General features: G+C 66.9%; 204 protein-coding genes, 5 tRNA genes, 1 other RNA gene and 2 riboswitches (2 of these 212 only partly in view). Of the genes, 66 read left to right on the top strand and 144 right to left on the bottom strand.

The genetic code is table 11. The annotated features are described in order from the left end of the window. Positions 1-1161 carry the 3' portion of a beta-ketoacyl-ACP synthase II gene (gene fabF, locus MRBLMD1_RS05405; RefSeq protein WP_224026390.1) on the top strand. It extends 75 nt beyond the left edge of the window, so only the last 1161 of its 1236 coding nucleotides appear in the window; the start codon falls outside the window, past its left edge; the stop codon is at positions 1159-1161. A 119-nt stretch (positions 1162-1280) separates the two neighbouring features. Here the strand turns inward: fabF and MRBLMD1_RS05400 are convergent, their stop codons facing one another. From MRBLMD1_RS05400 to MRBLMD1_RS05320, 17 genes are all read right to left on the bottom strand, one after another. After that, positions 1281-1784 carry a DUF3145 domain-containing protein gene (locus tag MRBLMD1_RS05400; protein ID WP_159631751.1) on the bottom strand — a complete coding sequence of 168 codons (504 nt, stop codon included), beginning with the start codon at positions 1782-1784 and terminating at the stop codon, positions 1281-1283. Between the two features lie 242 nt (positions 1785-2026). Then, entirely contained in the window at positions 2027-2953 is a 927-nt protein-coding gene (locus MRBLMD1_RS05395; protein ID WP_364397958.1) for a tyrosine recombinase XerC, read from the bottom strand. A gap of 46 nt (positions 2954-2999) precedes the next feature. Further along, a complete protein-coding gene (gene dprA, locus MRBLMD1_RS05390) occupies positions 3000-4136 on the bottom strand; it encodes a DNA-processing protein DprA (protein ID WP_364398036.1) in 1137 nt (378 codons plus the stop codon). A 116-nt stretch (positions 4137-4252) separates the two neighbouring features. Next, a complete protein-coding gene (locus MRBLMD1_RS05385; protein ID WP_364397956.1) occupies positions 4253-5797 on the bottom strand; it encodes a YifB family Mg chelatase-like AAA ATPase in 1545 nt (514 codons plus the stop codon). Continuing rightward, positions 5797-6153 (bottom strand): YraN family protein, encoded by a 357-nt coding sequence (locus tag MRBLMD1_RS05380; RefSeq protein WP_159631748.1) that lies wholly within the window; start codon positions 6151-6153, stop codon positions 5797-5799. The genes MRBLMD1_RS05385 and MRBLMD1_RS05380 overlap by 1 nt, the downstream gene beginning before the upstream one ends. Before the next feature lie 108 nt (positions 6154-6261). Further along, on the bottom strand, positions 6262-6588 hold the full coding sequence (locus tag MRBLMD1_RS05375) for a DUF2469 domain-containing protein (protein WP_159631747.1): 327 nt from the start codon (positions 6586-6588) through the stop codon (positions 6262-6264). 49 nt (positions 6589-6637) lie between these two features. Further along, positions 6638-7423 carry a ribonuclease HII gene (locus MRBLMD1_RS05370; protein WP_224026393.1) on the bottom strand — a complete coding sequence of 262 codons (786 nt, stop codon included), beginning with the start codon at positions 7421-7423 and terminating at the stop codon, positions 6638-6640. 2 nt (positions 7424-7425) lie between these two features. Next, positions 7426-8253, bottom strand: coding sequence for a signal peptidase I (lepB, locus tag MRBLMD1_RS05365; protein WP_159631745.1), 828 nt, complete (start codon positions 8251-8253; stop codon positions 7426-7428). Continuing rightward, positions 8254-8931 carry a signal peptidase I gene (gene lepB / locus MRBLMD1_RS05360; protein WP_364397953.1) on the bottom strand — a complete coding sequence of 226 codons (678 nt, stop codon included), beginning with the start codon at positions 8929-8931 and terminating at the stop codon, positions 8254-8256. Positions 8932-9016: 85 nt separating this feature from the next. Continuing rightward, complete coding sequence (gene rplS / locus MRBLMD1_RS05355) at positions 9017-9376, bottom strand: 50S ribosomal protein L19 (protein ID WP_018768283.1); 360 nt, start codon at positions 9374-9376, stop codon at positions 9017-9019. A 234-nt stretch (positions 9377-9610) separates the two neighbouring features. Beyond that, on the bottom strand, positions 9611-10423 hold the full coding sequence (gene trmD, locus MRBLMD1_RS05350) for a tRNA (guanosine(37)-N1)-methyltransferase TrmD (protein ID WP_364397950.1): 813 nt from the start codon (positions 10421-10423) through the stop codon (positions 9611-9613). Beyond that, complete coding sequence (gene rimM, locus MRBLMD1_RS05345) at positions 10424-10969, bottom strand: ribosome maturation factor RimM (RefSeq protein WP_364397948.1); 546 nt, start codon at positions 10967-10969, stop codon at positions 10424-10426. It abuts the gene before it with no gap. 116 nt (positions 10970-11085) lie between these two features. Beyond that, on the bottom strand, positions 11086-11328 hold the full coding sequence (locus MRBLMD1_RS05340; protein WP_013601399.1) for an RNA-binding protein: 243 nt from the start codon (positions 11326-11328) through the stop codon (positions 11086-11088). A 1-nt stretch (position 11329) separates the two neighbouring features. Beyond that, positions 11330-11752 carry a 30S ribosomal protein S16 gene (gene rpsP, locus MRBLMD1_RS05335; RefSeq protein WP_043453174.1) on the bottom strand — a complete coding sequence of 141 codons (423 nt, stop codon included), beginning with the start codon at positions 11750-11752 and terminating at the stop codon, positions 11330-11332. 246 nt (positions 11753-11998) lie between these two features. Further along, complete coding sequence (locus MRBLMD1_RS05330) at positions 11999-12451, bottom strand: hypothetical protein (protein ID WP_224026396.1); 453 nt, start codon at positions 12449-12451, stop codon at positions 11999-12001. Between the two features lie 141 nt (positions 12452-12592). After that, a complete protein-coding gene (locus MRBLMD1_RS05325) occupies positions 12593-13468 on the bottom strand; it encodes a VOC family protein (RefSeq protein WP_141160153.1) in 876 nt (291 codons plus the stop codon). Between the two features lie 98 nt (positions 13469-13566). Beyond that, positions 13567-14649 (bottom strand): amidohydrolase family protein, encoded by a 1083-nt coding sequence (locus MRBLMD1_RS05320; protein WP_364397945.1) that lies wholly within the window; start codon positions 14647-14649, stop codon positions 13567-13569. 77 nt (positions 14650-14726) lie between these two features. After that, a riboswitch (TPP riboswitch) is annotated at positions 14727-14834 on the top strand. On the opposite strand from MRBLMD1_RS05320, the gene thiC reads away from it, so the two are divergent. After that, positions 14830-16656, top strand: a complete 1827-nt coding sequence (gene thiC / locus MRBLMD1_RS05315; RefSeq protein WP_414703665.1) for a phosphomethylpyrimidine synthase ThiC — start codon at positions 14830-14832, stop codon at positions 16654-16656. Its footprint overlaps the riboswitch before it by 5 nt. On the opposite strand, the gene MRBLMD1_RS05310 is transcribed toward thiC, so the two are convergent. After that, complete coding sequence (locus MRBLMD1_RS05310; protein WP_364397943.1) at positions 16653-17387, bottom strand: alpha/beta hydrolase; 735 nt, start codon at positions 17385-17387, stop codon at positions 16653-16655. The genes thiC and MRBLMD1_RS05310 overlap by 4 nt on opposite strands. Positions 17388-17484: 97 nt before the next feature. After that, positions 17485-19068: a signal recognition particle protein gene (gene ffh, locus MRBLMD1_RS05305; RefSeq protein WP_159631738.1), complete on the bottom strand. Its 1584-nt coding sequence runs from the start codon at positions 19066-19068 to the stop codon at positions 17485-17487. Between the two features lie 84 nt (positions 19069-19152). Between ffh and MRBLMD1_RS05300 the strand changes: the two genes are divergently transcribed. Then, complete coding sequence (locus tag MRBLMD1_RS05300) at positions 19153-20556, top strand: glucose-6-phosphate dehydrogenase (RefSeq protein ID WP_364397941.1); 1404 nt, start codon at positions 19153-19155, stop codon at positions 20554-20556. 97 nt (positions 20557-20653) lie between these two features. On the opposite strand, the gene MRBLMD1_RS05295 is transcribed toward MRBLMD1_RS05300, so the two are convergent. Both MRBLMD1_RS05295 and MRBLMD1_RS05290 read right to left on the bottom strand, forming a co-directional pair. Next, the gene (locus MRBLMD1_RS05295; RefSeq protein WP_159631736.1) at positions 20654-20992 is read right to left on the bottom strand and encodes a P-II family nitrogen regulator; all 339 of its coding nucleotides are present in this window, start codon (positions 20990-20992) and stop codon (positions 20654-20656) included. After that, a complete protein-coding gene (locus tag MRBLMD1_RS05290; protein WP_364397939.1) occupies positions 20989-22341 on the bottom strand; it encodes an ammonium transporter in 1353 nt (450 codons plus the stop codon). Before MRBLMD1_RS05290 ends, MRBLMD1_RS05295 begins: the two co-directional genes overlap by 4 nt. 226 nt (positions 22342-22567) lie before the next feature. Between MRBLMD1_RS05290 and MRBLMD1_RS05285 the strand changes: the two genes are divergently transcribed. After that, positions 22568-23809 (top strand): MFS transporter, encoded by a 1242-nt coding sequence (locus MRBLMD1_RS05285; protein ID WP_364397937.1) that lies wholly within the window; start codon positions 22568-22570, stop codon positions 23807-23809. A gap of 9 nt (positions 23810-23818) precedes the next feature. Here the strand turns inward: MRBLMD1_RS05285 and ftsY are convergent, their stop codons facing one another. Beyond that, positions 23819-25024 carry a signal recognition particle-docking protein FtsY gene (ftsY, locus tag MRBLMD1_RS05280; protein WP_364397935.1) on the bottom strand — a complete coding sequence of 402 codons (1206 nt, stop codon included), beginning with the start codon at positions 25022-25024 and terminating at the stop codon, positions 23819-23821. A gap of 62 nt (positions 25025-25086) precedes the next feature. After that, complete coding sequence (gene smc, locus MRBLMD1_RS05275) at positions 25087-28674, bottom strand: chromosome segregation protein SMC (RefSeq protein ID WP_364397933.1); 3588 nt, start codon at positions 28672-28674, stop codon at positions 25087-25089. A 199-nt stretch (positions 28675-28873) separates the two neighbouring features. Between smc and MRBLMD1_RS05270 the strand changes: the two genes are divergently transcribed. The 4 genes from MRBLMD1_RS05270 to MRBLMD1_RS05255 all read left to right on the top strand — a co-directional run bounded on the left by MRBLMD1_RS05270 (position 28874) and on the right by MRBLMD1_RS05255 (position 38742). Then, positions 28874-29926, top strand: coding sequence for a 3-oxoacyl-ACP synthase III (locus MRBLMD1_RS05270; protein ID WP_364398032.1), 1053 nt, complete (start codon positions 28874-28876; stop codon positions 29924-29926). After that, on the top strand, positions 29920-32622 hold the full coding sequence (locus MRBLMD1_RS05265) for an alpha/beta fold hydrolase (RefSeq protein WP_364397931.1): 2703 nt from the start codon (positions 29920-29922) through the stop codon (positions 32620-32622). Before MRBLMD1_RS05270 ends, MRBLMD1_RS05265 begins: the two co-directional genes overlap by 7 nt. After that, the gene (locus tag MRBLMD1_RS05260) at positions 32619-33590 is read left to right on the top strand and encodes an NAD-dependent epimerase/dehydratase family protein (protein ID WP_224026404.1); all 972 of its coding nucleotides are present in this window, start codon (positions 32619-32621) and stop codon (positions 33588-33590) included. Before MRBLMD1_RS05265 ends, MRBLMD1_RS05260 begins: the two co-directional genes overlap by 4 nt. Positions 33591-33984: 394 nt before the next feature. Then, a complete protein-coding gene (locus MRBLMD1_RS05255) occupies positions 33985-38742 on the top strand; it encodes a DUF4082 domain-containing protein (protein WP_364397929.1) in 4758 nt (1585 codons plus the stop codon). 14 nt (positions 38743-38756) lie between these two features. Here the strand turns inward: MRBLMD1_RS05255 and MRBLMD1_RS05250 are convergent, their stop codons facing one another. From MRBLMD1_RS05250 to coaD, 8 genes are all read right to left on the bottom strand, one after another. Then, the gene (locus tag MRBLMD1_RS05250; RefSeq protein ID WP_364397927.1) at positions 38757-39800 is read right to left on the bottom strand and encodes a TolB family protein; all 1044 of its coding nucleotides are present in this window, start codon (positions 39798-39800) and stop codon (positions 38757-38759) included. Continuing rightward, positions 39797-41071 carry an MFS transporter gene (locus tag MRBLMD1_RS05245; protein WP_364397926.1) on the bottom strand — a complete coding sequence of 425 codons (1275 nt, stop codon included), beginning with the start codon at positions 41069-41071 and terminating at the stop codon, positions 39797-39799. Before MRBLMD1_RS05245 ends, MRBLMD1_RS05250 begins: the two co-directional genes overlap by 4 nt. Positions 41072-41073: 2 nt before the next feature. Further along, a complete protein-coding gene (locus MRBLMD1_RS05240) occupies positions 41074-41718 on the bottom strand; it encodes a hypothetical protein (protein ID WP_364397924.1) in 645 nt (214 codons plus the stop codon). Between the two features lie 116 nt (positions 41719-41834). Beyond that, positions 41835-42800, bottom strand: coding sequence for a bifunctional DNA-formamidopyrimidine glycosylase/DNA-(apurinic or apyrimidinic site) lyase (gene mutM, locus MRBLMD1_RS05235; RefSeq protein ID WP_364397922.1), 966 nt, complete (start codon positions 42798-42800; stop codon positions 41835-41837). A 6-nt stretch (positions 42801-42806) separates the two neighbouring features. Continuing rightward, positions 42807-43535 carry a ribonuclease III gene (gene rnc, locus MRBLMD1_RS05230; RefSeq protein ID WP_224026410.1) on the bottom strand — a complete coding sequence of 243 codons (729 nt, stop codon included), beginning with the start codon at positions 43533-43535 and terminating at the stop codon, positions 42807-42809. 21 nt (positions 43536-43556) lie between these two features. Continuing rightward, positions 43557-43760 (bottom strand): 50S ribosomal protein L32, encoded by a 204-nt coding sequence (gene rpmF, locus MRBLMD1_RS05225; RefSeq protein ID WP_009356569.1) that lies wholly within the window; start codon positions 43758-43760, stop codon positions 43557-43559. 36 nt (positions 43761-43796) lie between these two features. After that, positions 43797-44321 carry a YceD family protein gene (locus MRBLMD1_RS05220; protein WP_275181314.1) on the bottom strand — a complete coding sequence of 175 codons (525 nt, stop codon included), beginning with the start codon at positions 44319-44321 and terminating at the stop codon, positions 43797-43799. 122 nt (positions 44322-44443) lie between these two features. Next, complete coding sequence (gene coaD / locus MRBLMD1_RS05215) at positions 44444-44944, bottom strand: pantetheine-phosphate adenylyltransferase (protein ID WP_159631722.1); 501 nt, start codon at positions 44942-44944, stop codon at positions 44444-44446. Between the two features lie 43 nt (positions 44945-44987). Between coaD and MRBLMD1_RS05210 the strand changes: the two genes are divergently transcribed. Both MRBLMD1_RS05210 and MRBLMD1_RS05205 read left to right on the top strand, forming a co-directional pair. After that, complete coding sequence (locus tag MRBLMD1_RS05210; RefSeq protein ID WP_364397918.1) at positions 44988-46217, top strand: aminotransferase class I/II-fold pyridoxal phosphate-dependent enzyme; 1230 nt, start codon at positions 44988-44990, stop codon at positions 46215-46217. Further along, positions 46217-47005, top strand: coding sequence for a spermidine synthase (locus MRBLMD1_RS05205; protein ID WP_364397916.1), 789 nt, complete (start codon positions 46217-46219; stop codon positions 47003-47005). The genes MRBLMD1_RS05210 and MRBLMD1_RS05205 overlap by 1 nt, the downstream gene beginning before the upstream one ends. Here the strand turns inward: MRBLMD1_RS05205 and rsmD are convergent. From rsmD to thiL, 4 genes are read right to left on the bottom strand one after another with little or no spacing between them, the layout of a single operon-like run. After that, positions 47002-47646, bottom strand: coding sequence for a 16S rRNA (guanine(966)-N(2))-methyltransferase RsmD (rsmD, locus tag MRBLMD1_RS05200; protein WP_275181311.1), 645 nt, complete (start codon positions 47644-47646; stop codon positions 47002-47004). The genes MRBLMD1_RS05205 and rsmD overlap by 4 nt on opposite strands. A 42-nt stretch (positions 47647-47688) precedes the next feature. Beyond that, a complete protein-coding gene (locus MRBLMD1_RS05195) occupies positions 47689-49959 on the bottom strand; it encodes an ATP-dependent DNA helicase RecG (RefSeq protein WP_364397914.1) in 2271 nt (756 codons plus the stop codon). Continuing rightward, positions 49949-50935: a DAK2 domain-containing protein gene (locus MRBLMD1_RS05190; RefSeq protein WP_159635397.1), complete on the bottom strand. Its 987-nt coding sequence runs from the start codon at positions 50933-50935 to the stop codon at positions 49949-49951. Before MRBLMD1_RS05190 ends, MRBLMD1_RS05195 begins: the two co-directional genes overlap by 11 nt. 22 nt (positions 50936-50957) lie before the next feature. Next, positions 50958-52004, bottom strand: a complete 1047-nt coding sequence (gene thiL, locus MRBLMD1_RS05185) for a thiamine-phosphate kinase (protein WP_364397912.1) — start codon at positions 52002-52004, stop codon at positions 50958-50960. A 69-nt stretch (positions 52005-52073) separates the two neighbouring features. Here thiL and MRBLMD1_RS05180 point away from each other — a divergent pair, with 69 nt between their 5' ends. After that, positions 52074-52577 (top strand): DUF3515 domain-containing protein, encoded by a 504-nt coding sequence (locus MRBLMD1_RS05180; protein ID WP_159631717.1) that lies wholly within the window; start codon positions 52074-52076, stop codon positions 52575-52577. A gap of 128 nt (positions 52578-52705) precedes the next feature. On the opposite strand, the gene MRBLMD1_RS05175 is transcribed toward MRBLMD1_RS05180, so the two are convergent. From MRBLMD1_RS05175 to leuC, 6 genes are all read right to left on the bottom strand, one after another. Beyond that, a complete protein-coding gene (locus MRBLMD1_RS05175; protein WP_364397910.1) occupies positions 52706-53854 on the bottom strand; it encodes a D-alanine--D-alanine ligase family protein in 1149 nt (382 codons plus the stop codon). A 2-nt stretch (positions 53855-53856) separates the two neighbouring features. Then, positions 53857-54906, bottom strand: a complete 1050-nt coding sequence (locus tag MRBLMD1_RS05170; RefSeq protein ID WP_364397908.1) for an NAD(P)H-dependent glycerol-3-phosphate dehydrogenase — start codon at positions 54904-54906, stop codon at positions 53857-53859. Then, a complete protein-coding gene (locus MRBLMD1_RS05165; RefSeq protein WP_275181307.1) occupies positions 54903-55673 on the bottom strand; it encodes a lysophospholipid acyltransferase family protein in 771 nt (256 codons plus the stop codon). The genes MRBLMD1_RS05170 and MRBLMD1_RS05165 overlap by 4 nt, the downstream gene beginning before the upstream one ends. A 9-nt stretch (positions 55674-55682) precedes the next feature. After that, positions 55683-57008: a UDP-N-acetylglucosamine 1-carboxyvinyltransferase gene (gene murA, locus MRBLMD1_RS05160; RefSeq protein WP_026265620.1), complete on the bottom strand. Its 1326-nt coding sequence runs from the start codon at positions 57006-57008 to the stop codon at positions 55683-55685. A 148-nt stretch (positions 57009-57156) separates the two neighbouring features. After that, on the bottom strand, positions 57157-57759 hold the full coding sequence (leuD, locus tag MRBLMD1_RS05155; RefSeq protein WP_364397905.1) for a 3-isopropylmalate dehydratase small subunit: 603 nt from the start codon (positions 57757-57759) through the stop codon (positions 57157-57159). 9 nt (positions 57760-57768) lie between these two features. Continuing rightward, positions 57769-59223, bottom strand: a complete 1455-nt coding sequence (gene leuC / locus MRBLMD1_RS05150; protein ID WP_364397903.1) for a 3-isopropylmalate dehydratase large subunit — start codon at positions 59221-59223, stop codon at positions 57769-57771. Positions 59224-59336: 113 nt separating this feature from the next. On the opposite strand from leuC, the gene MRBLMD1_RS05145 reads away from it, so the two are divergent. Both MRBLMD1_RS05145 and MRBLMD1_RS05140 read left to right on the top strand, forming a co-directional pair. Beyond that, on the top strand, positions 59337-60056 hold the full coding sequence (locus tag MRBLMD1_RS05145; RefSeq protein WP_009356552.1) for an IclR family transcriptional regulator: 720 nt from the start codon (positions 59337-59339) through the stop codon (positions 60054-60056). 43 nt (positions 60057-60099) lie between these two features. Next, the gene (locus MRBLMD1_RS05140) at positions 60100-60645 is read left to right on the top strand and encodes a DUF1697 domain-containing protein (RefSeq protein WP_364397900.1); all 546 of its coding nucleotides are present in this window, start codon (positions 60100-60102) and stop codon (positions 60643-60645) included. A gap of 9 nt (positions 60646-60654) precedes the next feature. On the opposite strand, the gene MRBLMD1_RS05135 is transcribed toward MRBLMD1_RS05140, so the two are convergent. The 5 genes from MRBLMD1_RS05135 to MRBLMD1_RS05115 form a co-directional block, all read right to left on the bottom strand. Next, positions 60655-62271: a GTPase gene (locus MRBLMD1_RS05135; protein WP_364397898.1), complete on the bottom strand. Its 1617-nt coding sequence runs from the start codon at positions 62269-62271 to the stop codon at positions 60655-60657. After that, complete coding sequence (locus MRBLMD1_RS05130; protein WP_364397896.1) at positions 62268-64037, bottom strand: dynamin family protein; 1770 nt, start codon at positions 64035-64037, stop codon at positions 62268-62270. The genes MRBLMD1_RS05135 and MRBLMD1_RS05130 overlap by 4 nt, the downstream gene beginning before the upstream one ends. Before the next feature lie 7 nt (positions 64038-64044). Then, the gene (locus MRBLMD1_RS05125) at positions 64045-65097 is read right to left on the bottom strand and encodes an acyltransferase family protein (protein WP_364397894.1); all 1053 of its coding nucleotides are present in this window, start codon (positions 65095-65097) and stop codon (positions 64045-64047) included. 118 nt (positions 65098-65215) lie between these two features. Then, positions 65216-65291: transfer RNA gene (locus MRBLMD1_RS05120), tRNA-Glu, on the bottom strand. Positions 65292-65419: 128 nt separating this feature from the next. Beyond that, positions 65420-65491: transfer RNA gene (locus MRBLMD1_RS05115), tRNA-Gln, on the bottom strand. Positions 65492-65875: 384 nt separating this feature from the next. Between MRBLMD1_RS05115 and MRBLMD1_RS05110 the strand changes: the two genes are divergently transcribed. Further along, a complete protein-coding gene (locus tag MRBLMD1_RS05110; RefSeq protein ID WP_364397892.1) occupies positions 65876-67360 on the top strand; it encodes a hypothetical protein in 1485 nt (494 codons plus the stop codon). Positions 67361-67433: 73 nt separating this feature from the next. Here MRBLMD1_RS05110 and MRBLMD1_RS05105 read toward each other — a convergent pair whose 3' ends face one another. Genes MRBLMD1_RS05105 through MRBLMD1_RS05090 form a run of 4 tightly spaced genes read right to left on the bottom strand, consistent with a single transcriptional unit; the run spans position 67434 to position 71348 of the window. After that, positions 67434-68171, bottom strand: a complete 738-nt coding sequence (locus MRBLMD1_RS05105) for an HAD family hydrolase (protein WP_275181301.1) — start codon at positions 68169-68171, stop codon at positions 67434-67436. Beyond that, positions 68171-69685 (bottom strand): glutamate--tRNA ligase, encoded by a 1515-nt coding sequence (gene gltX / locus MRBLMD1_RS05100; RefSeq protein ID WP_364397889.1) that lies wholly within the window; start codon positions 69683-69685, stop codon positions 68171-68173. The genes MRBLMD1_RS05105 and gltX overlap by 1 nt, the downstream gene beginning before the upstream one ends. Before the next feature lie 57 nt (positions 69686-69742). Continuing rightward, positions 69743-70519 (bottom strand): fumarylacetoacetate hydrolase family protein, encoded by a 777-nt coding sequence (locus tag MRBLMD1_RS05095; RefSeq protein WP_364397887.1) that lies wholly within the window; start codon positions 70517-70519, stop codon positions 69743-69745. A gap of 10 nt (positions 70520-70529) precedes the next feature. Next, positions 70530-71348: an MBL fold metallo-hydrolase gene (locus MRBLMD1_RS05090; protein ID WP_364397885.1), complete on the bottom strand. Its 819-nt coding sequence runs from the start codon at positions 71346-71348 to the stop codon at positions 70530-70532. Between the two features lie 133 nt (positions 71349-71481). Between MRBLMD1_RS05090 and MRBLMD1_RS05085 the strand changes: the two genes are divergently transcribed. Continuing rightward, on the top strand, positions 71482-72075 hold the full coding sequence (locus tag MRBLMD1_RS05085) for a hypothetical protein (protein ID WP_364397883.1): 594 nt from the start codon (positions 71482-71484) through the stop codon (positions 72073-72075). Between the two features lie 82 nt (positions 72076-72157). On the opposite strand, the gene MRBLMD1_RS05080 is transcribed toward MRBLMD1_RS05085, so the two are convergent. From MRBLMD1_RS05080 to ilvD, 10 genes are all read right to left on the bottom strand, one after another. Further along, a complete protein-coding gene (locus MRBLMD1_RS05080; RefSeq protein ID WP_364397881.1) occupies positions 72158-73270 on the bottom strand; it encodes a branched-chain amino acid aminotransferase in 1113 nt (370 codons plus the stop codon). Positions 73271-73373: 103 nt separating this feature from the next. After that, positions 73374-74426 (bottom strand): 3-isopropylmalate dehydrogenase, encoded by a 1053-nt coding sequence (locus MRBLMD1_RS05075; RefSeq protein ID WP_159631702.1) that lies wholly within the window; start codon positions 74424-74426, stop codon positions 73374-73376. A gap of 93 nt (positions 74427-74519) precedes the next feature. Further along, positions 74520-76076, bottom strand: coding sequence for a methionine--tRNA ligase (gene metG, locus MRBLMD1_RS05070; RefSeq protein ID WP_364397878.1), 1557 nt, complete (start codon positions 76074-76076; stop codon positions 74520-74522). A 37-nt stretch (positions 76077-76113) separates the two neighbouring features. Next, entirely contained in the window at positions 76114-76869 is a 756-nt protein-coding gene (locus tag MRBLMD1_RS05065; RefSeq protein WP_159631700.1) for an ABC transporter ATP-binding protein, read from the bottom strand. Then, on the bottom strand, positions 76866-79664 hold the full coding sequence (locus MRBLMD1_RS05060) for an ABC transporter permease (protein ID WP_364397876.1): 2799 nt from the start codon (positions 79662-79664) through the stop codon (positions 76866-76868). The genes MRBLMD1_RS05065 and MRBLMD1_RS05060 overlap by 4 nt, the downstream gene beginning before the upstream one ends. 216 nt (positions 79665-79880) lie before the next feature. Then, the gene (gene serA, locus MRBLMD1_RS05055) at positions 79881-81470 is read right to left on the bottom strand and encodes a phosphoglycerate dehydrogenase (RefSeq protein WP_018768338.1); all 1590 of its coding nucleotides are present in this window, start codon (positions 81468-81470) and stop codon (positions 79881-79883) included. Positions 81471-81595: 125 nt separating this feature from the next. Further along, positions 81596-82621, bottom strand: a complete 1026-nt coding sequence (gene ilvC / locus MRBLMD1_RS05050; protein WP_159631698.1) for a ketol-acid reductoisomerase — start codon at positions 82619-82621, stop codon at positions 81596-81598. An 85-nt stretch (positions 82622-82706) separates the two neighbouring features. Further along, positions 82707-83219, bottom strand: coding sequence for an acetolactate synthase small subunit (ilvN, locus tag MRBLMD1_RS05045; RefSeq protein WP_141160110.1), 513 nt, complete (start codon positions 83217-83219; stop codon positions 82707-82709). Positions 83220-83221: 2 nt separating this feature from the next. Next, positions 83222-85129: an acetolactate synthase large subunit gene (locus MRBLMD1_RS05040; protein ID WP_159631697.1), complete on the bottom strand. Its 1908-nt coding sequence runs from the start codon at positions 85127-85129 to the stop codon at positions 83222-83224. A gap of 380 nt (positions 85130-85509) precedes the next feature. Further along, a complete protein-coding gene (gene ilvD, locus MRBLMD1_RS05035; protein ID WP_364397872.1) occupies positions 85510-87231 on the bottom strand; it encodes a dihydroxy-acid dehydratase in 1722 nt (573 codons plus the stop codon). A gap of 258 nt (positions 87232-87489) precedes the next feature. Between ilvD and MRBLMD1_RS05030 the strand changes: the two genes are divergently transcribed. The 3 genes from MRBLMD1_RS05030 to MRBLMD1_RS05020 all read left to right on the top strand — a co-directional run bounded on the left by MRBLMD1_RS05030 (position 87490) and on the right by MRBLMD1_RS05020 (position 89984). Then, entirely contained in the window at positions 87490-88641 is a 1152-nt protein-coding gene (locus MRBLMD1_RS05030; RefSeq protein ID WP_364397870.1) for a hypothetical protein, read from the top strand. Continuing rightward, positions 88595-89794, top strand: coding sequence for a PQQ-dependent sugar dehydrogenase (locus MRBLMD1_RS05025; RefSeq protein WP_364397868.1), 1200 nt, complete (start codon positions 88595-88597; stop codon positions 89792-89794). The genes MRBLMD1_RS05030 and MRBLMD1_RS05025 overlap by 47 nt, the downstream gene beginning before the upstream one ends. Positions 89795-89908: 114 nt before the next feature. Continuing rightward, positions 89909-89984: transfer RNA gene (locus tag MRBLMD1_RS05020), tRNA-Lys, on the top strand. A 207-nt stretch (positions 89985-90191) separates the two neighbouring features. Here the strand turns inward: MRBLMD1_RS05020 and MRBLMD1_RS05015 are convergent. Continuing rightward, positions 90192-90650, bottom strand: a complete 459-nt coding sequence (locus MRBLMD1_RS05015; protein WP_364398030.1) for a MarR family winged helix-turn-helix transcriptional regulator — start codon at positions 90648-90650, stop codon at positions 90192-90194. Between the two features lie 96 nt (positions 90651-90746). Here MRBLMD1_RS05015 and bcp point away from each other — a divergent pair, with 96 nt between their 5' ends. The 8 genes from bcp (at position 90747) to MRBLMD1_RS04975 (ending at position 100798) form a co-directional block, all read left to right on the top strand. Continuing rightward, the gene (bcp, locus tag MRBLMD1_RS05010) at positions 90747-91220 is read left to right on the top strand and encodes a thioredoxin-dependent thiol peroxidase (RefSeq protein ID WP_224026435.1); all 474 of its coding nucleotides are present in this window, start codon (positions 90747-90749) and stop codon (positions 91218-91220) included. A 96-nt stretch (positions 91221-91316) separates the two neighbouring features. Then, positions 91317-91398 (top strand) — tRNA-Leu (locus tag MRBLMD1_RS05005). 234 nt (positions 91399-91632) lie between these two features. Beyond that, the gene (locus MRBLMD1_RS05000; protein WP_159631693.1) at positions 91633-92325 is read left to right on the top strand and encodes a fasciclin domain-containing protein; all 693 of its coding nucleotides are present in this window, start codon (positions 91633-91635) and stop codon (positions 92323-92325) included. A gap of 213 nt (positions 92326-92538) precedes the next feature. Beyond that, the gene (locus tag MRBLMD1_RS04995; protein ID WP_414703669.1) at positions 92539-94155 is read left to right on the top strand and encodes an ABC transporter substrate-binding protein; all 1617 of its coding nucleotides are present in this window, start codon (positions 92539-92541) and stop codon (positions 94153-94155) included. A gap of 79 nt (positions 94156-94234) precedes the next feature. Next, positions 94235-95737, top strand: coding sequence for a malate:quinone oxidoreductase (locus tag MRBLMD1_RS04990; RefSeq protein WP_364397864.1), 1503 nt, complete (start codon positions 94235-94237; stop codon positions 95735-95737). A 69-nt stretch (positions 95738-95806) separates the two neighbouring features. Then, positions 95807-99037 (top strand): efflux RND transporter permease subunit, encoded by a 3231-nt coding sequence (locus MRBLMD1_RS04985; RefSeq protein ID WP_364397862.1) that lies wholly within the window; start codon positions 95807-95809, stop codon positions 99035-99037. Positions 99038-99227: 190 nt separating this feature from the next. Further along, a complete protein-coding gene (locus MRBLMD1_RS04980; RefSeq protein WP_275181287.1) occupies positions 99228-100337 on the top strand; it encodes an LLM class flavin-dependent oxidoreductase in 1110 nt (369 codons plus the stop codon). After that, positions 100337-100798 carry a MarR family winged helix-turn-helix transcriptional regulator gene (locus MRBLMD1_RS04975; protein WP_224026440.1) on the top strand — a complete coding sequence of 154 codons (462 nt, stop codon included), beginning with the start codon at positions 100337-100339 and terminating at the stop codon, positions 100796-100798. The genes MRBLMD1_RS04980 and MRBLMD1_RS04975 overlap by 1 nt, the downstream gene beginning before the upstream one ends. Here the strand turns inward: MRBLMD1_RS04975 and MRBLMD1_RS04970 are convergent. After that, positions 100795-101601, bottom strand: a complete 807-nt coding sequence (locus tag MRBLMD1_RS04970) for a transglutaminase-like domain-containing protein (protein ID WP_224026441.1) — start codon at positions 101599-101601, stop codon at positions 100795-100797. The two genes, MRBLMD1_RS04975 and MRBLMD1_RS04970, sit on opposite strands and share 4 nt — an antisense overlap. Positions 101602-101672: 71 nt before the next feature. Continuing rightward, positions 101673-102500, bottom strand: a complete 828-nt coding sequence (locus MRBLMD1_RS04965) for a hypothetical protein (RefSeq protein WP_224026442.1) — start codon at positions 102498-102500, stop codon at positions 101673-101675. A 180-nt stretch (positions 102501-102680) separates the two neighbouring features. Between MRBLMD1_RS04965 and MRBLMD1_RS04960 the strand changes: the two genes are divergently transcribed. Continuing rightward, positions 102681-103343 (top strand): DUF1684 domain-containing protein, encoded by a 663-nt coding sequence (locus tag MRBLMD1_RS04960; protein ID WP_224026443.1) that lies wholly within the window; start codon positions 102681-102683, stop codon positions 103341-103343. 25 nt (positions 103344-103368) lie between these two features. Further along, positions 103369-103857, top strand: coding sequence for a GtrA family protein (locus MRBLMD1_RS04955; RefSeq protein ID WP_159631687.1), 489 nt, complete (start codon positions 103369-103371; stop codon positions 103855-103857). Positions 103858-103870: 13 nt separating this feature from the next. On the opposite strand, the gene MRBLMD1_RS04950 is transcribed toward MRBLMD1_RS04955, so the two are convergent. From MRBLMD1_RS04950 to MRBLMD1_RS04930, 5 genes are read right to left on the bottom strand one after another with little or no spacing between them, the layout of a single operon-like run. Next, positions 103871-105037: a cysteine desulfurase family protein gene (locus tag MRBLMD1_RS04950; RefSeq protein WP_364398028.1), complete on the bottom strand. Its 1167-nt coding sequence runs from the start codon at positions 105035-105037 to the stop codon at positions 103871-103873. Positions 105038-105044: 7 nt separating this feature from the next. Next, entirely contained in the window at positions 105045-105962 is a 918-nt protein-coding gene (gene nadC / locus MRBLMD1_RS04945; RefSeq protein ID WP_364397855.1) for a carboxylating nicotinate-nucleotide diphosphorylase, read from the bottom strand. Then, positions 105955-107727, bottom strand: coding sequence for an L-aspartate oxidase (locus MRBLMD1_RS04940; protein WP_364397853.1), 1773 nt, complete (start codon positions 107725-107727; stop codon positions 105955-105957). The genes nadC and MRBLMD1_RS04940 overlap by 8 nt, the downstream gene beginning before the upstream one ends. Further along, positions 107727-109031, bottom strand: a complete 1305-nt coding sequence (gene nadA / locus MRBLMD1_RS04935; RefSeq protein WP_364397851.1) for a quinolinate synthase NadA — start codon at positions 109029-109031, stop codon at positions 107727-107729. The genes MRBLMD1_RS04940 and nadA overlap by 1 nt, the downstream gene beginning before the upstream one ends. Continuing rightward, positions 109028-109738 (bottom strand): NUDIX hydrolase, encoded by a 711-nt coding sequence (locus tag MRBLMD1_RS04930; protein ID WP_159631683.1) that lies wholly within the window; start codon positions 109736-109738, stop codon positions 109028-109030. Before MRBLMD1_RS04930 ends, nadA begins: the two co-directional genes overlap by 4 nt. A 293-nt stretch (positions 109739-110031) precedes the next feature. Between MRBLMD1_RS04930 and MRBLMD1_RS04925 the strand changes: the two genes are divergently transcribed. Together MRBLMD1_RS04925 and MRBLMD1_RS04920 are read left to right on the top strand one after the other, a co-directional pair. Then, on the top strand, positions 110032-111429 hold the full coding sequence (locus MRBLMD1_RS04925) for an amino acid permease (RefSeq protein WP_364397849.1): 1398 nt from the start codon (positions 110032-110034) through the stop codon (positions 111427-111429). 81 nt (positions 111430-111510) lie between these two features. Further along, on the top strand, positions 111511-112338 hold the full coding sequence (locus tag MRBLMD1_RS04920) for an alpha/beta fold hydrolase (RefSeq protein WP_364397847.1): 828 nt from the start codon (positions 111511-111513) through the stop codon (positions 112336-112338). A 124-nt stretch (positions 112339-112462) separates the two neighbouring features. On the opposite strand, the gene MRBLMD1_RS04915 is transcribed toward MRBLMD1_RS04920, so the two are convergent. After that, entirely contained in the window at positions 112463-113797 is a 1335-nt protein-coding gene (locus MRBLMD1_RS04915) for an MFS transporter (protein ID WP_159631680.1), read from the bottom strand. Between the two features lie 253 nt (positions 113798-114050). Between MRBLMD1_RS04915 and MRBLMD1_RS04910 the strand changes: the two genes are divergently transcribed. Further along, positions 114051-114785: an IclR family transcriptional regulator gene (locus MRBLMD1_RS04910; RefSeq protein ID WP_159631679.1), complete on the top strand. Its 735-nt coding sequence runs from the start codon at positions 114051-114053 to the stop codon at positions 114783-114785. A 57-nt stretch (positions 114786-114842) separates the two neighbouring features. Here the strand turns inward: MRBLMD1_RS04910 and MRBLMD1_RS04905 are convergent, their stop codons facing one another. From MRBLMD1_RS04905 to MRBLMD1_RS04890, 4 genes are all read right to left on the bottom strand, one after another. Beyond that, the gene (locus MRBLMD1_RS04905) at positions 114843-116183 is read right to left on the bottom strand and encodes an MFS transporter (protein ID WP_414703664.1); all 1341 of its coding nucleotides are present in this window, start codon (positions 116181-116183) and stop codon (positions 114843-114845) included. Between the two features lie 116 nt (positions 116184-116299). Further along, positions 116300-119386, bottom strand: a complete 3087-nt coding sequence (locus MRBLMD1_RS04900) for an SMC family ATPase (RefSeq protein WP_364397844.1) — start codon at positions 119384-119386, stop codon at positions 116300-116302. Then, entirely contained in the window at positions 119383-120561 is a 1179-nt protein-coding gene (locus tag MRBLMD1_RS04895) for an exonuclease SbcCD subunit D (protein ID WP_364397842.1), read from the bottom strand. The genes MRBLMD1_RS04900 and MRBLMD1_RS04895 overlap by 4 nt, the downstream gene beginning before the upstream one ends. A 57-nt stretch (positions 120562-120618) precedes the next feature. Further along, entirely contained in the window at positions 120619-121548 is a 930-nt protein-coding gene (locus MRBLMD1_RS04890) for an MIP/aquaporin family protein (RefSeq protein WP_364397840.1), read from the bottom strand. A gap of 221 nt (positions 121549-121769) precedes the next feature. Here MRBLMD1_RS04890 and MRBLMD1_RS04885 point away from each other — a divergent pair, with 221 nt between their 5' ends. Further along, positions 121770-122855 (top strand): ADP-ribosylglycohydrolase family protein, encoded by a 1086-nt coding sequence (locus tag MRBLMD1_RS04885; RefSeq protein WP_159631675.1) that lies wholly within the window; start codon positions 121770-121772, stop codon positions 122853-122855. Here the strand turns inward: MRBLMD1_RS04885 and MRBLMD1_RS04880 are convergent. Further along, positions 122836-123315 carry a DUF4395 domain-containing protein gene (locus MRBLMD1_RS04880; protein WP_364397838.1) on the bottom strand — a complete coding sequence of 160 codons (480 nt, stop codon included), beginning with the start codon at positions 123313-123315 and terminating at the stop codon, positions 122836-122838. The genes MRBLMD1_RS04885 and MRBLMD1_RS04880 overlap by 20 nt on opposite strands. A gap of 79 nt (positions 123316-123394) precedes the next feature. Beyond that, positions 123395-124456, bottom strand: coding sequence for an exonuclease domain-containing protein (locus MRBLMD1_RS04875; protein WP_364397836.1), 1062 nt, complete (start codon positions 124454-124456; stop codon positions 123395-123397). Positions 124457-124538: 82 nt separating this feature from the next. On the opposite strand from MRBLMD1_RS04875, the gene MRBLMD1_RS04870 reads away from it, so the two are divergent. Continuing rightward, the gene (locus tag MRBLMD1_RS04870; RefSeq protein ID WP_159635376.1) at positions 124539-125333 is read left to right on the top strand and encodes a VTT domain-containing protein; all 795 of its coding nucleotides are present in this window, start codon (positions 124539-124541) and stop codon (positions 125331-125333) included. Positions 125334-125439: 106 nt separating this feature from the next. Here the strand turns inward: MRBLMD1_RS04870 and rdgB are convergent, their stop codons facing one another. The 6 genes from rdgB to clpS form a co-directional block, all read right to left on the bottom strand. Beyond that, entirely contained in the window at positions 125440-126087 is a 648-nt protein-coding gene (gene rdgB, locus MRBLMD1_RS04865; protein ID WP_275181277.1) for an RdgB/HAM1 family non-canonical purine NTP pyrophosphatase, read from the bottom strand. Continuing rightward, on the bottom strand, positions 126084-126842 hold the full coding sequence (rph, locus tag MRBLMD1_RS04860) for a ribonuclease PH (RefSeq protein WP_159631671.1): 759 nt from the start codon (positions 126840-126842) through the stop codon (positions 126084-126086). Before rph ends, rdgB begins: the two co-directional genes overlap by 4 nt. A 53-nt stretch (positions 126843-126895) precedes the next feature. Further along, positions 126896-127693, bottom strand: coding sequence for an MBL fold metallo-hydrolase (locus MRBLMD1_RS04855; RefSeq protein ID WP_159631670.1), 798 nt, complete (start codon positions 127691-127693; stop codon positions 126896-126898). Next, entirely contained in the window at positions 127690-128721 is a 1032-nt protein-coding gene (gene murI / locus MRBLMD1_RS04850; protein ID WP_370871833.1) for a glutamate racemase, read from the bottom strand. The genes MRBLMD1_RS04855 and murI overlap by 4 nt, the downstream gene beginning before the upstream one ends. A gap of 105 nt (positions 128722-128826) precedes the next feature. Next, on the bottom strand, positions 128827-129393 hold the full coding sequence (locus MRBLMD1_RS04845) for a DUF2017 domain-containing protein (protein ID WP_224026455.1): 567 nt from the start codon (positions 129391-129393) through the stop codon (positions 128827-128829). Continuing rightward, a complete protein-coding gene (clpS, locus tag MRBLMD1_RS04840; protein WP_364397832.1) occupies positions 129386-129769 on the bottom strand; it encodes an ATP-dependent Clp protease adapter ClpS in 384 nt (127 codons plus the stop codon). Before clpS ends, MRBLMD1_RS04845 begins: the two co-directional genes overlap by 8 nt. Before the next feature lie 38 nt (positions 129770-129807). Here clpS and MRBLMD1_RS04835 point away from each other — a divergent pair, with 38 nt between their 5' ends. Further along, positions 129808-131136 (top strand): nicotinate phosphoribosyltransferase, encoded by a 1329-nt coding sequence (locus MRBLMD1_RS04835; protein ID WP_364397830.1) that lies wholly within the window; start codon positions 129808-129810, stop codon positions 131134-131136. After that, positions 131136-131768, top strand: a complete 633-nt coding sequence (locus tag MRBLMD1_RS04830; RefSeq protein ID WP_307492656.1) for an isochorismatase family protein — start codon at positions 131136-131138, stop codon at positions 131766-131768. Before MRBLMD1_RS04835 ends, MRBLMD1_RS04830 begins: the two co-directional genes overlap by 1 nt. A 4-nt stretch (positions 131769-131772) precedes the next feature. Here the strand turns inward: MRBLMD1_RS04830 and MRBLMD1_RS04825 are convergent, their stop codons facing one another. The 5 genes from MRBLMD1_RS04825 to MRBLMD1_RS04805 all read right to left on the bottom strand — a co-directional run bounded on the left by MRBLMD1_RS04825 (position 131773) and on the right by MRBLMD1_RS04805 (position 137150). Beyond that, entirely contained in the window at positions 131773-133554 is a 1782-nt protein-coding gene (locus MRBLMD1_RS04825; RefSeq protein WP_159631665.1) for a DEAD/DEAH box helicase, read from the bottom strand. Beyond that, positions 133554-133892, bottom strand: a complete 339-nt coding sequence (locus tag MRBLMD1_RS04820) for a DUF3039 domain-containing protein (protein ID WP_159631664.1) — start codon at positions 133890-133892, stop codon at positions 133554-133556. Before MRBLMD1_RS04820 ends, MRBLMD1_RS04825 begins: the two co-directional genes overlap by 1 nt. 109 nt (positions 133893-134001) lie before the next feature. Further along, complete coding sequence (gene nagB / locus MRBLMD1_RS04815; protein WP_159631663.1) at positions 134002-134781, bottom strand: glucosamine-6-phosphate deaminase; 780 nt, start codon at positions 134779-134781, stop codon at positions 134002-134004. 21 nt (positions 134782-134802) lie between these two features. Beyond that, on the bottom strand, positions 134803-136374 hold the full coding sequence (locus tag MRBLMD1_RS04810) for a transporter (protein WP_364397827.1): 1572 nt from the start codon (positions 136372-136374) through the stop codon (positions 134803-134805). Further along, positions 136356-137150, bottom strand: coding sequence for an ABC transporter ATP-binding protein (locus MRBLMD1_RS04805; protein ID WP_159631661.1), 795 nt, complete (start codon positions 137148-137150; stop codon positions 136356-136358). The genes MRBLMD1_RS04810 and MRBLMD1_RS04805 overlap by 19 nt, the downstream gene beginning before the upstream one ends. A 51-nt stretch (positions 137151-137201) precedes the next feature. Between MRBLMD1_RS04805 and MRBLMD1_RS04800 the strand changes: the two genes are divergently transcribed. Next, complete coding sequence (locus MRBLMD1_RS04800) at positions 137202-139079, top strand: Na+/H+ antiporter (RefSeq protein ID WP_159631660.1); 1878 nt, start codon at positions 137202-137204, stop codon at positions 139077-139079. Positions 139080-139089: 10 nt separating this feature from the next. Here MRBLMD1_RS04800 and MRBLMD1_RS04795 read toward each other — a convergent pair whose 3' ends face one another. Genes MRBLMD1_RS04795 through MRBLMD1_RS04780 form a run of 4 tightly spaced genes read right to left on the bottom strand, consistent with a single transcriptional unit; the run spans position 139090 to position 143223 of the window. Further along, on the bottom strand, positions 139090-139368 hold the full coding sequence (locus MRBLMD1_RS04795; protein ID WP_224026460.1) for a DUF3253 domain-containing protein: 279 nt from the start codon (positions 139366-139368) through the stop codon (positions 139090-139092). Positions 139369-139396: 28 nt separating this feature from the next. Continuing rightward, positions 139397-140494 (bottom strand): NADH:flavin oxidoreductase/NADH oxidase, encoded by a 1098-nt coding sequence (locus MRBLMD1_RS04790; RefSeq protein WP_224026461.1) that lies wholly within the window; start codon positions 140492-140494, stop codon positions 139397-139399. Next, on the bottom strand, positions 140494-141501 hold the full coding sequence (locus tag MRBLMD1_RS04785; protein ID WP_364397823.1) for a tetratricopeptide repeat protein: 1008 nt from the start codon (positions 141499-141501) through the stop codon (positions 140494-140496). The genes MRBLMD1_RS04790 and MRBLMD1_RS04785 overlap by 1 nt, the downstream gene beginning before the upstream one ends. Before the next feature lie 51 nt (positions 141502-141552). Next, positions 141553-143223 (bottom strand): hypothetical protein, encoded by a 1671-nt coding sequence (locus tag MRBLMD1_RS04780; protein ID WP_224027172.1) that lies wholly within the window; start codon positions 143221-143223, stop codon positions 141553-141555. Positions 143224-143456: 233 nt separating this feature from the next. Between MRBLMD1_RS04780 and MRBLMD1_RS04775 the strand changes: the two genes are divergently transcribed. Next, positions 143457-144770 (top strand): AI-2E family transporter, encoded by a 1314-nt coding sequence (locus MRBLMD1_RS04775; RefSeq protein ID WP_159631656.1) that lies wholly within the window; start codon positions 143457-143459, stop codon positions 144768-144770. Positions 144771-144783: 13 nt separating this feature from the next. Here MRBLMD1_RS04775 and MRBLMD1_RS04770 read toward each other — a convergent pair whose 3' ends face one another. Then, positions 144784-145581 carry an alpha/beta hydrolase gene (locus tag MRBLMD1_RS04770; RefSeq protein WP_364397821.1) on the bottom strand — a complete coding sequence of 266 codons (798 nt, stop codon included), beginning with the start codon at positions 145579-145581 and terminating at the stop codon, positions 144784-144786. 45 nt (positions 145582-145626) lie between these two features. Further along, positions 145627-145980, bottom strand: coding sequence for an ATP/GTP-binding protein (locus tag MRBLMD1_RS04765; protein ID WP_159631654.1), 354 nt, complete (start codon positions 145978-145980; stop codon positions 145627-145629). A gap of 128 nt (positions 145981-146108) precedes the next feature. Here MRBLMD1_RS04765 and nucS point away from each other — a divergent pair, with 128 nt between their 5' ends. Beyond that, positions 146109-146804: an endonuclease NucS gene (gene nucS, locus MRBLMD1_RS04760; protein WP_159631653.1), complete on the top strand. Its 696-nt coding sequence runs from the start codon at positions 146109-146111 to the stop codon at positions 146802-146804. A 304-nt stretch (positions 146805-147108) separates the two neighbouring features. After that, entirely contained in the window at positions 147109-147312 is a 204-nt protein-coding gene (locus MRBLMD1_RS04755) for a cold-shock protein (RefSeq protein ID WP_011692441.1), read from the top strand. A 130-nt stretch (positions 147313-147442) separates the two neighbouring features. On the opposite strand, the gene MRBLMD1_RS04750 is transcribed toward MRBLMD1_RS04755, so the two are convergent. The 14 genes from MRBLMD1_RS04750 to MRBLMD1_RS04685 form a co-directional block, all read right to left on the bottom strand. Then, complete coding sequence (locus MRBLMD1_RS04750) at positions 147443-150040, bottom strand: bifunctional lysylphosphatidylglycerol flippase/synthetase MprF (protein ID WP_201302406.1); 2598 nt, start codon at positions 150038-150040, stop codon at positions 147443-147445. After that, on the bottom strand, positions 150022-151350 hold the full coding sequence (locus MRBLMD1_RS04745) for an alpha/beta hydrolase-fold protein (protein WP_159631652.1): 1329 nt from the start codon (positions 151348-151350) through the stop codon (positions 150022-150024). The genes MRBLMD1_RS04750 and MRBLMD1_RS04745 overlap by 19 nt, the downstream gene beginning before the upstream one ends. A gap of 5 nt (positions 151351-151355) precedes the next feature. Then, positions 151356-151787 (bottom strand): DUF2550 domain-containing protein, encoded by a 432-nt coding sequence (locus MRBLMD1_RS04740; RefSeq protein ID WP_159631651.1) that lies wholly within the window; start codon positions 151785-151787, stop codon positions 151356-151358. 10 nt (positions 151788-151797) lie between these two features. Continuing rightward, positions 151798-152082: a F0F1 ATP synthase subunit epsilon gene (locus MRBLMD1_RS04735; protein WP_018760117.1), complete on the bottom strand. Its 285-nt coding sequence runs from the start codon at positions 152080-152082 to the stop codon at positions 151798-151800. A 1-nt stretch (position 152083) separates the two neighbouring features. Then, positions 152084-153538, bottom strand: coding sequence for a F0F1 ATP synthase subunit beta (gene atpD, locus MRBLMD1_RS04730; protein ID WP_159631650.1), 1455 nt, complete (start codon positions 153536-153538; stop codon positions 152084-152086). A gap of 82 nt (positions 153539-153620) precedes the next feature. Then, complete coding sequence (locus tag MRBLMD1_RS04725) at positions 153621-154511, bottom strand: F0F1 ATP synthase subunit gamma (RefSeq protein ID WP_159631649.1); 891 nt, start codon at positions 154509-154511, stop codon at positions 153621-153623. 72 nt (positions 154512-154583) lie between these two features. Beyond that, entirely contained in the window at positions 154584-156221 is a 1638-nt protein-coding gene (gene atpA, locus MRBLMD1_RS04720) for a F0F1 ATP synthase subunit alpha (RefSeq protein WP_141160059.1), read from the bottom strand. Positions 156222-156299: 78 nt separating this feature from the next. After that, the gene (locus MRBLMD1_RS04715) at positions 156300-157127 is read right to left on the bottom strand and encodes a F0F1 ATP synthase subunit delta (protein WP_364397816.1); all 828 of its coding nucleotides are present in this window, start codon (positions 157125-157127) and stop codon (positions 156300-156302) included. After that, a complete protein-coding gene (locus MRBLMD1_RS04710) occupies positions 157127-157678 on the bottom strand; it encodes a F0F1 ATP synthase subunit B (protein ID WP_159631647.1) in 552 nt (183 codons plus the stop codon). The genes MRBLMD1_RS04715 and MRBLMD1_RS04710 overlap by 1 nt, the downstream gene beginning before the upstream one ends. A gap of 54 nt (positions 157679-157732) precedes the next feature. Then, positions 157733-157951: an ATP synthase F0 subunit C gene (atpE, locus tag MRBLMD1_RS04705; RefSeq protein ID WP_003804776.1), complete on the bottom strand. Its 219-nt coding sequence runs from the start codon at positions 157949-157951 to the stop codon at positions 157733-157735. A gap of 111 nt (positions 157952-158062) precedes the next feature. Then, complete coding sequence (atpB, locus tag MRBLMD1_RS04700) at positions 158063-158863, bottom strand: F0F1 ATP synthase subunit A (protein ID WP_159631646.1); 801 nt, start codon at positions 158861-158863, stop codon at positions 158063-158065. 81 nt (positions 158864-158944) lie between these two features. Further along, complete coding sequence (locus tag MRBLMD1_RS04695) at positions 158945-159283, bottom strand: AtpZ/AtpI family protein (protein ID WP_224026464.1); 339 nt, start codon at positions 159281-159283, stop codon at positions 158945-158947. Then, a complete protein-coding gene (locus tag MRBLMD1_RS04690; protein ID WP_159631644.1) occupies positions 159276-159758 on the bottom strand; it encodes a hypothetical protein in 483 nt (160 codons plus the stop codon). The genes MRBLMD1_RS04695 and MRBLMD1_RS04690 overlap by 8 nt, the downstream gene beginning before the upstream one ends. A gap of 111 nt (positions 159759-159869) precedes the next feature. Further along, a complete protein-coding gene (locus MRBLMD1_RS04685) occupies positions 159870-160982 on the bottom strand; it encodes an MraY family glycosyltransferase (protein WP_364397812.1) in 1113 nt (370 codons plus the stop codon). Between the two features lie 289 nt (positions 160983-161271). Here MRBLMD1_RS04685 and MRBLMD1_RS04680 point away from each other — a divergent pair, with 289 nt between their 5' ends. Then, on the top strand, positions 161272-162168 hold the full coding sequence (locus tag MRBLMD1_RS04680; RefSeq protein ID WP_159631642.1) for a glycosyltransferase: 897 nt from the start codon (positions 161272-161274) through the stop codon (positions 162166-162168). Between the two features lie 47 nt (positions 162169-162215). Here the strand turns inward: MRBLMD1_RS04680 and MRBLMD1_RS04675 are convergent, their stop codons facing one another. The 10 genes from MRBLMD1_RS04675 to argS form a co-directional block, all read right to left on the bottom strand. Further along, a complete protein-coding gene (locus MRBLMD1_RS04675) occupies positions 162216-162983 on the bottom strand; it encodes a WecB/TagA/CpsF family glycosyltransferase (protein ID WP_364397809.1) in 768 nt (255 codons plus the stop codon). Beyond that, a complete protein-coding gene (locus tag MRBLMD1_RS04670) occupies positions 162983-163789 on the bottom strand; it encodes an L-threonylcarbamoyladenylate synthase (protein ID WP_364397807.1) in 807 nt (268 codons plus the stop codon). Before MRBLMD1_RS04670 ends, MRBLMD1_RS04675 begins: the two co-directional genes overlap by 1 nt. Beyond that, positions 163786-164691 carry a peptide chain release factor N(5)-glutamine methyltransferase gene (gene prmC, locus MRBLMD1_RS04665; RefSeq protein ID WP_364397805.1) on the bottom strand — a complete coding sequence of 302 codons (906 nt, stop codon included), beginning with the start codon at positions 164689-164691 and terminating at the stop codon, positions 163786-163788. Before prmC ends, MRBLMD1_RS04670 begins: the two co-directional genes overlap by 4 nt. A gap of 16 nt (positions 164692-164707) precedes the next feature. Next, positions 164708-165781, bottom strand: a complete 1074-nt coding sequence (prfA, locus tag MRBLMD1_RS04660; protein WP_159631638.1) for a peptide chain release factor 1 — start codon at positions 165779-165781, stop codon at positions 164708-164710. Between the two features lie 245 nt (positions 165782-166026). Beyond that, positions 166027-168165: a transcription termination factor Rho gene (gene rho / locus MRBLMD1_RS04655; RefSeq protein WP_364397802.1), complete on the bottom strand. Its 2139-nt coding sequence runs from the start codon at positions 168163-168165 to the stop codon at positions 166027-166029. 292 nt (positions 168166-168457) lie between these two features. Continuing rightward, entirely contained in the window at positions 168458-169432 is a 975-nt protein-coding gene (gene thrB, locus MRBLMD1_RS04650) for a homoserine kinase (protein ID WP_159631636.1), read from the bottom strand. 2 nt (positions 169433-169434) lie between these two features. Next, complete coding sequence (gene thrC, locus MRBLMD1_RS04645) at positions 169435-170541, bottom strand: threonine synthase (RefSeq protein ID WP_224026471.1); 1107 nt, start codon at positions 170539-170541, stop codon at positions 169435-169437. Beyond that, positions 170542-171858 carry a homoserine dehydrogenase gene (locus MRBLMD1_RS04640; RefSeq protein ID WP_159631634.1) on the bottom strand — a complete coding sequence of 439 codons (1317 nt, stop codon included), beginning with the start codon at positions 171856-171858 and terminating at the stop codon, positions 170542-170544. After that, positions 171859-173331: a diaminopimelate decarboxylase gene (gene lysA / locus MRBLMD1_RS04635; protein ID WP_364397799.1), complete on the bottom strand. Its 1473-nt coding sequence runs from the start codon at positions 173329-173331 to the stop codon at positions 171859-171861. A 5-nt stretch (positions 173332-173336) separates the two neighbouring features. After that, positions 173337-175001 (bottom strand): arginine--tRNA ligase, encoded by a 1665-nt coding sequence (gene argS / locus MRBLMD1_RS04630; protein ID WP_159631632.1) that lies wholly within the window; start codon positions 174999-175001, stop codon positions 173337-173339. A gap of 322 nt (positions 175002-175323) precedes the next feature. Between argS and MRBLMD1_RS04625 the strand changes: the two genes are divergently transcribed. From MRBLMD1_RS04625 to MRBLMD1_RS04610, 4 genes are all read left to right on the top strand, one after another. Further along, complete coding sequence (locus MRBLMD1_RS04625) at positions 175324-175737, top strand: FMN-binding protein (RefSeq protein WP_364398022.1); 414 nt, start codon at positions 175324-175326, stop codon at positions 175735-175737. Positions 175738-175740: 3 nt separating this feature from the next. Further along, entirely contained in the window at positions 175741-176613 is an 873-nt protein-coding gene (locus MRBLMD1_RS04620) for an FAD:protein FMN transferase (protein ID WP_364397796.1), read from the top strand. Then, on the top strand, positions 176610-178157 hold the full coding sequence (locus tag MRBLMD1_RS04615; protein ID WP_364397794.1) for a ferredoxin--NADP reductase: 1548 nt from the start codon (positions 176610-176612) through the stop codon (positions 178155-178157). The genes MRBLMD1_RS04620 and MRBLMD1_RS04615 overlap by 4 nt, the downstream gene beginning before the upstream one ends. 112 nt (positions 178158-178269) lie before the next feature. Then, positions 178270-178342, top strand: a tRNA-Arg gene (locus MRBLMD1_RS04610). Positions 178343-178435: 93 nt separating this feature from the next. On the opposite strand, the gene MRBLMD1_RS04605 is transcribed toward MRBLMD1_RS04610, so the two are convergent. Next, complete coding sequence (locus tag MRBLMD1_RS04605) at positions 178436-179386, bottom strand: cation diffusion facilitator family transporter (RefSeq protein WP_364397792.1); 951 nt, start codon at positions 179384-179386, stop codon at positions 178436-178438. Between the two features lie 124 nt (positions 179387-179510). Between MRBLMD1_RS04605 and MRBLMD1_RS04600 the strand changes: the two genes are divergently transcribed. The 3 genes from MRBLMD1_RS04600 (at position 179511) to hrpA (ending at position 185012) form a co-directional block, all read left to right on the top strand. Beyond that, positions 179511-180563, top strand: a complete 1053-nt coding sequence (locus MRBLMD1_RS04600; protein WP_364397790.1) for a M4 family metallopeptidase — start codon at positions 179511-179513, stop codon at positions 180561-180563. Positions 180564-180622: 59 nt separating this feature from the next. Next, positions 180623-180958 (top strand): protealysin inhibitor emfourin, encoded by a 336-nt coding sequence (locus MRBLMD1_RS04595; RefSeq protein ID WP_159631627.1) that lies wholly within the window; start codon positions 180623-180625, stop codon positions 180956-180958. A gap of 64 nt (positions 180959-181022) precedes the next feature. Beyond that, positions 181023-185012, top strand: a complete 3990-nt coding sequence (hrpA, locus tag MRBLMD1_RS04590) for an ATP-dependent RNA helicase HrpA (RefSeq protein WP_364397788.1) — start codon at positions 181023-181025, stop codon at positions 185010-185012. 73 nt (positions 185013-185085) lie between these two features. Here hrpA and MRBLMD1_RS04585 read toward each other — a convergent pair whose 3' ends face one another. Genes MRBLMD1_RS04585 through MRBLMD1_RS04575 form a run of 3 tightly spaced genes read right to left on the bottom strand, consistent with a single transcriptional unit; the run spans position 185086 to position 187585 of the window. After that, a complete protein-coding gene (locus MRBLMD1_RS04585) occupies positions 185086-185514 on the bottom strand; it encodes an HIT family protein (RefSeq protein WP_159631625.1) in 429 nt (142 codons plus the stop codon). Further along, on the bottom strand, positions 185511-186695 hold the full coding sequence (locus tag MRBLMD1_RS04580; RefSeq protein WP_159631624.1) for an NAD(P)-dependent alcohol dehydrogenase: 1185 nt from the start codon (positions 186693-186695) through the stop codon (positions 185511-185513). The genes MRBLMD1_RS04585 and MRBLMD1_RS04580 overlap by 4 nt, the downstream gene beginning before the upstream one ends. Then, positions 186692-187585 (bottom strand): sulfurtransferase, encoded by an 894-nt coding sequence (locus tag MRBLMD1_RS04575; RefSeq protein ID WP_364397785.1) that lies wholly within the window; start codon positions 187583-187585, stop codon positions 186692-186694. The genes MRBLMD1_RS04580 and MRBLMD1_RS04575 overlap by 4 nt, the downstream gene beginning before the upstream one ends. 93 nt (positions 187586-187678) lie before the next feature. Between MRBLMD1_RS04575 and MRBLMD1_RS04570 the strand changes: the two genes are divergently transcribed. Continuing rightward, entirely contained in the window at positions 187679-188782 is a 1104-nt protein-coding gene (locus MRBLMD1_RS04570; RefSeq protein WP_364397783.1) for a PLP-dependent cysteine synthase family protein, read from the top strand. Here MRBLMD1_RS04570 and MRBLMD1_RS04565 read toward each other — a convergent pair. Then, positions 188779-189435 carry an MBL fold metallo-hydrolase gene (locus MRBLMD1_RS04565; RefSeq protein WP_159631621.1) on the bottom strand — a complete coding sequence of 219 codons (657 nt, stop codon included), beginning with the start codon at positions 189433-189435 and terminating at the stop codon, positions 188779-188781. The genes MRBLMD1_RS04570 and MRBLMD1_RS04565 overlap by 4 nt on opposite strands. A 104-nt stretch (positions 189436-189539) precedes the next feature. On the opposite strand from MRBLMD1_RS04565, the gene MRBLMD1_RS04560 reads away from it, so the two are divergent. After that, positions 189540-190001 carry a Fur family transcriptional regulator gene (locus MRBLMD1_RS04560; protein WP_364397781.1) on the top strand — a complete coding sequence of 154 codons (462 nt, stop codon included), beginning with the start codon at positions 189540-189542 and terminating at the stop codon, positions 189999-190001. Here MRBLMD1_RS04560 and MRBLMD1_RS04555 read toward each other — a convergent pair. The 5 genes from MRBLMD1_RS04555 to MRBLMD1_RS04535 form a co-directional block, all read right to left on the bottom strand. Beyond that, entirely contained in the window at positions 189979-190863 is an 885-nt protein-coding gene (locus MRBLMD1_RS04555) for a metal ABC transporter permease (protein ID WP_364397779.1), read from the bottom strand. The genes MRBLMD1_RS04560 and MRBLMD1_RS04555 overlap by 23 nt on opposite strands. Next, positions 190863-191678 carry a metal ABC transporter ATP-binding protein gene (locus tag MRBLMD1_RS04550; protein ID WP_364397777.1) on the bottom strand — a complete coding sequence of 272 codons (816 nt, stop codon included), beginning with the start codon at positions 191676-191678 and terminating at the stop codon, positions 190863-190865. Before MRBLMD1_RS04550 ends, MRBLMD1_RS04555 begins: the two co-directional genes overlap by 1 nt. Further along, on the bottom strand, positions 191675-192661 hold the full coding sequence (locus tag MRBLMD1_RS04545; RefSeq protein WP_364397775.1) for a metal ABC transporter solute-binding protein, Zn/Mn family: 987 nt from the start codon (positions 192659-192661) through the stop codon (positions 191675-191677). Before MRBLMD1_RS04545 ends, MRBLMD1_RS04550 begins: the two co-directional genes overlap by 4 nt. 147 nt (positions 192662-192808) lie before the next feature. Next, positions 192809-193879 (bottom strand): hemolysin family protein, encoded by a 1071-nt coding sequence (locus tag MRBLMD1_RS04540; RefSeq protein ID WP_159631616.1) that lies wholly within the window; start codon positions 193877-193879, stop codon positions 192809-192811. Next, positions 193876-195210, bottom strand: a complete 1335-nt coding sequence (locus MRBLMD1_RS04535) for a hemolysin family protein (protein ID WP_159631615.1) — start codon at positions 195208-195210, stop codon at positions 193876-193878. Before MRBLMD1_RS04535 ends, MRBLMD1_RS04540 begins: the two co-directional genes overlap by 4 nt. A 559-nt stretch (positions 195211-195769) precedes the next feature. Here MRBLMD1_RS04535 and MRBLMD1_RS04530 point away from each other — a divergent pair. The 5 genes from MRBLMD1_RS04530 (at position 195770) to MRBLMD1_RS21980 (ending at position 202069) form a co-directional block, all read left to right on the top strand. Then, positions 195770-199582: a multifunctional oxoglutarate decarboxylase/oxoglutarate dehydrogenase thiamine pyrophosphate-binding subunit/dihydrolipoyllysine-residue succinyltransferase subunit gene (locus tag MRBLMD1_RS04530; protein WP_275181244.1), complete on the top strand. Its 3813-nt coding sequence runs from the start codon at positions 195770-195772 to the stop codon at positions 199580-199582. Positions 199583-199738: 156 nt separating this feature from the next. Continuing rightward, the gene (locus MRBLMD1_RS04525; protein ID WP_364397772.1) at positions 199739-200338 is read left to right on the top strand and encodes a GDSL-type esterase/lipase family protein; all 600 of its coding nucleotides are present in this window, start codon (positions 199739-199741) and stop codon (positions 200336-200338) included. A gap of 85 nt (positions 200339-200423) precedes the next feature. Continuing rightward, complete coding sequence (locus MRBLMD1_RS04520; RefSeq protein ID WP_364397770.1) at positions 200424-201263, top strand: DUF4097 family beta strand repeat-containing protein; 840 nt, start codon at positions 200424-200426, stop codon at positions 201261-201263. After that, positions 201263-201877 carry a PadR family transcriptional regulator gene (locus tag MRBLMD1_RS04515; protein WP_364397768.1) on the top strand — a complete coding sequence of 205 codons (615 nt, stop codon included), beginning with the start codon at positions 201263-201265 and terminating at the stop codon, positions 201875-201877. Before MRBLMD1_RS04520 ends, MRBLMD1_RS04515 begins: the two co-directional genes overlap by 1 nt. 117 nt (positions 201878-201994) lie before the next feature. Continuing rightward, on the top strand, positions 201995-202069 hold the full coding sequence (locus MRBLMD1_RS21980) for a 50S ribosomal protein bL37 (RefSeq protein WP_369299106.1): 75 nt from the start codon (positions 201995-201997) through the stop codon (positions 202067-202069). A 104-nt stretch (positions 202070-202173) separates the two neighbouring features. Here the strand turns inward: MRBLMD1_RS21980 and rsrA are convergent, their stop codons facing one another. Then, the gene (rsrA, locus tag MRBLMD1_RS04510) at positions 202174-202434 is read right to left on the bottom strand and encodes a mycothiol system anti-sigma-R factor (RefSeq protein ID WP_056334975.1); all 261 of its coding nucleotides are present in this window, start codon (positions 202432-202434) and stop codon (positions 202174-202176) included. Further along, positions 202431-203243, bottom strand: a complete 813-nt coding sequence (locus MRBLMD1_RS04505; protein ID WP_159635361.1) for a sigma-70 family RNA polymerase sigma factor — start codon at positions 203241-203243, stop codon at positions 202431-202433. The genes rsrA and MRBLMD1_RS04505 overlap by 4 nt, the downstream gene beginning before the upstream one ends. 236 nt (positions 203244-203479) lie before the next feature. On the opposite strand from MRBLMD1_RS04505, the gene MRBLMD1_RS04500 reads away from it, so the two are divergent. The 8 genes from MRBLMD1_RS04500 (at position 203480) to MRBLMD1_RS04465 (ending at position 211155) form a co-directional block, all read left to right on the top strand. Continuing rightward, the gene (locus MRBLMD1_RS04500) at positions 203480-204028 is read left to right on the top strand and encodes a DoxX family protein (RefSeq protein WP_159631612.1); all 549 of its coding nucleotides are present in this window, start codon (positions 203480-203482) and stop codon (positions 204026-204028) included. A gap of 6 nt (positions 204029-204034) precedes the next feature. Next, positions 204035-205423 carry a 3-phosphoshikimate 1-carboxyvinyltransferase gene (gene aroA / locus MRBLMD1_RS04495; protein ID WP_364397765.1) on the top strand — a complete coding sequence of 463 codons (1389 nt, stop codon included), beginning with the start codon at positions 204035-204037 and terminating at the stop codon, positions 205421-205423. Next, on the top strand, positions 205407-206522 hold the full coding sequence (gene rsgA, locus MRBLMD1_RS04490; RefSeq protein WP_364397763.1) for a ribosome small subunit-dependent GTPase A: 1116 nt from the start codon (positions 205407-205409) through the stop codon (positions 206520-206522). Before aroA ends, rsgA begins: the two co-directional genes overlap by 17 nt. Positions 206523-206566: 44 nt before the next feature. Next, positions 206567-207379, top strand: coding sequence for a histidinol-phosphatase (gene hisN, locus MRBLMD1_RS04485; RefSeq protein ID WP_159631609.1), 813 nt, complete (start codon positions 206567-206569; stop codon positions 207377-207379). Between the two features lie 153 nt (positions 207380-207532). Then, a riboswitch (SAM riboswitch) is annotated at positions 207533-207646 on the top strand. Positions 207647-207682: 36 nt separating this feature from the next. Continuing rightward, entirely contained in the window at positions 207683-209101 is a 1419-nt protein-coding gene (locus MRBLMD1_RS04480; protein ID WP_159631608.1) for an aminotransferase class V-fold PLP-dependent enzyme, read from the top strand. Positions 209102-209186: 85 nt separating this feature from the next. Beyond that, positions 209187-209945 (top strand): class I SAM-dependent methyltransferase, encoded by a 759-nt coding sequence (locus MRBLMD1_RS04475; protein ID WP_159631607.1) that lies wholly within the window; start codon positions 209187-209189, stop codon positions 209943-209945. A 73-nt stretch (positions 209946-210018) separates the two neighbouring features. Continuing rightward, positions 210019-210729, top strand: a complete 711-nt coding sequence (locus MRBLMD1_RS04470; RefSeq protein ID WP_159631606.1) for a metal-dependent transcriptional regulator — start codon at positions 210019-210021, stop codon at positions 210727-210729. A 48-nt stretch (positions 210730-210777) separates the two neighbouring features. After that, positions 210778-211155 (top strand): hypothetical protein, encoded by a 378-nt coding sequence (locus MRBLMD1_RS04465; RefSeq protein ID WP_159631605.1) that lies wholly within the window; start codon positions 210778-210780, stop codon positions 211153-211155. 58 nt (positions 211156-211213) lie between these two features. Here MRBLMD1_RS04465 and MRBLMD1_RS04460 read toward each other — a convergent pair whose 3' ends face one another. Then, positions 211214-212197 carry a S1C family serine protease gene (locus MRBLMD1_RS04460; RefSeq protein WP_159631604.1) on the bottom strand — a complete coding sequence of 328 codons (984 nt, stop codon included), beginning with the start codon at positions 212195-212197 and terminating at the stop codon, positions 211214-211216. Between the two features lie 216 nt (positions 212198-212413). Here MRBLMD1_RS04460 and MRBLMD1_RS04455 point away from each other — a divergent pair, with 216 nt between their 5' ends. Beyond that, the gene (locus MRBLMD1_RS04455; RefSeq protein ID WP_364397759.1) at positions 212414-213523 is read left to right on the top strand and encodes an acyltransferase; all 1110 of its coding nucleotides are present in this window, start codon (positions 212414-212416) and stop codon (positions 213521-213523) included. Positions 213524-213533: 10 nt separating this feature from the next. Continuing rightward, the gene (locus MRBLMD1_RS04450) at positions 213534-213998 is read left to right on the top strand and encodes a pyridoxamine 5'-phosphate oxidase family protein (RefSeq protein WP_364397757.1); all 465 of its coding nucleotides are present in this window, start codon (positions 213534-213536) and stop codon (positions 213996-213998) included. Between the two features lie 55 nt (positions 213999-214053). Here the strand turns inward: MRBLMD1_RS04450 and MRBLMD1_RS04445 are convergent, their stop codons facing one another. Next, entirely contained in the window at positions 214054-215109 is a 1056-nt protein-coding gene (locus MRBLMD1_RS04445) for a zinc-dependent alcohol dehydrogenase family protein (RefSeq protein ID WP_364397755.1), read from the bottom strand. Between the two features lie 187 nt (positions 215110-215296). Here MRBLMD1_RS04445 and MRBLMD1_RS04440 point away from each other — a divergent pair, with 187 nt between their 5' ends. Continuing rightward, complete coding sequence (locus MRBLMD1_RS04440; protein ID WP_224026497.1) at positions 215297-215767, top strand: pyridoxamine 5'-phosphate oxidase family protein; 471 nt, start codon at positions 215297-215299, stop codon at positions 215765-215767. 48 nt (positions 215768-215815) lie between these two features. Continuing rightward, on the top strand, positions 215816-216856 hold the full coding sequence (locus tag MRBLMD1_RS04435; RefSeq protein WP_364397752.1) for a zinc-dependent alcohol dehydrogenase family protein: 1041 nt from the start codon (positions 215816-215818) through the stop codon (positions 216854-216856). Here MRBLMD1_RS04435 and MRBLMD1_RS04430 read toward each other — a convergent pair. From MRBLMD1_RS04430 to MRBLMD1_RS04365, 14 genes are all read right to left on the bottom strand, one after another. Further along, the gene (locus MRBLMD1_RS04430) at positions 216826-217851 is read right to left on the bottom strand and encodes an ATP-dependent 6-phosphofructokinase (protein ID WP_364397750.1); all 1026 of its coding nucleotides are present in this window, start codon (positions 217849-217851) and stop codon (positions 216826-216828) included. The genes MRBLMD1_RS04435 and MRBLMD1_RS04430 overlap by 31 nt on opposite strands. After that, entirely contained in the window at positions 217848-221033 is a 3186-nt protein-coding gene (locus tag MRBLMD1_RS04425) for an HAD-IA family hydrolase (RefSeq protein ID WP_364397748.1), read from the bottom strand. Before MRBLMD1_RS04425 ends, MRBLMD1_RS04430 begins: the two co-directional genes overlap by 4 nt. Before the next feature lie 57 nt (positions 221034-221090). Next, the gene (locus MRBLMD1_RS04420; RefSeq protein ID WP_364397746.1) at positions 221091-221555 is read right to left on the bottom strand and encodes a pyridoxamine 5'-phosphate oxidase family protein; all 465 of its coding nucleotides are present in this window, start codon (positions 221553-221555) and stop codon (positions 221091-221093) included. 145 nt (positions 221556-221700) lie between these two features. Next, positions 221701-222069: a transfer-messenger RNA gene (gene ssrA, locus MRBLMD1_RS04415) on the bottom strand. 73 nt (positions 222070-222142) lie between these two features. Continuing rightward, the gene (gene smpB / locus MRBLMD1_RS04410) at positions 222143-222616 is read right to left on the bottom strand and encodes an SsrA-binding protein SmpB (RefSeq protein ID WP_364397744.1); all 474 of its coding nucleotides are present in this window, start codon (positions 222614-222616) and stop codon (positions 222143-222145) included. 83 nt (positions 222617-222699) lie between these two features. After that, positions 222700-224130 carry a peptidoglycan DD-metalloendopeptidase family protein gene (locus MRBLMD1_RS04405; protein WP_364397742.1) on the bottom strand — a complete coding sequence of 477 codons (1431 nt, stop codon included), beginning with the start codon at positions 224128-224130 and terminating at the stop codon, positions 222700-222702. A 27-nt stretch (positions 224131-224157) separates the two neighbouring features. After that, on the bottom strand, positions 224158-225072 hold the full coding sequence (gene ftsX, locus MRBLMD1_RS04400; protein ID WP_224026502.1) for a permease-like cell division protein FtsX: 915 nt from the start codon (positions 225070-225072) through the stop codon (positions 224158-224160). Next, a complete protein-coding gene (ftsE, locus tag MRBLMD1_RS04395) occupies positions 225069-225857 on the bottom strand; it encodes a cell division ATP-binding protein FtsE (RefSeq protein WP_159631593.1) in 789 nt (262 codons plus the stop codon). Before ftsE ends, ftsX begins: the two co-directional genes overlap by 4 nt. A gap of 196 nt (positions 225858-226053) precedes the next feature. Then, entirely contained in the window at positions 226054-227169 is a 1116-nt protein-coding gene (gene prfB / locus MRBLMD1_RS04390; RefSeq protein WP_159631592.1) for a peptide chain release factor 2, read from the bottom strand. A 54-nt stretch (positions 227170-227223) separates the two neighbouring features. Next, entirely contained in the window at positions 227224-227670 is a 447-nt protein-coding gene (locus MRBLMD1_RS04385) for a pilus assembly protein TadG-related protein (protein WP_159631591.1), read from the bottom strand. Next, positions 227667-228236: a hypothetical protein gene (locus MRBLMD1_RS04380; protein ID WP_414703663.1), complete on the bottom strand. Its 570-nt coding sequence runs from the start codon at positions 228234-228236 to the stop codon at positions 227667-227669. The genes MRBLMD1_RS04385 and MRBLMD1_RS04380 overlap by 4 nt, the downstream gene beginning before the upstream one ends. A 55-nt stretch (positions 228237-228291) precedes the next feature. After that, a complete protein-coding gene (locus MRBLMD1_RS04375; RefSeq protein ID WP_364397738.1) occupies positions 228292-228708 on the bottom strand; it encodes a TadE family protein in 417 nt (138 codons plus the stop codon). A gap of 3 nt (positions 228709-228711) precedes the next feature. Then, positions 228712-229008, bottom strand: coding sequence for a hypothetical protein (locus tag MRBLMD1_RS04370; protein ID WP_364397736.1), 297 nt, complete (start codon positions 229006-229008; stop codon positions 228712-228714). A gap of 77 nt (positions 229009-229085) precedes the next feature. After that, positions 229086-229464, bottom strand: the 3' portion of a protein-coding gene (locus MRBLMD1_RS04365; protein WP_364397734.1) for a type II secretion system F family protein. It continues 563 nt past the right edge of the window; 379 of the gene's 942 nt are visible here — the last part of the coding sequence; its start codon lies off the right edge, out of view; its stop codon occupies positions 229086-229088.

Below are 229464 nucleotides of genomic sequence, written 5' to 3'. Positions count from 1 at the left end.
AACGCCCTTAAAGGGGTCTCCGGTGCCCGCACCCTCGAGGACGACTGGGTAGCCAAGTACGAGCTCCCCGTCCACTTCGCCGCCCGCTGCAGCACCCCGGCACTGGACGTGCTCAGCCGTGTTGAAGCAAAGCGGATGGACCCCTCCACCCAGTTCGGCGTCATCGCTGCCCGGGAAGCCTGGGCCGATTCCGGCATCACGGAAATCGACCAGGACCGGCTGGCAGTCGCCTTTGCCACCGGCATTGGTGGCGTCTGGACCCTCCTGGACGCCTGGGACACCCTGAAGGAAAAGGGTCCCCGCCGGGTCCTGCCCATGACCGTCCCCATGCTGATGCCCAACGGCGTTGCCGCAGCCGTCAGCCTGGACCTCGGCGCCCGCGCCGGCGCCCACACCCCCGTCTCCGCTTGCGCTTCCGGCACGGAGGCCATGCACCTGGGCCTGGAACTCATCCGCTCGGGCAAAGCAGACGTGGTGATGTGCGGTGGAGCAGAAGCCGCCATCCACCCCATGCCGCTGGCGGCCTTCGCCTCCATGCAGGCACTGTCCCGCCGGAACGACGATCCGCAGCGCGCCTCCCGCCCGTACGACACCGCACGTGACGGCTTTGTCATGGGCGAAGGTGCCGGTGCCCTTGTCCTCGAAGCCGAGGAGCACGCCCTGGCGCGCGGCGCCCGCATTTACGCCGAACTTGCCGGCACGTCCGTCACCGCCGACGCCTACCACATCACCGCACCGGACCCCGAAGGTCTGGGTGCCACCCGTGCACTCAAGGCTGCCATGTTTGATGGCCGCATCCAGGCTGAAGACGTGGTTCACGTCAACGCCCACGCAACCTCCACTCCTGTTGGCGACAAGCCGGAGTACACGGCCCTGCGTGCCGCCTTGGGCAACCACGTGGACAACGTGGCCGTTTCCGCCACCAAGTCGCAGATGGGCCACCTCCTGGGCGCGTCCGGCGCGGTGGAGGCTGTCCTCACCGTGCTGGCCGTCCATGAGCGCAAGGCACCGGTCACCATCAACCTTGAGAACCAGGATCCGGAAATCCCGCTCGACGTTGTCACCTCCGCCCGCGACCTGCCTGCCGGCAACATCGTGGCGCTGAGCAACTCGTTTGGGTTCGGCGGCCACAACGCCGTCGTGGCAATCCGCAGCGTCTAGGCATTGCCGGGGAAGCGCCCCGGAAACGCAAGGGAGGCCCCGCCAACTGGCGGGGCCTCCCTTTTTTGGCTATGGAAGTGTTGCAGTACCCAAGGTCACCGGGGGACGGACGACGGCGGTCAGCCCACCTGGTGGAGCCAGCGAACCGGGGCGCCTTCGGCAGCGTGGCGGAACGGTTCGAGTTCCTCGTCCCAGGCTTCCCCGAGGGCCAGCGAGAGTTCGTGGTACACGGCGGCCGGGTCACCGGCGCCGGACTCATAGGCGTAACGGATCCGGTCCTCGGACACCATGATGTTGCCGTGGACGTCCGTCACGGCATGGAAAATCCCCAGTTCGGGAGTGTGCGACCAGCGGCCGCCGTCCACGCCCTGGCTGGGCTCCTCCGTCACTTCATACCGAAGATGCGCCCAGCCGCGGAGGCAGGACGCCAGTTTGGCTCCCGTGCCGGGGGTACCGGTCCAGGACAACTCGGCCCGGAACATGCCGGGCGCGGCAGGCTGCGGGGTCCACTCAAGGTCCGTCCGCTTGTCCACCACAGCGCCAACCGCCCACTCAACGTGGGGGCACAGCGCCGTAGGGGCCGAGTGAACGAACAGCACACCGCGGGTCATTGCAACAGACATTCCATCCTCCATAGCTATAGGTACGTCTTCCCCAACGACCTCTGCCTGGATGGAACTGCCGTGCCCTGCTCTGCGGCGGTGGTTTCCCTGCGCGTATTCAGATGTATCACATAAAGCTGAGTCCGGACTTGCCGCGCCGCACAAAGCTCAGGGAGCTTCAAGCGACACTTGAAAGTTGCCGGACGTGACTCTTATTGTGCCGCACCCCGCAGAATTACGCCAGTGCGATTAGCCACACCGGGTCAGGCCCTTGGATGCGCCTGCTGATAGCTCTTCCGAAGGCGGTCAACCGAGACGTGGGTGTAGATCTGGGTGGTCGCCAGGCTGCTGTGGCCCAGGATCTCCTGCACCGCGCGCAGGTCCGCGCCCCCATCAAGCAGATGCGTGGCGGCCGAGTGCCGCAGCGCGTGGGGCCCGGACGCCGAGGTGTCGCCCAGTGCCGCGAACACCGTGTTGACCAGGGCACGGACCTGCCGTTGATCGATGCGGCCGCCGCGGGCTCCAAGAAAAAGGGCAGGCCCGCTGTTGCCCTTCGCCAGTGCCGGACGCCCCCGCCGAAGCCAGTCGTCGACCGCCACGGCAGCGGGAACGCCGAAGGGAACTGTGCGTTCCTTGTTGCCCTTGCCGATCACGCGGAGCGTGCGCCGGTCAGGGTCAAGATCGTCGACATCGAGCCCGGCCAGTTCGCCCACCCGGATGCCCGTGGCGTACAGGAGTTCCACCATGGCGCGGTTTCTGACAGCGAGTGGCTCACCGTCCGCGGCGGAGGCCTCCAGACCCTCCAGCAGGCGCGTGAGCTGCGGCGCCTGAAGCACCCCCGGCAGGGATCCTTCCCGTTTGGGTGCCTTCAGGCGAAGGGCGGGATCTGTGTCGATGAGCTCTTCCCGGAGTGCCCAGGCTGTAAAGACCCGCGCCGTGGCGGACCGGCGGGCAACGGTCGCCCGCGAGGCGCCCGCAGAGCTTTGGCTTCCGAGCCACCGGCGGAACGTTCCCAGTTCAAGGTCCTTCAGTTCTGCCACGCCTTCCGATGCCGCATGGACCAGGAGGCTGTGCAGGTCGCCCAGGTAGGCGCGCCTGGTGTGGTCTGACACCGCACGCTCCCCCGACAGGTAGCCGGCGAACGCGTCCAGTGCCTTGCCGAGTGCCCCGGGCAGTTCTTCATGTTCCACTCCTCTACTTTCCCAGTTGCGGGCCCTGCACCGTGCGCGGACACGGCTATCCTTTGCCGCGTTTCCAACCTCCCCGCTCCGACACGGCCAGGCCCAGCAGCCCCAGCCTGCCAAGTCCGGCCCGCACCGAGTCCTGTCCCAGGCCGGCCACGGTAGAGAGCTTTTCCACGGATGTGGTGGAGCGAAGCGGCAGTGCGTCCAGCAGGATCAAGTCCTCCAGGGTCAGGCCGTCCTGGACTGCCGCTTCCGTAGTCCGTTGCCCGGGCAGTGCAGTTCCGCTGGGCGAAGCAAGTTCAGCCACCTCCGCCGCATCGGTGACGCAGACCGCCCCTCCGTCCCGCAGAAGACGGTGGCAGCCGGCGGAGTTGGCGCTGTGGACTGATCCGGGAACGGCACCAACCGCACGGCCCAGGGTCTCGGCGTGGTGGGCCGTATTAAGAGCTCCCGAACGCCAGCGGGCCTCGACCACCACCGTCACCGCGGAGAGGGCGGCTATCAGCCTGTTCCGCTGCAGGAAGCGGTAGCGGGTGGGGGCCGATCCCGGTGGCACCTCGGCCAGGACGGCTCCCTGGTTGGCCACGGCGCGCAGCAGGTCCTCATTGCCGGACGGATAGAACCTGTCCACTCCCCCGGCCATGACGGCGACCGTCGGTACAGCGGTGGAGCTGCCGGCGAGGGCTGCCCGGTGCGCATGGGCGTCGATGCCGTAGGCTCCTCCCGAAACGACCGTGAAGCCCCGCTGCGCCAGCGAGTAGGCCAGGTCGCCTGTGACCGCCGCTCCGTAGCTCGTACTGTCCCGGGACCCCACCAGGGCGATGGACTTATCCAGTGCGGGCAACGGCTGTTCCTCTCCCCGCCACCAGAGGCAGATGGGCTCCTGGATGCCCAGGTCTGCGACCTGGGCCGGCCATAGTTCGTCGCCCGGGATGATGATGCGGCCGCCCAGCCGGGCCATGGTGGCAAGGTCACGTTCGGGTGCGAGGTCAGGGATCCGTGGCTGCCACCGCTTCAACGCTGCGGCAAGGCCGGCCCAACTGCCGGCCGCCGCGGTGTCCGTCAGCAATGCGGTGATTTCCCGCTCAAGGCCAGGGCCGGCCGACACCTGTCCGGTAGCGATGAGCAGGGCGTCTGTTGCCCCCGCAGTCCGAACGAGGGCAAGGCCCGCCGCGTCCTGGGGTTCCATCAGCCGTGAGAGGGCGGCCCGGGCCAGCCGTTCCTTATCAATGCTTCGCGTCTTTTCCACGACCCGTTCCTTGTCCACCCGCAGTTCCTTTGGTTCGTTCCGTTCCTGGAGGCTTGTCATGCCGCGGCCGCCGTAGCCTGCCGCAGGCCCAGTGCCTGTCCGATGTCGTTGGTGTCCGGCGTATCCCGGCGACCCAGGTCCGCCAGGGTCCAGGCGAGCCGAAGGACGCGGTCGTACCCGCGGGCGGTCAGGATGCCGCGCTCAAGGGACTGGTCCAGGATCCGGGTTGCTGCCGGCGCGAGCCGCAGGTCACCGCGGAGGATTCGCCCCGGTACCTGGGAGTTCGTCTCAAGCCCGAAGCATCGCAGGCGATCCGCCTGCCGCGCACGGGCACCCCGCACCCGGTCCGCCACGGAAGCGGTGTCCTCCTCGGCCCCTGCCTGGCCGAAGTCAGCCAGGGAAACCCGCTCCACCTGGAGCTGGATGTCCACCCGGTCCAGCAGGGGCCCGGACATTCTGGCAAGGTAGCGGCGGCGCATCACGGGAGTGCAGGTGCAGTCCAGCCCTTTGCCGGAGGCCTTGCCGCACGGGCAGGGATTAGCTGCAAGCACCAGCTGGAACCGGGCCGGGTACGCCGCAGTCCCGGCGGATCGGTGAATCACCAGTTCCCCGCTCTCCAGGGGCTGCCGCAGCGCGTCCAGGACGCGCCGCTCGTATTCCGGCGCCTCGTCCAGGAAGAGCACGCCCCGGTGCGCACGGGATGCCGCTCCAGGCCTGGGCAGGCCCGACCCGCCGCCGATGATGGCTGCAGCGGTGGCGGAGTGGTGCGGGTTCTCGAAGGGCGGCCGGCGCAGGAGCTGCACGGTGGACGACGGGAGGCCGCACAGCGAATGGATGGCCGTGACCTCCATGGATTCATGGTCGCCAAGGTCGGGTAAAAGACCGGGCAGCCGCTCCGCCAGCATCGTCTTGCCGGCGCCCGGCGGCCCGGTGAGCAGCAGATGGTGGGCACCCGCGGCGGCCACCTCCAGGGCTTTGCGGGCGTCGCCCTGGCCGGAGACATCTGCCATGTCGGGAGACGGGCCGGGAAGGGCGGGCCCGTCGCCGCCCCCATCCGCGTCATCGGGTTCGAAGTCCAGGGCAAGTTCCTGCGGATCTGCCCCGAAGTCGAGGGCGAGCCGGGCAAGCGTGCGGTATCCGCGCACCACGGCACCCGGGACAAGGGAGGCCTCGGCGAGATTGGCCTGCGCCACCACGACTTCGGGATAGCCGGCCTGCACCGACGCCATGACGGCCGGCAGGATTCCGCGCACGGGGCGGAGCCTGCCATCGAGCCCCAGTTCCGCGATGAAGACCGTGCGCCCCGTGGGCTTGATATCGTTCGCGGCCCGGAGTACGGCCATGGTGACGGCAAGGTCGAAGCCGGAACCGCGCTTGGGAAGTGAGGCGGGAATGAGGTTGGCGGTGATCTTCCGGCGGCTGAGCGGGATCCCGGAGTTCTTGGCGGCTGAGCGGATGCGCTCCTTGGCCTCGTTGAGGGAGGCATCCGGCAATCCCAGGAGGACGAAAGCGGGCAGCGTCTGGCCGATGTCCGCTTCCACCTCAACCATGTAGCCATTGAGCCCTACAAGGGCGACGGAATAGGTCCGGCCCAGCGCCATCACCCCACCCCCTTGAGGTGTTCCACCAGGGGTTCCCCGCCGCCGTCGTCCAGCACCGCCACAACGTCCACACGCCGCAGCGGCATCCGCAGCTCGCGGTCGCGGCACCACGCGGCGCCAAGCCGGTGCAGCCGCGCCAGTTTTTCCGGACCCACCGCCTCAAACGGGTGGCCGTAATCCAGGGAGCGGCGGGTTTTGACTTCAGCGATGACCAGCGCGTCACCGTCCAGGGCAACGATGTCGATCTCGCCCCCGGCGCACCTCCAGTTGCGCTCCACCACCAGCATGCCCAGCGATTCAAGGTACCCCACGGCGAGGTCTTCGCCGTGCCTGCCCAACAGGTCTTTCGATTTCATTTCTACCTCCGCAACCAGCCTGGCGGCGGAGGCAAGCGGAGAACAGAAGGCCCCTGTCCTATGTGGACAGGGGCCGGTGTGGAGGGAAAGTCGGGAATTCCGGGGTGTCTAGTTCCCCAGGTCCACGTCCTTGGGCAACGCCAGGTCCTCGTTGCGGGGCAGTTCCTCGACGTTGACGTCCTTGAACGTCAGGACCCTGACGCTCTTGACGAAGCGGGCTGAACGGTAGACGTCCCAGACCCAGGCGTCCTGCAGGGTCAGGTCGAAGTAGACCTCGCCGTCAGCGCTGCGGGCCTGGAGGTCAACGTGGTTGGCCAGGTAGAAGCGCCGCTCGGTCTCGACAACGTAGCTGAACAGACCGACCACGTCGCGGTATTCACGATAGAGCTGAAGCTCCATGTCGGTTTCATAGTTCTCAAGATCCTCAGCACTCATGCTTCCATCTTGCACCATGTCCGGCACGGCTGGCGCCGGGCGGCGGGAGTCAGTCTCCGTAGGGCCCGTCCCCGTCGGGGACCTCCGCGGCCTGCAGTTCCCCGCCGAGGAGCCGCCAGCTGACCCGGTGGTAGGGGGTGGGTCCCGCTGCGCGAAGCACGTTCCGATGGGCTGCCGTGGCATAACCCTTGTTGATGTCCCAGCCATAGTCCGGGTACTCGGTGTGCAGTTCGCGCATCATCCGGTCCCGCTCCACCTTGGCGATGACGCTTGCGGCGGCCACGCTGAGGCACTGCATGTCGGCCTTGACCTTGGTGTGGACCGGGGCCTCGCACGCGGCCTCCAGGACGGGCTGGTCGAACAGGGACAGCTGCTCCGCCGGGGAAAGCCAGTTGTGGCTTCCATCCAGCAGGACCGCTTCCGGGACAATGCCTGAACCGAGGATGCTCCCCCAGGCCCGGGTTCCGGCCAGCCGCAGGGCCGCGATGATGCCGAGCGAATCGATCTCGCCGGCGGTGGCGTGCCCCACCGCGGATGCGACGCTCCAGCGCCGCACCAGCGGATCCAGCCGTTCCCGTTCAGCCGGGCTCAGGAGTTTGCTGTCCCGCACGCCGGCAAGCGGTTTTTGGCGCTCCAGGTCCACGACGGCGATTCCCACGCTGACGGGGCCCGCGAGGGCACCGCGGCCAACCTCGTCAACGCCTGCCAGGAACCGTATCCCCTGTGCCTTGAAGGTTCGCTCGTGCCGCAGCGTCGGCGCCTTGGCTCCGCGGGGCGCGGGCTTGGTGGCGGGACGGGACGTGGCGGCCGGGGAGGCCTGTACTGCGGAAGACATGGTCAGCGGGCCGCCGGCACGTTCTTGAAAACGTCCGGGTAGTTGTCCAGCGTCTTGATCCTGTTCAGCGGCCACGCGATGATTGCGGCCTTGCCCTCGAGGTCCTTGAGGTCGACGAATCCGCCGTCGGTCTCCATGTGCGCGCGGGAGTCCGCAGAGTGGTTCCGGTTATCACCCATCACCCACACCTTGCCCTCCGGGACGGTGACGTCAAAGTTGCGGACCTGCGGGACTTCGGCGGGATTGATGTAGGTCTCGTCGACGGAGGTCCCGTTAATGGTCAGTTTACCGCCCGCGTCACAGCAGACCACGTGGTCGCCCGGCAGTCCGATGACCCGCTTGACCAGGTGCTGCTCTGAATTGTCCGGCAGGAGGCCTACGAAGGTCAGGCCGTCCTGAACCCAGGTGAACGGGCCCTGTGCCTTGGCCGGGGCGGGACCGAGCCAGCCCTTGGTGTCACGGAACACCACAACGTCCCCGCGGCTGAGGGCAAAGGGCTCGGGGACCAGGAGGTTGACGAAGATCCGGTCATCCACGTCCAGGGTGTTCACCATGGACTCGGAGGGGATGAAGAAGGCCCGGAACAGGAAGGTCTTGATGAGGAAGGACAACACCACCGCGATGACCACCACGGTGGCAATTTCCTTCAGCCATCCCAGCAAGGGATTGCCGGCGGACTTCCCGGCAGCTTTGGACCCCTGCCGGTCCCGCCGGTGGACGGGTTCTGACGCCTCCGGACCCTCGGCGGGCGTGGAGGAAACTGGAACGGCCGGTACTTCTGAAGCGCCGTCGTGGCGGGGCTCAGGTTTCCGCGCGTGGTTCTCGGGCATTTACCGTCCGTTCTGTGTTGTCGGCCCCGGTGCGGGCGGCCGTGCTACTGGGGCAAATCTATCAAGCGGCCAGAGGATCTGGACCGGCCTGCCGATGACCCGGTCCAGCGGGACGAGTCCGCCGCCGGGGGCGCCGAGCAGGCTCCGTGAATCGGCGGACACCGAACGGTGGTCCCCCATCAGCCACAGCCTGCCTTCGGGAACCACGGTGTTGAACTTCTGCGTACTTGGCGCATCCCCCGGGAAAATGTAGGGCTCATCCAGGGCAGCCCCGTTCACGGTGACCTTTCCGCCGGCGTCGCAGCAGACCACCGTGTCACCGGGGAGGCCGATCACCCGCTTGACGTAGGTGGTGTCGCTGCCGGTCAGCCCGAGCCATTGCATGGCGGAGGCTGCGGCGTCCACCAGTGAGCCCTTGCCGCTGTTCAGGGGCGCAAAGCTGCCGCGACCGTCGAAGACCACAACGTCCCCGTGCCGAATGGGCTCGGCCTGGAAGTCGGTGCGCGAGACCAGGATCCGGTCCCCGCCTTCCAGGAGCGGCTCCATGGACTCGGATGGAATGAAGTAGACATCGAGCCACAGGGACCTCACCAACCCGCTGATGGCGACGGCAAGGAGCAGGGCAAGAAAAACAAAACGCCAGCCCATTTTGCGGGGCTGGCGTTTTGTCTGGTGCATGGTCCGTATCCTGGCGCTGGTGCATTGCTCCGGCGCTTGCCGGCTACGGCCGCGCTCCTGCCTGGTGGTAAATCCGGGTAAGGACTTACTTGGCGGAGCTGAAGTCGCGCTTTTCCTTGATCTTGGCGGCCTTGCCACGCAGTGCACGCATGTAGTACAGCTTGGCGCGGCGGACGTCACCCTTGGTGACAACCTCGATCTTTTCGATGATCGGGGAGTGCACCGGGAAGGTACGCTCCACGCCGACACCGAAGGAAACCTTGCGGACGGTGAAGGTTTCGCGCACGCCGTCACCCTGGCGGCCCAGGACGAAACCCTGGAAAACCTGGACACGGGTGTTCTTGCCTTCGATGATGTTCACGTGCACCTTGAGGGTGTCACCCGCGCGGAATTCGGGAACATCGTTGCGCAGCGAGGCTGCATCGACGGAATCGAGAATATGCATAATTGCACTCCTGGTGAACGCCACAGGTCATTCACTTTGGGTCACGGCAGGCAAGTCGGGCTGCTGGAATGCAGGCCGGGTCTCGCCGCCGAAGTAAAGTCTCCGGCCGCTTCAAGGGTTGATGGGGCCGGTTGTCCGGCTGTTGGCCGCGCAACCCCCTGTGGCAGGTGCGGACCCAGCAGACACAAGGGTTAATTTTGCCATAACGGCAGGGTTACGCCAATTCCGGCGGCGCTAGTCCTGGCGTTCAGCTGCCATCCCGGGCCGGCGGGCAAGCCTGCCGTCCACGACGTCGTAACCAAGGTTGTGCAGTTCGATGCGGTCGGCGCGCGGGAGGCTGCCGGCATCGAACCCTTCCAGCAGGTCCGGACGGCGCTCCGCGGTGCGGCGGTACTGTTCGTGGCGGCGCCACTGGGCGATCCGGCCGTGGTTGCCGCTGAGGAGCACCGGGGGCACTTCGCGGTCCCGCCAGACGGAGGGCTTGGTGTAGACCGGGTACTCCAGGAGCCCGTCCGAGTGGGATTCCTCCACCAGCGACTCGGGATTTCCCACCACCCCGGGCAGCAGGCGGCCAATGGCCTCCACCATGGCCAGGACGGCCACTTCCCCGCCGTTGAGGACGTAGTCGCCCAGGCTCACCGGACGGACAGTGAAGTGCTCCTGCGCCCATTCGATGACCCGCTCATCGATGCCCTCGTACCGTCCGCACGCAAACGCGAGGTGCTGTTCCTCAGCCAGTTCGTAAGCAAGGGCCTGGGTGAACCGCTCGCCGGCGGGCGAGGGGACGATCAGCACGGGCTTGCGGTCCGGGTCCGGGCGCCCGTCGGCCACTGCCGCGAGTGCCTGAGCCCAGGGCTCGGGCTTCATGACCATGCCGGCGCCGCCGCCGTACGGGGTGTCGTCGACGGAACGGTGCTTGTCCGCGGTGAAGCTGCGCAGGTCGTGGACGTGCAGGTCCAGGATGCCGTCCTGGCGGGCCTTGCCGATCAATGAGAGTTCGAGCGGGGCAAGGTATTCGGGGAAGATACTGACGACGTCGATCCGCATCTAGGCGTTGCCTTCGGCTTCCGGGGCGGCGGCTTCGTCCGAGTTGACGTCGAAAAGGCCGTCCGGCGGGGTGAGGAGGATGAAGCCTTCCTCGATGTTCACCTCAGGGACGATCTGCTCCACGAACGGGATGAGGATTTCGTCGCCGCCCGGGGTGGTGACCACCAGCAGGTCCTGGACCGGCATGGTGTTCAGGGCTGTCACTTTGCCCACCACCTGGGACCCGACCCGTGCTTCCAGGCCGACCAGTTCGTGCTCGTACCAGCCCTCGTCGTCGTCCTCGTCCAGCTCTTCGGTTTCGATGAAGAGCTTGGCTCCGCGGAGGGTTTCGGCACGGTTCCGGTCCGCCACTTCCTCAAAACCGAGCAGCAGGATGTCCTTGTTCCAGCGCGCACTGCTCACGGTCAGGGGACCGGCCGAGGCAGGCTGGACCACGAACTCCGTTCCGGGGACAAACCTGTCCTCCGGGGCGTCGGTCAACACCTGGACGGTGACTTCCCCGCGAATGCCGTGCGGCTTGCCAATCCGTGCCACCTGTAGCTGCATCTGTTCCTCTGTTCCGCGTTGTGGTGTTTCTACTGAAAGCACTTTGTTGTGAAAGAACTCCGGCCCCTCCACCTGGTGGTGGAGGGGCCGGAGCAAAAAGTGGTATTGCCGAGCGCTCAGCGGCGACGGTCGGTGTCGACGACGTCGACCCGTACCGGTTCGCCGCCGGCCAGTGCAGCCACCACGGTGCGCAAAGCGCGCGCGGTGCGGCCCTGGCGGCCAATCACCCGTCCGAGGTCGTCCTGGTGAACGCGCACCTCGAGGGTGTCCCCGCGGCGGTTGCTCTTGGAACTGACCTTGACGTCGTCCGGGGAATCAACGATTCCGCGGACCAGGTGCTCCAGCGCTTCTGCCAGCAATCTACTCAGCCTCGGTGGTCTCAGCTTCGGCGTCGGCCGGGGCCTCGGCAGCGTCAGACTTGGAAGCCTTCTTGGTGATGGCTTCCGGGATGATGACCGAGCCCTTTTCCGGGGCAACGAAAGCTTCCTTCTCGACCTTGGTCTTGAGGGTGCCTTCCTGGCCCGGCAGGCCCTTGAACTTCTGCCAGTCACCGGTGATCTTCAGGATCGCGGCAACCTGCTCGGACGGCTGGGCGCCGACGGACAGCCAGTACTGTGCACGCTCGGAGTTGACCTCGATGAACGAGGGCTCTTCGGTGGGGTGGTACTTGCCGATTTCCTCGATGGCGCGGCCGTCACGCTTGGTGCGTGAGTCCGCGACGACGATGCGGTAGTACGGGGCGCGCATCTTGCCGAAGCGCTTAAGGCGAATCTTTACGGCCACTTTTGTGGTCACTCCTGTTTCAGAAAAGGGGTGAACCCGGCGTTCTGCACCCGTGGGGCGGGCCATACTTGCGGGCTCGAAGGACAGGATCCGGACGCGGAGAGAGGGGCCACGCAGATCGAGTACCTGTTTATTGTGCCAGATGAGCGCTGTTATTTCGACTTGGCACTGCCGTCCGTGGCGCCGCAGGCCGCCCGAAGACTGCCTGCGGCCCGCAGGGCAGTTCCGAAAACGGACCGGGAAGGGTCAGGCGGACCAGACGTACAGCCCGGTCCGTTCGGAATCGTCGATTCCGGCAGCAAGTTCCGCCAGCTGCTGCACGTACGTCCGCGCCTGGGCGGCATCAAACGGCATGTCCTCCTGGGCGGCCCATTGCTCCGCCACGTCGTCAAGGACGTTGCCTTCGCCCTCGGTTTCATAGGTGAGCAGGTCGGCCAGGGCCCGGACCATTGCCGGCGGAACGGCAAGGAGGGAGTCGCTGGCGACATCGACCATGGTCAGCTCATAATCGGCCCCGCCGGCGTGGACGGCCGTCCCGGCAAGATCGCCGAGCTGCTCCACCTCGAAGTCGCTGATGCCCTGGATCCGCACGGCCTGGCCGGCAGCAGCGCCGTCCGCGGAGCCGCGTCCTTCATCAAGGAGGCCGGCGCGTTTCAGCGCGGCGTCATGGGTGGCGACAAAGATCTCGGTGAAGCCCATGGCTGGTGCCCTTCTTCCGTTGGCGGAGCTGCGCGCCGGGCGCTGCCTGCCGCCCGGCCGTACGGGATCAGCCTAGTAGCTGCGGGGCGGCCGGCGCACACCCGCGGTCCGCCCGCGCAGCGTGGCCCGGAGCGGGATTAATCAGCGGACGGCCACGCGGATCCGGTTCCGCCACGGGTCCTCGAACCTGAGTTCCGAACCGGTATGGTGGGCGGGCACCCCGGCAACCTTCAGGCGGTCGGTCAGCGCCCCGACGTCGTCCCCTGACGGAACCTCGATGAGCACCTCACCCAGCCCAAGGGTGTCCTTGCGCGGACCTGCGCCGCGGCTGTTCCAGACGTTCATGGCCATGTGGTGGTGGTAGCGGCCTGCGGAGACGAACAGTGCCTGCCCGTGCCAACCCGCGGTCTTTTCGAAACCGAGCGTTCCCACATAGAAGTCGCGGGCGGTCTGCACATCGCCAACCTGGAGGTGGACGTGGCCTACGCCGGCCGCCGTCTGCCGCTGGCCTTCCAGGGACTCCTCGGTGAGGTACTGCTCAAGGTAGCGCTGCGGCGGAAGCGCCAGGCTGTCCATGACCACGTCGGTCCCGTTCCAGGACCAGTTGCTGCGGGGGCGGTCCCAGTACAGCTCGATGCCGTTGCCCTCGGGGTCGGTGAAGTAGAAGGCTTCGCTGACCAGGTGGTCGGCACTGCCCGTGAAGGCCCGCGGCTCGTACTGGGCAGCAGTGGCGACGGTCGCGGCCAGGGAGGCCTGGTCCTCGAAGAGCAGCGCGGTGTGGAACAGGCCCGCCTCTCCCCTGCCGGGAAGGTGCAGTCCGGGAGCCGGCGCAAGGTGGACCAACGGCCGGCCCAGGCGGCCAAGGTAGAGCCCGCCGTCCTGCTCCGCCACCACCTCAAGGCCCAGCGCACGCTGGTAGTAGTCGGTCATGACCTTCATGTCGCCCACTTTGAGCATCACGGTGCCCATGGCGAGGTCGGCAGGAAGAAGATCCTGGCTGCTGGCTGATGCGGTCATTGAAGGCTCCTTGCATTGGCGGCCGTCCCATTGGCGGCCTGTCACCTATTAAAATTACTTGAAGCTTCAATTTATTCCAAGTCCCCGTGAACCGTTTGTCAGCGAATGATCCGCCCGCCCAGCACCACGTGCTCCAGCGCCGTAATGGCCTCCGGTACAGCCCGCGGATCTTCCCGGCATACGACGACGTCGGCGCGGGCCCCCTCTTCCACTCCATCCGCTCCCAGCCAGCTGCGTGCTGCCCAGCAGGCGGAGTCGAGGGCCGCGTCCATGGGGAGGCCGGCGGCGTGCAGGGCGAGGATTTCGTCGGTGATCCCGCCGTGCCGGATCACGCTGCCGGCATCGGTGCCGGCAAAGATGCGCACACCCGCTGCGTGGGCTTCCGCCACCCGCTCGAGCCTGCGTTCCCATAAGGCGCGCATGTGGGCTGCATAGCGCGGGAATTTCGCGTCCGCCTGGGCGGCAATGTCGGGGAAGGTGGCGATATTGATGAGCGTGGGCACGATCGGTACGCCCTGCTCCACGAACCGGGGCAGGTGGCGGGACAGGAGCCCGGTGGCGTGCTCGACGCAGTCGATGCCGGCGTCCAGCACCTGGTCCAGGGTGTCTTCGGCGAAGCAGTGCGCCGTCACCCTGGCGCCTTCGTCGTGCGCCGCCTGGACGGCATCGCGGACGACGGCGGCGGGAAACGACGGCGCCAGGTCACCGGCGCTGCGGTCAATCCAGTCACCCACCAGCTTGACCCAGCCGTCGCCGTCGCGCGCCTGCTTGCGGACGGCCTCCACGAGGCCGTCCGGTTCAACTTCCTCAGCGAAGCCCCGCAGGTAACGGCGCGTCCGGGCGATATGGCGCCCGGCACGGATCAACACCGGGAAGTCCCTGCCACCCTGCATCCAGCGGGTATCCGCCGGCGAGCCGGCATCCCGGACCAAGAGGGTTCCGGCGTTGAGGTCCGCCTGCGCCTGGTCCCTGGCGGCTGCGGGCTCCACGGGGCCTGCGGGGCCCAGGCCGATGTGGCAGTGGGCGTCCACGAAGCCCGGCAGGACCCATCCGTCGAGTACCCGGCCGGGAGGAGTGTCCGGCTTGTTGAACGTGAGCCTTCCGTCCACCGACCACAGTCCATGCCGCACCCGGTCCGGCGCGGTCAGGACGGGTCCACGGAAGTGGATGATGTCTGCCATGGGGCTCCTTTCGATGCCCGGTCAGGCTAGCACCGCAATTATGACAAGCCTGGGTCAGGGGCCTGTGGTAGCTTCGTTCCTGACCACACGGGTGCCCTTGCAGGGGCTGAGATCGGGCTGACGCAGCCTGCGACCGTTGAACCTGTCCGGGTAATGCCGGCGAAGGAAGTGAGTATTCCCTTGAGTACGCAAAACACCCAGTTGAACCCTGCCCTGCTGCCGTCCGCCGGGGAGCCCGGCGACACATCAGTTCCGCAGGTAACCCAGTCACTGAAGTCCCATTCCCTCGCCTACCTTGCGGACGAGGCGTCCGGGATCCGGGTACCGGTGACGGAAATTTCCCTTGAGCCGTCACCCAACGGCCAGCCGAACGCACCCTTCCGGACCTACCGGACTGCCGGACCCGGCAGCGACCCCGTCCGCGGGCTGCAGCCCTTCCGCGCAGAGTGGATCGCCGCGCGCGGGGACACCGAGCCCTACGGCGGCCGGGAGCGCAACCTGCTCGACGACGGCCGCTCGGCCGTGCGCCGCGGCGCTGCCTCCGCGGAGTGGAAGGGCGCACAGCCGGTGCCACGCCGCGCCGTCGACGGCCGGACGGTGACGCAGATGCACTATGCCCGGCAGGGAATCGTCACGCAGGAAATGCGCTTCGTGGCGCTGCGCGAAAACTGCGACGTTGAACTGGTCCGCAGCGAGGTTGCCGCCGGCAGGGCCATCATCCCGAACAACATCAACCATCCGGAATCCGAGCCGATGATCATTGGCAAGGCTTTCCTGGTGAAAATCAACGCGAACATTGGCAACTCCGCGGTGACGAGCTCCATCGCGGAGGAGGTGGACAAGCTGCAGTGGGCCACTCAGTGGGGTGCCGACACCGTCATGGACCTCTCCACCGGCGACGACATCCACACCACGCGGGAGTGGATCATCCGCAACTCCCCCGTGCCGATCGGGACGGTGCCGATCTACCAGGCGCTGGAAAAGGTCAACGGCGAGGCCAACGCACTCACATGGGAGATCTTCCGCGACACCGTGATCGAACAGTGCGAGCAGGGTGTGGACTACATGACCATCCACGCCGGCGTGCTGCTCCGCTATGTCCCGCTCACGGCCAACCGGGTGACCGGCATCGTGTCGCGCGGCGGCTCCATCATGGCCGGCTGGTGCCTGGCCCACCACCAGGAGAACTTCCTGTACACGCACTTCGACGAGCTGTGTGAAATCTTCGCCAAATACGACGTCGCCTTCTCCCTGGGTGACGGCCTCCGCCCTGGTTCCACGGCGGACGCCAACGACGCCGCGCAGTTCGCGGAGCTGGACACGCTCGCCGAGCTGACGCAGCGGGCCTGGGAATACGACGTCCAGGTGATGGTGGAGGGGCCCGGCCACGTTCCCTTCCACCTGGTCCGTGAGAACGTGGAACGGCAGCAGGAGCTGTGCAAGGGTGCGCCCTTCTATACCTTGGGCCCGCTGGTCACCGACATCGCTCCCGGCTACGACCACATCACGTCGGCAATCGGCGCCACCGAGATTGCCCGGTACGGGACCGCCATGCTCTGCTACGTCACGCCGAAGGAACACCTGGGCCTGCCCAACAAGGACGACGTCAAGACGGGTGTCATCACCTACAAGATCGCGGCGCACGCGGCGGACCTGGCCAAGGGCCACCCGGGGGCGCACGAACGGGACGACGCCCTGTCCAAGGCACGGTTCGAATTCCGCTGGCGCGACCAGTTCGCCCTGTCCCTGGATCCTGTGACCGCGGAGGCGTTCCACGACGAGACGCTTCCCGCTGAACCGGCCAAGACGGCGCACTTCTGTTCCATGTGCGGCCCCAAGTTCTGCTCCATGCGGATCAGCCAGGACATCCGTGACGAATACGGGTCGGCAGACTCGCAGGCGGCACTGGCGGACATGGCATCCGGCATGCGGGAGAAGAGCCAGGAGTTCCTGGCCAAGGGCGGCAAGGTGTACCTGCCGGAACCGACGGTCGCTGCCGGCAGCTAGGACGCCCGGGCGGGCTGGCTTCGGCTGACCCCGCTGATGAACTGGCGGATGGCCCGGTCCCCGTCCAGGGAGTCCTGGGGCCGGTGCCCTCCCGCGGCAACGCGGTGCAGGGCACCGGTCTCCTTGAGGTACCCGGCAATTTCCTCATAAAGCGGCTCCCAGCCACCGGACAGGACCAGCGTGGGGACACCGGGAACAATATGCAGCGGCGCATCCCAGGACGGCGCCTGAAGGCGCAGCCTGCGGGCGGAGCGTTTTTCCTCGATGGTGGCCGGCTGCTGGAGGTCGGTGGCGTAGACGCGGCGGACGAATTCGCGCTGGAAGTCGTCGTCACTGAGCTGGTGGCGGACGTCGAAAAGCGGCTGCATCAGGCTGATATGCGCGGCCGTGGCCGGCAGTTCCGCCGTCAGCGACAAGCAGGCCGGTTCCACCAGGGTCAGGGAAAAGACCAGGTCGGGACGTTCCACCGCGGCCATCATGGCGGGGATCGCCCCCTGGGAGTGCGCCACCACATGTCCGCCGGCGGCCCCGCGGCCATCGTCGGCAAGCGACCTTAGGATGATCGCGGTGTCTTCCGCGAAGGAGGATTCCAGCGGCTCCGCGGCGGAATCGTAGCCGTGCCTGCGGAGGAACAGGGCATCATAGGCAAGTCCCATGCCGTGCTGGCGGGGCCATGCGGCGGCGCCAAAGGTACCGGCGCCGTGCACGAACACTACCCTCTGCTTGAACATATCCCAACCCTATTCCACGGTGCCGGCATCCCAAGTAAGTAGCGCGAGGTGTCGTTTTGACCGGTCAAAACGACACCTGGCGCTACTCAGTTGGTTGCTACTTGCCCATGAACTTGTCGAAGCCCTTGGGAAGGTTCAGCTGGGACGGGTCGAAATCGCCGCCCTGCTGGCCGAAGGCCGCGCCGGTGGGCAGTGCCTTGGCAGCGTTGGCCCGGCGGGCCTCGGCCTCCTTGCGCTCCTGCGCAGCCTTGGCCGGGTTTCCCGACTTCGGCTTCTTTTTCGGCGCGTTCTTGGCATTCTTGCGCGCACCGCCGCCGGCTCCGGGCAGGCCGGGCATCCCGGGCATTCCCGGCATGCCGCCCTGTGCCATCTTCTTCATCATCTTCTGGGCCTGGGCGAAGCGCTCCAGCAGGCCATTGACCTCGGAGACGTGGACACCGGAACCACGGGCGATGCGGGCGCGCCGTGAGCCGTTGATGATCTTGGGGGCCAGCCGCTCGTGGGGGGTCATGGACCGGACGATCGCCTCGACGCGGTCAATCTCCCGCTCGTCGAACTGTTCGAGCTGCTGCCGGATGTTCTGCGCGCCCGGCATCATCATGAGCATCTTCTTCATAGAGCCCATGTTGCGGATCTGCTGCATCTGGGCCAGGAAGTCTTCGAGGGTGAAGTCTTCCTGGTCGGCGAACTTCTTCGCCATGCGGGCAGCTTCGTCTTTGTCCCAGGCCTTTTCGGCCTGCTCGATGAGCGTGAGGATGTCGCCCATGTCCAGGATGCGCGAGGCCATCCGGTCCGGGTGGAACAGCTCGAAGTCGTCCAGGCCTTCACCGGTGGAAGCGAACATGACCGGCTTGCCGGTGACCGACGCAACGGACAGTGCGGCACCACCGCGGGCATCGCCGTCGAGCTTGGACAGCACGATGCCGGTGAAGTTCACGCCTTCGTCGAACGCCAGGGCCGTGTTGACGGCGTCCTGGCCGATCATGGAGTCGATCACGAACAGGACTTCGTTGGGGACGATGGCCCGGCGGATCTGGCGGGCCTGCTCCATCATGCCGGCGTCCACGCCAAGGCGGCCGGCGGTGTCCACGATGACGACGTCGTGCAGCTTCTGGCGTGCTTCCTCCACACCGGCGCGCGCGACGGCGACCGGGTCACCGGCGGGCTGGTCCAGCTCCGTGGAGGTGGCTCCCGGGTGCGGGGCGAAGACCGGCACGTTGGCGCGCTGGCCCACCACCTGGAGCTGGGTGACGGCGTTGGGGCGCTGGAGGTCGCACGCCACCAGCAGGGGGCTGTGGCCCTGGGCCTTCAGCCACTTGGACAGCTTGCCGGCCAGGGTGGTCTTGCCCGCACCCTGGAGGCCGGCCAGCATGATGACGGTGGGGCCGTTCTTTGCCAGCCGGATCCGCCGGGTCTCGCCGCCGAGGATCTCCACGAGTTCCTCGTTGACGATCTTGACGATCTGCTGGCTGGGGTTCAGGGCAGCCGAAACCTCGGCGCCGAGTGCGCGTTCGCGGACGCGGCCCGTGAATTCACGGACCACCGGAACGGCGACGTCGGCGTCCAAAAGGGCACGGCGGATCTCGCGGACAGTGGCATCAACATCGGCCTCCGTCAGGCGGCCCTTGCCGCGGAGATTCTTGAAGGTTGCTGTCAACCGGTCAGAGAGTGAATTGAACACGCGCCGTGAACTTCTTTCAGGAGATGATCGGGACTCGACTATCTAGGGTATCAAGTCAGGCACGGTAGATGGCATGCTGGCAAAATGACGAGCCAAACAACTGTCAAGACCCTGCTCATCCTCGGCGCCTCGGGCGACCTCACGGGCCGGCTCCTCCTGCCGGGCCTCGCCCGCCTTGTTGCGGCAGGCCGGGCGGAGGGCCTCAGCCTGGTGGGCGCAGGTTCGGATCCGTGGACACCGGAACAATGGCGGGAGCGGGTGGAGTCGTCCTTTGCCGCGGCGGCCGGCACAGCTGACCAGCCGGGGAAGGACGCCCTGGAGGCCATGCAGAAGGAGACGGCCTACCATCAGGTGGACGTCACGGCCAAGGGTGCCCTTGCCGCCCTGCTCGCCGGGCTGCACGGCCCGGTGGCCGTCTACTTCGCCCTTCCGCCCCGGATCAGCCAGCTGGCCTGCGAGACGCTCCAGCCGGCGGAGGTTCCGGAAGGCACCCGCCTGGTGATGGAGAAGCCGTTCGGCTCCAGTGAGGAGTCGGCCCGTTCCCTGAACCGGACCCTAAGCCGCCTTGTCCCGGAGGACCACATCCACCGGGTGGACCACTTTTTGGGCAAGGCCACGGTCCTGAACATCCTGGGCCTGCGGTTCGCCAACAACTTCCTTGAACCCGTGTGGAACCGGCAGCACGTGGAAAAGGTAGAGATCTTCTTCGACGAGGACCTGGCGCTGGAAGGGCGTGCCCGCTACTACGACGGCGCCGGCGCGCTCCGCGACATGATCCAGAGCCACCTCCTGCAGGTCATGGCCATCATGGCGATTGAACCGCCCGCCACCATCGGCGAGCGCGACCTCCGGGACGCGGTCTCCGCCGTCCTCCGCGCCAGCAGCGTCAGGACCCCCTTCACCGACTCAACGCGGCGGGCCCGCTACACGGCGGGTTCCGTGGCAGGCAAGGAGGTGCCGGACTATGCCAAGGAGGACGGGGTGGACCCGGCCCGGGGCACGGAAACCCTCGCCGAGATCCAGGTGGACATCGACAACTGGCGCTGGCGGGGCGTCCCCTTCATCCTCCGCTCGGGCAAGGCCCTGGGCGACAAGCGGAAGGAAGCGGTGGTCACCTTCCTTCCGGTGCCCCACCTCCCGCAGGGCTTTACCGGGGTGGACTCCCCCAACCAGCTGCGGATCGGTTTCGGTCCCGACACGCTGGAGTTCGACGTCGACGTCAACGGTCCCGGGAACATTTTCAGCCTGGGCCGGGTCACCCTGGAAGCGGAACTGAGCGCCTCCGACCTCCTGCCCTACGGTGAAGTGCTCGAAGGTGTCCTGACCGGCGACCCGCTGCTGTCCGTCCGGAGCGACACTGCCGAGGACTGCTGGCGGATTGTCGAGCCCGTGCTCAAGGCCTGGGAACAGGGCAAAGTTCCCCTGGAGGAGTACGACGCCGGATCGGCCGGGCCGGCGTCATGGCCCACCAACCGGCACAAGGACTGAGCCTTCACGGCAGACAGGACGGGCGGGAACCTTTCGGTTCCCGCCCGTCCTGTATCACTCTTCAGTTGTTGCCCTGCAGGGGACCGTGCCGCCCCGCCTAGATGGCGGCCACTCCGCGTTCCCCGGTCCGGACGCGCACTGCCTCATGGACGTCCATGGTCCAGACCTTGCCGTCCCCGGCCCGGCCGGTGTTGGAACTGGCAATGATCACGTCCAGGATGTCGTCGGCCTGTTCGTCAGTGGCCAGGACTTCCACCCGGATCTTGGGCAGGAGGTCCACGTTGTATTCCGCTCCGCGGTAGACCTCGGTGTACCCGCGCTGCCGGCCGTACCCGCTTGCCGCGCTGACGGTCAGGCCCTGCACGCCGTAGGCTTCCAGGCCCTCCCTGATGGCTTCGAGCTTTTCCGGCCTGACGATTGCAGTGATCAGTTTCATGCCCCCACGCTTTCCTTACCTGTTGCCGGCTGTGCCTTTTGCGCACCCGGTGCTGCCTGGACCGTCTCGCCCTGGCCCTTGCCGGTGATCATGTCGTGCAGCGGCTGGAAGCTTCCACCGTGGCCGCTGAGACCGAACTCGTAGGCAGTCTCGGCGTGCAGGCTGAGGTCCACACCCACCGTTTCCTGTTCCTGCGAGACCCGGAAGCCCATGGTCTTGTGGATGGCCAGCGCAATGATGGACGTCAGGACCGCTGAGTAGGCAATCGCGATGCCGGCTGCCGCGAGCTGCGCCCACAGCTGGGTGAGTCCGCCGCCGTAGAAGAGGCCGCCGCCAACACCGTCGGTGGGCAGTGCGATGAAGCCCAGGGCCACGGTGCCGATGATGCCTGAGACGAGGTGGACGCCGACGACGTCCAGGGAGTCATCGAAGCCCCAGCGGAACTTGAGTCCCACGGCGAGGGCTGAGGCGACACCGGCGACCACGCCGAGGCCAAGGGCACCGACCGGGCTGACGTTGGCGCAGGCGGGGGTGATGGCCACGAGGCCGGCCACGACGCCGGACGCGGCACCGAGCGAGGTGGGGTGTCCGTCGCGGATGCGCTCGGTGACGAGCCAGCCGAGCATGGCCGCGGCCGGGGCTGCGAGGGTGTTGATCCAGATGAGGCCGCCCTGTTCGGCAGTGGTGGCCGCGCCGCCGTTGAAGCCGAACCAGCCGAACCACAGGATGGCTGCGCCGAGCATGACGAACGGGATGTTGTGCGGGCGGTGGTTGGGGTCCTTGCCGAAGCCCCTGCGGTTGCCGATGATCAGGACCAGGATCAGTGCTGCCACACCTGCGTTGATGTGGACCACGGTGCCGCCGGCGAAGTCGATGGCCGGGCCGAGGGCCTTGCCGATGGCGCCTTCGGGGCCGAAGAGGCCGCCGCCCCACACCATGTAGGCCAACGGGCAGTACACCAGCGTGACCCAGATGGGAACGAACACGGACCAGGCGCCGAACTTGGCGCGGTCGGCGATGGCGCCGCTGATCAGGGCCACGGTGATAATGGCGAAGGTGGCTGCGTAGCCCACCTTGATCAGCCCGTCAGGGGTGGTGATCCCTTCAAGGCCGAATGTGGCGAACGGGTTGCCCACAATTTCCATGAACCCTTCCCCGGAGCTCATGGAGGCGCCCCACAGGACCCAGACAACGCCCACCATGCCGATGGAGATGAAGCTCATCATCATCATGTTCAGGGCTGCCTTGGCGCGGGTCATGCCGCCGTAGAAAAATGCCAGACCGGGTGTCATGAACAGCACGAGAGCTGCCGCTACCATGACCCAAACGTGACCTGCGGTAAGTTCCATGGTGCACGTCCTCTCTCATCGAATCTTGCGGAATACTCCGCCTGCCAACGCCTTTTTGCGTCCTGTAATGAGTGTGTGGGCGGCGTGTTTCGCCCGCGGAGGATTTAGATTGCGGGCCTGTTACAACAACCTCTAGGAAGTAAATGGTGCATATCCGCCTTGTTACGGTTATGTTTCCGCACCCGCGCAGCCACCCGGCTCCCTTTCCAGCAAGGACTCCTGCACCATGACGGCACCACCCCGCTCAAGAGGCGCCACTTCGAGGTTTTTGGCCCGGCTGAGGCCCCAGCGGGAGAAACTCCCCCGGGACATTAAGGTGATGCTGGCCGCGGCGTTCCTGATCGCGCTTGGCTTCGGGCTTGTTGCGCCGGTATTGCCGCAATTCGCAACAACCTTCGGTGTGGGGAACACTGAGGCCGCTGTCATCGTGGCCATCTTCGCTTTCATGCGCCTTGCATTCGCCCCTGCCGGCGGCGCCCTGATCGGCAGGCGCGGGGAACGCCCCATCTACGTTGCCGGGCTGCTGATCGTGGCGCTGTCCACTGCGGCGTGCGCCTTTGCCCAGGACTACTGGCAGCTGCTGCTCTTCCGCGGGCTGGGCGGGGCCGGGTCTGTGATGTTCACGGTGGCATCGATGGCCCTGGTGGTCCGGCTGGCGCCGCCCCAAAGCAGGGGCAGGGTCTCGGGGGCCTACGCGTCGGCCTTCCTGATCGGAAATGTGTGCGGGCCGATCGTGGGCGGCCTGCTGGCGGGACTGGGCCTGCGGGTCCCGTTCCTTGCCTACGCCGCCGCACTGCTTGTGGCCGCATTCGTCGTCCAGACCCAGCTGAGCCACCAGCGCCGGGGAGGTGCCGAGGTACAGGACCGCGCCCCGGACATGCGCTTTGGCGAAGCGCTGGCTGCCGGAACGTACAGGTCCGCCCTGGTCTCCAGCTTTGCCAATGGGTGGGCGACCTTTGGCGTCCGGATGGCAACGGTGCCGCTGTTCGCTGCGGCGGCCTTCGGGGCAGGTCCGCAGGCCGCCGGCCTGGCACTGGCAGTATTTGCTGCCGGCAACGCCGCTGCCCTGACCTTCTCGGGACGGCTGGCGGACTCCGTGGGGCGCAAGCCCATGATGATCTCCGGCCTCCTGGTGGCGGCCCTGTCCACCGCAGCCATCGGCATCACCTCAGACCTGCCCTGGTTCCTGGCAGCGTCGACGCTCGCCGGCGTGGGGTCCGGACTTTTCGGTCCCGCCCAGCAGGCCGCCGTCGCCGATGTCATTGGCAACGGGCGGTCCGGGGGCAAGGTGCTGGCGGTGTACCAGATGACGTCCGACGTCGGAGCGATCGTTGGGCCGCTCGTGGCGGGCATGCTCGCGGACATGTTGGGGTTCGGCTGGGCTTTCGGCGTGACCGGCGGGGTCATGCTCCTTGCTGCCGCCGGCTGGCTGCCCACCCGCGAGACACTGCGCGCGGCCGGTTCCTAGGCGCCCCTGTCAGTTCAGCAGGGCGTCAACAAAGCCTTCGGTGTCAAAGGGGGCAAGGTCGTCGGCGCCTTCGCCCAGCCCGATGAGCTTGACGGGCACGCCGAGGGTCTTCTGGATGGCGACGACGATGCCGCCCTTCGCGGTTCCGTCCAGCTTGGTCAGGACGATGCCGGTGATGTTGACCACCTCCGAGAAGACCCGCGCCTGGTTGAGTCCGTTCTGGCCGGTGGTGGCATCGAGCACCAGCAAGACCTCGTCCACCTCGGCCAGCTTCTCCACGACGCGCTTGACCTTGCCCAGTTCGTCCATCAGGCCCACCTTGTTCTGCAGGCGGCCGGCGGTGTCGATCATGACCACGTCGACTTCCTGCTCGATGCCGGCCTTCACTGCTTCGTAGGCAACCGAGGCGGGGTCGGCGCCGTCGATGTCCGACTTCACGGTGGGAACGCCCACGCGCTGGCCCCACGTGGCCAACTGCTCAGCGGCAGCGGCGCGGAACGTGTCCGCGGCGCCCAGCAGGACGTCCTTGTCCTCGGCCACCAGCACACGGGCCAGTTTGCCCACGGTGGTGGTCTTGCCCACGCCGTTCACGCCCACCACCATCATCACGGCGGGCTTGTCGGCATGCCGCTGTACGTTGAGGCTGCGGTCCATAGTGGGGTCCACAAGCTTGATGAGTTCTTCCCGGAGCATGGTCTTGACGTGTTCGGGGGTGCGGGTGCCCAGTACCTTGACGCGCTCCCGGAGGGCGTCAACCAGCTGCATGGTGGGTTCGGTGCCCAGGTCCGCGAGCAGGAGGGTTTCCTCCACTTCATCCCAGACGCTCTCGTCGATCCGGTCGCTGGACAGCAGCGCCAGCAGGCCCTTGCCCATGACGTTGTTGGAGCGGGCCAGCCGTTCCCGGAGCCGGGCCAGGCGGCCGGCGACGGGCAGCGGGGTTTCGACGGGAATGGTTTCCAGCCCGGCCGCATTGTCCGGGACGGTGGTGGTGTCCAGCCCGTCGAGGTCCACACCCTCCGGAGCCCTGCCTTCGATGGTTCCTTCGCGGTCCGCCACCGCCGTGCTTCCGCCGGAGCGGATTTCGGGGTCGTTGGCATCCCTGGTGCCCGGGTAGCGGGTGATGTTCCTCCGCGTCTTCAGCAGGACCGGAATCAGCCCGCCGATGACCACAAGCGCAGCAAGAATGGACAGAACAATGGGAAGGATGTCATTCACTCCCCTAGCTTCTCACAAACGGCCCGCCCGCTTCTGGCAGCTATCAGGCAGCTGACCAGCCGCTATACCTCGGCCCCCAACCGCTGGCTGATGACAGTGGAGACGCCGTCGCCCCTCATGGTGACCCCGTACAGCGCGTCCGCCACTTCCATGGTCCGCTTCTGGTGCGTGATGACGATCAGCTGGCTGGATTCCCGGAGTTCTTCGAAAATGGTGATGAGCCGGCCGAGGTTGGTGTCATCCAGGGCCGCCTCCACCTCGTCCATGACGTAGAAGGGCGAGGGCCGCGCCTTGAAGATGGCCACCAGGAGCGCCACTGCGGTCAGGGAGCGTTCGCCGCCGGAGAGCAGGGACAGCCGCTTGATCTTCTTGCCGGCAGGACGGGCCTCCACTTCGATGCCGGTGGTGAGCATGTCCGCCGGGTCGGTCAGGACCAGGCGTCCCTCGCCGCCGGGAAAGAGCCGCCCGAAAACCCGGACGAACTGGGCCTGCGTGTCCTCGAACGCTTCGGCAAAGACCCGCTGGACCCTGTCATCCACTTCCTTGATGATGTCCAGCAGATCCCGCCGGCTCGCCTTCAGGTCCTCAAGCTGGGTGCTGAGGAACTGGTGCCGCTCCTCCAGCGCCGCGAATTCCTCCAGCGCCAGGGGGTTGACCTTGCCCAGGCTTGCGAGGTCCCGCTCAGCCTTCCGCAGCCGTTTCTCCTGCTCCTGCCGGACATAGGGCTTGCCATCCCTGATCTCTTCCCCGTCCGCGTCAACCGGGGCCCGCAGGGCCGCCCATTTGTCACCGGATTCCTCCGCCGGAACGGGCACCGGCACGTGCGGCCCGAATTCGTTGACCAGCGCTTCGGGGGTGATGCCCAGCTCATCCACGGAGCGGGTTTCCACCGCCTCGATCCTGGCGCGCTGCTGGGCGCGGGCGAGTTCGTCGCGGTGCACGTTGTCGGTGAGTTGGGCCAGCTCCCTGGCCAGGGCATCGTTCGCCTCCCGGATCTCCCGCAGCCCGCGGTCGCGGAGTTCGCGGTTCTCCTCGGCCAGGTCCCGTTCGTGCCGCGCACGGTCCACGGAGACGTCCACAAAGCCAAGAGCCAGTTCCACCCCCGAGGAAACGGCGGCCGCCCGCCGGGCCTGGATGCGGCGGCGGCGGGCGCGCTCTGCCGCCTCCTCACGGGCGCGGCGTTCGGTGGCGGCGGCGCGTTCCAGGGACGCCACCCTGTTGCGGGTGGCCACCAATTGCTCTTCGGCACTGCGCAGCGACAACCGTGCCTCGACCTCGGCCGCGCGGGCGGCGGAGGCTGCACGCGCCAGGGCGTCGCGCTGCTCCGTGGACGGCTCCTCTTCCACCGGCGCTTCCTGCGCCGCGGCCAACCGGGCAGCGACGGCGGCGAGCGCTTCCTCCTCCGCCGCGACGTTGCCTTCGGCCCGTGCCAGGGACGCTGCCAGCCGTTCGCTCTCGCCAACGGCGCTGCGCAGGACAGAGTTCAGGTGGCCCAAACGTTCGGCTACGGCGGCGAGGCGGGCGTCGGATTCGTGCAGTTTGTCGAGCGCAGCGTCCGCCTCCTCCTGCGCCCCCGTGCGCCGTGCCTCCGCGGCGGCCAGGGCGAACCTGTTCCGCTCCAGGTCTGCCGTGACCGCGGAAAGTCCGCGCCCGGCGTCGTCCACGGCCGCCTGCACCTCGAGGAGGGACGGCGCCTTGGCAGAGCCGCCCGTGGCGGAGACGGCAGTGAAGACGTCCCCTTCGCGGGTGACGGCGGTCATGTCCGGCAGTGCGGCAACCAGGGCAGCCGCGGCGTCGATGCCGGGTACGACGGCGGTCCGGGACAGCAGGTGCCGGACCAGGGCGACGTGCCCCGAAGGCCCATCGACCAGGCCGGCGGCCCACTGCGCTCCCTCAGGCAGCGTCACCTGCCCGCCATCCCCCTGGCGGGGTTCCGGTGCCGATGCGAGGAGCAGCGACGCCCGCCCGGCGTCGTCGTCCTTGAGCCGCCTCAGCACAGCGGCCGCCGCCTCCCCGTCCTGGACGAGCACTGCCTCTGACGCTTCCCCCAGGGCGGCGGCGATGGCCGGCTCGTACCCTCCCTGCACGCTGATCCCGGCAGCGAGGCTTTCCTGCACGCCGGGGAGCCCGGACTCCAGCACGTGCCTGGCACCGTCCTTGCGGTCAAGGCCGAGCTTCAGTGCATCGAGGCGCGCGGCGAGGGCGTCCCGCTTGCGGACCCCCTCGTTGACGGCGGCTTTGAGGTCCGCGATCTCCCCCAGCACGGCGTCCAGGACATCGCTGGCAGCCTCGTAGTCGGCGTCAAGGGATTCCTCTCCCTCCTCCACACCGGCAACCTGGTTTTCCAGCGCCGTGAACTCGGCCTGGGCACGGGCCCGGCGTTCGGTTCCGGCGGCAAGGGATTCGCGCAGCCTTCCAAGTTCCGCCTGGGCGGACTCCACCCGGGACCTGGCCGCCGCGACCTGGCCGGCCAGCCGCGCCAGGCCCTCGCGCCGGTCCGCTGCGGCACGGAGCTGGGCGGTGAGCCGCTGGTCCTCGGCCTGTGCGGCCCGCTCCGCTTCCACCTTCGCTGCGCTGGCCGCGTCCAGGGTGCTCCGCCTGGACTGGATGTCCTGTTCGAGTTTGGCCAGTTCCTGCCGCACCCGGGCCGCCTGGCGCTCCAGCTGTTCGGGGTCCCGACCGGAAGACGGCGCGGCATCGTCGGAACCCAGCAGCCGGCTCCGTTCCGTGGCGAGCGAGCCGAGCGACCGAAGCCGTTCACGGGCCGTGGACAACCGGTACCAGGTATCCCTGGCGGCATTGAGCCGCGGTGTGGCCTCGGCTGCGAGCTGTTCCAACGCTGCCTGCTGCCTGCGCCCGGCCTCGAGTTCCTGCTCGACGGCGGTCCGGCGCGCCTTGAGCGCCGCTTCGTCCGCCACATCCTGCTCCAGGGCCTGCTGCAGCTGCACCAGGTCGTCGGCGAGCAGGCGCGCCCGGGCGTCCCGGACGTCGAACTGGACCCGCTGCGCGCGGCGGGCCACCTCGGCCTGCTTCCCAAGGGGCGTGAGCTGCCGCCGGATCTCCCCGGTAAGGTCGGTCAGGCGCTGGAGGTTGGCCTGCATGGCCTCGAGCTTCCGTACCGTCCGTTCCTTGCGGCGCCGGTGCTTGAGGATCCCGGCAGCCTCCTCAATGAAGCCGCGGCGGTCCTCGGGAGTGGCGTGCAGGACGCGGTCCAGCTGGCCTTGGCCCACGATGACGTGCATTTCCCGGCCCAGGCCGGAATCGGAGAGCAGTTCCTGGATGTCCAGCAGGCGGCAGCCTGCACCGTTGATGGCATATTCGGATCCGCCCGTCCGGAACAGCGTCCGGGAGATCGTGACTTCGCTGTACTCGATGGGGAGTGCGCCATCGTTATTGTCGATGGTGAGCGAAACGTGGGCGCGGCCCAGCGGCGGACGCCCGGACGTGCCGGCAAAAATGACGTCCTCCATCTTGCCGCCGCGCAGGGTTTTGGCCCCTTGCTCGCCCATGACCCACGCCAGGGCGTCCACCACGTTGGACTTGCCGGATCCGTTGGGACCCACAACGGCGGTGACGCCGGGTTCGAAGTCGAAGGTGGTGGCGGACGCAAAGGACTTGAACCCCCGGACGGTGAGGCTTTTGAGGTGCAAGGCTTTTCTGGTCTCCTGGAGCGGGTGGGGCATTTTGCTGGAACCGGGTCACTACAATCTACTGCGCAGGACCGACATTTCCCGGCAGCAGCACCCGGGAACCGGCACGGGCACCGGGGGCGGATATGCGTGTTCCGGCACTGCAAAGGCATAGTTAAGCTCTTGAGCCTGCGCAGATGTGGGTACGGTCACCGCAGGAATGCGGGACGAAAACGAAGAGGGGCTTGAATTGGCAGGTAATGCAACCTTCCGCCACAGCAACACCGCGCTGCTCTCGGTGAGCAGCGTCGAGGCTCCAAGGATTGTGAGCTCCACGGACTTTGACCGGCGGCTGGCATCGACCCTGCAGCGGCTCAAGTTTCCGCCGCGGCTGCTCGAGCGCGTGGCGGGCATCACGCACCGCCGGTGGTGGGCTGCCGGAACGTCGTTCGACGACGCCGCGGTGGAAGCCGGCGCCAAGGCCCTCGCCGAGGCCGGCATCGAAACCTCCGACGTTGGGCTGCTGATCAACACCTCGGTGACCCGGCGCAACCTTGAACCCTCAGTGGCGGTGAAGATCCACCACAGCCTGGGCCTGCCGTCGTCGGCCATGAACTTCGACCTTGCCAACGCCTGCCTGGGCTTCGTGAATGCCCTGACCCTGGCAGCCAACATGATCGACTCGGGCCAGATACGGTACGCCGTCATTGTCAACGGCGAGGACGCCCAGCTGACGCAGGAGGCCACCCTGGCCCGGCTGCAGCGGCCCGAGACAACGCGCGATGACTTCAACCGGGAGTTCGCCACCCTGACCCTGGGATCCGGGGCGGCAGCGGCCGTCCTGGGGCCCGCCGACGAGCACCCGGGAGCACACCGGGTGGTGGGCGGCGTGATGCGCGCCGGCACCGAGCACCACGAGTTGTGCGTGGGCGGCATCGACGGCATGAACACCGACACGAAGGGGCTGCTCGACGGCGGCCTCCAGCTCGTGGTCGATGCATGGCAGGAAGCCCAGCCCGAATGGGACTGGGCCGCGATGGACCGCTACGTCACGCACCAGGTCAGCAACGCCTACACCCAGGCCATCATCGATGCGATCGACCTGGACCCGGACAAGGTGCCCATCACGTTCCCGCACTGGGGCAATGTGGGTCCGGCATCGCTCCCCATGACGCTCGCAGCCGAGGCGCAGTCGTTGGGCAGCGGTGACAGGGTGTTGTGCATGGGCGTCGGATCCGGCCTGAACACCGCAATGCTGGAAATCGTTTGGTGATCGCGGACTGGCCGGGCGTCAACCCCGAGTGGTCGCGCCACATCGATGTCCCCTCCACATCGGGGGCTGATTCCCCCGGCACGGTGCGCCGCTGGCACCTGCTGGACAATGGCGGGGAACTGGCACGCCGCGGCCTGGCTCCCCAGGGAACCCTGTTGTGCGTTCACGGCAATCCCACGTGGTCCTACCTGTGGCGGAGCCTGCTGGCCGCCGGATCGGATCCCGCGCACCCGTGGCGCGTGGTGGCCGTGGACCAGCTGGACATGGGTTTCTCCGAGCGGACCGGGACCTTCCGGCGGCTGGCGGACAGGATCAACGACCTTGGCGACGTGACCGCCGCCCTGGACTTGGCAGGGCCCGTGGTCTCGGTGGGCCACGACTGGGGCGGGGTCATCAGCCTCGGCTGGGCGCTGGCCCACACCGACCAACTGGCCGGCGTGGTCCTGACCAACACCGCCGTCCACCAGCCCGCCGGCTCCCCCATCCCGCCGGCGCTGCGCCTTGCCCTCCACCCTGCCGTGCACCCGTGGGGCACCACCACTACCGATGCTTTCCTGCGGGTGACGCATTCGCTGGCACACCCGCCGCTGCCCGCGGACGTGCGGAACGCCTTCATGGCCCCGTACCGCAGCGCCCCACGCCGTGCGGGGGTGGGCAACTTCGTGGCGGACATTCCCGTTGACGCCTCACACCCCAGCTTTGCTGCCCTCAACGGCGTCGCGGAGGGCGTGCGCGGCCTTGAGGTGCCGGTCCTGATGCTGTGGGGCCCACGGGACCCCATCTTCTCCGACCGCTACCTGAAGGATCTGCTCACCCGCCTCCCCCACGCGGACGTGCACCGCTACGAGGGTGCGGGGCACCTGGTGGCAGAGGACCGGAACATCGCGCCGGCGGTCTTCGACTGGCTTGCCGGCCGCGTCACGCACGGCGGCGACAGTGTAGCGGACCCTGGCCCAGCTGCTGAAGGCGACGCGGTCACTGGACCCGCAGCCCCGGCTGACGGCCGTGGCTTCACGCCCTTGTGGACGCTTCTTGGGGAGTTGGCCGCCGGCCCGTCCGCGGGCGGAAGGGCCGTCGTCGAAATGGCACCGGATGGCACGGTGGCCCGCTCCCTCACCTGGCGGCAGCTGGAAGAAAGCGTCGGGCACCTCTCCGCAGGCCTGCAGGGGGCCGGAGTAGGACCGGGCAGCCGGGTGAGCCTGATGGTCCCGCCCGGGGTGGACCTGACCGTGGCCCTGTATGCCTGCCTACGGCTGGGAGCCGTGGTGGTGGTTGCCGACGCCGGCCTGGGCACCAAGGGACTGAGCCGGGCGGTCAAGGGAGCGACGCCCGATGTCCTGATCGGGATTGACAAAGCCCTTGCCGCTGCCCGGGCACTGGGCTGGGCGTCCAGGCGCATCAGTGTGCAGGACCTGCCGGCAGGTCGGCGCCGGCTCCTCGGGGCGGAGACCTCACTCGCCGCCCTGGCCAGGGCAGGCGCGGGGCGTGCCGCTGCCGGCACCGCTCCCGCCTCCAGCCCGGACGCAGACTCCCCGGCCGCCGTCCTTTTCACGTCCGGCTCCACCGGTCCCGCCAAGGGCGTGTTGTACACCCACCGGCAGCTTGCGGCCATGCGGGACACCGTGGCGGGAACCTTCGGCATCAAGCCGGGCCAGAAGCTGGTGGCAGGCTTTGCGCCGTTCGCCTTGCTGGGGCCGGCGCTGGGAACCGTGTCCGTAACGCCGGCCATGGATGTCACAGCGCCCCGGACCTTGACCGCGCGCGCCCTGGCCGATGCTGCAGCGGCCATCGACGCCACGGTGGTCTTCGCGTCCCCTGCCGCCCTGCGCAACGTCGTCGCCACCCGGGACGGCCTCAGCCCGGAGGGCACCGCTGCACTCGGCCGCGTCCAGCTGCTGCTCTCTGCCGGCGCACCGGTTCCGGAACCTCTCCTTGCGGAGGTGCAGCAGCTGCTGCCCGCCGCCTCGTTGCATACCCCCTACGGCATGACCGAGGCCCTGCCTGTCACCGATATCAGCCTCGAACAGATCCAGGCCGCGGCGGCCGACGCCGAAGCCGGAAGAACGCCAGGGGCCGGCAACGGCGTCTGCGTAGGGCATCCCGTCCAGGGCGCCCGCATAGCCGTGATCCCGTTGGCGGCCGACGGTACCGCCCCGGGGGCTGAGCCGGTGACGGAACCGGGGGTAACGGGGGAAATCCTGGTCAGCGCGCCGCACGTCAAGGACGGCTACGACAGGCTTTGGCTGACCGGGCAGGCGAGCGCCGGGCCGGCCGGCTGGCACCGCACCGGAGATGTGGGCCATTTCGACGCCGATGGCCGCCTGTGGGTGGAAGGGCGCCTGGCGCACATCATCACGGCGCCCCCTGGAGTGGTCACTCCGGTCGGCGCCGAACAGGCCATCGAACGGCTGGACGGTGTCCGGATGGCAGCCGTCGTGGGCGTGGGCCCCCCGGGCACCCAGGCCGTCGCCGCCGTCGTCGAAACCGTACCGCCGGCCCGTAAGGCCGGCCCTGCGGGCACGGAAATGGCTGGGAAGGTACGGAGCGCCGCCCAGGATGCAGGCGTGTCCGTGGCGGCAGTCCTGGTTGTCCCCGCGCAACCCACCGACATCCGCCACAACGCAAAGATCGACAGGTCGCGGCTGGCCCAATGGGCCTCGTCAGTGCTGGCCGGCGGCAGGCGGGTGGCGCCGTGAAAATCCTGGTCACCGGGGCAAGCGGCCTGCTGGGGCGGGAAGTGGCAGGGCTGCTGGTGCGCAGGGGCCACGCCGTCACCACCTTCCAGCGGCGTCCCTCAGAGATCGACGGCGCGGCGGACCATTGCGGTTCGCTCACCGACGACGCCGCCGTCAGGACTGCCGTGAGGGACACCGAGGCAGTCATCCACCTCGCGGCCAAAGTATCCTTCACCGGCCGGGCCGACGAGTTTGACCGGGTGAACGTGGAGGGAACGCGGCGCCTGGTCCTGGCGGCGCGCGAAGCCGGAGTCAGCGACTTTGTATTTGTCTCCTCACCGTCGGTGGCCAATTCAGGCGCCGCCATCGCCGGACTCGGCGCAGAACCGGCCGATCCGGCACGCGCCCACGGCGACTACGCCCGCACCAAAGCGCAGGCGGAGCTTTTGGCCCTCGACGCGGACGCCCCGGGCTTCCGCGTCGCCGCCGTGCGGCCGCACGTGGTCTGGGGACCCGGTGACACCCAGCTGGTGGAACGCGTGCTGGCGCGGGCGGCCCGGAACCGCCTGCCGCTGCTGGATGCGGGCGCTGCGCTTATCGACACCACGTATGTGGACAATGCGGCGGCGGCGATCGTTGCGGCCCTGGACCGTATCAGTGAAATCCACGGGAGGGCGCTGGTTGTCACCAATGGCGAACCGCGGCCGGTAGGCGAACTGATTGCCGGCATCTGCGCCGCCGGGGGCGTTCCCGCGCCGTCGTGGTCCGTACCGGGAAAGCTTGCCCGGATTGCGGGATCAGTGGTGGAAAAAGCGTGGCCCAGGCTCGGCAAAGAGGACGAACCGCCCATGACCAGGTTTCTTGCTGAACAGCTGTCCACGGCACACTGGTTCGATCAGCGTGAGACCCAAAAACTCCTTGCCTGGACTCCCGCCGTCTCCATCGATGAAGGCCTTGAGCGGCTGGCGGACTACTACCGCTCCCGCTGAGCCCCTTCACCGGCGCTGGGGCGCCAGGCTCCCGTGACGTTGCCGGGACAGCTCATGGGCGCAGGGCTCATATCCCGGTGACGACGGGGCCCCAGGGGCCTGTGTGGATTTCCACACACCTGCCCGAAATGGTTTTCCATTTCCTGCAGGCGCGTCCCGGCCGCCCCTAGACTCTCGCTTACAGGGCAGCCTGCTGGCTGGCGTTGGTGGTCTCAAAAGGTCTTTCGGACCGGTTCCCGCCAACGCCTTCCAACTGCCAGTGCAGACAGCTCCGGTTATTGGGTCCTGACGCAGGGACAACTGAATATCTTGGTTTGGCTGCCCCGGGGGGAGCGGCTTTCGGAAGGGACGCCAATGTCCCACCGATACCTTCGCTTCAACCCAGGAGTTCACAATGCCCGCATCGAAGGCGCATCACCGGCTGGTCCTGAAAAGGACAGCTGCCACGTTGGTACTCGCTCTTCTTGCAGCATTGCTTCCCGCATTTGCACCCCTGGGAGTCCTCCAGTCCGCCTACGCCGCGGACCCTTGCGCGCCGCTGCTCAATCCCATTGCGTGCGAGAATTCGAAGCCGGGCAGCCCGTCCTCGGAATGGGACATCGACGGAGCCGGTGACAGCACCCTGCAGGGCTTTTCGACGGACATCAGCGTCAACGCGGGCCAACCGCTGCAGTTCAAAATCGATACAACCGCCAGCAACTACACCATCGCGATCTACCGGACGGGGTGGTACCAGGGACTTGGTGCCCGGAAGGTCGCCGATGTGGTTCCCTCCGCGCTCCGGCAGGCCCAGCCGCAATGTACTTCGGACGTGGCCACCGGACTTTACGACTGCGGCACGTGGGCCGTCTCCGCCACGTGGCAGGTCCCGTCCACAGCCGTCTCCGGCATCTACCTTGCAGTCCTCAACCGTCCCGACACCGGCGGCCGGAGCCACATCACCTTCATCGTCCGCAACGACAGCAGCCAGGCCCCTGTAGTCTTCCAGACCTCCGACCCGACCTGGCAGGCCTACAACACCTACGGCGGTTCCGATTTCTATGAAGGCGGCAGCAACGGGCGCGCCTACAAGATCAGCTACAACCGGCCCGTCGCCACCCGCAGCGGTCCCGATGGACGTGACTTCTACTTCAGCAATGAGTACCCCCTGGTCAGGTTCCTCGAAAAGAACGGCTATGACGTCTCCTACATCAGCGGCGTGGACACTGACCGGAACGGTTCGCTGCTGCTCAACCACAAAGTGTTCCTGTCCGTGGGCCACGACGAGTACTGGTCCGGCGCCCAGCGCGCCAATGTCGAGAAAGCGCGCGATGCCGGAGTGAATATGCAGTTCCTGTCCGGCAATGAAGCCTACTGGCGCACCAGATATGAACCATCGAAAACGGACGGGGCGGCGTACCGCACCCTGGTCTCCTACAAGGAAACCTGGTCGAACGCCAAAATCGACCCGAGCACTGAATGGACGGGAACGTGGCGCGATCCCCGCTATGCCGCACCCGCCAATGGCGGCGGACGGCCGGAGAACGGCCTGACAGGCACGATGTACATGTCCAACTTCACGGACCTGCCGGTCACGGTGAGCGCAGCGGAGGGGAAGTCCCGTCTGTGGCGCAACACGTCCCTTGCGTCGCTCCCCGTGGGAGGCTCCGCCCAACTTGCGCCCCACACAGTGGGCTACGAATCGGACGAAGATCTGGACAACGGTTTCAGGCCGGCAGGACTGGTCAGGCTCTCCACCACTACCGGGGCCGTGGACCAGTACCTGCAGGACTTCGGCAATACCGTGAAGCCCGGCACAACAACCCATAACGTCACGCTGTACAAGGCCGCCAGCGGGGCCTTGGTGTTCTCTGCAGGCAGCGTGCAGTGGACCTGGGGGCTCGACCAGCAACATGACGGCCCCGGCGCGGCTCCTGATCCCCGGATGCAGCAGGCGCAGGTCAACCTTCTGGCGGACATGGGAGCCCAACCCGCCACTCTTGACGCGGCATTGACGGCTGCGAGCGCCAGCACCGACACAGCAGGACCGACGGTGTCCATCACCTCCCCCGCAGACGGCACCACCATCGCGCACGGATCGTCCGTGACGGTATCCGGAACCGCCACCGACACCGGGGGCATCGTGGCCGGCGTCGAGGTGTCAACGGACGGCGGCAACACCTGGCACCCTGCCCAGGGAAAGCAGAACTGGACGTACACCTACATCCAGAAGGGCCTGTCCACCGCCAGCGTCCGGGTCCGGGCAATCGACGACAGCGCGAACGCCGGAACCGCGGCTACCCGGAGTATTTCGCTTAGCGGCCCGTACACCGTCTTCGGGCAGCAAGTCCCCGCGGTGGACGACGGCCAGGACGGCGGAGCCTACGAACTCGGCATGAAGTTCACCCCCACCACCGACGGTTTCATTACCGGCGTGCGCTTCTACAAGAGCACATCCAACACCGGAACCCATGTCGGTTCGCTGTGGAGCCCTGACGGACAGCGGCTTGCCAGCGCTACTTTCGCTTCCGAGACCGCAACCGGCTGGCAAAAGGTTCTCTTCACCCAGCCTGTGGCTGTCACCGCAGGGACGACCTACACCGTCTCCTACACCGATCCGAAAGGACATTACGCGGTCAAGGACTACCAGTGGGCGTACTTCGGCTTCAGCGATCCGCCCATGACGGTGGCGGGAGGATTCGGAAGCCCGGCGGCAGGCGTCTACGGCAGCCCTGATACGTATCCGTCCGCCTCGTACGGCAACGGAAACTACTTCGTGGACGCAGTCTTCGACACCACGGACAACACCCCCCTGACGGCTTCGGGACAGTGGCCGTTGCCGGGATCCTCAAGCGTTCCCCAGTCGACCACCGTGGGCGCTGTATTCTCCAAGCCCGTGACGGCCTCCAGCGTGCAGCTCAACCTCACGGCCGCGAACGGTACCCAGGTGGCCGGAACAACGGTGTACGACTCCGTGAGCCGCAAGGCGACCTTTACGCCGTCCTCCCCGTTGGCGCTGGCGACGACGTACACCGCCGTACTCTCGGCGACTGCTTCCACGGGCGGCACCCTGACGGCGGGAGGGACGTGGTCGTTTACCACAGTCGTCTCTCCACCGACCCCCGGCACCTGCCCATGCAGCTTCTACGACGACTCGGTCCAGCCCGGCATCCCGGAGGTCAAGGACGGGACGCCGCTGACCCTGGGCATACGCTTCTCCAGCACCGCTGACGGCACTGTGACCGGCGTGCGCTTCTACAAGTCGGCAGGCAACACCGGAACCCACACCGGAACGCTCTTCTCGGGGTCGGGCACCGCCCTGGCGACGGTCACGTTTGCGAATGAGTCAACCTCGGGATGGCAGACGGCCTACTTCAACCAGCCTGTGGCAATGACCGCAAACACCGAATACATCATGGCGTACAAGAGCACCACCGGCACGTATTCGGCCACTGTCAACGGCTTTGGTTCCGGCCTCTCGTCGGGCAACCTCCGGGCGGTGTCCGACGCCGGAGCCTACTCCTACACCAGCGATTTCCCGGCCAACCGCTCGACAACGAGTTACCTGGTGGACGTCGTGGTCCAATATCCGGATCCGCCGTTCACCGCGACCGGCCAAACGCCGCTTCCCGGCTCGTCAAGTGTTCCCCTCAACACCCTGGTATCGGCGACGTTCTCCAAGCCGGCCACAGCCTCAACGGTTGCCCTGGTCCTTACCGGGCCTGATGGTGCGGGAGTGCCAGGGGCCACGGCTTTCGACTCCACGGCCGGAAAGGTGACCTTCACACCGTCCGTTCCCCTGAACCCGTCCTCAACCTACACGGCAACCGTCACTGCCACGTCCAGCACAGGGCAGCAGCTCAGCGCCGGCGGCAGCTGGACCTTCACCACGGTTCCTCCGCCACGGGTCGAAGGCACGTGCCCCTGCACGCTCTACCAGGACACGGTGACGCCCACTACCCTCGAGGTCAAAGACGGTGTCCCGCTGTCACTGGGAGTGCGGTTCGCCAGCTCCGCCAGTGGCAACATCACCGGAATCAGGTTCTACAAAGCCGCTGGAAACACCGGAACGCACACGGGAACGCTGTTCACCGCGGCAGGGCAGCAACTGGCCAGCGTCACGTTCTCCGGGGAATCCACCGCCGGGTGGCAAACGGCAACCTTCAGCCAACCAGTGGCCATAGCCGCAGACACTGAATACATAGCCGCCTACAAGTCCCTCACCGGCACCTACTCCTACACCCAGGGCGGGTTCTCCACCGGCTTCACCAGTGGCCCGTTGCGCACCACGCAGGGCTCGGGCGGATACTCGTACAGCAGTGATTTCCCCGGCAACTCGTCCAGCAACAGCTACCTTGTGGACGTGGTCTTCACAAGCACAGCCACAGCGTCGCTGACGGTCAGCTCCCTCTCACCCGCAGCTAACGCAACGGGGGTGGCGGTGGACACCAAACCCGCACTGACGTTGTCAGCGGCGGTACAGCCGGGCTCGGCCTTGCTGCTTTCCACCGGAGGAACCAGCATTACGGGCAGTTCCGCCCTGTCGGCCGACGGGCGGACCATCACTTTCAGCCCCGCGCAACTCCTGCCGGCGGGCGCTGCCATCACGGCAAGCGCCAGTAACGTGGTTTCCACGAGCGGCGCCGTCCTCGCGCCCACCTCCTGGCAGTTCACCACCGCGAGCCCCCCGCCACCCAGCCAGACGCTCTTCTCCAGCATGCAGCCGCAGGTTGCGACGTCTACGGAGACCCGGGCCATCGATCTGGGTACTGCGTTCCGGACCACGGCGCCCGGGACTGTTACTGCCTTGCGCTTTTACAAGGGGCCAAACAATACCGGAGTCCATACGGGCGCCCTGTGGGACCCGTCCGGCGTCAAGGTGGCGGGGGTGACCTACGCGAACGAGACAGCGAGCGGATGGCAGACAGCCGTCCTCTCAACGGCCGTCAGGCTCACGGTGGGGTCCACGTATGTGGTGTCCTACAACGCCCCAGCGGGCAAGTACTCGTACACCAGCAACTTCTTTACCAAAGACTGGACCAGCGGGGTGCTCGTGGCTCCAGCCGCAAAAAACGGTCTCTTCAGGTATGGGACGGGAACGGCTGTGCCCAACCGGACATCGTCCGGCACCAACTACTTTGTCGACGTTGTCTTCGCGCCGGATCCGGCCTGAACGTCCGCCGCGAATCAGCGGACAACGGAGGGTGACCACGCATGTTCGATGAACAGCACAGGATTGGCGGCCGGGTCCACGCCGATCTGCCAGATATCGCTGTCGCCCGCCTCATCGGACCGCGGAAGTCCATAAAGCAGGGTGGCGTTGTCGAGCCACTCCACCTGGTCATCAACACTCGCTGTCTCCCGAAGAACGGTCTCCCTGCCGCTGGCCAGGTCAAGGACAGCGATATTCCAGTGGGGATCGAGCGGGCCGGCGGCATTCTTCTTGTAGGCCACGCGTGTTCCGTCCGGAGAGATGGAGGGGCACTCCGCTCCGTCGTAGACAGCAGTGAGGGTGCGTTCCGAAACGCTGCCCTTGACCAACCAGATCCGGCCGCTGGATGCAGCCGTGGCATAAAAGGCATCCGGTTGGCCGGGGACGAACGTCACCCCCCAGATGTTGCGGTCGTTGGCCATGACCTTTTCTCCGTTCACCACCAGGGCAAACTCCTCCAGGCTGCCCGATTCACTGCCGGCCCCGAGCGGGGTGATCGAAGTTTCGGTTGAAAAACCTGCGCCGGCGTAGGAATGGCCTGTGACGAAGACTGTGGTGGCGACCGAGTTTCCCGTGCTGTCAATCCTGGCCCGGCTGGGTATGCCGCGCAGCGCCCAACTGCGTTGTTGCTGCCAATTCCTGTCGTACAGGGAAGCCTCAAAACGGGTAACGAGGCCCCGCTGGGTGCGCAGGCAGATGACTGCGTTCCTGGTTCCATAGGTCCGGTCGCAGTCCACGCCGCTGACCGCACGGGCGCCGGCCGGATCGGACAAGGAAACCGTGGCGGCCTGACCGTAGGCCTGGCCCGAGGCCGTGTTGCGGAAGAGGACGAACGGTTCCGCGGGCAACGGAGACCCTCCCGCGGAGACGTCGGATTCGGAGGCCGCCGCCTGGCTTTCCTGGAAACGCTGGACGGCTTGGAAGGCGAAGAAACCGGCTCCCGCAAGGGCCATGGCAGCGACAAGCAGCATTACGGCCCACCGGCCTTTGTCACCGGTGGGCCTGGCACGAAGGATCATGCATGCACCTTAGCTGCTTTGGCGCGGCCAAGGAGCAGCGGCGAGGCCAGCATTGCGAGGGCCAGCAGGCAACCCACGAGGATCAGCGCTGCGGTGGGCCCCACCGCGAACCACAGGACACCGAATCCGGCCGAAGCAACCAACCGGCTCACCGCCACAACCGTCTGGGCTGCACCTATTCCTGTGGCCAGACGCTCCGGAGAAACCAGTTGGCTTGCCAATGCAGTCAGGACCCCGTCAGTCGCCGCGTAAAAGATGCCGAGGAGGACCAGGCACCCTGCAACTGCTCCTGCGCCCGTGAAAGGGAGGGCAGCCAGCAGGTAGCAGGCCAACAGGGCAAGGTGGCCGGCGACGAACACCTTGGTCCGTCCCCAGCGGTCGGCGAGCCTCCCGAGCGGGATGGCCAGCGCCAGGAAGACGGCGTTCGTGCCCACGTACAGCATGGGAAACCATTGCAGTTCGAAGGCATTGCGGTCCTGGAGTGCCAGGTAGATGAATCCGTCACCGACCGTTAGCAGGCCAAAAAGTCCCGCGGTGATCAGGAGGCGGCCGAGTCCGCTGCGGTGCAGCGTCCTCCACCGGATGATGGGTGCAGGACCCGCCTTTTTGCTTCCGAACGCGGTGCGCACTTTTAGGGTCGGCAGGTCCGGGACAAATAGCGCCAGTGCCGCCACACCAATCACGGCAAAGGCCAGGGAAACCACAAAGACGGTGGAATATCCGGACGGTATGAGAAGCAGGATGCCGGCGGCAAGCAGGGGACCGAGCGCCGCGCCGACTGTGTCGAGCATGCGGTGGACGCCGAAATGCCGTGCAAGGTGCTCAGGCTGCGCGTTGACTGTGATCAGGGCGTCCCGCGGCGCGGTCCTGATTCCCTTGCCGATCCTGTCCGCGGTGATAGTGCCGGTGAGGCTCCAGAATCCCCCGGCAAAAAGCAATGCCAACCTCGCCATGGCGGACAGGCCGTAACCGGCCAGTGCAACATATTTGGGCCGGCCGGCGCGGTCCGAATACCATCCGGCCGCCATCCGGACCAGGGAACCCGCGCCCTGGTTGATACCGTCCAGGACACCGAACGCGATCACCGAGAGGCCCAGGTAACCTGTGAGGTACAGGGGAAGAACCGCCGCCACTGACTCCGAGGAGACGTCGGTAAACAGGCTGACGATACCGAGCCACACGATGGTCGGGGCGAACCTGAAGGGAACAGCAGTGCGTGCCTGTTCTGTCCCGCCTTGGCCGCCGTTACGGTCAGAGACGGAAATATACATGCTTACTTACCCGCACTGGTGTGGAATCTTCCGAGCAGGCTGAAGCGGGTGGCGCCGGTTCCCGTGCTTGTGGCGGAAACAGTTATCTGGTCCTTGCCCCGGACAAGATTTATGGCAGCCCCGCCCTGGCCGGCCTGGGCAGCTTCGCTTCGGAATCCAGTCTTGAACAGGCTCTGTTGGAAGTGGGCAAGGGCCTGGTCGATAGTCAACGGAGTGATGCCTTCCGCTGTGAACTCCACGGCACCCTCCCCCGGACTTACGGCGGTGAAGACCGGCACGGTCCTGTCCGGAAAGGAAACAATGTTGGACGGAAAGCCCCGGACTAACGAATTCCTCGCCGACGCCGCCGCCGGAAGCGGGGCCCGCACCAGCGGGGCCGGAGCGGCGGGCAGCGGAAGGGCGCGCGGCGGGGCCTGGACGGGTGGCAGAACTTCCAGCGGCCGTTTCCCTTGCCCGGAACCGGATGCAGCAGGCAGGGACGCCTGCGGCTGGCTGAGCGCGGTAACACCTCCGGTTTCCGTGGACGCCAGCATTACTGCCGACGTCTTCAGGGGTTCAGCCGTGGCCTGGTTCAGCACCAGGGCAACGCCGGCCAGCGCGACGGCTGCACCCGCCCCTGTAAGACACAAACGTTTCAGGACCGTCATGAGGGCCACCTTGTGCTGGTGAATGGAACCGCGGGCTTCATCACCCCAGTGTTCCAGCGGATTCCACATTCAGGAACCGCAGAATCCGCAGAGTCCCGCCGTTTCGGCAGGCCAAGTTACCAGCGGCCGTTGCGTGGCCGTGGCTGGCAGACCGGGCAGGTGTGGGACGACCGGTTCATGAACTGGTCCCGCCGAATGATCGCGTTGATCCCCGCTGCGGCACACCGCTTGCACGGCTCGCCCTGGCGGCCATAGGCGTTGAGGGACCGGTTAAAGTAGCCTGAGGCGCCGTTGACGTTGACGTACAGCGAGTCGAAGCTGGTTCCTCCTGCGGCGAGGGCATCGAGCATCACCTCCCGGGCGCTGTCCAGGACGCGCCGCGCCTCGCTGCGGCGAAGGGTGTCGGTGGGCCGGGCGAAATGCAGGCGGGCCCGCCACAGGGCTTCGTCGGCGTAGATGTTGCCAATGCCGGACACCAGCCCCTGGTCCAACAGTGCCCGCTTCAAGCCCGTTTTGCGCTTGCGGAGGCGTTGGTAGAAGAGGTCGAAGGAAAAGGACGGGTCCAGGGGGTCGCGCGCGATGTGGGCAGCTTCCGCGGCGATCAGCGGAAGGGGGGACTCTGCCAGGCCGCCGGGGCCGTCGTCGTCCGTGGGTACTAAAGCGGTAACGAACAGGCCGCCGAAGATCCGCTGGTCCACGAACCGCAGCTGGTCCGGCATGCCCTCCCGTGGACTCAGGCGGAGGCGGACCTTGAGGTGCTTTTCATCGGGGACGTCCGGATCCTGCATCAGGAGTTGCCCGCTCATCCCCAGATGTGCCATGAGCGCGACTTCCGGTACCGGTGCGGTCCCAGGATTTTCCGGTGCAGCGAGGCCGTCCGTCAGCGGCATCCAGAGGAACTTGCCGCGGCGCACGACGTCGGACACCGTTGCACCCTCGAGGTTGCCGGCAAAGTCCCCGGGCCCAAGGGCATGGCGCCGGACGGAGCGCGGATCCAGGACGTCGACAGCATTGATGGTCCGGCCGCGGACCCAGCTCACCAGGCCGCGGCGCACCACTTCGACCTCGGGCAGTTCAGGCATGGAACACTACGTGGCGGTCACGGAGCCCGCGGACGTGCCGGCTGCACTCCGTGTCTCGGCGCCCGAAAGTACACGCCAGGCGTCGGCCGCGGCTTCCTGCTCCGCTTCCTTCTTGGAATGCCCGGAGCCCTTGCCGTAGGCCGTTCCACCGATGTTCAGCACAGCGGTGAAGGTGCGGGCATGGTCCGGGCCGGAGCCATCCACTGCGTAATGGATGCTGCCCAGCTGCCGGCTGGCCGCGAGTTCCTGGATGCTGGTCTTCCAGTCGGTGCCGGCGCCCAGGACGGCGGCATCCTTCAGCAGCGGTCCGATCAGCCGCATGACCAGCTGCCGCGCGGTCTCGATGTCGTTGGAGACGTAGGTTGCCCCGATCAGGGCCTCCATGGTGTCCGCGAGGATGGATGCCTTGTTTTTGCCGTGGGTAAGTTTCTCGCCCTGGCCCAGGTAAATGTACTCACCAATGCCCAGGCTGCGTCCGATGCCCGCAAGGGCACGGGTGCTGACGACGGCGGACCGGCGCTTGGCGAGTTCGCCTTCGGGCAGGTCCGGGTTGTCCCGGTACAGGGCATCAGTGACGGAAAAGCCCAGGATGGAGTCGCCCAGGAACTCGAGGCGCTCGTTGGTGGGGATACCGCCGTTCTCGTACGCGTACGAGCGGTGGGTAAGCGCAAGACGAAGCGTCCCGGCGTCAATAGAGACACCGAGACGCTTCAGAAGCTCTTCAGTTGAAGACATCAGTCAGCCTGTTGGGGCCGATTAGACGTCAGCGACCTTGCGGCCCTTGTACTCAAGGAACAGCGCGGTGCCAGCAGAGTCGGTAACGACCTTTGCCTGGTGCGGCAGGCTGTAGGTGACCTGGCCGTTCTCAACGGTCTTCACCAGGTGGGGGGCGGTCGCCTTCCACTGCGAGCGGCGGGCGCGGGTATTCGAGCGAGACATTTTCCGCTTGGGAACAGCCACGGCTAACTCATTTCTCTCTAGACAAACACGTACAAATCAATTTTGCCGGTCAGGCTTAGCCATATCAGCTAGGGCAGCCCAGCGAGGATCCAGGACCTCGTGGTGGTGCCCCGGCTCGTCTTCCAGGCGAACTCCACATTCGGAGCAAAGGCCCTGGCAGTCTTCCCGGCACACCGGCTGGAACGGCAGATTGGTGACAACCGCGTCCCGCAACACCGGTTCAAGATCGATTACATCGTGCTCGACTCGACGTTGCTCTTCATCTTCTTCTCCATCCGAGAGCTCAGTGCCCTCGTAGAAGAAAAGTTCTTGCACATTGACCTCAAGGTCATACGCAAGGGGATCCAGGCATCGGCCGCACTCGCCGGTTACTTCGGCGATAACGGTTCCTGATACCAGAATTCCTTCGTGTACGGCCTCCAGCCTCAGGTCGAGCTCGACATCCGAGCCTTCCTGAACACCAATGAGCGCCACACCAAGATCACCCGGTGCGGGTACATGTTCCTTCAGTGTCCGCATGCTTCCCGGGCTGCGCCCGAGGTCCTTGACGTCGAACGCCAAGGGCGAACCAGCATCTCTGTTAATGAGAACTCCTGTTGAACATATGACCGACGTACCATCTTAGCCTGAAGAGCCATGGTGACTCAAACCGGCAGCGGGCAGCGCCGAAGTACCGATCCAGCCTACCGCTTTGGCTGCTGATCCGGCGAAGGCTCGCCGGAAACCATGCGCCGGTGCACCGACCGGGGCACATAGTCCGAGACGCTGCCGCCCAGGACAGCCACCTCCTTGATCAGGGTGGAGGACAGATGGACGTAGCTGGCCTCTGCCGGGAGGAAGACCGTCTCCACCCCGCTCAACTGCCGGTTCATGGTGGCCATGGGAAGCTCGTAGTCAAAGTCCGACGACGACCGCAGTCCTTTGACAATGGCGGAGACACCACGCTGGCGGCAGTACTCCGCCAGGAGCCCCTCACCCACCGGTTCCACCACGATTCCTTTAAGCGACGCCAGGGTCTCGCGCGCCATCTCCAGCCGCTCTTCCAGGCTGAACATGTACTTTTTCGCATAGTTGGTGGAGATGGCCACAATGACCTCGTCGAAAAGACCGGCAGCCCGTGCAATGACTTCGAGATGGCCGTTGTGGATGGGGTCGAAGGATCCGGGGCACACAGCGCGTCTCATGCTCCGAACCTACCTCATGGAAAGGCCGGGATACCATGACTGGATGCATCGAGCACGGGAACTTTCCACACCCCTGGCACCTGCTCCGTGGCAGCGCACCGCGCTCGGAGCAAACCTCCTGGCGCCGGACGGCGGACTCGGAGTCACCATCTTCGAAGAGATGACCACCTTGGCCGTCCAGACGGGGGCCATCAACCTGGGACAGGGCTTCCCCGATGAGGACGGGCCGGCGGAAATCAGGGAGGCGGCGCGGGCCGCCATTGCGGCCGGTGCCAACCAGTACGCACCGGGCAAGGGCCTTCCGGAACTCCGGGAGGCGGTGGCCGCGCACCAGGAGCGCTTTTACGGGCTGGCGCCGGACCCGGCAACGGAAGTCATCATCACTACCGGGGCTACCGAGGGCATCGCCGCCTCCTTGCTGGCGTTCGCCGGGCCGGGCGATGAAGTCCTCACGTTTGAACCGTTCTACGACTCCTACGGCGCGGTGATTGGACTCTCCGGAGCCACCCACACCACTGTCCCCCTGGCGGCCCCGGACTTCATGCCGGACCTGGCGGCGCTGGAGGCAGCCTTCAACGAACGGACGCGGGTGGTGCTGCTGAACAACCCGCACAATCCCACGGGAGCCGTTTTTCCGCCGGCAATCCTGCAGCGGGTGGTGGATCTTGCGGCCAGGCACGGCAGCATGATCATCACCGACGAGGTGTACGAGCACCTCACCTTCGACGTGAGCCATACCCCCGTGGCCACTCTTCCGGGCGCCGCTGACCGGACCATCACCATTTCCTCCGCCGGCAAGACGTTTTCCCTCACCGGCTGGAAGATCGGCTGGCTGAGCGGCCCCGGGGAACTGGTCGCGGCGGTCCGGACGGTAAAGCAGTTCCTCACCTACAGTTCCGGCACCCCCTTCCAGGCAGCGATCGCCCGGGGACTGGCCCTGCCGGATGGCTTCTACACCGGCATCGCCTCTGCTTTGGAGCAGAAGCGGGACATTCTCAGCGCGGGGCTCCGGGCTGCCGGCTTTGACGTCTTTTCTCCGCAGGGAACCTACTTCGTCAATGTGGATACAGCCCCGCTGGGCATCACGGACGCGCTGGACCTGGCCCGGCGCCTGCCGGCACTGGTGGGGGTCGCCGCCATCCCTGTTCCGGTCTTCTGCCACCCGGAAGGCGCGGAACGGACACGAAGCCTGCTCCGCTTTGCCTTCTGCAAGAGGACCGAAGTCCTGGAGGAGGCCGCCGAGCGGCTGGCAACCCTGCGCGGCAGGCTCTGATGTCCGGCCGCGGCGGCAGTGGCGCCAGCCGCTTCCTGCGGACCACCGGCCAGCACGCCACGATCGAACCCGACGCCTTTACCGATGGCGGTTACGTCCTGCGCATCGGCGGCGCCGAACAGTCACACGTCAACCTTGACCGGCCGGAAGACATCTTCTACGAGTACCTGCGCCGGATCGGGCACCTGGTGGATCTGGCGGCACCGGCCGGGGAACCGATCAGGGCGCTCCACCTGGGGGCAGGGGCTCTGACGCTGGCGCGGTACATCCAGGCGACCCGTCCGGGCTCGACCCAGTACGCGGTGGAGCTGGAACGTGAACTGCTGGACTTTGTCCTGCGGCACCTTCCGATGCCCGAGGGGACAAACCTGACCACCGTCATCGGCGATGCCCGCGAAGCACTCGGTGCGCTTGACCCGCGCCTCACGTTCGACGTCGTGATCCTGGACATCTTCTCCGGCCCGGAGGCACCGGCGCACATCGCCAACAGCGGTTTTTACCGCGAGGCCGGGGAGCGCCTGGGCCCGGAAGGGCTCCTGATCGTGAATGTGGGTGACGAGCCGGCGCTCACGCTCGTCAGGAGCCAGGTGGCGGCGATGCGCGGGGCCATGGCCGATGTGGGCGCCGTTGCCGAGGCCGGCATGTTCCAGGGCAGGTATCCGGGAAACATCATCCTTGCGGGGACCCAGGGCCCCTGGCCGGAATCGTGGACAGCTGAGCTGACATCGCGGGGCCCCCACCCCGCAAGTGTCCTGGCCGGAGTGGACCTGGACCCTTTCTCGGCCTAGGCGCCCGGGGACTCAGCCCCGTCAGCGTCAGCCAGGTCACCGTCAGCCAAGTCACCGGGGGCGATGGCGTCGGGAACAAACGGCTCCGCGAACCACAGCCTGGTCTCCCCGTATTTCTTTTCGGCGAACCTGGTCATCCCCTCGGGCCAGCCCGGTTCCGGTGACCGCGAGGAGCGTTCCACCACCACCACGGCTCCGGGGCCCAGGTGGACCGCGAGCTTCTGCAGCACCGCCGACAGCGTGCCGTCCTCCAGCGGATACGGCGGGTCCAGGAACACCAGGTCCCAGGCAGCCGTTGCCGCCGCGCGGTCAAGGAACGGCTCCACCTTGGAGCGGTGGACGGTTACGGTTTTCTGGCCCAGCACTCCATTGATGAGGTCAGCGTTGCGCTGGCACACGGCGCTGGCCTTGGCGTCCGACTCGACCAGGTCCACCGCCCGCGCTCCCCTGCTGCCGCTTTCCACGCCCAGGGCACCGGAACCGGCATAAAGATCCAGCACCCGGGCGCCGGCGATCACGTCGAAGGCATCGAGGCGGGAGAAGAGCGCTTCCTTGACCCGGTCCGTCGTAGGCCGGGTCAACGATCCTGGAACAGCTGCCAGCGGTGTGCCGCCGGCGGCCCCGGAGATGATCCGCGTCACGGCGCCCACCGCGATCCGGCGGCGCCCGGTGCGCCCTCGTTGCTAACCGCGTTCAAGGAACGCCTCCTTCTCGGGGTTGAGGTACTGCTCAATGGCATCGGCGAGGCCGGGGTGGCCGGCCAGCAGCGGGTCACCGCCGACGATTGCCTGGGCGTCGTCCCTGGCCCGGGCTATTACGTCTTCGTGTTCGAGGACCCGCAGCAGCTTCAGGGTGGACCGGCCGCCGGACTGGGAAGCACCAAGGATATCGCCCTCGCGCCGCAGCTTGAGGTCTTCCTGCGACAGGACGAACCCGTCAGTGGTTGCAGCCACGGCCTCCAGCCGCCTCCGACTGGGGTGGCCGGGTTCAAGGGCGGTGACCAACAGGCAGGTTCCGGGCAGCCCGCCGCGGCCCACCCGCCCGCGAAGCTGGTGCAGCTGGGAGATCCCGAACCTGTCGGCGTCCAGGATCACCATCAGGGTGGCGTTGTGCACATCCACCCCCACCTCGATCACGGTGGTGGAGACGAGCAGTTTGATGCGGTTGGCGGTGAACCCGGCCATGGTGTCCGTTTTCACCTCGGGGTCCTGGCGCCCGTGAAGGGGCGCCAGCGGAACCCCCGCCAGTGAGGGCTCAGCCAGCAGGTGGTCCACGACGGCGGTGACGGACGCCAGTTCCCTGGCCTCCTCCGCCTCCACCCCCGGTGGTGCGGCCTCCCCGGGGCTGAAGTCGCCGTCGTCGTCCGTTCCGATCTTGGGACAGACCACGTACACCTGGTGGCCGGCGTCGATCTCCTCCCGGGCGCGCGCCCAGATCCGTCCCGCCCAGGCGGGGTTCTCGGCGAGGCCCACGAGATGGGTGGTGATGGGGGCCCTGCCCTTGGGCAGTTCATCGAGGGTGGAGGTTTCGAGGTCACCGAACACGGTCATTGCCACGGTGCGCGGAATAGGGGTGGCGGTCATGACCAGCAGATGCGGCGGCTTCCGGGCCTTGGCCCGCAGGGCATCGCGCTGTTCCACTCCGAAGCGGTGCTGCTCGTCCACCACGATCAGGCCCAGGTCGTAGAACGAGACGTTGTCGCTGAGGAGCGCGTGGGTGCCGATGATGATCCCGGCCGTCCCTGAGGCCGCATCCAGCATGGCTTGCTTCCGTGCCGCCGTGGGCATGGACCCGGTCAACAGGGTGACCTGGACGGACGGCCCGTTGCCTCCGGCCAGGCCGCCCAGGAGTCCGTCGCTGGACAGCGGACCCAGCGTGCGGCGGATGGAGTCGTAATGCTGGGCTGCGAGCACTTCGGTGGGGGCCAGGAGCGCGGCCTGGCCGCCGGCGTCCACCACCTGGAGCATGGCCCGCAACGCCACGACGGTCTTTCCGGAGCCCACTTCGCCCTGGAGCAGCCGGTTCATCGGCGTGTCCTGCGCCAGCTCCCCGGCGAGGGTCCTGCCGACGGCGGCCTGGCCGGCCGTGAGGGTAAAGGGCAGCGCCTGGTCGAAGGCAGCCAGGATGCCTTCGCCGACAGGGCGCCGGGCGGTGGCTTCCTCCGCGGCGAGCTGGGCCCGGCGCCGGGCAAGCGCTGACTGCAGCACCAGGGCTTCCTGGTAACGGAACCGGTCGCGGGCACGCTTCCAGTCGGCGGCGGTTTCAGGCACGTGGATGAGTCGGTAGGCGTCGGCCACGGGCAGGAAGTTTTCCCTGGCCGCGACCAGCGGGGGCACCGGGTCCGGCACCGCGCCCAGGTCCGAGGTCTCAAGCAGCGTGGCGATCACCTTCTGGATCTTCCAGCTGGGCAGCTTGGCCGTGGCCGGATAGACCGGAATGGGCATGGCCGCAAGCTTTTCAGGGTCCTGGCCCCCATCGCTGAACGGATCCTCGTCCAGGAGCTGGAAGTCCGGGTTGGTGAGCCCAAGCTTCCCTTTGAAGCTGGTAACCCTGCCCGAAAACAGGGCGCGGCGTCCCTGCAGGAGTTCGTTTTTCGCCTTGAACCCGTTGAAGAAGCTGATTTTGAGGGTCCCCGGAACTTTTCCGGTGTAATCGCGGCCACCCACCAGACGAAGCCCCTGCTGCCCGTCGTCATCGGAAACGATGACGTCGGTGATGGTCCCGCGGCGTGCCTGCATATGCCGGGTGCTGCTGGACAGAACCCTGGCAATGAGGGTGACGTCCTCATCCAGCGGCAGCTCCGTGATGGGGGTCAGCTCACCGCGGCTCATGTAGCGGCGCGGGAAGTAGTTGAGGAGGCCCTGCACGGTGGTTATGCCGAGATGTTTCTCAATGACTGCCGCCGAACGCTTCCCGATCCGCCGCTCCAGGGCCAGTTCCAGCTCAGCGTTCATGCCCGCCGGTGTTCACCGCATCCGCATCAGGATCCCTGGGCAGCGCCAGTTCGCTGATGGTGATCTGGGAGGGCTCGCCCAGGGACCGGATGATTGCTGCAGCCGGAGCAGCGTCCGGCACGTGCACGTGGACCCGCCACCTGTAGTTCCCTTCCGCGTCCGGCCCGTTGCCAACCTGGCTCATGATCACGGACTCGCCAATCTCGTCCAGCCGCTGCCGGAGGGTTGCTGCGTTCAAGGGCGAAAGGCTGATGGTGCACATGACTTCCACGCCGTCGTCGTCCGGCATGGAGGTGTGGATGTGGGGATCGGAGACATCGTAGCCGTGCAGGCCGTCCAGGAGCTCGCCCTGCAGTTCCTGCCCCATGACGGCTGAGCGGAGGCAGTCGAGGATCAACAGCATCCCCACGCCGCCGGCATCCACCACCCGGGCAGACTGGAGTGCATCAAGCTGCTCCTCGGTGTGGATCACGGCAGCCAGGGCTCCCTCCACGGCTGCGTCCAGCGCCAGGCCCAGGGCGTGGTTGCTGTCATCGCCGTCCTGGCCGGCGTCGACGGCCCCAGCCGCACGGGCTGCCGCCTCCATCACCGAAAGCATGGTTCCCGGAACGGGATCACTCAGCGCAGACCAGGCGCGGATCTGGGCACGGTTCAGGGCTGCCGACAGGAGGGTGGACGTCAGCCGGGTGTGCCCGGCCAGTGGCTCGGCGGCTGCGCACAGGAAGACGGAAAAGAGGGTTCCGGAATTTCCCCTGGCCTCCTCCATGGCTGCCTGCCCGGCCTTGGAAAGAACTTCCCCGACGTCCACGGGGGCCGGCTGGTCCGCGTCCAGCACCAGCGACCGGGCGGCAGCGCGGACCGTGAGGTAGAGGTTGGTGCCGGTATCGCCGTCAGCGACCGGGAAGATGTTGATGGCGTTGAGCCGGTCGCTGTGGTTTCCCAGGGCAGTTTCAGCCTTGCCCAGCCACCTCTTCATCGCCAGCGCGTTGGCGGCAACCTTAGTGTGCAAAGTGATCCCATCCCCCGGTGTCCGCGGCCCGGCCAGCTATCAGGACACCCGGGCCTTCGTCGGTGCCGAGTGCATGTATCGAGCCTATCGCAGTGAATCCGGGTGGCAGCTGAACGCCGGCCGGGAATGTGGCCAGCAGCCCGTGGTCCTCCCCGCCGCCCAGGACCCACGGTGCGGCATCTGCTCCCAGCCGCGCCGCGGCGGGGCCCAGCAGGTCCGCCAACTGGGTAAGACGCGCTGGATCGAGGGCCACCGCGACATGGCTGGCCGTGGCCAGCCGCTTCCCGTCGCGCAGGAGTCCGTCCGAGATGTCCAGCATCGCCGTGGCACCTGCAGCGCGGGCTGCCGGGCCAGCTTCCAACGGCGGCCGCGGACGGCACTGCAGGTCGACAAAGGCCTGCTCTGCGGGGGTGAGGGAGTCCAGCGGCACGCCCGATTCGAGCAGGGCCAGGCCCGCCGCCGCGTGGCCGACGGTTCCGGCCAATGCGAGTATGTCTCCGGGCCGTGCGCCGGACCTGAGGACGGGCCGCCCGCCGTCAAGGGTTCCCAGGACCGCGGCGGTCACCGAAATTTCCCGGCCCCGGCCAAGGTCGCCACCCGCCACGGAACAGTGGACTGCCCCGAGTTCCCGGATTCCGGCCGTCAGCCCTTCCGCCAGGTCCTCCACCCAGCGGACCGGCGTGTCAACGGGAAGCGTGAGGCTGACCACGATGGACGTGGCATGCGCGCCCATGGCGTTGATGTCGCTAAGGTTCTGCGCCGCGGCCTTCCAGCCGACGTCGAAACCGGTGGTGCGGTAGCCGTTGGGCCACAGGAGCCGGAAATCCTGGTCCTGGACCTGCGTGTCGATGCTGATGACGGTCTTCCCGTCCGGAGCCGCGACGATGGCGGCATCATCCCCCGGGCCGAGGAGCGTGTTGGAGTGGTGGCCGCCCTCCATGTGCAGGCGCGGAAAGATCCGGGCCAGCAGGTCGGCTTCGGAAAGGCCGGCCACGGTGGGCTGGCGGTCAACGCGGTTACGGAGGTCTTCAGGCACGCCACTACGCTACCGCGCCGGGCCGACATTGTGTCCGGACGGGGACTGCGGCGGCGATAGGCTGGAAGCATGCACCATCCCCAGCTGCCCCTGTCCGCCCGCGCCGCCAGGACCGCGGCGGTTGGGGCCATTGCCGCCCTTTCACTGGCTGCCTGCTCCCCCGCCGTTGATGTCACCGCCGCCAAGGACGCCGCCAACCCGGCGTGTGCGCCCATGATGGTGGCCCTGCCGGATGCCATCGGCGATTCCAAACTGCGGAAGACCAACAGCCAGGCCACCGCGGCCTGGGGCGATCCGTCCCTTGTCATTCTCCGTTGCGGCGTGAACGTTCCGGGGCCGACGACCGACCGCTGCGTCACCGTCAACGGCATTGACTGGGTGATCAAGGAAGGCGACCCGGTGTGGACGCTGACCACCTACGGCAGGGAACCCGCCACGGAGGTCCTGATGGACCCTGACAAGATCAGCTCCGCGACAGTGCTGGCGGACTTGGCAGCAGCGGCCGGCAAGGTTCCGTCGTCCCGGAACTGCGTAGGCCAGGAGGATCTGCAGAACCTGCCCAAGAGCCAGTAACCTGCCGGTGGGCCCACGCCGGCAGGGTTCCCTGGCCGAAGCGGAGCGAGGTTAGGGTGCCGGTGGGTGGGCCCACGCCGGCAGGGTTCCCTGGCCGAAGCGGAGCGAGGTTAGGGTGCCGGTGGGGATCAGCGGAGTCCGGTGTTGCGGTTCAGTGCCAGGTAGATCAGTTCGTCGATGAGGTCGGCGTAGCCCAATCCTGTTGCCGCCCACATCTGGGGGTACATGCTCTTGGGCGTGAAGCCGGGCATGGTGTTGATCTCATTGATGATCAATTCGCCCTCGGGAGTGTAGAAGAAGTCCACCCTGCTGAGCCCCTCGGCCCCAACTGCGTCAAAGGCGGCGGCAGCCAGCTCACGGACCCGGGAAATGGCGTCCGCAGGCATGTCGGCCGGGCAGCTGAGGGCTGCGGCGTCATCCTCGACGTACTTGGCGTTGAAGTCGTAGAACTCGTGGGTGCCCCCGGCGACGGAGATTTCGCCGGGCATCGACGTCCGAGGCGCGTCCGTGCCCCGGCCCTCCAGGACCGCGCATTCGATTTCGCGTCCAACAATGCCGGCTTCGATCACGAGCTTGAGGTCGTGGCGGCGGGCTTCCTCGATGGCGGCGTCCAGCCCCTCGAGGGAGTCGACTTTCGAAATGCCCATCGAGGACCCGGCACGGGCCGGCTTGACGAAGACGGGGAACCCGAGGCGGTCCACCTGCTTACGCACGGCTTCGGGGTCCTTGCGCCACTGCCGGTCGGTCACCACGACATACGGGCCCACGTGCAGCCCGGCAGCTTCGAAGACCACCTTCATGTAGTGCTTGTCCATGCCGACGGCCGATGCCAGGACCCCGGCGCCGACGTAGCGCGTATCCGAGAGCTCGAGGAGACCCTGGATGGTGCCGTCCTCGCCGAACGGGCCGTGCAGCAGCGGGAAGACCACGTCAACGGCGCCCAGTTCCTGCGGAACCTGGTTGGGCGAGGCCACGATCAGCTGGTGTTCCCCGCCGATCTCGGCCAGGGTGACGGTCTCCGCCGACGGCACAACTTCCGGGAGCGATGATGCCGCGAGGGACCATTGGGCCGTTTCGGCGGGGGCGAGAACCCATTGGCCGGTCTTGGCGATCCCGATGGGGATGACCTCGTACTTGTCCTTGTTGATGGCACCCAGCACACCTGCCGCCGTAACGCAGCTCACGGCGTGCTCGCTGGAACGGCCGCCAAAAAGCACGGCAACGCGCGGCTTCCTGGTGGCGGCCGTTTGGCCTGTGGTGGGTTTGTCTTGGGACATGTTCAGTAATCGCCTTCAGGTTTCAATTCCCGGGACAGCAGAACCGGCCCCAGTTGGTCAACGGACAGCTTGCCTGCCAGCACCGCCACGACGGCGGCAGTGATGGGCATTTCGACGCCGAGCTTGCCGGCAAGTTCATGGACGGCCTGGCCGGACTTGATGCCCTCGGCGGTCTGGGTCATCTTCCGGCCTACCTCCTCCAGCGTCAGGCCCTGTCCCAGCAGCCGGCCGGCAGTGTGGTTCCGGGACAGCGCGGAGGAACATGTTGCCACGAGGTCGCCAAGCCCTGCGAGCCCGGCCATGGTTTTCGCTTCGCCGCCCAGCGCCAGCGCAAGGCGGGATGTTTCCGCAAGGCCGCGGGTAATTACCGAGGCCTTAGTGTTGTCCCCCATCTGCCTGCCCTCGCAAATGCCCACGGCAAGTGCGATGACGTTCTTGACGATGCCGCCGATTTCGACGCCGACGACGTCCGAAGTGGTGTACGGGCGGAAGTAGGGGGCGGTGCAGCTCCTGGCAAGCCAGCCCGCCGTCGCGGAATCCGTGCAGGCCACAACGGACGCGGTGGGTTCCTCACGGGCAATTTCCATGGCGAGGTTGGGTCCTGAGACGACCGCGATGCGTTCCTGCGGCAGGCCCAGTTCCTGGCTGATGACCTCACTCATCCGGGCGTCGGTTCCCAGCTCCAGGCCTTTCATGAGGGAGACGACGACGGCCCCGGGGGCGATCATGTCCTTCCACTCCCGCAGCTGGGGACGCAGCGACTGGGCCGGAACGGCCACCACCACCAGCTCCGCCCCTGCCAGGACCTCTCGGACGTCGGTTGACGCCGTGATGCTCTCCGGCAGGACGATGTCCTTGAGGTAGTCGCTGTTGCGGTGGCTGGTGTTGATCTCTTCCACCACTTCGGCACGCCTGCCCCACAGCCTGATGGCGCGCGGCGTACCGGTGGCGATGGCGGCGTCGGCCAGGATCTTCGCGAACGTTGTTCCCCATGATCCTGCACCGAGGACGGCCACGGGGCGGGCCGCTCCCGGCTTTGCGTCAGCGGTCACTGCGCTTCCGTTCCTGCGCCCGGCTGCTGCCCGCGTTCCACGAACCGCCCGTGCTTGGCCTGCTGCTGCTTGGCCGGATCCCAGCGTTCCGCGGGAGGCTGCTCACCGCGCAGGCCCGCCAGGAGCTCCGTGATGGCGTCCATGATCAGTTCGGTGGCCTCGCTCAGTGTGGCCTTGTCCAGGGGACGGCCCTTGAACGCGCTCAGGTCCACGGGATCGCCCACCACCACGCGGGAACGCTTCCGCGGGAACAGGTGGAACCGCTTACCGTACCTGGGGAAGACCTCGTGCGCACCCCAGTGGGCGATGGGCACCACCGGGATGCCCCCTTCGAGGGCAAGCCGTGCCGCGCCGGTGTGTCCCTTCATCGGCCAAAGCCCGGGGTCGCGGGTCAGAGTGCCCTCCGGGTAGATGATGATTGCGCCGCCCTCAGCCACAATCTCCTGGGCCACCTGCAGCGACCGGTTCGCTCCCGCCGTCGAACGCTCCACCGGCACCTGCTTGGTGGCGCGCAGGAGCGGGCCCAGGCCGGGCACCTTGAAGAGCCCGGCCTTGGCCAGGAAGTGCGGGGCCCGCTTCTGGTTGTAGAGCATGTGCCCCACCACCAGGGGGTCGATTTCGGTGCAGTGGTTGGGCGCGGCAATGAAGCCGCCTGCGGGAAGCTTCTCAGTGCCTTCCCAGGTTTTGGACATCATGAGGTTCATCAGGGGCCGGACGACGCCGGCGATGAACACAAATGTGGCCCTGCTCTTGGCAGATTCCTTCACAGTCCCGCTCTACTTCGTGGTGGTGATGTCGAAATCGGCACCGAGTCCGGCAAGCTTCTCGGTGAAGCGCTCGTAGCCGCGGTTGATGATGTCGATGCCGGTGACCCGTGAGGTTCCCGTGGCCGCCAGGGCGGCGATCAGGTGGCTGAACCCGCCGCGCAGGTCCGGAACGTCGATGTCGGTTCCCTTGAGCTGGGTGGGGCCGGAAATGACCGCGGAGTGCAGGAAGTTCCGTTGGCCGAAGCGGCACGGGACGCTGCCCAGGCACTCCCGGTGCACCTGGATGCTGGCGCCCATGCGGATGAGCGCGTCCGTAAAGCCGAAGCGGTTCTCGTACACCGTTTCATGGACAATCGAGACGCCCTCGGCCTGGGTGAGTGCCACCACCAGCGGCTGCTGCCAGTCGGTCATGAAGCCGGGGTGGACGTCCGTTTCGAGGACCAGCGGGTTCAGCTTGCCGCCCTTGTGGTAGAACCGGATGCCGTCCTCGCCGATGTCCATTCCGCCGCCCACTTTGCGGTAGGTGTTCAGGAAGGTCATCATGTCGCGCTGGGAGGCACCCTCGACGAAGATGTCGCCGCGGGTCACCAGCGCCGCCGACGCCCAGGACGCCGACTCATTGCGGTCCGAAAGGGCGCGGTGGTTGTAGCCGCCCAGGTCGCGGACGCCCTCGATGCGGATGGTGCGGTCAGTCTGGACGCTGATGATGGCGCCCATCTTCTGCAGCACGGCGATGAGGTCGATGATTTCCGGTTCGGTGGCGGCGCCGGAAAGTTCCGTGATGCCTTCCGCGCGGGTGGCGCTCAGCAGGACCTGCTCCGTGGCCCCCACAGAGGGGTAAGGGAGGGAGATTTTGGCGCCATGAAGGCCTTTGGGCGCCGAGATGTGGATGCCACCGGGGCGTTTCTCCACCACGGCACCGAACTGGCGCAGGACGTCCAGGTGGTAGTCGATGGGCCGGTCGCCGATCTTGCAGCCGCCCAGGTCCGGGATAAAGGCTTCGCCGATCGCGTGGATCAGCGGCCCGCACAGCAGGATGGGAATGCGGGAGTCGCCGGCGTGGGCGTCGATCGCGGTGCTCGGCGCCGTCTTGGCGGCCTTGGGATCGAGGGTGAGGTCACCGTTGACGGGGTCTTTCTCCACCGTCACGCCATGCAGCTGCAGCAGGGATGTGACTACCTCGACGTCCTTGATTTCCGGCACGTTCCGCAACACCGAGGGTTCGTTGCCCAGCAGCGCCGCCACCATTGCCTTGGGGACAAGGTTCTTTGCCCCACGGACGCTGACGCGGCCTGTAAGCGGGACACCGCCGCGGATTGTCAGAACACTACTCATATACCGGTTTCCTCACGATCACTAGCCCCCAAAACCTTGCAAAGGCTCCAACCAAGCATAGGAGGTCGCGTTACCGAACCGAAATAAGGGGGCACCGGCGGCGGGGCGTGGCGGAACGGGCAACCGCCGCCGGATGGCGCACCCCAGGCTAGGAAAGCTTCGCCGGCAGGGTCCTGGGCTTGAACGCCGGGCGGGTGGCCTCGTAGGCCGTGATGTCGGCTTCGTGCTGCAGGGTCAGCCCGATGTCATCCAGGCCTTCCAGGAGCCGCCAGCGGGTGTAGTCATCGATCTCAAAGGGCGCCACGATGTTGCCGCACACCACGGTCTTGGATTCGAGGTCCACCGTGACCTGGGTGCCCGGGGCGTTCTCGAGTGCCTTCCAGATGAGCTCGATGTCGTCCTGGGCCACCTGGGCGGCGAGCAGCCCCTGCTTGCCCGAGTTGCCGCGGAAAATATCGGCGAAGCGGGACGAAAGCACGGCCTTGAAGCCGTAGTCCTTCAACGCCCAGACGGCGTGCTCGCGGGAGGAACCGGTTCCGAAGTCCGGGCCGGCCACCAGGACCGAACCGGCGTTGTACGGCTCCTGGTTCAAGATGAAGGAGGAGTCCTTCCGCCACGCCGAGAACAGGGCGTCCTCGAAGCCGGTCCGGGTGATGCGCTTGAGGTACACCGCGGGGATGATCTGGTCGGTGTCGACGTTGCTCTGGCGCAGCGGGACGCCAATGCCGGTGTGCTTGGTGAACTTTTCCATGGTGTTGTCCTAGGCTGCGTCGATGCGGATGGCTGCGGGTTCGGGGGTCGGTTCAAGGTCCGACGGCGAGCTGAGCGTGCCGCGCACGGCCGTGGCTGCCGCCACCACCGGCGAGACCAGGTGCGTGCGTCCGCCCTTGCCCTGCCGTCCTTCGAAGTTGCGGTTGGAGGTGGAGGCGCACCGCTCCCCCGGCTCCAGCTGGTCCGGGTTCATGCCCAGGCACATGGAGCAGCCGGCGAAGCGCCATTCGGCACCGAAGTCCTTGAAGACCTTGTCCAGGCCCTCCGCCTCGGCTTCGAGTCGGACGCGGGCCGAGCCAGGCACCACCAGCATGCGGACCTGCGGGTCCTTTTCGCGGCCGCGGATGATGTCCGCGGCAGCGCGCAGGTCCTCGATCCGGGAGTTGGTGCAGGAACCGAGGAAGACGGTGTCTACCCTGATGTCCTTCATCGGTGTGCCGGCCTCAAGTCCCATGTACTGCAGGGCGCGCTCGGCGGCGGCCTTGGCGTTCTCGTCGCCGAAGTCCTCGGGGGACGGAACGGCCTGGGACAGGGACACGCCCTGGCCGGGGTTGGTGCCCCAAGTGACGAAGGGCTCCAGCGTGTCGGCGTCCAGGTCCACCTCGACGTCGAAGGTGGCGTCGTCGTCGGTCCGCAGCGTGTTCCAGTACTCGACGGCGGCGTCCCAGTCAGCGCCTTCCGGCGCGTGCGGACGGCCCAGCATGTAGTCGTAGGTGGTCTGGTCGGGGGCCACCATGCCGGCTCTGGCGCCTGCCTCGATGGACATGTTGCAGATGGTCATCCGCGCTTCCATGGACAACGCCCGGATGGCCGAGCCGCGGTATTCCAGCACATAGCCCTGGCCGCCGCCGGTGCCGATCTTTGCGATCACGGCGAGGATAATGTCCTTGGCGGTAACGCCCGGGCGCAGGGTGCCCTCCACGTTGATGGCCATGGTCTTGAACGGCTTCAGGGACAGGGTCTGGGTGGCCATGACGTGCTCCACCTCGGACGTGCCGATGCCCATGGCCAGCGCGCCGAACGCACCGTGCGTGGAGGTGTGCGAGTCGCCGCAGACCACCGTCATGCCGGGCTGCGTGAGGCCCAGCTGGGGACCTACGACGTGGACGATGCCCTGTTCGGCGTCGCCCAGGCTGTGCAGCCGGACCCCGAACTCCGCGCAGTTGTTGCGCAGGGTCTGGATCTGGGTGCGGCTGGTGAGGTCGGCAATGGGCTTGTCGATATCCAGGGTGGGGGTGTTGTGGTCTTCGGTGGCGATGGTCAGGTCCGGCCGGCGCAGCTTGCGCCCGGCCAGGCGCAGGCCTTCAAAGGCCTGCGGGGACGTGACTTCGTGGACCAGGTGAAGGTCGATGAAGAGAAGGTCAGGCTGGGCGTTGGCACCATCGCCGTCACCTTTGCGCACCACGTGTGCGTCCCAGACTTTCTCGGCCAATGTCTTTCCCATGGCCCTCTCCCTTCACTGCTGTTTGGCTGAATGGTCCAACTGAATCAGGAGGGCTCCACGCCGCGCCACCCGAAAGATTTGCATCTCAGATAATGAGACGGCAATATCATTACATGGACAATTCTAGTGGAGTCGGTGTCATTGATAAAGCGGCCCAGGTGCTCGATGCCCTCGAGGCAGGACCCACCACCCTGGCGCAGCTTGTAGCCGCCACAGGCCTGGCCCGCCCCACTGTCCACCGCCTCGCTTTGGCGCTGGTGCACCACCGGCTCGTCAGCCGCGACATCCAGGGCCGCTTCGTGCTCGGCAGCAGGCTTGTTGAGCTCGCCTCGGCAGCCGGCGAGGACCGCCTGATCGCCTCCGCCGGCCCGGTCCTGATGCAACTGCGCGACGCAACGGGCGAGAGCGCCCAGATCTTCCGCCGCCAGGGCGACTGGCGCGTCTGCGTCGCCTCCGCCGAGCGGCCCATCGGCCTGCGCGACACCATCCCCGTCGGCACCCAATTGTCCATGAAGGCAGGTTCCGCGGCCCAGGTCCTGCTGGCGTGGGAAGACCACGACCGGCTCCTGGAGGGCCTGCAGTCGGCCCGCTTTACGCCCACCGTCCTGGCAGGAGTACGACGACGGGGCTGGGGGCAGAGCCTGGGCGAACGCGAGCCGGGGGTCGCGTCCGTCTCGGCACCGGTGCGGGGTCCGTCCGGCAGGGTGATCGCCGCCGTCTCCATTTCGGGCCCCATCGAACGCCTGACCCGCCAGCCGGGACGCCTCCACGCCGAAGTGGTCTGCAATGCAGGACGCATCCTGACCGAGGCGCTGCGGAAGAACAACGACTAGGACCTTCCCCTCCCCCGGCCGCCCGCGCCGCTAGGCTGTGGCCATGGGCAGCAACGCAGTGTTCCTCCGCGGCATCAACGTGGGGGGAATCAATATCAAAATGGCGGACCTCAGGGACGCATTGAAGACCTGTGGTTTCGAGGACGCGAAGACCCTGCTGGCGAGCGGCAACGTGGTGCTGTCCAGCAGCCTGGACGCCGCAGCCGTGAAGCGCGAATGCGAAAAGTGCCTCCGAGCGGCCTTTGGCTACGAAGCATGGGTGGTGGTCCTGGAAGCCGGGCGGGTGGGCTACCTGGTGGAAGCATGCCCTTACCCTGACGACGACAAGTCCACCCACGCCTACATCACCATCTCCTCGGACACCGCCGTCCTGGACGAACTGGAAGCAGCCGGCTCATCCCTGGAAGGCCACGCCCAGCAGCGGCTGGCGCCGGAGGCGCTTGCCTGGCTTGCCCCCGTAGGCGGAACCCTGGACAGTCCCTTCAGCAAAATCAGCGCCAAGGCGAAGTTCAAAGCCGCGACCACCACGCGGAACCTGCGCACCATGATCAAGGTCCGCGACGCCGCACGGGCCCTCGCAGCGGGCTAGCGAACAGGCCTAGGCCTGCCCGGCCTTCCTCAGTGCCTTGTTGAACGCCGCAAGCCTTCCGATTTCCGCTTCCACTGGTTCCACGACCAGCTCCTGAGCCGCCGCCGCAACGGCACTGTTGAGCCGTCGTCGTGCCCTTGCAGCCCTGGCCTGGGCAGCCGCGGCTGCAATGAAACGTCCGGTGATCGCCAGGAAGATCCCCAAAACCAATCCGAAGGCGATCATCAGGGTGGGCACCGGCCATCCCTCCACGCGCGGCACCTCCGGCACCGGCAGCTGGAGGTAGCCGAGCCCGGCCAGGACGCCCAGCCAGCCCAGACCGCCCAGCAGGATTAACAGTGCCAGCCACTGCACCACGTTGAAGGCACCCCACCACCATGCCTTCCGGTTGGCGGCCAGGTCGGTTCCGGCGATGGCCTGGTCCAGCGCATCGGGCAGGCGCTCCCGGCCGGCCCTTGCAGCCCCCCGGATCGCGGCCCGCCATGGGCCGGGTGCTCCGGCGCTGGCCGCGTCCGCGAACTCCCTGACAGCTGCATCGGTGCGTGCCCGCTCCGGCGCACCGGCCGGCGGCAGCGATGTCCGGTTCAGGCTGGCAGGAGAACTGCTTCGGAGGTTGAGCCGGCGCAGCGGGTCAACCCGGAACCGGGAGAGCCAGCGGGTTACCGGCCAGCCGGTGCGGCGCACGGACTCGAGTCGGTAGGACTGTCCCACAGCCCGCACCACGGCAGGCACATTCGCCGCAACAGCCAGTTCGTCCGCAAGCTGTGTCCTGGTGGCAGAACGGATCCCTGCGGCGTCGCCGTCACCGGAGGCGTGCCGCAGGTCCTCTGCGGCCTTGCTGATGTCCGCTTCCAACCGCCGGGACTGGGCCTGCCGCTGCACGGCCACTTTCCGGATCGCTGCCCGCACCTCCCCAATTCCTGCGCCCGTCAGGGCGGATGAAGCGAGTACGCGTACCTGTCCCAGCCCCTCGCCGGCAAGGATCGCGTGCAGCGAGTCAAGCACCGGCTGCACATCGTGCGCGGGAAGCCGGTCCACTTGGTTGAGGACCACCAGCGTGACGGCCCCGTGGGACGCCAGCGGCGCCAGGAACCCGTTATGGAGTGCCGCATCCGCATATTTCTGCGGATCGAGCACCCACACCAGGACGTCCACCAGGCCCACCATGCGCTGCACGATCTCGCGGTTGGCGGCGTGGGTGGAGTCGAAGTCGGGGAGGTCCAGCAGGATCAGCCCGGTCCGTTCGTCCGCGAAGCCCTCCACGGGCTGGGCGTGGTGCCGGTTCCCCACCTCCAGCCAGTCGAGGAGCGCTTCACTGCCCGCCGCTCCCCAGACCCCTGCCAACGGTTCCGATGTGGTGGGCCGGCGCGCGGCCGCCGTCGCGATTTCCGCGCCGCTGACGGCGTTGAAGCGGGACGACTTGCCGCTTCCCGTTGCCCCAAAGAAGCCGACCACTGTGTGGTCACCGGACAGCGAACGGCGGGAACTTGCGCGTTCCAGGACGTCGAACGCTTCCTGCAGCGCCTGGTCCGGCAGGACCCCCTCCCCCAGTTCGCGGGCGTCCTGGAGTGCCTGGAGCCGGGTGTCCAGCCGCGAGGACTCCCGCGCTCCGCTGTGCCGGCTCACGCGCTCTCCGCCAGCCGCGCCAGTCTTCCGGCCTGCACTGCAAGTGTCTGTGCCAGGTCCGGGTTGTCCGCCGGCAGCCGCTGCAGAAACTTCTGCTGCTCGTCCATCAGCAGCTGCCGGCAGCGCACGGCCAGGTCCTCGCGCGCCTTGTCCGCCATCCGGCGCACGGCATCCTCGCCGAACACAGCCTCCAGCAGGCGCTGGCCCACGACGGCGGTTCCTCCGGCCACGCCGATCTCCAGTCCCGTAAGCCCCGCCGTCATCGAAAACACCACGATCATCAGCGCGGCACCGAGGCCGTTGATGCCGAACGACAGCCAGCGCGCCTGGGTGCGTTTGCCCTGGCCCTCGGTGCGGATCAGCTCCATCAATGCTTCCTGCCAGGCCCGGATCTCCGCAGCCGCCCGGTCAGCGAACCCGGGCGCCGTCCCTGACAGGTCGTCCGCGGCCAGCAGTTGCCGGCCGGCCGGGTCCGAGCGCCACCGCTGGTCGGTGTCTTCGGCAGCATTGGCTGCCTCGTCGACAATGACTGCCTGCAGGCCGGTCTCGATGGCCGCTTCCACCCGCACGGCCGGCGCGGGTTCGCCACGGAAGAATGCCCCCATCCGGTCCCTGAACCGGCCCACGTTCTGCTCCAGCGTGCGGAAGAATTCGCCGGTGCCCACGAAGTCCTGCCAGCGGGCCAGAACCTCGCCCCGCAGCAGGGCTCCGTCGCGGGTGGCGTCCAAGATCCGGGTGGCCGCATTTTCATAAGCCGCCACGGCGTCGGATTCGAGCCGGGCAGCGGCCTGTTCCTGTGCACGCACAGAATCGGCGAGGTCCGCAATCCGCTGGGCCAACGCACAGACCGTCCCGTTCAGCGTTCGGCGTGCCACGTCGGCCCGCCCCACGGCATCGGACGCCAGCGACGCCAGCCACTCCCGCAACTCGTCCACGGCCCCGGCCGGCAGCATGCCGTGAGTATCCAGCATTGTTTCGGCGATGATGAACAGACGGCTTCCGGCCAGGCCTTCGCGGTCCAGCAGGCCACGGAGGTCCTGGCTCACCTCCGCTTCGGCGCCCTGCGGCACCCGGTCCAGCACCACGGCCACCGTGATGTCCCGGGAAGCGGCATCGAGGAGGAGCTTCCAGGGGACGGCGTCGGCATACCGGTTTGCGGTGGTGACAAACACCCAGAGGTCGGCGGCGGCCAGCAGCTGTCCGGCCAGGAGGCGGTTCTGGTCCGAGATCGAGTCGACGTCGGGAGCGTCGAGGAGGGCAATGCCGGCGGGCACTGCTGCATCAGCCAGCAGGACCAGGGAATCGGTGGCAGCGGCCGGCTCCCCCGCGTGGCCAGTGGGCGCCGGACTGGCAGCCAGGGTTCCCCGGATCCGGCTTAGCCCCGGCAGGACGCGCTGGCCCTCAAACCAGACAGCTTCGGCGGGGTTGTGCAGCAGGATCGGCTGGCGGGTGGTGGGCCGGATGGCTCCCGCGCGGGTTACCGGATGCCCCACGAGTCCGTTCACGAGGGTGGATTTGCCCGCGCCCGTGGAACCGCCGACGACGGCAAGCAGGGGTGCATCCAGGCTGCGGTACCGGGGAAGGATGTAGTCGTCCAGCTGGGCCCTTGCGGCTGCGGCGCCGCGCCGCGCCTGGTCTGCACCCGGCAGGGCCAGCGGCAGCGTGACATCGTCCAGCCCACTGCGGATTTCCTCCAGCAGCGTCACCGCCGGCAAGGTTTGCGGTGGCGGCTGGGCTGGGCGGCCGTGCTCGTCATGGGAGGTCACAGCAACATCATGCCAGTTGAGGAGCTCGTCTCGGATCCTTCCAGCGGCGGAACCAGCCCCGTGCCGGCATTTCTACGTATCGGCAAGATAGCCATGCCACCGGAAACACCAACAGCAGTGAGACTGCGGCGAATAAAAGAGGCGGGACCGCCGTGTGCAGCCCCATGGAAGCCAGAACCTGCTGGACTGGCCATCCGTAAATGTACACACCATAGGAGATGTCGAAGCGTGAGCCGACACTGGCCAGGGGAAGGTAGAGCGAGCTCGCCAGCAGCAACACACACAACGGGATGTGTATGAGTGACGGCACAAGTCCGGCCCCACCGATGGCAATGACACCCACCGCGCATGCACCAACCGCAACCTGACTCGCTGAGATTCGATCCCGGTAGAGGTAGGTTAGCGAGCCCGCCAAAAACGTCAGCAGGGGCACCAACGGCCAGTCCGGTGGCGTACGTACAGGCCCCCAGCCCATGTCAAGAGTGAACACAAAAGCCGAGCCCACCAAGAAAGGGACAAGTAGAGCAACTCGGGCCAATTCTGGTCGGAGAACACCCAAGACAGTGCCAGCGAGGGCATAGCAGACTAGCTCCCAGAACAACGTCCAGAACGGCCCGTTCCAGGCCCCCGGATCGGGAAGTCCATCCAGGGAACCAGGGATGCCTCTGAGAGCGACGCCAGGGGCACCAGCGGACAAATTGGATAGGAAGAACAGCACGGCATCATAAAAGGCGTATCTCCGTCCCGTCGCTAGGGCGCTCAAGGGCGCGAACACAAACGAGACGGTGGCGATACAAGCAACGAGCCCAGGGAAAATCCTAAGGAGGCGGGCACGCCAATAGGTCCTGACCGTTGAAGTCATCCTGCTCTGTGTTATCAGGTACCCGGAGATTCCGAAAAACCCAAGAACCGCCCAGCTGCCGAGCTTGACACCCCCGGGGGCCGGTTCCGGTCCGTACGCGCCCAGCCACCAGGAGTGCGACACGATCACCAAAGACGCAAGACCCAGCCGCAACGCGTTCAGTGAGTTCCTACGGCGACCAAAGAGATTTCCCAGCACACATCCCCCAACCTCAGCTGATGAAAGCACCGTAGACGATCAGCCTCAGCGCAACCGCGGGGTATGCGCAAGTTAAACGAAAAAATGGTCCCGGGCTGTTGCCCGGAACCATTTCCGATGGTGACCCCAGCGGGATTCGAACCCGCGTTACCGCCGTGAGAGGGCGGCGTACTAGGCCGCTATACGATGGGGCCGTGTACTTCCGGCAGCGTTTCCGCTGCTCAAGCTCAGTGAGTATCTCACACACTTTGCCATGGTTTCAAATCGGCGAACCGAGTGGAAACCTACTGTTTTGCGGCTGAAATCAGCACTCAAACCAGAGCTGGGATACCAGGACTCGAACCTAGAATGACGGTACCAGAAACCGTAGTGTTGCCAATTACACCATATCCCAATGGCACTTTCGGGCCGGATTTCAGGGCGTTTTCCCTGCTCCGTGCGCCTCAGCACGAGAAATTACTTTACCCGAGACTTTCGGCTCGCACAAATCGAGAGCTGGCCGGCCTGGAACCCGGAGTGAACCGGTTTGCTCCAAACCCCTTGCCCACCTTCCGGTCATATGGTTACCCTCGAGTAAGTTACCCATCAGTAACAATCTCCCTTCCCCCTCTCATGGGGCACCCACGAGGAAAACGGGAACGCCTTACCAGCCACGGTTTTTCGCCCCCGGGCAGCGTCGTCCGGCGGAAGTTAGGAAGTGTCAGCGTTGACAACCCGCACAGCAACCATTGCCGCAGCCAGGCCCAGACCCCGGTCACAATCCATCGCAATCATCGCTTTGTCCCTCTTGCTCACCCTGTTCCTTGCGTTCTACACCTACCTCACCGGCCAGATCTCCAACGGTACCGCCCAGCTCATGGACGGTGCCGGGCAGGCGGCCGCGGGGGCGTCGCAACTCAAGGACGGCTCCGGGCAACTGGCCACCGGGGCGGGCGCAGCGAACAAGGGCGCAGTCCAGGTCAAAGACGGCTCGGTCAAGGTCAAGGACGGAAGCGCCGAGCTTAATACCGGGGCTGCAGCCCTGCAGGCGGGTGCCGGGAAGATCTTCTCCGGAGTCCGCGACCAGCTGGCGCCCGGGGTGGACAAGCTGCATGCCGGCACCACCAAACTGCAGAATGACGTCCTGAACAAACTCGTCCCCGGCGTCTACCAGGTGGATGACGGCGCCCGAAAGCTTCAGGCCGGCGCCGTCGCCCTGTCCGCGGCGCTGACTCCCACTGCTGCCGGAAACGCGCCGAACAACCTGGCCGACGGTGCGGGACAGCTGGCGGCGGGCACGGGCCGGCTCGCCGCAGGCGCCGGTCAGCTCGACGCCGGCGCCACCAGCTTGAGCGCAGGGACAGCGGCGCTGAAGAACGGAACGGCGCAGCTGAAGGGCTACCCGGGCGCGGGGAACGATCCGGCCAAGGGAGACGGGCTCGCAGCGCTCAGCCAGGGCCTGGACCAGCTTGAAGCGGCTGCGAACGGGCCCCAGGGCCTGGTTCCCCTGGCCGTCATCAAGGACCAGATCGCCAAGTTGGCGGACGGCGGACGGCGCGCCTACGCGGGAGCGGGGCAGCTCGATGCGGGAGCAGCAAAGCTGAACGACGGCGCCGGGCAGCTCAAGGCCGGAACCGGCAGCTTGACCACGGGAGCCGCCCAGCTGGATGAAGGGGCCGGCCGGCTGAAGGCAGGCTTCGCCACGCTGGCCGGAAAGCTCAATGCGACGGACCCGCAAAATCCGGGCGTGGTACTGGGCACCTCCATGCTGGCCGAGGGCACGGCCAAGATCAGGGTGGGAATGGACGGCGTCCCCGGCAACCCGGACAGCCCCGGGCTGATTTACGCGGCGAACAACCTCCAGGACGGCACCACCAAACTCAGCGCCGGAATCAACGGCGGCGAAGACCCCGCCAACCCGGGCCTGCTGGCCGGAACCGAGGCGTTGTCGGACGGAACAGTGGCCCTGAGCCGCGGCACAGGCCAGCTGCAGGCCGGATCCGCCCAGCTCGCCGACGGAACAGGCCAGCTCGCGGACGGCAACGGCAAGCTGGACGACGGCTCGGTTAAACTCGCCGACGGTGCGGGCAAGCTGGCGGACGGCAACGCGAAAATAGCGGCCGGCACGCAGGAGCTGCACTCGAAGGTGGCCGCTGTCTCGCCGTCGTCGTGGCTGGACAACCCTGCAGTCGCACTTGGGGTGGTGGCGCTGCTGGTGGCTGCCGCCGTCGGGGCCTACCTGGTCCTCCGCAGGCGTTCCCTCCGGCCGGAAGCTGCGGCCTGACACCTGGAGCACTTTCGCCGACACAGCGGCCGCCGCCCCTCAAGAAGGGGCAGCGGCCGCTGTGGCCGGAAGCTTATCCCAGCAGCTGGTCCAGGGAGGCGACCATGCCGCCCTCGAAATCCTCCACGACCTCCCCCACACGGTTGAGCCACACACCCACCAGGCCCGCCGCCGTCGACCCTTCTGCATCCAGCAGGCGATTGTCGCCTACATACAGCGTTTCGGCAGGGCCAGTGCCCAGGAGCCTGACGCCTTCGAGGTACATCGCCGGATGCGGCTTGGCGACGCCCAGGGTGTCGGTGCCCACGAGGTGGGTGATCCGCTCCAGCCCGGCGCCGTCCAGCTTGGCCCGCTGGTAGTCGTGGACGTTGTTGCTCACGGCGCCATACGGGATGCCCGCCTGGTCCAGGGCATCGAGCAGGGGCAGCACATCGGGAAACGGCTTCACATAAGCGGGCTGCTTCTCCATGTAGGCGCTCAACCACTGGTGTGATTCCTCGCCGTCGGCCAGTTCCACGCCGAAGTGCCCCAGGGCCGCCCTTCCCCGGAGCAGGCGCTGTTCGTTGAACGTCAGCTCACCTGCAAGGTAGCGGTCGTAGTAATGCGTGGTTTCGTGCGTGAAGATGCGCCCGAACCGCTCCCATCCGGCCTGGTCCAGGCCGGGCAGGAGGTGTTCACTGACCTCGCGCAGGGCGGTCGTCATTGAATATTCGAGGTCCACCAGGGTGTCGTCGATATCGAACAGGACACCCCGGACAGCGCCGAATGGTGTCTGCAACATGCCGGCGGGTGCCTGGCTGGGGGCGGTCATCAGCCGCGGAAGGCTTGGAGCCGGCGCAGGGACGACTCTTTACCCAGGATCACCATGGACTCGAACAGGGGCGGCGACACGCGGCGGCCGGAAACCGCCGTGCGGACCGGACCGAAGGCGAGCCGCGGCTTGATGCCCATGTCTTCCACAAGGGCCTGCTTGAGGGCAGCCTGGATGTTCTCCGCCGTCCAGTCCGCCACGGGCTCCAGGGCGGCGATGGCGGCGTCCAGGACCTCGGGAAGGTTGGCGGGGAGGCCCTTGCGGGCGTCATCGGCAACGTCGACGGCGTCGTCTGCCTTGAACAGGAATGCCAGCATCTCGGGTGCTTCGCCCAGCAGCGTGATGCGCTCCTGGATCAGGGGTGCCGCTTCGGTGAGGATCTCCTCCTCGCGGTCGGTCAGGATCTCCCCCACCAGGCCCGCCTCGCGCAGGTAGTGCGCCACCCGGTCGCGGAAGACCTTGGGTTCGAGCATCCGGACGTGGGTGCCGTTGATGGCCTCGGCCTTCTTCAGGTCGAAGCGGGCCGGGTTGCCCAGGACGTCGTGGATGTCGAAGTGCTCCACGAGCTGCTCCACCGTGAAGATGTCCTCGTCTGCGCTGAGGGACCAGCCCAGCAGGGACAGGTAATTGAGCAGCCCTTCCGGAATGAAGCCCCGCTCGCGGTGCAGGAAGAGGCTGGACTCGGGGTCCCGCTTGGACAGCTTCTTGTTGCCCTGGCCCATGACGTAGGGCAGGTGTCCGAACTCCGGCATGTACTCGGCAACACCGATGGCGTAGAGGGCCCGGTACAGGGCAACCTGCCGGGGCGTGGAGCTGAGCAGGTCCTCCCCGCGCAGCACGTGCGTGATGCCCATCAGTGCGTCGTCCACGGGGTTGACCAGGGTGTACAGCGGCGCACCGTTGGCCCGTACCACGGCGAAGTCGGGGACCGACCCGGCCTTGAAGGTGATGTCGCCCCGGACCAGGTCGGTGAACGTGATGTCCTCGTCCGGCATCCGCAGGCGGAGCACAGCCTGCCGGCCTTCCGCCCGGTACTGCGCCAGCTGCTCATCGGTCAGGTGCCGGTCAAAGCCGTCGTAACCGAGCTTCGGGTCGCGGCCGGCGGCGCGATGGCGTGCCTCGATCTCTTCAGGGGTGGAGAAGGACTCATAGATGAATCCGCCTTCATGCAGCCGCTTGATGACGTCCTGGTAGATGTCGCCGCGCTGGGACTGCCGGTACGGCTGGTGCGGGCCGCCCACCTCCACGCCCTCGTCCCAGTCGATGCCCAGCCACTTCAGCGCATCCAGCAGCTGGTGGTAGCTTTCCTCGCTGTCCCGCGCCGCATCCGTGTCCTCGATCCGGAAGACCAGCGTGCCCTTGGTGTGGCGCGCGTAGGCCCAGTTGAACAGGGCCGTCCGGATCAGTCCCACGTGCGGGGTGCCCGTGGGCGAGGGGCAGAAACGGACCCGCACGGGCGTTTCCGCGGTAACGGGGGGAATGGAGGCGGCAGGTGACGAAGAAGCGATACTCATAGTGGCTTCAACTTTACCCGCCCGGCCGCATGCCGCCTCCCGCCCTGCGGGCCGGTGCTAGCGGCGGACGATGGGGTTGGACAGCCGGCCGATGCCTGCGATTTCCACCTCGAAGCGGTCGCCCTCCTTGACCAGCCCCACGCCGGCAGGGGTACCGGTCATGATGACGTCGCCGGGCAGCAGGGTGAACGCCTGGGACACCACGGAGACCAGTTCGCGCACGCCCCGGATCATCTGGCTGGTGCTGCCGTCCTGGCGCACCTCGCCGTTCAGGCGGCCCTGGATCTGCAGGTCCTCCGTGTCCAGGTCGGTTTCGATCCAGGGGCCCAGCGGCGCTGAGGTGTCGAAGCCTTTGGCGCGGGTCCACTGCAGGTCGGTTTTCTGGACGTCGCGGGCCGTGAGGTCGTTGCCGCAGGTGTACCCGAAAATTACGTCGTCCACGCGGTCTTCCGGCACGTCCTTGCAGATGCGGCCAATGACCACGCAGAGTTCGGCTTCGAAGGAGACTTCCTCGGAGAACTCCGGCAGCACGACGGGGTCATTGGGGCCTACGACGGCGGTATTGGGCTTCAGGAACAGCAGCGGCTGGGCGGGGACCTCGTTGCCGAGTTCGTGGGCGTGCTCCACGAAGTTGCGTCCCACACCGATCACTTTGCTGCGGGGAATGATGGGTGCAAGCAGCCGGACGTCCTCCAGCTTGTGGCGCACGGAGGTGCGCTCCACGCCGTTGAAGAAGGGGTCGCCGTGGATGACAGTGATTTCCTCACTGCCGGGGGCACCTTCCACAACGCCGTACAGGGGATCGGAATCGACGACAAACCTGGCAATACGCATGGCTCCTACCCTACCGTCCCGGCGGCGCCGCCTGCCCTTCCCTGCCGCCGCGCAGGTACGAGAGCTGGGCGGCCACGGACAGTTCGGCGGCGCGCCGGACGGAAGGTCCGACGCCGGCATAGACGGCGTCCGCCACCTCACCCACAGTTGCGTCCCGGCCCAGCCGGGCCAGTGCCGCGCGGATTTGCGCCAGCCGTTCCTCCCGGTGCGTCCGGTAGTCGCGGGCCGCAGACTCCAGGGACGGCAGCACCGGGCCGTGCGCAGGCAGTACCGTGGGGGGTCCCAGGGCCTCGAGCAGGTCCAGGGATGCGAGGTAATCGCCCAGCTTCCCGTCCGGATAATCCAGCACAGTGGTCCCCCGGCCAAGGATGGTGTCCCCCGTCAGCACCGATCCGTGCCGCCCGTCCGCCGGGAGGTGGAAACAGGCGGAGTCGGAGGTGTGGCCAGGTGTGGCTATCACTGCGATCTCAAGCCCCGCCGCCCGGATAACCTCCCCGGATGCCAGGGGTTCTCCCCCTCCATGGCAGTGGCTGGCATCCATGGCGCGGACGGGTGCGCCCGTGAGCCCGTGCAGGCGCGCGGACCCGGCAGTGTGGTCGGCGTGCCGGTGGGTCACCAGGATCAGCTCCACGGTGCCCACGCCGGCCAGTGCGGCCACGTGCGTTTCATCCTCCGGCCCGGGATCCACCACCACCACGGCGGACTGCGCGGGGCCGCGCAGGATGTAGGAGTTGGTGCCGTCCAGGCTCATGGGACCCGGGTTGGGGGCAAGGATGAACTGGGTGAGTGCGCTGCTCCGCTGCAGGACCGGGCCGGGATTGAAAGTCACGGACCCATCCTTGCATCCATGGCCACCCCTCCCCCAGCGTGGCCCCTGCGCGCCGGCGGAATAAGAGGACGCCGGCTGCGGGTTGGCACCAGTGACAGCACCACGATCTCCATCAGGAAGCCGGATCCCGCCCATGAGCACAGCATCACTCGCAGACCTTCTCGCCCAGGCGGACGCCGACGGACACGACCACTCGGCCACCGAAAAAGCCACCGGCCTGCTGCACGTCCACAACCACGCCACGGGCAGCATCGTCTGGTTCCCGACGTGGCGGAAGTTCCGTGAAACCACGGACTGGTCGGAGGCCGTCGCCGGCATCACCGCGGAACTGGATGCCGCCTCCGCGCCGGCAGACCAGGCCGGCGCCGCAATCGTTGCCGCGGACCTGGAATCCCTGCTGGACCAGGCTGCCCGGTCCGGCAATGCCAACGTCTTCGTCCAGGAGAACCTCACCCGGCACCTGACCAGGACCTGGGCTGTGGGCGATGCTGTTGCGAAGGCCACCAACAAGGACCTGTTCACCAGCGGCCCGACCCCCGCCGTCTTCGCCGGCTACCCGTACGAGGTCTACGCCCAGGACGGTGGCGTGTTTGCCACGGCCCTCTGGAACGACCTTATCGACGCACGGCGCAACCGTGCTTTGGCGGAGGAAGCGGCCCGCAAAGCACTGAAGCCGGTCTCCCGCAAAGCCATGAAGAACGCGGCCCGGAAGGCAGCACGCCGCTGACCAACCCGCCGCCGGCTGAAACGCAGAACGGCGCCTGACGGACCAAAGTCCGGCAGGCGCCGTCGTACGTTGAAGTTTGAAACTATGCCAGGCGGGTGAGCCAGCCGTGGGTATCCGGCTCGGCGCCGGTCTGGATGCCCAGGAGCTTCTCCCGGATGGCCATGGTGACCTCGCCGGCCTTGGCGTCCTCGGAACCGATGAACTCGGTATCGTCCTTGAGGACCCCGATGGGAGTGATCACAGCTGCGGTACCGCAGGCGAAGACCTCGGTGATCTCACCGGACGCCACGCCGTCGCGCCACTCGTCCAGGGTGATCTTGCGCTCGGCAACCTCGCGGCCCATGTCCTTGGCCACCTGGATGACGGACATGCGGGTGACACCTTCCAGGATGGTGCCGGTCAGCGCGGGAGTGGCCAGGGAGCCGTCCTTCATGACGAAGAACACGTTCATGCCGCCCAACTCTTCCACGGCGTTGTCGTTGGCCTGGTCCAGGAACAGCACCTGCTTGCAGCCGTTGGCTTCGGCCTCCTGCTGCGCGATCAGGGAGGCAGCGTAGTTGCCGCCGCACTTGGCGTCACCGGTGCCGCCGCGGCCTGCCCGGGCGTACTGGCGCGAGATCCAGATGGAGACCGGCTTGAGTTCGCCGCCGAAGTAGTTGCCGGCCGGCGATGCGATCACGCGGAAGGACACTTCACGGGCTGCCCGGACACCCAGGAAAGCCTCGGTGGCAATCATGAAGGGCCGCAGGTAGAGGGCTTCGCCGTCGCCGGAGGGCACCCATTCCTTGTCCACGGCCACCAGCTCACGGATCGCGCCAAGGAAGTATTCGGCCGGCAGTTCGGGCAGGGCAAGCCGGCGGGCGGACTTGTTCAGGCGTGCCGCGTTGGCTTCGGGACGGAAGGTCCAGACGGAGCCGTCCGCGTGCCGGTAGGCCTTGAGCCCTTCGAAAATTTCCTGGCCGTAGTGGAAGACCGCGGCGGACGGGTCGAGCACGATCGGACCGTAGGGTTCGATCCGGGCGTCGTGCCAGCCGCCGTTGCCGTCCGCGTCCACGCTGTAGTCGACGATGGCGGTGTGGTCGGTGAAGTAGTTGCCGAATCCCGGGTTTGCCAGGATGGCTGCACGCTCCTCGGCGGACTTCGGGTTCTCCGAGGGCTGCCGGGTGAATTCGACGCCATGGGCGGTCTGAGTCATGGTTCCTCCACGATCGGCCGCCCGGGGTTCAGCGCTGAACGGGAAGGCGGCATTTGGTGATTCGAGTAAAGCTTACGCCCGATGCCGGCGGCCCCGGCGCGGGCTACAGGCCGGCGGCGATGGCGTCGCCCACGGCGCTGGTGCTGCGTGCTGTGCCGTCGCGCTTTTCGACGTCGGCAACCACTGCGGCTTCGATCCTGCGGGCAGCGTCGGTGTAGCCGAGGTGGTCCAGCAGGAGCGCGGCGGAGAGGATGGCCGCGGTGGGGTCAGCCTTGCCCTGGCCGGCGATGTCCGGTGCGGACCCATGGACCGGCTCGAACATGGACGGCGCGGTGCGGTCCATGTTGATGTTGCCGGAGGCTGCCAGCCCGATGCCGCCGGTGACTGCCGCGGCGAGGTCGGTGATGATGTCGCCGAACAGGTTGTCCGTGACGATCACGTCGAAGCGGGACGGGTCGGTGACCATGAAGATGGTGGCGGCGTCCACGTGCAGGTAGTCGTGGGTGACCCCGGGGAATTCCTGGGCCACGGCTTCGACGGTGCGCTTCCACAGGTGCCCGGCGAAGACCAGGACGTTGTGCTTGTGCACCAGGGTGACGTGCTTGCGCTCCCGCAGGCTGGCGCGGCGGAATGCGTCGCGGACCACGCGCTCCACGCCGTGGGCGGTGTTCAGTGACACTTCGGTGGCTACCTCATGCGGGGTTCCCGCCCGCAGCGTGCCGCCGTTGCCCACGTACGGACCCTCGGTCCCTTCGCGCACCACGATGAAGTCGATGATGCCGGGGTTGGCCAGGGGGCTGCCGACGGTTCCGTAGAGCCGTGACGGCCGCAGGTTGACGTAGTGGTCCAGGCTGAAGCGCAGCTTGAGCAGCAACTCACGCTCGATGATGCCGGACGGGATGCGGGTGTCGCCGGGGGCGGCACCCACGGCGCCGAAGAGAATGGCATCGCGGGTCTTCAGGTCGGCGAGGACTGCATCCGGCAGGGTCTCCCCCGTAGCCAGCCAGTGCTCGGCACCGAGCTCATAGTGCGTCGGCTTGAGCTCCACGCCCTCCGCCGCCACAGCCTTTTCCAGGACTTTGAGGGCCTCGGCAATGACCTCGGGGCCGATGCCGTCGCCGGGAATAACTGCAAGATCGATGGAGGATGCGCTCATGGTTTCAGGGTAGCCAAGACATCCATATGCTGGTCAAAACGTCTCAGCTTTTGGACATGAGCGCATCCGCCGGAAGCCCGCGGAGGAAGGAACCTACTCCGCGGGTTCCTCGAACTTGGGGAACACCGGGGTGGGAGCGGGCAGCGCCGTACCGGGCACGATCGGGGTTGGGATCGCCGCGAACTGCCTGGCGTCGCCTTCCGGCTGGCCGAGGGCATCCAGGAGCTTGGCCGTTGCGTCGGGCATGACCGGCTGGGCCAGGACCGCCACGATCCGCAGGACCTCCAGCGTCACGTACAGCACGGTGTTCATGCGTTCGACGTCGGTCTTCCGCAGCACCCAGGGCGCCTGCTCGGCGAAGTAGGCGTTGGTGTGGTGCAGCACGCCCCAGATGGCCTCCAGCGCGCGGCTGAACTCCTGCTTGTCGAAGGCGGCGCGGGCGGCTTCCAGCAAACCGTTCGCCTGGGCGAGGATCGCGTTGTCCTCCGCTGTGAACGCTCCGGGCGTGGGAACGGCGGCCCCGCAGTTTTTCGCCACCATGGACAGGGAGCGCTGGGCCAGGTTGCCGAAGTTGTTGGCCAGGTCCGCGTTCATGCGGCCCACGATGGCCTCGTGGTTGTAGCTGCCGTCCGCGCCGAAGGGCACCTCGCGCAGGAAGAAGAACCGCACCTGGTCCAGGCCGTAGCGGGCAACGAAGTCCGCCGGTGCCACCACGTTGCCCAGGGACTTGGACATCTTGACCCCGTTGTTGTGCAGGAAGCCGTGGATCATGACGCGCTTGGGCAGTTCCAGCCCGGCGCTCATCAGGAAGGCGGGCCAGTAGATGGCGTGGAACCGGGAAATGTCCTTGCCGATGATGTGGACATCGGCGGGCCAGTACTTCCGGAACTTCTCCGAGTCCACGTCCGGGTACCCCACGCCGGTCAGGTAGTTCGTCAGCGCGTCCACCCAGACGTACATGACGTGCTTGTCGTTGCCCGGGACGGGAACGCCCCAGTCGAAGGTGGTCCGGCTGATGGACAGGTCCTCCAGGCCGCGCTTGACGAAGCTGATGACCTCGTTGAACCGGTACTGGGGTGCGCCGAACTCCGGGTGGGATTCGTAGAGGGCCAGCAGCTTGTCCTGGTAAGCGGAGAGCCGGAAGAAGTAGCTCTCCTCCGCCGTCCACGTGACCTCGGTGTCCGTCTCTTTCGAGTAGCGCACGCCGTCGTCCTTCACCACCGTCTCATCCTCGGCGTAGAAGGCCTCGTCCCGGACGGAGTACCAGCCCTCGTACTTGTCGAGGTAGATGTCGCCGTTGGCTTCCATCTTCTTCCAGATGGCCTGCGAGGCAGCGTAGTGGTCGGTGTCCGTGGTGCGGATGAACCGGTCGTAGCTGATGCCCAGGGCGGAGTGCGCGCCCTTGTAGACCGCAACGTTCCGGTCCACCAGTTCCTTGGGGGTGATGCCTTCCTTCTCCGCCGTCTGGGCAATCTTCATGCCGTGCTCGTCGGTGCCGGTCAGGAACATCACGTCAAAGCCGTCCAGCCGCTTGAAGCGGGCCATGGCGTCGGTGGCAATGTACTCGTAGGCATGCCCGATGTGCGGCGCGCCGTTGGGGTAGGTGATGGCCGTGGTGATGTAGAACGGCGTTTTCTCTGGAGCAGTCACGGTGCGGACGGTTACCTTCGGTGCGTAAGGGGGCGGACTAGATCAGTTCTGTCAGGGTATCGCTCAGACGCACCAGTTCGTGGTCGTGCGAGGCCACCAGGACGGCGATGCCGTCGGAGGTGGTGTCCTTCAGGATGCTGATGATGCGGTTGGCGGAGGCACGGTCCAGGGAGGCGGTGGGCTCATCCACCACCAGCACCCTGGTGCCGAGGATCAGTGCCCGGGCGATGGCCACGCGCTGGCGTTCACCGCCGGACAGCTGGGCGGGGCGGTGCCGCATGCGGCGGCCCAGGCCCACCAGGTCCAGCAGGTCCTTGGCCATGTCCCGCCGCTGCTCCACTTCGCCGTCCGGAACGGCGGGCAGGAGGACGTTCTCCAGTGCGCTCATGCCGTCGATCAGGGCGCCCCCTTGGTCCACGTAACCGATCAGGGCACGACGGCGGTCGGCGATTTCGTCGTCGCCCATGCTTTCGAGCGAATCACCTTCCCAGAACACCCGGCCCGACGTCGGCAGGGTAAGTCCCGCCCCGACGGTCAGGATGCTGGTCTTGCCGGAGCCGCTTCGGCCGGCGACGCAGTGCATCTCACCGGCGTGCAGGGTCAGGTCGAAACCTTCCACCACGCTCACGGCCTCGGCGCCGCCCTTTCCGCCGCCATAGCGGATGGTGATGTCGCGCATCTCCAGCGGGGTGGCGTGGTCGGCCGACTTGACGATGGTGTTGGCCCGGGTCTGCAGGGGAACCTCGTTGGAGCCGCTCCTGCGGCTGCGCTGGACGTTCGTCGGGTTTGTCATTGGACCACTTTCGTTGCAATCGGTATCCAGCAAATTACAGCCACCAGCCCGGCCACGGCAGCCCAGATGGCTGCATAGGGGGCCAGCAGCAGGCCGATGCCCAGGGCGCCCAGCACGCCCAGCGGCAGGGCCACGGTTCCCACCAGTGCGTTTTCGAACAACCGGACCTGGCGGAGCATGTCCGGGTTCCAGCCCATGGCCTGGAGGATGCCAAGGTACTGCCGTTTGGCGTTGAGCTCGAACCGTCCCGTCACCAGGGTCAGCACCAGCCCCACGGCCACGCCGGCAAGCGCCAGCAGGATGCTGGGCAGCGTCACGCTCGCTGCGGCCAGCCCGCTCAGGGCGCTCGCACCGGCGGCGCGCGGAATGTCGATCAGCAGGGCGATCAGGCCGCCGACCGCGGCACTGAAGACACCAACCGCGACAGCCAGGGACAAGGTGTTGAACTTGTTGGTGCTCAGCTGCCGGTTGGCGAACGTCAGTGGCGAGTCGACCGGAATGAGGCGCTCGTCGTGCTGCGGTTCCTGGTCAATGACGTCGCGGTGCCGGAGCTGCCGGGCGGCAAACAGAGCCGCAGCGCAGTAGAGCACCAGGACGGCGGCGCACACCAGGGCGGTGGCCAGGCTCCAGCTCAGCAGGCTCAGCACGATGCCTGCTGCGGCGAGCAGCACGGCGCCGACGCCGAATTCCTCCAGCACCCAGGTGCGGATCCGCCGCTGGGTCCAGCCCATGGCCCGCAGTGTTCCGGCCTCGCTGCGGCGTTTGCGGATGTAGCTCACGGTCGATGCGCCCGTCAGGAGGGCGGCCCCGCACAGCGTCAGGAAGAGCAGGGTGATGTTGGTCCCGGAAAGAGCTCCGGCCACGGCTTCGGCGGCGTTCTGCCGGACCCAGGACTGCTGGACCGTGCCGAGGGCCGATTCCTTGCCGGCACCGTCCTTGGAGTAGCCCGGAACGAAGATGCTGGTGTCCTCACGGGCTGAGCCGGCCACCACGGTGGCGTCCAGGCCCATGTCCCGGATTTCGGCGGCAAGCTTCTCCACCTCGGGCTGGGCGTCCTTCCAGCTGCCCGGCGCCTTGGCGCGGACGCGGACGGCGTCGATGACGGCGGCGTTCTGCTTGTAGCCACGCGCTGCGGCGAGTCCGTAGTAGTCGGTGATGGCACCGGCGGACTGGCTGGCCAGGCCGGTGGCACTGAGTGATGGCTTCAGTTCCGCCGCCGGCACGTCCTTGCCGGCCGCGTCCTTCTCCAGGGTGAACGGCGTGGGGTCGTACCCGCCAAGCGGAAGCTTGTTGACGTCACCGGAGGCCGCCTCCACGGCGGCGGGGTCGAACGTTCCGTAGACCATGGGCAGCGGCGTAGCGGCCTGCTGCTGGCCGGTGGGCAGGTTGTCCCGGTAGGACCGCTCGTCCACGGGGTCGCGCTGGGTCTGGTCAACGGGGGCGCCGTTGGCGGCCTTGTCCGGCAGCCGGTTGACGGTGACCCATTCGCCGGGAACGGCGGTCTTGTCCACGGCGCCGTTGGCGGCCGTGTCACCGTCCGTGTACTTGGGGGCACCGGCAAAGTTGGTGCTCCACTTGGCCGGCGTGTACAGGCCGGGGTTGAAGTTCCCGTTGCTGCCCAGCAGGGACGAGTGGTCCGTAGAGCCAGGCCAGGACAACACGAAGGGGTCCTTGGAAACGAAGGGCAGGTAGTCCTTGCCCAGGGACTTCGAAACGGTCCCGATGTCCTTGACTACCTTGCCGGCGTCGTCAATTTCCTCGATCTTGACGTTGTACTTAAGGTCCAGTGACGTACCGGAGCGGACAATCAGCGGAACTGCCTGCGAGCCGCTGGTCAGCTGGCCGGCGCGCTTGGCCTGCTGGTACTGGGTCATCAAGGGGGCCCAGTACTTGAGCTTGACGCCCAGGAAGTCCGGCCCTTCCTTGAGCTGGTCCATGCTGATGCCCTTGGTGAAGAGCCCTTCGAGGTAGCGGCCCACGGCGCCTGCGTCCCGTGCATCAGCGGGCGGCGCCTTCTCCAGCGGAGCAAGGAAATCACCGGCGGAGCCGAGCAGTGCCCGTTCGGCGGCAGGGTCGACGGCGACGACGGACTCGGTGACCTCAGGGGCCAGCGGCAAGGCCACGGAGAGGTTGAAGAGGTTGTGCTCGGAGCCGCCGGCGGGGGCGGGGAACTTGATGCCGGTCTCCCCTTGCGCCGGGGCGATGCGGATGCTGCTGCCGCCCTGTGCCTTTTCCTCCACGAGGCGGGCCTTGCCCAGGCTGCCCTCGGCCGTGGTCTTGAAGAGCGTCTGTTCGGAGTGTCCGTCGGAGCTCACGGCGCTGGCGGTCAGGCGGTACTTCTTGGCAGCATCGGTCAGCACCGATTCAGCGGCTGGCCACTTGTCCGGGGCGGTGGCGCCGGCAGCCTGGTCCGCCGTGGCGGTGCCTGCCAGCCCGGCGTTGTAGCCGAGGTAGTCCATGGCGTCGAGGCGGGGGGTCTCAAGGTTCTGGGTGACGCGGGAGACCAGGCTGATGGGGGCCGCCACGGACGTGCCGGACAGCTTCCTGATGGAGTCCAGTTGGTCAAAGCCGATGCCGCCCGCGCCGTTGGCGATCTCGGGCTGCAGCAGCGCCCCGGAGGGCGCCTTCGCCTGGACCAGGATGTCGTAGAGCCCCCTCGAATTTTCATTGACCGTCCGGTTGAGCGCAGCCTGTGACTGGCTTTGGACGACGACCGACAAGCACATGGCTGCGATCAAGATGGCCGCGGTCAACAGCAGCACCCTGCTTCTGATGAACCTCTGGACGGCGTTCATGGAACTCCCTGAAACCTGGATTGCGTGCGCGCACATCCATCCCCCGGGCAGACGTGGGCAATGACGGACGGATGTGCAAAAGGTATTGGCCGGTCTGCCGGCTATGGTCCTGAATCAGGACGTAGCCATTGTAAGCAGACCGGCCAATCATACGTGGCTCCGCACGGACGTACCCTGCGGAGGAGCGGCTTTCGGCGTTTCGGCCGGTGTGTCGCGTTAGTCTTCCAGGTCCACTTCCCGGACCATCTCAGCGCCGATGCCGGCCTTGATGGCGTCCAGCACCTGCTGGGGAACGGAGCTGTCGATGGTGAGCAGGGCCAGGACCTGGCCGCCCTCGTTGGAGCGGGCCACCTGCATGCCGGCGATGTTGATGTTGTTCATGCCCAGGATGTGGCCGATGGTTCCGATGACGCCGGGGCGGTCGGTGTAGGCAACCACCACAAGGTGCTCGCTGATGGGGATTTCCACCTCGAAGCCGTTGATGCCCACGAGCTTCTCGATCTGCTTGGGGCCGGTCAGGGTGCCGGCCACGGAGATCTGGCTGCCGTCGCTGAGGGCGCCGCGCAGGGTCAGGACATTGCGGTAGGACTCGGTCTCCGGCGTGGTGATGAGGCGGACGTTGATGCCGCGCTGCTCGGCGATGACCGGGGCGTTGACGTAGGAAACCTGTTCGGTCACGACGTCGGCGAAGATGCCCTTCAGCGCCGCAAGTTCCAGCACCTTGACATCGAGGGAGGAGATTTCCCCGGCTACTTCGACGTCGAACTGCGTCAGGGACGCGTGGGTCAGCGCGGTGAAGATGCGGCCGAGCTTCTCGATCAGCGGGATGCCCGGACGGACGTCGGGGGCAATGACGCCGCCGGCGACGTTGACGGCATCCGGGACCAGCTCTCCCGCGAGGGCAAGGCGGACGGACTTGGCCACGGAGACGCCGGCCTTTTCCTGGGCTTCGTCGGTGGAGGCGCCCAGGTGCGGGGTGACCACCACGTTGTCGAGTTTGAAGAACGGCAGGTCGGTGCTGGGTTCCTTGGCGAAGACGTCCACGCCCGCGCCGGCGATTTCGCCGTCCTGCAGGGCCGTGAAGAGCGCTTCTTCGTCAACGAGGCCGCCGCGGGCCACGTTGACCACGTAGGCGGTGGACTTCATCTTCTTGAATGCGTCCGCACCAAGCATGCCCACGGTCTCGGGGGTCTTGGGCATGTGGATGGTGATGAAGTCGGACTGGGCCAGGAGCTCGTCCAGGGTGACCAGCTGCACGCCGAGCTGCGCGGCGCGGGCCGAGGTGATGTAGGGGTCGTAGGCCAGGATCTTGGTGTCGAAGCCCTTGAGGCGGGCGGCCACCAGGGCGCCGATACGGCCCAGGCCGATGATGCCGATCTTCTTTTCGAACAGTTCGATGCCGGTGTACTTGGAGCGCTTCCATTCGCCGTCCTTGAGGGCGGCGCTGGCCTGCGGGATGTGGCGGGCCAGGCTGAGGATGTGCCCCACGGTGAGTTCCGCGGCGGACACGATGTTGGACGTGGGGGCGTTGACCACCATCACGCCGGCCTGGGTGGCGGCCTTGATGTCCACGTTGTCCAGGCCGACGCCGGCGCGGGCGATGACCTTCAGGTTCTTGGCCGCGGCGATCGCTTCGGCGTCCACCTGGGTGGCGGAGCGGACCAGGATGGCATCCACGTCGCTGATCGCCGAGAGCAGCTGGGAACGGTCGGCGCCGTCGGTCTGTCGGATTTCAAAGTCCGGGCCAAGGGCCTCGACGGTGGCGGGGGAAAGTTCTTCGGCGAGCAGTACTACGGGTTTTGACACGGCTGATCCTCTGCGTTGCAGTCCTGGGGATGGAAACAAGTCTAGGCCGACGGAAAGGCCGGGCTCACATTGTTAAGTGTGAACCCGGCCTCACCATTGGGGTCTATGCGGTTGCGCTGGCAGCCTTAGCGGGCTGCGGAGCCTTCCACGTAGTCCACGTCCTGCTGCTGCCAGGAGAACAGGGAGCGCAGTTCGCGGCCGACAGCCTCGATGGGGTGCTGCTCAGCCTTGGCGCGCAGTTCCTTGAACTCGACGGCGCCGTTGTCCTGGTCTTCGATGAAGCGCTTGGCGAATGCACCGGACTGGATGTCGGCCAGGACGGCCTTCATGTTTTCCTTCACCTCGGGGGTGATGACGCGGGGGCCGGAGACGTAGTCGCCGTACTCTGCGGTGTCGGAGACGCTCCAGCGCTGCTTGGCGATGCCGCCCTCCCACATGAGGTCGACGATGAGCTTGAGCTCGTGCAGCACCTCGAAGTAGGCGATCTGCGGCTGGTAGCCGGCCTCGGTCAGGGTCTCGAAGCCGTACTGGACCAGCTGGGAAACGCCGCCGCAGAGAACTGCCTGCTCGCCGAAGAGGTCGGTTTCGGTCTCTTCGGTGAAGGTGGTCTTGATGACGCCGGCGCGGGTGCCGCCGATGGCCTTGGCGTAGGACTTGGCCAGCTCCCAGGCGTTGCCCGATGCGTCCTGTTCGACGGCGATGATGTCCGGGATGCCGCGGCCGGCTTCGAACTCGCGGCGCACGGTGTGGCCCGGAGCCTTCGGGGCCACCAGGATGACGTCAACGCCTTCCGGTGCCTTGATGTAGCCGAAGCGGATGTTGAAGCCGTGGGCGAAGGCCAGGGCCTTGCCGGCGGTCAGCTTGTCCTTGATGGAGTCGTTGTAGATGGCGCGCTGGTGCTGGTCCGGCGCGAGGATCATGATGACGTCGGCCCATTCGGCGGCGTCGGCAACGTTCTTGACCGTGAAGCCGGCGTCCTCGGCCTTGGCGGTGGACTTGGAGCCGTCCTTCAGGGCGATGACGACCTCGACGCCGGAATCGCGCAGGTTCAGCGCGTGGGCGTGGCCCTGGGAACCGTAGCCAACGATGGCAACCTTGCGGCCCTGGATGATCGACAGGTCGGCGTCATCGTCGTAGAACATTTCAGTCACTTGCGTAACTCCTCTTGAGTGGTTGTAGATAGTGGTCTTGCGGTGCTGCGGTTACGGGCGCGTGGTCCCGCCTGGACGCAAATGCCTAGGCGGAGCGGAGCGCCCGGTCACTCATGGAGCGGGATCCCCGTCCAACGGCCAGGGTGCCGGACTGCACAATTTCGCGGATGCCGAAGGGCTCCAGCACTGAGAGCAGGGCTGTGAGCTTTTCGGGGTGGCCGGTGGCCTCGATGACGACGGAGTCTGTGGACACGTCGACCACTGAGGCACGGAACAGGTCTGCGGCCTGGGTTACCTGCAGGCGTGTTGCGGCATCCGCACGTACCTTGACCAGGATGTGGTCGCGCTGTACGGAAGATTCTGGGGTCAGCTCAACGATCTTGATGACGTTGACCAGTTTGTTGAGCTGCTTGGTGACCTGCTCGATGAGGTCGCCGTCGGCGTCGACCACCACCGTCATGCGGGACACGCCCGGCACTTCGGTGGGGCCCACGGCCAGGGAGTTGATGTTGAAGGCGCGGCGGGCAAAGAGGCTGGCCACGCGGGTCAGGACGCCGGGCTTGTCCTCAACCAGGACGGAAAGTGTGTGGCGGGTCATGCTCAGTCTTCCTCTTCCCATTCCGGGGTCATGTTGCGGGCAACCTGGATCTGGTCGTTGCTCACGCCGGCGGGCACCATTGGCCACACCATGGAGTTGGGGCTCACCACGAAGTCGATGACCACGGGGCGGTCGTTGATTTCGAGGGCCTTCTGGATCGTGGCATCGATGTCTTCTTCGCGTTCAACACGGAACGACGCGCAGCCATAGGCTTCCCCCAGCTTGACGAAGTCCGGGATGCGGACCGTGTCATGGCCGGTGTTGAGGTCGGTGTTGGAGTAGCGGCCCTCGTAGAAGAGGGTCTGCCACTGCCGCACCATGCCCAGCGAGGAGTTGTTGATGACAGCTACCTTGATGGGGATCTTGTTGATGGCGCAGGTGGCCAGTTCCTGGTTGGTCATCTGGAAGCAGCCGTCGCCGTCGATGGCCCAGACCACGCGGTCCGGGTTGCCCACCTTGGCGCCCATGGCTGCCGGGACGGCGTATCCCATGGTGCCGGCGCCGCCGGAGTTCAGCCAGGCGTGCGGGCGCTCGTACTTGATGAACTGGGCGGCCCACATCTGGTGCTGGCCCACGCCTGCCACATACACGCCCTCGGGGCCAGTCAGTTCGCCGATCCGCTTGATGACCTTCTGCGGTGCGATCAGGCCGTCGTCCGGTTCCGTCCAGCCCAGCGGGTAGGTTTCCTTGAGATTGTTCAGGAAGGCCCACCAGGTGGTGAGGTCCGGAGTCCCGGAAGCATCGAACTGGCTGCGCACGGCCTCGGTCAGTTCCGGGATGATCTCCTTGACCGACCCGACGATGGGCACATCAGCGGTGCGGTTCTTCGAGATTTCGGCAGGATCGATGTCGGCGTGGATGACCTTGGCGTTGGGCGCAAAGGTCTTCAGCACCCCGGTGACGCGGTCATCGAAGCGGGCGCCGAGCGTGATCAGCAGGTCTGACTGCTGCAGGGCCGTGACGGCGGAGACGCTGCCGTGCATGCCGGGCATGCCGACGTGCTGCGGGTGGGAGTCCGGGAACGCGCCTTTGGCCATCAGGGTGGTCACCACCGGAGCGCCGGTGGCTTCGGCGAGGGCCAGCAGCTCGGCCGAGGCGTGCGCCTTGACCACGCCGCCGCCCACGTACAGCACAGGCTTGGTGGATGCGGCAATGAGCTTGGCCGCTTCGCGGACCTGCTTGTTGTGCCCGCGGGTCACCGGCCGGTAGCCCGGCAGGTCGATCTTCGGCGGCCAGGAGAAGGTCATCTGGCCCACCTGGGCATCCTTGGCAACATCCACCAGCACGGGGCCGGGACGGCCGGTGGAGGCCAGGTGGAAGGCCTCTGCCATGACGTGCGGGATGTCGTTGGGGTCGGTCACCAGGAAGGAGTGCTTGGTGATGGGCATCGTGATACCCACGATGTCGGCTTCCTGGAACGCGTCGGTGCCGATCACGCCGCTGGATACCTGGCCGGTGATGGCCACCAGGGGCACGGAGTCCATGTGGGCATCCATGATGGCGGTAACGAGGTTGGTGGCGCCGGGGCCCGAGGTGGCGATGCAGACGCCCACCCGCCCGGTGACCATGGCGTAGCCTTGCGCGGCGTGGCCGGCTCCCTGTTCGTGACGGACCAGCACGTGGTTCATGGTGGAGGCCATCAGGGGGTCGTAGGTGGGCAGGATCGCGCCACCAGGCAAACCGAAAATGTCGTCGACGCCGAGTTCTTCGAGCGAGCGGACGATTGCTTGCGAGCCGGTCATCACCGTCGGGGGTACGACGTTGTTCGGCCCAAGGACAGGAGAGACGGCAGCAAGGTCGGCGACGACGGCGGCATGGTCAGCCGTCCGGTCGGCGCGTTCCGGAGCCTTGGGGGCTCCAGCGGACTTGGTGGCCATCAGCGAGGGGCTGATGGGCGATCCTTTGCTCATCGGACTCTTCCTTGTGGATCTTCTCTGGTTCTGGAACTGGTTTGGAACGGTGGGAATAAAAAAACCCCTCGGCCTGGCGGCTTGGTGAGGGGTTGCGCGTGACTGTTCGTTACCAGGGGCTAATGTGCCACGCGCTTGGTAAGGACGACGACGACGGTGCCGGCGGTAACGAAAGTCATGCGTTCAGTTTTCCCTCTTGGCGAGATGGGTGTCAACGAGCAACAACCCTATCTCACCATGTGGACTCCGTTGTCCACCCTTTGATCCTATCCCAGCTCACCAAGCCCTGAAGCGTGCGCTGCCGGGCGGTAAGGCTTAATAAGTGGGATCCCGAGGGCCCCATTGGATGCGGCGGCCGCGCCGCATCCATTGGGAAGGGATCACACGCCTGTCCAGGCGCCTTGGCTGGCGCTGTGGACCAGCTTCGCGTACTTGGCCAGGACGCCCTTGGTGTACCGGGCGGGCAGCGGCTCCCAGCCCACCTTGCGGGCCTCAAGCTCAGCGTCATCCACCAGCAGGTCGAAGCTGCGAGCTGCGATGTCCACGCGGATCCGGTCACCGTCCTTCACGAAGGCGATGGGGCCGCCGTCGACCGCTTCCGGCGCCACGTGGCCGATGCACAGCCCGGTGGTGCCGCCGGAGAAGCGTCCGTCCGTCAGCAGCAGGACATCCTTGCCGAGTCCCGCGCCCTTGATGGCGCCGGTGATGGCGAGCATTTCGCGCATGCCCGGTCCGCCCTTGGGACCTTCGTAGCGGATGACGACGACGTCGCCGGCCTTGATCTCCCCCTTGTCCAGGGCGTCCAAAGCGCCCTGCTCGCGCTCGAAGACGCGGGCGGTGCCCTCGAAGACGTCGGCGTCGAAGCCTGCGCTCTTCACGACGGCGCCTTCCGGAGCCATCGAGCCGTGCAGGATGGTGATGCCACCGGTCTTGTGGATCGGGTTGTCGAGTGCGCGCAGGATCTTGCCGTCGACGTCCGGCGGGTTGATGGCCGCGAGGTTCTCCGCGACGGTCTTGCCCGTGACGGTGAGGCAGTCGCCGTGCAGCAGGCCGGCGTCGAGCAGTGCCTTCATGATGACCGGCACGCCGCCGATCCTGTCGACGTCGGTCATGACGTAGCGGCCGAACGGCTTGAGGTCACCCAGGTGCGGGATCCTGTCCCCGATGCGGTTGAAGTCGTCCAGGGTGAGTTCCACCTCTGCCTCGCGGGCAATCGCCAGCAGGTGCAGGACGGCGTTGGTGGAGCCGCCGAAGGCCATGGTGACGGCGATAGCGTTCTCGAACGCCTCCCTGGTCAAGATGTCGCGGGCCGTGATGCCCAGGCGCAGCAGGTTGACCACCGCTTCGCCGGACTTGCGCGCGAACTCATCACGACGGCGGTCTGCCGAGGGCGGTGCGGCGGATCCGGGGAGTGACATGCCCAGGGCCTCGCCGATGCAGGCCATGGTGTTGGCCGTGTACATGCCGCCGCAGGCACCTTCACCCGGGCAGATGGCCTTTTCAATTCGGGTGAGGTCCTCCAGGCTCATCTTGCCGGCAGCGCAGGCGCCCACCGCTTCGAACGCATCAATGAGGGTGACTTCCTTTTCGGAGCCGTCCTCGAGCTTGACCCAGCCGGGCATGATGGACCCCGCGTAGAGGAAGACGCTGGCAAGGTCCAGCCGGGCGGCGGCCATGAGCATCCCGGGCAGCGATTTGTCGCAGCCGGCCAGCAGGACGGAGCCGTCAATCCGCTCGGCCTGCATGACGGTCTCCACGGAGTCGGCGATGACCTCGCGGGAGACCAATGAGAAGTGCATGCCTTCGTGGCCCATGGAGATGCCGTCGGACACCGAGATGGTGCCGAACTGCATGGGGAAACCGCCGCCCGCGTGGACGCCTTCCTTGGCGCCCTGCGCCAGCCGGTTCAGCGAAAGGTTGCAGGGGGTGATCTCGTTCCAGGAACTTGCCACGCCCACCTGGGGCTTGGCGAAGTCGTCATCGCCCATTCCGACGGCCCGGAACATGCCGCGGGCGGGGGCGGCGTGGATGCCGTCGGTGACGACGCGGCTGCGGGGCTTGATGTCCGGCGTGCTTCCGGTTGTGGTCTGGGCGTCACTCATGGGGGAAAGTCTAGGGCTCGGATGCTGCCTGAACGACCTCCCGCGGCCGGATCCGGCGAAAATCCCGACAGATCCCGGACCAGCCGATGGACGGTGATCTCATACTGTGAGACCCGGACGACGTTGCGATCCACGGCAGCGCCCCGGCCGGTGTTTCCAGCGGGCCTGTCCGGCGTGCCGCGGCATCTCTGGACAGCAGTGGTGACCCGACGTAGCGTCGGGGACAGGACACCCGCCACCCGTAGAGAAGGGCCTGCCATGGACATTGTTTTCTGGATCATCCTCATAGCCGTCGTCGCCGTCATCATTTGGTGGCTGGTCAACCGCAACAAGTCTGCCAACGCGCCGGGTGGATCATCAGCCGGCGCGACGACTGACCGGCCCCGCGCCGATGGAGCCCTCGAAGGGGGCAGCGCCGCCGCGTCGGCCGCGGCCGCCGGGACCACCGGCATTCCAACAGCAGCCGGATTCGGAAAAGCCGCAGAACCGGCAGCGCCCGCCACGGCCGAAGAGCCGGCCGACTCGTCCGCCACGGCCTCGCCGGCGGCCGGGACCTCCACTCCCGCGTCCCGTGAGGCATCCGGCGAGGCAGGCCACGGTGCTTCCGGCGCCGGGTTGCCCGCCAGCGCCACCGGACACGTCGAACCACGGTCGCAGGACCTGGATGCAGACCAGGCCGAGTGGGAAACCCAGTGGTCCGAGGCCGGCTCCGGGTCCCGGTCCGGCTCCTCCGTTGCCGGTGGGGCGGCAGCCGCCCCAGAGGTCGCGCCCCACCCCGGGACCAGTACGGATGCACCGTCCGGCCAGGCAGCCGCAGCGGCGACCCGCCCCGCCCACCACGACGAATACACGGCCCCCCATGCCCCCACGCTTCCCGGCGCCGAAACAGCCGCAGTGGAAGGCGTGGACGACGGCGGCACGGCAGCCGGCGGGCAGGCCGGCGGGCAGGCCGGCGGGCAGGCGCCCCAGCACCTGGCGGACGGCTACCGCGCAGCAGACCAGCACGAGCCCGCGCCGGTCTCCGGCGGCAGCCCCGGCGATGCCGAAACGCTGGAGCGCGCCCAGTCCTCCGCACTGGTGGAAAACGGCGCGGACCACCACCAGCCGTCCGGCCAGGGACAGGACGCCGTTCAGGGATTCGCACAGGGATCCGCACCCGGCCATGGCACCACTGCCGCCGAGCCTGCCGGACACCTTGCAGCCGATGAGCCCTACGGCGCGGGCTCGGCTGCACCCGGCCCCGACGGCAGCGGACCGGCGGACTACACGGTCAAGGGCGATGCCGCCGCAATGGTCTACTACGAAGAAGGACATCCGGACTATGAGCAGACCCGGGCGGAAGTCTGGTTCGAATCTGCCGCGCATGCGGAGGCCGCAGGCTTCCGCGCTCCACGGCGCAGACGGCTCTAGCAGGAGGAAGGCCCGCCGCATTGCGGCGGGCCTTCCGTGCCTTGCCCTGTTCCTGGTGCTGGCCGCCTGCACGGGCACGCCGGGGCCGCCTGCACCAGGCACAAACCCTGCCGCCGCGGGCACCCCGCCGGGAGCCGCCGTCGCCAGCTCCGCTCCCCCGGCCAACGAATCCGCCGGCACAGCCCCTGTCCATGCCCCACCCGCTGTGCAGGAACGGTTGGAGCTGCAGTTGGACACGCCCTGGGCGGCGGTCTTCCTCCCCGACGGCACCGCCGTCATCTCCGAGCGCGGGACCGCACTGCTGAAGGCCGTTCGGGACGGCGCCGCCACAACACTGGGGAAGGTGCCCGACGTGGCGCCCGCAGGAGAAGGAGGCCTGCTGGGCCTGGCGCTTTCGCCGCATTTTGAGGCTGACCACTCCCTCTATGCCTACACGACCACCAGGGAGGACAACCGGGTGGTCCGGCTTAACGTCGAACGCGGCGCTGATGGTTCACTGACGCTGGGCCGGCCGCAGGCCGTCTTTACGGGAATACCCAAAGCCGGCACCCACAATGGAGGCAGGATCCGGTTCGGCCCGGACGGGTTCCTGTATGTGGGCACCGGCGACGCCCAGCGCCGCGAGCAGGCCCAGGACCCCGCCGCCCTGGGCGGGAAGATCCTTCGGCTCACTCCGGAGGGCGCCCCCGCGCCCGGCAACCCGTTCGGGAACGCCGTCTACAGCCTTGGCCACCGGAACGTCCAGGGCCTGGCGTGGGACGAAGCAGGCCGGCTGTGGGCCAGCGAGTTCGGACCGGACGTGGACGATGAGCTGAACCTGATCCTGCCCGGCGCCAACTACGGCTGGCCGGACGTCACCGGGGCACCGCACCGCGCCGGCTTCGAGGACGCAAAAGTCGTCTGGCCCTCAACCCGCGAGTCCTCCCCCAGCGGGCTGGAAATATCCGGCGGTACCGCCTACCTGGGTGCGCTCAGGGGCGAACGGCTCTGGACCGTGCCGCTCAAGGGAACAGACGCCGGGCAACCTGTGGCCTATTTCACAGGTCAATACGGCCGGATCCGGGACGTCATCCGGGCACCCAACGGCAGCTTATGGATGCTCACCAACGGCAAAAACCCTGATTTTGCGCTGATTTTGCGGATCCCACAGTGAATCAGGAACCCACTGGAGCGCCGATTTCACTTGCACCAAAAGTTCGTGTAGAGTTTCATGTCGTTGCGGAGATCAACGGGAAAGAAAAAGCCCGGGGATGGAAGCAAAAAAGATGCACCTCTAGCTCAATTGGCAGAGCAATTGACTCTTAATCAATGGGTTCCGGGTTCAAGTCCCGGGGGGTGCACCACTGGGAAAACAGCCTCCGGTTTGTGGAAACACAGACCGGGGGCTGTTTTGTTATGTGCTCCCATCATCGATTGCTCCGTACTTGTCTTTATCAGGGCTCAAAACGGCAAGTACGGAGCAATCGATGGTGGCCGGGCACAAAAAAGCGCGGCCCTGGTTTTTCCAAACCAGGGCCGCGCTTTCCTGACGCTGCCTGCAGCGTCAACGGTTACTTGGCGACGTTGTCCATAAGGGCTCCGGCGTTGCTGGGCGTCGTGGAGAACTGGTTGGCCAGCTCCCGGACCACAGCTTTGAGTTCCTGGCGGAGCAGCTCAGGGTCGATTGACGCCGATGCCAGGACCGAGCGCTCCATCTCAACAGCCTGGGCAACGGCTTCCTTGCCCTGCTCGGTCAGCGACACCACGTGGCTCCTGCGGTCCGAGGTGCTGCGCACCCGGGCAATGTGGCCGTGGGACTCAAGGCGGCTGAGGGTCTTGCCCATGGTCTGGGCCTGTACGCGGACGTACTGGGCAAGCTGGGCCTGGGTCATGGGCCCTTGCGCGGCAAGGACCTCGATGGCGATAACACCGGCATGAGTGAGGCCGATGGCGCCGAGTTTTTCGTTCCAGGAGTGCTCAACGAGTCGCGCAGCAGTGGACAGAAGGCGCCCTGTGGGCCAGTGATCCATATCAGGCATAGCAGCCAGTATAGCCAAATGCCGATTAGCACTCGTTCCACCTGCTTACTAGGCTGTTGTGTCCCGCCCGCAACAAGGAGAAAAACAATGGCTGAAAGACTCGTTACCGGCGACAAGGCACCGGCTTTCACCCTGCAGGATTCCACCGGCAAGGACGTCAGCCTGGCTCCCCGGCCTGGCCGCTCCACCATCGTCTACTTCTACCCGGCCGCCTCCACTCCGGGCTGCACCAAGGAGGCGTGCGACTTCCGGGACAGCCTTGCCTCCCTGCAGGCCGCCGGCTACGACGTCCTGGGGATCTCCCCCGACCCCGTGGAGAAGCTGGCAAAATTCGCGGACAAGGAGTCCTTGACGTTCCCGCTGCTTTCGGATGCCGACCATGCCGTGGCGGGGGCCTACGGCGCCTGGGGCGAAAAGAAGAACTACGGCAAGACGTACGAAGGCCTGATCCGGTCCACCATCGTGGTGGACCCGGACGGCAAGGTGGCACTGGCCCAGTACAACGTCCGGGCCACGGGCCACGTGGCCAAGCTTCGGCGGGACCTGAACCTGGACGCCTGACCCGGCCGGGGCCTGCCGGGGACACCGCCCGGCGCAACGCTACAATGGACTCTGGCATCCGGCGTCGAACGCTTGGCGTTCCCGTCAGGAATCCGCGCGCGAGTGGTGAAATTGGCAGACACGCAGGATTTAGGTTCCTGTGCCTTCGGGCGTGGGGGTTCAAGTCCCCCCTTGCGCACACTGGGAATCCCCCGGCTCCGGCCGGGGGATTCCTGCGTTAAGCGCCCGGCGGTCCTGCCGGCTGGTTAGTGCCCCGAATCGAAAAACTCCAAAGATCCACCCATCCGTTGCTGCCCACCGGCCGAATAGCCAGTGAGACACCAGCCAAGGGCAGGTGCCCACCCCCCAGGCAGGCTGCACACCACGAACACCCAGTCCGCAGTCGGCAGCAATCGATCCAAGGAGAACCACAATGCAGACCTTCAAGCGCACCACTTTCACCGTCGCAGGCGTTGCAGCAGCTGCTCTGCTCAGCCTCACCGCGTGCGGCGGTTCCGGCAGCACCTCCGGCTCCTCGGCCTCCTCCGCGCCGATGTCATCGGCGCCCAGCTCCAGCATGGCGTCCCCGTCCTCCAGCGCAATGGCCAGCTCCTCGGCGGGCACCATGGACCCGGCAGCAAACCTGGTTGGCCCCGGCTGCGCCGCATACGCCAAGCAGGTTCCCACCGGTGCGGGTTCCGTGGAGGGCATGGCCCTTGACCCGGTCGCCGTCGCAGCCTCCAACAACCCCATCCTGACCACGCTTACCGCGGCAGTTTCCGGCAAGCTGAACCCCAAGGTTGACCTCGTGGACACGCTCAACGGTGGCGAGTTCACCGTGTTCGCACCTGTGGACGACGCCTTCAAGAAGATCGACCCCGCCACCATCGAAACGCTGAAGACGGACGATGCGCTGCTGAGCAAGATCCTCACCTACCACGTAGTCCCCGGCCAGATCACCCCGGACAAGATCGCCGGCACGCACGCCACGGTTGAGGGCGGCTCCGTCACGGTGACCGGCAGCGGCGACAACCTCAAGGTGGACAACGCCAACGTGGTCTGCGGCGGCGTCAAGACCAAGAACGCGACGGTCTACCTGATCGACTCGGTCCTCATGCCCAAGTAAGCCCTCTCTCCGCCCCCCAACACAGGGCCGGGTCCGCCATAGACCGGCGGACCCGGCCCTGGCGCGTCATGTGCCAGCCTGGGGCCGGCCGCAAGCCCCGTCCCCTAGACTGGTCCCGGCCCGCAATCGGCGGAGCCGGCAGCATCCAGAGGTGATAAACGAGTGCCCAGCAGTACATCGCGGCGGACGGTCATCAAGGCCGGCGCCGTCCTCATGGCGCTGGGCGTGACGTCGTGCACGGGCATGCCGTCCCCCTCCCCCACGTCCGGCACGCCCAGTTCCCCTCCGGCCGAGCCCCAAGCCACCTTCAATTTCGGCACCGCGGCCCAGCCCCTGGGCCTGGACCCGGCCCTGTCCAACGACGTGGAATCCCAGCGCATCACCCGCCAGATCCTCGAAGGCCTGGTGGGCGTGGACCAGACCACCGGCAAACCCACGCCGCTGCTGGCAACCGAATGGAACGAGTCCAACGAGGGCCGGACCTACACTTTCAAGCTCCGCGCCGGGGTCACCTTCCAGGACGGCACCCCGTTTAACGCCGACGCCGTCTGCGTTAACTTCAACCGCTGGTTTGCCTTCCCTGCCGAGCTGCGGAAGCAGGCTCCCGGCAGCTCCTTCAAGGGCGTGTTCAAGGCCCACTCCGACGAGCCCGGGCTTTCGATTTTCAAGAGCTGTACCGCGGTGGCACCGGACACGGTACAGATCGACCTCACCCAGCGATTCACCGCTTTCCTCCAGGCACTGACCCTCCCGGCCTTCGCGATCGCATCCCCGGCCGCCCTGGCCTCGGGTAAAGCGGACGTCCTGGACCAGAACCGGGGCGGCCAGGCAATGTCGGCCTTCGCCACGAATCCAGTCGGCACCGGGCCCTTCACGCTTGCCGCCTGGGGCACCGACAACGTCACCCTCGCCAGCAACAAGACCTACTGGGGCGACCGCGGCCAGATCGCCACCATCAACTTCCTGGCTTACAACCACCCCCAGACTCGCCTCCAGGCGCTGCTGGACGGCACGATCGACGGCTACGACGCCGTCACCGTGGGAAACTTCGACCAGTTGGTCAAGCGCGGCAAACAGATCGTGCAGCGCGACCCGTTCTCCGTGATGTACGTGGGCATCAACCAGGACATCCCGATACTCCAGAACCAGAAGATCCGGCAGGCGGTGGAGCTTGCCATCGACAAGGAAACGTTGATCCGGAAGTTCTTTATCGACAACACTGCCAAGGCCACGCAGTTTGTCCCGCCCAAGATCAGCGGCTTCAACAATGACGCGCCGGAACTCGGACACGATCCCGCCAAGGCCAAGGACTACCTCAAAGAGGGCGGCTACGCGGGCGAGGAACTGAAATTCTACTACCCCTTGAACGTCACCCGGCCTTACCTGCCCACCCCTGAAAAGGTCTATGCAGAGCTCAGCCGCCAGCTCACCGCCGTCGGCTTCAACATCCGGCCCGTGCCGGTTGACTGGTCGGACGGCTACCTGCAGAAGGTCCAGTCGTCCGGCGACCATGCCCTCCACATCCTTGGCTGGAACGGCTCCTACTCCGACGCCGACAACTTCGTGGGCCCCCTCTTCGGGGAGAAGAACGGCGAGTTCGGGTACCAGGATCCCCAGGTCTTTTCAAAGATCAACCGTGCACGCGGGCTCCCTGACGGGAAAGAGCGGGATGAGCTTTATCACACCATCAACGCCCAGATCGCCGCGACGGTACCGGCGGTTCCCATCGCCTTCCCCATCTCCGCACTTGCCCTGTCAGACCGCGTGCTCAGCTACCCGGCTTCACCGGTCTTAAACGAAGTTTTCACGAAGGTCCAGCTAAAGCCTTGACGGCCCGGGCCAATTTCAGTATGCGGGCCGCGCGGGGATATTCTGTGACAGCCAGAGCCGCTGCAATCGGAGACTGATCGTGACCTTCATTTCCAAGACCCCACACGCCGACGTTGTCCTGATAGGCGGCGGCATCATGAGCGCCACGCTGGGGGCATTCCTCAAGCAGCTGGAGCCGGACTGGACCATTTCCCTGTTCGAGCGGCTGGACCAGCCTGGCCTCGAAAGCTCCGACCCCTGGAACAACGCGGGAACGGGCCACGCCGCCCTTTGCGAACTCAACTACTCGCCCGCAGCCAAAGACGGCTCCGTCAGCCCGAACAAGGCACTGCTCATCAACGAACAGTTCCAGCTCTCCCGCCAGTTCTGGTCCCACCTGGTGGACAACAACCTCATCGGTTCCCCCAAGGGCTTCATCAACACCGTCCCGCACATGAGCTTCGTGATCGGCGAAGACCACACCAGGTTCCTGAGGACCCGGTACGAGGCACTGAAGCCGCACCCCCTGTTCCGGAGCATGGAGTACTCCGAGGACCACGCCCAGATCGCCAAGTGGGCACCGCTGATCGTCAAGGGCCGCGACCCCCAGCAGCGTATTGCCGCCACCCGCGCCGCCGAGGGCACCGATGTGGACTTCGGCGCACTCACCCGCGAGCTGACCAGCTACCTGGGGAACAACGGCGTCGAAATCAACTACGGCCACGATGTCACCGGGATCTCCCGCGCCTCCGACGGCGGCTGGGACCTGACGCTGAAGCACCCCCGGTCAGGGGAACACGGCAAGATCCACGCCAAGTTCGTTTTCGTCGGCGCCGGCGGCGGTGCCCTGCATCTGCTCCAGGCCTCCGGCATCCCGGAAAGCAAGGGCTACGGCGGATTCCCGGTCTCCGGCCAGTTCTTCCGCTGCACGGACGAAACCATCGCCGCCCAGCACAGCGCCAAGGTCTACGGCCAGGCCTCCGTGGGCGCGCCGCCGATGTCCGTTCCGCACCTGGACACCCGCTACGTCAACGGGAAGCGTTCGCTCCTCTTCGGCCCGTACGCAGGCTTCTCCACCAACTTCCTGAAGAACGGCTCCTACCTGGACCTGCCCCTGTCCATCCGCCCCGGCAACATCATTCCGATGCTGGCCGTGGCCAAGGACAACATGGACCTCACGGCCTACCTGGTCAAGGAAGTGGTCAAGCGCCACGACCAGAAGGTCGAGGCGCTGCGCGAGTACTACCCCGAGGCAAAGGGCGGGGACTGGGAACTCATCACCGCCGGCCAGCGTGTACAGATCATCAAGAAAGACCCGCAAAAGGGCGGCATCCTCCAGTTCGGTACTGAAGTGATTGCCGGCCGTGACGGCTCCATCGGTGCGCTCCTGGGCGCTTCGCCGGGGGCGTCGACCGCTGTCCCCATCATGATCGAGCTGCTCCAGAAGACGTTCCCCAAGAACTTCAAGGGCTGGCAGTCCAAGCTCAAGGACATGATGCCCGGCTACGGGGTGAAGCTGGATGAGAGTCCTGACCTTGCCGCGGAGCTGGAACGGGCAACGGCCGCGTCCCTCCAGCTGGAGAGTGTTTCCGCCAGCCACTGACCCTGCCGGGGCCAGCGGCTGGCACCCCCAGGGCTTGTACCAGTCACTTAGACCCCCAGGAGACCACCCATGTTCCGGTTGGCGCACCTTTCCCTGGCGAACCGGGCCCTGATCGCGCTGATCACCGTCTTCGCCTCGGTCTTCGGCGTGATCACCATGTCGTCGCTGAAGCAGGAACTCATTCCCTCGATTGAGTTCCCGCAGATCACAGTGCTCACCTCCATGCCGGGTGCGTCGCCCGAAGTGGTGGACAAGCAGGTCAGCGGTCCGCTGGAAAAGGCGCTGAACGGCGTGGAGGGGCTGGAATCCACCTCCTCCACGTCGCGGACCGGCGTCTCCCAGATCACCATGGTGTTCACCTACGGATCGAACCTGGACCGGGCCCGGAACCAGATCGACCGGGCCATTTCCAATGCCAAGCGGACGCTGCCCAGCGACGTCCAGCCGCAGGCCATCGCCGGAAGCATCAGCGACTTCCCGATTGTTTTCCTCGCCGTCTCCTCGGACAAGCCACTCAGTGAACTGAACGCGGATCTCCAGCGCCTCAGCGTGCCCAGGCTGCAGAAGATCGACGGCGTCCGCAGCGCCGACGTCACGGGCGGCGCCTCCCAGCACATCGAGATCCTCCCCCGCACCGACGCCATGGCGGCGGCGGGGGCAGGCGTCACGGCCATCCGCGACGCCCTGTCCAACAACGGCGCGCTGGTCCCTGCCGGAACACTCGAGGACCAGGGCAAGACCCTCTCGCTGCAGATCGGCAGCCCCGTCGATTCCCTCGATGCCATCAAGGCCCTGCCCCTTTCCGGCTCCAAGAACGCGGCGACCATCGGCTCCGTGGCCGATGTTTCCCTCAAGGACGACGAGCGCACCTCCATCACCCGCACCAACGGCGCCGAGACGCTGGCCGTCTCCGTGACCAAGAAACCCGAGGGTGACACGGTGGCGATCTCCCACGCGGTGCGGGACTCCCTGAATGAACTCGAGACGGAACTGGGTTCGAACGCCAAGTTCACCCCCGTCTTCGACCAGGCGCCGTTCATCGAAAAGTCCATCAAGGACCTCACCACGGAAGGCCTGCTGGGGCTGGGATTCGCCGTCGCCGTCATCCTGCTCTTCCTGATGTCTGCCCGGTCCACGCTGGTCACGGCCGTCTCCATTCCCCTGTCCCTGCTGATCACGTTCATCGGCCTGTCAGCCACCGGCTACTCACTGAACATCCTGACGCTGGGCGCCCTCACCATCGCGATCGGGCGGGTGGTGGACGACTCGATCGTGGTCATCGAAAACATCAAGCGGCACCTCAGCTACGGCGAGGAAAAGTCGGCGGCGATCCTCACCGCCATCAGGGAGGTGGCCGGCGCCATCACCGCCTCCACCCTGACCACGGTGGCGGTGTTCCTGCCCATCGCGTTTGTCGGTGAACTGGCCGGTGAACTGTTCCGGCCGTTCGCCCTGACAGTCACCATGGCCCTGCTCGCGTCGCTGCTGGTATCCCTGACCATCGTTCCGGTGCTGGCCTACTGGTTCCTGAAGAACCCCAAGGGCGGCCCCGCCGGCGCGGCCGCAGGATCCCCCGAGGCGCGGCGCATTGCCGACGAGGCCAAGGCAAGGGCCCACGACGCCGAGCAGCGCAGCCGGCTGCAGCGCGGCTACCTGCCCATCCTCCGGTCCACGCAGAAGCACCCCGTCATCACCCTGGTGGCGGCTGTCCTGGTGCTCGGAGCCACCGGTGCCATGACCCCGCTGCTGGCCACCAACCTCCTGGGAAATTCCGGGCAAAACAGCCTGACCGTGCGCCAGGTACTGCCGGCCGGAACCAGCCTGGCCGACACCAGTGCCGCCGCCATCCGCCTCGAAGGGGTCCTCCGCGGCATCGACGGCATCAAGGATGTCCAGGTCACGTCCGGCAACGCCCAGGCAGGCTTCGCCGCACTCACCTCCACCGGCTCCTCCAACTCGACGTTCACGGTGGTGACCGACGAAAAGGCCAACCAGGAACGGCTCCAGGACACTGTGCGCTCGGAGCTTGCGAAGGTCCCCGATGCGGGAAAGATCTCCGTAGGCACCCAGCAGGGCGGGTTCGGCACCTCGTCCACCGTCGACATCACGCTGAAGGCTGCTACCAGCGCCGACCTGCAGTCGGCCAGCGACACCATGGTGGCCGCCATGACGGGCGTCCCCGGGACCAGCGAGGTGGCCAGCAACCTTGCCGCCAGCAACCCCGTGGTGCAGGTCAAGGTGGACCGGGCCAAGGCCGCGGCCGCCGGCCTGAACGAGGAACAGGTGGCCGGCGTCCTGGCCTCCACCATCAGCCCCATCCCGGCCGGCACGGTCCGGATCGACACCAACGACTTCCCCGTCCGGATCGGCCAGGGCACCAAGTTCACCAGCATCGATGCCGTCCGCAACATCCCGCTTCCGGCGGGCGGCCGGCCGGTGACACTGGGAAGCATCGCGGCCGTGGAGCAGGTGGACGTCCCCGTCTCCATCACTGCCAGCAACGGTGAGCGCACCGCCAAGGTGTCCATCACGCCGTCGGGCTCCAACCTGGGCGCAGTGAACACCGAAGTCCAAAAGCGCCTGGCCGACGTCCAGCTGCCGCCGGGAGTCACCGCCACCATCGGTGGCGCCACCACCCAGCAGGCAGAATCCTTCCGGCAACTGGGCCTGGCCCTGCTGGCAGCCATCGCCATCGTGTACGTGATCATGGTGGCCACCTTCAAGTCACTCATCCAGCCGCTGATCCTTCTGGTCTCGGTTCCGTTCGCGGCCACCGGTGCCGTGGCCCTGCTGCTGCTCACGGGCGTGCCGCTGGGCCTGCCGTCGCTCATCGGCATGCTGATGCTCGTGGGCATCGTCGTCACCAACGCCATCGTGCTGATCGACCTGATCAATCAGTACCGGCAGCCACGCGACGGCCGGCCGGGCATGAACGTGGCGGACGCCATCACGAACGGCGCCCGGCAGCGGCTCCGGCCCATCCTCATGACGGCACTTGCCACGGTCTTTGCCCTGACCCCCATGGCCCTGGGCCTCACGGGCGGCGGCGGTTTCATTTCCCAGCCGCTGGCGGTGGTGGTCATCGGCGGCCTGGTGTCCTCCACGGCGCTGACCCTGATCCTGGTTCCGGTGCTCTACCGCCTGGTGGAAGGCCGGCGCGAGAAGAAGGCGCTGCTGCGGGACCTGCAGGCCCGCCCGGAACCCGGGCCCGGTTCGGACATCGACGCCGAATTCAGGGATTGGACCACCGGCCAGGTCCCCAAAGTCAGCGGCCGCCGGGCAGCGCCCGGCGCCGGATAAGGCCCAACGCTGCAGCGATGCCCGTACCAGATCCTGGTGCGGGCATCGCTGCGTTCCAGGGCATGGCACGGAAGCAGGGGCCGGGAATAATCCGCGGGACATGGTGTTACAGAAGGCAATAGATGCAAATGCATCTAAATTAGTCTACACTGGAACCAAGCCAGCAAGTCCAGGAACGGAAAGGCACGTCATGCAGATCGGTGTATTCAGCGTCAGCGACATCACCACGGACCCCACCACGGGCCACACCCCCACCGAACACGAGCGCATCAAAGCCTCGGTGGCCATTGCCAAAAAGGTCGAGGAAATCGGCATGGATGTCTACGCCATCGGCGAGCACCACAACCGGCCTTTCTTTTCCTCCTCCCCCACCACCACCCTGGCGTACATCGCGGCCCAGACCGAACGCATCATCCTCTCCACGGCCACCACGCTGATCACCACCAACGACCCGGTGAAGATCGCCGAGGACTTCGCCATGCTCCAGCACCTGGCCGACGGCCGCGTCGACCTGGTCCTGGGCCGCGGCAACACCGCGCCGGTCTACCCGTGGTTCGGCAAGAACATCCAGGACGGCGTGGAACTGGCCATCGAGAACTACAGCCTCCTGCGCAAGCTGTGGGACGAGGACACGGTGAACTGGTCCGGCAAGTTCCGCACCCCGCTGCAGAACTTCACCTCCACCCCTCGCCCGCTCGACGGCGTGGCCCCCTTCGTGTGGCACGGTTCCATCCGCACGCCGCAGATCGCCGAGGTGGCCGCCTACTTTGGTGACGGTTTCTTCGCCAACAACATTTTCTGGCCCAAGGAGCACTACCAGCAGCTGATCGGCCTCTACCGGGAGCGGTACGAGCACTACGGCCACGGCAAGGCGGACCAGGCGATCGTGGGACTCGGCGGCCAGTTCTTCATGCGCAAGAACTCCCAGGATGCGGTGAAGGAATTCCGCCCGTACTTCGACAACGCCCCCGTCTACGGCCACGGCCCGTCCCTGGAGGACTTCACCTCGCAGACACCGCTGACCGTGGGCAGCCCCCAGGAAGTCATCGAAAAGACCCTGGCCTTCCGCGAGTACTTCGGCGACTACCAGCGCCAGCTGTTCCTGATTGACCACGCCGGCCTGCCGCTGAAGACCGTCCTGGAGCAGCTGGACCTGTTCGGTGAGGAAGTGCTGCCGGTCCTCCGCAGGGAGTACGCCGCACTGAAGCCCGCGCACGTTCCGGAACCGCCCACCCACGCAGGCCGCGTGGCCGCCCTGCTGGCGTCACAGGACGCCGGCAAAGCCACCCCGGTGGCGTAATGGCTGCGGGAGGATCGGAATCGCCGGTGCGGCTGGCGGCGGAGACCTGGGAATCGCTGTTCCGGGCGCAGGTGGCTGTCATGCGGAAGCTGCAGTCCGGACCGGCGTTCCGGAAGCTTGCGGTGAACGAATACGACGTCCTGTTCACGCTCTCCCGTTGCCCGTCCGGCTGGCTGCGGCTCAACGAGCTCAACGACAACGTCCTGTTGAGCCAGTCCAGCCTCAGCCGGCTGGTGGAGCGGCTCGAAAAGCGGGGACTGGTGGCCCGGATGCCGGCGCCGGAGGACGGCCGCGGCGTGCTGCTCAAGCTGACGGACGAGGGCCGGGAACTGCAGAAGGAGATCGGCCGCGAGCACGTGCGCGACATCTCGGCCCTGGTGGGGCCTGCACTGACGGCCGCTGAGCAGAAGGAACTCATGCGGCTTACCGACAAACTGCGGAACTCGCTGGGGAAGCGCTAACCCAGCTGCACGAGCCGGGCGGGGTCCTCTGCCGGCAGGTCCCCGTCCACCACGGCGGTCACGCGCAGCTGGTTCAACACCAGGCTGCCGCCCACCGTGGAAAGGAAGGCCGTGTCGGACGAGTCCCGGCCCGCAGTGATGCGCAGCATCGACTCCCGCGGGGCAAGCCCCGTGGGGTCGATGACGTGCCATGCACCCTCCACATAGGCTTCGGCCACGGCGTGGAAATCCATGGGATTCAAGCCGGGGGCGTAAACAGCCGTGAGGCGGGCGGGGATGTCCTTGGACCGCAGCAGGGCAATGGCCAGGTGCGCGAAGTCCCGGCAGACGCCCCGCCTGCTCAGGAGCGTCTCCACCGCGCCATCCGTGCCACGGGAGGAGCCGCTGATGTACCGCAGTTCGCCATTGACCCACTCCCGGACCGCATGCACCAGGTCGGCCCCGTGGACCCCGCCGAATTCCGCGTAGGCGGTCGGCAGCAGCCGGTCCGACTCGGCATACCGGCTGGGACGCACGTAGCGGATGCGGTCGGCCAGGCACGCCTCCTCGGGCACGGCGCGGCCGGTCACCGTGGCCGAGTATTCCACCGTGACTTCGGCAGGCTCGGCGAACTCCATGTAGTGGAACCGGCCGCCGTGGTGGTCCGAAATTTCCGTCAGGGGAACCTCCGCACCCCCGGCCGTCACGGACAGGGATTCGTCAAAGGATGAGTAGCCGCTGTTCCTCGCCACGGCAATGGCCATGGCCACCTTGGTGTTGGCGATTGTCTTGAAGGCCAGGCGTGCGGAAACAGAGCGTTCCATGAATCTCCGGGGGTGTTGGGGGTGGAAGGCAAGTCGGGCGCACCGGCACCTGGTGGGCGCGGGCAGCGGGACTAGTTTTTGACCTTCAGCGACATTAGCATCCGCTGCACGTTGGCGAAGTCAGGGCTCCCGTTGACGTACTGGGCCGCCTGGTCCAGCGTGTCGAACGCCTTCGCCGGGGCCACCTTTTCGTCCGGCGCGAAGGCCTTGAGGGCCACCAGGTCCCCAAACGAGTAGTCCCCCTTCCCGGCCGGACCACGCACCACGTTGCGCAGCTCGCACGCCTTCCCGTCGGTTCCTCCCACCAGGTTGGTGATGCCGTAGGAACCGAAGTAGCGGTAACCCTGGATCACCCGGTAGACCATGCGTGGCGGGATGGTTCCCTCCCCACCCTGTGCGGCAAGGTCGAACGGTACGCTGCTGATCACCGTGTACGGGCGCTGCGCACTGTCCGGGCAGTCAACGGACGACGGCGGCAGTCCCGTCCGGAGCGAAGCCATGAAGGTCCCGTCGGGCTTCTTCACGTCGACCTTCAGTCCGCCCGCAAGGATGCCCTCCTCCGGCGCCACGGACTGGGCGATCCAGTCCGCCGGCAAATCGAAGCTGACGGTCTTTGCGGGATCGGAGAACGTCTTCCAGGACGTGGCGGTGGGCACCGCCTGGGGTTCGCCGGAGGCCGGTGCTGCTGTTGTTGCACTGCCGGCCGGCGCCGCTGCCGTGGCGCCGGCGGCCGCCCCGTCGGCCGGAGAGGCCGTTCCGGACGCTGCCGGCGCTGAAGGGTCCGGCTGCGCGGTCCATCCGGGGCCGGCCGCCTGCGGTGCCGAACATGCTGCCAGCAGAACGGCGCCGGCCACGAGGGAGATACCGGAAAGAACAGCCTTTACTGGCGCGCCTGTCATGAGGCCCAGCCTAACGGGGACCATCCCGCTCTCCCGCCTGCCGCGGCGGTGTTTCCTGCATCCGGGACACGCACCCCCGGCTCCTCCCGACCGGCCCCCGCCCAGCCGCAGGCCGGGCACCCGGCCCGGCGTGTCGCCGTCGGACGCTTACCACCCCGGCCTGGGACTAGGCTGGAGGCTATGTCGGAAGAGCAGCACGGCGCAGCCGAAGAGAATCCCGCGGACATTTCCGCCCTGGACATTGCCGACTGGCGGCTGCGGACGTTTGCGCTCTACGACAATGTCCGCCGGATCTCCGCCGAGAGCCCGTCCGAGGCGCACTCGTACTGGCGCCACCAGCGGGACCTGATGTTCGCAACGCACCCGGCCTCCGCCCTGACAGCGGCGGACAAGGCGCGCTTTTCCGGCCTCAAGACTGCTGACTACGATCCGATTTACCGCTTCCATGTCCCGCTCACCAAGGAAGGTGCAGGCCGGGAGATGAGCGTGGACACGGGAACCGACGGCGTGGTCAACTTCGTCCGGCTGGGAACGTTCGACCTGCCGGAAATGGGCCAGCTGGGGGTGTGGAAGATCCATGGGTACGGCGGCGGCATCTTCGTTCCGTTCCGCGACGCCACGGCCGGCCAGCCGGGTGGAACCTATGGGGCTGGCCGCTACCTGCTGGACACCATCAAGGGCGCGTTCCACGGGGTCAGCGGCACGGGTCCCGGCGCCACCTTTGTGCTGGACTTCAACTTCGCCTACAACCCCTCCTGCGCCTACAACGAGGCGTGGGCCTGCCCGCTGCCCGGGCCATCAAACCGGCTGGCAGTGGAAATTCCCGTGGGCGAGCTGTACTGATGCCGGCCGTCCCCGGTAACGCCGCGTGAGGGAGGGTCTGTCCGCACCCGCCGCCACGGAGACCGCTACCCGGCGCTTTCCCGCCACCAGGCACTACCGTGGTGTCCTGCGCTTTCCGGTCATCCGGCAGCTGCTGCGTTTTTCCGGCGTCGGGGTTATTTGCACCGCGGCGTCCCTGGGGCTTTACGCGCTGCTGCGGCCGTGGCTGGGCGCCCAGCTGGCCAACGCCGTGGCGCTGGTCCTCACATCGCTGCTGAACACGGCCCTGAACCGGCGGCTGACCTTCAAGATTGCCGGCCAGCAACGCCGAACCCGCGACCACCTCAACGGCCTGGTGGTGATTGCCGTGGCCTTGGTGATCACCGGCAGCAGCCTGGGCGTGCTGCACTGGTTCAACCCGGACGCCACCGTGGGTGACGAACTGGTAGCCACCACGCTTTCCGGCTTCCTGGCCACCGCCGTGCGCTTCAGCATGCTGCGGCACTGGATTTTCCGCCGCGCGCGCCACCGCTAGGGTCGTCCGGGGGCTATCGGCCCTGGCCCGCACCCAGGTTCCTGACCCCGGCGACGGCCGCCTGGACGGCAGCAGCGGCAGCGTCGAGGTCCTCCTGCGTCACCGCGGCGTCGAAGCTGAAGCGGACCGCCGTCTGGGCCACCTCTGCAGGAATACCCATGGCGGTGAGGACGGGTGACGGCGCGTCCGAGCCTGCCGCGCATGCCGAGCCGCTGGAGCAGACCACGCCGCGGCGTTCCACCTCCAGGAGCACCGACTCGCCGCTGGTACCGGGGAAGCAAAACGACGCCACTGATGGCAGCCGCTCGGAAGGATGCCCGGTGAGGACGGCATCCGGCACGCCTGCCAGGACGGCTGCAATGAACCGGTCCCGCAGCGCGGCAACCCGTGCCTGCTCCCCTGCCTGCCGGTCCCGGGCAAGCGTGAGGGCGGTGGCGAGCCCCACCGCGCCGGCAACGTTTTCCGTTCCGGACCGGCGGCCCCGCTCCTGGCCGCCGCCGTGGATGACCGGCTCCAGCCGCGTACGGCTCCGCACGAACAGCAGGCCGCAGCCTTTGGGTGCCCCCAGCTTGTGCCCCGAGATGCTCATCGCATCCACGCCCAGCGGGCGGGTGTCGAGCGGCAGCCAGCCGGCGGCCTGGACGGCGTCGGTGTGGAACGGGATGCCCTGGGCGCGGGCCAGTTCCGCCAGCCCGGCGATGGGCTGGATGGTTCCCACCTCGTTGTTGGCGTACATGATGCTCACCAGCGCGGTTTCCGGGCGCAGCACCCCGGCAAGTGCTTCGGGCGTGACGCGGCCGGTTGAATCCACCGGGACCACGTCGACGGTAAAGCCGTGGAAGCGCTCCAGATAGCGGGCGGATTCCTCCACGGCGGGGTGTTCGACGGCGCTGATCACCACCCGGTCCAGCAGCGGGTTTGCCGCCTGCCGGGCCAGGGCAATGCCTTTTACCGCCAGGTTGTCCGCTTCGGTTCCACCCGAGGTGAACACCACGTCGCCTTGCCGGCAGCCAAGGACATCCGCCACGGCCCTCCGCGCCTGCGCGAGAGCCGCGGCCGCCGCCTCGCCCAGGGTGTGGTGGCTGGAGGGGTTCCCGAATCCACCGGTGAGGTAGGGCCACATGGCGTCCAGCACCTCACGGCGGACCGGGGTGGTGGCGGCGGCGTCAAGGAAGATCACGGCAGCCTCACCCGGCGGCCAGTTCGACGTCGAGGCCCAGGTCCAGCGCGGCCACGGAGTGGGTGAGTGCGCCAACGGAGATGACATCCACACCAGTGGCCGCGATGGCCGCGACCGTGCCGGTGTTCACGTTCCCGCTGGCCTCTACCCGGGCACGGCCGGCCACGAGGGCAACCCCGGCTGTGAGCTCTTCGATGCTGAAGTTGTCCAGCATGATGGTGTCCACGCCAGCGGCCAGCACGGGTTCGATTTGTTCCATGCGGTCCACCTCGACTTCGAAGTGGGTAGTGTGTCCCAGCTGTGCCTTGGCGGCCAGGAGGAGGGCCGTGAGTTTGGCCGGGTCCCCGCCGGTCATCACGGCAAGGTGGTTGTCCTTGGCCAGCACGGCGTCGGAGAGGCTGTACCGGTGGTTTGCACCGCCGCCGCAACGGACCGCGAACCGTTCCAGGGTGCGCAGGCCGGGGGTGGTCTTGCGCGTATCAGTGATGCGGGCCCGGGTACCTTCGGCGAGCCGCACGAATTCGGCGGTCTTTGTGGCGATGGCGGACATCCGCTGGACCAGGTTGAGCGCCACGCGTTCTGCCAGCAGCACCGAGCGGGCGGAGCCGGTGACCCGTGCGAGGTGCGTTCCGGCGTCGAACGTTTCCCCGTCCGCCACCAGCAGCTCCACGTGCGTTTCCGGGTCCACCAACTGCATGGCGTCGCGGAAGACGGTGGCTCCGCTGAGGACGCCCGGCACGCGGGCGTTGAGGACGGCGGTGGCGCGGGCGCCGGCGGGGATGAGCAGCTGCGAGGTGATGTCGCCGGAGGGGGCGTCCTCGGCGAAGGCCCGTTGCAGGATGTCCCTGACGGGGGCGGGCGGGAGGGTGAGGTCCAGCGGTGGGCGCGGGGACACGGCCTGGTCGATCACGGCGGGTTCAGTCATGGAGCAGGCTCGCTTTCGGGCGGAGGGAAGTCAGGTTGTCAGTTTCGACGGGTTCATCGCTGCGGTAATGCGCCCCCAGCGATTCACCGCGCTGGAGCGCAGCGTCCACCAGCAGCTGCGCGGCCAGCAGGAGGTTCCCGTCCTCCTGCGCCACATTGTCAGCGCAGGAATCAACGGCATCAGGACGGACGACGGCGGCCCAGGACTCAAGCGTCCGGCGGGCCTCGGCCAACAATTGCCCGGAACGCAGCACCCCGGCGTGCGAGGTCATGAGGCGGCGAAGAGCCTCCCGGCCAAACGGCTCAGACCCGCCCGCACCTTCAAAACCAGCAGGGACGGCGACGTGCGCACTCGCGTTTCGCGGCAGGGGTGCGGAATCGTGCGGCAGTTTCGGAGGTCCCGAAAGCGCCGTTGTCGCGTGAGCGTCCGCATCGGCCGCCGAGCTTGCGAGGCGTTCGCCGGTGCGAGGCGCGAGCGCAGGCGCCGAGGGACCTGCGGAGCTGCCCTCCAGAAAGTCTTCAACAGCGCGTCGGCCGAAGACGAGTCCCTCGAGGAGGGAGTTGCTGGCCAGCCGGTTTGCCCCTTGGACGCCGGTGCACGCGACCTCCCCGGCGGCGTAGAGGCCCGGAACGGTGGTGCGTGCGGAGAGGTCGGTGCGTACCCCACCCATCCAGTAGTGGGCTGCGGGGGCGACGGGAACCAGTTCGCGGGTCCAGTCGATGCCGGCGTCGAGGGTTTTGCGGGTGAGGGTGGGGAACCTTTGCCGGAGGAAGCCCGCGCCCTTGGCCTGCTCGACACCCCGGGCGTCGAGGTAGACGTGGCCGTTGGGATCGCCCAGCTTGGCCAGGTGGAGGGCGATGCTGCGGGATACGACGTCGCGGGGCGCCAGTTCGGCATCGGGGTGGTAGGCCTGCATGAAGCGGCGTCCGCCGGAGTCCAGCAGGATGGCTCCTTCGCCGCGGACGGCTTCGGAGATCAGCAGTGGCCCGTCCAGCCGGGCCGGGTGCGCCGTGGCGGAGCTGACCAGGCAGGTGGGGTGGAACTGGAAGAACTCGAGGTCTGCCACTGCCGCTCCGGCGCGGACGGCGAGCGCCAGTCCGTCGGCGGTGGCAACAGCGGGGTTGGTGGTTTGGGCAAACAGTTGTCCTGCTCCCCCCGAGGCAAGCAGGACGGCATCCGCATCCAGGTCCGCGGGCCGGCCGTCCTGGAGGTAGTGGACTCCTGCCACCTGCCCGTCCCGGGTCATCAGGGCGGTGGCCTGGGCGTGCGTGAGGATGGTGAGCTTCCCGTCATCCCGCCGCGACAGGACGGCCTGGATCAGTGCCCCGGCGACGCGTGCACCTGTGGCGTCTCCTCCTGCATGCAGGATCCGCGGGGCACTGTGGGCTGCTTCGAGCCCAAGGGCCGGGCCGCCGTCGTGCGTGGCCCCGGCCGTCACCGCCCCGGCGTGGCCCGCATCGAAGGCAACACCGTAGCGCTGGAGGCCGGCAATGTCCCGCCGCGCCTCCGTGCACATCAGCCGGACTGCGGCCTCGTTGCAGTGCCCGGCCCCGGCGCGCAGGGTGTCGGCGATGTGCGCGGCGACGGTGTCCCCAGGTGCAGGTTCGGCGAGAACGGCCGAAATGCCGCCCTGCGCGTACCAGGTGTTGCTGTGGTCCAGCGCGCCCTTGGTCAGCAGCACCACGTCCGCGCCGGCATCGGAGGCAAGCAGTGCGGCGTAGAGCCCTGCGATGCCGCTTCCGACGACGGCCAGGCGGCGCGTCATCACGGCCTCGCGGCGAGCATGCGCTCGAGCGCCGTCCTGGCGTTGGCCTGCACGTTGTGGTCCACGGTGATGCGGTTGACCACGCGGCCGGCCACCAGTTCCTCCAGTACCCAGGCGAGGTAGCCGGGGTGGATCCGGTACATGGTGGAGCACGGGCAGATCACCGGGTCCAGGCAGAAGATGGTGTGCTGCGGGTACTCTGCGGCCAGCCGGTTGACCATATTGATTTCGGTGCCGATGGCGAACGTGGTGGGCTCGGTGGCGGCGGCGATGGCCTTCTTGATGAAGTCCGTGGAGCCGGCGGAATCCGCGGCGTCCACCACCTCCATGGGGCATTCGGGGTGCACGATGACCTGGACACCGGGGAAGTCCGCCCGGGCCTTGTCGATCTGGGCCACGCTGAAGCGCTTGTGGACGGAGCAGAACCCGTGCCAGAGGATCACGCGGGAGTCAAGGAGCGCCTGTTCGTCGTTGCCGCCCAGGTCCTTGCGGGGGTTCCACATGGGCATCTGGTCCAGGGGTACCCCCAGGGCCTTGGCCGTGTTGCGGCCCAGGTGCTGGTCGGGGAAGAACAGGACCCGCTGGCCCCGCTGGAAAGCCCACTCCAGGACCGTCTTTGCATTCGAGGAGGTGCAGACGATGCCGCCGTGTTCACCGCAGAACGCCTTCAGGGCTGCGGAGGAGTTCATGTAGGTCACGGGAATGACCGGGACCCGGCCCTCGGCGTCGGGCTCGGTGCCGAAGATCTCCGCGAGCTGTTCCCAGCACTCCTCCACGGAATCCGCGTCCGCCATGTCGGCCATGGAGCATCCGGCGGCCAGGTTGGGCAGGATGACTGCCTGGTCGGGGGTTGAGAGGATGTCCGCGGTTTCGGCCATGAAGTGGACGCCGCAGAAGATGATGGCTTCCGCCTCCGGCCTGGTCAGCGCGGCGTTGGCGAGCTGGAAGGAGTCACCGACGAAGTCGGCGTACTGGATGACCTCGTCCCGCTGGTAGAAGTGGCCCAGGATGACAGCCCGCTCCCCCAGGGCGGCCTTGGCGGACCTGATCCGCTCGCCGAGTTCGGCGTCGCTGGCCCGCTTGTACTCCTCGGGCAGCTGGCCCTGGCGCGGGGTGCCGGCAGGAGCAGGATCGGCACTTGACGCACCCGGGCCATAGGCGGGAACGCCCGCCAGTGCCTCGGCCAGGTCGTAGTCCCACGGGCCCTTGGCCAGCGCCGGGCTGCAGGTGCTGCCCTTAGCGGCGGCGCCCTTCTCGGCCTGTTCGCGCGTGATCAGCTGGATTGCCGTGTTGACGCTGCTCATGGTGTGCTCCTGTTGTCTGGGTCAAGGCCTGGCCGGCCGGTGTAGCGGTAGAGGCGGGGCGGGCGGTGCTTCCCGCCCTGGAGGTATTCCCCGGTTTCTTCGATTTCCGGGGTCGATTTGAGTTGGCGGCGGAAGTTGGCCGGGTCCAGCTGGCGGTCCAGGACGGCTTCGTAGACTTCGCGGACCTGGGCCAGCGTGAAGTACTCGCCCAGCAGGTGGTAGGCCACCGAGCCGTAGGCCAGCTTGTTGCGGAGGCGCCAGAGGGCGTAGTCCACGATGGCGTTGTGGTCGAAGGCAAGGTCGCCCAGGCGGTCGGCCCGGAACCACTTCACGTTTTCGGATTCGTCCGCGAGCGCTGCCTCCGTGGGCTGGACCAGGGCCCAGTAGACGATGGAGACAACGCGCTGGGTGGGCGAGCGGTGCAGGCCGCCAAAAGCGTACAGCTGCTCCAGGTAGCGGGGCGCCAGGCCCGTGGTCTCCTGCAGGTTCCTGGCGGCGGCGCTTTGGAGGGACTCGTCGTGGCTGAGGGGTCCGCCCGGCAGCGCCCACAGCCCCTTGAAGGGTTCCCGGATGCGGCGTACCAGGGGAAGCCACAAAGTTGGCCGGCCGGAGGACTCGCTGGGCCGCAGCGCGAAGATCACCGTGGAGATGGCCAGCGACGGCGGCGCGGCCTGCCGCTCGGAAACGTTCGCCGAACTGTAGTACACCCGATCCACCGCCTTCCGTCACCCTCGACCGCCCCCGGGTGTTCTTTCGCTTAGTTATAGTCACCTTGACCAAAACTAATTCTACGGCCGGGCGCCCCCGAAACGGAAATATTTCTGCATCCCAGTCACGGCCGCAGGCTGCCGCCTCCGAAACCCTCTTCCCGCATCCCGCGGCCCCCGCCCTCCCGTCCATTTCCGGGCGCGTTCCGGAGGCGGTAAATTCAAGAGGTCCCACGAGGACCCCGGACCCCAGAGGCCGGACCCCCAACCAGCCCCAGAAGGTGCATTGCCCCATGACGACGAAGTCCGGCGCGACCACGTCCGCCACATTCCCCACCAAAGCCACAGCCGCCCACAGCATGAAGCCCCGGCAGCTCACCATGATGGGGCTGGGCAGCGCCATCGGCGCGGGGTTGTTCCTGGGATCCGGTGCCGGCGTCCAGGCGGCCGGTCCGGCAGTGCTCCTTTCCTACCTCGTTGCCGGAACGCTGATCATCCTGGTGATGTGGGCCCTGGGCGAGATGGCCGCTGCCCATCCCACCAGCGGGGCTTTTTCCGTGTACGCGGAGCGGGCGCTGGGCCGGACGGCAGGAGCCACCATCGGATGGCTGTGGTGGCTGCAGCTCGTGGTGGTGATTGCGGCCGAGGCCCTGGGTGCCGCCGGCCTGCTCTTCTCCGTCTGGCCCGTGGTGCCGGTCTGGGCGCTGGCGCTGTTGTTCATGGTGGTCTTCACCGGCATCAACCTGGCCGGCGTCCGGAACTTCGGTGAGTTCGAGTTCTGGTTCGCCATCCTCAAGGTGGCCGTCATCGTCCTGTTCCTGGCAGTCGGCGCCGCCCTGCTCCTGGGCCTGCTGCCCGGCGTCGACTCCCCCGGGGCGGAAAACCTGACCGGAAACTTCGCCCCCCAGGGCCTGGGTGGGGTTGCTGCGGCCCTATTCGTGGTGATCTTCGCGTTCGGCGGGACGGAGATCGTCTCCGTGGCTGCGGCCGAAACCGAGGATCCCGAGCGCAGCGTCGGCAAGGCCATCCGGACCGTGGTTTGGCGAATCCTGGTGTTCTACATCGGCTCCGTCTTTGTCATTGCCGCCGTGCTTCCCGCCACGTCCAAGAGCCTTGCCTCGCCCTTCGCCGGCGTGCTGGACGCTGCCAGGATCCCCGGCGCCTCCACCGCCATCACCCTCGTGGCCGTCGTCGCACTCCTCTCGGCGCTGAACGCGAACCTCTACGGCGCCTCCCGCATGGTGTATTCGCTCTCGCAGCGGGGGGAGGCGCCCCGCGTCCTCACCCGGCTCAACAATGCCGGCGTGCCGCTGCTCGCGGTCGCAGTCTCCGTGGCCTTCGGTTTCATCGCCACGGTCCTGGAGCTGTTGTTCCCGGAACGGATCCTGCCGGCCCTCTTCCAGCTGGTGGGTTCCACGTGCCTGGTGGTGTGGGGCAGTGCCCTGGTCTCCCAGCTGATCCTGCGCCGGCGGGCAGACCGGGACGGCACCGCGCTGCCCCTGCGGATGCGGGGCTTCCCCGGCCTGACCATCCTGGGCCTGGTCCTGCTGGGACTCATCTTCGCCGTCGGTTTCAGCGCCGAGGGCAGCCGCATCCAGCTCTTCAGCACCTTCGCCCTGATCGCCGGAATTGCGCTGGCGTGCGCCGCCGGGGCCCGGCTGACCGCCAGGAACCGGGCCGCCAACAGGTAGAGTGGAGCGTACCTTTCCAAGGAAGACGCACCGACGCGCCGGGCCCGCCCAGGCGCCGTACCTGATTGGGGAACTGACACCATGAGCGGCAGGCACACCGGACAGCAGCAGGCGCACACCGTTGAAGGGACCGACCCGCAGCTGTACGTGGCGGTCCATGAACCCGCCAGCGACGCCGGCCTCCGGCCGGTCCTGCTGCTGCACGGCTTTTCCTCCTCCTCCAAACTCAACTGGGAGGACACCGGCTGGGTGTCGGCCCTTCTTGACGCCGGCCGCCGGGTTATTACCGTTGACCTGCCGGGCCACGGCCGTAGCGGCGCGCCGGAGGACCGGGATTCCTACTCCCCCAGCAAAATCAGGGCGGACCTGCTCCAGGCAGCCTTCGACGCCGGAGCGCGCCCCCTGCACGACGGCGACCCTGCCAGCGGGCTGGACGTAGTGGGTTATTCCCTGGGGTCCCGGCTCGCGTGGGAGTTCGCCGCGACCCAGCCCGAGTTGGTGCACCGGCTGGTGCTAGGCGGGCCCAACGACTCCGACCCCCTGGCCGCATTCGACCTTCGGGCCGCCCAGGACTACCTGGCGGACGGTACGCCGATCAACGACGAATCCACCGCCCAGCTGCTCAAAATGGCCCTGCTGCTGCCGAGCAACAACATCTTCGCCCTGCTGTCCCTGGTGGAGGCCATCAAAGCGGAACCCTACGACCCCTCCGAAGCGGTACCCCACGTTCCCATGCTGCTGGTGGTGGGCGACAAGGACGAGCGGGCCCACACCCTGCCCAGGCTCGCCGAACTGGCCCGAAGTGCCGGCTCCATGGCCGAGCAACTGGTCCTGCCCGGCCGGAACCACACCAACGCCATCACCAGCAGGGCGTTCAAGCAGGCCGCCATTTCATTCCTGGGCGTCTAGGCGGCACGGACCTCCCGGGTAGTCGGCAGACTTCCCCCGCATGCACCAGCAGCCCGGACCTGGCGGTCCGGGCTGCTGGTGTTGCGGCTTTGCTGACCTTGGCGGGGTCAGGGTGCCGGTGGGATCAGTGGTGGCTGCTGACGCCGAGCGGGCGGCCCTTGGTCTCCTTGGCCAGCACCACGCCGACGGCGGAAATGACGCAGAGGATCATGATGTAGATACCGATGGAACCGGTCCATTTGGTGGACTGCAGCAGGGTCTCCGCGATGGTTGCTGCGAAGGCGCCGCCCAGGATGGCGCCGAAGGCGTACCCGATGGAGATGCCGGAGTACCGGACGTTGGCGGGGAACATCTCTGCGTACATGGCGGACATGGGTCCGTAGGACAGGCCCAGGCCGATCGTCAGGACGAACAGGGCGACGCCGTAGAGCATGATGTCCTTGGTGTCGATCAGGGCAAACATGGGGATCATCCACGCAAAGACAATGGCGTAGCCGATCAGGAAGGTCTTGACGCGGCCGATGCGGTCGGACAGCCATCCGCCCACCAGGGTGAAGATCAGCCAGCCGAACGACGCCAGTGTGGTGGCCAGGAGGATCTGCGGCGTGGGCATCTTCAGGGTCTTGGTGGCGTAGGAGATGAAGAACGCAATCAGCAGGTAGCCCGCTGCGTTGTTGCCGATGAAGATCAGGGTGGAGTACAGGACGGGCAGCTTGTGGTTCCGCACCAGCTCACCCAGCGGTGCTTTGCTTTCCTTCTTCCGCAGGGCCATCTCCTGGAAGACCGGACTCTCGGCGACGGCGCGGCGGATGAGGTAGCCCACCACGATCAGGACGATGGAGAGCAGGAACGGCACACGCCAGCCCCAGGCAGCGAAGTCTTCCTTGGACATGCCGGTGTTGAGGAAGAACAGGAGGCCGGTGGCGAGGATCATGCCCACGGGCACACCGATCTGCGGGTAGGCACCGAAGAGGCCGCGCCGGTTGACCGGCGCATGCTCGACGGCCATGAGGGCGGCTCCGCCCCATTCACCGCCGGCCGAGAAGCCCTGGATAACCCGCAGCAGGATCAGCAGCACGGGGGCCCAGGCGCCGATCTGCGCGTAGGTGGGCAGCATGCCGATGAGGGCGGTGGCCGCGCCCATCATCACGAGGGTGAAGACCAGCATTGCCTTCCGCCCCAGGCGGTCACCGAGGTGCCCGGCGATAACTGCGCCGAGGGGGCGGAACAGGAAGCTGATGCCGATGAGGGCAAAGGAAAGGATCTGCGCCAGGCCCGGGTTGGACTCGTTCAGGGGTGCCAGGAACAGCGGTGACAGCAGCGTTGCGGTCAGCTGGGCAAAGATGAAGAAGTCGTACCACTCGATCGTGGTGCCGACGAGGGTGCCGGCGAGGACCTTGCGTTCCTCCCGCCGGCTGCTGGGACCGGCGAGCGTATCCACCTTGGAAGGTGTGGTCATTGAAACTCCATTGTTCATTGGGCAGCAGTGCTGCCCGTACGCCTTCAGAATTACTGACAGAACGGTCAGTTAGTTAGTAGAGTACTACGGAAAGTGTGATGCGGGACACGGAATGGTCAATATTTGCGGTGAACGGCAACCGGAACAGAAGTTCTATATTTGAACTGCAAGTTCGTATAGAGGACACTACCGGCAGCGAGTGGCTGGGACAAGAGTCATAGAACTCCGGGGCCGCCAACCTAGGATGGACATCATGACTCCTCCAGCAGCCGCAGCCGGGACGGGAGCGGCGGCACAGGCTTCGCCGTCCCAGACCCTCTCGCGCGGCATCCGCGCCCTCGAAATCCTGGCAGCCGCCCCTGGCCCGCTGACCATCGCTGAGCTTGCCGATGCCATGGGTGTCCACCGGTCGGTGGCTTACCGGATCCTGCGCACCCTCGAAGACCATTCGCTGCTGGTGCGCGATGATGCCGGACGGGTCCAGCCGGGCCCCGGCCTGGCGGTCCTGGCACGGGGCGTGTCGCGCAACCTGCAGAGCGCCGCGTTGCCCGAACTTACCCAGCTGGCGAACTCCCTGAACATGACTGCATTCGTGGCGGTGTGGGACCACCATGACTGCATTACGCTCGTCACGGTCGAGCCGAGGCATTCCGGCGCAACCGTTGCCCAGCACCCGGGCACACGCCACCCCATCAATGCCGGTGCCCCCGGGATCGCCATCCAGTCCGCCCTCTCGGAGGAGGAATGGGACCGGTTGGCCACCGGAGTGCCGTACCGCCCGGAGGCTGCGGAGGCACGCCGGAAAGGCTACTCGGCCAGCCACGACGAGGTGATCGCCGGGGTCTCATCGCTGGCAGCACCGGTCCGGGTGCCGGGTGGGCGTCCGGCTGCACTTGCAGTGGTCTATATCCGTTCCGCCCATGATCCGGATGCCGTGGGAGCTGCCATCGCCGAAAGTGCGGCGAGGATCGAGCGCCAGCTGGCGTAACCGCTCTGCCGGAGCAACGCCGTAGCGGACCGGCGCCGCCCGCAGGGACGTGCCGTGTCAGGCTTTGCGGCGGAGGACGACGGCGGTTCCCGCGCCGAGCACGGCCAGCGCCGCCGCCGCGAAGACCGGGACGAGGAACGCGGCCCCGGCCCCCTGGAGCTGGGCCAGCTGTCCCCCAACAGAGGACCCGATGGCTGTACCGGCGACAATGCCGCTGGCCAGCGCAGTCATCACGGTGCCGAGCCTGCCGGCGGGTGCCACTTTCCCGCCCACGGCGAAGACGGTAACCATGACGGGACCCACCGGGAGTCCCAGGACCAGCAGGACTGCCGCCATCATGGGCAGCGATGACGGTACCAGCAGCAGGACCGCGAGACCTGCCATCAGGACTGCGCAGGACACCCAGCGCAGCGCCAGTCCCGCACGGCGCGGCCAGTATGCAACCGAGAGCGCCGCGGCGGCGGAACTGAGGCCCATGACGGCATACAGCAGCCCGGCGATTTCCGCGCCGGCAAGCCCGGCAGAGAAGGCGCTCAGGGCGGCCTGGGTGGAACCAAAGAATGTGCCCATGCAGGCCATGGCAAGGACGGGCAGTGCCACGGTCCACGGCAGCTTACTGCCGTGCGCAGCATCCTTGCGGGTCCCGGGTGCCGCCGGCCGGCTGGCGGGGACAGCCCGGTGGGTTGGATGAACGGCGAAGAGAGGCACCAAAATGATGGTCATCGCCGCTGCCAGGACCAGCGGAAGCCACGGCGCCACAAGGCTGGCCAGGATCCCCACCAGGGCCGGTCCCAGGACAAAAGTCACCTCGTCGGCCGTACTCTCGTAGGAAAGCGCTGTGTCCAGGTCACGGGCAGTCCCACCGGATGATGCCGTTGGATCTCCGGCGTCGGCCGTGAGCGACATCCACCTGACCCGGGCCAGGGGCCCAACCTGTGGGCAGGTGGCACCGGCCGCGAAGGCAGCCGCAAGGACAGCGGGCAGGAAACCGCCCGAAACGCCAGCGGTATGGGCGGCGAGGACCAGGGCCAGCACGGCCACTGTGTTGAATACGGCCGCCAGCAACAGGACCGGCCGCTGTCCCCGCCTGTCCGCAAGGGATCCCAGCACGGGAGCCCCCAACGCGGACCCGATACCAACGGCGCCTGCTGCGGCTCCACCGGCCGCAAAGGAGCCGCTGGCGGATGTGGCCAGGGTGAGCGTGCCCATGGCCAGCATGGCCAGGGGAAGCCGCGCAAAGAGGCCAAGGGGAATGAAACCCCTGCCGGCCAGTTGGGGAAGGCGGGTAAAGCGTCCCCGCGCTGCCGCTTCCGTCATGTCCGGGTCAAGGGTTTCCCGGGATGGAGATGCCTGGACAGGGGCGGTGCCGGTGGATGAGGGGGTGGTTTGTGGTGTCACGTCGGGGCTCGTTCAGTACGTGCGCATCGTCCCTCCTCCCGATGCGCGCAACCCGGTAACACCGATCAGTATATCGGCCCCCGTCAGGGGTTGCGCAGAGGATAGGCAGGGGTTGGTCAGAGGAGGGCGTCGAGGCTTTCGGAGATCCGCAGGGTTGAGCCGTTGCGGTTCTTGACCACCTGCAGTTGGGTGCCGATCCGCTGTTTCATTTCGGCCACGTGGCTGACCAGTCCCACGACCCTCCCGCCGTCGCGGAGTCCTTCGAGGGCATCCATGACTTGCTCCAGGGACTGGTCGTCCAGGCTCCCGAAGCCCTCGTCAACGAACAGGGTTTCGATTTCCACCCCTCCGGATTCCTGCTGGACCACGTCCGCGAGCCCCAGGGCCAGCGAGAGGGAGGCCATGAAGGATTCGCCTCCGGACAGCGTGGAGGTGTCCCGGCGGAATCCCGTCCACTGGTCCACTACTTCCAGGCCCAGCCCTGACTTTGCTCCGCGGGCTGCCTTGGCGTCAGTGTGCTGGAGAAGATAGCGGCCGTCGCTCATGGCCACCAGGCGTTCGGAGGCCGCGAGGGCCACCTGCTCCAGCCGCGCGGCCAGCACGTAGCTGGTCAGGCTCATCCGGTAAGTGTTTTCGCCCCGGCCAGCGGCGGCATCGGCCAACCCGGCAAGCATCTGCGCACGCTCCGCCGGCTCGCGCGAGGAGCCGGCCAGCGCTGCATATTCGGCGGCGATGGACTTCAACGACGCCAGGCAGCGGGCAGCCATGCCGGCAGCCAGATCGGCTTCGCGCGCCACATTCCTGGCTGTCGCCGCGTCCAGGCGCAGCGCCGCCAGCCGCTCCTCATCCGCTGTGAAGCCGCCGGCGGCTTCGTCCAGGGCGAGCACAATGTCCTCCGACTCAAACAGCCCTGCCACGCGGGCTGCCTCGTCCTGGGCTGCACGGACGGCGGACTCGAGGGCTGCCAGTTCAGCGGGCCCGAGGAGCTGGCTGCGGGCATCGTCGGCGCTTGCGAAGCCGGCATCTGGCAGGGCCAGTTCCAGGTGTTCCTGTGCTTCGGCGGCCTGCAGCCGGGCCATATCCAGCCGCGCCTGCGCTTCGACGGCTTTGTCCAGTACAGCCACGGCCTCCTCAAGTGCCCGCAGCCGGCGTTCCAGGCTGCGGTGGCCGCCCCGGAGGCCGGTAAGCGCCGTGTCCAGCGACGCAATCTGTTCGGCCAGGTCGGCAAGGGACGCTGCCGTCCGGGACAGCTCCACTTCCGTTTCGGACAGCGTGGCCCGCGCCTGGGTAAGGGCGGCGTCCAGGGCGTCCAGCCGCTGCCGCCTGTCCTGCAGCTCCTCCGCAGCCTGCTCGGCGTCCGCCGCCGCAGCAAGGGCCTCCTCCGCGCCGGAGCGGGCCTCCTGCACGGGGGTAGTCCCACCTTGACCGGCGAGGACCGCCACTGCCTGCTCTGCCTCGGCAAGGTCTGCGGCGACCAGGGCATGGGCTGCCTCGGCGGCTTCGTACAGACCGTGGGCCCGTTCCTCATCCTGGGCCAGGGCCGGGCCTCCGGTTCCCGCATCCGCCGGGCCGGGATGATGTCCGCTTCCGCAGACGGGGCAGGGTTCCCCGGCAACCAGCCCCGCTGCCAGTTCCGATGCAGCGTTGGCCAGCCGTTCCTCCCGCAGGTCCAGCCAGCGGCGTTTGGCCTCGAGGAGGTTCTCCCGCGAGTCGCCGTGGCGGCTCTTGACCCGGTCCCTGCGTTCGATGGCTGTCCCGTGCCGCCGGACGACGTCCAGCAGCTCCGCCGCCGCAGCAGCTTCCTTGCGCCGCAGCGCAGCTTCCACCGAACGGGCCTCCAGCTGGTCCATGCCGTTGGCCAGCTGTTCGCGTTCCGCCACCAGGCGCTCGGTGCGCCGGCCCAGTGTCTCCACGGCGAGCTCCAGCTCACCCAGCCTGCCGGTGAGGCCTTGGTGCCGCTTCCGCAGCTCCTGGAACCTGTCCTCGTCGGGCAGCCGTGCCTCGACGACGGCCAGCAGCGATCGCAGGCGGCCCAGTTCCTCCGGAGCCCCCGGCATGCTCCCCCAGGCGTCTTTTGCGGTTCCGGGGCTGGCATCGGCACTCTCTGCCGGTCCACTGCCGAGCTGGGCCAGTTCGCCGCCGTCCCCGGCGGCCAGGCGGAGCAACGTCATGGCTGATTCGGCGGCCGCGGCGGCGGCACGGACTTTGGCAGCTGCAGCGTCCACAGCCTGCAGTTGCCCGTGAAGAACCTCTGCCTGGCGGTGCCGCCCAAGCCGGGCGCTGGTTTGTTCCCGCTGCGCCGCCCCTGCCTCGACGGCCTTTTGCCGTGCTGTCGCGGCTGCGAGTTTGCGGTGCCGTTCATGGCGGGCAGCCTCCTGCTCAGCCTCTATGCGGCGCGCCTGGTTCACAGCCTCAGCGGCGGCGGCCCGCTCCGTGAGTTCCGCCAGGCGCACGGCAGCAGACGCCTGCAGCCAATCAAGGCGGCGGGGGATGTCGTCCGCCGGCGGCGCCTCCTCCTCGGGAAGCTGGAGCGGGGCGGCCTCGGTTTCGGCACGCGCGGCCAGGATGCCGAGTTGGCCGGACAGCACGGCCACGTCCTCCCGCGCGGCGGCGGCCTGCCGTGACAGTTCCTGTTCCAGGGCTTCAAACCTCTGGGTACCGAAAAGCTTCTGCAGCAGGTCCAGCCGGTCAGCAGCCTTGGAGCGAAGGAAGGCAGCGAAATCACCCTGCGGCAGCATCACCACCCGGGTGAACTGTTCGCGGTCCATGCCCAACAAGGCCATGATCTCCGCGCCCGCTTCATCGTTGCGGGCAGACTTCTCCACCCAGGCCCCGCCCACCCGTTCGCGGAGCAGCGTCTTGGCCTGCTGGACCGTGAAGCCGTTCTTTCCGCGGGTACTGGGCTTCTCCCACGCCGGGGACCGGGTCACTTCGAAGCGGCGGCCCTGGGCGGAAAATTCACAGGTAACGGCGGGGTCCTGCCCGGGCTCGGCGTGGTCGCTGCGCAGCCGCTTGCCATCCTGCCGTGCCCCCGGAACGGAGCCGTAGAGCGCAAAGCAGATGGCATCAAGCACGCTGGTCTTGCCGGCGCCGGTGGGCCCGTTCAGCAGGAACAGTCCGTGTGCGCTTAGCCGCTCAAAATCGATGTCCTCGGTTCCGGCAAAGGGCCCGAACGCCGAAATGCGCAGATGGTGGATCCTCACCGCGACACCTCCAGGAGCCTGACGTTCTCCAGCGCGGCCGCGAGCGCGGTCTTTTCCGCCGGGTCGGCGCTCCTTCCCCGTACATGGTCCAGGAATCCGCAGCAGACGGCGAGGTCGTCCGGGGCGCCTGCAAGCCTGCTGCTGTAGCTGGCCTCCGTGGCGGCAGTGGCGCCCTGGGGATCAAAGGCAAGGACCAGCGTGTAAGGGAACCTGGCGCGGAGCCGTTCCATCGCATGGGTGGGGCGCTGGGAATCGGTAAGGGTGACCTGGCAATAGGCGGCTTCAGCCCAGGCATGGGCCGGATCCCCCAGGAGGTCCTCCAGCGGTCCGCGGAGAACGGCCAGAGAACGCGGGGCCTCCCAGAGGACTTCCGCCACCGACGCAACGCCCTCCGGGCCGATCTCCACCAGCCAGGCACCCTTCTGGTGCGTGGACTCCGAGAAGGAATAGGCCAGCGGCGACCCCGAATACCTGACGGAACCGGACAGCTTCTGCCGGCCATGCAGGTGGCCCAGCGCGGTGTAGCTGAAGCCGTCGAAGAGGTCCAGCGGAACAGCTCCCACGCCGCCAATACTGAGGTCCCGCTCGCTGTCTGAACTGATGCCTCCGCTGGCGAAGGTATGGGCCAGGACCACTGAGTGGACGGTGCCAGACGCGGCGCGCCGGGCGATGTCTTCCCGGATCAGCGCGGTTGCGGCGCGGGTGACCTCGAAATGGCTTGCCGTTTCCACCCCCAGCTGTTCGGCGACCATCCTGGGCTCAAGCCACGGGATGCCGTAGAGCGCCAGCGTCGCCTCCTTCCCGGCCGCATCCGTTCCCAGCGGCAGCAGCAGGGGCTGGTCCAGGTCCTCCACCCTGGTGCGCAGGTGCACTCCCCCGCGTTCCAGCAGCCGGGAGGCAAACCCCAGGCGGATGGCGGAGTCGTGGTTGCCGCTGGTGAGGACCACTTTCGCGCCTGCGGCAGTGAGCCGGACCAGGGCGTCGTCAAGGAGGTGGACCACGTCCACGCCCGGGAGCGCCCGGTCATAGACGTCGCCGGCGATTAGGACGACGTCGACGCTGTCCCGCTCAACCGCCGCCACCAACTGGTCAACGAAGGCCCGCTGGGCATCCAGCATTCCGACGCCGTGGAAGGAACGGCCCAGGTGCCAGTCCGAGGTGTGAAGTAACCGCATGTTCCTAAGCTATCGGCAGCCACTGACAGTGCAGAAAAACGCCGCGGCAAACAGCGCTCAGGACCTTTTGCCGTCAAAGAACTCCTGTGCCTCGCTGACACCGCGGGCTTTCTCCTGGCGGGCAGCCGCCGCAGCGGCAGGCTCATTCACGGCAACAGCGTCGGCAACATCATCGGCGTCATCATCAGCGCCGGTGTCATGGGCAGCCTCCACGTCGGCAACGGGCGCAGGGGAACCGGTCACCTCGCCGATCCGGAACACCAGCCCCGCGATGGCAGCGCCGGCCAGCGGCGCCACCAGGAAGACCCAGAGCTGCTCCACGGCCCAGCCGGAGCTGAAGACGGCGGACGCAACGGCACGTGCGGGGTTGAACGGCAGGTTTCCCACCGACTGGCCCACCTGCAGCAGGGCGGCAAACGACAGGCCGACGGCGACGGGCGCCACCGTGCGGACGCCTCCTTCACGGCTGGCGGCTCCCAGGAAGACAGCCACGATGATGGCGGCACCCAGCAGTTCCAGGAGGACGACGGCGGCGAGGGGCGCCTGGATGATGGAGTGCTCACCGAAGCCCGCGGCCACGGTATCGAAGGCGGTGCGGCTGTCCGGGATGCTGGGCAGCGTGCGCAGGATGCCGAACAGGGCCAGGGCGCCCACCAGGGCCCCGACGAGCTGGGCGGCAGCGTAGGCGGCGGCCGCGCCGGCCCGGATCCGCCCGGCCAGGAGGTGCCCCAGGGTGATGGCAGGGTTGAAGTGGCCGCCGGAGATATGTCCGAAGGCCAGCATGGCGGCGGTAACGGCCAGGCCGGCAGCGAGGGCGGAGGGGACCGGGCTGGACTGCGGAATGCTGAACAGGGGCACGCCCAGGCCGGCCACCGCCAGGAAAAGGCTGCCAAAGGCCTCGGCCGCCAGGCGGGGCAGCAGGCCGGTGGGTGCGGCAGGCGTGCCGTCGGGCTGCAGTGCGTCGCGGGCTGGGACAGGGGTGCTCATGATGGGACCTTTGCTTGTGGGGGTCTGGGGTTCGGGCCGCCGGGGTGGCTCGGGCGCCGCGGCCGTCCAGCGATGTGCCGCTTCCCGTCGATGGTGGCGCCGGGCAACCCGAGCAGTATGCCAGTCCCGGCTGTGCGTTTGCTGGACGGCAGCTGTCTGTCGGGTTGCCGGACCTCGGTATGCAGCGCGGGCCTCCGGGCTGCGGACGGTAAATTTACTCCATGAGCTTCGACCACGGCATCCCCGCGCCCACCCTAAAGTCCCGCATCCACGGCTCCCTGCTGGGCGGGGCGCTGGGCGACGCCCTGGGCTACGCCGTGGAATCCGATTCCATCGCGGCGATCCGGCAGCGCTTCGGGGCGCAGGGCCTGGCTGGCTTTGAGGACCTGCAGGGCCCGTGCCATTTTTCCGACGACACCCAGTTGACCCTGTACACGGTGGATGGGCTGGTGGAGGCGCTGGAATGGGCCAACTCCGGCGTGGGCGCGGACGTGAACGCCTGCCTTTGGCTGGCGTACCTGCGCTGGCTGGCCACCCAGGGTGAGGAGGCCGGGCCGTCCGCACCGGCACCCCAGCCCCGCTGGATCGACGGCAACGAGGTGCTCCGGCAGCGCAGGCGCCCCGAGGAGGAATGCATTTCCGGGCTTGCCAGCGGTGAAATGGGAACCATCAGCCGCCCGGTGAACCCCGGAGCCAGGGGCGCCGGCACGGTGATGCGTTCGGCACCGTTTGGGCTGGTGCCGCACATCACGCCCGACGCCGTCTATAAGCTCAGTGCCGACGCCGCCGCCCTGACGCACGGGCACCCTTCAGCCCGGCAGAGTGCGGGCATCTTCAGCCTCCTGATCCACCGGCTGGTGTCCGGCGAGGGGCTGCGGGACGCCGCCGCCGGGGTTACGGCGCACGCCGGCGACCTTGTGGACGTCGCCCCGGAGCTGCCGGCACGCCTTGAGGCGGCCCTCGGGCTCGCGGACGAGGCGCTCGTCGGGCCCGAAGAACTGCTCCAGGTGCTGGGCGGGGGCCGGACAGCGGAGGAAGCCCTCGCCGTCGCGCTTTATGCCGTCATGGCCACAGCCCCGGCCGACGGGGCGGACACACAGCCCGTTGACCATTTCCGTCGTGCCATGGCCGTTGCCGTGAACCACAGCGGCCCCAGCGATACCGCGGGTTCGCTGGCAGGAAACATTCTGGGAGCCTTGTACGGTGAGGACTGCCTCCCGGCGCAGTGGCTCGGGGCCCTGGAAGCGCCGGAGGTGGTCCGCGGCATGGCCGATCAGCTGGTGAAGGTTACGACCGGCGAAGGCTGATGTTGTTGCAGGCTTCGCAGACGTCCTCCGGGATCACTCCGCGGCGCTGCAGGAACCCGAAGACGGTGCAGCCCAGGCAGAAACCCGCGAAGGCTTCCAGCGAGGCAGCAATCACCAAGATGCCCAGCAGCGTCCAGGCTGCCGGCGCCGCGCCGGCGGCGAAGAGGAGCAGCGCGCCGGTGGACACTGCCGCACCGATTCCCTGGGCGAAACGCTTGGGCGGCCCGGAAACCAGCTTCACCTTTCCCAGCCGCGGGGTGATCACCTTGACCGACAGCAGCGCCAGGGGCGAAATCCGCGGGCCGAAGAGCAGCCGCAGCCAGAATCCGGCGGCGATCGCTGCCAGCCCCCAGCCTGAATTTGCCACCGCGGTAACGACGGCGAGCAGCACCACGAGCGCTGCCGTGGTGCGGGCGGCGTATTCATTGACGGGGTTGGGGAAAGTGAACAGGGAGGCCATCCCGCAAGGGTAGGAGCCACCCGCCGGAGCGGCCAAGCTTTATTGCGCCGGATGACTGTGCGCAGCCCCCGCCCGGGGATCAGGCGCTGACGGCGGGTGCGCGGGCGCCGGCCCAGGCTTCCCCGGGACCATCGAGCGGCCCCCGGGCATCCGCGCCGCCCACCATCTGCAGGAACTCCCCCTCGGACAGCACTTCGATGGCCTGCCCCCGGTCGTGAAGCTCCAGGACCCGGCGCGCCTTGCCGGTGAGCCTGCCCGAGCGAAGGTCCGAGGCAACAAACCCGTCCCCCACCACCAGGACGGTGGTCCGCGCGGTGACCCGGCTCTCGGTCCGCGCCCCGCACCGGGCTGACCGCAGTTTGGCATCCGGACGGTTGATGGAGAGCTGCCCGGTGAACACCACCGTCTGGGCGTACAACGGGTGCCCGGGCTCGGCGTCAAGGTTGGGCTCCGGGTTCAGTCCTTCCTCCGGCCAGCCGGACTGGAACCGGCGGACCAGGGTGGCCCCGTTGCCCGAGTTGCCTGCCAGCGCCGCGAAGCTGGCTTTGGACAGGTCGTCCGTGGCGGGGTCGAAGGCCTGCTGCCGCGGCATGGCCAGCCCCAGGGACAGGTAGAGTTCGGCGATGCTGTTGGCACCGTTGCGGCCGGCGATGTCGACGAGGATGCCGGCGCAGGCGCGGGCATCCTCCGCGGCGTCGTGGTGGTTGACCAGCGGGACTCCTGCTTCCTCGGCGGCGAAGGGCAGGGAATTGGACACCAGCGAATAGCAGCGACGGGACAGCATGACGGTGCAGACGTAGTCATAGGCGGGGCCGGGCAGGCCGGAGACTTCCAGCGCCGAGCGGATCACGCCGAGGTCGAAGGCGGCGTTGTGCGCGGCCAGCACGTCGTCGCCGATAAATGCGCCGATTTCGGGGAACAGGTCGCCAAAGCGGGGCGCGCCGGCGACGTCAGCGGCAGTGATGCCGTGGATCCTGACGTTGTTGTGGTCGAAGGAGTCGTATCCCGCCGGCGGACGCATCAGCCAGGAGGCCTCCTCAACGATCCGGCCTCCCCTCACCTTGGTCAGCCCCACCGAGCACGGGGAGCCACGGAAGCCGTTGGCCGTTTCGAAGTCGATCGCCGTAAAGTCCAAACCCACGGCCCCTACCTTACCGCCGCAGACCCCCGGCCCCGGGGAGCACAGGCCCGTCAAGTACCCTTGAGGGGTGAACTTTCCTGTGATGAATGACCTCGCTGTGTCCATGCTGGGCGGTGCGGGACCGGTCCAGCCGAAAATGGCTTCCTTCCTGCCCGATTGGCTGAACCCCCAGGTCTTCCTGGCCGATCCCGCGCTGGCCCCCTGGGTGGTCCTGCTGGTGTGCGGCATCATCTTCGCCGAGACCGGCCTGCTCATCGGTTTCTTCCTGCCGGGCGATTCCATGCTGTTCACGGCGGGCCTGCTGGTGGCCACGGGCACCATCAAGTTCAACATCTTCGCGTTCGCCGCGTTGATCGTGGTGTCCGCGATCATCGGCAACCAGGCCGGCTACCTGATCGGCTCCAAGGCCGGCCCCGCCATCTTCAACAGGCCCAACTCCAAGCTGTTCAAGCGCGAAAATGTCGAGAGCGCCCACGCGTTCTTCGAAAAGCACGGCGGCAAGGCACTGATCCTGGCCCGCTTCGTGCCTATCATCCGTACCTTCGTGCCCGTGATCGTCGGCGTGGCGCAAATGAGCAAGCGAAAGTTCTTCATCTACAACGTCATCGGCGCCGTGCTGTGGGGCGGCGGCGTCACGCTCCTCGGCTACCTGCTGGGCGACAAGGTCCCGTGGGTCCGCGACAACCTTGACATTATTTTCATCGTCATCGTGCTGGTCTCGGTGGTCCCCATCGGCATCGAGCTCCTGCGCGGGCTGTCCGCACGGCGGCAGGCGAAGGCATACGGCACCGACACCGTCGACGAATACATCGAGGAACACGAACCGGAAGAGGAGCAGAAGACTCCCCGGAACATCCATCGCGGCCGGCCGGAGTAGCAGTCCTCCGCCCGCTCCCGACACCCAAAAAGGTGCGCACCCCGCCGGGGTGCGCACCTTTTTTGCTGGGTCCGATGTGCGGGTTCCCGCGGCCCGGCGCCTTGTCCTAGCCTGCGGCTTCCAGTGCCGCCACGATGGAGGGCAGCAGCGCCCGGAAGGCCTTGCCGCGGTGGCTGATGGCGTTCTTTTCCTCGGCGGACAGCTCGGCGCAGCTGCGTTCCTCGCCCGCCGGCTGCAGCACGGGGTCATAGCCGAAACCACCGGCACCGCGCGGTTCACGCAGGAGGATGCCCTCCAGCTGCCCGTACTCCACCACCTCGCGCCCGGGGCCCTCCGCGTCCGCGGGCATGGCCAGAGCGGCGGCGCACACAAACGCGGCACCGCGGTGCTCGTCGGGAACATCGGACAGCTGGTTCAGCAGGAGTTCCAGGTTGGCGGCATCGTCACCGTGCCGCCCCGCCCAGCGGGCGGAGAAGATGCCCGGGGCCCCGCCCATGACGTCCACGGCCAGGCCGGAGTCGTCGGCGATGGCCACCAGGCCGGTGGCCCCGGCCACCGCACGCGCCTTCAGCAGGGAGTTCTCGGCGAACGTCACGCCGGTCTCGACGACGTCCGGCGCACCCGCCGCGGCGGCGTCCACCACCTGGGTGTCGACGTCGAGCCCTGGCACCTGTCCACGCAGGAGCTCACGGAGTTCGCTGAGTTTGCCTTTGTTGTGCGTGGCGAGCACCAGCCGGGGAGCCACACCGGTCACAGGGTGTCCGCGAGGGTCTCGCGCTGGATGGCGGCCAGCTGGGCCGTGCCCAGCAGCGCGAGGTCCAGGAGCTGGTTCAGCTCGTCCCGGTCGAAGGGCGCACCCTCCGCAGTGCCCTGCACTTCGACGAACTTGCCGGAGCCGGTGACCACCACGTTCATGTCGGTCTCCGCCCGGACGTCCTCCACGTAGGGCAGGTCAAGCATGGGGACGCCATCGATGATTCCCACCGATACCGCCGCGATGGTGTCGATGAGCGGCTGGGCATTCCTGGCGATGAGCTTGGTGTCGCGGGCAAACCGGATGGCGTCGGCAAGCGCTACGTAGGCGCCGGTGATGGCTGCGGTGCGGGTGCCGCCGTCGGCCTGCAGGACGTCGCAGTCCAGGACGATGGTGTTCTCGCCCAGTGCCTTGGTGTCGATGATGGAGCGCAGCGAACGCCCGATCAGGCGGGAGATCTCGTGCGTGCGGCCGCCGATCTTTCCCTTGACGGATTCGCGGTCCGAACGCGTGTTGGTGGCGCGCGGCAGCATGGCGTACTCGGCCGTGACCCAGCCGCGGCCCTCGCCCTTGAGCCAGCGCGGGACCCCGGCGGTCAGTGATGCCGTGCACAGGACCCTGGTGTTGCCGAATTCGATCAGCGCCGATCCCTCAGCCTGGTTGGACCATCCGCGGGTGATGCTGATGGGCCGGAGCTGGTCGGCTGCGCGGCCGTCGGCGCGCACAATGGGTACTGCTGTTGCTTCAGATGTCATGCCTTTAGCTTATCGAGTGCCGGTGCGGCAGGCAGGCGCCGGGATACGCGCGGCTAGATCGTGTAGTGCACGCCCGCCACGGCAACCGCAACGTCGCCGGGAAACACCGGGCGGGCTTCGGCCATCACGGTGGTCTGGGACGTCCACACCGGGATGTGGGTCAGCAGGAGCCGCCGCGCGCCCGCTGCCGCTGCGGCCTCCCCGGCCCGCTTGCCCGTCAGGTGTACGTCGTTGATGCCGTCATCACGGCCCTCTTCGAATGCTGCCTCGCACAGGAAGAGGTCCGCGTCCTTGGCGGCTTCCTCGAGCCCGGCGCAGGAATCGGTGTCCCCGGAATAGGTCAGGACGCGGGACACCGGGCTGCCATCCTTGCCGGGTTCCACCACTTCCACCCGGAGAGCGTAGGCCTCCTCGATGGGGTGGTTGACGGCGAACGGGGTGATGGTGAACGGCCCCACGGTCACGGGCTCGCGTTCGGTCCAGTTGGTGAAGTCGAATTCTTCGTGCATGCCCGGGTCCAGGGGAAGGCCGTAGGCGGTGGCCATCCGGTCTGCCGTGGCGGCGGGCCCCCACACGGGGATCCGGCCACGGCCCCAGCCGCCCGGCTTCCAGCGAATGGCAACGTGCAGCCCGCACAGGTCCATGCAGTGGTCAGGGTGCAAGTGGGTGAGGAAGATCGCGTCGATGTCCTCCAGGTCCGTGTAGCGCTGGATGGCCCCCAGTGCCCCGCTGCCGAGGTCCATCACCACCTTCCAGGTCCGCTCGCCGTCGGTGGCGGTCAGGAGGTAGCACGACGCCGGGGAGCCGGGTCCGGGGAATGAGCCCGTGCATCCCACGATGGTCAGCTTCACTGGGCGGACCTTCCGCCGCGGCGCGCCCCGGCTAGACCGCCGCCCACGAAGTTGGAGATCCGGGGACGGTTACGCGCGCTTTGGGCGGCGGCGATCATCTCAGGGGTTATCCGGGCCAGGCTGCCGGTGGGGTACTGCGCGGCCACATGGTCCACGTGCCGGACTGACAAGACTTCCGGTCCCAGGAACCGCCGGGCGAGCGCCTCGAACTGCCCGGCGTCACCGGTGGCGACGAAGTGGTGCTCGGGCGGCGCCTCCGAGGTGCGCTGCAGGTTGTGGGTGGCCAGGGCGCGGTAGACGTCCTTGGCGGTCTCCTCCGCGCTGGAAACCAGCGTGACGTCGGCGCCCATGACGTAGGAGATGACGCCCGTCAGCAGCGGGTAGTGGGTGCAGCCCAGGACCACGGTGTCCACCCCGGCGGCCTTCAGCGGTGCCAGGTATTCCTCGGCGACGGCGAGCAGCGCCGGGCCCGTGGTGATGCCGGCTTCCACGTAGCTGACGAACTCCGGGCACGCCACCGACGTGATGTCCAGGTCAGGCGCCGCGGCGAAGGTGTCCTCGTACGCGCGGGACCCCACGGTTGCGGACGTGCCGATCACGCCCACCTTTCCGGTGCGGGTGGCGGCAACGGCACGCCGGACGGCAGGCTGGATGACCTCGATGACCGGGATGCCGTACTTGGCGGTGTAGCGCTCCCGGGCGTCCCGCAGGACAGCGGCCGACGCCGAGTTGCAGGCGATGGTGAGCAGCTTGACGCCGGAGTCCACCAGTTCGTCCATCACACCCAGAGCGTTGGCCCGCACTTCGGCGATGGGAAGCGGGCCGTACGGCCCGTGGGCGGTGTCCCCCACATAGAGGATGGACTCGTTGGGAAGCTGGTCAATGATGGAGCGGGCCACGGTGAGGCCGCCGACACCGGAATCGAAGACGCCGATGGGGCGGGCTTCCGGGGCAGCGGCCGGCAGCTCGCCTTCGCCGGAGTCAGGCTGCGTTTCTGCCGGTGGTTCCATGCTCGGGGCTGTTGTCATGATTATTCGAGGATAGGGGGTCCCGGAACCGTCAGCCATCATCTTGTGTCCGGTAACTCATGTCTGGTGTGTCACAGCGCACGGCCTCCCCCGGGCCGCGGGAGCTCACCGCCGGGGTTCCATGGACTGCAGCATGGCCTGGACCAGTGACTCCTGCAGCCAGGTGGTGAAGTTGTACACCAGTGCCAGGTAGCTCTCCACATCCTCGGCCTGGGACCAGTCCTGCATGCGGTGGACGTGCTCGGCGTCTGCCTCGTCCCGGATGTCCAGCCGCTCCGCCAGGACCAACCGCACGTCGTTCAACGCCATCGACCAGTGCCGGGCCCCCTCGGGCGTCAGCACGATCTCGTCCTTGTCCAGGTCCAAAGCAGCCGCGCGGAGGGCGCCGATCTTTGTTTCCCGCAGTGAACGCTCGGTGAGCTGGCGGAACTCAAGGGACGCGGCGCCGTCGTCCTTCACCACGTTGGGGAGCAGCCGCTTGACGGCACGGTCCGTGGGTTCGGCCACATCCATGTCCAGGCCAATGAGGGCCGCCAGCGGGTCCTGACCCGTGCGGTCCTCGGGCTGGAGCATGGAGATGACGTCATCGATGAGGCTGCGGAGCAGGTCCCGTTCAGCAGGTTCCAGGTAGCCCGTGATGCCTTTGAGCCCGTATTTGAATGCCTTAGCCACGCTTCCCCTTACCTTGGCCCGGCCCGCCGGACTTGCCTGAACTGCCGCCGGTGCCGCCGCTGGCTTTTTCCACCGTGGCCCAGAGCCCAAACCCGTGCATGGCCACGGCGTGGCGCTCCACTTGTTCCTTGCTGCCCGAAGCAACGATGGAACGGCCCTTCTTGTGGACTTCTATCATGAGCTTGTTCGCTTTGCTTTCCGGGTAGCCGAAGTAGCTTTGGAAAACGTAGCTGACGTAACTCATCAGGTTGACGGGATCGTTCCAGATCACCAGGTTCCAGGGGATGTCCGGGGCGGTCAGGGAGTCGGTGGACTCTGCTGTGCCGGTCCGGATGCCCTCCTGTGTATCAGGGCCGGGCGCAACGCTTATGGTCATCTGTCCATTCTATGTGGATGCCCACTAGAGTGATTTTCGTGAGCACCTCAGCCGGCTGGGACCATCCCCGCACGTCCTTTTATACCGACCACTACGAGCTGACCATGCTGCAGGCGTCCCTTCATTCGGGGGCGGCACACCGCAGGTCCGTGTTCGAGGCGTTTGCACGGCGCCTGCCCGACGGCCGGCGCTACGGCATTGTTGCGGGCACTGGACGCCTCCTGGAAGGCATTGCGAATTTCCGTTTCGGCGAGGCGGAACTGGATTTCCTGGAACGCACCCAGGTGGTCAACCAGGAAACGCTGGAGTACCTGGCCAACTACAAATTCTCCGGCGACATCTGGGGCTACGCCGAGGGGGAACCGTATTTTCCCAACTCCCCCATCCTGGTGGTGGAGGCCTCGTTCGCCGAAGCCTGCATGCTGGAGACCTACCTGCTGTCCGTGCTCAACCACGACACCGCCATCGCCTCCGCCGCGTCCCGGATGGTCAGCGCGGCGGGCGGCCGTCCCTGCATCGAAATGGGATCCCGGCGCACCCACGAGGAGGCTGCCACCGCATCGGCGCGTGCGGCGATCATTGCCGGCTTTGACAGCACGTCCAACCTTGAGGCGGGCATCCGCTACGGCGTGAAAACCGTGGGGACTGCAGCCCACTCGTTCACCCTGCTGCACGACACCGAGCGGGAGGCCTTTGAGGCCCAGATTGCCTCGCTCGGCGCGGGCACCTCCCTGCTGGTGGACACGTACGACGTCGAAAAGGCCGTCCGCACGGCCGTCGAGCTGGCAGGGCCGCAGCTGGGCGCCGTCCGGCTGGACTCGGGCGACCTGGTGGCCCAGGCCCAGTGGGTACGCCGCCTCCTGGACGACCTCGGGAACGAGCACACGAAGATCGTGGTGACCTCGGACCTGGACGAGTACGCCATCGCAGCCCTGCAGTCGGCCCCTGTGGACTCCTACGGGGTGGGCACCTCGCTGGTGACCGGGTCAGGGGCCCCGACGGCGAGCATGGTCTACAAACTCGTCAGCCGCACCGACGACGACGGCAACTTCGTCTCCGTTGCCAAGGCGGCCAAGAACAAGGCCAGCGTGGGCGGCCGCAAGTACGCACTGCGGAAGCTGGACGAACGCGGTACCGCCACCGCCGAGGTAGTGGGAGTGGGCCACCGGCCCGAGGACGACGGCAACGACCGTGCGTTGCTGCAGCAGTTCATGAAGAACGGCGAACTGCTGCCGGGCTGGACCGGGCACGAAGGCGTTCTGCGCGCACGGCAGCGCCACGCAGATTCCATGGCTGAGCTGCCGCCGGTGGTCAACCGCCTGCAGCGCGGCGAGGCCGCGATCCCCACCATCTACGAGGAGCACTGATGTCGCGCGCTTTGATCATCGTGGACGTGCAGAACGATTTCTGCGAGGGCGGCTCGCTCGCCGTTCCCGGCGGAGCCGCAGTTGCGGGCGCCATCAGCGAGTACCTGGACGCCCACCACAGCGAATTCGACCATGTGGTGGCCACCCAGGACTGGCACATCGACCCCGGCAGCCACTTTTCCGATACGCCCGATTACAAGGAGAGCTGGCCCCGGCACTGCGTGGCAGGCACCCGCGGGGCCGAACTCCATCCGGACCTGGACACGGAGTACGTCGATGCGTACTTCCGGAAAGGCCAGTTCGCCGCCGCCTACTCAGGCTTCGAGGGCCTGCTGGCCCCTGAGGACGCCGTCCCCACCGGGGAACGGCAGCCCGGCGGCCTGCCCGGCGCCCAGGCACAGCTGGAAGCCGACGAGGACGCCATCGGCCTCGACGACTGGCTGCAGAGCCATGACGTGGAGGACGTGGTGGTGGTGGGCATCGCCACCGACTACTGCGTGAAGGCCACAGCCCTGGACGCCGTCCAGGCCGGCTACGGCGTGACCGTGGTGCGGTCGCTGACCGCCGGTATCGCCGAGGACCTGGAAGACGCCGTTGCCGAGATGGAACTCGGCGGGGCGGACATCGCCTAGGGCGCTATTTGCGGCCCACGAACCAGTCCTGGAGCTTGCGCAGCCGGGACTTCAGCTGCTCCTCGTTGGCCTGGGCCACGGGCGGGCCGCCGCAGACCGTGCGCAGCTTGGTGTGCACCACCCCGTGCGGGGTCCCGGTCCGGGCAGCCCAGGCGGCCACGTTCTTGGCCAGTTCGTTGCGCAGGTCCATCAGCATGCGGTGGTCCGGAACGGCAGGAACCTGCTGGGCGTCCGCGGCCGGGGACTTCCGGTTCTTGCGGTTCAGCTGCTCATGCTGGCGCTGGCGCAGCAGCGTTCCCACCTGCTCGGCGTCCAGCAGCCCGGGGATGCCCAGGAAGTCCATTTCGTCGTCGGACCCCACCTCGCCGCCGGTGCCGAACTCGCCGCCGTCGAACAGCACCCGGTCAAAGGACGCCTGGGAGTCCAGCGCTTCAAACTTGCCCTTCGTGAGGCTGTCTGAGGCCTTCTCTTCGCGGTTGGCCTCGTCCATCAGCGAGTCTTCCGGGTTGAAGAGGCCGTCGCCGTCTTCCTTCTCGGGCCGGTCCAGCGCGTGGTCCCGCTCCATCTCCATGGAGTTGGCCAGCGCCATCAGCTGCGGCACGGACGGCAGGAACACCGACGCCGTTTCGCCCCTCTTGCGGGCACGCACGAAACGGCCCACGGCCTGGGCGAAGAACAGCGGCGTGGACGTAGACGTGGCGTAGACGCCCACGGACAACCGGGGCACGTCGACGCCTTCGGACACCATGCGGACAGCCACCATCCAGCGCTTGTCGCCGGCGGAAAATTCCTCGATCTTGCTGGACGCCTTGGCATCATCGGAGAGGATGACGGTGGGCGACTCCCCGGTGATCTTCTTCAGCTGGCCGGCGTAGGCACGGGCGTCCTCGTGGTCGGTGGCGATGACCAGGCCGCCGGCATCCGGCACGGTGCGCCGGACTTCGCTGAGCCGCCTGTCCGCGCCGGCCAGGACAGCAGGAATCCACTCCCCTGCCGGGTTCAGGGCGGTCCGCCACGCGTGGCTGGTGATGTCCTTGGTCACCGCGGCCTCACCCAGGGATGCGGCCATTTCCTCGCCCGCGCTGGTGCGCCAGCGCATCTGGCCGGAGTAGGCCATGAACATCACCGGCCGGACCACGTGGTCGCGGAGGGCGTTGCCATAGCCGTAGGTGTAGTCGGCCTTGGAGCGCCGGATGCCGTCACGGTCTTCGGCGTACTCCACGAACGGGATGGGCGAGGTGTCCGAACGGAACGGCGTACCGGTCAGGGACAGGCGGCGGACCGCCGGATCGAATGCCTCGCGCAGGCCGTCGCCCCAGGACAGGGCCTCTCCGCCGTGGTGGATCTCGTCCAGGATCACCAGGGTGCGGGCGGCCTCGGTCTTGGCGCGGTGCAGCAGGGGTTTGCTGGCCACCTGTGCGTAGGTGACGGCAACGCCAATGAAGCCGCGGCCGTGCTGGCCGTCCGAGTTCTTGAAGTTGGGGTCGATGGCGATCCCCACCTTGGCGGCAGCGTCCGCCCACTGGCGCTTCAGGTGGTCGGTGGGGGCAACAATGGTCACGCGGTTCACTGCCCCGGAGTCGATCAGCGTGGAGGCGATCCGCAGCGCGAACGTCGTCTTACCTGCACCAGGGGTTGCCACCGCAAGGAAGTCGCGGGGGCTGTTCGCAAGGTAGAGGTCAAGGGCTTCCTGCTGCCAGGCACGGAGTTTCGGGGCGGTTCCCCAGGCTGCACGTTCCGGGTAGGCCGGAGGCAGGGTGGGGCCGCCAAAGAGCGTCTCCGTCACTACTTGTTGTTGCCCGAGCCGCCCGGACCCTTCCCGCCGTCGTTGCCCGGGCGGAGGCCATCATAGACTTCCTTGCACTCGGGGCAGACAGGGAATTTCTTCGGGTCCCGGCCCGGGGTCCACACCTTGCCGCACAGGGCAATGACGGGCTCCCCGGTCATGGCGGACTCCATGATCTTTTCCTTCCGCACATAGTGCGAGAAGCGCTCCCGGTCCCCCGGCTCCACTTCCTGGCGCAGTTCCTCGCGCTCAATGGTGGCCGTGGACGTTCCAGCCCCGGAAAGCTCGCGCATCGGGTCGTTTTCGAGAGGGTCCGTCATGCTAGTCATGGCATCCATCTTAGCCGTTCCCCCGGCCGGACGTTCGACGGCGGCACGCCCGTGCCGGGGTCCCGCACCGGCCGCCGTCGTACTTTTGGACGCCCTGGCGCCGCTCCCGCAGGCGCCGTCACAGCCCCTGCCACGCGGGCTTGTTCTCGTACGTGTGGCGGTAGAAATCGGCAAGTTTCAGGGCCGAGGCGGCGGCTTCGTCCAGCAGGACCGTGGCATGCGGATGGAACTGCAGCACCGACGCGGGACAGATGGCGGCCACCGGTCCCTCCACGAAATCGCGGACCGCCTGCGCCTTTTGCGCCCCCGTGGCCAGGAGGACCACGTGGCGTGCCGCCATGATGGTGCCCAGCCCCTGGGTGATGACGTGGTGCGGCACCTCGGCCAGGCTGGTGAAGAACCTGGCGTTGTCCCGGCGTGTCTGCTCGATCAGGCTCTTGATCCGCGTCCGCGACGCGAAGGAGGAGCCCGGTTCGTTGAAGCCAATGTGCCCGTCGGTGCCCACGCCCAGCAACTGAAGGTCCACGCCGCCGGCCGCAGCGATGGCCTGTTCGTACGACTCGCAGGCAGCCGGGATGTCAGTGGCGGTTCCGTCGGGGCCGTGGACGTTCTCCGGCGCGATGTTCACGCGGTCGGTGAATTCCCGGCGTATCACCTCCCGGTAGGACTCGGGGTGGCCGGCCGGCAGGCCCACGTACTCGTCCAGCGCGAACGCGGACGCCCTGCTGAAGTCCAGGCCCCGTTCATGGCGCGCGGCGAGTTCGTCATAGACGGGCAGCGGCGATGACCCCGTGGCCAGGCCAAGGACAGCGTCCGGCTTGCGGCGGACCAGGTGTTCGATGGCGTCCGCCGCGAGTCTTCCAATCTGCCTGATGCCGCCGAGTATCACGATTTCCATGGTGTTCCCTTCCTGGAACTGTCAGCGGTTGACGGTAACCTGCGCCAGGAGTTCCGGCCCGCGGGCCTCCAGCCACCTGCCGCCCAGCCGGACGCCGGCCCCGAAAAGGACCAGGCCCAGGACGGTTCCCACCGCGAGGTTGAGCCAGCCGAACAGGATGTTGCCCGTGACCGCCTGGGCAACCAGCAGCGCGGCCTCCGGCAGGACCAGCACCATCAGGACCAGCATTCCCACGAACTGCACGGCCAGGGTCTGCCCCACGTTGCCCGGCGGTTTCTTGAACGGGCTGTCCCCCGGCATCGGGACGGTGACGGTGTAGCGGGCCGATACCACCGAGGAAAGGCCCAGGCCGGTGAAAAGGATCCCCAGGCTGAACCCCAGCTGGCCGGGCAGTGCCGTCCAGTTACCCGTGAAGGCGGCGTAACCCACTGAGAACACCAGCACCACGGGCAGCGCAAAGGTCATGCACGCCAGTGCCCGGCCCAGCCGGTCCGCCACCCCCCTGACGCCGGTGGCCAGGTGCAGGGCAAACGCGGTGTTGTCATAGGAGACGTCGGCGGAGATGGACCAGGCCAGAATGAAGGCGGCCACGGGGGCAAGGAAAGCTAGGCTGCCGTAGCTGCCCGTCTGCGTCCCCTGGAACGCCAGGACCACCGGAAGCAGCGGGATGACCACCAGGGAACCCGAGTACCGCGGGTCCCGGAGCCAATAGGTGAGAGACCTGGCCATCACCGCACCGGCCGGGGTGGGCGGCAGCACGCCGAACAGTCCCAGCCTGCCGCCCCTGCGCTTCCCCGCGCCGGCGTACGGCGGGGTGACCAGGGCCCGTTCGAGCAGCAGCTTCCAGCACCAGGCCAGGGCGCCGAGGACCGCCACCGCTACCAGCAGTTTCACCGCGGCCTGCCCGGGCCGGCCCGACGCGACGTCGCCGCCCAGTGACCATGGCGCCCCGAGCGGCGTCCAGGACAAGGTCAGGGCGAACTCTGGCAGGAACCCCGTGGATGCCGGGATGCCGCGGCCGACCCCTGCCACGATGGGGCCCAGCAGGACCAGCGGCACCATGACCGCAATGGCGCTGATGTCCTTGAAGCGCCGGGAAGCCGCCAGGCTGGCTGTTGCGGTGGTGACCACCTTGGCCAGCACAATACAGGTCATGACACCCAGGCACGCCCCGGCCAAAGCGGCGAGCGCGGGGAGCACGCCCCGTGACCAGGTGACCACCGTGGACAGTGACACGAGCGCGGTGGCCAGGCCCGGGATGCCGATCAGGCCGCCAAGGGCAAGGCCGGCAAGCAGCTGCTTCATGGGGACCGCAAAAGTGGTGAAGCGGGCCGGATCGAGGGTCATGTCCGTGGCGGAGGCCACCACCGGAACCACGGCCCAGCCCAGGACGGCGGCGGAGCCGCCCAGGACCACGGCCGTGTGGGCGGTCACCGGACCGGCGTTGCGCAGCAGGACAAGGGCGATGACCAGCGTTGCCACCACGCCCAGGGCGTAGAGCCCGGCGATGGCCATCCCCACCAGCTGCCAGGGGCTGCGGCGCAGTCCGTTGCGGAGCAGCGTGAGCTTGAGCCTTAGAAGGTGCGCAACCATTCCAGCCCCTCCGTGTGGCTGTGGCCGCCAACCAGCTGTACGAACCGGTCCTCCAGCGAGGCTCCGGCGCGCACCTCCTCCACCGTGCCCGCGGCCAGCAGCCGGCCTTTGGCCACCACCGCCACGTGGTCGCACATGCGCTGGACCAGGTCCATCACGTGGCTGGACACGATGACCGTTCCGCCGGAGTCCACGTACCGGTCCAGGATGGAGCGGATGTTCGCTGCAGACACGGGGTCAACGGCTTCGAAGGGCTCGTCCAGGACCAGGAGCCGCGGGGCGTGGATGAGTGCAGAGGCCAGGGCAATCTTCTTGGTCATGCCCGCCGAGTAGTCCACCACCAGTGTTCCGGCGTCCTGGCTGAGGTCCATGGCAGCCAGCAGCTCCCCCACCCGCGCGGCCACCACGTTCTTGTCCATGCCGCGCAGCAATCCGGCGTACGTGATCAGCTGCTCTCCGGTCAGCCGGTCGAAGAGCCGGACCCCGTCGGGCAGGATCCCCATGAGCCGCTTCGCTTCAAGGGGGTGCTGCCAGACGTCGACGCCGTGCACCACGGCGGTGCCGAAGTCCGGGCGCAGGAGGCCGGTGGCCATGGACAGTGTGGTGGTCTTGCCTGCACCATTGGGTCCCACAATGCCAAAGAATGAACCGGCCGGGACCTCCAGGCTGATACCGTCCACCGCGATCTTGCCGCCAAACCGCTTGGCCAGCCCGCGGATGGACAGGGCCGCCACGGGGCCGGGATTCGACGCCTGGTCAGGCATGGGAGCAGTCATGGTGCCAGCCTAGTCCGCGGGCCGTCGCTGCGGGGGTGCGAAACTAACCTCATGGACATTGCCCTGGGCCTCCTGGTGATCGTTGCGGTGGTGTGCGCCGGCAGCGCGGCGGGGCGGAAGCTCAATCTCCCGGTTCCGCTGCTCCTGGTCCTTGCGGGCGTGGCAGGATCCTTCCTGCCTTTCATCCCGCAGGTCGAGCTCAATCCCGAACTGGTCCTGGTTGGCCTGCTGCCCCCGCTGCTCTACGCCGCCGCGTTCCGCACATCGTTGTTCGACTTCACATCGAACCGCCGCTCCATCGGGCTCCTGTCCGTGGGCTATGTCATCTTCGGCACACTGGGGGTCGGGGCGGTGGTCTGGTGGCTGTTCCCGGAAATCCCGCTGGCTGCCGCCATCGCCCTGGGTGCGGTGGTGGCTCCCCCGGACGCCGTGGCGGCCACGGCGATCGCACGGAAGGTGGGCATGCCCCGCCGGATCGTCAACATCCTCGAAGGCGAGTCACTGGTCAATGACGCCACGGCGCTGGTGTGCCTGCGCGCGGCCGTGGCCGCCATCGCCGGCTCGGTGTCAGCACTGGATGTGGCGGGCGGCTTCGTGGTGGCGGCCGGCGGCGGGCTGGCGGTGGGCCTAGCCGCCGCGTACATCCTTACCGAAATCCGGAAACGGATCAGCAACGTGGCCATCAACACCTCCACGTCGCTGATGGCCCCGTTCGTTGCCTTCCTCCCTGCCGAGGCCATCCACGCCTCCGGTGTGCTCGCCGTCGTCGTCACCGGCCTGGTGATGGGCACCAAGGCGCCGTCCATGCCCAACGGGGCCGCGCGGCAAAGCGCCCGCAGCAACTGGGACACGGTGCAGTTCCTCCTGGAGAACTCCGTGTTCCTGCTGATCGGCCTGCAGGTGCGGACCATCATCGACAGCGTCCAGGACGATTCCCTGGGCGCGGGCCGGGTATGGATTGGCTGCGCCGTGATCCTGGTGGCCGTGCTGGTGCTCCGGCCCATCTGGGTCTTTCCCGCCACATACCTCCCCCGCCTGATTCCTTCCGTGCAGCGCAAGGACCCCGCACCGCCTTGGCAGTTTCCCGCCATCGTGTCCTGGGCGGGCATGCGCGGCGTCGTCACGCTGGCCGCCGTGCTCACGCTGCCCGATGACCTGGAACACCGCAACGTCCTGGTCCTGGCCGCCATGGTGGTGGTGGCCGGCACCCTGGTGCTGCAGGGCTTTACGTTGCCGGCCCTGGTCCGCGCCCTGGGTTTGCCCGGGCCGGACCGGCGCGAGGATGCGCTGAACCAGGCCTCACTGATGCAGCTGGCCACCACTGCGGGCATGGAGCGCCTGGAGAAGCTCCGGCGGGACAGCGATCCACCTGAAGTCATGGACATGCTGCGGCGGCGGACCCAGGAGCGGGGACTGGCAGCCTGGGAACGCCTGGGCAGGCCAGCGGCAGAGGCAGCCACCCCGAGCCAGCGGTACGCCCAGCTGCGGATGGCCATGCTGGAAGCCGAACGGGAAAAAGTCCTGGAACTCCGGCGCGGCGGGGACTTCGCCCATGAGGTCCTCAGCGAAGTCCTGGAGCGGCTGGATGTGGAAGAGTCCATGCTCGATGCTTCCCTCAACGAACTCGACTCCGCTGCCGGCGGCGGTGGCGGTGAAGGGCTCTCCCAGCCGGGCGGCGTCTGCGACCACCTGACGGCGGCCATGCCGGCACCGCTTCCCGACAACCCGGCCTGTGCAGGCTGCGAACGGGAGGGCACCACACCGGTGCACCTGCGCATGTGCCTTGCCTGCGGACACGTTGGCTGCTGCGACTCCTCGGCGGGACGTCACGCCAGCCGCCACTTCAAGGAAACCGGCCACCCCGTCATGCGCAGCATCGAACCCGGCGAAGAATGGCGCTGGTGCTACGTGGACGACCTGCTCGGCTGACGGCCGGCCTTCACGGCGCCTTGCGGATCCGGATCGGCCCCTTTGCCGTGGCGGGATCGACGACGGAGCCGCCCTGGGTGATGTGGACCTGGCCGGCGTCAACCAGGCGCCGCGCAGCTTCGCGGGCCGGCTCCATGAGGTGCCGCCAATCGTCGCCGCCCACCGCCCTGGCGGCATCGGACGGGCAGATGGTGGACGTTGCCGCCCGGGAAGCGAGCAGTTCCAGGATTTTCGCTTCCAGCTGCCGCCCAACCGGGATGTCAGGGCCGTCCCCGGCAGAGTCTGCCATGCCTGGCTCCGTCTTCACGGGATGGGGCTTAGAAGGTCCGCCGCGGGATGGCCCGCTCGTACTGGGGCGGCCAAGCCATGTCGTGGCCCAGTTCGAACGCGGCCCGGAGCCACCAGTGGGGATCGCGCAGCGCGGCCCGGGCAATGAAGACGCCGTCGGCCTGGCCTGTGGCGATCGCGTGCTCCGCCTGTCCCGGCGTGGTGACCAGGCCCACCGTGCCGGTGGCGATTCCGGCCTCCCCGCGGATGGCGGCGGAAAACCCGGTCTGGTAGCCCAGGCCCGGCTTGATCTGCTGGTGGGCCACCGCCCCGCCGCTGGAAACATCCACCAGGTCCACTCCACGGCCGGCCGCCTGGCGGGCCAGGCGGACCGAGGCTTCCTGGTCCACGCCGCCCGGCGCCCAGTCGGTGGCCGAGATCCGGAGCAGCAGGGGCATGGAATCGGGAATCACGGCGCGGACCGCGTCAACCACGGCCAGCATTAGCCGGTTGCGTCCGGCCTCGTCCCCGCCCCACTCATCGTCACGCTCGTTGATCAGCGGGCTCTGGAACTGGTGCAGGAGGTAGCCATGTGCCCCGTGGATCTCCATGGTGTCGAAGCCCGCGGCCACCGCGCGTTCAGCGGCTGCGGCAAAATCGGCGATGACGCCGTGGATTTGTTCCACCGTCATGGCAGCTGGCGCCTCGTAGCCCTCGAACGAGGTGGTGGACGGACCAACGGTGTCCCACCCGCCTTCGGCGGCGGGAACACTGCCGTGCCGGCCGGAGAAAGGCCAGAACGTGGACGCTTTCCGGCCCGCGTGGGCCAGTTGCACGCCGATCTTGGTGCCGGCAGTACCGTTCCGGTGGACGAAGGAAATGATCCGCTGCCAGGCTTCCGCCTGCTCGTCGTTGTACAGGCCGGCATCCCGGGGGCTGATCCGGCCTTCGGCGTTCACGGCCGCGGCTTCCGTGAGGATCATCGCCGCGCCGCCCACGGCGAAGCCGCCCAGGTGCACCAGGTGCCAGTCGTTCGGAACCCCCGGGGCGTCGTCGGGATCGCAGCTGTACTGGCACATGGGCGACACCCAGCCCCGGTGCTGCAGCTCCATGGACCGCAGCGCCAGCGGCTGGAACAGGGCCGGCACTAGAACAGCACCCGGGCCAGCGCCTGGCGCGCCTTCGCCACGCGCCCGTCACCGGCGCCCACCACCTCGAACAGTTCCAGCAGCCGGACCCTTGCGGTCTCACGCTCCGGACCGAAATTCCTGCCGATGAAGGCCACCAGCCGGTTCAGTGCGTCCTCCACGTGGCCGCCGGCCACGTCCAGGTCCGCCACCCCAAGCTGGGCTTCCAGGTTGTCCGGCTCGTTCGCCGCCAGCGTGCGCAGCGCTTCGCTGTCCTGGGCCGACACGGACTGCAGCCGGTCCATCAGCTCCACCTGGGCCAGGCCGGCCTTGGCTTCATGGTCCGACGGCATTTCCTTCAGCGCCTGGCGGTAGGCCTCGGCCGCGGCGGCGTAATCCCCGGCTTCGATCGCGTCGTACGCCGCCTGGTGCAGCGGCGGCAGCGGTGCCGGCTCCTGCTCAGCGGCGCCGCCGGCGTCAAGGCTTCCGGTGACGCCGTTGGCTGCGGCCACCTTGAGGAGTTCGTCGAAGAGGCTGCGCACCTGCTGCTCCTCCGCAGACCCCTGGAATAGCGGTACCGGCTGCCCCTTCAGGACGGCGACGGCGGTGGGGACGGCCTGCACCTGGAAGGCCTGGGCAAGCTGCGGGAAAGCTTCGATGTCGGCGGCCCCCAGGACCAGGCGGCCACCGTAGCTGGCCACGATGCGGTCGAGGGTCTCCACCATCCTGCCGGACTCCGGCGAGTAGGAAGCCCACAGCGCGAACACCACGGGAACCTGTGCGGACAGTTCCACCAGCTGCTGGAAGTTTGCTTCGGTGACGTTGACCTTGAGCTCGGGTCCGCCTGCCGCCGCGCCCGGCTGCCCTTCCTGCGCCTCCCCTGCCGGCGGCCCTGACGGCGAGGTGCCGGAGGGGGCTGTGCCGGAGGGAGCTGCGGGGCGCTTCAGTGAGGAAAGGTCGACGGCGCCGCGCAGGTTAAGCAGGTTGGCAGCGGCAGGAGGGACTGGGCGGGAAGCTGGCGAACTCATGTTTCCCACTCTAGCCACTCCGGCCGCTGCCGGTGGTAATGCAGTCAGGCGCTACTTGAAGCTGGCGCCCACCAGGCCGCGGGTGGCGGCAACGAGCTTCATCGGGTCCGTCGATCCTGCCGGCGGCACGTAGACAGCCATCGATTCGGCGAAGTTCAAGACCATGCCCGTGGTGGTTTCCTTGCCACCGGCCAGGGCTGCGGCATCGTCACCGATGCTGAGCTTGTCGCCGGCAGCCTTCGGGGTGCCTTCGAAGCCGAAGTTGATCCGGCCCAGGACCAGGGCCCCGCCGTCGGAGGTCCGGAACACCACGGTGCTCTCGGGGACCACCTTGTGGGTGAAGGAGAAGTTGCCGTTCTCGCCGGCCTTGACCACCTCTGCCTGGTAGGACAGGGTGTCGGCGATGTACGGCGAGGAGTCGCCCTCGACCAGCTTGTCCTTGAACGGCGAGTCCGCGGACGTGAGCCTGTCGGCCAGGCCGGACATTGCTTCCTCGCCGCTGTAGAGCAGCCCGGACTTGTCCGACGCGGCCAGGGTGTCGGTGCCGCCCCGGCTGATGTTCGGGAACGTGGTTCCCGGCTGCAGGGGCGTGGTTTCCATGAGCTTGTAGTTCTCGCGGGGCGACTGCTGGACCAGCGTCAGGATCTGCGGGACAACGTTGCCTTCGCCCTGGGTCACGGCCAGCACCGAACGCGGCCAGTCACGGTCGCTGGTGACCACCGTGGTCAGCAGCTTGGTGGAGCGCACGGGCATGCGCGGCTCGTAGGAGCCCACCTGGGAGCGGATCTTGTAGTTCTGGGTGCGGATTTCCAGTTCGGGGCCGGCAACGCGGTCCGCGAGCTTGGCGGCGTCCTTGGCCGCGTCCCCTGCATCGGTGGCGCTGGAGACCTGCTCCAGGATCCGGCGGAATTGTGCGTCCAGCAGGACAGGCGATCCTGCTGCTTCCTTGGCCGGCGATGAGGCACTGCCGGAAGGCTGGGGGCTGGGGCTGGCAGCCTGGGCGGCCGTGCCCGATGCGGCCAGCACTGCTGCTGCCACACCGGCTGCCACCATGGTGACCTTGGAGGACGACGACGGGTCCTGGTTCTGCGTCTTGCGGGCACGGGCGCGGGCAGCGAAGCCGGAGTCGCCGCCGTTGTCGCCTTCACCGTTTTTCCGGCGGGCAGAGAGCAGCGCCAGGACGATTCCGCCCACGATCAGGAGGCTGCCCAGGACCATCAGCGGAACAGCCCAGGGAGTGGACGTGTCGTTCGGGAACGTCATGGACACTGTGGCCGGTGCCGGCTTGGTGCCGTCGGAGGCAAGCAGGAGGCTCCAGTCGCCGTCGGCGGGCGGTGTCCAGGTGTATTCAAGCTCGCCGCTGGCGTTCTCGTTGGACACCCAGAGGTCCGAACCGGCCGGGTTCGGTGCCGTGCCTTCGCCGTCGGCGTGCTCAACCTGGAGCGACTTTTCGTCCTCGGACACCCCGGTGATGGTGTTGTGGGCTGTCTTGCCCACCCAGGCAGCCACGTCATCCGGCCGGCCGGAGGCCAGCATGAAATTTCCGTCGCCCTGGACGTTGATCTTGACCGTCCCGCCGTGCAGGGTGCGCAGCTTCTGGTCAATAACGGTCAGCGGCGCCGCTGCGGCATCGGCCGGCGCGGACGCGGTGAACGTCTCGGAGGGAGCCCAGATGGTTCTCTGGCCGATACCGGCCAAAAGTGTCAGGAGGCCGAGCAGCACAAGTGCGGCTGCAGTCTTTAAACGCAAGGGAAACACCTATCATCAGCGGGGGTTTGCCTTCAATAGTAACCTTTTTGTTACCAGAGCCCCCTTTTTTGCCCGTCCGCCCCGGCCCGGCCAGCCAGCGTCCGGCGCCTTCGGCTCGTGGTGACAAGCCTGCTGATAGTGTTTGCGATGATCATCACACCGGCCCGCGCAGGCGGTGCCACGCACGGAACAGGCCCCCAAAACCATTGACTGACAAGACGGACCCGTCCTCGGCTGCAGCCGGAAATCCAGGGGATCCCAGGGGCCCGGTTCCTGCCGCCGTTCCTCCGCTCGGCATGGCAGCACGCCGCGGGGGTTCAGCCGCTGCGGCCCTTGGCCATGTGGTCCGCCGGCTTCGCCAGCCATTGCCCGGCGCCCAGCCCAGGCTTCGGTTCGAGATGCCACCGGAATACACCGGACAGGCCCCGGAAGCGGACCACGACGGCGACGAGGAGCCGCAGTTCGGCCACCCCGGACCGCGCATGTCCCCCCAGCACCCGTTGTACATGGGCTTCATGGGCACCGTGGGCGTGGGACTGGCGCTGCTGGTCTACTGGATCGGTTCCCACACCACGCAGCTGCTGCTGTGGATCGTGGCCGCGCTGTTCATCGCCCTGGGCCTGGAACCGGTGGTGGGCTGGCTCGAAAACCGGAAGATCCCCCGGCCTGCCGGCATCCTGGTCTCCGTGGCAGTCCTGATGGGCGCTGTGGTCGGATTCTTTGCCACCCTCATTCCCACCATCGTTGAACAGGTCTCCGAAATCGTGCGGCAGGCGCCGGACTGGGTGCGCAACTTCATGGATTCGGATTTCTTCCGCAGTGTTGACGACCAGTTCGGCGTGCGCGACCGGATCACCGAGGAACTGAACAAGTTCGTCAACGACCCCGCCGCGATGGGCGGCATTTTCGGCGGTGTGCTGGGCTTCGGATCCACCGTGGCCAACAGCCTCTTCGGCGCCCTGATCGTCCTGGTCCTGAGCCTTTACTTCCTGGCAGCGCTGCCCGCCATGAAGAAGTGGGGCTACCGCCTGGCCCCGCGCTCCCGGCGGAAGCGGGTGGCCGCCCTCTCGGAGGAGATCACGCGGTCGGTGGGAAACTACGTGATCGGCCAGGCATGCGTGGCCCTGCTCAACGCCACCTTCGCGTTCGTGGTGATGTCCATCGTGGGCATTCCGTTCGCCCTGCTCCTGGCATTCGTGGTGGTCCTGCTGGCCTTCATCCCCCTGGTGGGCGGGATGATCGCGGGCATCGTGGTCACCCTGGTGTCCCTCACCGAGGGCTGGCAGGCGGCGGCCATCTACGCTATCTGCTACTTCGCATACCTGCAGTTCGAGGCGTACTTCATTTCACCGCGCATCATGCAGAAGGCCGTTGCAGTGCCCGGTGCCGTGGCGGTGATTTCCGTCATCGCCGGCGGCAGCCTGCTGGGTGTCCTGGGGGCCTTGATCGCCATCCCCACGGCCGCCGCCGTGCTGCTGCTGGTCCGGGAGATCTACATCGTCCGGCAGGACCAGCACTAGCGCTGCGGGAAGCCTAGGCTCCGGCAGTCGCCGCCGGACCGTTCCATTCCTGCGGCAGCTCCGCACGGTCAGGGTCATGACTGACCTGGGCCACAATGTCGTTCAGCACCCGGGCCGCGTACTTCTCCCCCACCCACAGGTGCTTGGCCCCGGCCACGCCCACCACGCGGGCCTGCGGCACCAGGCTGAAGCGTTCGGCGGCCTCGGCCGGCTGCAGGAAGTCGTCATGTTCCGGCACCAGGACGGTGAGGGGCTTGCCTGATTCCGCCCACATCTGCAGGTGCTTGTCCGTGGCGCGGTGCAGCGGGGGCGAGAGCAGCACCGCGCCCTCAATCTGTCCGGCCACCGGTTCCACGGCGCCGTACATCAGCGCCAGCTCGGTCCCGAACGACCAGCCCACCAGCCACCGGTTGGGCAGGCCCCGTTCCACTGCGAAGCGGACAGCTGCCTCCACGTCGTAGCGCTCGCCCACTCCCTCCTCGAAGGCGCCGCTGCTGGTGCCGCGCGGTGAGGCGGTGCCCCGGGTGTTGAAGCGCAGCACCGCGATGCCGGCCAGCGCCGGAAGCCGGTAGGAGGCCTTCCGGTAAACGTGGGAATCCATGAAGCCGCCGTGCGTGGGCAGCGGGTGGAGCGTGATCAGCGTGGCCTTGACCGGACCCGACTCGGGCAGCGCCAGCTCCCCCACCAGCGTGTGGCCGTCCTCTGTCTGCAGCTCGATGTTCTCGCGCCGGGCAGGCAGGACGGTGGAGGCACGGATGGGAGCGGGGCCCTGGGTCGGGCTGAATTCGTACGACGCCGGATCAAAAGTCATGCCTGCCAGCTTAGCGACAGCGGAGGTTCTTCTGCCGCGCCGGGGTCAGCGGTAGCGGTAGCTGCGCGTCATCCAGCAATTGGTGTGCCAGTGCCGACGTTCCGCCAGGCCGGCGGCAGCTCCAAAGAGATGGTCGTCCTTCCACACCACCAGGTGGGCGATCCCTGGCAGCACCGCGGTGGAGCATTCGGGGCAGATGTAGGTCTTCTCGGCATTTTTGGCGGTCATGGTGCGGACCATCCACTCGCCGTCGGGCGCGCTTTCCCGGCGGGCGATTCCGGCCCGGGCACGCTCAAGGTCCAGTTCGGGAACGTCCGCACTGCCCTTCCGGCCTGCGCCCCGGCCGGAAACAGGGCCCTTGCCGGAGGCGGGGCGGCGGGGACGGTTGGAACGCGGCATGCCTCCATTCTGCCCCAGCCGGTTGCCGCGCCTAACCGTGGTCCCCCCGCCCGTGGCTTGCTGCCGTCCCGCCCGGCCACCCGGCGTCGACCATGGCCTGCCGGAGCCCACGCGATAGTCTGTACGGCGTGCGACTCGTCATAGCCCATTGCTCCGTTGATTACGTTGGCCGCCTCAAGGCCCATCTCCCCCTCGCCACCCGGCTCCTGCTGGTGAAGGCGGACGGCTCCGTGCTGGTGCACTCCGACGGCGGTTCCTACAAGCCGCTGAACTGGATGAGCCCGCCGGCAACCCTGCGCGTTACGTCCCCGGACGAGGTGGACCTCGAACTGGGCGTAGTGGAGCAGTGGACCGTGCAGTCGGCCAAGACCGATGACCGGCTCATCATCAACATCCACGAGAAGGTCAGCGAGTCCTCCCACGATCTGGGCGTGGACCCGGGGCTGATCAAGGACGGCGTGGAAGCGGACCTGCAGCGGTTGCTGGCCGACCAGATCGAAACGCTGGGCCAGGGCTACTCTTTGATCAGGCGCGAGTACTTCACGGCGATCGGACCCGTGGACATCCTGGCCCGGGACGCCGATGGTGCCACGGTGGCCATTGAACTCAAGCGCCGCGGGGACATCGACGGCGTGGAGCAGCTGACCAGGTACCTGGAACTGCTCAACCGCGATCCCCTGCTGGCACCTGTCCGCGGGATCTTTGCAGCCCAGCAGATCAAGCCGCAGGCGAAGGTACTGGCCAACGACCGCGGGATCGACTGCGTCACCCTTGACTATGACGCCATGCGCGGGGTCGACGACAGCGAATCCCGGCTCTTCTAGAATTCCCTTTGTTGCTTCGGGCACCTAATTGGCGCCTTTCCAGATGGCCTTCCCTGTCACCTGTTTTTTACCTAAATTTTTTCCTTTTTACTGTTCGGGCCGTTGACCTGCGGGAACGGGCATGAAATTCTTATCTCAGTCTTTGTGTAGGTGTTTTTCATGCTCGCAAGACATGTTGCGAGCGCGAAGCTCCTGCAGCGCCGGACCTGTCCCAGGCAAGGCAATCCAGGATTCTTCTCGCGGAGTGACCAAGGTCGGCACGAGGTGTGCCGGGCTTAAAAAGTTCCACAATGAGGAGAAATAAATGGCACAGGGAACCGTCAAGTGGTTCAACGCTGAAAAGGGCTTCGGCTTCATCACCCCGGACGACTCGGATGGCGATGTCTTCGTTCACTACTCCGAGATCCAGACCGGTGGCTTCAAGACCCTCGACGAGAACCAGCGCGTTCAGTTCGAAATCGGCCAGGGTGCCAAGGGCCCCCAGGCCACCGGCGTAACGCTGGTCTAGTACCGCCCGGCCGCCTGGCGCGGCTGTCAGCAAAAACAAATGATCCCCGGCGCAATTGCCCGGGGATCATTTGTTTTTGAAAATATGCGCCGCAAATATGACTTTATCGTTGAGCGGCGTATGGCCGGTGTCAGGTCACTAATTTGCGGACCAGGCGGGCGCCCTGGGCAAGGGAAAGCCCCGGCAGGTAGGCGCGCGTCAGCGCCCTCCCGATGGCGGGCAGGTGCAGCGGGTCCTGGTAGTACAGGTACAGCGCCCGGTACTCGGGCTTGAACCGGGATTTGAAGGCTGCCAGGGAGCGGAAGCCATAGACGGGCTCAAGCGCGTGGCCCACCAGGTCCAGGATCCTCACGAGGTTCTGCGCGCCTTCATCGGTGGCGGCTGCGTCTTCCTCCCTTTCGGCGTCCCCTGCTGCGTCGCCCTGGGCTGCGTCCTCCGGACGGCTGGCCAGGGGCGAGCCTGACAGCGAGATCATGTCCACTGAATCGCGCAGTTCAAGGACGGCAGAAGCGATCAGGAACTCCATGACCCCGGGAAAGCCCTCACTGCCCCTGCGCATGACGTCCAGCGTCCGGCTGACCAGCCGCCCGCCGTCGTACACCGGAAGCCAACTGGTCACGCCGTGGACCGCACCGTTGCCGTCCACGGCCAGGCAGCAGAGGACTTCCTCGTCATCGAGTTCGTCCACTCCCCCAAGCGTGAAGCCCATTTCGGGAACGGATTTACCGGCCGCCCATTCCTCGGACACTTCGTTCAACCGCGACCTGAGTGCGGCCGGCAGCGAATGGTAGGAGCCCCAGACGGCGTGCACCCCCAGCTTGGCGGCGCGGTTCAGGGCCGTCCTGACGTTCTGCCATTCCTTTCCCTTGAACTCCAGCTGGTTCAGCGCCAGCCGCGTCTCCTGCGCCACCGCCACCCGGGAGAAGCCCCGTTCCCTGAGCGCCGGCCACAGCGTGTCGTCGCAGGAATACAGTGCGGGGATCAGCGCCTGGCTGCGGCAGTAGTCCAGGAACCCCTCCGTCACGCGCTGCTCCGCCTTGCGCTCACCAAAGGCGCCGCCCAGGGTCAGTGCCACCGTCCCGTGCTGCTGGAAGGCCATGGCACCGGCGCCGTCCGGGCTGAACCAGTACGTGTTGGGCTCCCACAGCGCCATCCAGGACAGCGGGCCGCCGCCCTGGTGGAGCAGTTGCCGGGCGCGGTCCCGGTCCTGCCGGCCGAAGTTCAGGCCATGGTGCCGGCCCACGAGGACCCACCACACGGCCACCAGGGCCACGAGCCAGAAGATTGGCCCCGAGTAGGCGAACAGGAGGGCTTCGGCGCTGTCCCGTTCCGGGAAGACCCGGCGGAAATGCTGGGGTATGGGCACCGGAACATACTGCCGGGCCAACTCCGCGAAAAGGCCCAGCAGGCCGCCGTCGCGGGCCAGGCCGCCGGACGAGAACCAGGCCACGGTGTAGGAACTGGCCAGGACAAGCCACGTTCCGCAGACCACGGCCCCGAGGGTGCGCCGGGCACCCGGCCGGGTCTGCACGCGGAACTGGCGGCGGTTCAGCCACAGGACCACCGCCAGCAGCAGGGGGACGACCACGAGTGGAAGCACGTGGGCGAAGGCCGAGGACAGCGGCGTGGCATGCGTGCCCTGAAGGCGTGAGGGAACCAGTGCGAACAGGGCCAGGTAGACCGCTGCCAGCGCCGTGACAGCCAACTGGATGGCCAAGGCTATGTTGAGCGCCAGCCGGCGGCCCCGGCGCATGCCGTCCGCGCAGATCAGCAGCAGGATGACCGGCACCACTGCCAGCGCCAGGCCGAACGGCCCGGCGAATCCTGCCCTGCCTGTTTCCAGGCAGGAGGCATCAACGGTGGCGCCACAGTTGAACACGAGCTGGCTGAGCGTGGGCATCGGACTCAGCACGACGTCCCGCAGCAGGGCCAGCGGGCCGGTGGGCGCGCGCGTGATTCCCGTCAGGATGGGGCCCACGGCAAAGACGGCAACGGTGAGGGCCAGGAGGTTCCTGGTCTCGCGGCCGGTGGACCGATGGCGATGGAGCCGGCCCTGGTCACCCTGGATCCACCACCCTGCCAGGAGGCCAAGCAGGGCACCGATGAGCCCAATGATGGTCTCGGCGTGCCCGACGTACAGAACCAGCAGGATCGAGATCGACAGCACCACGGTGCGGAGCCGGCGCTGCCACAGCAGCGTGATCCGCGCACTGGCGGCAAGGCCCGCCGTCAGGACCGGCGCATAGGGCCCGATGAGGCTGTCATCCACCATCCTGTCCAGCCAGCCGTCCCCCACGTACCCCGCCAGCTGGGTGACCAGGAGGAACACCGTGACGGCGGCAAACTGGCCGCCAAAGAAGAGTCCGACGGCGGCGCGCCGGCCCAGCTTGCGCTCGGCGAGTCCGAGCAGCAGGACAATCATCAGCGACGCGGTGAGGTAGGCCAGCGGGTTGGTGGCGAAGAACAGGCTGGTGAACAGCGACCACCACTGCCCCTCGCGCAGGCCGGGCCCGCTGACGGACGCCAGTCCAAGGAGTTGCTCCGGCGGTCCATCCAGGAAGCTCCCGGTCAATGCGGCAGCAGCCAGGAAGGCGACCAGCACACCAAGTGTGAAGGGCATCGATTTCAGTGTGCCCAGCGCCTGCCGGACGGCAGGGCGCCCGACGGCGGCCCACATCAGGACGACGGTACGGTCCGGTTTCCGGGTGCTCACCACTGCAGGCCCCATTGGCTGCCCAGGAACTGCAGTGCGTCCGCAAAGCGCTTGGACGAGGTATCCCAGGAGTGGCCTGTGTGTTCCACCTCGTGTGCCTGGACGGTGAAGCCCGCGTTCTCTGCCGCGGCGGCCAGTGTCCGGAGGTTCCCCACGAACTCCGGATCGTTTTGGCCTGCCGTAAGGTACATGCCGCTGGACTCGAACCGTTGGTGTTTCATGATCTCCAGTGGAGTCTGCTTGGTGAATTCTTCGGGGTTTCCAGGAAAGGCGGCGTCGATGGTCTTCTGCCGTTCCTTGGCAATGGCGGGTTCGGCCTCGCTGGAAAATGCCAGCACGTCCGCGTAGATGTCCGGATGCCGTGTTCCCATCTGCACTGCGCAGGTGCCGCCGAAGGAGAACCCGCCCACGGCCCAGTGGCGGTGGTTGGTGTCCACCGCCAGGGTGGAACTGATCCAGCGGGGCACGTCCTGGGACAGGTAGGTGTCTGCCTTGGCGATGCGGCTGTCCATGCACATGGTGTTTGCGGACTGCGACCCGTTCGGGTCCGGAATGACCACCACCGGGGCCACCCCGCCGTGTGCGGCGGCGAATGAATCCATATGGCCGCGGATTGCGCCGCCGGTGAGCCAGTCCGCCGGGCCGCCGGGCTGCCCGGCCACCAGAACCAGCACAGGCAGCGCCGGCCTGTTGGCAGCAAAATAGGCAGGGGGAAGGTAGATGAAGGCATCCCGGGTGGACATCCCGGACGCTGTTCCCGGGATAGCGGACTTCCGCAGTTCGCCTCCGGCCGGCAACTCGCCCTCGGGCTTCCAGCCCTGGAGCGGGACACCGTCAGATTCGCCGGCGTGCCGCATGACGTCCTGCTCGAGGACCGGTATCCGGGCCAGTGCCGTTCCCAAAAGGTCGCTTACCGTCCTGTTCAGGCCAAAGTAGGCGTTGATCTGGATTGCTGAGAGCAGTACCACCAGCAGCATGGCGAGGATTCCGGCACCGCGTCCGCCCCAGCCCGTCCTGGGCAGGCGGAGCAGGCCCAGGAGGACCGCCGCCACACCGGGCACCAGCCACAGCAGTACGGGATCCGGCAGGTCCTCCGGGAAGACAGTGAAGACATTGATGAGGGCCCAGTGCACCGTGGCCACCAGCGCAAACGCGGCGGCGGCAGCAAGGAGGATACGCAGCGCCCAGGTCCGGGCCCGGTGCACGGACGTCATGGAGGCACGCCGGGGCGGCACCAGGAGATAGGCTGCGCCGCCAACTCCCAATACCAGGACGGTTCCATACAGTGGACCGTCCGTGAGCCGGATGTCTGAAAACCAGTCCACGCCGGCTAGCGCCAGGTCCCCACGCCGATGACCGGACCCGCTTCCAGCCAGGAGGAAAGACCCGTATAGGCGTCGAATTTCATGGCGAAGTGCAGGTCCTGCCCCTCGTACCGGAGTTCGACGATCACCACGTCCGGCTGGACTTTGACGGCTTCAGCTTCGGTGGGTTTCCTGCGCCCCAGGAGCTCCAGGGAGCTCCGTTTGAAGGTGTACTTGGGGCGGACGCTCAGGGATATGAGCCTGAACCATTCAAGGTCGTTGTCCTGATAACGACAAACCCCCATCTGCCAGCTGTTTCCAGCTACGCAAATGGAGGCGTCCACCGTGCCGAGGGCACGCCGCAGGTTGAAGCGGCGCACCCCCGAAAGGCACAGTGCAAAGATCAGCAATCCGAACGCGATTGCCAGTGCGATGAACGAAATACCCGGTGCGTCCATCAAGGTCGTGCTAGCGGATCCCAGCGGTAGCCGAGCCGCCCAGCTGGGCGTTGTCAGCAACGATAACCACACGGTTGTTGTCGACGGAGAAGAATCCACCGTCCACATCTACCGCAATACGGTCCCCGGATACCGGCTGGATTGCCAGTTCACCCTCGGCCAGGATCGCCAGCAGGGGCGAGTGGCCGGGCAGGATTCCGATTTCACCATCGCTGGTGCGGGCCTTGACCATCTTGGCCGCTCCGGACCACACAAAGTGGTCCGCTGCGACAATCTCAACCTCAAGCTCAGCCATATTACTTGGTCTGTTCCTGGATCTTGGCCCACTGGCGCTCAACGTCATCGAGGCCGCCAACGTTGAAGAAGGCCTGCTCTGCGATGTGGTCGAGTTCGCCGTCGCAGATGGCTGCGAAGCCTTCAACGGTGTCCTTGATGGAAACCGTGGAGCCCTCGACGCCGGTGAACTGCTTGGCGGTGTAGGTGTTCTGCGACAGGAACTGCTGGATGCGGCGTGCACGCGACACGACGATCTTGTCTTCCTCGGAAAGTTCATCGACACCGAGGATGGCGATGATGTCCTGGAGTTCCTTGTTCTTCTGCAGGATCTGCTTCACACGGACAGCCGTGTTGTAGTGGTCCTTGCCGATGTACTGGGGATCCAGGATGCGGGAAGTCGACGTCAGCGGGTCAACGGCCGGGTACAGACCACGGGAGGCGATTTCACGGGACAGTTCCGTGGTCGCGTCGAGGTGTGCGAAGGTCGTGGCCGGAGCCGGGTCGGTGTAGTCATCTGCGGGAACGTAGATGGCCTGCATCGAGGTGATGGAGTGGCCCTTGGTGGAGGTGATGCGCTCCTGCAGGAGGCCCATCTCGTCCGCCAGGTTGGGCTGGTAGCCCACGGCCGAAGGCATGCGGCCCAGCAGGGTGGAAACCTCGGAGCCTGCCTGGGTGAAGCGGAAGATGTTGTCGATGAAGAGCAGCACGTCCTGGTTCTGCACATCGCGGAAGTACTCCGCCATGGTCAGCGCGGACAGGGCCACGCGCAGGCGCGTTCCCGGCGGCTCATCCATCTGGCCGAAAACAAGGGCGGTGTCTTTGAGGACGCCTGCCTCTTCCATTTCCACCCAGAGGTCGTTGCCCTCACGGGTACGCTCGCCAACACCGGCGAACACCGAAGTACCACCGAAGTTGCGGGCAACACGGGTGATCATTTCCTGGATCAGAACGGTCTTGCCCACGCCGGCGCCGCCGAACAGGCCGATCTTTCCACCCTTGATGTACGGGGTGAGGAGGTCGATGACCTTGATGCCGGTCTCCAGCATCTCGGTGGAACCTTCGAGCGAAGCGAAGCTGGGAGCCTTGCGGTGGATGGGCCAGCGTTCGCTGACTTCCAGTTCCGACTCTGCAACGTCCAGGGGCTGGCCCAGCACGTTGAAGATGTGGCCCTTGACGCCGTCGCCGACGGGAACGGAGATCGGGGCACCGGTGTCAATGACGCCGGTGCCGCGGACCAGGCCGTCGGTCGCCTGCAGCGAGATGGCGCGGATGAGGTTGTCGCCGAGGTGCAGCGCAACTTCGAAGGTGATGGTCTTGGTCTCACCGTTGAGAGTGATCTCGGTGGTAAGGGCGTTATAGATCGACGGGATTGCGTCAGCCGGGAATTCGACGTCGACAACCGGGCCGATTACGCGCGCAATACGGCCGGTTGCACCGGACGTTGCGGCTACGTGTTCGGTAGCAGTGGCAGTCATCTCTCTCACTTCATTCAGTAGATGGCGTGGGGTTAAGTCTATCTGTGGTGGTGCTGGTTCCGAGGAACCGAGGGTCGGGAGGCTACGACGCGAGAGCGTCGGCACCTGCGACAATCTCGGAGAGCTCCTGCGTGATTTCGGCCTGGCGGGCCGTGTTGCGCAGTCGCGTGTACTTCTTGATCAGGTCCGTTGCGTTGTCGCCTGCGGACTTCATCGCCCGCTGGCGGGCCGCAAGCTCGGAAGCTGCCGCCTGCAACATGGCTGCGAAAATCCGCGATTCGATGTAGCGCGGCAGCAGGGCGTCAAGGACACGCTCGGTTTCCGGCTCGAACTCGTACAGCGGCAGGAGCTCCGACTCGGAAGCAGCCTGTTCTTCCACTACTTCCAGCGGGAGCAGTCGGATGACCGTCGGCTCCTGGGTAACCATGGACTTGAAGCGGGTGTAGACAACGTGGATTTCGTCCACGCCGCCCTCTTCGAAGTCAGTGGCGAAATCTGCCAGCAGCGCTTCGCCGATTTCACGGGCGGTGCCGAACTCTGGAGCGTCGGTTCCTCCGGTCCAGACCCGCGTGTACTCGCGGTTCCGGAATTCGAAGTACGCCTGGGCCTTGCGGCCCACGAGGTAGGTCTTGACTTCCTTGCCTTCGTCGTGGAGCAGCTCGAAGAGACCTTCCGCCTGCTTGAGCACGCTGGCCGAGTAGGATCCTGCGAGGCCACGGTCCGAGGTGATTACCAGGACGGCGGCACGGCGGATCTGCTCCGGCTCAGTGGTCAGCGGGTGGTCGATTTCGCTTTGGCTGGCGACGGCAGAAACGGCGCGCGTGATCGCGTTCGCGTAAGGCAGTGAAGCTGCTACGCGCGCACGGGCCTTCCCGATGCGCGAGGTAGCGATCAGTTCCATCGCCTTGAAGATCTTGCGCATCGACGTGGTCGAGCTGATCTTCTGGCGGTAGACCCGGATCTGGGCTCCCATACTTATCCTTTCCTAACATTCCGTAGCCGGGTGTGCCGGACCCTGGGGCCCGGCACACCCGGCCATGCGGAACTAGCGCTTCTGCTTGACGATCTTTTCCTGGTCGACTTCGCCCTCGGAGATAGCGTCATGCTCCTCGTGGCCGGCGCCTACCAGGTGGTTGTCACCCTCGCCGAAGAAGCCCTTCTTGAAGTCCACAATCGAGGACTTCAGAGCGGCAACGGTGTCATCGTCCAGCACGTTGGTCTGGGCCAGCGTGGTCAGGATCGAGGACTTGTGGCGCAGGTGCTCCAGGAACTCGGCCTCAAAGCGGCTGATGTCCTCGACGGGAACGTCATCCAGGTAGCCATTGGTGCCGGCCCAGATGGAGACAACCTGGTCCTCGACCGGGAACGGCGAGTACTGGCCCTGCTTGAGCAGTTCCATCAGGCGTGCACCGCGGGTCAGCTGCTGGCGGGACGCTGCGTCCAGGTCGGATGCGAACATCGCGAACGCCTGCATGTCGCGGTACTGGGCGAGGTCCAGCTTCAAGGTACCGGAGACCTTCTTCATGGACTTCACCTGGGCGGCACCGCCAACGCGGGACACCGAGACACCCACGTCAACAGCGGGGCGCTGGTTGGCGTTGAAGAGGTCCGACTGCAGGAAGATCTGGCCGTCGGTGATGGAGATGACGTTGGTCGGGATGTAGGCGGACACGTCGTTCGCCTTGGTCTCGATCAGCGGCAGGCCCGTCATGGAGCCGGCACCGAGCTCGTCGGAGAGCTTTGCACAACGCTCCAGCAGGCGGGAGTGCAGGTAGAACACGTCGCCCGGGTAGGCTTCGCGTCCCGGCGGGCGGCGGAGGAGCAGCGACACGGCGCGGTATGCCTCGGCCTGCTTGGACAGGTCATCAAACACGATCAGGACGTGCTTGCCGCCGTACATCCAGTGCTGGCCAATGGCCGAGCCCGCGTACGGTGCCAGGTACTTGAAGCCTGCGGGGTCGGACGCGGGAGAGGCCACAATGGTGGTGTACTCAAGCGCGCCGTTGTCCTCGAGGGTCTGGCGGATGGCGGCGATGGTGGACGCCTTCTGGCCAATGGCGACGTAGATGCAGCGGACCTGCTTGGTGACATCTCCCGAAGCCCAGTTGGCCTTCTGGTTGATGATGGTGTCGATCGCAATGGCGGACTTGCCGGTCTGGCGGTCGCCGATGATCAGCTGGCGCTGGCCGCGGCCGATCGGGATCATCGCGTCGATGGCCTTCAGGCCGGTCTGCATCGGTTCGTGGACCGACTTGCGCTGGGTCACGCCGGGCGCCTGGAGTTCCAGGGCACGGGTGGTCTCAGCCTTGATCTCGCCCAGGTCGTCCATGGGCTGGCCCAAGGGGTCAACCACGCGGCCGAGGAAGGCGTCGCCAACCGGAACGGACAAAACCTGCCCGGTGCGGTGCACTTCCTGGCCTTCCTCGATGCCCTGGAAGTCACCGAGGATAATGACACCGATCTCGCGGACGTCAAGGTTCTGGGCCAGGCCCAGCGTGCCGTCTTCGAAGCGAAGAAGCTCGTTCGCCATGACCGAGGGAAGGCCCTCAACACGGGCGATGCCGTCACCTGCGGTCGTTACACGGCCAACCTCTACGCGCTCTGCGTTTCCGGGTTCGTAGGACGCCGCGAACTCGTTCAACGCATTACGGACGTCGTCGGCGTTGATGGTCAATTCGGCCATCTGCAGTCCCTGCTCTCCTGTTTGTGATCACCGCAAACGGTGACCGGGTTTTCTATCAGTTTGGTTGTGCTTGTCCGGCTAGCCGGCCAGCTGGCGTTGCAGTTCGCCCAGCCGGGAGAGAACCGAAGCGTCAAGCACTTCGTCCCCCACCTGGACTCGGATTCCGCCAATAAGCGAGGGGTCAACGTTGATGTTGACCTTCAGTTCCCGCCCGTACAGCGCATTCAGGCCCGCCTGGAGGCGTGCCAGCTGCGTCTGCGACAAGGGCCGGGTTACGCTGACCGTTGCAATCCAGCGCTGCTGCCGCTTGGCCGCCAGTTCGGCGAACCGTTCCACAAGCCGGGTGGGCTTGATCCCGCGTGGCTCGCTGACAGCCTGCGTGATGAGGACTTTGGCTTCCTCACTGACGCCGGGTACCAGCTTCTCGGCAAGGCCAGCCTTAGCTGCGCCCGATGCCTGCGGTTCGGACAGAGCACGTTGTACCTCGTGGCTGGAGGCAACAGCCTGGTTGAAGGAAAACAGATCATTTTCCAGCTCTTCCAGGCCAGTGATTCCGGAGGCAGAAACGGCCGACTTGTTTTCAGCAACGGAAATGACCACCGTTGCGGCAAGAGTCTCGAGTGCATCGCCGATGTCACGCGCCGATGCCCAGCGTGAGCTGGCCAGTCCGGACGCGATCTCAGCAGCATCAGCGGAGACTTTTCCGCCAACCAGCTGCCGCACCAGCGCCGACTTTTCGTCACCGCTGCGGGAGGGGTCAGTCAGGGCACGGCGCAAGCCAGCCGAGCTGTCCACCATTCCCAGAATTCCGAAGAGTTCCTTTGCCAGCTGCAGCGACGCCGTGGGAAGCTTCGCTTCCAAACCGGCAAGGGCTGTTGCCAGCGATTCGCTCGATACGCCTGCCATTACTTAGCTGCACCTGCGTTCTGGGACTCCAGATCTGCCAGGAAACGGTCCACTACCCGTGCTGCGCGTGCGTCGTCGTCGAGGGACTCGCCCACGATGCGGCCGGCAAGGGTGGTGGCCAGGGTGCCTACCTCAGAGCGCAGGGACACAACGGCCGCCTGGCGCTCGGATTCGATCTGTACGTGGGCCTGTGCGGTGATGCGGGCAGACTCTGCTGCCGCCTTCTCCTTGAGATCCGCGAGGATCTGGGCACCTTCGGCGCGGGCTTCCTCACGGATGCGGTTGGCTTCGGTGCGGGCGTCGGTCAGCTGCTGCTTGTACTCTTCGAGTGCAGCAGACGCCTCAGCCTGGGCCTTTTCAGCCTTGGCGATACCGCCTTCGATGGCCTCGGCACGCTCTGCAAAGGTCTTCTCGAACATCGGGACAACAAACTTGACCACGATGAAGAAGAGGATGGCAAAGCCCACGAAGACAACCAGCATTTCCCAGCCATTGGGAACAAGGGGGTTGACGTCGCCTTCAGCGGCGGCTGAGATGATCAGCTGATGCATATTTCACCCGTCCTTATCTACTCGGTTCTGAATGTTCGCTAAGTTCTGAAGGGTTTACTTGAGAACGAAGGCGAAGACCAGGCCCAGGATGGCGAGTGCTTCGGTCAGGGCCAGGCCAAGGAATGCGATCGGCTGCAGGACGCGCTGGGCTTCCGGCTGGCGTGCAACGCCGTTGATGTAGGCAGCGAACACGAGACCCACACCGATACCACCGCCGATAGCCGAGAGGCCATAGCCGATGAGGTTGAGGGAGCCGTTGATGGAGCCTTCCATTTTTTTTTCCTTTCAAGATGCCACTTATGTGGCAGGTTGTTTGGGTTGCTTCATCCCCGCTAGGGGAAGACTGTGGTGTGCCGCCGGTGCGTGTTGCCCCGGCCGGCGTGCCTAGTGGCTGTCGGCGTGCAGTGCGCCTTCGATGTAGATCGCGGTCAGCAGCGTAAAGACATAGGCCTGCAGGACCATGATCAGGGCTTCAAGCATGTACATGGCGATGGCACCGGCGAGAACCAGGATCGAGGTTCCCTTCAGCAGCACGTTCTCCTGCATGATGAGGTACTCGATGCCGGAACCGGCGATCATCACGATCAGGTGGCCGGCGAGCATGGTCGCGAACAGACGGAGGCTGTGCGTGACGGGCCGGACAACGAAGTTGGAGATGATTTCGATCGGGATGACGATCGGCAGGATGTACCACGGCACGCCCGAGGGGACCGTTGCAAGCTTGAAGTAGCGCAGGCCGTTCTTCTTGACGCCGATGGCGATCCAGGTGACGTACACCAGGCCGGCCAGCACATACGCTCCACCCACGTGCGAGAACGTGGGGAGCTGGAACACCGGGATTGCGCCGTAGATGTTGTTGACCAGGATGAAGAAGAACAGGCTGAACAGCAGGGGGACGTACTTGATGAAGTCCCTGCCGCCGATGATGTCCTTGGCAATGCCGTTGCGGACGAAGCCGTAAGCGGCTTCGCCGGCGAACTGGAGCTTGCCGGGTACCAGCTGCTGCTTGCGTGCGGCGAGCACGAAGAAGACGGCGATAAAGACGACAGAGAGGAGGACCAGCAGCATCTGCTTGGAGAATCCTTCTGCGGCACCCCACGGCAGGATTGCCGGCAAATGCATTTCGTTAATACCAGGAGGAGTGAACTCTCCTGAATCTTGGGCCGGGAGCGCAAGCGCGATCAACGCGTTTCCTCTCTGCAGTGTCCATCATTGGGCGTTGGGCGGGGTCCGGCAGCCTGACAGCCTGCTGTTCCCCATGTGAAATTATTTGGCATTATCTTTTCCGTCCTGGGACGGTGCGCTGGGAGCATGGCGCCCATCAGCAATTTTTCGGGAACTGGTGAGGCCGTGCATGTGGGAAAGGTAGAAACCTCCGACGGCTCCAAGCAGAGCGCCTGCGAGCACAATCCAGCGCGTTCCCCACAGATAATCCAGTCCCCACCCTATCAAACTCCAGACGATGATTCCGCCAATGATGTAGCTGAATACAGCCATTCCAGCGTTGTAGCCGCCATCGGTGGACACGTCGGCAGGACCCTGCGTGGAGTCGGTTGATCCGCGTTTGCCGTGTGCGGCGCCTGCGGTTTTTTTCCGATCACGCATTGGATGCTCCCTTGTCTTCTGGATCGTTGTAGATCTGGAGTCGCGCCCTGCTGAAGCCATGGATCTCCGCGGCCTGCCACAGGATGACGGCCACGATGGCGCCGATGATGAACCAGCGGCCGTGGAGCCATTCAGGAGCACCGATGACGAACAGGACAACGGCAAAGCCAACCACTTTGATGAAGTAGGTGGCGACGAACATTCCGATTGCACCCGATGGGTTGCTTCGTCCCACGAAGTGGCCCACCAGCAGGCTGATGCCGAAGAACAGCATCACCAGCAGGCCGCCCAGGACGCTGGAGAGCGCCCCGGTTGCCCCGTTGAGGACGGCGGCCGGGATTGCGCACAGCACAAGTCCGGCAGCCGCAGCAATAGAGCTGCGCTTGAGCAGGTTCAGCCAGAGCGAACGGGTGGGACCAGACGTACCAACGGGTCCATTGCCGGAGGCAGGTCCGGACTCGGCGTTGGAGGTCATGAGATCCCAATCGTCGTCACCACATGGCGGATCGCCAGGAGGCAGGGGGTGGAGTGGCAGCTTGGGCTGCCCCTAAATTCTACACGAGATAGAAATAATTCAGAACTGCCGTTACGCCGCAGTTTCCCCGTTGCCGCGGGACAGGTACGGCCACGCTGTCACCAGTCCCATGACCAGCGTGGCGAAGATGTCCACGGCGAGCACGACGTGCCAGGGGAAGACAGCAAACGCCAGGCCGCCGAAGGAGAGTACGGCGGTCCACAGGTACATCAGGACCACGGCGGTACGGTGCGAATAGCCGATGTCCAGCAATTTATGGTGCAGGTGTCCGCGGTCCGCCGACCAGGGCGAACGCCCGCGGGCCGTGCGCCGGACGACCGCCAGCCCGAGGTCCAGCAGCGGCAGGAAGAGGACGGCGAAGGGAAGCAGGATGGGAATGATGGTGGAGATACCGTTGGCGCGGTCGTAGAGGCCCGAGGTGATCTGCCCCGTGGACACGACGCCGGCCGAGGCCATGAGGAGCCCGATCAGCATGGCGCCGGAGTCGCCCATGAAGATCTTCGAGGGAAAGAAGTTGTGCGGGAGGAACCCAAGGCACCCGCCCACCAGTACGGCCGTAATGAGCGTTGCCAGGTCCGAATAATCCAGCAGTACCGCGTTGCGGTGGACCCAATAGGCGGTAATGAAGAACGCCGTGCCGCCGATGATGGCCACTCCCGCGGCGAGGCCGTCCAGTCCGTCTATGAAGTTGAAGGCGTTCATGGTGGTGACGATCAGTCCGGCGGTCAGCACTATCCGCAGTGTTCCGTCGTGGAGGTAGATGGGTTCAGGTACCCAGGGGACGATAGTCATCTGCACACCCCAGATGGCCACGGTCAGTCCGGCCGCGCTCTGGCCGATCAGCTTCACCCACCAGCGGATGTCCAGCAGGTCGTCCGCCACGCCCACCAGGACGATGACAGCTGCTCCTGCCAGGACACCCCACGGTGAAAAGTTGTTGCGGTAAATGTCCTTGACGAAGAAGGACTGGCTGGCAACGACCAGCGCCACCATGACGCCCAGGAAGATTGCCACCCCGCCCAGCCTGGACACCGGCGTGGAATGCATGTCCCGGCTGCGGATGGGCAGGTGCAGCTCAAGCCGGTGCCCCACGACGCGGGCGCCCCAGGTGGCCGCGTAGGAGACGATGGCGGCGGTGAGCCCCATAAGCAGGTACATGATCATGGGACGGCAACCGCTTCAAGGATGGTGGCGCCAAAACCGCTCGCCTGCGGTGGCAGCCGGTTGGGGGTGTGTGGGCTCACGGGCCGGGAATCTGTTCTTCGATAAATGAAACTTCTCCGTCGCCGAGCGCGCAGCAGGCGGTGCGCTCAGACATGCGCGCAGCGCCTTACAGGGCTGTATTACAGTGGACTCTAGTCAAAGATACTAGTGCCACCGGCACCATGGCTCCGCGCCACACGGGCGCACAACAGGCGGGGAACTCCCTTGCAGCCATGCTGAAAGGACCCCCATGACCCCCCGCATTGCGGTTGCCGCCGTGACTTTCGACCGGCCCAAGGAACTGTCCGTCCTGCTGGATTCGATCAACGCCCAGAGCCGGCACGTGGACACGATTTGCCTGGTGGACAGCGGCACCACCCCGGCCGCGGATGTGGCTGCGGCGCACCCCAACGTGGACTATGTGCGCTCCGAAGCGAACCTGGGCGGCGCCGGCGGGTTTGCGCTTGCCGCGCTGAAGGCCGTCGCCAGCGGTGCCCGCTGGATCTGGATGATGGACGACGACGCCGAGCCGGCAGATCCGGAATGCCTCGCCACGCTGCTTCGTGAGGCTGAGGCACGCGACCTGGAGGCGGTGGTCCCTTTGGTCACGGCGCCCGGCCATCCCGACCGGTTGTCCTTCTTCTTCCGGCTGGACGGCAAGGTCACGCACGACAGGGCCGAGGTGGAGAAACGTGGCTTCCTGCCGGACGATGGCCATTTCTTCAACGGTGCGCTGATCCGCTCCGACGTGTTCTTCAAGGTGGGCCTGCCGGACATGCGCCTGTTCATCCGGGGCGATGAAGTTGATTTCACCATCCGGCTGCGCAAGGCCGGGATCCGCTTTGGCACCGTCACCACCACGGCCATTACGCACCCGCACGCCTTCGGGGAAACGCAGCACGTCTACGGCGCCCGCTGGCACGTGATCGTCCCGGACTCCGCCTTCAAGCGCTTCTACTATTACCGGAACCGGGGCTACCTGATCCGCCGCTACTTCCGGGTGCGCTCGTTCGTGGCCGACGTCGGCGGGTACCTGGGCTATTTCCTGCAGCGCCGCGACCTTCCGGGCTTCCTGGGGTGGGCCCGTTCGTTCACCACCGGCCTGCGGGGCAAGGGCTTTGCTCCGTTGGAGGACCAGAAGTTCTAGGCGGGCCCTGCCGCCGTTTGCCGCGCTCCGCTGCGTACGGCCCCGGGCTATTTGGTCAGCACCGGTTTTCCGAGCCTCCGGGCGGCCAGGAGCCACAGCAGGACCCAGGGCTCCCCCAGCACGCGGTAGGCCACGCGGCGGGGATGCAGGAGCAGGCGCCAGGCCCACTCCAGGCCCATCCTGCCCAGCCACCGGGGGGCCAGCTTCTGGACGCCCGCCAACTGCTCGATGGCGCCGCCCACGGCGCAGTACACGGCAGGCGGCATCTCAGCCAGCCGCCGCTGCAGCACTTCCTCCTGGAGCGGCATGCCCAGGCCAAGCAGGACAAGCTGCGGCTGTTCACGGTGCAGCCAGGCAACGGCTGCCTCTTCCAGCTCAGGACCCCATCCTTCACCGGGAAAGCCTGAGACGCGGGCGCCCGGAACGATGTCCTTCAGCCTGCTGACTGCCCCGGCGTTCGCTTCCGCACCGGCACCGATCACGGCAATCCGGTCAAGGCCGCGCACCTGGTCCAGCGCCGGCAGCCAGTCCGTTGAACCCAGCCGGTAATCCATGACGGGGCCTTCGGCGTTGCCGGTCCTCCCCCACAGCCACAGCACGGGTGCCCCGTCCAGGAGCACGACGTCGCTGTCCTCATAGAGGCGCCGGAATCCGTCGTCGGACAAAGCCAGCGTCACGCTGTGCAGGTTGTGGCCCAGGACGGTACGGGTGGAGCCATCCGCCACGAAGCTGCTCAGTTCCGCCACCAGTTCGGGGACGCGCAGCGGCGTGGCGTGGACGTCCAGGACAGGGATCTGCTGGCGGTCCAGCGCCATCAAGGCTGCTGGTTCCCGGCCGGCGTGGCGGATTCCGTGGCCGGGCCGGTCACGGCGGACGACCCGGACGCCTCAGGTGCGGCCCCGCCGTCGTCCTGTACGCCGGCTGCGCTTGACTGGCCGGCTTCCTCTTCGGCCATGGGGATCTCTCCCAGGCCCAGGACGCCGGGGACGTGCCCGCGGAGCTGGTCCAGGCTCACTGCCCCGTTGCGCACCACGCGCAGGATGGGGCCGGTGGCATCCACAATGGTGGACGGCACGCCGGCCTCGCCCTCTACGGGGCGCTGGCCGCCCTCCAGGTACACCTCGACGGAATCAGCAAGCTGTTCCCGGGCGGCAGCAGCAGTCTGGGCCGGTGCGTGGCCGGTGCGGTTTGCCGAGGACACGGCAAGCGGGCCGGTCAAGGTCAGCAGTTCCAGGGCCACTTCGTCGGCAGGCATCCGCAGGGCCACGGTCCCCTTGGTTTCGCCCAGGTCCCAGTCCAGGGACGGCTGTGCGTGCAGGATCAGCGTCAGGCCTCCGGGCCAGAAGGCCTCGGCCAGTTTCCGTGCGTCGGCCGAGACCTCAGTGGCCAGGCCGTCCAGGGCGTTGATCCGCGGAATCAGGACGGGCGGCGGCATGGTGCGGCTGCGTCCCTTGGATACCAGCAGCATGGTGACGGCATGCGGCGAGAACGCGTCCGCGCCGATCCCGTAGACGGTGTCCGTGGGGAGCACGACGCACTTCTTTTCACTGATGGCGCGCTGGGCGTGTTCCAGCCCCCGGGCCCGCTCGTCGTCGATGGTGCAGTCATAAGTTGTGGTCACTGGCCCATTCTTTCATTCCGTGCGGAGTCCTCCACGAGCACGGCGCTGGTGGCGCGCTTCTTGCCGTTGAGGTCCAGGTGCGTTGTGATGGCTGTCCAGGTTCCGGTCTTTGCGAGCATGGCGGCAATCCAGCCGGCCTGGACTTCTGCGTGTTCCATGACGAAGTAGCCCCCCGGCCGCAGCAGCCGGGCAGCGGAGGCCGCTGCCGCCGTCGGAAGTTCCATGCCGTCCGCTCCCCCGCCGTACAAAGCCTCCGGCGGATCGTGCAGGGCTACTTCGGGTTCGTTGGGGATGGCTTCGGCGGGGATGTACGGAGGGTTGGAAACCACGACGTCGACGCTTCCGTTGAGCTCCATGAAGGCGTCGCGCAGGTCCCCCAGGACAAGGTTGACGCCCAGGGGCGCCAGGTTCTTCGCCGCCCAGGCGTGCGCGAACGGGCTGAATTCGACAGCGTGTACCTCGGCTCCGGGAAGCTCGGAGGCGAGCGAACCGGCGATGGCGCCGGACCCCGTCCCAAGGTCCACAATGCGGGGACTGTCCATGCCACGGACATGGTCGATGGCCAGCTGGACCACCGATTCGGTCTCCGGACGCGGAATGAAGACCCCCGGCCCCACCGCCAGCTCCAGGTAGCGGAAATATGCCACTCCGGTGATGTGCTGCAGCGGGATCCGGCGCGCACGTTCGGCCACCAGCTCGGCATACCCCGGCGGTGCGGGAGTGTCGCCAAGCATCAGAGAGCGCAGGCGTCCCAGCCCGACGTTCAGGAGGTGGTCCGCCAGGAGCTCCGCGTCGGCGCGGGGGCTGGGGACCCCGGCCTCAGCCAGCAGTGCGGCAGCCTCACGGACAGCTGCAGCCAGTGTCTGGGTCTGGGCAGGCACCGCGGAGGTGGGCTCGGTCATGGGTGGCAGCTTCCGATCAGTCGCCGATGGCGTCCAGCCGCGCCTGCTCGTCCATTTCAATCGCCGACTGGATGACCGGTTCCAGGTCACCGTTCATGACCTGGTCCAGGTTGTAGGCCTTGTAGCCGGTGCGGTGGTCGGCGATCCGGTTTTCCGGGTAGTTGTACGTGCGGATGCGCTCGGAGCGGTCCATGGTGCGGATCTGAGACTTGCGCTGTTCCGAGTTGGCGGCGTCGATCTGCTCCTGCTGGTGCGCCAGGATGCGGGCACGGAGGACGCGCATGCCGGCCTCACGGTTCTGCAGCTGGGATTTCTCGTTCTGCATGGCCACCACAATGCCGGTGGGAAGGTGCGTGATGCGCACAGCGGAGTCCGTGGTGTTCACGGACTGGCCACCCGGGCCCGAGGACCGGTACACGTCGATTTTGAGGTCGTTCTGGTTGATCTCGAGCTCTTCCGGCTCGTCCACTTCGGGCAGGACCAGCACGCCGGCAGCGGAGGTGTGGATGCGTCCCTGGGACTCGGTTACAGGCACGCGCTGGACGCGGTGCACGCCGCCTTCGAATTTAAGCCGGGCGTACACGCCCTCAGCGGGGTCGTTCGAGTTGCCCTTGACGGCCACCTGGACGTCCTTGTAGCCGCCCAGGTCCGATTCGGTAGCGGAGATGATTTCGGTCTTCCAACCGCGGGACTCCGCGTAGCGGGTGTACATGCGCAGCAGGTCGCCGGCGAACAGGGCAGCCTCGTCGCCACCTTCGCCGCCCTTGACCTCGAGGATCACGTTACGGGCGTCGTCCGGATCGCGCGGAATCAGCAGGCGCCGCAGCTTGGCGGCAGCCGTCTCCAGCGCGGCCTCGAGTTCAGGCACCTCGGCAGCAAACTCGGGATCCTCGGCAGCCATCTCCTTGGCGGCAGCAAGGTCATCCCGGATGCCTTCCCACTTGTGGTAGGCCTCAACAATGCCATTGAGCTGAGCCGACCGCCGCCCCAGCTTCCGGGCAAGCCGCTGGTCAGCATAAACAGCAGGATCCCCCAGCTGCGCCTGGATGGAGTCATGCTCATCAAGCAGGCCCTGTACGGACTCAAACATTTTTCAAAACCTTTCGTTCTGCACCTAGTTTAGTCAGGCACAGGAATCCAACCCCAAAGCATGCGGGGCACCCGGTGAGCTGGCGCCGGCCGCGTGGATTTTCCGCCCTGGGAGTGGCATCGGGCCTGCCGGAGCGTGGCGGCTCACGTCCGTCAGGACTGAGCCGCCACGCGAAGGGGCGGGGGCGGAAAATCCGCGCGGCCCCCAAGCCGCGGGATTTTCCGGCACCCCGCCCCTTTACTCAGCTACTTGTCGTTATCCGACTTCGCACCAAGCGTCGTCTTCTGGACCTGCATGAGGAACTCGACGTTGCTCTGGGTTTCCCGGATCTTGTTGGTGAGCAGTTCAAGGCTCTGCTGGGTCTCGAGTCCGGAGAGGACGCGGCGCAGCTTCCACATGATCTTGACTTCTTCGGGCGAGAGCAGGTTCTCTTCGCGGCGGGTACCGGATGCGTTGACATCCACGGCCGGGAAGATGCGCTTGTCTGCCAGCTGGCGGGACAGGCGTAGTTCCATGTTGCCGGTGCCCTTGAACTCTTCGAAGATGACCTCGTCCATCTTGGAGCCGGTCTCAACGAGGGCGGTGGCCAGGATGGTGAGCGAGCCGCCGTTTTCGATGTTGCGGGCGGCACCGAAGAAGCGCTTGGGCGGGTAGAGGGCTGCGGAGTCCACACCACCGGACAGGATGCGGCCGGAGGCCGGTGCTGCCAGGTTGTAGGCACGGCCCAGGCGGGTCATGGAGTCCAGCAGGACCACCACGTCCATGCCCATTTCCACGAGGCGCTTGGCGCGTTCGATGGAAAGTTCGGCCACGGTGGTGTGGTCGTCTGCGGGACGGTCGAAGGTGGAGGCAATGACTTCCCCCTTGACGGTGCGCTGCATGTCCGTGACTTCTTCGGGCCGTTCGTCAACCAGCACCATCATGAGGTGGACCTCAGGGTTGTTGGTGGTGATCGCGTTGGCGATGGACTGCAGGATGAGCGTCTTGCCGGCCTTGGGCGGGGAGACGATCAGGCCGCGCTGGCCCTTGCCGATCGGGGCGACGAGGTCGATGACGCGGGGGCCGATCTTCTTGGGGTCGGTCTCGAGGCGCAGGCGCTCCGACGGGTACAGCGGAACCAGCTTGGCGAATTCGACGCGGTCCTTGAGTTCTTCCGGCGTCTTGCCATTGACGGACGTGACGCGGACCAGGGCGTTGAACTTCTGGCGGTTGGACTGCTGGCTGCGGTCTTCGCCTTCGCGCGGTGCACGGATTGCGCCTACCACGGCGTCACCCTTGCGCAGGTTGTACTTCTTGACCTGGGCCAGGGAGACGTAGACGTCGTTGGGGCCGGGCAGGTAGCCGGAGGTGCGGATGAACGCGTAGTTCTCCAGGACGTCGAGGATGCCGGCGACCGGCAGCAGCACGTCGTCGTCGGTGACCTCGACGTCGTCTACGTCCGGGCCCTGGTTGCGGCCTCGGCGGCGGTCGTTGCGGTCGCGGAAGCGGTCGTTGCGCGAGTTGTCCCGGTCCTGGCCGCCGGAACGGTCGTTGCGGTCATTCCGGTCACGGCGGTTACGGCGGTTGCGGCGGCTTCCGCCGTCGGCGTCGTCGTTGTCGCGGTTGTCCCGGCCGCCATCGCGCTGGCCGGCTTCGCGGCTGCCGGCATTGTCGCGGCCGCCATCGGAATCGCGGGTGTTGTCACGGCCGCGGGTGCGGCCGCCGTCACGGCGTTCGGTGCGCTGGCCGGCGTCCCCTGCTTCTGCGGGGGTTTCGGTGCGCTGTTCACCTGCACGCTGTTCGCCTGCACGCTGTTCCGCGGCCGGCTGCTCTGCCGGGGTTTCCACCGGGGCTTCCTGGACGGAGGCGGCAGCGGCTTCGCCGCGGCGGCGGTTGCGGGTGCGCGGCTGGCGGCGCTCGGGGGCGCCTTCCGTTGCCTCGGTGGTTTCCGTGGGGGCGGCCGACGGCGCCTCGACGGCTGCAGCGGCAGGTGCGGCAGCGGTTTCCACGACGGGAGCTTCGGTTGCCGGTGCAACCACGCCGTCACTGACAGCGCGGCGGCTGCGGCCGCGTCCGCGGGCACGGGTGCCTTCAGCGGCAGGAGCTTCCGCGGCAGCGGCCTCCGGAGCGGCTGCGGCAGGAGCCACGCTGCTTTCCGGAGCCTTTTCCGTTGCCTTCGCAGGAGTCTTGACGGTCAGGGTCCCTGCGCGGTGGGCGGAGATGGCCGAAACCAGGTCCCCCTTGCGCATGCGGGAGCCGCCGGAGATGCCGAGCTGGCTGGCGAGGGCCTGCAGCTGGGCGAGCTTCAGGCCGGCGAGGCCACTGCTCTTGGCGGGTGCGGCCGATGATTCGGCAGCAGAAGTTGTGTGTTCCACAGCTGGCGACAGCTCAGTGGTTTCGGTCACGAAGGATCCTTCCCCCTCGACGGCGTCCAGACTGGGAGCTGGACGCGATGATTTGATCTGGGCTGCAGTTCAGATCTGCAGCCGGATTTCAGCCTTGCCGGTTGGATTTCGGCCAGCAGGGCCGGATACTGATTCACCTTGCGCTGCGCCCACGGCGCAACGCCTGACTGACGCTTCAGGGGCAGTTGGATGCTGCAGATTCCTGCGACAGACCAAGCAGGTGGCACCGGAATACATTCACAGTGGTAGATCAAACAGCAACTGAATGCAGGAGCAGATCAGATAGGCGGAATTACCGCCGGTGCACGTCCACCTTAGCACCTTCAACGTCCACTGCGAGCTTCAGCACGCGCCAGCCAATGTCCGGCGTGTTCTCCGATGTAAAGGCCTCAATGAAGGCCAGTGCATCACTGGCCTGCGCTTCGCCGTTGGCCAGCACCAGGACGGTTGGCCCGGCGCCGGAAACCACTGCTGCGTAGCCTGCTTTACGGAGGGCGCCGATGAGCGCCGCACTGGGCCGCATGGCTTCCGCCCGGTAGCTCTGGTGCAGGTAGTCCTCGGTGCCCGGCAGGAGAAACTCAGGCTTTTGCGTCAATGCATGGATCAGCAGCGCCGCACGGCCCGAATTCATGGCCGCCGCATGGTGTCCCACTGATGCGGGCAGCAGGGCGCGGGCTGCTTCGGTGGACAGTTCGAAGTCGGGTACCGCCACGATGGGGATGATCGAACCGGTAACGGTGGCAGTGGTGCTGCTGTACTGCTCACTGTCCTGCCATGACAGCGCCAGTCCGCCGAAAATCGCGGGTGCGACGTTGTCCGGGTGGCCTTCCATTTCGCTGGTGAGCTGCAGGATCCAGTCGCGGCCGCGCTGGTTTTCCGCTGGAACCATGGCATTGGCGGCAGACACAGCCGCCACGACCGCCGAGGCGGACGAGCCCAGCCCCCTGCCGTGCGGGTTGACGTTTTCGGCAGTCACCTTCAGGCCGCCGTGGCGGAATCCCAGCCGTTCAAAGGCCGCATCCATGGCCCGGACCACCAGGTGGCTGGCATCCCGGGGAAGGGTTTCCGCCCCTTCGCCGCGCAGGTCAAAGACGAGTTCGTCCGTGTCCAGGCTTTCCACGGTCAGGGTGTCGTGCAGGGCCAGGGCAAGCCCCAGGCTGTCGTAGCCGGGACCAAGGTTGGCCGTGGTGGCGGGGACGCGGACAGTGACGCGCTGGCCCGGCTCAATCAGTTGCAGTCCGACGGCGGCCTGCGAGGTGGTGTCCAAGGTTATTTTTCTTCCAGTCCCAGCTCAGCGGCTACGGTGACGACGTCGTTGGGGACCTTGACCGGCTGGACATCGCTGCCGTCCTCGGTGCGCAGGGCCCACTGGGGATCCTTGAGTCCGTGGCCTGTGACGGTGATGACGATGGTTTTTCCGCTGGGGACCTCGCCGGCGGCGTGCTTCTTGAGCAGTCCGGCCACGCCTGCGGCGGAACCGGGCTCCACGAAGACGCCTTCCTTGGACGACAGCCAGCGGTGGGCGTTCAGGATCTCCTCATCGGTGACGGCCTCGATGAGCCCGCCGGATTCGTCACGGGCGCCGACGGCACCGTCCCAGGACGCCGGGTTTCCAATGCGGATGGCAGTGGCGATGGTGTCCGGTTCCGTGATGGGGTGGCCTGCGACGAAGGGGGCGGCACCGGCGGCCTGGAAGCCCCACATGGCAGGTGTCCTGGTGGATACGGCGGGAAGTGTGCCGGCCGTCTCCGATTCGAAGGGAGCGGAGTACTCTTTGTAGCCCTTCCAGTAGGCCGTGATGTTGCCGGCGTTGCCCACGGGCAGAACGTGGATGTCCGGTGCGTCACCCAGGGAATCGACCACTTCGAAGGCGCCGGTCTTCTGGCCCTGGATGCGGGCGGGATTTACCGAGTTCACCAGGAAGACGGGGTAGGACTCCCCCAGCTTGCGGGCTATGTCCAGGCAGTTGTCGAAGTTGCCGTCCACCTGGAGGAGGGTGGCCCCGTGGGCGATCGCCTGGCTGAGCTTGCCCATGGAGATCTTGCCTTCGGGCACCAGCACCGCGCACTTGAGGCCGGCGGCCGTGGCGTAGGCAGCAGCAGAGGCGGACGTGTTGCCGGTGGAAGCGCACACAACGGCCTTCGCGCCGGAGGCAACTGCTGCCGTCATCGCCATGGTCATGCCACGGTCCTTGAAGGAGCCGGTGGGGTTCATGCCTTCCACCTTGAGGTAGACCTCGGAACCGGTGAGTTCGGAGAGCTTCTGCGCGTGCACCAGCGGGGTGCCGCCCTCGCCCAGGGTGATGACCCTGGTGGACTCCGTCACGGGCAGACGGTCAGCGTATTCGCGGATGACACCGCGCCATTGGTGAGCCACTTAGACTCCTTCTACCCGCAAAACGGATGTAACTGAATTGATGACGTCCAGGCCCTTCACGGCCTCGACGGTGGCTGCAAGGGCAGCCTCTGACGCACGGTGGGTGACGATCCGCAGTTCGGCCGACTCCACGTTGGAAGCTGAATCGCGGTGGATGGTCTGCCGCATGATTTCGATGGAGACGCCGTGCTCGGCGAAGAGCTGGGCGATCTTTGCCAGGACGCCGGGCTGGTCGGCGACGTCCAGGCCAATGTAGTAACTCGTGGTGGCCGCGTCGATGGGCAGCGCGGGAACGTGGCCCGTGGTGGTTTCGGTGCGGCCGGGACCGCCCAGGACCAGGCGCCTGGCTGCTGACACGAGGTCGCCCAGGACAGCGGATGCCGTCGGGGTGCCCCCGGCGCCCTGGCCGTAGAACATCAGCTCTCCGGCGTTTTCGGCCTCGATGAATACCGCGTTGAAGGCACCGCGGACGGCGGCCAGCGGGTGTTCGCGCGGCAGCAGGGTGGGGTGCACGCGGACGGACACGCCTTCCTTGCCGTCGGCGTCGGTCAGTTTCTCCGCGATGGCCAGCAGCTTGATGACGAAGCCGGCGTCCTTTGCGGCGGCGATGTCCGAAGCACTGACGGACGTGATTCCCTCGCAGTGGACATCGTCCAGCGCAAAGCGGGTGTGGAAGGACAGTGACGCGAGGATGGCGGCCTTGGCGGCGGCGTCGTGGCCTTCGACGTCGGCAGTGGGGTCTGCTTCGGCGTAGCCAAGGCGCTGGGCTTCGGCGAGGGCATCGGCGAACTGGGCGCCGGTGGTGTCCATCTGGTCAAGGATGAAGTTGGTGGTGCCGTTGACGATGCCCAGCACCCGGGTGATGCGGTCGCCCGAGAGGCTGTCGCGGATGGGGCGCAGGATCGGGATGGCGCCGGCCACCGCGGCCTCGTAGGACAGCTGGACGCCGGCTTTGTCCGCTTCTTCGTAGAGCGTTGGGCCGTCCTGGGCCAGGAGTGCCTTGTTGCCGGTGACAACGCAGGCGCCGTTGCGCAGCGCGGAGAGGATCAGGGTGCGGGCAGGCTCGATGCCGCCCATCAGTTCGATCACCAGGTCCGCGTCCTTGACGAGGGTTTCGGCGTCGGTGGTGAAGAGCTCCTGCGGCAGGTCCACGTCGCGGGCGGCGTTGACGTTGCGCACGGCGATGCCGCTGAGCTGCAGGCGGGCACCGGTGCGGGCAGCGAGGGCGTCGGCGTCCTCAATGAGGATCCGCGCAACCTGGGCTCCAACGTTGCCACAGCCCAGCAGGGCTACTTTCAGCGTTCGCATTTCCGTCATTCAGGCTCCCATGTCGCGGTTCAGCAGATCTTCTTCGGTTTCCCCGCGGACAATCAGCCGGGAAGATCCGTCGCGCACCGCGACAACGCCCGGCCGGGCCAGATAGTTGTAGTTGCTCGAGAGGGCCCAGCAGTAGGCGCCGGTTCCCGGTACAGCAAGCAGATCACCGGCTGCCACGTCCTCGGGCAGATATACATCTCTAACAACTATGTCGCCGCTCTCGCAATGTTTGCCCACTACGCGGGACAGCTGCGGGGCGGCGCTGGAGGTGCGGGAGGCCAGGACTGCCGAATAATCCGCGTCGTACAGCACCGGGCGGGCGTTGTCGCTCATGCCGCCGTCCACCGAAACATACCGGCGGGGATACGTAACGTTGTTGCCCGCGTCACTGTCACCGGACGTACCGGGTGCGTCCACGCGGACCGTCTTCAGCGTGCCCACTTCATACAGGGTGAAGGTAGTGCTGCCAACGATCGCGCGTCCCGGTTCAATGGAGATGCGCGGCGCGTCGATGCCCAGTTCGGCGCAGGTGGAACGCACAACGGCGGCCATCGCGTTGGCGATCTCCGCGGCAGGGCGCGGGGTGTCCACCGGCGTGTAGGCGATCCCGTAGCCGCCGCCAAGGTCCAGTTCCGGCAGGATGATGGAGTACTTTTCCTGCATGGCGGCCAGGAAGCGCAGCAGCTTCTCGGCGGCCAGCGCAAAGCCGTCCGGCTCGAAGATCTGGGAGCCAATGTGGCAGTGCAGGCCGAGCAACTCGATACCGGGATGCGCTGATGCAGCGGCCACCGCTTCCTCGGCAGCGGAGATCCCCGCTTCATCGGTGGTGTCGGCGGCCATGGACAGGCCGAACTTCTGGTCCTCGTGGGCGGTGGCAATGAATTCGTGCGTGTGGGCATGCACGCCGGGGGTGAGCCGCAGCATGACCTTCGCCTGCTCCCCGCGCCCCTGCGCGATCGCACCGACGCGCACGAGCTCATCGAGGCTGTCCACCACGATCCGCCCCAGGCCCATGTCAAGCGCCCTGTGGATCTCGCCGTCGGACTTGTTGTTGCCGTGCAGGGCGACGTCCGCCCCGGGAATTCCGGCCCGGTAGGCCACGGCGAGTTCCCCGCCCGAGGCCGTGTCCAGCCGCAGCCCCTCTTCCTCCACCCAGCGGACCACTGCGGTGCAGAGGAACGACTTGCCGGCGTAGTAGACGTCCACTCCCCCGCAGATATCCGCGAAGGCGTTGTTGAACGCGTCGCTGAATGCCCTGGCCCGGGCACGGAAGTCGTTCTCGCTCATCACGAAAAGCGGGGTCCCGTATTGCCGCTGCAACTCGCTGACGGGGATGCCGCCAATGGCGAGTTCACCGTCGGCGTTGCGCGCTGCGTCGCCGGCCCACATTGGTTCGTGGAGGGCATTGAGGTCATCCGGAACGGCAAGCCACTCCGGGGCAAGCGGAGAGCCCTGTGCTGCTGTGTGCGTCATGGGTCCTACATCCGTTCCGGCGCGGAAACGCCCAGCAGGTCAAGGCCGTTCGCCAGCACCTGGCTGGTGGCGTCATTAAGCCAGAGCCGGGTGCGGTTGAGGTCCGTGACGGGTTCTTCACCCATGGGGGCAATACGGCAGGCGTCGTACCAGCGGTGGTACGCCCCTGCGATGGCCTCCAGGTGGCGCGCCACGCGGTGCGGTTCGCGCAGTTCGGCAGCCTTGGCCACGATGGACGGGTAGCTGCCCAGGTAGGACAGCAGCTCGTTTTCCGTGGCGTGGTCCAGGAGCGACGCATCGAAGCTGTCCTGGCCGTCCACCTGGCGTTCGACGCCGGCGGCCACAGCGTTGCGCGCGGCGCCCCGGGAGCGGGCGTGGGCGTACTGGACGTAGAACACCGGGTTCTCGTTGCTGTGCTTCTTCAGCAGTTCCGGATCAAGGGTCAGCGGCGAGTCGGCGGGGAACCGTGCCAGGGAGTAGCGGACGGCGTCCTTGCCCAGCCAGTCGATCAGGTCCTTGAGTTCGATGATGTTGCCGGCGCGCTTGGACAGCTTGGCGCCGTTGACGGACACCAGCTGGCCGATCAGGACTTCGATGTTCACCTCGGGATCGTCACCGGCAGCGGCGGCGATGGCCTTGAGCCGGTTGATGTAGCCGTGGTGGTCGGCACCCAGGAGGTAGATCTTCTCCGTGAAGCCACGGTCCTTCTTGGACAGGTAGTAGGCAGCGTCCGCGGCGAAGTACGTGGGCTCACCGTTGGCGCGGATCATGACGCGGTCCTTGTCGTCGCCAAAGTCCGTGGTCCGCAGCCACACCGCACCACCGTCGTCGAACACGTGGCCCTGCTCGCGAAGGCGCGCCACGGCACTCTCAATGGCGCCGGCGTCGTGCAGCTCCTGCTCGGAGAAGAAGACGTCGAACTCGACGCCGAAGTCCGCCAGGGTGGCCTTGATGTCCTTCATCTGGGCCTCGTAGGCGGCGGCCCGGATGACCGGCAGGGCGGCCACTTCGGTGAGCTCACGGATGTCCGGGTGCGCGGTGAGGACTTCATGGCCAAGCTCGGCGATGTACTGCCCGGGGTAGCCGCCGTCCGGCACCGGAAGGCCGTGCAGGCGGGAGTAGACGGAGTTGGCGAAGGTGTTCATCTGCGAGCCGGCGTCGTTGATGTAGTACTCCGCGGTGACATCAGCGCCCGAAGCGCGCAGCACGCGGGCGATCGAGTCGCCCAGGGCGGCCCAGCGGGTGTGCCCGATGTGCAGCGGCCCGGTGGGGTTGGCGGAGACGAACTCCATGTTGACGGTGCGCCCGGCGAGCGCAGTGTTGGTGCCGTAGTCTTTGCCGGCCTCGACGATGGCCTTGGCCAGGGCACCGGCGGCTGCGGCGTCCACGGTGATGTTCAGGAATCCTGGCCCGGCGATATCCACGGCGGAGACGCCGTCGATGGACTTGAGCCGGCTGCTGAGGACGGCGGCGAATTCGCGCGGATTGGTGCCGGCCTGCTTGGCGAGCTGGAGGGCGATGTTGGTGGCCCAGTCGCCGTGGTCCCTGTTCTTGGGTCGCTCCACGCGCACCTCAGCCGGAATGGCTGATGCCGCAAGGTCGATATCGCCGGCGGCGACGGCGTCCTTGAGGCAGGCGGATATGGCGAGGGAAAGTTCTTCGGGAGTCACCCCTCTAGCGTACCGGGGGCCAGTGACAGCAAAGAATTTGGGCTGTGTGTGCCCCCGGCGGAGTGCAAAAGAAATCTTCCGGGCCGGTTCCGTGAACCATTCGGGCGGATCCGGCGTTGACTAAACCGTAGCCACTGCCGCACGGCGCCGCCCCACAGCAGGTGGCAGCCCGCGGAAGTGAACAGCCCACAGAGAAACGAGAGCCTTCATGAGACCCTCCATCCCTAAAAGCCCCGTCACTCCCGGGAGTACTTTTGCCTTAAAGGGCCCTTCTGTTTCCACAGTCCTGCTCCGGAGAAGCCTCTTCGCCGGTATCGCAGGGCTGTCCCTGGCGGGAACCGTGGCGGGCTGCGCGCCGTCCACCGCCGACAGCACCCCCGGCACTGCCGCGGCACCGGGCGCCCCCACTGCCGGATCCTCCGCCCTGGCCAGCAGCGGCGGCACCTACAAAGACGGCACCTACAGTGCGGACGGCAACTACGTCTCGCCCAACGGCACGGAAACGGTGGGTGTGCAGCTGACGCTGGCAGCGGGAAAAGTCACGGACGTCCAGATCACCCAGCACCCGTCCAACCCCAACACCCGCAAATTCCAGGGCCAGTTCGCCGGGGGCATCGCAGCCCAGGTGGTGGGCAGGAACATCGATGAACTCAACGTTTCCAAGGTTTCCGGGTCCTCACTGACCAGCGGAGGGTTCAACCAGGCGCTGGAGAAGATCAAGGCGGAGGCGCACTAGGCGGTGTCCGCGACGGACCGGGAGGACTTTTCGTTCCAGGGGATCGGTACCGGCTGGCACATCACCACTCCCCTGCCCTTGCCCGCAGCCGTGCGGACACGGGTCCTGGGCAGGGTGGAAAAGTTCGACGGCGAGTGGTCCCGGTTCCGTGCCGACTCCCGCGTTGCAGCCATGGCCCGGCGGCCCGGACGCTACTCCTTCCCGGAGGAGGCCGCGCCACTGGGTGAGCTGTACCGGCAGCTTTACGACCTGACGAACGGCGCCATGACACCCCTCATAGGCGGCAGCTTGGAGCGCCTGGGGTATGACGCAGCGTACTCCCTCCGGGCAGCGGGGCCGCCGCTCCCGGCACCGGACTGGGAATCGGTCCTCACGTGGTCCGGAACGGTCCTGACTGCCGGCGCCCCGGTGGTCCTGGACATTGGCGCCGCCGGCAAGGGCCTGCTGGTGGACCTGCTGGCGCAGGAGCTGGCGGCCGCCGGTGTGGGCGGGTTCGTCATTGATGCCGGCGGGGACCTGCTGGCCCGCGGAACCGGACCCGTCAGCGTGGCGCTTGAACACCCCTACAACCCGGCACAGGCGATTGGCGTGGTGGACCTGGAGGGCCGTGCCCTGTGTGCGTCGGCCGCCAACCGGCGCGCCTGGGGCGACGGACTGCACCACGTCCTGGACGGAACCACCGGGCAGCCGGTCCGGACCGCCGTCGCCACCTGGGCACTGGCGGAGACGGCCATGGTTGCCGATGCCCTCGCCACCGCCCTCTTCTTCGTTCCGGGCGCCCTGCTCCACGAGGCGTTCGACTTTTCCTGGCTGACGGTCTTTTCCGACGGCAGCGCAGCCTATTCCGCCGAATTCGAAGGGAAGCTGTTCGCATGAGCCCCGTGGACACACCACAAACCGGCCCGGCCCCCTCCCTGACGGGCCGGATAGGCACCGCCGTGGGCAGGTTCACCATGTACCGGCTCATCCTTGTGGTCCTGGCAGTACTCGCCGCCTACAGCCTGCTGCTGAATGTGCTGGGCTGGCTGACGTTCGGAATCCCGGAAATGCTGGCACACCTGGCGCTGTGCCTGGGCTTGACCTACGCCGCCAACCGGGCCCTGGCGGCACTCTTCCGGGTCAACCCCCATACCGAGTCCTCGCTGATCACCGGGCTGCTGCTCTATTTCCTGTTCTGGCCGTCCCTGCAACCGAGGGACCTGGCGGGGGTGGCGCTGGCGTGCGTGCTGGCGTCGGCGTCCAAATACGCACTGGCGTGGCGCGGACGGCACATATTCAATCCCGCCGCGGCCGGCGCGTTTGCCACCGGACTCACCGGGCTGAACATCGCCACGTGGTGGGCCGCGACGCCGGCCATGCTCTGGGTGCTGGTCCCGGGCGTACTCGTGGTCCTGCACCGGACACGCAAGGTGCTGATGGCATCCGTGTTCACGGGGGCAGCCACCGCGATCATTACCCTTGAACTGCTTCGCTCGGGGATGACGGCCGGGATGGGCGTCTGGCAGGCCCTCGCCCAGCGTCCTGTGCTCTTCTTTGTGGGCTTCATGCTGACCGAGCCCCTGACATTGCCGCCGCGGCGGCCCCAGCAGCTGGCACTTGCAGCTGTGGTTGGGGTGCTCTTCGCGGTGCCGTGGAATTTGGGCATTGTGGCCAACTCCCCGGAGGCGGCGCTGCTGGCGGGCAACCTGCTGGCTTTCCTGGCGGGCCAGCGCGGGGCCGTAAAGCTCCGGTTCGCAGGGACCCGCCCGCTGACGCCCACCACCGCCGAGTTCTCGTTCGAGCCCGCCCGGCCGGTACGTTTCCTTCCCGGACAGTACATGGAGCTGGACCTGCCGCAGGCCAGGCCGGATGGAAAAGGCCGGCGCCGGGTGTACAGCCTGACCGGCTCCCCTGACGAGCGCCTGGTGAAGTTCGGCGTCCGGACGGCGGGCCCTCTGTCTGCGGCAAAGGCGGCGCTCCTGGCGCTGCAGCCGGGTGACGAAGTGACAGCCACGGCGGTGGGCGGCGACTTCGTCCTGCCGCGGGATCCCCGCCGGCCGGTGCTGCTCATCGCGGCGGGCATCGGCATCACGCCATTTGTGTCCCACCTGTCCTCCGGGGCCCTGCGGGAGCGGGACGCTGTGCTCCTGCTCCTGGCCAGGAGCGCTGATGAGGTGGCCTACGCGGAAGAACTCGGGACGTCCGGCATGCGTGTACTGGTGCGGCTGGCGGATGGCTCCGACCCGCCTGCCGGCCTGGCCTCCGCGTCCGCCGGCGCGTCCGGCCGGCTGGATGGAACGGCGCTTGCAGCGCTTGTCCCGGATATCGACCGCCGGGAGGTTTACGTTTCCGGCTCGCCCGCAAGCGTCGCATCCCTCCGCCGCGCGGCCAGGCGGGCCGGGGCGCGGCGGGTCCGGACGGACTCTTTCTCGGGCTACTGAGGCTGCTTCGGCAACCACCCTGGACTGGTCCGGGCGGCGGTTTTCCCTTGCGGGCCACCTTCCTGCTAAGCTCTAGGACGTCCCGCCGGGAACGGCAGGATATCCGGAAATTGCCCTCGTAGCTCAGGGGATAGAGCGTCTGCCTCCGGAGCAGAAGGCCGTAGGTTCGAATCCTACCGAGGGCACATGGAAACCCCCGCCGCTTCTTGAAGCGGCGGGGGTTTTTCGTTCCCGTGCGTCCTGCCCCCTGCCGGTCCGGGCCGCCGGAAGGCGCCGGCTCAGAAACGCAGGGCTGCCTCGTCAAGGGTTGCCAGGGTCAGGACGGCTTCCTCTACCGTTTCGTGGTCCTCCAGCTCACGCTCAATCCGGCGCAGGGCCACCGCCACCTCGTGCTCCGGGTGGTCCCCCTCCAGGTCCACCGCCGCCACCAGGTACAGCTTGCGCGGGCCGACGAATTCCAGGTGCAGGTAGGTGAGCCGGGCGATGTCGCGGTGCTCCAGCACCCGCCGGGCCATGGAGCGCTCGATGTCCGGGGTGACGCCCTGGCCCACCAGGAACCGCCTGTTGCGGTCGATCAGGACAACCGCGACGACGGCGAGCAACACGCCGACGACGATCGAACCGATCGCGTCCGGCAGGGGCGAGCCGGTGACCTGGTGCAGGAATACGCCCACGAACGCCACCGCGAGGCCGATCAGCGCGGCGGCATCCTCGGCGAAGACCGCGCGCAGGGTGGGATCGGAGCTGATCAGGACCTGTTCAAGGGTGTGCCGTTCCAGCTCGTGGGCCGCCTTCCGGGTCTGGCGGAACGCCTGGACGAAGGAGACTCCCTCGAAGACGAAGGCCACGGCAAGGACGATGTACGCCACGGTGAAGTCCGCAGCCGGTTCAGGGGCAATGATCTCCTGGATGCCGTGCATGATGGACACCACTGCCCCGGCGGTAAATAGGCCGAACGCGGCGAACATCGACCAGACATAGGCTTCCCGGCCGTATCCCATGGGGTGGCTCTTGTCCCGGGGCCGGGCAGAGCGGCGCTCCGCGAAGAACAGGAACACCTGGTTTCCGGTATCCGCCCAGGAATGCGCTGCCTCCGCGGCCATCGAGGCCGAGCCCGAAAGGACAGCGGCCACTGACTTTGCCGCCGCCACGAGCACATTCGCCACGAAGGCGATGATGACAGTCAGCAGGGTGGAGCTGGATTTGGTTCGCTTTTCGGTTTCAGCCATGCGCCTACCGTACCCAGCCCTGCCCGCTCCAGCGCCCGGCGGCTGCTGAATTCGTGCCGGTGGCGTCCCTGTCATTGTCGGCGGCTCCTCTTAGGCTGATTTCACCTAGTTGAGGGGGTACGCCATGCACGTTCCATTCTGTTCAATCATTCCGCCGTACATGCTCCGGCGGCTGGCGCAGCAGGATGCGCCGGAGTTCTCGTCCGCGGCAAGCGCCGCCAGGAAGGCGCTGGGCCACGTCGAATCGTTCCGGGCTGCGCGTTCGCAGGCTGTTCCGGCCCTTCCGCCGGGCCTGCGGCCGGAAAAGCCAGGACCCGTCAACCGCGCCGTCTACGACGCCGGCGGGGACGAAACCCTCCCGGGCAGGCCTGTCCGCGAAGAAGGCGGACCCGCCACCGGCGATGCCGCTACGGACGAGGCCTATGACGGGCTGGGGAACACGCACAGGCTGTATGCCGACGCCTTCGGGCGGGATTCGGTGGACGGCCGCGGGCTGAAGCTGGACGCCACGGTGCACTTCGGCAAGCTGTACGACAATGCCTTCTGGAACGGCAGCCAGATGGTCTTCGGCGACGGCGACGGCGACGTCTTCGAGCGCTTCACCAAATCCGTCAGCGTCATCGGTCACGAGCTGGCACACGGGGTCACCCAGTACTCGGCGGGGCTTGTGTACCGCAACCAAGCGGGTGCCCTGAACGAATCCATGTCCGACGTCTTCGGCGCGCTCGTTGAGCAGTACGTCAAGAACCAGACCACCGCGCAGGCCAGCTGGCTGATCGGGGAAGGGCTCTTTACGTCCAAGGTCCAGGGGCGGGCCCTGCGGTCCATGAAGGCGCCGGGGACCGCGTACGACGACGACGTGCTGGGCAAGGACCCGCAGCCTGACTCCATGGACTCCTACGTCCGGACCAGCGCGGACAATGGCGGCGTGCATATCAACTCCGGCATCCCCAACCGCGCCTTCTACCTGGTGGCGGAGGCACTGGGCGGCTGCGCGTGGGAGGCTCCGGGCCGGATCTGGTACGAGACCCTGACCAACGGTTCCCTGCCGCCCGCCGCCACGTTCACCGTCTTTGCCCGTGCCACGGTCCGCGCTGCCGCCGACCTTTTTGGTCCGGAGTCCCCGGAGCATGACGCCGTGGGGGCGGCGTGGGAAACTGTGAAGGTCAAGGTTTAACCACTGCCCGGCGGCCCGCTCACTGGCCCCGGGCCGTATGGAAGCCCAGGGGCCAGGCCATGAAGATCAAGGTGGAGCGCACCGGCGGGATCGCGGCAATCACGCGCGTGTGGACGGTGGACGCCCGGACGGACAGCGACCTCAGCCAGTGGCAGCCCATTGTCGAGGCCTGCCCGTGGGATGCGGTTCCCAGCACTCCACGGGCAGCCGCGGCGGCCTTCGAGGCGCCCCGGCCGGACCGCTTCATCTACTCCATCACGGCCGGGCAGCGCAGGGCTGCCCTGCCCGAGCATGCCCTCACCGGTCCATGGCGCATCCTGGTTGATACCGCGCGGGCCGCCGCGGAGGAAGCCGGCGGACCACTTCCCGGCGCGGACACCGGCGGGCCCGGCTGAGGGCGGCCGGCGGCCGGGAAACGACGAAGGGGCGGTTCCCTACGGCAGTAGACTGTCTGCAGCCATGACTTTTCATATCTCCTATCCCGCCGAGCTGCCGGTTTCCGAGCGCCGCGAGGACCTGATGGCCGCCATCGCCGCCAACCAGGTGACCATCATCGCCGGCGAGACCGGCTCCGGAAAGACCACCCAGATCCCCAAAATGTGCCTGGAACTGGGACTGGGCGAGAAAGGCCTCATCGGGCACACCCAGCCGCGCCGGCTGGCAGCGCGGACGGTAGCCGAGCGCATCGCAGAGGAGCTCGGTGTCGAGATCGGGCAGGAAGTAGGCTTCCAGGTCCGGTTCACGGGTGAGGTCAGCAAGGCGACCAAGGTCAAACTCATGACCGACGGCATCCTGCTCGCCGAGATCCAGCGGGACAAACTGCTGCGCAAGTACAGCACCATCATCATTGACGAGGCGCACGAACGCAGCCTCAACATCGACTTCATCCTGGGCTACCTCAAGCGGGTCCTCCCCCAGCGGCCGGACCTGAAGGTCATCATCACCTCGGCCACCATTGATCCCGAACGGTTCGCCAAGCACTTCGGCACCCCGGACGACCCGGCCCCCATTGTGGAGGTGTCCGGCCGGACCTACCCGGTGGAAATCCGCTACCGCCCCCTCTCGCAGCCGAAAGCGGACGAAGAAGACGCCTCTGACGACGAACTTGAGGAAGACCGCGATCCGCTGGACGCCGTCTGCGATGCCGTGGACGAACTTGCCGCCGAAGCCCCGGGGGACATCCTGGTGTTCTTCTCCGGCGAGCGCGAAATCCGGGACGCCGCGGAAGCATTGCAGGCCCGCATCCAGTCCAACCGCAGGCTGGCCAACACCGAGATCCTTCCCCTGTTTGCGCGCCTGAGCCTGCAGGAGCAGCACAAGGTGTTCCATCCGGGCACCAAGCGACGCATCGTGCTGGCCACCAACGTGGCGGAAACGTCACTGACAGTTCCGGGCATCAAATACGTCATCGATACCGGCACCGCCCGCATTTCCCGGTACTCGCACCGCACCAAGGTCCAGCGCCTGCCCATCGAGCGCGTCTCGCAGGCGTCGGCCAACCAGCGCTCGGGCCGCTGCGGCCGCGTGTCCGACGGCATCGCCATCCGGCTGTACTCCGAGGAAGACTTCGAATCCCGGCCCCGGTTCACCGATCCTGAGATCCTGCGGACCAACCTCGCCGCCGTCATCCTCCAGATGACCGCCATGGGCGTGGCAAGGGGGCCCAAGGACGTGGAGGACTTCCCCTTCGTCGAACCGCCGGAAACCCGGGCCATCAACGACGGCGTCACCCTCCTTCGCGAGCTCGGCGCCCTGGCTCCCCCGCGCTCCCAAGGTACCGGGACCAAGGCTGAAGCAGCCGGCGGCAGGGGCGGGCCGCAGGGCGGCGGCCTCACCGCCGTCGGGCAGAAACTTGCCCAGCTGCCCGTGGATCCGCGCCTGGGCCGCATGATCGTGGAAGCGGGAAAGCGCGGCTGCGTCCGCGAGGTCATGGTGCTGGCTGCCGCGCTTACCATCCAGGACCCGCGCGAACGGCCCACCGACAAGCAGCAACTTGCCGCGGAAAAGCACAACCGCTTCCGGGACGAAAACTCTGACTTCAACGGCTACCTCAACCTCTGGAACTACCTGCAGGAGAAGCAGCAGGAGCTCTCGTCATCGGCCTTCCGGCGGCTGTGCCGCGCCGAGTTCATCAACTACCTGCGGGTGCGGGAGTGGCAGGACCTCTTCACCCAGCTGCGCCAGCTTGCCCGTCCGCTGGGGATCACGCTGGACAACAAGCGCCTGGCGGATCCCGTGGGCAACCACGACGGCATCCATATCAGCCTGCTCTCCGGACTCCTTAGCCACATCGGCATCCTGGACGAGCGCAAGCGCGAATACGCCGGCGCCCGGGGCAGCCGCTTCGCGATCTTCCCCGGATCGGCGCTGTTCAAGAAGTCCCCCACGTTTGTCATGGCGGCCGAGCTGGTGGAGACCAGCCGGCTTTGGGCCAGGGTGGCCGCCAAATTCGATCCGGTATGGGCTGAGCAGGTGGCCCCGGACCTGGTGAAGCGCAGCTACAGCGAACCCCATTGGTCCACCAAGCAGGGCGCGGTCATGGCCTACGAAAAGGTCACCCTCTACGGCGTTCCGATCATCGCCCAGCGGCGGATCAACTACGGCCGGGTGGATCCGGTGGTTGCCCGTGAGCTGTTCATCCGGCATGCCCTGGTGGAAGGCGACTGGCGTACCCACCACAAGTTCTTCCACCGCAACCGGGCGCTCCTGCACGAGGTGGAGGAACTCGAGGCCCGCATGCGCCGCCGCGACCTGCTGGTGGATGACGAAACGCTGTTCGAGTTCTACGACGCCAGGATCGGCCCCGACGTGGTGTCCGAGCGGCACTTCGACAAGTGGTGGAAGGATGCCCGCCGGGAGAACCCGGACCTCCTGGATTACGACAAGTCACTGCTCCTCAGCGATGACGCCGACGACCTGGACGTCTCCGCCTACCCGAAGACCTGGCTACACAAGGGCTTCGAGCTTCCGCTGACGTACGAATTCCATCCGGTGGCACCGGGCTCAGCCCCCGACCCGTCCGACGGCGTCACTGCCGAAGTGCCGGTCCTGTTCCTGAACCAGCTCGACGACGCCCCGTTCCGGTGGCTGATCCCCGGCCAGCGGGTGGAGCTGGTGACCGCCCTGATCAAGTCGTTGCCCAAGCAGATCCGGAAGAACTTCGTCCCCGCCCCCGATGTCGCCCGGCAGGCAGTTGCCGTCCTCGAGTCCGACTTCGATCCCGCCACGGACGATCTGGAGCCCTCGCTGGAGCTTGCGCTGCGGCGGATCCGCGGCGCGGTCATCCCGCCCGGCTCCTGGAACTGGGACGCGGTCCCCCCGCACCTGCGCGTCAGTTTCAAGGTGGTGGACAGCAAGGGCAAAGTCCTGGGCGAGGGCAAGGACCTCGCCGGGCTTCAGGAGCAGCTTGCCCCCGCCACCCGGCGTGCCATCGCCGAATCGCTTGGCGCCACCCCGGCCTCCACTGCGCCCGGAGCCGCCCCTAACGGGCAGCGCCGGAAGGGAAAGGCGTCCGACGGCGGCCCACCGGCCCGTCAGCAGGGCGCCGGGGTGCCGGGAGCCCCGGCCACGGCAGGGTTCGTGGAGCAGGAAGGCCTGACCGAATGGACCTTCGGCACCATCAAACGCCAGGTGAGCAGCATGGTCAAGGGCCACACAGTTACCGGTTATCCGGCGCTGGTGGACCAGGGCAAGACGGTAGCCTTGCGCGTGTTCCAGACGTCAGAAGAACAGCTCGACGCCATGCGCGGCGGGGTGATCCGGCTGCTGGCACTGCGCGTTCCGGCGCCGGACCGCTACGTCCTGGAGCACCTGAGCAACACCGAGAAACTCACGTTCAGCCAGAACCCGCACGGCTCGGTGTCGGCCCTGATCGCGGACTGTGCGCTGGCGGCCATCGACAAGCTCACGCCACCGGAACTGCCCTGGGACCGCCAGGCCTTTGACGCCCTGTATGAGCTGGTGCGCGCTGAACTGATTGACACCGTCTTCACGGTCACGGCCGTCGTCGAGCGCATCCTGGCCAGCACCCGGCGGATCGAAAAGCAGCTCAAGGGCACCACCAGCCTGGCCCTGATCAGTGCGCTGAACGACGTCAGGAGCCAGCTGGAGCAACTGGTGTACCCGGGTTTTGTGGCACGCACGGGCTACGCCCAGCTCAGCCAGCTTCCGCGGTACCTTGCGGCCATCGAGAAGCGGCTGGAGCGCCTGCCCGGGAACGTGCAGCGGGATGCCCTGAACATGGCAGTGGTGCAACGGCTGGAAGACGACTACGACGACGCCGTGTCGGCGCTGCTGCCGGGGCGGCGTGCCGGACGGGAGTTAACCCAGGTGCGCTGGATGATCGAGGAACTCCGGGTGAGCCTGTTCGCCGTCGAGCTCGGAACTGCCTACTCCGTGTCCGAGAAGCGCATCCGAACAGTGCTGAACAAGGCCCTCGCCCCGGCCTGAACACCTTCTGCTGCTCAGCGCGTCCTGCGTGCCCGGCCGGCAAAAGCCGGGCACGCAGGACGATGACGGGACGTCAGGCCGCAGGTACGAAGTCCCCGTAGCCGGCCGTCCGGAGGCCCTCGCGGAGCTTTTCGGCGTTGGCATCCAGTACTGCGGGATCGGGATTCTGGTCCGCTGAGCCGAAGTCGAAGTCGGCCATGCTTTGCGACGGCCACACGTGCACATGCAGGTGGTTGACCTCGTAGCCGGCCACGATCAGCCCGGCCCGCCGGGCGCGGAAGATGTCCACCTGGACCGCACCGATCCGCCGTGCCACTTCCATGACCCTGGCCAGGGTCTCCGGCGTGGCGTCAGTCCACCGGTCCACTTCTTCGGTGGGGACCACCAGTGTGTGGCCGTCGGCAAGCGGTCCGGTGGTAAGGAACGCCGCGACGTCGTCCTCGCGCCAGACGAACCGGCCGGGAATCTCGCCCTTCAGGATCTTTGTGAACAGGGTGCTCATGCGTCTGCCTCCTCGGCTGCTGCCTGCAGCGTGCTGGTGTCCAGCACGAACCGGTACTTTACGTCTCCAGCGACCATCCGGTCGTAGGCTTCATTCAGCTGTCCGGCGGCCACCATCTCGATATCGGCAGCCACGCCGTGCTCGGCGCAGAAGTCGAGCATCTCCTGCGTTTCGGCAATGCCGCCGATCAGTGAGCCTGCATAGGCGATCCTGCGACGGATCAGGGCACCCGGATTGACCGGCGGCATGGCTTCGGAGGGCAGCCCCAGCTGGAAGAGCGCGCCATCCACGCGCAGGGTGCGGAAGAAGGGGTTCAGGTCGTGGGGGGCCGCAACAGTATCGATGATGAGGTCGATGCTGCGGTTCGCGGCGGCCATCGCGGCCTCATCGCGGGACAGGACAACCTCATCCGCGTCCAGTTCCAGGGCGGCCGCAACCTTGGATTCGGATGTAGTGAACACCACCACCTTCGCGCCCATGGCCTTGGCCAGCTTGACCGCCATGTGGCCCAGGCCGCCAAGCCCCACGACGCCCACCACGTCGCCTTCCTCCACGTCGAAGTGGCGCAGCGGCGAAAATGTGGTGACGCCGGCACACAACAGTGGCGCGGCGGCTGCCGGATCCAGCGATTCCGGTACGCGCAGGACGTAGCGGCGGTCCACCACGATGGACGACGCATAACCGCCCTGGGTGATGGCGTCCCCGTTCCGCCGGTCCTTTGCGCCGTAGGTGCCGGTCATCCCCTTTTCGCAGTATTGCTCAAGGCCGTCCAGGCAGCTTTCGCATTCGCGGCAGGAGTCCACCATGCAGCCAACGCCCACGCGGTCGCCCACTGCGAAATCGGTGACGTTCGAACCGGTCCTGCTGACCGTTCCCACGATTTCGTGGCCGGGGACCAGGGGGTATGTCTGGCCGCCCCATTCTCCGCGGGTGGCGTGCACGTCGGAGTGGCAGAGCCCGCAGAACTCGATGGCGATTTCCACATCGTCCGGTTTTGGGGCGCGTCTGGCGACCGTCAGCGGCACCAGCCCGCTGGCTCCGGACACGGCGCCGTACGCTGCGGCGCGCACGCCGGAGTCCGGGGCTGCCACTGCTGGGGCTCCGGCGGCTGCGGGCGCGGCTCCGGCCACGGGCGGAATGGGATGGGCAAGGGGCGGTGGTACGGGACGTCCTGGTGTCATAGTGCGACGCTACCCCCGGCTCCGCCGGAGATTCCACCCGGAGCCGCGCCGTCCCCAGGTTCCGCGCCGGTGGCGACCGGCAGGTCCGGGCGGTTGGACCACTCCGAGAAGGAGCCAGGGTAGAGCACAGCGGAGAACCCGGCCAGTTCCAGTGCGGCCACCTCATGCGCCGCCGTGACGCCGGAACCGCAGTAGACGGCCAACGGCCGGCCGTCCTGCACGCCCAGGGATTCGAACCTCCGCCGCAGCTCGGCCGGGGCAAGGAACCGCCCGGCCTGGTCCAGGTTCGCAGCGGTGGGGGCGCTGACTGCTCCGGGAATGTGGCCGGCACGTGGATCCACCGGTTCAATCTCGCCCCGGTACCGCTCCCCCGCCCTCGCGTCGAGCAACAGGCCGCTCTGCGGCCAGGTGGCGGCAGCACCGGCGTCGGCCACGGGCATCTGCCCGGTGCCCAGCTCAACATCGCCGGGGACGGGATGGACCGGGCCCGCCTCACGCGGCAGGCCGGCGGCACGCCAGGCGCCCAAACCGCCGTCGAGCAGGTAGACCTCGCGGACGCCGGCGTCGCGCAGCATCCACCACAGCCTGGCCGCCGCCATGTTCCCGCTGTCATCGTAGGCAACCACCACGTCACCGTTCCGCAGGCCCCACCGGCGGGCCGACTCCTGGAAACGGTCGCGGGACGGCAGCGGATGCCGGCCCCGGTCCGGCACGGCCGGATCAGCAAGCTCCGTGGCCAGGTCAACGAACACCGCGCCCGGCAGGTGCTCCGCCAGGTAGTGGTCCTGGCCATGCGGATCGCCCAGCACCCACCGCACGTCCAGCAGTACCGTCCGGAGCCCGGAAGCAAGCCTGGCTTCAAGGCCGGGGACGTCGATCAATGGCTTCATGGTGCTCCTTCTGCGGAATACGGGCCATGTGCTGGCGCCGGCAACGGTCCAACTTTAGACGGGCAGTCCGGCTGCCGCGGGTAGGCTGGTGCGGTGAAGATCGAGGGCAGCACCGGCACGGGCAGCGGCGGAACGGACCGGGACTGGGCGGACCAGGCCATCCGCACCATCACGGCGGAGAACAACCGTTCGGCAGACACCCACCTCTACTCGGTGGCCCTGCCGGAGCACTGGGGCATCCAGCTGTACCTCAAGGACGAGTCCACCCACCGGTCCGGCAGCCTCAAGCACCGGCTGGCCAGGTCGCTGTTCCTGTTCGGCCTGGTCAACGGCTGGATCCGGGAGGACACCACCATCGTCGAGGCCTCCAGCGGAAGCACCGCTGTTTCGGAGGCGTACTTCGCCCAGCTGCTGGGTCTGCCCTTCGTCGCCGTCATGGCACGCACCACCAGCCCGGAGAAGATCGCGCTGATCGAGAAGTTCGGCGGTTCATGCCTGCTGGTGGAAAACGCCTCTGACGTCTACGCGGCGGCGGAAGAGGTGGCTGCCACCTGCAACGGGCACTATATGGACCAGTTCACCTATGCGGAACGGGCCACGGACTGGCGCGGCAACAACAACATCGCCGAATCGATCTTTGGCCAGCTCAGCCTGGAGCCGCACCCGGTGCCGGACTGGATCGTGGTGGGCGCCGGCACCGGCGGAACCAGCGCCACGATCGGCCGGTACCTGCGGTACCACAGCCATCCCACCAGGCTGCTGGTGGTGGACCCGGAAAACTCCGCGTTCTACCCCGGCTGGCTGGGGGAATCAGCCGCACAGCCCACGGGCCTGCCTTCGCGGATCGAAGGCATTGGCCGGGCGCGGATGGAGCCCAGCTTCATTCCCACGGTGATCGACAGGATGGTCCAGGTCCCCGATGCGGCGTCCGTTGCTGCGATGCGCCACCTGCACTCCTTCGCGGGCCTGCACGCCGGCCCGTCCACCGGCACCAACCTGTGGGGCGTCTGGCAGACAATTGCCGGCATGCTGGCGGAGGGACGCCGGGGCAGCATCGTGTCCTTGATGTGCGACGGCGGCGAACGCTATGCGGGCAACTACTGGAACCGGGACTGGCTGGCCGGCCAGGGACTGGACCCGGCGCCGTACGAAGCGGTGATTGCGCGCTTCCTGGACACCGGGGAGTGGACCGGCTAGACCTCCACCGACTCGCGCGGTGCCAGGTGCCGGTACTCCGTGCCGTACTTGGCCCCGATCCGTTTGACGTGCCCTTCGACGATTCCCAGGCCGTTGTCGTTGAGCAGCCCGTCGTGGATCTGGAACGCACGCGGTGCCCGCACCCCGATCACAAAGTCCACTACCTCGGCGGACTTGCTCCAGGGGGCGTGCAGCGGAACCAGGAGTGTCTGGACCGTGATGCCATCCGGAATGATGAAGGAATCCCCCGGGTGGTACACGTTCTGGTCCACCAGGAAGCCGATGTTGGCCACCATGGGAATCTGGGGGTGGATCAGGGCATGCTGGCCGCCAAAGCTGCGGATGTCGAAGCCCGCCGCCTGGAACGAGGACCCCGGATCCACCGCGTGGATGCGGTCCGCGGCACCCGGAGCCTCCTGGCGCAGCTGCTCCGCCACGCCGGCGGGAGCGTGGAGCTCAAGGTGCTGGCTGCCCTGGAGGGCCTCCACCACGGCCTTGGTGTCCAAATGGTCAGCGTGTTCGTGCGTCACCAGTACGGCGTGGGCCCCGGACAGCGCCTCCGCTGATTCGGAAAAGGTTCCGGGATCCAGGACCAGGACCCCGCCTTCCTTCTCGAGCCGGACACAGGCATGGGTGTATTTGGTCAGCTTCATAAGCGCCAGCCTAGGGTCCGTTCCGGAACGCTGTCCACGAACGCCGTCCAGGAAGATCCGGCTGGTAATCTTGATGTTTGCCCCCCACGGAAGCGAGTTCGTCCATGCCTACCGGCGTCAAGGCTGATTCCGCCGCCCCGTCCCCGGCTGGAGGCGGCAAGGAACAGCGCGTTACCAAGCAGCGCAAAGCCGTCAGTGCTGCCCTTGACCGGCTGGACGACTTCGTCAGCACCCAGGAGCTCTACCGGATCCTGCAAAACCAGGGTGTGTCGGTGTCGCTTGCCACCGCCTACCGCATCCTGCAGTCACTCGCCGATGAGGGCCTGGTTGACGTGCTGCGCAACGGCGATGGCGAGGCGGTGTACCGGCGGTGCGCGGTGGCCGGCCACCATCACCACCTGTTGTGCAGGAACTGCGGGAAGGCCGTGGAGGTGGAAGCCCCCGCCGTGGAGACGTGGGCCGTGCGCACCGCGTCCGAGCATGGGTTCACCGAGGTGGACCACACGGTGGAAATCTTCGGGCTGTGCCCGGACTGCACCGCCCTTAAGGCTGCCGGGAAGCTGTAAGGACCCGCCCATTGAGGCCGCGGGCCTCCCGTACCGAGCCGATGGTACGGCACACCACGTAGATCAGGAACGACAACGTGGTGACATAGGGGCTGATGGGGATCCGGCCGCCCAGGGCCAGCAGTATCCCGCCCACCGTGGCCGTCACGGCGAAGACCACGCTGAGCACCACCGCCGCCACCGGAGATGAGGTGACCCGCAACGCCGCGGCAGCGGGGGTGATCAGCAGGGCGAGGACCAGCAGGGCGCCCACCACCTGGATGGACAGGGCCACGCTGACGCCCAGGACAATCATGAACACGATGCCCAGGCTGCGGACGGGCACTCCCCGCGCCTCAGCGAGTTCCGGATCAACGCTGGCGAAGTTGAGCGGCCGCCAGATGGCCAGCAGCACGAGCATCACGACGACGGCGGTCCCGGCGAGTACCTGGAGCTGGACTGTGTCCACGGAAACGATCTGCCCGGTCAGCAGCCCGAACTTGTTCGCCGCGCGGCCTTGGTAGAGCGACAGGAACAGGATGCCCAGTCCCAGCCCGAACGGCATGATGACCCCGATGATCGAGTTCTTGTCCCGCGCGCGGACTCCCATCAGGCCCAGCAGCAGTGCGGCCGCCACCGATCCAACCAGCGAGCCGAAGACCACATCCGCCCCGACCAGGAGTGCGAAAGCGGCTCCCGCGAAGGACAGCTCGGAAATACCGTGGACTGCGAAGGCAAGGTCGCGCTTCATGACGAAAGTGCCCACCAGGCCGCCAAGCAGCCCCAGGATGGCACCCGCCCAGATAGAGTTCTGGACCAGGACCAGCAGCTCGCCGTAGTTGTCGAAATTGAAGATGGCGCCCAGGATGCTGTCGGCGTCCATTACAGCACCTCCCCCGCCATCGTGTCCGCGCCGGCGTGGTGGTGGGTGGTGGCGTCGGGAAGGCCTACCACCACGAGCCGGCCGTTGGCGCGGATCACCTCCACATGGCTGCCGTAAAGGTCGGACAGCACGTCGGTGGTCATGACCTCATCGGGCGCTCCGACGCGGAAACGTCCCCCGGCCAGGTAGAGGACCCGGTCCACGTACTCGATGATCGGGTTGATTTCGTGGGTCACAAAGACCACGGCACTGTTGTGCTCGCGGCTCTGCTTGCTGATCAGGGCACTCACCGCCTGCTGGTGGTGCAGGTCCAGGGACAACAGGGGCTCGTCGCAGAGCAGGACCTGGGGATCGGTCGCCAGGGCCTGGGCCACCCGAAGCCGCTGCTGCTCGCCGCCGGAGAGCTGCCCCACCGGGACGCTGGCGTAGTCGGATGCACCCACGAGTTCCAGGAGCTGGTCAACTTTCCGGTTTGTCCTGCCCTGCGAGAGCCGGATTCCCCAGCGGTGGCCGTCCACTCCCAGCCCGACCAGGTCGCGGGCACGCATGGGCGTGTCCGGCGCAAAGGATTTCTGTTGGGGTATGTAGCCGATCAGGTTGCTGCCGCGTTCCACGGGGCGCCCGCCAAGCAGCGCTACTCCGGCGTGCAGTTTCTGCAGGCCCAGCAGGACCTTCAGGAAACTGGTCTTGCCACTGCCGTTGGGACCCAGCACGGCGAAGAACTCGCCGGGCCTGATGTCCAGGTCAAGGCCGTCCCAGAGCGTGCGCTGGCCGAACCTGAGGCGCGCCCCTTTGAGGCTGACGACGGAATTCACCTGTTTGTCTCCAGAACCTTGCTGATGTTGTTCACATTGTCCGTCATCCACTGCAGGTAGGTCTTGCCTTCGGGCAGTGTCTCGGTGAAGTCCACAACGGGCACTCCGGCGGTTTCCGCCGCCTTCTTCAGCGCCTCGGTCTGGGGTCCTTCCGTCTGGGCGTTGTAGCCCAGCAGGCGGACTGCCTTGGAACCGACCAGGTCCGTGGCTTCCTTCAGGACGGCGGGAGGAACGTCAGTGCCCTCTTCGATGGCGGCCGTGTACTGCTCAGGCGTCGCGTTCGCCAGCCCGGCATCTTCCAGCATGTAGAGCGGGACCGGCTCCGTGACTGCCACCCGGCCCCCTCCCCCGGCGGCTTTCATGGCATCCAGGTGGCCGTGGAGGGAGGACAGGGAGGACTTGAAGGAATCAGCGTTGGCGGAGAAGGTAGCCGCAGCGCCGGGGTCCAGCGCGGCGAGCTTGTCCGCTATGCCGTCAGCCATCCGCTCCATGGCAGGCAGGCTGTACCAGACGTGCTCGTTAAGGCCGCCGTGGTCGTGACCGTCATGGCCAGCTGCTGCCTCGGGGGTGGTGGATGGCGCTGCACTGGCAGCTTCGTCCGGGTGGGCCAGGCCGGAAACCTCGACGGCGGTCAGCACGGAGGCGCTGTCGAGCTTGCTGCTCTCCACCAGGGTGTGGATGAAGTCGTCGTAGCCGCCCCCGTTTTCGATGACGAGCTGGGCCTTGGACACAGCCAGCCGGTCCTGCGCGGTCGCCTCGTAGGAGTGCGGATCCTGCCCGGCACTGTTGATGATGGCCGTCACGTTGACCTTGTCCCCGCCGATGGTGCGGGCGATGTCACCATAGACGTTTGTTGAGGCCACAACGTTGATCCCCTGCGCCTGGTCCGCGGTCTGCGACGGCTGGGGGCCGCAGGCGCTGAGCAGGAGGCCGACACCGGCGAGGGCGGCAAGGAAAGAGCTGGCAGCGGCTGGACGGCGCACGGAAAACCTCAGTTCACACAGGATGGGGAGGACAACAGTGCCCAGCCTATACCTAAATGCGAATGATTCCTATTTAGGTGGACGCGCCGCTTTCCACGGCCCACCCCGGACGCGCCCCTGCGAACAGCCAGGGGCGCGTCCGGGGTCTCAGCTGCCGTTCGGCTGGCCCAGCCTGCGGATTCCTGTGGCCTGGGTTGCGTCCCTGATTTCGCCGACCAGCTGTTCGATGACGTCCTCGAGGAAGAGCACCCCGCGCGTAGTGCCGTCCGGGCCAATCACGCGCGCCAGGTGGGATCCGGTGCGCTGCATGACGGACATGGCCTTTTCGATCTCGTCACCCAGGGCCAGGTTTGCCAGTGACCGGACCCGGCTTTCGGCGATGGGCAGTTCATAAGCGGACTCCGGTATGGACAGCACGTCCTTTACATGGAGGTAGCCGTAGAGCATGTCCTCGTCGTCCAGCATGGGGAACCGGGAGAAACCAGTGCGGCTGACGGCTTTCTCGAACTCCACGGGGGTGGTGGATGCCCCCAGCATGACCAGGTTTCCGATCGGGACCATGATGTCCTCAGCCGTGTGCTCCGAAAACTCCAGCGCACCCGTAATGAGCCCGGCGTCGTCATCCACCAAGCCGTGGCGCGTGGACTCCTGCACAATCGACTGCACCTCCTCCAGGGTGAAGGAGGACGTGACCTCGTCCTTGGGCTCGATCCGCATCAGCTTGAGGATGTGGTTGGCGGACCAGTTGAGGACTGAGATCACCGGATGGACCAGCCGCGAGATGAACAGCAGCGGCGGGGCCAGGAACAGTGCTGCCTTGTCCGCCACGGACACCGAGATGTTCTTGGGCACCATCTCGCCGAATGTCACGTGCAGGAAGGTCACCAGCATCAGGGCCACAGCGAAGGCTGCCACGTCAGCCACTTCCGCCGGGAGGCCCACCGTCTCGATGGGGACCGCGAGCAGGTGGTGGATTGCCGGCTCGGCCACCAGCAGGATCAACAGCGAACAGACCGTGATGCCCAGCTGCGCACATGCCAGCATCAGGGAGACGTTTTCCATGGCGCGCAGGGTGGTGTGGGCGCGCTTTGAGCCGGCGTCCGCCAGGGGTTCAATCTGGCTGCGGCGCGCGGACATGATGGCGAACTCAGCGGCCACGAAGAAGGCGTTGCCCAGCAGGAGGACGCCCAGCCACAGTATTCCGGCCCAGTCACTCATGGCTTGCTCCTGTGGTTGGCGTCCTGCGCAGCCGGCTCCGCCGCGGGGTGGAAGCAGATACGGTCGATCCTGCGGCCGTCCATCCGGGTCACGCTGAGTGTCCCGCCATTGACCGGAACGGTGTCGCCCACGGCCGCGATCCTGCCGAGCTTGCTCATGACATAGCCGCCCACGGTTTCATAGGCCGCTTCATCCGGAACGCTCAGGCCGGGAATCTGCTCGGACAGCTCATCGGGACGGAGGAGCCCAGGGAAGTACCAGTCGCCGGAGGCGCTTTGCAGCAGCCCCGGCCGGACCTTGTCGTGCTCATCCGCCACCTCGCCCACGATTTCCTCCACCAGGTCTTCCAGGGTGGCAATGCCGGCGGTTCCGCCGTATTCATCCAGCACGACGGCCAGCTGAAGGTTTCCCTCCCGGAGCTCGGCCAGCAGGGCATCCAGGTGGATGGTTTCGGGCACGCGCAGCACCTCGGTCATGATGGCGCCCGCTTCGAGGTTCTGCCGGCGTTCCCACGGAACGGCCACGGCCTTCTTGACGTGCACCAGGCCACGGATGTCATCGGCCGAATCACCGATGACCGGGAAGCGTGAGTAGCCGGTCCTGCGTGCCGCATCCACGACGTCAGAGACCGGCTGGTCTGCGTCGATCGTCTCCAGCCTGATGCGCGGTGTCATCACGTCCGCCGCTGTCCTGGTGGAGAAGTTCAGGGTGCGGGCAATGAAGTTGGCAGTCCCGGCGTCAAGGGTTCCCATCGCAGCGGACCTGCGGACCAGCGAAGCGAGCTCCGCCGGCGTCCGGGCTCCCGAAATCTCCTCCTTGGCTTCCAGCCCAAAGACGTGCAGGACCTTGTTGGAAAATCCGTTGAGGACCAGGATGGCCGGCTTGAAGATGGTGGTGAAGACGAGCTGGGGGCCGGCCAGGGCGCGGCCCACGGGAAAAGCGAGTGCGATGGCCATGTTTTTCGGCACCAGCTCACCCAGGAGCATGGACAGCAGGGTCGCCACCACCATCGCCAGGACCAGGGACACGGACTCCACCGCCACGTCGGGAAGTCCGACGGCGCCCAGCGGCGCCTTGAGGAGGCGGCCCACCGAGGGTTCCATAACGTAACCGGTGAGCAAGGTGGTCAGCGTGATGCCGAGCTGGCAGCTGGACAGTTGCGTTGACAACGACTTGAGGCAGGTGAGCAAGGGCACCGCGCCCGTGTCGCCGTCGTCGATTGCTCGCTGGACGGTGGCCTGGTCCAGGGCGATGAGGGAGAACTCGACGGCCACGAAGAACCCGGTGCCGGCGATCAGCAGCAAGCCTGCTGCGAGGAGGAGCCACTCCATTCAGCATCCCGCCCGGAGCGCGGGCTGTGCCGGAAGGGTAGTCGGCCGTGGTGTGGAAAAGCTGTTTCGTCCCGGCGGAGGATGATCGGCGGATACCGACGCCTGGTCCGTGCGGGTTGCGGCAAGCTGGGCCGTGGGCTGGTGATGGGCGCGTTGTCGGGGTTTGCCGGCTCTGGGGGCGGACTGCGCGGCGCTGCTCTTCGAGCTCCGCTGACAGCGCCCAGGCCGGCACCTAGATTTACTGTCCATAAGAATTTCAGTCTACAGGAGCAGCCCCGCGCCGGACGCTCGGCCGGGCGGCCGGAAGTGGCCTGCTGGCCCGCCTGCGCGCCTGCCGCGCTGGGCTGATGACGGCCCCCGGCGGCAGGCCGGTGGCCGCCATATTCGGGCCCGGGTTCGTCACTTCATGATTTGAGTCACCCTTATTGGCAGTTAACACAGGATGCTCACTAGACTTGCAAAGGTCCGGGTTCAGAGGACGCAGAGACTGGTTCGAACGTAGTGCTGAAGCACCGGGGGGCCAAAGAGAAATCAAACTCATGGAAGAGGCGTATTTCAAGTGCCAGAGCAGCCAAGCCACCGTCTACCAGAGGAATTTGGCGGAAACGAGTGGCTCGTTGACGAACTGTACGAGCAGTACCAGCAGGACAAGAACGCCGTGGATGCCAAGTGGTGGCCCCTGTTCGAATCCTTCGACTCGGGCAACGGTTCTTCTTCCAACGGAAATTCCGCACAGGCCGCCAACCCTCCCACCCGGGAACTCCCCATCGTGAAGCAGGCTTCCGCAGCACCGGCACCGTCGCCGGCTGCCGCCCCCGCTGCGCCGGCCGCCGCCGCTGCCCCGGCGCCTGCCGCACCGGCAGCCCCCGCACCCGTCAAGAAGGCCCCGGCCACGGAAGCCCGCGACGGCGGCAAGAAGACCGAGGCCGGCACCGGCTCGCAGCCCATCCCGGCGCAGCTGCCCAAGAACGTCAAGGCACCCACCGCACCCGAGGAAGACGTCGTCTCCGTCCTCCGCGGACCGGCGAAGGCCATCGCCACCAACATGGTCACCAGCCTCCAGGTGCCCACTGCCACCAGCGTCCGTGCCATTCCGGCCAAGCTGCTCATCGACAACCGTGTGGTCATCAACTCAAACCTGGCCCGCGCACGCGGCGGCAAGGTTTCCTTCACGCACCTCATCGGCTACGCCGTGATCCGCGCCCTGTCCCAGTTCCCCTCCATGAACGTGTACTACGACGAGGTAGACGGCAAGCCCGTTGCCGTCCAGCCGGCGCACGTCAACTTCGGCATCGCCATCGACATGCCCAAGCCCGACGGCACCCGGCTGCTCATGGTCCCGAACATCAAGAAGGCCGAGACCCTCAACTTCGCCGAGTTCTGGCACACGTACGAGGACCTGATCAAGCGGGCCCGCAACGGCAAGCTCACCGCCGAGGACCACCAGGGCACCACCGTGTCCCTGACCAACCCCGGCGGCATTGGCACCGTCCACTCGGTGCCCCGCCTTTCCAAGGGCCAGGCCGCCATCATCGGCGTCGGCGCCCTTGACTACCCCGCAGAGTTCCAGGGCGCCAGCGAGAAGATCATCGCCCAGAACGCCATCAGCAAGGTCCTCACCCTGACCTCGACGTACGACCACCGCGTCATCCAGGGCGCCGGCAGCGGCGAGTTCCTCAAGCTGGTCCACCAGCTGCTGCTGGGCGCGCAGAATTTCTACGACGAGATCTTCGAAGCCCTGCGCATCCCGTACGAGCCCGTCCGCTGGAGCCCGGACCTGCAGGTGGACCCGGCCGACGAGATCAACAAGGTGGCCCGGATCCAGCAGTTGATCCACTCCTTCCGCGTCCGCGGCCACCTCATGGCGGACACCGACCCGCTGGAGTACGTCCAGCGCAAGCACCCGGACCTCGACGTCCTCACCTACGGCCTGACCCTTTGGGACCTGGACCGCGAATGGCCCACCGGCGGCTTCGGCGGCAAGCCGATGCTGAAGTTCCGCGACATCCTCGGCGTCCTGCGCGATGCCTACTGCCGCACCACGGGCATCGAGTACATGCACATCCAGGAGCCTGCCGAGCGCAAGTGGTTCCAGGACCAGCTGGAGCACGCCTACTCCAAGCCCAGCCGCGAGGAACAGCTGCGGATTGTCTCCAAGCTGAACGCCGCCGAGGCCTTTGAGACGTTCCTGCAGACTAAGTTCGTGGGCCAGAAGCGCTTCTCGCTGGAAGGCGGCGAGTCCCTGATCCCGCTGCTTGACGCCATCATGTCCGATGCCGCCGACGACGGCCTGGACGAGGTTGCGATCGGCATGGCCCACCGTGGCCGCCTCAACGTGCTGACGAACATCGCCGGCAAGACCTATGCCCAGGTGTTCCGTGAGTTTGAGGGCACCCAGGATCCGCGCTCCGTGCAGGGCTCCGGTGACGTCAAGTACCACCTGGGCACCGAAGGCACCTTCACCTCGGACAACGGCAAGGAGACCAAGGTCTACCTCGCCGCCAACCCGTCGCACCTGGAAGCCGTGGACTCCGTCCTCGAAGGCATCGTCCGGGCCAAGCAGGACCGGCTGGACCAGGGCGAGTCGTTCCCTGTCCTGCCCATCATGGTCCACGGCGACGCGGCCTTCGCCGGCCAGGGCGTGGTGGCTGAAACGCTGAACCTGTCCCAGCTCCGGGGTTACCGCACCGGTGGAACCATCCACATCGTGGTCAACAACCAGGTGGGCTTCACCACCGCACCGTCGTCGTCGCGCTCGTCCACCTACTCCACGGACGTTGCCAAGATGATCCAGGCGCCGGTGTTCCACGTGAACGGCGACGACCCCGAGGCTGTTGTCCGCATCGGCCAGCTGGCCTACGAGTTCCGGCAGCGTTTCCACAAGGACGTTGTGATCGACATGGTGTGCTACCGCCGCCGGGGCCACAACGAGGGCGATGACCCCTCGATGACCCAGCCGCTGATGTACAACCTCATCGAAGCCAAGCGCTCCGTCCGCAAGCTGTACACCGAGTCACTCATCGGCCGCGGCGACATCACCGAGGAAGAAGCCGAGCAGCTGCTCCGCGACTACCAGGAACGGCTGGAACGGGTCTTTGCCGAGACCCACGCCGCCCAGACCTCGCCTATCCCGATCGTGACCGCCGACTCCGCTGCCGTGTCCGACATCGAACGGCCCAAGGCACAGCAGTCCGATTCCAGCGTCAGCGCACCGGCCTCCACGGCCATCAGCGCCGAAACGCTGGCCCGGATCGGCAAGGCACACGTCGAGATCCCGGACGGCTTCACGGTCCACCCCAAGCTGAAGCAGCTTCTGGAGAAGCGCGAACAGATGTCCCGCGAGGGTGGCATCGACTGGGGCTTCGGCGAGATTGCAGCCTTCGGCTCGCTGATCATGGAGGGCGTCCCCGTACGCCTGGCCGGGCAGGACTCGCGCCGCGGCACCTTCGTGCAGCGCCACGCCGTCTTCCACGACCGTGCCAACGGCAAGGAATGGCTGCCCCTGGGCAACCTCTCCGATGACCAGGCCAAGCTGTGGATCTACGACTCCCTGCTGTCCGAATACGCTGCCATGGGCTTCGAGTACGGCTACTCCGTGGAACGCCCGGATGCCCTGGTCCTGTGGGAGGCCCAGTTCGGCGACTTCGTCAACGGCGCGCAGACCATCATCGACGAATTCATCTCGTCCGCCGAGCAGAAGTGGGGCCAGCGCTCCTCGCTGGTCCTGATGCTTCCGCACGGCTACGAGGGACAGGGCCCGGACCACTCCTCCGCCAGGATCGAGCGGTTCCTGCAGCTGTGTGCCGAGGACAACATGATCGTGGCCAACCCCACCACGGCGGCCTCGCACTTCCACCTGCTGCGCCGCCAGGCGTACAGCCGCCCGCGCAAGCCGCTGATCATCTTCACGCCCAAGCAGCTCCTGCGCCTGAAGGCTGCCGCGTCGTCCGTCGAGGACTTCACCAACGGCACGTTCCGCCCCGTCATCGGTGACCACGAGCAGCTGCCGGCCACCGCCGTCGAACGCGTGCTCCTGGTGTCCGGCCGCCTGTACTACGATCTCCTGTCCACCCGGCAGAAGACCGGCGACAAGACCACCGCCATCATCCGCGTGGAGCAGCTCTACCCGCTGCCGCACGCCGAGATCGAGGCGGAACTCGCCAAGTACCCCAACGCCGAAGTGGTGTGGGCGCAGGACGAGCCTGCCAACCAGGGGCCGTGGCCGTTCATGGGCCTGCACCTGCCGGAGGCCCTCGACCGCCGCGTCCGCCTGGTGTCCCGCCCGGCATCGGCCTCCACGGCCGCCGGTTCCATGAAACGGCACGCTGCGGAGCAGGATGTGCTGCTGAAGCAGGCATTTGCACGGAAGTAAGCAGTGAGGCTGCCCGGCCGGAGTCGAAATACCCGACTCCGGCCGGGCAGTTCTGTTTAATGGATTGACAGCGCCTCCCCGCGCCGCCGCAGCAGCGGCGGCAACGATGGCAGCGGCCGTATCGAAGTAAACCCGTACCGAAGTAAAGAGGAACGCGTGGAAGACAGGAAGCTGCGGATCGCGGCTGTAGGAGACGAACTGCTGGCCGGACTGGGCGATCCCCGGGCACTTGGCTGGCTGGGCCGCGTCCTGGGCCGCACTCCCCAGGACGGCATGCTGCTCGAAAGCTATGCCCTCCCCTGCCCGCAGGAAGGTACGGAAGGCCTCGCTGCGCGCTGGCTGGATGAAGCCGGCAGGCGATTCAGCCCCCAGGCGGAGAACCGGCTGGTCATCGGCCTTTCGGGCCGCGACATCGAGTTCGGCCTCTCCACTGCACGGAGCCGGCTGAACCTGGCCAATATCCTGGACTCGGCTTCCCAGAACCGGATCGAAGTATTCGTCGTGGGGCCACCCCCCACCCTGGACCCCGCCCAGAACCGCCGGCTGGACGAACTCAATACCGCTTTCGCGGATGTGACCACCCGCCGCAAGCACCTCTACGTCGACACGTTCTCGCCCCTGCTGAACCACGAACAGTGGCGCCAGGACCTCGCCGCAAACGGCGGAACCCCAGGCCAGGCCGGGTATGGCCTCATGGCATGGCTGGTGCTGCACCGCGGCTGGTTCCAGTGGCTGGGCATGGACGCGCCCCAGTAGCGCCGTTCGAGATATATCTTGACCCCGCCACCGGGCGGCGATACGTTGGAGCAACAACGCGATATATCGCCTTTTGGAGGGGACCATGGCCGGAGAAAACTGGACTGTCGCCAGCCCGCAGACCATCGACGTGGACGCCGTGACGTCCGTGAAACTCGGCATGGTCGGGGGCAGGTTTGAGATCATCGAGCACGACGCGCCCGCAGTTCGCCTGGAATTCTCCGAGGTCCACGGCGACCCCGTGGCGGTGTCCCTGAACGGCGGCAGGCTGGAAGTCCGGCATCAACTGCACGGTGCGCAGGGCTGGTTCAAGAACCTCATGGAGACCGTCAACCACACCAGCGACAACTCTGCCGTCATCACCGTCGCCGTTCCCCGCGGAGTGGAGGTGGAAGCCGGAACCGTGAGGGGGGATGGAACCGTCTCAGGTATTGCCGCCCATGTCCGGCTCAACACCGTGGCGGGTTCCGTCACTGCGGACAGCACCTCCGGCGAACTGCAGGTCAACACGGTCAGCGGCAGCGTGGCCGTCAGGAACCACCGGGGTGTCCTTACCGCCAAAAGCATCTCCGGTGAAGTCACTGCGTCCGGCCACTTCAGCCATGTACGCACCAACACCGTCAGCGGACACCTCAGCTTCGAGCTGCTCGATTACACGCAGGATTTTGGCTCCAACTCCGTCTCGGGAGACCTCACCATCAGCCTGCCCGCTGACGTGGGCGTCGACATCGTCGCCAAGTCCGCCGGCGGGGCGGTGATCCTGGACGGCCACCAGTGCCTCCTTACGAACGGCAAGGTGGAGACGATTGCCGGGCCCGATGGGCAGCTGATGCTTGTCCGGACCAACTCGGTGTCCGGCAAAACCTCCATATCGCACGCACCGGCACCGGCGCCCGTCGACTCCCTTGGGGAAGCTGAACGCTGATGCCTCCCGTCTTCGCACACGGTGCGTTGCGCCTCTATCTCCTCTCCCTGCTCGAAAGCGGCCCCAAGCACGGCTACGAGCTCATCAAGGCGCTCAAGGACCGTTTCGGCGGGACGTATTCACCGAGTGCGGGAACCGTCTACCCCAGGCTGGGCAAGCTCGAAGAGGACGGACTGGTGTCCACCGAGCCGGCGGGACGGCGCACCAACTACCGCATCACAGCCGCCGGCCTTGCTGAACTGAACCGGCGCCGCGAGGACCTGGCGGGCGTTGAGAATGACATCGCGGCCTCGGTGCAACGGCTTTCCGGAACCCTCAGGGAGGACATCCGCAGCAGCATGCGGGGGTTCCGGAGCGACCTTGCGGCAACGGCGGAGGCAGCCCGTGCCGCGGCTGCCTCGGCCACCACTCCGCCTGGAAGCGGCCAGCCGCAGGCGCGCAGGGGGCAGCCGCTCAGGGAGGCAGAACTGCTGCTGCAGGATTTCCGCGACGAGCTCCGCGCGGACCTGCGGCGCCAGGCCATGCACCGGCCCATCAGCCCCGTGACGCTGGAGACGGTCAGGACGGCCCTGGACGACGCCCGTGCGGCCATCCGCGGCACCCTCCAGCCCTAGCACCCCGCCACGCAGCCCTGCCGCAGGTCATCCGCCGTTTCCCGGTTCGCGGGGCGCCAGATCATGTGGGAGACTTGAGGGCAGCTCTTTTGAGTACCAACAGTAAGGAGGCCAGCTATGAGCAAGCGTGCACGCAAGCGTCGTGACCGTAAGCGTGGCGGCGCGAACCACGGGAAGCGCCCCAACACCTAGGCAAATGCCAGGGACTACGGTTCAAGTGAAGGACCCCGCAAGCCACTCGGCTTACGGGGTCCTTTGCTGTCTTCGGCCCTGATGGGCGTTACCGCGTCCGGTACCTACGCCTCCACGGGACGGATCGCGTGGATCCGGTCCAGGATGGCGTTCTTGAGGTTGTCCGGTGCGGACTCGGTGCAGGACCGCTTGACCATGTTGCGGATGACGCACTCGAGGTCATACTGCTCCGTGCATTCGGGGCAGTCATCAAGGTGGTTCTTGATTTCCGTAATATCCTCGCGGGTCAGTGCCCCGTCAAGGTACTCGTAGATGCGTTGCATCCGGGTATCGTCGCAGTCGCCCAATCCCTGGCAGTCGCTCATTTCCTGTTCTCCTGTGCTTTGCTTCCTGCCGCATCCGACGCATCCGCGGCCGTTTTGAATCCCCGCTCGGCGGCGTATTCCGCGAGCATGTCCCGCAACATTCGCCGGCCGCGGTGGAGCCGGGACATCACGGTGCCGATGGGCGTGTTCATGATGTCTGAAATTTCCTTGTAGGCGAAGCCCTCCACGTCCGCGAAGTAGACCGCCAGGCGGAACTCTTCCGGAATGTCCTGCAGCGCCCTCTTGACGTCGGAATCCGGAAGGTGGTCCAGGGCTTCAGCCTCGGCCGAACGCAGTCCGCTGGACGTGTGCGATTCCGCCCGGGCCAGCTGCCAGTCCTCGATGCTGTCCGAGTTGGACTGCAGGGGCTCACGCTGCCGCTTGCGGTACAGGTTGATGTACGTGTTGGTCAGGATCCGGTAGAGCCACGCCTTAAGGTTGGTGCCCGGCTTGTACTGGTGGAAAGCCGAGAAAGCCTTGGTGTAGGCCTCCTGGACCAGGTCCTCCGCGTCCGACGGGTTCCGGGCCATACGCATCGCCGCTGAGTACAGCTGGTCGACATACTGCATGGCGTCCCGCTCAAAACGAAGGCGGCGTTGTTCCACGCTTTCCGTGGCAACGTCCACGGTGCTGTCTTCAGCGTCCGCGTCAACGGCCGGCGGACCGGCATCCGCCGGCCCTGCGGCCAGGGGTGACGTTCCTTCCCTGCCGTTCGCTTCGCCGGGAGAAGCCTCATACATGGCCGCGACGGCCGGATCCAGGGTGCTCATTGCCTTCAAGTCTACTGTCAGCCGCCCTGCCGGGGGCATGCCGTACCCGGGCGGCTCGGTGGCCAGCTTGTCCACTGCCACCGGTCCCGCCTGTCTGGTCCCGTCCAACACCTTCCGCAAGGCCCAACTCCGCTCTGTATCGGGTGATTGATCGCCGGGCCCATCCTTCAGACCCGACAGCCATAACCGTCTCCCGCGGGCAAATATTCCCCAAAAGTGCAAGACTAGGACCGACTCCGCCGCTCGCCGCGGTCCGTCCATCCAGGAGGAAATCCATGTCCTTTGTCCGCACGCTCGCCAGGCCCATGCTCGCCTCCAGTTTCGTTCTTGCCGGACTGGACAAGCTCAAGAACTCCGACGACACTGCACAGCAGCTCTCACCCCTGCTGCGCAAGGCTGCGGCCTCGCTTCCCTTCCAGACGAACGAGAAGACCCTGGCCCGCGTCATCGGCGGAACCCAGGTGGGAGCCGGTGTCCTGTTCGGCCTTGGCAAGTTCTCCCGGCTCTCGGCCGGCCTGCTCACCGTGGTTTCCCTCCTGAACACCTTCGTTGAGTGGCGCAGCGCGGACATCAGCAGCAAGGAAGGGCGCGAAGGCCGCAGGAACCAACTGCTCAAGAACCTCTCCCTCAGTGGCGGCGCCCTGCTCGCCTCCGTGGACACTGCAGGCAAGCCCGGCCTCGCCTGGCGCGCCGAACACCTGGCCGCCGACGCCCGCCGGAACGCTTCGCACCTGGCCGCCGACGCCCGCCGGACCACCACCAAGAAGCTGAACAAGGCGGACAAGGCCGTACGCCGCGCCGTCGAGCACGCCGCGGGAGCCTAAGCACGAATGACCGCAGCAGCTGCCACCCGGGACACCTCCGGAACACCCGTCCAGCACTGGGCCGCACCTTTCGCATCCCGGCCCGTCAACGCCACCGTGACCGTCCCCGGATCGAAGTCCCTGACCAACAGGTACCTGGTCCTCGCGGCCCTCGCGGACGGCCCGTCCCGGCTCCGGGCACCCCTGCACTCCAGGGACTCCGCACTCATGATCGAAGCGCTCAGGCAGCTCGGCGCCACCATCACCGAAGTGCCGGGGGACGGATCCTTTGGGCCTGACCTGGAGGTTGTTCCGCTCCCGGCGGCAGCCGCGCCGTCCGCCGCCAGGATCGACTGCGGCCTTGCCGGCACCGTCATGCGGTTCGTCCCGCCGCTCGCAGCGCTCCGCAACGGCGCCAGTGTTTTCGACGGCGACCCCCATGCCCGGAAGCGTCCCATGGGGACCATCATCGAAGCCCTCAAAGCCCTAGGCGTGGCTGTTTCCGCCGAAGACGGCGCCGCGCCGTCGTCGCTCCCGTTCGTGGTGGAAGGCACCGGCGCCGTCCGGGGCGGCCACCTGGTTATCGATGCCAGCGCCTCCTCGCAGTTCGTCTCCGCCCTCCTGCTGGTGGGAGCAAGGTTCGACGAGGGCCTGCACCTTGAGCACGTGGGGAAGCCGGTGCCGAGCCTGGACCACATCAACATGACGGTGGCCGTCCTGCGCGGCGCCGGCGTGTCAGTGGACGATTCCGTCCCCAACCATTGGGTGGTGGCACCGGGACCCATCCACGCCTTCGACCAAAGGATTGAACAGGACCTCTCCAACGCCGGGCCCTTCCTGGCGGCGGCCCTGGCCTCACGGGGTACGGTCCGCATCCCCAACTGGCCCTTGGAAACGCAGCAGGTGGGCGACCTCTGGCGCGGCATCCTGGCCCGGATGGGAGCCACCGTCACCTTGGCTGACGGCGTCCTGACCGTCACCGGCGGCCCGCAGATCAAGGGCGGTGACTTCGCTGACACCAGTGAGCTGGCTCCTACGGTCGCGGCCCTGTGCGCCCTTGCCACGGGGCCTTCCCGGCTCAGCGGGATCGCACACCTCAGGGGACATGAGACCGACCGGCTGGCGGCCCTGGTCGCGGAAATCAACCGGCTCGGCGGCGACGCCGAGGAAACCAGCGACGGCCTGGTCATCCGGCCCGCCCGGCTGCACGCCGGCGTCGTCCACAGCTACGCCGACCACCGCATGGCCACTGCCGGGGCAATCCTGGGCCTCGCGGTGGACGGCGTCCAGGTGGAGGACGTCGCCACCACAGCCAAGACCATGCCCGACTTTCCGCAGCTGTGGGCAAACATGCTGGCCCAGGATGCCGCCGGGGCGCCGGGGCCGGAAGGGCGCGGCAGTGGCGCGGAGCACTGACTCCTGGGACGAATCGGACGTCCGGATCCGCCCCAGCAAGAAAGGCTCCCGGCCCCGCACCAAGGACCGGCCCAGCCATGACGATGCCGTCACCGGACGGATCATCACGGTGGACCGCGGCCGATACACGGCAGTAGTAGGCGAAGACTCGGACAACGAGCGCGTTGTCATCGCGGCGCGGGCCCGCGAACTGCGCCGCTCGCCCGTGGTTGCCGGCGACTTCGTCTCGCTCGTGGGGGACGTGTCCGGGGCACCGGACACACTTGCCCGCCTGGTGAAGATCCAGGACCGCCACACCCTCCTGCGCCGCAGCGCCGACGACACCGACCCCGTCGAGCGCGCCGTGGTGGCCAACGCCGACCAACTGGTGATTGTGGTGGCGGCCGCCAACCCGGAACCACGCACCGGGTTCATCGACCGCGCCCTGGTGGCTGCCTATGACGCCGGGATCGAGCCGATCCTGCTGGTCACCAAGGCCGACGTGAAAGACCCCGCGGAGCTGCTGTCCAACTACACCCACCTGGACTTCCCTGTGATCATCAGCCGGACCGCCGATGCACAGGCCTCCGGGATCGATGCACGGTCGGACGACGGCCTCTCCGCCCGGCTGGACAGCGCGGCGGTGGCCGACCTCCGCGCCCATCTCGACGGCAAGGTCACCGTGATGCTGGGGCACTCCGGCGTGGGCAAGTCCACCATGGTGAATGCGCTGACCGGCGCCGAGCGGGCCACGGGCGGAGTGAACGCGGTCACGGGGCGCGGCCGCCACACGTCGTCGTCGGCCCTGGCCCTGCGCCTGGCGGACGCGCCGGCCGGCAGCTGGATCATTGACACCCCCGGTATCCGTTCCTTCGGACTGGCACACGTGGACCCGGACCGGATCCTGCGCTCCTTCCCCGACCTGTCCCCCGGCATCGAAAACTGTGAACGCGGGTGCAAGCACACTGCAAACGCGGTGAACTGCGGCCTCGACGACTGGGTGGCAGGCGGCAACGCAGGTCCCACCGGCCCGGCACGCCTGGCATCGCTCCGGCGGCTGCTCGGCACGGACCCGCGCATGGACGCACAGGAAACCAAAGAGCTCGGCAGCGTCAACTGACGCGTTCTCCCGGCAGAAGCGTCCACAGACGGTAGTTTGTAACCATGATCCAACCCGCTTCGAGCTACAACGATGACCTGCGCCTGGCCCATGTCCTGGCCGACTCCGTGGATGACCAGACCATGAGCCGCTTCAAGGCCCTGGACCTCCACGTTGAGACCAAGCCGGACCTGACGCCCGTCACCGACGCCGACAAGGCAGCGGAGGAAGCCATCCGCGGCCAGCTCTCCCGCTCCCGGCCCCGCGATGCCGTCCTGGGTGAGGAGTTCGGCAGCACCGGGCACGGTTCACGGCGCTGGATCATCGATCCCATTGACGGGACCAAGAACTTTGTCCGGGGCGTCCCGGTCTGGGCCACGCTGATCGCCCTGGTGGATGAAGGCGAGCCTGTGGTGGGCGTGGTCAGCGCCCCGGCCCTCGGCAAGCGCTGGTGGGCGGCAAAGGGCATGGGCGCGTACATGGGCCGGTCCCTGGCAGCTGCCACCCGGCTGCGCGTCTCCGACGTGTCCAGCCTCTCCGACGCCTCCCTCTCCTACTCCAGCCTGAGCGGCTGGAAGGAACGCGGCAACCTCGACGAGTTCCTCGGGCTGACCGAAGACGTCTGGCGGACCCGGGCCTACGGCGATTTCTGGTCGTACTGCATGGTGGCAGAGGGCTCGGTGGACATCGCCTGCGAACCGGAGCTCAACCTCTACGACATGGCTGCGCTGGTGCCGATCGTGGTTGAGGCGGGCGGCCGGTTCACTTCCCTCGAAGGCGAGGACGGACCGTTCGGCGGGAACGCGCTGGCCACCAACTCGATCCTGCACTCAGAGGTGCTGCACCGCCTCAACCCGTACCTGGACGACCTGCTGTAACTGCCACGGTTTGGCCCCCTTAGGCGAATATTGCGACGCCGGACACCTCCAGACGGGGGTGTCCGGCGTCGTTTATTCGATATTGCGTAACAAAGCCCTTAACAATTGCCGCGGCTTCAATCCTGGCCGCCCCATGTCCTACGCTTTTATGCAGGTCACGAGTGCCAGCGCAAAACCCCGGTTTGCTGGCCGGCAACCCTCCATTCGCGGCGGGGTGCCCCGGGTGACGACCAGGCCGGTCCGGAGTGGATGCGGCAAGCGCGGATTCCCTATGCCGGAGTCCTGTATTCAAGTGAGGTCTCTGTGACAACTGCCACCGTCTCCCCCCAGCCCGCCATTGCCGAATCCGGCGCTCCCGGAGATCGCCACGCCGTTGCCGGCCGTCCCCTTGCTGCCGTCACCGGCGCGGAAATCCAGGCACCACTGATTTCCGGCGGCCACATCCGGTACGCGAACCTTGACTACGGCGCATCCGCTCCGGCGCTCTCCGTGGTCTCCGCCTACCTGAACGAGATCCTGCCGTACTACGCGAGCGTCCACCGCGGGGCCGGCTACGCGTCCCAGATCAGCACGTCCGTTTACGAGAACGCCCGCAGCATCGTCCGGGACTTCGTGGGCGGCCGGCCGGATGATTCGGTCATCTTCACCCGCAACACCACCGATTCGCTGAACCTCCTGGCCGGCTGCCTGCCTGCTACCGACGGCCGGCATGACGGCGAGGTCCTCTACCTGGACATCGAACACCATGCCAACCTCCTGCCGTGGCAGGGCGTTCCGCACCGCAGCATCGTTGCCGCCGACACCATCACCGGCACCCTGGACGCCGTCCGGACCGAGCTGGAGCAGGGCGGCGTCAGCCTGCTGGCCGTCACCGGCGCCTCCAACGTCACCGGCGAGATTCTTCCCATCCGGGCCCTGGCCGCGCTGGCCCACCAGCACGGCGCCCGGATCGTGGTGGACGCGGCCCAGCTCGCGCCGCACCGCAGGGTGGACATCAGCGCGGACGACGTCGACTACCTCGCCTTTTCCGGCCATAAGCTGTACGCGCCGTTCGGCGCGGGTGTCCTGGTGGGACGTCCCGACTGGCTGGACACCGGTGTCCCGCACCTCGCCGGCGGCGGGGCGGTCAAGGAAGCACGGCTCGACGGCGTCAGCTGGGCCACGGGCCCGGCCCGCCACGAGGGGGGCTCGCCGAACGTCCTCGGCGCCGCCACCCTGGCCCGCGCCACCCAGGTCATCGCCGAACTCGACCAGGACCGGTGGCACGCCCACGAATCCGCCATCCGTTCCTTCCTGGTGGAGGGCCTGCAGGACATCGACGGCGTCACCGTCCACCAGATCTTCAAGGACACCAACCCGGAAACGGACACCATCGGCGTGGTCAACTTCTCGGTCGAGGGCTACGACGCAGGGCTGGTGGCCGCCTACCTTTCCGCAGAGCATGGGGTGGGCCTGCGCGACGGCCGCTTCTGCGCCCATCCCCTGCTGAAGCGCCTGGGCCTGCCGTCCGGCTCCCTCCGGGCAAGTTTCGGCGTGGGTTCGCGGCTGGAAGACGCCAAACGCCTCCTCACCGGCATCCGGACGCTGCGCAGCAACGGACTGGGATGGGACTACGTGGTGGATGCGGGCCGCTGGGTGCCCGCCAATGATTTCCGCACCTACCCGCACTGGGCGCCCAATACCCCCGGGACGGCCGGCGCAGCCCCCTGCCTGGACGACTAGGCGGCGGGGCGGCGGCTGCCTGCTGATGCCGGGCATGCGGTAAATTCGAAGGACATCCGCAGGCAGCACCAGAAGGAGGCCACGCGTGGTTCGGGGTGGCCCCAGGCTTGATCACGGCCGGCGCACGGAGCTCGGGCAGAGCTTCCAAGACGGCGGCCGCCACTACCAGCGTGTCCGTCCCGGCTATCCTGCGGAATCTGCACGGTGGCTGGTACCGGCCGGAGCCCATGACGCCCTGGACGTCGGCGCGGGTACGGGAAAGTTCACCGCGTTGCTGCTGACCATGGGACTGGACGTCACCGCCGTCGACCCCTCTGCGGACATGCTCGCCCAGCTGAAGGCCCACTGCCCCGCCGCCACGGCTGCGCCGGGGACTGCCGAGGCGACAGGCCTTCCCGACGCTGCCTTCGACGTCGCGACCGTTGCCCAGGCGTGGCACTGGTGCGACCCCCTGCTGGCAAGCACCGAGCTGGCGCGCGTCTTGCGCCCGCACGGAACACTTGGCCTGGTCTGGAACCAGCTGGACACCTCCGTCCCCTGGGTGCACCGGCTCTCCCGGATCATGCACGCCGGCGATGTGTACCGGCCCGGCCACAAGCCCGTCGTCGGGCCCGAATTCCACGGACTCGAAGGTCACGTCACCCACTGGCAGGACAGGGTGACCACCGGGGACTTGATGGAGCTCACCAAGTCGCGCAGCTACTACCTTCGGGCCGGTGAGGCGACGCGGGCAAAAGTTCTGGCCAACCTGGACTGGTACCTGCACGAGCACCTGGCCCATGCCCCCGGCCAGGAACTTGACCTTCCCTACCTCACCCTGGCCTGGCGCGCCACCAAGGCATGACGCACGCGGTCTGCGGCGGGGTGGCCGAAGCGGCGCACGCTGCCGCACCGGCCAAACCGGTAGGCTTGGGCATGTGAAGACCAGCGCGCCCTCCTCCTCGATCGAGGACTACGTCAAGGTCATCTACTCATTCACCGAATGGCAGGACAAGCCCATCACGTCCTCCCAGCTGGCACAGCGGCTGGGAGTGGCAAATTCCTCGGTCTCGGAAATGGTCCGGAAGCTGAAGGACCAGGGCCTGGTGGACCACAAGCCCTACAGCGCCGTCACGCTGACCGAGGCCGGCCTGCGCCTGGCCCTGTCCATGGTCCGGCGCCACCGGCTCATCGAGACCTACCTCGTCCAGCGGCTCGGCTACAGCTGGGACGAGGTCCACGATGAAGCTGAACAGCTGGAGCATGCAGTGTCGGATACGTTCATCGAACGCGTTGCCGCCAAGCTCGGGGACCCTAAGCGGGACCCGCACGGCGACCCCATCCCCACCGCGGACGGCCAGGTCCTGATGCCGCGCGCCCACCTGCTCGCCGCGCTGGACCAGGGACACAGCGGCAAGATCACCAGGATCAGTGATGACAACCCCGAGCTCCTGCGGTACCTCGCCGCCCAGGACATCGACCTCGACGCCGAAGTCGAGGTGATGGGACGGCGGCCGTTTGGCGGCGCGCTGATGGTCCGGATCGCCGGTTCGGGCGGCACCCGCGACTACGACCTTGCTGACGAAATCGCCTCAGCGTTGTGGGTCTCCAGCGACACCCCGCACCCTGGCTGCGTCCTCGGCGGTTAAGCGGGCTGTCCTCTGCCGATTTGGCCGGCTCCCGTATGGTGGAAGGTGATGATCAGCAGACGCGACGCAGCAATAACCCTTGATGTTCCCCTTGAGATGGCACAGCGCCACGGCCTGCCGAAATGGATGTCGGAGGACGAGCTCCGCGGCATCATGGACAATCCCCCGCCCTGGCTGGTGCAGTCACGGGCCAACCGCACCGGCAAACGGCCCGTCTGGGTACACCTGGAATGCGCCGTCTGCGGGTACGAGGAAGCCGCCCGGCCCAAGAAGTGGTGGCCGGACTTCACCTACGTGGTGTGCGGGCACCACGCCCCTTCGGACGTTCCCGCCGTGCGCCCCGGCTGCGTCCGCAGCGAGTACGACGGCGTGGGGACGCGTTTCGTGGGCATCGCTGACGTGGAAGCGCCTCCGGTCAGCCAGTAGTCTTTCGTACTTCGCCTTCCGGACGTGCCCGCCCACGGTGCCGGGCCGCCGTCGACCCTTATCCAGCGCCGTTGGCCGTCATTTCCTCCGGAACAGCCGTCAGGTGAAGCTCGGCGCCGTCCCGCAGCACGGCCAGGTCGAGGGGGCGGCCGATGGCATCGGCGAACAGCAGGCGCTGCAGGCTCTCGGCGTTGCTGACGGGACGGCCGCGGGCTGTGACGATGACGTCCCCTGCCAACAGGCCTGCCTTGCCTGCGGGCGAACCGGGCAGAACCTCAACGACGCGGAGACCTTCGCGCAGTCCGGTGCGGATCACGGCGCTGGATCCGAGCTGCATCGGGGTGCTCACCAGGCCCAGGTACGCGCGGCGCACCCTCCCGTCTGACAGCAGAGCGGAGATGATCCTGCGTGTGGTGGCGTTGATCGGGATCGCCAGCCCCAATCCGGCTCCGGCCACGGCAGTGTTGATGCCCACGATCCTGGCGTGGGTGTCCGCCAGCGCACCGCCGGAGTTTCCGGGGTTCAGGGCCGCGTCTGTCTGGATGACGTCCTCGATGACCCGCCGGTTACCGCCCGACCAAACCGGAATGGCCCTGCCCAGGCCGCTGACCACCCCCGCGGTCACCGAACCGGCCAGTCCCAGCGGGTTTCCCACTGCGACCACCAGTTGGCCCACCCGGAGCGATTCCGCCGCGCCGAACTCTGCAGGCCGGATTCCGGGCCGCGAACCTTTCACCACGGCAAGGTCTGACAACGGGTCCGCGCCCACCAGTTCCAGCTCCATCCTGCTGCCGTCGCCAAAGACCGCGAAGCCTTGCCGGGTGCCGGCCACCACGTGGGAGTTTGTGAGCAGGTAGCCGTCCTCGGTGAAGAGGACCGCGGAGCCCGCGCCCACCCTGACCCGTCCGTTGCGGCGCTGCGCCGTCATTTCAATGGCTGCGACGTGGGGCGTGACTGCTGCCGCGACGCGCATCACCGTCTGCGAGTAGGAGTCCAGGACGTCGCCTGTATCCGCTGGCATGGGTTCCTGCGCCTGTTCCATGGCGCACCTCCGGATTCAGTTCCGCTCTCGGCGGTCGGGTGCCCTCAGGGGCCTTACGGAAGTCAACGATGCAGGGCACGAATCCAGTCCCGCGCCGGCTACGCCTTCGGTGAACGGTGCCGGGGCAGCGCTGCACTTTGCGAGGGGGTACCCTCGACGCCCTCAATATTCCATCAAGTAGAGAAATACCGCTTTCGTCGCTGTTAGCTTGGGGCAATGTCACGGGGGAACCACGGACCAGCCGTTGCGGAGCAGCCGGCAAAGGTCCGCGTCGAATGGATTGATGCGGCACGGGGCCTGTGCGTCGTCGCGGTGGTGCTCTTCCACGTTGGGTTGTGGCACTTCCTCCGCTTCGAGCACGAGGCCAGCGTTGCGTTCACCTTCTGGGACATGGTGGCAACCGGACTTGGCTCGGTCCGCATGCCGCTGCTCCTTGCCGTCTCCGGAATCCTTGCCGCCTCCAAGGTCCGCAACGGGTTCGGGAACGGCAGGGCGTGGAAGTACAGCCTGAACAACTACTACCTGTACGCCGTATGGCTGCTTCTCTATGCACTGCTCAGCATCGTCCTGGCGGGTTCGCCGCGGCCGCAGCGGGTTGTCTCTGCCGGCGATTTCTTCCTGCAGCTCATCGCCCCGGACACTCCCCTCTGGTTCATTTACGCCCTGGCCGTCTACGTCCCGCTGCTGGCCCTCTGCAGGAAACTCCCGTCGTCGGTGGTCCTGGCCGCTCTTGCAGCCCTGAGCATCATCACCGCCGTACTGGTAGACAGCACCGCCGGCCAGTGGGGCAAAGTCCCGGAGCTTGCGGTCTTCTTCGCCGCCGGTGTCTACGGAAAGAACATCTTCCTAAACATCGCGGGCGCCCGCAGGCTGCGCTGTCTCGCTGTGTCACTCCCGGCCTTCGTTGCCCTGATGGCGCTGCCGGAGATCCACCCCGGACTCGATCAGGCCGTCTTCATAGTTCAGGGATTGGCCGCTGTCATTGCACTGGTAGCGGTGATCAGTGCGGTCACCAGGTACCGGCCCATTGCGGTGGCAGGGTCGTGGATTGGGCGGCGCACGCTTGGCATCTACCTCCTGCACACGCCCATCATGGATTTCCTTGTGCTGGCTTTCCACGGCCCTTTGTCGCCGGTTGGGCCGGCCATTTCGAAGTCATTGCCCATCGCGCTGATCTACCCGCTTGCCTTGACCGCGGCCGTCATCGCCGCCTGCGTGGGGGTCGAATCCCTCTTCAGGAGATGCGGGTTGACGTTCCTGTTCCGACGTCCGGGCGCCATGCCGGGTCCTGTGCCCACCCGTGCGCGGCTGCTGTCCAGGCTCTAGGATCGGTAGCATGACTGATTCGCCTGCCGGGTCCCGGACCGAACTGTTGAATCCTGACGAATGCTGGCGGTATCTTCGGTCCTCCTACATCGGCCGGCTGGCAGTCATCAACGGTGACGTGCCCGAGATCTTACCGGTGAACTTTTCCGTTGCCGGGGAAACGCTGGTGTTCCGCACGGCACCGGGCACCAAGCTGCGAGCCCTGCTCAGTGGCGCAGTTGCAGCCCTGGAAGTGGACGGGCTCAATCCGTACGCCACGGAGGTCTGGAGCGTGGTGGCCAAAGGCAGGCCGGAACCCTTCGATGAGGAACGGATGGCGTTGCCGGACGCCGATGCCGACCGGGAACCGTGGGAGCCGGGTATCAAGGACCATCTGGTGGCCCTTACCCCCACGGACATCACCGGGCGGCGTTTTGCCGTGCGGTCGCGCACGCGGTGGTGGCCGCCGGTCGACTTCTCCGCGGACTGGCTCTAGGTCCCGGCAGCCCCTCCGCAGTTCCCGCCAGGCCTGTGCAGTTCCAGCCAGGACGTCACGATGTGAGGATCACCTTGAGCGCCTTGGTCTCGGCAGCCCGGGAGAACGTGTCGTAGGCGTCGAGGAACTGGTCGAAGCCGAAGTGGTGCGTGGCGAATTTCTCCGCCTTGATCTTCCCCTGCGCCACGAGCCTGAGCAGCATGGGCGTGGTGTTGGTATTCACCAAACCCATGCTGATGTTGATGTTCTGGATCCATAGATTCTCCAGATGCAGTTCCACTGGTTTTCCATGCACCCCGACGTTGGCCACAGATCCGCCGGGCCGCACTATCCCGGTGCACATGGAAAAGGTTGCAGGGACGCCCACGGCCTCGATGGCGACGTCGACGCCGCGCCCTCCGGTCAGGGCCATGACCTGGTCCTTCCAGTCAGCGCTGCCCGAGAGAACAGTGTCCGTGGCGCCGAACTCCGTGGCCTTGAGGAGGCGGTTGGCGTCCAGGTCAATGGCTACGACGGTGGCCGCCCCATAGAGCCCGGCCGTGGTGATCGCCGCCAGTCCCACGGGCCCGGCACCGACCACCGCCACAGTGTCGCCTGGCTTCACCCGACCGTACTGGACGCCGATTTCAAACCCGGTGGGAAGAATATCGGACAGCATCACCGCCTGCTCGTCGCTGACGCCCCCGGGCAGCAGGTGCAGCGAGTTTTCGGCGTAGGGGACCCGGACATACTCCGCCTGGGTCCCGTCGATCAGGTGGCCGAAAATCCAGCCGGTGCCTTCCTGGCCCTCGGCTCCCAGGCAGTGCGAATAAAGTCCCGTCCTGCAGTTCGCACAGTGGCCGCAGGATTTAATGCAGGAGATGATGACGCGGTCGTTCACCTTCAGTCCGGCGACGGACGGACCGGTTTCCACAACGGTTCCCACGCCCTCATGGCCCAGGATGCGCCCCTGTTCGACGGCGGGAACGTCACCTTTGAGGATGTGCAGATCCGTGCCGCAGATGGTGGTGGTGTCGACTTTGACGATGGCGTCACCAGGTTGCTGGATCTTGGGGTCCGGGACGTCGGTCCAGGACTTCTCCCCGGGTCCGCCGTAGACGAGGGCTTTCATGGGATTCTCCTTAGGCTGAAGGCCGGCCCTGTGGCATGCCGGGCGGCTTGCGCGGACTGTGCAGCCCCAGCAGGCATCCCACAGCGTCCCACCGGGCCGGGCGGGTCCCAAGTGCCATAGGTCCTCCCTTTTTCGCCGGGCCTTTATGCCCTTTCCGGATGCCGGAGAGTTGCCTACGCTGTGGCCTATGACTGACAACACGAACGTACCTGTCCCGGAAATCCTCGATGCGGAAGAGTGCTGGACCCTCCTCGGCCAAACCGGGGTGGGGCGGCTGGCCGTCATCGCCGACGGCCATCCCGACGTCTTTCCCGTCAACTACAAGGTGGACCGCCAAACGCTGGTTTTCCGGACCGGTGCCGGCACCAAGCAGCAGGCCATCGAGTCGGACGCCACCGTGGCGCTGGAAGCAGATGCTGTCAGCGCACAGTTCGGCCTTGCGTGGAGCGTCGTAGTCAAGGGCAAGGCCGTTGAAACAGTGCCGACAGGGCCTGACCTTGATGACATCCGGCGGGCCCTGTTTCCTTGGCAGGGCGTGGGGCAGGAGCATTTCATCCGCATCACGCCGGAGTCGGTAACGGGACGGCGCTTCACCATGAACGCCCCACTTTTGTGGCAGAGCCCCCTGGACGACGCGACCCGGGCCGGCTTCGAGTAGGCGGGCCGCCGCGAGGCACGGGCCTGCAGGCTCCGGGCAGGAGAAACAGTGCGCGCATGGTGGGTTAATGAGCCCGGCGCCATATCCACCCGTCCACTGGTACAGGGGATCCGCGCCGCGCCCCGGCCGGCAGCCGGTGAAATCCTGGTGGAAGTGAGCGTCTGCGGCGTTTGCCGCACCGATCTCCACCTCGCCGAGGGAGACCTGCCTCCGCGGCACCCGCAGGTGGTGCCCGGGCACGAAGCAGTCGGCGTCGTCATTGAAACGGGGCCGGACTGCTCCCGCTTCAGGCCCGGTGACAGGGTCGGGGTGGCATGGCTGGGCGGTGTCTGCGGCCGCTGCGACTACTGCCGCCGCGGCGACGAGAATCTGTGCGTGGCACCGGTGTTCACCGGATGGGACCGGGACGGCGGCTATGCCGAGCAGATGACTGTCGCAGAGGACTTTGCGTACCCGCTACCCCCGGTCTTCACCGACGAACAGGCCGCGCCGCTGCTCTGTTCCGGGATCATCGGATACCGGGCCCTGAAGCGCGCCGCCCTGCCCGTTGGCGGGCGCCTTGGCATCTACGGCTTCGGCAGCTCTGCGCACATCACGGCCCAGCTCGCGCTCAAGCAGGGCGCCTCCGTGTTCGTGATGACGCGTTCTGAAAGTGCCCGGGAGCTCGCACTGGAGTTGGGAGCCGCGTATGCGGGAGACGCTTACGACAGTCCGCCGGTACCGCTCGATGCTGCCATCCTGTTCGCCCCGGTGGGCGGCCTGGTCCCGGTCGCGCTGCGTGCCCTGGACCGTGGCGGGACCCTGGCCATCGCCGGGATCCACCTGAGCGGCATCCCCTCCCTGGATTACGGCAGGGAACTCTTCTTCGAACGCCAGGTGCGCAGCGTGACAGCCAACACCCGGGCCGACGGGCGGGAATTCCTGGCCCTCGCCGCCCGGCTTTCCCTGGCCATCACCACCACGGCCTACCCGTTCGAGGCTGCGGACCGGGCCTTGGAAGATCTGGCAGCCGACAGGGTTACGGGATCCGCCGTCCTGCGGGTCCGGCCGGACGACAGTCAGCCGAACAGGACAGCGGCTTCCTGGTAGCGCGCCTCCGGCACCACCTTCAGTGCCCCCAGCGCTTCCTCAAGGCCAACGTTGACAATGTCGGTGCCCCGGAGCGACACCATGGTGCCCCACCGTCCTGCCGCAGCGGACTCGACGGCGGCCAGGCCAAGCCGGGTGGCCAGGACACGGTCGAAGGCTGTGGGTTCGCCACCGCGCTGGATGTGGCCCAGGACCGTGGCGCGGGTTTCGATGCCCGTCCTCATCTGCAGTTCCCCCTCCAGCAGCAGTCCGATGCCTCCCAGGCGCGGCCGTCCGAAGGTATCCAGGCCGCGGGGAGCGTAGGGGGCCGGGTGGCCCTCGGGCGCGAAGGCCTCGGCCACCACGACAAGGGGCGCCCGCCCGCGGTCCCGGGCTGAGACCACCCATGAGCAAACCTGGTCCATGGAGACGGGATGCTCGGGCACCAGGATGGCGTGCGCACCGGAGGCCATTCCCGCATGCAGTGCTATCCAGCCCGCATTGCGGCCCATGACCTCCGCAACCATGCAGCGGTGGTGCGATTCACCTGTGGTCCGGAGGCGGTCGATGGCCTCGGTGGCAGTCTGGACAGCCGAATCAAAGCCGAACGTGTAGTCGGTGGCACCGAGGTCGTTGTCGATGGTCTTGGGTACCCCCACCACGTTGATGCCCTGCCCGCACAATTCGCGGGCCGCCGCCAGGGTGCCCTCTCCCCCGATGGCAATCAGGCCATCGAGGCCGTTGCGGCGGAAGCAGGCACGCACACCATCGATCCCGCCACCCGCCAGGGGGTTGGTCCTGGACGTGCCCAGGATGGTCCCGCCCAGGCGTGAGATCCCCCTGACGCTTGTCCGGGGCAACGGAACAACGTCCTGCTCCAGGACACCCCGCCACCCATCCCGGAACCCCAGGAATTCGTACCCGTGCGCAACGTCCCCGCCCAGCACGGCTCCCCGGATGACCGCGTTGACCCCCGGGCAGTCGCCCCCACTGGTGAGGATCCCCAGCCTCTTCATGACGCCGCCACCCCCGGATCCTTTGCAGGTATGGGGAACTGCCGGGTCTGGCCGGGTGGAAGGACCACATCATTGCCGGACACGTGCACTGTGATGGGGCCGGCGTCACCGGGTGCGGAAGCGATGCTCATGTGCCCGTCCTTAAGGTTGACCCGGAGGCGGTGGCCCCGGTACAGGACCTCAAAGGCTACCGCACGGAGCCCCGTCGGCAGGTTGGGAGCGAACAGGATGGTGTCGCCGCTGAACCGCAGCCCCGCAAAGCTGCGCTGGACCACGTCGATGGTTCCGGCCATCGCACCTAAATGGATACCCGTGCGGGTGGTGCCGTGCTGGGTGTCGTCGAGGTCAGCGTCGAGCGCTTCCCGGAAGCTGTCCCATGCCCGGTCCGCATCCAGGCCTGCCAGGACAGAGGCGTGTGCCACCCGGCTCAGCGTGGACCCGTGGGCCGTCCGGGCCAGGTAGTACTCGATGGTCCGGTTGAGTTGTTCCTGCGTAAAGCCGTAGTGCAGCCGCTGGAGGATGGCGATCAACCCTTCATGGCCCAGGAGGTACGGGAGCATCAGGACATCCGCCTGCTTTGCCAGTTTGTAGCCGTTGGTTGCGTCGTCTTCAGCTTCGAGGATCAGGTCCAGCCGTTCAATGTCGCCGTACCGGTCCCGGTAGTGTTCCCAGTCGAGTTCCTGCAAGTTCCCGTAGCCTTCGAACTGGCTGATCACGCCGTCACTGTGAAAGGGCACGTACATGGCGGTTCCCATGTGCGCCCACCCGGCTGTTTCCTCCTCGCTGACTCCAAGGCGTTCCATGAGTCCGGCACGCTCGCTGCCGTGCAGGAAGGACATGATGCCTGCTGCCTGCGAGCAGACCCAGGCCGCCATGACATTGGTGTACGCATTGTCATCCAGCCCGGGTTTGTCGCGGCCGGGATAGCCCGTGTGGTACTCGTCCGGTCCCACCACGTCCCGCAGGTGGTACCTGCCGCCGTGGTCGTCGTAGGCCGCCAGGGAGTGGAAGAACCGGGCAACCTCGATGACCAGCTCAGCCCCCTTCTGGACGAGCCAGATCTTGTTTCCCGTGGCCTGGAAGTACTGCCAGGCATTGAAGGCCACGGCCAGGCCGGAGTGGACCTGCAGGTGCGAGTGGTCCCGCACCCACCTGCCGGACCTGTCGTTGTACAGCCATTTTGGGGTTTCTTCGGTCCCGTCACTTCCGCTTTGCCACGGGAACTTCGCGCCTGCGAGTCCCTCCGTGGCAGCCGCGTGCCGGGCCGCCGGAAGCCGGCGCCACCGGTAATCGAGCACTGAGCGGGCAATATCGGGAGTCCTTGAGGTGAGTACCGGGAGGACGAACAGCTCATCCCAGAAGACATGGCCTCGGTAGCCCTCGCCGTGCAGGCCGCGGGCGGTAACGCCGGCGTCCAGTTCAGCCGTGTGGTGTGTCAATGTCTGCAGGAGATGGAAGATGTGCAGGTTGAGGACCAGCCGCACCTGGACCGGCGCGTCAATCTCCACCAGGAACGGACGGAGCTCGCGCCGCCATGCCTCCTCGTGCGCCGCCAGCAATGCATCGAAGTTTCCGCCGGTACGCTCAAGGACCGCACGGGCCCCCGTTTCCGGCGAGGCGATGGCCCGGTCGCGGGACGTCACCACCGCCACCGTCTTGGTGATCTGGACCGGGATACCGGCCTCGAGGGAGAGCCGCAGGGTCCGGAAGTGGAAAGCCCCTTTCCTGCCCACCTCGGTTCCGGCCGCCCCAGGAGAAACATGGGTCCGGTAGGCTGCGGCGATGCGGATCAGGCTTTGGGTGGTTTCAACTTCGACGACGGAGGCGGCGTCCGGGGGCAGGTCCTGGTCCGGGCACGGCGGGGCTGTCCTGTCTGCCAGGTGGACATCGGATCCTTGGGCGCGTTCGGGCAGGTTGGCATTGCGGACACCGGCATTGATTCCGCTGCGGACCTCAACTGCTCCGCTCCAGCCCAGTGCCGTAATATCCGTTTGAAGGGCCAGCAGGTGGGGTTCGGCCATGGACGCAAAGCGGGTCTGTACCACTTCCATACGCCGCCGGTCCGGACCCTCCAGTAACAGCCTTCGCTCCAGCACCGCCCTCTTGAGGTCCAGGACCCTCCGTTCGCGCACCACGGCCATGCCGCCTTCCGACCACCATTGCCGGCCGGGCAGGCGAAGATCAAGGGGAAGGCAGTCGGGTGCGTTGACCATGTGTTCTTCCAGCAGCATCTCGTCGGCGGACTTTGCCCTGACACGGTTGTAGACGCCGGCGAGGTACATTCCTGCGTAGCTGAACGGACCACCCTCCGGCGCCGCCCCACGGACGCCCATGTAACCGTTGCCAAGGGTGGTCAGGGCTTCCCGGTGTCCCTCGTGGGCGGCGTCGAAACCTTCGAACACGAGGTGCCAGGCATTGCCGATGACCTGGCCCAGGTCCAGCTCTCCCACGTCGTTGAGGACTGTTCCGGCGCCCGCGGCTTCGAGCTGCCTGCGGTTGCCGGTGCGGTCGATCCCCACCACGAGGCCAAAACCGCCCCGCCGCCCTGCCTCAACGCCTGCAGCGGAGTCCTCAATCACCACGGCATGCGATGGAGCGACTCCCAGCCTGGCTGCCGCCTCAAGGAAAGCGTCAGGTGCCGGCTTTCCCTGCAGCCCAAGACGTGCCGCCGCCGCTCCGTCCAACACCACGGTGAAGAAGCCCTGTATGCCCGCTGCCGCCAGAACCGACGCGGCGTTCCGGCTTGACGTGACGACGGCCGTTGGCACCTCCGCGCGTGCGAGCCGTTGCAGCAGTTGCAGCGTTCCGGGGTAGCTTTGGACGCCATCCCGCTGGAGGTGTTCCAGGAACAGGGCGTTCTTCCACCGGCCCAGGCCGAATCCGGTCCAGGTTCCGGCCTCATCTGCCTCCTGGCCTATTTCAAGATGCACTCCCCTGCTTGCCAGGAACCGCACCACGCCTTCCTCGCGGGGCATGCCATCGATGAAGGTGAGGTAGTCCGACCTGCTGAGCGGGGCACGGTTGGTACCGGATGGAATCCTCGGGTCCTGCAGGATCCGGTCGAAGGCGTCCTTCCATGCGGCATGGTGGACCAGGGCCGTGTTGGTGACCACCCCTTCCAAGTCGAAAATGACGGCGTCGAACGGAGGCTTGGCAGCGGCGGCGGTGGGGGACGCGATCATAGGTCAGTGCTACCAGCAAGGAGTCGTTCAGCAAAGGGCCGATGGGCCCGCCGCCGGCTACGCAGTGTCCCTGCCCGCACGTTGCCCCACGTGGTTCCACCAGGTCAGCGGGGACCTGATGGTGAAGCGCCTGCCGCTGACGGAAGTGGGGACGATTCGGACAAAGTGGTCCTTTTCTCCGGCCTGCCAGGGAAACAACGTGAGGCCCGCCCCGGACAGGAGCTCCTCTGACGGCTCCAGGATGACGGCCTTGCCTTTGACCAGCACGCTCCACGCCTGGACGTCGTCATGGCCGTCTGCTTCAAGCGCGACGGCGAGTGGTCCCCCGGCGGCCCGCAGCTTGGTTCCTTCCCCGGTGCGGAAGATCACCGACTGTTGATCCACCTTGTAGTTGACGGGGAAGACTTCCGGATATCCGTCCACCAGCACGGCCAGATGGCCGACGGACACTCCGTGCAGGAGGTCCCAGCATGTTCCGGCGTCCAGTACTTCAGTGGGCGGTTGCGGCGGGTCGTTATGCATGGACTGGACGGTACCGGCCTGCCGGGCCACCCCGCTAGAGCATTTTGGCCCGGACGTGGATCATGGGCAAAGAAAAACACCCCGGTCCGAAGACCGGGGTGTTTTACGAAGCGGGCCGGACATCCTGTGGATGTCCGGCCCGCCGGGGTGGAGATGGGGGGAATTGAACCCCCGTCCGATGTCGTGTTGTCAGGGCTTCTCCGGGCGCAGTTTGCGTCGGATTTTCTCGGCCCCAGCCATGCCGCAAACAGCTGGCTGATCCGGGCCCAGCCATCTAAAAGTCCCGTTTACTCCGATGACGGGAGCAAACAGCAGTGGCTATCTAAATGACGCCAGGATCCGGGGCGATAGCAACCCCGGGCTGACGGACTGTCTTACTGCTTAGGCAGCAAGAGCGAAGTCAGTGCGCTTAGATTCGGCACTTATTGGTTTGCAGAAAGCGTTTACGAGATAATTCTGCATCCTCGGCCCGCTTCACCTGTCGCGACTAACACCGTCGAAACCGATCATCCCCGTATTTTGTTACCAAACCGGCTGGCAAGCCTGCCGGACTATCCATACTAACGCACGCCCTGCCGAAATAATTCCTAGCGGCGGCGGTTGCGTTCGCGCATCTCGCGCTGGGCCTCACGGTTGTCCTGCTGTTCCCGCAGCGTCTGCCGCTTGTCATACTCACGCTTACCGCGGGCCACCGCGATTTCCACCTTGGCCCGGCCGTCCACAAAGTACAGCTGGAGCGGCACGATGGTGTAACCGGCTTCCTGGACCTTGCGGGAAATCTTGATGAGCTCCTCGCGGTGCAGCAGCAGCTTACGGCGGCGGCGCGCAGCGTGGTTGGTCCAGCTGCCCTGGTTGTACTCGGGAATGTGGATCGCTTCCATCCACAGTTCGTCCTTGTAGAACGTGCAGAATCCGTCCACCATCGAGGCGTGGCCCTCGCGCAGGGACTTCACCTCGGTGCCCATCAGTGCGATGCCGGCCTCGTAAGTGTCCAGCACGTGATAGTCGTGCCGGGCCTTGCGGTTGGTGGCCACCACCTTACGGCCACTTTCTTTAGGCACGGGAAAACTCCTCGGGTTCAGGTCGGATGCTTCCGGGCCTTTGGCCCGAAGCTATACAAGTCTACGGCAGCGGCGCTTGTCCCCTAGAGCAGACCCATGGGGTCCACAGCCCTGCCGTTGAGCCAGGTTTCGAAGTGGGCGTGGCAGCCGGTGGAGTTGCCGGTGCTGCCCGAGTACGCGATCAGCTGGCCCTGCGAGACCCGCTGCCCGTTTGAAACCACGATGCTCGAGTTGTGGTAGTAGATGGTGGTCAGGGTGTTGCCTTGCATCACGCCATGATCGATCTTGACGCGCCACCCGCCACCGTCGGCGGAGTTCCACCCGGAGCTGAAGACCTCCCCGGCAGCCGCCGCATACACGGGGGTGCCGCAGGCGGCACCGAAGTCGATGCCGGTATGCATGTAGCCGCCGGTGCCGTAGAAGTCGATCGTTCCCGGCGGAGTGGTGCGGTATCCAAAGCCGGAGGTGATGGGAATGCTGCCGTCAAAGGGATGGCGGAGGCCAAAGGCCGACGGCGAGCCGGCCGCCGGCGGTACGTACGGCTGGACGGGCGGGGCGGGGCGGTTCGCTGCCGCGGCTGCGGCGGCAGCGGCTGCAGCTGCGGCCTCAGCCTGCCGGCGCTGTTCTGCTTCCCACGCCTCGCGGGCCTTGCGGTCACGTTCAGCAATTTCGTTGGCCACCTGGTTCTGGTTGGCCTGGACACCGGCCAGCTGCGCCTGGATCCCGGGCTTGGCCGCCTGGAGCTGGGCATCGAGCCGGGTGGTATCGGCAATCAGCTGGTCAACCTGGGCCTTCTTGGCCGCAGCCTCATCGCGGGCCGCTTTCTCCCGCTCCAGCGCGGCGTCTGCTTTGGCCTTAAGGTCCTTGATCTCCGCTTCGACGGCCTGAAGCCGTGCTTCGGAGTTGACGTTGGTGGCATTCTGCTGGCTGAGCTTGTCCATGGCAGCGTTTTGGCTGCGCATGGCCTGGTCCGCGAGGTCCATGGTTTCGGTCAGGCTGCTGCCGCTGTTGGAACCGAAGAAGAGCGATAGGTTGGAGGGAACGCCGCCGGACTTGTAGGCCTGGGTGGCGATCTGCCCGATCAGTTTTTTGGTGTCCGCGATCTTTTGCTTGTCTGTTTCCAGCTGCTGGGTGATCTTGGCTTTGTTCTGCTGGGCCATGTCCACGCGGGCCGACAGTGCTTCGACTTCCTTGACCGCGCCGGCGACCCGCCCCTGGGCTTCAAGCAGCGCCTGTTGGGCACCCGGCAACTGGCCCTGGTAGATCACCAGGTCACCGGCGGCCTTGGCAATCCGGGAATCGACGAACTCCAGGGACGCCTGGACACGCGCAGCCTCAGCCTCGAGCGCAGCCTTGCGGTCTTCGAGGTCGTCTGCGAAAGCGACGGGTGTCGCAACGGCCATCCCGGCGGAAAGGATGATGGTGAGGACGCCGCTGACGATCCCCAAACGGCGGGCAGCGGTCCGCCCGCGGCTGTGCCGGGGGCGGTGCAAGGTCTGATCAGTTACGTTCATGGGCATTCCTCGGTCGGTGTGCACAGCCTAAACGCGCAAATATCTGCGTAAGGTCAAGAGAGACGAAATTCCTGCCAAGGATCCGCCAAGGACCAGCAGCGCCGGTGCGAGGATCAGGGTCTGGCCGGAGGAGATGAAGGCCGTGTCAGGGTACTGGCGGGACATGTAGTCACCCAGGAAGAACTGGGCCACTGCCCACAGGGTGCCCGAGGCCAGGGCTGCACCGATGACCGCCGCTATGACGCCCTCGAGGATGAACGGCAACTGGATGACGGTCTTGGATGCACCGACAAGCCGCATGATTCCGGTTTCCCTGCGCCTGCTGAATGCAGAGAGCCTGATGGTGGTGGCGATCAGCAGGATCGCGCAGACGATCATCACACCTGCGATGCCCACTGCCACCAGGGAAGCCCCGTTCATCACCGAGAAGAGACGCTCGAGCAGCTGGCGCTGGTCAATCACCGTTTCCACGCCTGGCTGGGAGGAGAAGGTCTCGCTGATGATCTGGTACTTCTCCGGGTCCTTCATATTGATCCGGAACGATGCCGGCAACTGGTCCGGCGTCACGGAATCAACGATGGGCGAGTTGGAGAACTGGTCCTTGAAGTGCTTGTAGGCCTCATCCTTGGACTCGAACTGGAAGTCATTGATGTACTGCGCCACGGCCGGTGACTCCAGGAGCGCGTTCAAGCCCTGTTGCTGCTCAGGGGTGACGGGCCCCGAGGCGCAACCCGGCGCCGTCGAACCTTCGCTGCAAAGGAAGATGGCCACCTGGACCTTGTCGTACCAATAGCCCTTCATCTGGTTGATCTGCATCTGCAGCATGCCGGCCGCGCCCACGAATGTGAGGGACACGAACGTGACCAGGATGACTGAGACCACCATGGAAAGGTTGCGGCGCAGGCCGCTGCCAATCTCGGAAAGAATGAATGCGAGCCTCACCGCTGGGCCTCCCCTTCGGCACCGTTGCCCGGAAGACCGGCGTCGGGCGCTTCCCGGCCGCTGGCGTCCTTCAGCCGCCGGGACTGGCCGACGACGGGGATCATCGAGGTGTACAAGGCCCTGGCTTCGTCGCGGATCACCACGCCGTTCTTGAGTTCCACCACCCGCTTGCGCATCTCGTTGACGATGTCGTCGTCGTGGGTGGCCATCACCACCGTGGTTCCGTTCTGGTTGATCTTGTCCAGCACGCCCATGATTCCCATGGAGGTGGTGGGGTCAAGGTTTCCTGTCGGTTCGTCCGCGAGGAGGATTCCGGGCCGGTTGACCACGGCGCGCGCAATGGCAACGCGCTGCTGCTCGCCGCCGGACAGCTCGTGCGGCATGCGGTGTTCCTTGCCTTCGAGCCCTACTGTTTTGAGGACCTCGGGGACGGTGTCGCGGATCACGCTGCGGCTCTTGCCGATGACCTGCATGGCGAACGCCACATTGGCGAACACGTTCTTCTGCGGCAGGAGCCGGAAGTCCTGGAAGACGACGCCGATGCCGCGCCGGAGGCGGGGAACACGCCAGCTGGAAATCTTGGCGACATTCTGGCCAGCGACGTACACGGCACCGGAGGTGGCGCGGTCTTCCTTCAACACCAGCCGGAGGAAGGTGGACTTCCCGGAACCGGAAGCACCCACGAGGAAGGCGAATTCGCCGCGGTCGATCTCAAGATTGACGGAATCCAGTGCCGGTCGGGCTTTCTGGTCGTAAACCTTGGTGACATTTTCGAATCGGATCATGGCCCTAAGTACCCTGCAGGGCATGGCTGATCCGTCTGATGCAGCCCAGTTCTGCAGCCGGTGCACGGGTTTTCGTTTGGGGAAAGTAGGGCCCCGGCCCCTCGACTATACGCAGGATGGCCGGCGGTTGGGCGGGCTTTCGGTGGCGTGTCGCCGGATCAGCCGGCGGGCAGCCGGGAGGATCCGGGAGGACCGCCTACTTTTCAGCGTTGCGGTTGTCAGTACGCCAGCGGATGCCCGCGTCGATGAAATCGTCAATCTCGCCGTCGAACACCGCGGACGTATTGCCCACCTCGTGTTCGGTGCGCAGGTCCTTCACCATTTGGTACGGGTTCAGGACATAGGAGCGCATCTGGTCACCCCAGGAGGCCTTGACGTCGCCGGCCAGCGCCTTCTTTTCCGCGTCCTCCTGTTCCTTCTTCAGCAGCAGAAGCCGGGACTGCAGCACGCGCATGGCAGCTGCGCGGTTCTGCAGCTGCGATTTCTCGTTCTGCATGGAGACCACGGTGCCGGTGGGAATGTGGGTGAGGCGGACGGCGGAGTCAGTGGTGTTGACCGACTGGCCACCCGGGCCGGAGGAACGGAATACGTCCACCCTGATTTCGTTGTCCGGGATCTCGATCGAGTCTGTCTGCTCAATCAGCGGAATGACTTCAACGGCTGCAAACGACGTCTGGCGACGTCCCTGGTTGTCGAACGGGCTGATCCTGACAAGGCGGTGGGTGCCGGCTTCCACGCTGAGCGTGCCGTACGCATACGGCGCCTTCACCTCAAAAGTGGCTGATTTCAGTCCGGCTTCCTCCGCGTACGAGGTATCCATGACCGTGGTGGGGTACCCGTGCCGCTCAGCCCAGCGGAGGTACATGCGCATGAGCATTTCGGCGAAGTCCGCCGCGTCCACGCCGCCCGCACCGGCCCTGATGGAGACCACAGCTTCGCGTTCGTCGTATTCGCCGGACAGCAGGGTGACCACTTCCAGGTCCTTGAGGGCCTTCTTGATGGACTCGAGTTCGGCAGCGGCCTCCCCCATCGAGTCGGCGTCGTCCTCGTCCTGCCCGAGTTCCACCAGGACCTCGAGGTCGTCGATCCGGGACTCCAGGTTGGTGAGGCGCTCCAGTTCAGACTGGCGGTGGGACAGCCTGGAAGTGACTTTCTGCGCGGCCGCGGGATCGTCCCAAAGGTTCGGTTCCCCCGCCCGCTCGCTGAGTTCGGCGATGTCTTCCTTGAGCGCCTCCACGTCGGTGACGCGTTCGATGGACTCGTAGGTGGCGCGGAGCGCGCGGATTTCAGCGGAAAAATCAATATTGGCCATGGTGGTTTAAGCCTACGCTATCGGGGAATACCGGCCGGCTCGGCGGCCTGCGTCCTACCGGGTCAACCGCGAGCGCGCGGTTGACGTCGCTTCAATGGGGATGCCGTCGGGTATCAGGAAATTCACCACAGGCGGGTGGACGGCCGCTGTGAGGACCACGACGGCGGTGGAACCGTCCGGCGTACCCGTTGCCCCCGCGACGGTAAGGCTGGAGAAACGTTGCGAGGCAGGGCTCCTGGCAACGAAGTCGGCTGCCACGTTCCGGACGCGGGAAGGGTTGAGGACTGCCGAGGGGCTGCCGCCCTGTGTTGAGACTTCCCCCAGCGTGTAGCTGTCCGCAGCAGCAAGCGAGGCCCCGTCCGCCAGGGACAGCAGGCGCTTGTGCTCCAGATAGACGGCGGATATTCCGATGACCACCGTCGCCACCAGGAGCGCCAGGACCACATAGCCGAGGATCATGACCATCAACTGGCCGTTCTCGTCCGGTTCCCTGCGCTTCATCGGTACCGCCCTACCAGCTGGGAGGATGACGCTTGAACCTCTGTGGCGGACAGCCCCTCGGCAAAGGGGATGAACGGCAGCGGCACACTCAGGCTCACCGTCACTGTTACCGTACTGCCCGCCGCCTGGCAGTCTGCGGGGCTGCAGGCGGTGGTCATGCTGGCCCGGTCCGCCTGGTGACCGAAATCGGAGAGGGCAAGTGCCACCGCCTGCTCGGCTGCAGCCTGGGCGGTTACAGCATCGGGCTGGGCCACGTAGACCTTCGCTGCCTGGTCCGCGGCGCCCACCACGGCGAAGGAGCCTCCCTGGATCTGCCCGACCGTGATGACGAAGTACACAAGCGGGACCATCAACAGGAGTGCAAGGAACGTAAACTCGACCACTGCGCTTCCCTGATCATGTGTCAGGCGCGGCTGGTTCCCGCTTTTCCGGCAGGCAGGCGCGGACTCCTGGGATGTGTCTCCCGGGCCGGCGTCCCCGGACCGCTCTCGACAGAGTGCTTCTGCCAGGCGGGTCCGGAAGCGCAGGTGCGCCTTGGAGCCCAGCACCGGATGGCAGCCGGGCATTCCTTGGAAGCAAGGCTTTGTTTTCCAGCCGGGCATTGTTTTCCAGGTGGCTGGGTCAGGGCTGAACGGCTGCATGCCCCTTCACCTCCAGCAGGTCCCGCGGCCCAATGAGGCCAATGACAGGCATGGGAGAGCGGACCGTGACTTCCAGGGTGCGCATGCCGTGGACGTCCACTTCCTGGGTACTGATGTGTTCCGCGAAGCCCGGGTTGAGGGCCAGGCTTATGAGGCTGCGGGTCCGTTCTTCGGCGTCGGAGGCATTGCGGTCAGCGAGGGTTCCGTACCGCGCCCCGGAGGCGGCAGCATCGATGAGGGTGTTCCGGACATGGAGGACCAGTGTCAGCTGGACTATCGCCAGGAAGAACACCGTCAGCAGCCCGCCGACCAGGACGAAGTCCACCACGGCCGATCCCCGCTCGCCTGCCCGGGACAGCGCCGGCTGCTCAGCCGTGCGGGGAGCAGCCCTCCTCATGGTTCAGTTCCCCACCTTGTCCATTGCCTGGTTGAACATGGCCTCAAGTGCAGGGCCTGCGAGCGCCAGCAGGGCCGCCACCAGGACCGCTGACATCAACGTAATCATCACCCAGCCCGGTACGTCGCCGCGCTCGGGATGATCGCTTTCGGCTGCCGGCGCCTCCCGGCGGTAATCGGAACTGGCGTCGTACTGTGCGGCCTGACGCGGGTGCAGGCGAACAGCCCGGATCATCTGGAGCTGCAGCAAGGCCGCCAGGGAAAGAAGCAGCGTCGCCCAGCGGTTTCCCATGGTTTTCATCTTTGCGTCCTATTCCTGTTTCGTTGAGGGGACTTGAAGGGTGTTGCTGAAGTGCGGGCTTCGGGTTGTACTCATCGTCAGAAGCCCAGGTTGATGGCCGCGAGACCGGGGAACACCGCGAAGACCACGGTCAGGGGAAGCACTCCGAAAACCAGCGGGACCATCATCGCGATCTCCTTCTTCCCTGCGGCTTCCATGAGGTCGCGCTTCGCTGAATCGCGTACGTCCTGCGCCTGGGCGCGGAGCACGTCTGCGAGGGGTGTGCCCCGTTCCACCGCGACGATGATGCCGTCGACGAACCTGACCAGCGGTGCAAGGTCGGTTCGCGCGGAGAACTCCTGCAAGGCCTGGACCAGGGGCTTGCCTGCCCTTGTCTCCGCGAGGATCTTCGAGAATTCCTTGGACAGTTCGCCTTTCGCACTTCTGCAGACGCGGTCCAGGGCGCCTGTCGCGCTC

Source organism: Pseudarthrobacter sp. LMD1-1-1.1, from assembly GCF_040676255.1.
Lineage (GTDB): Bacteria > Actinomycetota > Actinomycetes > Actinomycetales > Micrococcaceae > Arthrobacter.
This window is presented reverse-complemented; position numbering and strand designations above follow the sequence as displayed.

Coding starts and splice junctions, on each gene's coding strand:
- MRBLMD1_RS05075 (WP_159631702.1), bottom strand. CDS start 74,426: ATGAGCGCATCCTCCATCGATCTTGCAGTTATTCCCGGCGACGGCATC.
- MRBLMD1_RS04505 (WP_159635361.1), bottom strand. CDS start 203,243: ATGCCCCCGGCAGGGCGGCTGACAGTAGACTTGAAGGCAATGAGCACC.
- MRBLMD1_RS05295 (WP_159631736.1), bottom strand. CDS start 20,992: ATGAAACTGATCACTGCAATCGTCAGGCCGGAAAAGCTCGAAGCCATC.
- MRBLMD1_RS04810 (WP_364397827.1), bottom strand. CDS start 136,374: ATGGTTGCGCACCTTCTAAGGCTCAAGCTCACGCTGCTCCGCAACGGA.
- MRBLMD1_RS04985 (WP_364397862.1), top strand. CDS start 95,807: ATGTTCCGGTTGGCGCACCTTTCCCTGGCGAACCGGGCCCTGATCGCG.
- MRBLMD1_RS05015 (WP_364398030.1), bottom strand. CDS start 90,650: ATGGATCACTGGCCCACAGGGCGCCTTCTGTCCACTGCTGCGCGACTC.
- MRBLMD1_RS05310 (WP_364397943.1), bottom strand. CDS start 17,387: ATGTTCAAGCAGAGGGTAGTGTTCGTGCACGGCGCCGGTACCTTTGGC.
- MRBLMD1_RS04465 (WP_159631605.1), top strand. CDS start 210,778: ATGATCAGCAGACGCGACGCAGCAATAACCCTTGATGTTCCCCTTGAG.
- atpD (WP_159631650.1), bottom strand. CDS start 153,538: ATGACTGCCACTGCTACCGAACACGTAGCCGCAACGTCCGGTGCAACC.
- atpA (WP_141160059.1), bottom strand. CDS start 156,221: ATGGCCGAATTGACCATCAACGCCGACGACGTCCGTAATGCGTTGAAC.
- MRBLMD1_RS05245 (WP_364397926.1), bottom strand. CDS start 41,071: ATGTATATTTCCGTCTCTGACCGTAACGGCGGCCAAGGCGGGACAGAA.
- MRBLMD1_RS05190 (WP_159635397.1), bottom strand. CDS start 50,935: ATGAAGAGGTGGCTGGGCAAGGCTGAAACTGCCCTGGGAAACCACAGC.
- MRBLMD1_RS04440 (WP_224026497.1), top strand. CDS start 215,297: ATGACTGACAACACGAACGTACCTGTCCCGGAAATCCTCGATGCGGAA.
- MRBLMD1_RS05325 (WP_141160153.1), bottom strand. CDS start 13,468: ATGACCGCATCAGCCAGCAGCCAGGATCTTCTTCCTGCCGACCTCGCC.
- coaD (WP_159631722.1), bottom strand. CDS start 44,944: ATGAGACGCGCTGTGTGCCCCGGATCCTTCGACCCCATCCACAACGGC.
- MRBLMD1_RS04385 (WP_159631591.1), bottom strand. CDS start 227,670: ATGAAGCGCAGGGAACCGGACGAGAACGGCCAGTTGATGGTCATGATC.
- MRBLMD1_RS05105 (WP_275181301.1), bottom strand. CDS start 68,171: ATGACCGCCCCCAGCCAGGCACCCGCCGGCATGTTGCAGACACCATTC.
- MRBLMD1_RS04710 (WP_159631647.1), bottom strand. CDS start 157,678: ATGCATCAGCTGATCATCTCAGCCGCCGCTGAAGGCGACGTCAACCCC.
- MRBLMD1_RS04595 (WP_159631627.1), top strand. CDS start 180,623: ATGAAGATCAAGGTGGAGCGCACCGGCGGGATCGCGGCAATCACGCGC.
- MRBLMD1_RS04380 (WP_414703663.1), bottom strand. CDS start 228,236: ATGCCCGGCTGCCATCCGGTGCTGGGCTCCAAGGCGCACCTGCGCTTC.
- MRBLMD1_RS04585 (WP_159631625.1), bottom strand. CDS start 185,514: ATGAGCACCCTGTTCACAAAGATCCTGAAGGGCGAGATTCCCGGCCGG.
- MRBLMD1_RS04520 (WP_364397770.1), top strand. CDS start 200,424: ATGGCCGGAGAAAACTGGACTGTCGCCAGCCCGCAGACCATCGACGTG.
- MRBLMD1_RS05320 (WP_364397945.1), bottom strand. CDS start 14,649: ATGGCAGACATCATCCACTTCCGTGGACCCGTCCTGACCGCGCCGGAC.
- MRBLMD1_RS04925 (WP_364397849.1), top strand. CDS start 110,032: ATGACGACGAAGTCCGGCGCGACCACGTCCGCCACATTCCCCACCAAA.
- MRBLMD1_RS04500 (WP_159631612.1), top strand. CDS start 203,480: ATGTCCTTTGTCCGCACGCTCGCCAGGCCCATGCTCGCCTCCAGTTTC.
- MRBLMD1_RS04575 (WP_364397785.1), bottom strand. CDS start 187,585: ATGAAGCCATTGATCGACGTCCCCGGCCTTGAAGCCAGGCTTGCTTCC.
- MRBLMD1_RS05195 (WP_364397914.1), bottom strand. CDS start 49,959: ATGAACGCTGAGCTGGAACTGGCCCTGGAGCGGCGGATCGGGAAGCGT.
- MRBLMD1_RS05240 (WP_364397924.1), bottom strand. CDS start 41,718: ATGACGGTCCTGAAACGTTTGTGTCTTACAGGGGCGGGTGCAGCCGTC.
- MRBLMD1_RS04965 (WP_224026442.1), bottom strand. CDS start 102,500: ATGACAGGCGCGCCAGTAAAGGCTGTTCTTTCCGGTATCTCCCTCGTG.
- leuC (WP_364397903.1), bottom strand. CDS start 59,223: ATGGGAAAGACATTGGCCGAGAAAGTCTGGGACGCACACGTGGTGCGC.
- MRBLMD1_RS05210 (WP_364397918.1), top strand. CDS start 44,988: ATGCATCGAGCACGGGAACTTTCCACACCCCTGGCACCTGCTCCGTGG.
- MRBLMD1_RS04895 (WP_364397842.1), bottom strand. CDS start 120,561: ATGCGGTTACTTCACACCTCGGACTGGCACCTGGGCCGTTCCTTCCAC.
- MRBLMD1_RS04675 (WP_364397809.1), bottom strand. CDS start 162,983: ATGGCGCTGGACCGCCAGCAGATCCCTGTCCTGGACGTCCACGCCACG.
- MRBLMD1_RS04445 (WP_364397755.1), bottom strand. CDS start 215,109: ATGAAAGCCCTCGTCTACGGCGGACCCGGGGAGAAGTCCTGGACCGAC.
- lepB (WP_364397953.1), bottom strand. CDS start 8,931: ATGCACCAGACAAAACGCCAGCCCCGCAAAATGGGCTGGCGTTTTGTT.
- MRBLMD1_RS05285 (WP_364397937.1), top strand. CDS start 22,568: ATGACGGCACCACCCCGCTCAAGAGGCGCCACTTCGAGGTTTTTGGCC.
- MRBLMD1_RS05060 (WP_364397876.1), bottom strand. CDS start 79,664: ATGAACGCCGTCCAGAGGTTCATCAGAAGCAGGGTGCTGCTGTTGACC.
- MRBLMD1_RS05065 (WP_159631700.1), bottom strand. CDS start 76,869: ATGACAAACCCGACGAACGTCCAGCGCAGCCGCAGGAGCGGCTCCAAC.
- trmD (WP_364397950.1), bottom strand. CDS start 10,423: ATGCGGATCGACGTCGTCAGTATCTTCCCCGAATACCTTGCCCCGCTC.
- MRBLMD1_RS04975 (WP_224026440.1), top strand. CDS start 100,337: ATGGCTGCGGGAGGATCGGAATCGCCGGTGCGGCTGGCGGCGGAGACC.
- MRBLMD1_RS05140 (WP_364397900.1), top strand. CDS start 60,100: ATGGGCAGCAACGCAGTGTTCCTCCGCGGCATCAACGTGGGGGGAATC.
- MRBLMD1_RS04430 (WP_364397750.1), bottom strand. CDS start 217,851: ATGAAGAGGCTGGGGATCCTCACCAGTGGGGGCGACTGCCCGGGGGTC.
- MRBLMD1_RS04405 (WP_364397742.1), bottom strand. CDS start 224,130: ATGAACGTAACTGATCAGACCTTGCACCGCCCCCGGCACAGCCGCGGG.
- hisN (WP_159631609.1), top strand. CDS start 206,567: ATGATCCAACCCGCTTCGAGCTACAACGATGACCTGCGCCTGGCCCAT.
- MRBLMD1_RS04795 (WP_224026460.1), bottom strand. CDS start 139,368: ATGGCAGACTCTGCCGGGGACGGCCCTGACATCCCGGTTGGGCGGCAG.
- atpE (WP_003804776.1), bottom strand. CDS start 157,951: ATGGAAGGCTCCATCAACGGCTCCCTCAACCTCATCGGCTATGGCCTC.
- murA (WP_026265620.1), bottom strand. CDS start 57,008: ATGAGTAGTGTTCTGACAATCCGCGGCGGTGTCCCGCTTACAGGCCGC.
- MRBLMD1_RS04420 (WP_364397746.1), bottom strand. CDS start 221,555: ATGCATAACGACCCGCCGCAACCGCCCACTGAAGTACTGGACGCCGGA.
- MRBLMD1_RS04695 (WP_224026464.1), bottom strand. CDS start 159,283: ATGCGTGATCGGAAAAAAACCGCAGGCGCCGCACACGGCAAACGCGGA.
- MRBLMD1_RS04600 (WP_364397790.1), top strand. CDS start 179,511: ATGCACGTTCCATTCTGTTCAATCATTCCGCCGTACATGCTCCGGCGG.
- murI (WP_370871833.1), bottom strand. CDS start 128,721: ATGACAACAGCCCCGAGCATGGAACCACCGGCAGAAACGCAGCCTGAC.
- MRBLMD1_RS04940 (WP_364397853.1), bottom strand. CDS start 107,727: ATGACGCGCCGCCTGGCCGTCGTCGGAAGCGGCATCGCAGGGCTCTAC.
- prfB (WP_159631592.1), bottom strand. CDS start 227,169: ATGGCCAATATTGATTTTTCCGCTGAAATCCGCGCGCTCCGCGCCACC.
- MRBLMD1_RS04805 (WP_159631661.1), bottom strand. CDS start 137,150: ATGACTGCTCCCATGCCTGACCAGGCGTCGAATCCCGGCCCCGTGGCG.
- MRBLMD1_RS05180 (WP_159631717.1), top strand. CDS start 52,074: ATGCACCATCCCCAGCTGCCCCTGTCCGCCCGCGCCGCCAGGACCGCG.
- MRBLMD1_RS04690 (WP_159631644.1), bottom strand. CDS start 159,758: ATGACCTCCAACGCCGAGTCCGGACCTGCCTCCGGCAATGGACCCGTT.
- MRBLMD1_RS05370 (WP_224026393.1), bottom strand. CDS start 7,423: ATGTCTTCCGCAGTACAGGCCTCCCCGGCCGCCACGTCCCGTCCCGCC.
- MRBLMD1_RS04680 (WP_159631642.1), top strand. CDS start 161,272: ATGACCCCCCGCATTGCGGTTGCCGCCGTGACTTTCGACCGGCCCAAG.
- dprA (WP_364398036.1), bottom strand. CDS start 4,136: ATGGAACCCCAGGACGCGGCGGGCCTTGCCCTCGTTCGGACTGCGGGG.
- MRBLMD1_RS04555 (WP_364397779.1), bottom strand. CDS start 190,863: ATGGACGCCGACAGCATCCTGGGCGCCATCTTCAATTTCGACAACTAC.
- MRBLMD1_RS05080 (WP_364397881.1), bottom strand. CDS start 73,270: ATGACTCAGACCGCCCATGGCGTCGAATTCACCCGGCAGCCCTCGGAG.
- ilvD (WP_364397872.1), bottom strand. CDS start 87,231: ATGAGTGACGCCCAGACCACAACCGGAAGCACGCCGGACATCAAGCCC.
- gltX (WP_364397889.1), bottom strand. CDS start 69,685: ATGAGTATCGCTTCTTCGTCACCTGCCGCCTCCATTCCCCCCGTTACC.
- MRBLMD1_RS04920 (WP_364397847.1), top strand. CDS start 111,511: ATGAGCGGCAGGCACACCGGACAGCAGCAGGCGCACACCGTTGAAGGG.
- bcp (WP_224026435.1), top strand. CDS start 90,747: ATGGCTGAAAGACTCGTTACCGGCGACAAGGCACCGGCTTTCACCCTG.
- MRBLMD1_RS04375 (WP_364397738.1), bottom strand. CDS start 228,708: ATGAGGAGGGCTGCTCCCCGCACGGCTGAGCAGCCGGCGCTGTCCCGG.
- MRBLMD1_RS04565 (WP_159631621.1), bottom strand. CDS start 189,435: ATGAAGCTGACCAAATACACCCATGCCTGTGTCCGGCTCGAGAAGGAA.
- MRBLMD1_RS04770 (WP_364397821.1), bottom strand. CDS start 145,581: ATGACTTTTGATCCGGCGTCGTACGAATTCAGCCCGACCCAGGGCCCC.
- MRBLMD1_RS05250 (WP_364397927.1), bottom strand. CDS start 39,800: ATGATCCTTCGTGCCAGGCCCACCGGTGACAAAGGCCGGTGGGCCGTA.
- MRBLMD1_RS04820 (WP_159631664.1), bottom strand. CDS start 133,892: ATGGATGCCATGACTAGCATGACGGACCCTCTCGAAAACGACCCGATG.
- MRBLMD1_RS05270 (WP_364398032.1), top strand. CDS start 28,874: ATGCGGGACGAAAACGAAGAGGGGCTTGAATTGGCAGGTAATGCAACC.
- MRBLMD1_RS05290 (WP_364397939.1), bottom strand. CDS start 22,341: ATGGAACTTACCGCAGGTCACGTTTGGGTCATGGTAGCGGCAGCTCTC.
- MRBLMD1_RS04750 (WP_201302406.1), bottom strand. CDS start 150,040: ATGGGGCCTGCAGTGGTGAGCACCCGGAAACCGGACCGTACCGTCGTC.
- MRBLMD1_RS04605 (WP_364397792.1), bottom strand. CDS start 179,386: ATGGCTGAAACCGAAAAGCGAACCAAATCCAGCTCCACCCTGCTGACT.
- lepB (WP_159631745.1), bottom strand. CDS start 8,253: ATGCCCGAGAACCACGCGCGGAAACCTGAGCCCCGCCACGACGGCGCT.
- MRBLMD1_RS05000 (WP_159631693.1), top strand. CDS start 91,633: ATGCAGACCTTCAAGCGCACCACTTTCACCGTCGCAGGCGTTGCAGCA.
- MRBLMD1_RS04615 (WP_364397794.1), top strand. CDS start 176,610: ATGAGCCCCGTGGACACACCACAAACCGGCCCGGCCCCCTCCCTGACG.
- MRBLMD1_RS05300 (WP_364397941.1), top strand. CDS start 19,153: ATGACGAGCCAAACAACTGTCAAGACCCTGCTCATCCTCGGCGCCTCG.
- MRBLMD1_RS05040 (WP_159631697.1), bottom strand. CDS start 85,129: ATGAGCAAAGGATCGCCCATCAGCCCCTCGCTGATGGCCACCAAGTCC.
- MRBLMD1_RS04785 (WP_364397823.1), bottom strand. CDS start 141,501: ATGAGTTCGCCAGCTTCCCGCCCAGTCCCTCCTGCCGCTGCCAACCTG.
- MRBLMD1_RS04890 (WP_364397840.1), bottom strand. CDS start 121,548: ATGAGCACCCCTGTCCCAGCCCGCGACGCACTGCAGCCCGACGGCACG.
- MRBLMD1_RS04370 (WP_364397736.1), bottom strand. CDS start 229,008: ATGAAAACCATGGGAAACCGCTGGGCGACGCTGCTTCTTTCCCTGGCG.
- prfA (WP_159631638.1), bottom strand. CDS start 165,781: ATGTTTGAGTCCGTACAGGGCCTGCTTGATGAGCATGACTCCATCCAG.
- MRBLMD1_RS05205 (WP_364397916.1), top strand. CDS start 46,217: ATGTCCGGCCGCGGCGGCAGTGGCGCCAGCCGCTTCCTGCGGACCACC.
- nagB (WP_159631663.1), bottom strand. CDS start 134,781: ATGGAAATCGTGATACTCGGCGGCATCAGGCAGATTGGAAGACTCGCG.
- MRBLMD1_RS04960 (WP_224026443.1), top strand. CDS start 102,681: ATGTCGGAAGAGCAGCACGGCGCAGCCGAAGAGAATCCCGCGGACATT.
- MRBLMD1_RS05030 (WP_364397870.1), top strand. CDS start 87,490: ATGGACATTGTTTTCTGGATCATCCTCATAGCCGTCGTCGCCGTCATC.
- MRBLMD1_RS04455 (WP_364397759.1), top strand. CDS start 212,414: ATGTCACGGGGGAACCACGGACCAGCCGTTGCGGAGCAGCCGGCAAAG.
- MRBLMD1_RS05175 (WP_364397910.1), bottom strand. CDS start 53,854: ATGTCCCAAGACAAACCCACCACAGGCCAAACGGCCGCCACCAGGAAG.
- MRBLMD1_RS04450 (WP_364397757.1), top strand. CDS start 213,534: ATGACTGATTCGCCTGCCGGGTCCCGGACCGAACTGTTGAATCCTGAC.
- MRBLMD1_RS04515 (WP_364397768.1), top strand. CDS start 201,263: ATGCCTCCCGTCTTCGCACACGGTGCGTTGCGCCTCTATCTCCTCTCC.
- MRBLMD1_RS05330 (WP_224026396.1), bottom strand. CDS start 12,451: ATGGGCTTCACCGAGATCTTTGTCGCCACCCATGACGCCGCGCTGAAA.
- rsrA (WP_056334975.1), bottom strand. CDS start 202,434: ATGAGCGACTGCCAGGGATTGGGCGACTGCGACGATACCCGGATGCAA.
- mutM (WP_364397922.1), bottom strand. CDS start 42,800: ATGCCTGAACTGCCCGAGGTCGAAGTGGTGCGCCGCGGCCTGGTGAGC.
- rph (WP_159631671.1), bottom strand. CDS start 126,842: ATGACATCTGAAGCAACAGCAGTACCCATTGTGCGCGCCGACGGCCGC.
- MRBLMD1_RS05380 (WP_159631748.1), bottom strand. CDS start 6,153: ATGAAATCGAAAGACCTGTTGGGCAGGCACGGCGAAGACCTCGCCGTG.
- nadC (WP_364397855.1), bottom strand. CDS start 105,962: ATGACTGAACCCGCCGTGATCGACCAGGCCGTGTCCCCGCGCCCACCG.
- MRBLMD1_RS04685 (WP_364397812.1), bottom strand. CDS start 160,982: ATGATCATGTACCTGCTTATGGGGCTCACCGCCGCCATCGTCTCCTAC.
- MRBLMD1_RS05375 (WP_159631747.1), bottom strand. CDS start 6,588: ATGAGTGCTGAGGATCTTGAGAACTATGAAACCGACATGGAGCTTCAG.
- MRBLMD1_RS04755 (WP_011692441.1), top strand. CDS start 147,109: ATGGCACAGGGAACCGTCAAGTGGTTCAACGCTGAAAAGGGCTTCGGC.
- MRBLMD1_RS04425 (WP_364397748.1), bottom strand. CDS start 221,033: ATGATCGCGTCCCCCACCGCCGCCGCTGCCAAGCCTCCGTTCGACGCC.
- MRBLMD1_RS04715 (WP_364397816.1), bottom strand. CDS start 157,127: ATGGCAGGCGTATCGAGCGAATCGCTGGCAACAGCCCTTGCCGGTTTG.
- MRBLMD1_RS04460 (WP_159631604.1), bottom strand. CDS start 212,197: ATGGAACAGGCGCAGGAACCCATGCCAGCGGATACAGGCGACGTCCTG.
- MRBLMD1_RS05095 (WP_364397887.1), bottom strand. CDS start 70,519: ATGCGTATTGCCAGGTTTGTCGTCGATTCCGATCCCCTGTACGGCGTT.
- aroA (WP_364397765.1), top strand. CDS start 204,035: ATGACCGCAGCAGCTGCCACCCGGGACACCTCCGGAACACCCGTCCAG.
- MRBLMD1_RS04560 (WP_364397781.1), top strand. CDS start 189,540: ATGCCTACCGGCGTCAAGGCTGATTCCGCCGCCCCGTCCCCGGCTGGA.
- MRBLMD1_RS04915 (WP_159631680.1), bottom strand. CDS start 113,797: ATGACCACACCTTCCAAGGTGGATACGCTCGCCGGTCCCAGCAGCCGG.
- hrpA (WP_364397788.1), top strand. CDS start 181,023: ATGACTTTTCATATCTCCTATCCCGCCGAGCTGCCGGTTTCCGAGCGC.
- nadA (WP_364397851.1), bottom strand. CDS start 109,031: ATGAGCAGCGTCAACACGGCAATCCAGCTGATCACGCGCGAACAGGCC.
- leuD (WP_364397905.1), bottom strand. CDS start 57,759: ATGGAAAAGTTCACCAAGCACACCGGCATTGGCGTCCCGCTGCGCCAG.
- MRBLMD1_RS04885 (WP_159631675.1), top strand. CDS start 121,770: ATGAGCTTCGACCACGGCATCCCCGCGCCCACCCTAAAGTCCCGCATC.
- MRBLMD1_RS04995 (WP_414703669.1), top strand. CDS start 92,539: ATGGCGCTGGGCGTGACGTCGTGCACGGGCATGCCGTCCCCCTCCCCC.
- MRBLMD1_RS04765 (WP_159631654.1), bottom strand. CDS start 145,980: ATGCCGCGTTCCAACCGTCCCCGCCGCCCCGCCTCCGGCAAGGGCCCT.
- clpS (WP_364397832.1), bottom strand. CDS start 129,769: ATGACCATAAGCGTTGCGCCCGGCCCTGATACACAGGAGGGCATCCGG.
- MRBLMD1_RS05085 (WP_364397883.1), top strand. CDS start 71,482: ATGAGCACAGCATCACTCGCAGACCTTCTCGCCCAGGCGGACGCCGAC.
- ilvN (WP_141160110.1), bottom strand. CDS start 83,219: ATGACCCGCCACACACTTTCCGTCCTGGTTGAGGACAAGCCCGGCGTC.
- MRBLMD1_RS04735 (WP_018760117.1), bottom strand. CDS start 152,082: ATGGCTGAGCTTGAGGTTGAGATTGTCGCAGCGGACCACTTTGTGTGG.
- MRBLMD1_RS04580 (WP_159631624.1), bottom strand. CDS start 186,695: ATGACACCAGGACGTCCCGTACCACCGCCCCTTGCCCATCCCATTCCG.
- MRBLMD1_RS04540 (WP_159631616.1), bottom strand. CDS start 193,879: ATGAGTGACTGGGCCGGAATACTGTGGCTGGGCGTCCTCCTGCTGGGC.
- MRBLMD1_RS04870 (WP_159635376.1), top strand. CDS start 124,539: ATGAATGACCTCGCTGTGTCCATGCTGGGCGGTGCGGGACCGGTCCAG.
- MRBLMD1_RS04535 (WP_159631615.1), bottom strand. CDS start 195,210: ATGGAGTGGCTCCTCCTCGCAGCAGGCTTGCTGCTGATCGCCGGCACC.
- MRBLMD1_RS04740 (WP_159631651.1), bottom strand. CDS start 151,787: ATGGACGCACCGGGTATTTCGTTCATCGCACTGGCAATCGCGTTCGGA.
- rplS (WP_018768283.1), bottom strand. CDS start 9,376: ATGCATATTCTCGATTCCGTCGATGCAGCCTCGCTGCGCAACGATGTT.
- rimM (WP_364397948.1), bottom strand. CDS start 10,969: ATGCAGCTACAGGTGGCACGGATTGGCAAGCCGCACGGCATTCGCGGG.
- rnc (WP_224026410.1), bottom strand. CDS start 43,535: ATGTCTTCAACTGAAGAGCTTCTGAAGCGTCTCGGTGTCTCTATTGAC.
- MRBLMD1_RS05255 (WP_364397929.1), top strand. CDS start 33,985: ATGCCCGCATCGAAGGCGCATCACCGGCTGGTCCTGAAAAGGACAGCT.
- MRBLMD1_RS05145 (WP_009356552.1), top strand. CDS start 59,337: ATGGACAATTCTAGTGGAGTCGGTGTCATTGATAAAGCGGCCCAGGTG.
- lysA (WP_364397799.1), bottom strand. CDS start 173,331: ATGACGCACACAGCAGCACAGGGCTCTCCGCTTGCCCCGGAGTGGCTT.
- MRBLMD1_RS05385 (WP_364397956.1), bottom strand. CDS start 5,797: ATGGCGCTGGGCCGGACCTATTCCGTCGCCCTTGTAGGGCTCAATGGC.
- MRBLMD1_RS04970 (WP_224026441.1), bottom strand. CDS start 101,601: ATGGAACGCTCTGTTTCCGCACGCCTGGCCTTCAAGACAATCGCCAAC.
- MRBLMD1_RS04910 (WP_159631679.1), top strand. CDS start 114,051: ATGACTCCTCCAGCAGCCGCAGCCGGGACGGGAGCGGCGGCACAGGCT.
- MRBLMD1_RS04980 (WP_275181287.1), top strand. CDS start 99,228: ATGCAGATCGGTGTATTCAGCGTCAGCGACATCACCACGGACCCCACC.
- ftsE (WP_159631593.1), bottom strand. CDS start 225,857: ATGATCCGATTCGAAAATGTCACCAAGGTTTACGACCAGAAAGCCCGA.
- MRBLMD1_RS04640 (WP_159631634.1), bottom strand. CDS start 171,858: ATGACGGAAATGCGAACGCTGAAAGTAGCCCTGCTGGGCTGTGGCAAC.
- MRBLMD1_RS04830 (WP_307492656.1), top strand. CDS start 131,136: ATGTCGCGCGCTTTGATCATCGTGGACGTGCAGAACGATTTCTGCGAG.
- MRBLMD1_RS04880 (WP_364397838.1), bottom strand. CDS start 123,315: ATGGCCTCCCTGTTCACTTTCCCCAACCCCGTCAATGAATACGCCGCC.
- MRBLMD1_RS04800 (WP_159631660.1), top strand. CDS start 137,202: ATGGACATTGCCCTGGGCCTCCTGGTGATCGTTGCGGTGGTGTGCGCC.
- MRBLMD1_RS05400 (WP_159631751.1), bottom strand. CDS start 1,784: ATGTCTGTTGCAATGACCCGCGGTGTGCTGTTCGTTCACTCGGCCCCT.
- prmC (WP_364397805.1), bottom strand. CDS start 164,691: ATGACCGAGCCCACCTCCGCGGTGCCTGCCCAGACCCAGACACTGGCT.
- MRBLMD1_RS04725 (WP_159631649.1), bottom strand. CDS start 154,511: ATGGGAGCCCAGATCCGGGTCTACCGCCAGAAGATCAGCTCGACCACG.
- MRBLMD1_RS05025 (WP_364397868.1), top strand. CDS start 88,595: ATGCGGAGGCCGCAGGCTTCCGCGCTCCACGGCGCAGACGGCTCTAGC.